Below are 230,686 nucleotides of genomic sequence, written 5' to 3' on the forward strand. Positions count from 1 at the left end.
TTTCAAAGATCAAGCTCGTTGTTAGTGTCGATGTTGTCGTCACCAGCAACTCTTATAATATATCACATCCAGCCGATCAATGCAAGCTCTTTTTTTCAACTTCTTGTTCGAGCGAGGCGTTGATGTTTCGCGGCCAGAAATAGAATATATCACGGATAGATATTCATTGCAAGCATTTTTTCAACCATAAGTTTAGAATGATATGCACCGCAAATGGACAGAATAACCGAATATCTAAACGTATGCTTGGAAGCCTCAAGCCTACATCATCTAACCTTCTAGGGGGATTGTTATGGACACTCATGAATTCGTGGAGAAATTCCAGGAGAATCAGCGTAAAGCGCTAAAGAACAGAAAACGCGGTAAAGGAACTCCTGGAGCAAGACTGGCCAATAAACAGCATAGCTCTAACAAATAACAGTGACAAGCATTTCAAAACAAAGCAGGGATGTCTGCGCGGCCAGTTACGGCTCTGCGGACATCCCTTTTGCATTCTATTCTATAAAAGCAGTAGTAATTATTTGCTTAGTTTCGTTACGCCTACAGCCACTTTCTCGATTTGTGCTTTGCTAAGAGCTTTGTCAGCGGAGCTGATGGTTACAAAACGGTCTGCCAGCTTGAAGGTCAGCATTGGCGTATCCGAAGGAGTGTACCATTTCGCTTCTGTTCCATTGGAGAGCTTCACTGTACTGCTGTCATAACCATCGGAGTAGTCACGCGGCGAGACATTTACACGCATTTTATTAAACAGGAAGCTTACGCCGTCATCGCCGCCCGCAACCTTCTGGAAGGCATCTCCGCTGACCATCTGTGTCGGGGCATAGGCTGTCTCAAAGCCTTGGAAGTTTGCAAACGCCTTAGCAATCTGCTCCTTCTGCGCTGCACTGTACTGTACCGCCGTCAGCTTCACAGATGAACCATTATCAGGCGCTGTGGCCCCTGTTCCAGTCCCAAGGATAACTTCATTCGTGGAGGCATTGAATGTCACCGGCACCTTCAGTGCATCTGCCATCGCCCGGACCGGAAGATACGTTGTATCCTTATAAGTGATTGGCGCCATCGTTTTGCCGTTGTTATCGACTGGGGTATAGGCCGCTCCGTTCACTTTGAACCCGATTCCGTGATTAAGATAAGCGCTGATTTTCTGCATGTTCGTTCCTGCGTAGACCCCTGCTGAACCTGTAACGGCCATTCCGAATACCATCGTTGCTATGATCATTTTTTTGCTTTTCATTGAATATCGTCTCCCTTAGTTGTGATGTTGTTGTGTATGTTCCTTGCTATAGACTTATTAAACCATTAACTTGTTTCTAACTTGTATCCGGATTGTAAAGAAGTAATTCAAATGCTCACCCCATACACCTCTGTGTACAAAACATCTCTGAAATGGAGGAACTCCTTCATCGTTACCGGCTCCGGGTAGGTCATAATGCGCAGCGGAAGATCGGCTTGCCCCGTACGCAGCGGCGGCTGCATATAGTCATAGGGATTCAGGTAAAAGCCCAGCCGCTCATAGAATCCGATTCTTCTCTGCTCCAGCTCCCCGTCCGGCGGCTCTACCTCAAGCAGCACCGGCTTGTCCGAACGCATAAGGTAGCTGCTCATCAGCTTGCGGCCGATCCCTCCGCTCCGGCGCTGGGGATTCACGGCAATATGCTCGATGAACCGCAGTTCGGGTAATTCCCATGCCGCCAAAAAAGCCAGTATCTGCCCCTCCGTATCCTTGCTGGTATACAGATGATAATTCGGCTGATCCAGCAAAGCCTGCTGCCCGCTGCGGGTTCTAAGCTCACTTACCGGAAAAGAGGCTTCCATGATAGCGAATATTTCATTGAATTCTGCTTCACTAATACTTCCTTCATTAATAAATGTCTCATCGATCACTGTATTCTCGTCCATTGCAATGGCCTGCTTTCTGCCGCTTCGCTGCGTGAAGGGCTCTAATGTATGGTTCCCTTATCCGGTTAAAAATACCTTCAGGGATTCTGTACGCATCAAGATGCTTCAAAATAAAGACTGTCACAGAACATTCTCCGCTTCCCTATGACCCGATTAGCATCTGGTACTAGGAGAACGTGCTATACTGTAGTCAACAGATACATCATCACACTTATATAGGAGAGGTTCATTTGGATAATCAACGTTGGATCGCACCTGAATTCTACAATCTCACTTCGGAAATGGAGCAGCATCCTGAAGATAAGCTTGCAATTAAATGGTTACATGAAAATGGGAGCCTGGAGCAAATCACCTATGGTGCGCTCATGGCTCAGGCTAACCGTCTCGCCGGCGGACTGGCCGGTCTCGGACTTACGCAAGGCGACCGGGTCCTGGTCATGGTCCCCCGCCGCATCATCGCCTATGCGATATATCTGGCCTGCCTGAAGCTGGGACTGGCTGTTATTCCTTCGTCTGAAATGCTGCGGGCGAAGGATCTCTCGTACCGGCTGCGCCATTCCGAAGCGCGGGCTGTTATTGTCTGGTCTGAGGTTACCGGAGAAGTGAACAAAATCTCCGACGATCTGCCCGCACTGGACTACCGCTTGTCCGTCTCCAGCGGTGAGGCTGAGGCTGAAGAAGGCTGGATTGACCTGGAAGGTCTAATGGAAGGACAAGCTGATTCTTACCCTACGGTTGCCAGCCGCCGCGATGATATCGCCATTCTGGCCTATACCTCCGGAACCACCGGCAATCCCAAAGCAGTAGTTCACACGCACGGCTGGGGATATGCCCATCTGCGGATCACTTCCTCCCTCTGGTTCGATATCCGTGAATCAGATACGGTCTGGGCTACAGCCGCACCGGGCTGGCAGAAGTGGATCTGGAGTCCATTCCTGACGGTACTCGGCAACGGGGCCACTGGCTTCGTCTATAACGGAGCCTTCCATCCGGAGCGCTACCTGCAGCTGCTGCAAGACGAGAAGATTCAGGTATTATGCTGCACTCCGACTGAATACCGCCTGATGGCGAAGACTGAGGGCCTGGCAGAATACGATCTGTCCAATCTGCGCTGCGCTGTATCCGCCGGTGAGCCGCTGAATCAGGAAGTTATTCATACGTTCCAGCAACACTTCAATATTACAATCCGTGACGGCTACGGACAAACAGAGAGCACACTCATCATCGCGGCACTGAAGGATGAACCGATCCGGGTTGGCTCCATGGGCAAATCGATTGCTCCCGGCATTGTCGAGGTGATCGACGAGGACGGACATCCGCTGCCGGCCGGAGTGGTCGGTGATATCGCCGTACATCTGAGCATGCCTGCTCTGTTCCAGAACTACTATAAGGATCCCGAGCGCAAAGCGAACTGCTCACATGGAGAGTATTTCGTAACCGGCGACCGGGCGCGCAAGGATGAGGACGGCTATTTCTGGTTCGAGGGGCGCGGCGATGACATCATCATCAGCTCGGGCTACACGATCGGGCCGTTCGAGGTCGAAGAGGCGCTAATGAAGCATACCCTCGTTAAGGAATGTGCCGTGGTCGCAAGCCCGGATGAGATACGCGGGTCGGTCGTCAAAGCGTTTATCGTACTCAAGGACGGCCATGCCGGAACACCGGAGCTGACCAAAGAGCTGCAAGCCCATGTCAAGGAGCAGACCGCTCCCTACAAGTATCCGCGCAAAATCGAATACATTACGGATCTGCCGAAGACCACTTCGGGGAAGATCCGCAGAATCGAGCTGCGTGAGCAGGAGAAGAAGGCTAACCAGTAGCAGAAGATCTTCAGTCAAGGGAGTACTGCAAGCAGGTAGCTCTCCCCACCAGCTTAGAACCTTAAAATCCCCGTTCCTACAGTGATGCAGGACGGGGATTTTTGTGTTTTTGGACGCCTAAGCATGCAGTGCGTACCTTACTCGGACCAATATTCCGCCTCCGGGTTGAGCGCTGTGCCTACTTCGCCTTCTTTTACCAGATCGCAGTCCAGGTAGCCTTCCTCATCCAGAAAGTAGACCTCCTGCTTATAGAATTCGCACAGTGTCTCCAGGAACTTCTCCGGCGAATCGTACATTACCACCAAATCACCGTAGTCGTGCAGCAGATCGCAGATCTGCTCCACCCCTTCTTCAGAGCGGTAATAGCAGATATAATCACTTCCATAGTTGGTCAGCAGCGGCAACACGGTTCCACCGCCGGTATATCCCTTCTCCTGCAGAATCCCTGACAGTATCTTCACTTCATGGCCGTATTCCCCGATATGAATCAGCCGGTAGCCCGGAATGAACTCCAGCAGACTGGGATCTTCCTCGGCGCCGCCTGTTCCAAGAACTGTATCATAGACCGCCCGCAGAAGCGCAGGAACTTCGGGTGTAAACTCTAATATCGCCTCACTGCCCCCTGCCGGAGCCTTCCCCAAACTGGCGGTGTACCCGGGACGCAGCTGCGTGGACAGCTTAAGGAATTCCTGAAATGTAACCGTAAGCATGTAATCATCCTTTCTCACAAAAATATAGCGGAGCGATAAGGAACGCCCCTATCTCTCCGCTTGGTGCTGTCATGCTAATTAACTATGTTATTTGAGACTGGTTACTTGGCAGCCGAAGCCCACATCTTCTCCAGCCACTGATCGAAATCCGCGCCCTTCTCGCCTTCATAGGCATCGTAGATATCAACCCGCATCTTCTTCAGCTTCTCTTTGAACTCTTCGTAAGAATGGTCCTTGGGCAGACTCTTCTTAATGCGCAGAATAATCTTGGATACCCCTTTGAACAGTTCAGCTTTGTTCTTCGATGGAACCTTGACCTCTTCGCCAAAAGCCACTAGCTTGTTATATGCAGCTTCTTGCACGGTATATACAGGATCGCTGATCATCAGGCGATTAAGGATATCGATAATTTGTTTGTGGTTGTAGCGGCCCAGCTCTTCTACCGCTTCAAGACGCGCTCTCCAGTCTGCGGAACGGCCGGCGGCTCTCTTCAGTTCGTCATAGTTCTCTGGCAGCTCTTGGATTACTTCTTCATTATTCAAGCGTTACAATCCCCTTCTTGGTTAAATCTGATATATAGAACGTTACCTAGTGCAATTCTACCGTACTGCGCTGCTTGATTTCAATCTTTTGTCCAAACATTCATGGAAAAAGACTTGGAATCACGGATTTTGACTAACGGTAGCCGTATGCGTATAGTATGTACCAAATCATCCGCCAGTAGATAAAGGAGGCCCACTATAGATGAAGGCCATTGCCTTAGAAGTGTCCGACTCGTTCGGGAGCTTAAAAGAAATAGATATTCCCCTGCCTGTTCCGGGTGAGCATGAGGTGCTGATTGAGATGTATGCGACCTCGGTTCATCCGGCAGATTGCAGAATACTGGATGAAACACGGATTGCCGGCGGGGAACGCCCTGCTGTCTGTCCATTCATTCCAGGCGTTGTTGTAGCCGGAATCATTGCGGACACCGGCGCAGCGGTGAGCCGCTTCAAGCCCGGCGACGAGGTATTCGGTCTGAAGCCTGCTGCCGAGAGCGGAGGTTACGCGGAATACACGTGTGCCAAGGAGGATCAGCTTGCACTTAAGCCCCCGGGGTTATCCTTCGCAGCAGCCGGGGTGTTACCTGCTGCCGGGCTTGCCGCCTGGCAGGCGCTGGCTGCCGCCAAGGTCTCCAGCCGGGACCGTGTGCTGGTGCAGGACGGTACTGGCGGAATCGGCAGCTTCGCGGTACAGTTGGCCAAGCTCCGGGGCGCTACGGTGATTACTACCATCAGCGGCGGTGATGAGCTGGATGTTGCCTGGGGCCTCGGGGCCGATCAGGCGATTCACAGCGGCGGGCAGGATTTTGCCGCGATTCTGGGGCAGAGCATCGATGTGGTGATTGATACCGCAGGAGGCAGTGTGCTAAACAGAAGCTTCGCAGTACTGGCTCCAGGCGGAAGGCTGATCTCCACTGCTGAACAGCCTGATCCGGCCTTGGCAGCACAGCAGGGAGTTATAACAGCTTATCTGTCTCCCGCTGCCGATCCCTACCAGCTGAGCGAGCTGGCCCGGCTGACGGCAGGGCGGAGGCTGGAGCCGCTGATCGGCGGTGCTTTTCCACTTAGTGAAGAAGGGCTGCGCACTGCCCATGCGCTTAGCGCAAGCGGAAAGGCGCGGGGTGTTATTGCTATTACGATAATTGAAAAACAACAATAACGGGATCTTCTTTTTTCAGCGTAAAGAAGGTCTCAATTCACTTGAAAGTTATGTACCAGCACAACCAAAAGTACAGCCACCAGGATACCGGGCAGCAGGTTAGCTACCTTGATCTTGGTGATCCCGAGCAGGTTCAGCCCAATTCCGATAATCATCACCCCGCCTGTAGCGGTCATCTCTGCAATACAGTCATTCAACAGCGCATCAGGCACAAACCGGGTGATCTGCGTAGCCAGCAAAGCGATGGCCCCTTGATACAGAACTACAGGAATGGCCGAGAACATCACTCCGATGCCCAGCGTAGAAGTCAGAATCATGGCAATGAAGCCGTCCATAATGGATTTGGCGTAGAGAATCTCATGATTGCCTTTGATGCCGCTGTCCAGTGCGCCTAGAATAGCCATGGCCCCTACAACGAACACCAGACTTGCCGTGACAAAGCCCAGCGAGATACTTCCCCGGCCGCCCGCACCTACTCTGCGCTCCAGCCAATTGCCCGCACGGGTGAATTTGTCTTCAATGTTGATCCACTCCCCGGCCACAGCGCCGATCACCAGACTTAGGATGACGATGAGGAAATTCCCGCTTTTCAGACCCATCTGCACCCCCAGCAGCATTAGCGCCAGTCCAATCGCTTGCATCACAGTGTTCTTCATACTCTCCGGTATCCGCTCCAGCAGCTTGCCCAGCAGAGTTCCGGCAATTATTGCTATTCCATTCACGATTGCTCCGAGCAGTACCATTCCTCAGCAACTCTCCCGTCGATTCTTTTCTCTCTTAATCTGCATTATAAGGGCAGCCGTCCCTATGGAGTCAAGATGATTCTCTACTGGCAGGAATGATAAGTTCCGTGACGCACCTGGCGAAAAATTGACAAATTTCGGTTATCGATGGTACGCTCACTAATATCGTTCTTTTAATAGAACAAATCCGGTGCGGATCTGTTCACAACTCAGATAAGGAGCGTCCCTATGACTGACCGGAAGATTCTTGATCAGGCAAGCTTAACCAAGGAAGTACACCTTATTCTTGCACTACTGAATTCCGGAAGTCCAGATGAGACGGCGCGGAAGCATCCGCAGTTGTTCACAGAGCTGAACTGGGACTTATTCGTGGAGCTGAACCGTCAGCACAGGGTGTATCCCTACCTCTATTCCAGGCTGAGCAAGATGGAGGAGAAGGTGATCCCTTCTGACGTTCTGGAGCAGCTGAAATGGCAATACCGCAGGAATACGGTACAGATGCTCCAGCTTAGCGGTGAAATGAGCAATATCGCGGGTCAGCTGGCCGAGCTGAATATCCGCTGTCTGTTCCTCAAAGGACCGGTGCTTGGGCAGGAGCTGTACGGAGACCTGTCGCAGCGCACCTCCCGGGATCTCGACTTCCTGGTGCCGATGGAACAGCTGGAGGATGCCGAAACCTTGCTGATCCGGCTGGGCTATGAGAAGGAAGACAAGTTCGAGAGCCTGCTTGGCGACTGGAAATGGCGGGAGCATCATTCAACGTTCGTGCATCCTGTCAGCAACGTCAACCTGGAGCTGCACTGGCGGTTAGGACCGGGGCCCGCCAAAGAGCCTGCGTTCGACGAGCTCTGGCGTCATTCGCGGACCAGCAGCACCTTCGGCCAGAATGTCCGCTATCTGGGGCCGGAGGATCTGTTCATGTTCCTGGCTGTACACGGTGCCAGACATGCCTGGTCCCGGCTGAGATGGCTGCAGGACATCAAGATGCTGCTAATGGGACAGCAGCCCCCCGATTCCGCTAAGCTAGTCCGCTTACTACAACACTATGATCACAACGCCATAGGAGGACAGACGCTGATTCTGGCCAGAGAGCTGCTGGAGACGCCGGTTGACCCGGCGCTGTCCCCGCTGATGGACAACCCCAAGGCCCGCAGGCTGGCACAGGACATTCTGTTCTATCTCCCGCGCATCGTGAATTTGAATACCCCCCCGCTGGAGCCGGAGGTGGAGCAGCATTTCAACCGGTACCTTCCAAGCATTCTATCCACCCGAAGCCGGATGCTCCGCTCCGCCAGCTTCCTCTATCCCTATGCAGCGGATGCCAAGACCCTGCCGCTGCCGAAGCCGCTGCATTTCTTGTATTTCCCGCTGCGGCCTTTGCTGTGGAGCTGGCGGAAGGTGACGGGTTCGGAGAAGGAGAATTAGCGGAGGCCCACCAATGCATATAGAAAGGCACGTGCTGCTAGTTAATTGCAGCACGTGCCTTTTTACGGTTTCGGAGCCGGGTGGCGGTAAGCCAATGTAATCGGTTTTTCGATTACATTCGGGCCACAACCTCTGCGCTCGCCCAATGGAATCGGTTTTTCGATTACATTCGGGCCACAACCTCTGCGCTCGCCCAATGTAATCGGTTTTTCGATTACATTGGGACCACAACCTCTGCGCTTGCCCAATGGAATCGGTTTTTCGATTACATTCGGGCTACAACCTCTGCGCCCATCCAATGTAATCGGTTTTTCGATTACATTCGGACCACAACCTCTGCGCTTGCCCAATGGAATCGGTTTTTCGATTACATTCGGGCCACAACCTCTGCGCTCGCCCAATGGAATCGGTTTTTCGATTACATTTGGACCACACTCCCACTCAGTACCGAATGTGTTCGGTTTTTCGCCTACATTCGCGTTTAAGGTATACCCTTACCCTGCCTCTTCCTGGCCCTTCAGCAATCGGCTAAACATGCCGCCCTTCTCCGAAGCCAGACCGCTGTAGACTCCCTGCTGGATGACCCGGCCCTGGTCGATGACCAGAATCTGATCGGCTCCACGGATCGTGGACAGGCGGTGGGCGATGACGATGACCGTCACGGAAGCCTTGATCCGCTCCAGCGCCTCTTGAATCCGCTGCTCGTTCTCGGTGTCGAGCGCGCTGGTCGCCTCATCGAGTACCAGTATCGAGGGCTTGCGGATAATGGCGCGCGCCAGCACCAGGCGCTGCCGCTCCCCGCCTGACAGACGGACGCCCCGGTCGCCGAGCAGTGTATCCAGTCCGTCCGGCAGCTTGCGGACAAAGTCCGCCGAGGAAGCAAATTCCAGCGCCTCCCACAGCTCCGCTTCCTTCGCATCCGGCTTGATCATCATTAGATTATCGCGGATGGTAGCGTTATACAGGAACGGGTCCTGTGCCACATATCCGATGGACCTCCGGTAGGACAGCAGCCGCTCCCCTCTGACCGGCTGACCGTCGGCTAGAATCTCCCCGTTCTCCGGCTGCATCAGTCCCATGAGCAGATCGACGAGCGTGCTTTTGCCGGCACCTGAACGTCCGACAATCGCCGTCATCTGCCGGGCGGGAATCCGCACATTGACGTTCTGGAGCGAATATTGCGGCTCATCCGCATGATAACGGAAATCGACATTCCGGGCCTCAAGGCCTTGCTCCAGCGTCATAGGCAGCACCCGTTCTCCGGCTTGATCCGCTTCATGCTCGACAGCGGCCAGACATTCTTCCTGCAGCGATTGCAGTTGTTTGAAGGATGGCACTACTGAGGCAAGCTGCTCCAGCAGCGACTGCAGCGTCGAAAAGGTCGGCCACAACCGGGTGAAGACGAGAATGACCAGCAGCAGATTCGGCCCTTCCACTTGCATAAACCGGAAGGATACGAAGATAAATACGGCAATCAGCAGCGTGGAAGACAGCTTATACAGGAGCTGGGAGTTAGAGCGCAGGCGCGTGTAGTCAAGCTGCTCCTGCTTCACCTCGCCGGTGAAGGCATGCAGCCATTCGAGGCGGGACTGCTCCAGATTATTGCTTTTGATATCCTTGATTCCGTTCAACTGATCGGTAATGCCGCCCAGATACGTCTTGCCCAGCTCTGTGCTGCGGCTACCCAGCCTCTTTGCCTTACGGATGAACCGCCGGGAGAAGATGGACAGCAGCGCCGCGCAGACGAGAACCGCGAGTGTCATCTTGGGGGACAGCCAGAAGGCAAAGGCAATCTGCACCAGGGTGAACAACAGCGACGTGAGAAACTGCAGGAACCCGCTGATACCCGCCAGGACTCTGGCCAGCTCGGTGGTCATCATATTGATCAGATCAGAGGTGCGTTTTCTCAGAAAAAAAGACCACTGCGCCCGCAGCAATGCGCTATAAACCTCAACCCGCAGCTGCCTGCCATAGGTCTGCTGAATCTCGACATTGCGGATCGCCACGAATCTTGCGATCAGATTCTGGCAGAGCACAATTAGAACATAACTGCCCAGCACCAGCAGCAGCGCTGTGGACTGCGGCAGCTCACTGATGAATCCGAGCATGGGAAGATGATAGCCCGCCGCCGCGCCGCCCAGCTGAATGCCGGCCATGCCGAGCATGGGAACCAGCAGCAGAATGGCAGAGCTCTCCAGCAGACCGCTGATCACCATGCCAAACAGATTAAGATACAGCTTCATGCCCGACAACCGCTGAAGCTGCCGGACGTAGTAGATTATGGCTTGCATGGACCCACCTCGATTACTCGGCTTGTAACACCTTTGCGAACTTCTCCACCACCACGAAGCCCTGCATCGCATCATCCCCGGAGACATAATGGGATCCGCTGCGCAGCCAGGCGTGGGCAATCATTTGTCCCTGCTTATCGCGGGCGACCCCCATGTAGAGGGTGCTCTCAATGCCCCGCTTCTCCAGCATCTTCAGGGCGGCTACCGCCCGGACCATACAGGTGCTTTTCCAGGGAGTATAGCGGCTCATCACCCGGATTGCCTTGGTAATCTGCTGGATGCGGCGAAGATCGGAAGGCTTGGATACTGCGGGACTCTCCAGGGATTTCACCCCAAGCTGAGGGGCTGTCCTGGCAAAGGGGAACAACAGCTGGATTCGGACCAGCATCAGCCGCCATAATGTCTCGGGAAGCAGCGCAAGCAACGCCTTGTCATGCACCAGCAGAAGACGGAGCCTCCGGAGGGTCATCATGGTCCGCTAACGATGGAGACCAGATCCTCATTCAGCAGATTCTGTACAAAATCAATAACATCCTGCTGTGCCACCTCTGCTGGCACCTCAAAGATCTCCTGCATCTTCCCGGCAATCTGCCGAATCGATACCGGTGAAGCCAGCGCTTCCCAGATCTCACCGCCAACTTCGCCGAGGTTGTAGTATTTGCCGTTCTTCACATTCAGCATGACCTTCTCGCCGTCCATATCACTTGCGATATTGCCTTCCCGTTGAACCAGTACCGAATCCGGCGACAGCACTTCTGTAGTATTCATATTCATAGGTTCATCTCCTTCACCTTGGGCATAATCGTCTCCATAATCTTTTCCGTCTGCTGCGGTGCACTGAAGCCCTGCTCAGGGCGGGTTAGCCGGTACATCGGCAGCCGGTTTACGAACGAGGCCAGCAGCCCGAAGTGCCATTCTCTGACACCCATTGGGTCGACCAGCGCTTTTTGATAAGTATGATTGTATAAGGTATGAAGCCGGTCCAAGCCGCTTATCGCCTCTACGGCCACCGGCCCGTCCTGCACCACAGACAGTTCAAATATGCCGGCCAGCGGCAGCGGCTCACTCTGGAACCGGTCATGCACCGGGACGGCGAACTTGGTCTCACGCTGAAACAGCGGACGGTACGCAGACGAATTCATTCCCAAATAGTCCAGGCTCTGCTGCCACAGCTTCTGCTGCGGATAACCTGGAACAGCCAATGGATGTCCATTATGCACCAACACGGGAATAACGTCGTCACTGACCAGGAGATGTCCCTGATCCATCAGGTAGGAGGCAAGCGTGGATTTACCCGCACCTGAACGCCCCACCAGCGCATAGGCCTTATTGTCCAGCACAAGCGAGCTGCCGTGCAGGGCCAGTATGCCTTTTTGCATCAATACTACACCCATACAGCTGCCCAGAATGAACAAGCGGATGCTATCCGGATCTGCGCCTGCTGCCGGAGAGACTGTAATCGTACTGCCGTTCTGTATGGAAAAAATAGCGGTGCCCTTCACCATGAACATCACTTCATGCGCCGCGATGCCCAGATTCGGCGTAATCTTCGGTATCGCTTCCCATCGCTCCGCCAGACGGCCTTCAACTACCGACAGGCTCCCTATCCTTCCAGGGTGATCTGTACGGGGAAGTTCTGGTAGCGCGAACTCACTGAGGATTTGCAGGCCAAAAGCCTTATAACCGAGGCATTGCACTGTGCCAGCCATACTGCTCACTCCATCTCAGTCAATTTCACCCGTTGTCTTGCGGATGACAAGTGGAAACATTACTTCGGATAAAGGGATAGCCCTGATCCCCCTCCAGCAAGCTAAGAGGGATTAGGGCTGAGCGGTAATGCAGGAAGACTAGGAGTGACTAACGATTTCATCTGGATCGGCTTGGAACGCATCGGCAATGGATACCCCCGGGCCAGCCATAGTCATTTTCACATCCAACACTTCCAATGCAGGCTTGCTGTATTCCTTTTTCATCTTGTCACCCCCTTTCAAGAAACGTCCTTCAGGAGAGCCGCTTCAAAAAGCGGTAAAACACCAGTCCTCTTGTAAGAAGGCGGAAATCCGTGTTAAAGATTAATAATGGTTCGGGCTCACTACCCAGCCGGTCCAAGCATCCGGCGAGCCCGGGACGATTCAGATAAGACGAAGTACGGGGATCTTGCAGCATCTCCCTCAGCTCCTGCTGGAACCTCTGCCATTCGGGCAGCATACGTGTAATGCCGTCCGCCCCCTGGATACCGCGCCGGGTCTGGTTAAGCCTGACCTTATCCGGCAGCCGCCCTTCCATCGCCCGGCGGATGAGCGAGCGGTCCATTCCGTTCTGGACGTATTGCTCCTCAGGCACGGACATACAGAAGTTGATGACACGCAGGTCATTCGTCGCATCCCGGTCCCATACCTTATACTTCAACGATAGCTTGGTAGCCGCCGTTCCGTTCACATTCCAGACATGCGGCTGGCGGAAATGCTCTCTGCGGATATCGTACACGGTCTGAGAAGCAGGCGACTGGTCCAGCTCCTTCATTCGCTCCTGCACTCCGGTCCGCCGGGCAAATTCAGGGTGGATCAGCTCCGGCGGAGCCTCCTGCCTCCCGTCCATCAGCTGGCCTAGAGCGGGGAACACCTTGCGCCCGGCTATTTTCAGCATTCTTTTGCGGCTTACTCCCATCGAATGGCTGTACAGCTTATTCTCCCGGTAAAAGCGGAACCAGCGGAATTCACGCAGCAGCTTCGCCTGGTAATCCAGCGCCGGTCCCCAGGAGATACTCCAGTTGCCCCGTTGTCCGCTGAGCAGCACTCCGGCATTCTTCATGCCAGCTTGTTCATATATGCCCCTCAGCCAGTAAGAATTCTCTATGAATTTGTAGGGCATCTCCATAATATCGAGCCATTCGTCGATTTCGCCATAAGAGCTTCGGTCAGGAAAATTGTAAAAGCTAGGCTCAATGTTCCCGACATAGTCGATGGTCTCCTGAATATATGGACGCTCATCGGTCACCCGCTGGCCCAGCTTGAACCCTGTAAAGTGATCCAAAGGATACGAGCTGAAGGTGTGGAGCGGCTTGCCCGTGCGGCGAAGCTCCTGTGCCGCGAAGCTCACCACCGCCCCTGAGTCCAGTCCGCCGCTTAAGTTCGCACCAGCTTCAAGGTGGGTACGCAGCCGGTCCCGGACTGCACGCCCGAACACCTCACGGAACGCTTCCTCATACTCGCCATTGCTGCGCAGCCGGAGTGGGGACGGAGTCTGGAAGGTGTAATACCTGGAGAATGTAATCCCCTTCGGGCTTACTGTCATTGAATGCGCCGGGGGCAGCTGCTCCACACCCTGATAGACCGTGGAGAACATATCCGCGACATCCATCCGGCCCTGGCCCGCCAGATATTCCGAGATCCAGCCTTCATGCAGCACGCGTTCTCCATCCATTAGCGTGAGTAGCGGATGAATCACGGTACAGAAGGAGAACTGTCTGCCTGAGCGGTGGAAGTACAGCGTCCGGCTCCCCGAGAAATCCCTCGCTCCAAACAGCGTCTGCCTGCCGGCATCCCAGATCATGAAGGCAAAATCTCCGACCAGATGCACCGGAGCCTGATCCCCCCATTTCTCATAGGCCAGAAGAATCAGCAGGCTGTCCGGCATCGACTCCTGATCCTCCCGGACAACCTGAAGTTGTCCAAAGAGCTCGCTGCGGTTATCAATGATGGCATCCGCTACGATCGCCAGCTTCCGCTGCGGATCATAATAGGGAAGCACCTCGCCCCGGGACTGCGGGGTAATCCACTGTGCGTGGCACCCGAGGAACAGCCCCTCCGTATTCCAGCCCCGGGCATCATCCGCCGGATAACGCTGCAGCTCCTGCATCAGGCGCGGGCCGAGCTCCGGGTCCAGCGGCCCATGCTGCATAGAATAGATCCCGGCGATTGCACTCATGGGTTACCTCCAGCTGTCTATAATTTCGCTACCGTTTCAGTACTAGGTTCATTACAACAGGTTCTTAATAGTGAACACTTCTTATTACCTAAGATAACGTTCTTGCCATTAAATGTGAATAGTACCAGAGAGTACTTTTAGGTATCCTTTAGCGTATTGACTTTAGTTAAAATCTATGGTATTAAAACCCTGAAATATGACCTATGGTATATAATGGCTTATACTGTAGGGGCAACAAATATATGATACGGAGTGATAAGCCTTGCAAGAATTGAAGTTTGTCAGGGATTACAAAGACATAACACCGCTGCGGAACAGCTTTTTCGAGCTGGCAAAAGATACGTTCGAGCTAGAGCTGGAGCGCTGGTATGAGGAGGGCTGCTGGACGGATAAGTATGTCCCTTATTCTTATGCGGAGGGAGACCGGATCGTGGCGAATGTCTCGGTGAATTTAATAGAGCTAACCATTAATGGAGTGAAGTCCCCTGCTGTGCAGATCGGGACGGTGATGACTCATCCTGACTATAGAGGACGCGGCCTGTCTGCACGGTTGATGGACAAGGTACTGGAGGAGTATGGGCAAGCGTGTGAATTCATGTATCTTTTTGCCAATGAGTCAGTCTTGGAGTTCTATCCTAAGTTCGGCTTCCACCCGGTGGAAGAGCAGATCTTCTCCATGGCCTGCCCCGGGGGCACTGCCGGATCTGCGGCAATCCGCAAGCTGGATCTAGACGACCCGCGTGATCTGAGCCTGGTCTCCACCCTTGGAGCGCAGCGGGTACCGGTATCCGAGCGTCTTGGCGTCAACAGCGCCCATGGACTGCTGATGTTCTACTGCCTGAACGTGTTCAGCGATCAGCTCTACTACCTGGAGGACGAGAATCTCATTGCCATCTATCAGCAGGAGAATGGGCAGCTTGAGCTCTTCGATCTGATCAGCACACAGCCCGTCTCCTGCCGCGACATCGCCCTGAAGCTTGCGGACAGCGATACGGAGACGATCGTCTTCCACTTCACCCCGGATGAACCCGGCCTGGAGCTGTCAGGCAGCAGACATTCAGAGGGCCTATTTGTCCGGACTCAGGGCGGGCAGCAATATCCTGCTAACGTTAAGCATCCGGCTACTTCCATCGCCTAGTGAAGCATCAGATTGCAATATGTGAGAACAGCTTAACTAAGTCGCTTGTTGAAGGTTTGCCATGCCCCGATGAAGGTACAAGTGGTATGCTTAATTGCAATTCGTACAACTAAATCGTCTGATGTGCCGCCATATCTCCGTTTAGCTGTATTTCCTACAACTAAAATGCCCTCTGCACCGGGTTCTCACCCATTCAGGCGGATTTAGTTGTACAGACTACAGTTAAGAGAGGAATTCTTTCTTTTCCACTGTTTTTAAGTGTACAGAATACAACTATCACCGAATGTTCGCTTCGGAAAGAACGATAGTCCATACATTACCGCATCTATGGAATAAATTCATTTCTTTCAATATGTCACATAGGTCACAGCGTCATGAACTGCCCCTGCCGGGCCAGGTACGCTTCCTTCTCCTTATAGTCCGGCATGATACTGCCCAGGCGCCGCCAGAAGGAACGGTCATGATTCATATGCAGCAGATGACACAGCTCATGAATGATGACATAGTCAATCACTTCAGGCGGCGCCATGGCCAGGCGGTAATTGAACGTCAGCTTGCCGTCAAAGCTGCAGCTCCCCCACTTGGTCCGCGACTCCACAATCTCCACACTCTTCGGCTTCACTCTGAGCTGCGTCTGGTAGGGCTTGATGCGCTCTGCGATGATTTTCTTCAGACTGGCCGTATAGAATTTCTTCAGCGCAAGCTTCAGCTCCTCCGCATCCGCCTGCCGGTCCCCAATCAGCTCATGCAGCGCATATTCCTTCCCCAAGTACAAGAAGGCTTCTTCGTCGCCCTCATAAGCCTTAACCCTCGGCACCTGCCGGGCTGCCGCATTGCTGCGCAGCTTCTCCAGAATCTTCGGGCCTAGACTTGCTACCGCACCGAGGATCGCCTCTTCACTCGTTCCCTTGGGCGCCTTAACGGTAATGAGGTCCGAGCCGTCCACCGTTACGGATAGCTTCTTGCGCTTGGCATACTGGACATGTAACGTAACCATCTGATCTTCTAGTTGAATCTGCATAGCCACCATCGTTTCTGTAATTTCTAATACACACTAATATACCGGATAACCGGATACAAACACTGCCAGATACAGCAGACCCCCCGCAATAAATAGCGTAGTGAGCAGGATATCCTTCCACTTCTTATCCTCCGTCAACAGCACAGCCGCGAACGCCAGCGGAAACGCAACAGCGAAATAACGCGGAGCAGACAGCAGCCAAGTCGGGGCCACTACATAGACGAAATAGGCGATCATGTACGCCATGTAGGCGGGATTAAGCTTCTTCGTACTGCAGAGCATCATGAAGAGAACCAGGAAGATCGCACACAAATTCGGCAGCCACAGCCCTAAGAACGACCGGTAATCGGCATCCTTGAAGGTATTCACCGCATATTCCATCTGATATCTCGCAGTATCGAAAAAGAAGTAGAACCGCTGCGACCAGTGCTCCCGCTGATAAATACTGAACTGGAACGCGTTGCCCGTCACATTGTAATTGATGTAGAGATAAGCCAGCAGACCGAACGAGACGCTCACCAGGGAGAGAACAGCCAAGATCAGCTTATTCGTAAAAGCCTTCCGGTCCATTGACCTGTAGCCAGCGGCCAGCTCCCGGGCAAATTCCACGGCAATCGGCACGGCCAGCAGAATCCCCGGGGAACGGGTGAATCCGGCCAGCGCTGCACAGAGGCAGCCCAGCAGCCATCGCTTTTTGCGCACAAAATACAGCGCCATCAGGGAGAGCAGCAGGAACAGCGCCTCCGTCATGGGAAGGAAGAAAAAGAAGGCTGACGGAAAGATGAAGATGTACTTCACCACCCGCAAAGCATTCTTGCGCGCCATATCCAGCCGGGCCAGTTCATAAGCGAACAACGCCGCTGCAAGCGTGCAGAGATTGGCTACGGCAAATCCTGCAGCCATATAATTGCCTGTGAAGAACTGCGCCAGCTTGATCATAACGGGAAAGAACGGCAGAAATACAATATGAAATCTGGGATCTCCTTCCGTCACATACCACCGTTCGGCAATGCCCAGGTAAGACATCGCATCAATTCCGCGGATATGCCACATCTCAATGAAGCGGGAGAACAGGCTGCCTGAGCCTCCCTCCCGAAGCACCCAGAATACATAAGCCGCAAGGATTAGCAGCACCCGGCTAGCGATCACCCACAGCACAATCTTCCACCAGATCCGCTGCCGTTCCTCCGGGGAGTCGTCCGTATTCACCGTCCGCAGTGCGCTTGGGCTATTGATGTACCCGGTTATAGCGGGGATGGCCCGCAGGCCCGTCCAGATAAACAGGGCCAGACAGAGCAGGGAAGCCAAGGCCCCCGCCAGGGTCCAGGTATGTACCGACACTGCCCATACCCAGACAGCTATTATCATAACAAGGATAAAGAGTGCTGAAATTGCTGTATTGACCTTTTTCACCATAGCCTCCGGTTCCGCAAGCTTTGCGGTATTGATTAGTCTTTTTCTCATTTTCTTATAGAAATGCCTGTAGCACAATGATTAGTTTGAAGCGGCCTTACAAAATAACCCCACAAAGTGGGGCTTTAGCGTAGGTGATGACTCAGGCACTTTGCGGGGCGCCCCAAAATCAAAAAAAGGAACACTGCGTAAGATTCAGCAGTGTCCCTCTTCGGTACAGCATATGGTAATCCTTGCTCAGGATTTCGGAAGCAACGGGAAATGACAGGCTACCGGACGGCCCGGCAGGACCTCTTCCAGCAGCGGCTCCACTAAGCGGCATTTGTCCTGGACGAACGGGCAGCGGGTATGGAACCGGCAGCCGGAGGGCGGATTGGCCGGGGAGGGCACATCTCCCTCCAGCATAATGCGCTCCTGCTTACGCCTTGGCGTAGGCTTGGGAATGGCCGAGAGCAGGGCGGCAGTATACGGATGCAGAGGGGCCGCGAACAGTTCCTCCGTCTCCCCCACCTCCACCAGCTTACCCAGGTACATGACCCCAACGCGGTCAGAGATATGACGGACTACGTTCAAACCATGCGCAATGAACAGGAAGGTTAGGCCCAGCTCCTTCTGCAGCTTCATCAGCAGGTTAATGACCTGGGATTGCACGGATACGTCCAGCGCGGACACGGCCTCATCGGCCACAATAAACTGCGGATTCAGCGCAATCGCCCGGGCGATGCCAATGCGCTGGCGTTGTCCGCCGGAGAATTCATGCGGATAGCGGTTCCGGCGGCTGGCATCCAGACCCACCAGCTCCATCAGCTCGACCACCCGGGCATCGATCTCCTTGCCGGACATCCTCCAGTGAATGCGCAGCGGCTCGCCGATAATATCCTTGACGAGAAAGCGCGGGTTCAGCGATCCGAACGGGTCCTGGAAAATAATCTGCATCTCTTCCCGCAGCTTCCGCATGTCACGCGAACCCAGCGAATGGATATCCTGGCCCTTGAATAGCACCTGCCCCCCGGTCGCACTTTGCAGCCGGAGCAGTACCCGTCCGAAGGTGGATTTGCCGCAGCCGGATTCCCCGACAAGCCCGAACGTCTCGCCTTGGCGGATCGCCAGATTGACCCCATCCACCGCCTTCACCTGCCCGACGGTCCGGTTAAGCAGACCCTTGGTGATCGGAAAATACTTCTTAATATCCTTAACCTCCACCAGTACTTCTGAGGAGGCAGCAACCTTACGATCTGGCTTGGCCAATGTCTTGTTCATCATGCGCGCTTCGCCTCCCCGCTGGTATACGCTGAAACCGGCTTATCCTTGAACAGCCAGCAGGCGGCCCGGTGATCATCAGAGATCAGGAAATCCGGCGGCTCCTGGCTCCGGCAGATGTCCATCGCATGCGGACAGCGCGGATGGAAGCGGCAGCCCGCAGGCAGCTGTCCTATTGGCGGAATCGTTCCGCTGATCGTATAGAGCTCGCCTCCCCGTCCGCCTTCGAACCCCGGAATCGACTGGAGCAGGCCTATCGTATAAGGATGGCTGGGGTGGTCGAAGATCTCTTCCACACCGCCTTCTTCCACGATAGCGCCCGCATACATGACAGCAATGCGGTCCGCCATCTCAGCGGCAACTCCCATGTCGTGGGTAATCAGCAGGATGGACATGCCAAGCTCAGACTGAAGCTTGCGCAGCAGATCCAGAATCTGCGCTTGGACCGTAACATCAAGTGCGGTGGTCGGCTCATCGGCAATCAACAGCTCGGGGTTACAGGCCAGCGCAATCGCAATGACTACGCGCTGGCACATCCCGCCAGACAGCTCATGCGGGTACTGCTTCGCACGGATCTCCGGTGCCGGTATGCCCACCAATCTAATCAGATCGACCGCCAGCTTCAGCGCTTCTGCATCCTTCTTATTCTGATGCAGCCGCAGACTCTCAGCAATCTGTTCCCCTATGGTGAAGACCGGATTCAGCGAAGACATCGGGTCCTGGAAGATCATAGCGATCTGGTTGCCGCGGATCTCCCGCATCTCCTCCTGGCTTTTCGCCCCCAGATCCTGTCCATGGAAGTCAATCTGTCCATCCAGGATCATACCGCCCGCATAATCGATCAGGCGCATGATCGCCAGCGAGGTGACACTTTTGCCGCTGCCGGATTCGCCTACAATACAGACTGTCTGACCTTTATTCACCGTAAGGGAGATGCCGTCGGTTGCTTTGAGCAGTCCCTTCTCTGTCGCAAAGCCGGCAGTTAGTTTCCGGATTTCGAGTAGTTTTTGCGCCATTGTTCCAGCCTCCTCCGGGATTTGGTCACTTGCTGTCTGGGATCAAGGGCATCCCGGATGCCGTCGCCGATAAAGTTAACCGCCAGCACCACCATCAGGATGCAAAAGCCCGGATACACCGCCTGCATCGGATCAATCAGCATGAACTCCTGGGCGTTGCTGAGCATCAGCCCCCAGCTCGTAGCCGGAGCCTGAATACCAAGACCCAGATAGGACAACGCGGATTCACTGAGAATCGCGCCGCCGACCATCAACGTGGCATTAACAATGATCGGGAAGCTTGCATTGCGGAGCAGATGCCGGAAGATGATTCCCCAGCTGGATACGCCAATTGCTCTAGCCGCCTCCACATACTGCATTTCCCGCAGCTGCAGGAAGGTTCCCCGGACCAGCCGGGCAATACTCATCCAGCTCGTGAACGCCAGAATCAGGATCATGAATTTAATCTGTGTTCCGAAAAGCGCCATCACCAGGATATTCAGGAACAGGGATGGTACGGAGTTCATGACGTCAACAATCCGCATGAATACCGTATCCACGAATCCGCCGAAGTAACCCGAGATTGCACCGACCACCGATCCGACCAGCACGGATACAAAAGCAACGGAAAAACCGATAAGCAGCGAGATTCGCGCACTGTAGAGCAATCTGCTGAGAATATCGCGGCCCAGCTCGTCGGTGCCGAGGGGATGCCCCTCCGCTCCCGGCTTCAGGTTGGCGAACATCAGATCAATCTTCTCCGGCCCATAGGAAGTCAGAAACGGTGCGAAGATCGCCAGCAGGACAAAGATAAGCAGGACGGCCAACCCGCCCATGGCAAAAGGATTGCGTGAAAACTTCTTCCACAGCACTCTCCACGGGCCGGGAGGTCTGTCCAACTCCACCACCGGAATTTCCGGGTCGGTCCCGCCCGGCATCGGACTCATATCCGGCGTTCCCAGCGGCTTGGAGACCTTCCCTTTGATAAGCTCTGTATTATCTGTACTCATGCTGCCTTCCCCCCTTGCTTGCCGAGCTTCACCCGGGGATCAACTACGACATACAGTATATCTGCCAGCAGATTGCCAATGACGACCATCACAGCCGTGACGATAGTCACAGCCATCAGTGCCGAATATTCGCGTGCAGTGGCCATCTCTACGAACCAACGGCCCATTCCCGGCCAGTTGAATACATTCTCTGTTAGTGCGGCCCCTCCTACCAGGATCGGAAGATCAAGGCCTAGTATCGTAATAATTGGAATTAGTGCATTGCGCAGGGCATGGCGGAAGACGACCTTCCGTTCCTTGACACCTTTGGCCCGTGCCGTCCGGATATAATCCTGATCCAGCACCTCCAGCATACTGGCCCGCGCATACTTCATATAAGAAGCCAGGAAACCAAGTGCCAGTACGGTTACCGGCAGCACCAGATGCATGAATAAATCAGCGATACTGTCTTCCTTGCCTCTTGTATGCATATCCGACAATGGGAACCAGTCCAGCTTGAGCGACAGCCACTGCTGCAATAGAATCCCGAACCAGAAGGTCGGCATGGCGAAGCCCAGATAAGAAATGAATGAAGCCGTCTGATCCGATAAACCATAGACTTTGGTACTATTATAGATTCCCCAAGGGATTGCGATCAGCAGGGATACCAGCCAAGCCGCGCCCATCAGGATTATGGTATTGCCGATACGCGGCCAGAGCAGATCCGAGATCGCAATATGGTTCTTGAAGGTATACCCCAGATCTCCTTGCAGCAGGTCGCCGATCCAGTGGAAATACTGGATATGAATCGGCTGATCCAGACCCAGGTTCTTGGCTTGCTGCTCGAAGATTTCCGGTGTCAGGCCCGGCGCGAGCATCACTTGTGTAGGGCCGCCCGGAGCTGCATGGATCAGAAGAAAGGTTAGTATGGTAATCAGAAAGATGACCAGTACCGATTGAAGCACTCTACGTATCAGGTATTCTGTCATTGGCTATCCTCCTAGAGATGGTAAGGCGAAAGCTTGCGGCGGCCCCTCCCATTGATACAAAAGGGGGAGGTGAAAGAGCACGCTCCTTCACCTCCCGCAAGTCTATTCAGTTAGTCGGTACGTTACTCGGTTACCCACCATTTGATAGCGTGGAAGAATTGTCCGTAGCCCAGTGACGGCTCAGGAGCATCCTCCTCTGCCCAGTGCACTCTAGGTCCTGTTCCGATCGCCTGACCATACTGATACAGGAATACATAAGGAAGGTCGGTCGAGATTTCCTTACCTACTTCTTTGTAGATTTCTTTGCGCTTAGCCTGATCTACCGTAGAATATCCGTCTACCCACAGCTTATCCAGCTTCTCATTCTTATACCAGCCGCTGTTCTGTCCGGCAGGCGGGAAGTACTTGGAGGAGAAGATGCTCTCTGCATCCGGGTCTGGTGTATTCAGGGACCATGCCAGCAGCAGGGCCTGATATTTACCCGGCGTTACGTTCTGGTCAATCCATGCAGCGAAGTCGATCGCCTTAGGCTTCACCTCAATGCCGACATCCTTCAGGTTCTGCTGGATAACAGCGGCTACCTGTTCACGACGGCTGTTGCCGGCATTATACTGCAGCTCGAAGGAGAAGCGGTGGCCGTCTTTGACCAGAATGCCGTCCTTGGCATCCGCAACCCAGCCGTCTTCAGCCAGGAGCTTCTTGGCCGTTTCAGCATTGTAATCATAGTTCACAGCAGCATCACCCGGGTCAGCCCACGTATCCGGCAGGAACGGCGCATTCATCAGCGCGCCTACGCCCTTCAGGATATTATCCACCATTCCTTGACGGTTCAAGGCATGGGCAATCGCCTGTCTGGTCTTCTGTCCCTGGAACAGGCCGTAGCCATCCGGGAAGTTCTTGCCGTCAAAGTTGAAGTTAACATATTCGTACTGCGCGCCCGGCTTCTGGATGATATCGATTTTCCCGTCAGCCTTAACCGCTTCAACCTGAGTTACCGGAATCGCACTGATATGGTCAGTGTCACCCTTCATAATCGCCTGTACCTCAGTGTTCTGGTCGGCGTAGATCTTGTAGATAACCTGAGCGATATGAGGCTTCACGGTTCCCCAGTAGTTCGGATCAGCATCCAGGGTATGGCTCTCGCCCTGCTTCCAGGCTGTCCACTTCCACGGTCCGTTTGTAACCGTCTTGGCCGGATCAGTACCATAGGCATTCTTCTGCATTTCCGCAGGCTTCACATCCTTCAGGACATGGGCTGGAACAATCTCCTGGACCAGCGCATACAGGAACGGCGCATAGACTTGGGACATTGTGATCTTGACGGTGTGGTCATCCACCTTCTCAACGCTCTTCACCTTGTCAAAGGCACTGGTCAACGGTGAACCTGTCTCAGGATTCTTGGCCGTTTCGATGGTGTACACTACATCATCTGCAATAACCGGCTGGCCGTCACTCCATTTGGCGGTATCCTTCAGCTTCACGGTATAGGTTAAGCCATCTTCAGAGATCTCCGGCAACGCGGCAGCCAGCGACCAATCCTCTGCCTGTACATTACCTTCACGATCGAGATTGTACAGCTTGGCGAAGACGAACTGGGCAACATCGCCCGACGAGGTGTCATTAATCATAAGAGGGTTAATATTAACAATATCGGAGAATGTACTTGTAACGAGCGTTCCGCCGTCGACCGGTGCGTCAGCCGCAGGTGCTTCCGTAGCATCAGGCGTCGCACTCTCTGCCGGTGCTGTAGTGGCTGCAGGCGCATTTGTTGAAGAACCCGCAGTGTTATTCGTACTGCAACCTGTAAATAGAACCCCTACCAACGATAAGACTAGTAAACCTGACCACCATTTTCTCTTTTTCGCCATTCCTTTACTCCTCCTTAGTTAAGTGCTTGTACCTGCTCTTCAAAGCTTCTCGGGAGACTGGGATGCTCCGGATCGTTATCCGTCTAAGACCACTAATGACCGCCTACGCATTACATGTGACATAACATCACACCTAATATATATTGTAGAAATGCGTTGAATAGACCGCGGGTCAATTAAGGTCAGGGATAACATTCCCGGCGGGAAGCCTCACAACTTCCCTCATAAATTATGGTTTATATTACATGTGAATATATCTTACGTCAATATATTTATTTACCGCTGTACAATCTTACTTTTTTGCTCCTGAAACATTTACTTCCAATGTATCTTGAAATAACTGTAAAAATACCTTTTACCCATCATTATAATAAGTTTAATCGGGTTAGTTTTAATGACACTTTCTTATCATTTTCGCGATTTTCCGACACTGTTCGTCATATTTTCGTATGTTTCAGCGCTAATTCCCCAGCCATCGGTTCCTTTTCAGGCACAAAAAAGAAGGATAACGGCTCCGGGCTCCCTCTGCCCTCGGCTCATTATCCTTCCTTGTATGCTGATGCTTTTTTTATTTTTTTGACAAAATCGTGACTGAACTACTCTACCGACTTCAGCGCTTCAATCATATGAATCCGCTTGAGCTTGATGTGCATGAAAGCCATTACGATGCCTGAGAATAGTATGGTCAGCAACGCTGCATAAATGTAGCTCTGCCACTTGATGAGCGGAGCGAACATGGTGGCATCCAGCTCGGCAGTCGACAGGACGAACCGGTGCAGGATCACCCCCAGAGCACTGCCGAACAGGATGCCGAGCAGGGTCAACAGAATATTTTCCCGGTAAATATACAGAGTGACTTCCTTATCATAGAAGCCGAGCACCTTAATCGTAGACAATTCGCGGACCCGCTCAGACACATTGATATTAGTCAGGTTGTACAGGACCACGAAGGCCAGCGCGGCAGCAGAGACAATCAGCACCACAATGACGATATCCATACTGTCCATAGTTTCCTCGAAGGCCTCTCCCACACCGCTGGAAAAGCTGACCAAGGCCACCTGCCCATTCGCAGTCAGCTTCTCCCCGAAGGCGCTCTCCCACCCTTTATCCTTGCCGCTGTAGTTCAATAAATGAGTATTATAGACCGGCTCCTTGCCGAACACCTCCGTGTAGTAAGCCGGGGTCATGTATACATAATGCAGCACATAGTTCTCGGTGACCGCCGCTACCTTGATCTGGAATGGCTCATTGTTGCTGTCCAGAAGCGTCAACGTACCCCCGGGGGCAACATCATACAGCTTAGCCAGCTTCTCTGTAATGACCGCGCCCTCGTCACTCAGTACACGCGGCTTACCGGTGCTGCGGTCCTTAAGATTAACGAAAGACGCCAGTGCGGTTGTATCCGAGGGAACAAAGATCCGCACTTCCTGGTCGTTCACGCCTTTGGCCCGGGCGGTCATAGCCTCCTGCAGCACATTCAGCGTGCCTGTCACCGCAGTCTCCTGTTCAATCAGCTTCTTATAGGAAGCCTGATCTGCGGCGGCTGCATTATCATGCAGGGCAACCAGGGCACTGTATTTCATAATCCCGCCGAACTGCCGCTCGGCGATGCTGCCGATGGAATCCTTCAGTCCAAAGCCGGTCAGGATCAGCGCGGTACAGCCTGCCACCCCGATAACGGTCATGAACATCCGCTGCTTGTAGCGGAACAGATTGCGGGCCGTCACCTTTTGCACGAAGCTGAGCCGGGTCCACAGGAACTTGAAGCGCTCCAGTAGAATCCGCTGCCCGCTCTTGGGTGCCTTGGGCCGCATCAGCACAGACGCGTTGCTCCGCAGCTCCACCCGTGAAGCGACCATGGCCGTCATCGTTGTACAGATTAGCGCCACGACTATAGAAATAACGGCGTAAGAAGGGTAGAAGCTCTTGATCACATCCGGCAGGTTATAGAGAGAGCTGTAAGCATTATAGATCAGGTCCGGGAAGAACGTGAAGCCGACCGCCAGACCCGCGATGGATGCCGCTAGGCTGGCAAGTGTTCCGTACACCAGAAACTTGGTCATTATGTCCATTGCGCCGTATCCGAGTGCCTTCAACGTCCCGATCTGGAGCCGCTGCTCCTCCACCATGCGGGTCATCGTGGTTAAGCTGACAAGCGCTGCAATCAGGAAAAAGAATACCGGAAAAGCCGACGCAATCGCGGACAGACGGTCCGCATTATCCTTGTATTCGGCGTATCCCGGGTTCATTGTGCGATCGGCCACATATACTTTAGGCAGCTCCGGCTGGCTCTGCGCCGCTGTCTGCTGTTGTTGCTGCGAGGCATCCACTGCCTGCTGGCCCGTAGCCAGCTTGGCGGCCGCTTCCGCCTTCAGCTCCTCCAGACGCTGCGCCGGGTAATCCTTGAGCGCTTGCTCTGTCTCTGTGAGGTGGCGCTCAACCAACGTGTCATAGGCCGGAGTATAGGCCCTCTCCGCAGCCGTATCCTTGAAGCTGAGATAGGCCTCCGTATACACCGGAAGTGTGAAATCCCCTTCCGGGATGACGGCGAACGCATCGGCAGTCCCTTTGCCGATCCGGCTCGTTCCACGGTTCGCGGTCTCAATATATTGTGGGCTCTGCGCGAAGCCTACTACCGTATAGGTCTTGGTCCGGAAGCTCTGCTCAGGCGTCTCCCCGGCCTCGCCGCCGAAGATAATAGAATCGCCAAGCTTGAATTTCTCCTGTTCGCGCAGGTGTTCATCCAGTACAATCTCTCCAGAGGCTGCCGGGAGATGCCCGGCGGTGAGCTTGTAGCCGTTCAGTTCATTATTGTCCGCATACGAATAGACCTTGGCAATCAGCCCGCTGTCGCCAAGAAAGACATCGGAGCTGTATACAGGCTGAACTGTCTGCACCCCGGGTATCTCCCGAAGCTTCTCGATCCCTTGCTCCGACAGGCCGTAAGTGGACTGGACCCGCAGATCCATCAGCCGCAGATCCTTATAATACGTCGCTGCGGTGTCCAGCATATCCGGCCCGGCCGACTTGATCCCGGAGAAGAAGCTGACCCCCAGCATAATAATTGCAAAGATCGAGAGGAACCTCGCCTTGGTGCGGCCGATCTCCCGAAAAACATCCTTCCATAGTGCCCGTTTCTTCATCATTCCCGGCTCCTTACCATTCGATATCTTCCACGGATACCGGTGCTGGATTCTTCACCATTTTCCGTACCTTGGCGTTGTTGATCTCAATGACCCGGTCGGCCATTGGAGCAATCGCTAGGTTATGCGTAATTACAATCACCGTAGTGCCGGTGTCGCGGCAGGTATCCTGCAGCAGCTTAAGCACCTGCTTGCCGGTATTGTAATCGAGCGCACCGGTCGGCTCATCACAGAGCAGCAGCTTCGGCTGCTTCGCCAGCGCTCTGGCGATAGCCACGCGCTGCTGCTCCCCGCCCGAGAGCTGGGCCGGGAAGTTATTCAGCCGCGCGCCAAGGCCCACATCCTCCAGCACCTTCCGGGCATCGAGGGCCCGGGGCGAGATCTGCGAAGCCAGCTCGACATTCTCCAGAGTGGTCAGATTAGGGACCAGATTATAGAACTGAAACACGAAACCCACGTCATTACGGCGGTAGCCGGTCAATTCCTTGGCGCTATAACGTGCGATGTCAGTACCGTCCACAATGACCTGGCCTTCGTCGGCGGAATCCATCCCGCCCAGTATGTTAAGCACCGTTGATTTTCCCGCCCCGCTGGGCCCCACAATTACAGCAAATTCACCCTTCTCGATCTCGAACTCAATGCCGTCGTTGGCAACAATCAGGGTCTCCCCCATCTTATAGCGTTTATATTCGCCCTTCACCGTTACGAATGCCATGCCGTCTCCTCCTGTCTTCTCCACAAACCGCTAATGCACCAGAACTGGCAGATACGATTTCAATTCATTGACTCAAGTGTAGCACATGAACCCCCTATGATGGCAAAAGTGGGGTCACAGCAAAAAACCTCCTGCCGGAGGTTCCTGCTCAAGTGTGTTGTTACTCATTCTTATTTATGGGGTCGGCATTCCGCCGTTGGCATTCAGGGTCTCACCGCTGACATAGCTTGATTCCTGGCTGGCCAGGAACACATAGGCCGGAGCCATCTCAGCCGGTTGGCCGGGGCGTCCCAGCGGGGTCTTAGCTCCGAAGTCCTTCAGGACTTCCTCCGGCTGTCCCCCGCTGATCTGAAGCGGAGTCCATACCGGTCCAGGGGCAACCACGTTCACCCGGATTCCCTTAGGGGCCACCTGCTGGGCAAAAGCTTTGCTGAAGGTATTAATGGCACTCTTCGTGGTGGCATAATCCAGCAGAATCTCTGAAGGCTCGTAGGCCTGAATCGATGAGGTATTAATAATTGTACTCCCAGGCTTCATATGCTTCACCGCTGCCTTGCAGAGCCAGAACAGCGAGTAGACATTCGTCTTGAAGGTAGCATCGAACTGTTCTGTAGTCAGGTCGGCGATGTCTTTCACGAACTGCTGCTTGCCTGCAATGTTAGCCAGGATATCAATTCCGCCCAGCTCCTCTACGGCCTTGGCAATCAGCCGCTCGCAGTACTTCTCGTCCTTCAGATCGCCCGGCAGGGCCACCGCCTTGCGTCCGGCTTCCTCGATGAGCTTAACGACTTCCTTCGCATCAGCTTCTTCCTCCGGCAGATAGGCCAGCACCACATCGGCACCTTCACGGGCATAAGCAATCGCTACCGCCCGCCCGATTCCGCTGTCCGCTCCCGTAATGACGGCCTTCCGTCCGGTGAGCTTCCCGCTGCCCTTGTAGGTGCCCGCTCCGTCATCGGGACGCGGGTGCATTTTTGTCTCTAAGCCCGGACTGGGCTGCTGCTGCTCGAATTCAGGCGTAGCCTTTTCATATTGCTGCACAGGATCTTGAATCTTATATTGATTACTCATGATAATATTCCTCCTCTGTTCGCTTCTGATTGTGTAGGCTTCTGACTCTTTCTATGTAACCAGCTTCCCTTTTTCTTAAACGAATTATGTATGAGCGCTGTAACAAAACAATAGCCCCCTGCCAAAGAGCAAGGGGCTATAACTATAACATCAACGAATCAGAACTCTTCGTACACGGCCGGGTCCTGGTCCCACAGCGGTCCGGTGGACGGGAGTTCCGCAATCACCTTCATCTCCGCCTCCGATAGCTCGAAGTCGAAAATTTCTAAATTTTCCCGCTGATGCTCCTCCGACGCCGATCTTGGAATCGGAACCGCTCCCAGCTGCACATGCCAGCGCAGAACAATCTGTGAGACCGATTTGCCATGGGCTGTGGCAATCGCAATCAGCTGTTCATTCTTCAGCAGCTCCGTGCCGCGTCCCAGCGGACTCCAGGATTCTGTGACTATTCCGTGCTGCTCATGATATGCGCGCTGCTCCGCCTGTTGATAGAAGGGATGCAGTTCAATCTGGTTCATAGCCGGTACCACCCCCGTTTCCTTGATCAGGCGGTCCAGATGCTCCGGCAGGAAGTTGCTGACGCCGATCGAACGGATCAATCCCTGCTTCCGAGCATCAATCAGCGCCTGCCATGCTTCCACATACAGGTTCACCTTGGGGTTCGGCCAGTGAATCAGATACAGGTCATAATAATCAAGTCCTGCACGGTACAGCGATTCTTGAACAGTCTCGACCGCTTCATCATACTTGTGATGGCGTCCGGGCAGCTTGGATGTAATGAACAGCTGGTCTCTGGGTACCCCGCTCTGCCGTACCGCTTCCCCGACAACGCCTTCGTTCTCATAGTTGAATGCCGAATCAATCAGACGATACCCCAAATCCAGGGCAGTCCTCTGATTCTGCACGCCCTTCGTACCTTTGATCCAGGCCGTTCCGTAGCCAATCGCAGGCACCTTCATTCCATCGTTCAGCAGTACTTCCGGAATATGATTCGTCATGTTCATGCGCCTCCTCTATCACAATTTTAATTCGCCTTATCTGCAATACCACGCAGCCCTCCAGCGGGTAGCGTACACACCTTCTTTTACATAAGTAAACGTCAGCCCTATCTGCCGCAATGCCGGTAAATGCCTGACCATGTTCAAGTCCTTAATTACCCAAATTGAGCCGTCCTGATCTCTTGTATCTACAAATTGCAGATTATTGGCTTGCAGATAATCCCGCAAATTAAATCTGGAGCCCCGGTCCATATATTCATCCAGCCCATCTGACCGAACTTTAGAATCGTTCCAGTAGTGCACTTCCAGACCAGAAATCGATTCCAGTAAGACAAGCTCCTGTTCCATTGCCGCCTGCCGCTCCTCTTCCCTGTTACGCATTTCTTCTGTCCAATAGTCTGTGAGATTTGGCTGCCCGCTGATTTCCTGATAAAAGAATTCGTCAACAGCCTCTTCCTCCGCTGATCTGAACCCGGCTACATCTATTACATACTCCGCAGATATATCCTCCTCGGATGGCTGCTCCTCCGTAGCCGATTCCTGCTCTACCTTGTGCCATTCCTGCCGGATCTGCGCTGCCCTGTTGATGATAGACGCCTTCAGCCCGTGCTCAGCGGAATCTTCGGAAGCCCGTTCTGTCTCCTGACGATGAAGCTCACGCGGAATGTCCAGCTCTTCCAGTCTGCGGAACAGCGGCTGCAGCGCCTTTTCCGGATTCCGGAAATATTCTCCACCGCGAATCCGCACGAAGCTCCAGCCCAGGCGTTCCAGTATAGACTGTCTGTCCATATCTTCCTTAAGCTTCTCTGCCGGATGCCATTTGTCTCCATCACATTCCACCGCAAGACGTCTCCCGCCTCCTTCAACAACCATATCAATCCGGTAGGCCCCAACTTTCCATTGAGGAAGTACTCTATAGCCTTCCCCCGTCACCCGGCGCATAACCTGCCGCTCGAATTCGGACTCCAGCACGGGCTCATGACGTTTATATGCTTCATCTGCTGAATACGGATTTTTGACATATTCAATTAACTGTTTCCGCAAATCCCCTTCTTTGAGTTGGATAGAGGCATCCAGCGAATGAATAAGCCATAGCTGGTCGCGGGCACGGCTTACAGCTACGTTATACCGTTTTTTGGTGCGGTTTCCCGGATCAGATATCAAACGCAGGGGCACCATCTCTTCAGAAGCATCTACCATGGACAGGAAAATAATATCGCGCTCATCTCCCTGAAACTGGGCAGAGTTCCCGCAGCGTATCTTCCGCCTTTGATATTCAGTCGCCGGAATATACTTGTGCAGATACTGATCAATCAGAATAGCCTGTTCTTCGCCAAGCAATGTAATTACACCGATGGTTGCATCCCTGTATTCTTCCAACTGGATCGCAGACAGAATCAAAGATGCAATTGCCTCTGCTTCAGCCTCATTGCGCTTACCGTTCCGGCTCGCTCCTTCCACCCGGTACTCTACTGTATACGGCTTAGTGGAGACCCCGCTGGCATCCCGCAGCGGAAGAATTGAGCCATTATAGGACAACAGATTGCTGAACTGAATAATCGGCTCCACACAGCGGAAATGCTCACGAAGCTGCGTCATACCCGCGAATGAAGTTTTGGCTAAATCATAGATTGAGGTACTTCCGTCATAAAGCGCAGCATTGGGTATCCCCTCCAAATGCGCCCCCATTAACCTTCTGGTCTCATCCAGCCGCTGGCCGATTGCTTCCGGACTTACCTGCTCATCATCCCCCACCACGACAATTTGGGTTCCCAGATACAGAGCGGTCAGCGCCATAATATCGGCCTGGCTGGCTTCATCCACAATCACCACATCAAACCGGTTCTCAGACGGTGTAAAGCTGTCTACCACTCTATACGTCGGCATGATCCAGACCGGAACAGCAGTCTGGCAGACCGGCATCAGCTTTCGAGCCTCAGCCAGAAGATGAGGTGCAGCTTTTCCTGTGCGCTTGCCGGCCTTCTTCATCAGCAGCTTCCATCCATGTAGCGCATTCTGTTGCTTGAGCGTAGTTTTACGAGCCAGTGCCAGCCAAGCCTTCTTCTCCACTAACTGAACTGTGATTGCTTTGAATTTCTTACGGGAATCCGCCAGTTCTTCCTGAAGATGCTGCGCCGGGATGCTCCCCCGCTCATCAAGCTCCATATCCAGCTGTTTGAGCAGCCAGGCGGTATCAAGGCCTTCCGGTGCGCGATAACTTCCATGGATTCCGCTTCTATCCTTAAGTGCCAGCGCCCACTCCCGTGCGCTCTTCTGCACTTGTTGAATCAAGGCTCCCCTTTGGGCGATTAATGCGCTTTTATCCCACAGCTGCTGAACCTCCTCATATGCCTGTTCATAGAGTGCCGGGTCCAGCCGGATTACACCTTGTTGCAGACGGCTGGCTATAGCGGAACGGGAATCTCCCAGCGAATCAGCCATCCTGCCTGCTTCTGCAATCTGACTTTTGACCGAAGTCCATCTCTTGGCTTGAAGATATGAATCTATAATAAGAGGCAGTTCTTGTTCTGCAAGTTCCCGGAGGTGATGCCATTCCATATGTCTGCCTACAGGCATGGGCTTAGCATTCAGAAGGACATCCCACAGCAGTCCCTCACTCTCTAGAGAATGAAGCGGCGGATCGAAGCTGGTCTGTCTCCAGTACAGCAGGCTGCTTATCTCCTGAATAACGTTATCCAGTTGCTCTTCCGGCTGCGGCCCAAATTCCGCCAGATCATATCCGCCCCGATCCGTTACCTGACGCTTCCAGCGGATGATAGACTTGGAACGCTGAGCCTGATACGCCCCCATCGCCAGCAGTGCGTCCAAGTAAGCAGCGTCAACTTCTTCCAGGGCTTTGCCGGGAGGCGCAATCAGCTCGCAGGTCTTTTTCCACTGTCTCTTAAGCAGCAATTGGAAGGTATTCAGCTTCCCCCCGGCTTCCAGATACCGCTTCATTTCCTCCAGAATAGGCAGCAGTGGCTGCAAATCGGTATCGGACAGATAATCAAAACCATATTTATATCGGGCAGTTCTCGCTATACGATACAGTTCAACCCACTTCTCCATTTCTTCCAGCAGGTCAATCCAGTCGTTTTTGTCCGTTTCCCTGGTTGAAACCAGATCCAGCTTCCATTCGTCCTCAGTAACGGTTCCAAATGCCTGGCGCAGCTGTTGTAGGGCAACAAGCAGCTTATCTGGTTGCACCTCGGCTCCTCTTACCCAGTAAGGGATATGTCTGCTAGTCTCTATTGTGGACAAATGCTGATTCTCCTGTACAAGCTTATGGAATATATCAGGAGTAACAGGTAGTTCTACTCGACTGTGTAAGTACTGAAATTCCGTCTCATCCAGTATACTGATGATTTCCGAGCTTCTGTATAGCTGGTCTAATTCATTTGAAGTAAGCGGAAAAACATGGCCGGGCACTATGCTCCCCGGAACCAGCTCCATCGTATTCCGGCCTTCAGAGATTAATTTGGCCGCTGCGGAAGGATCGTACTGCGTTCCCCACATCACAATAGGCCGGTAATCACTCTCTCTGGAGAACTGCAGCCGTTCTTCAACGTCCCTGATCTTGTCCAGCAAGGATTTACGTTCAGCGCTCATCCGTTCTACCTCTGCTTCTGTCTGGTCAATGGATATCGAGCTTAAGGTGGAAGTAATCGTATCGATTGAGGTTTCAAGCTGCTTCTGTCCACTGACATCATCCAGCACACTGACACATAGATCCTGAAGCGGCCCGGCCACTTTATCACGCAGTACAGCTAGCGCCCTTGAGGTATGGCTTGTTACAAGTACGCTTTTTCCTTCTGCCAGAAAATGCCCGAGCAAATTGGCAATAGTATGCGTCTTCCCGGTGCCCGGCGGTCCCTGAACCAGTACCGATCCGTATTTGCCCAGCTTCAGGGCGATATCGAGCTGCTCTGAATTCGCTTCTTTGGTGAACAGAACGTCCTCACTCTCGCCATTTACATTGAGATTAGTATAGGAAAATACATTCGCTGGGTTGGCAGCCTCTCCGGGATCAATTCCGGTAATTCGCGCGATGGCCTGAGGCGGTTCTTCTCTAACTTTCAAGTCTTCGATGATCTCTTCAAAAGCATGCTCGAAGCCGGCAGAACGTTTGCGCAGAAAAAGAACCGGCTCTCGTTGGATATAAATGGCCTTCTTGTCCAGGGCAGCAGGTGCAGAGGTTCCATGGTAAGGAATAAACTGTGCTTGTGCCGACAAGTAGCCTGATATTCTCCGTAAATAATCATCCGTATCGCTATAGCCCAAAGGAGAGCATAGAGCTTCCAACAATTCTCCGGTACATCTTTTGAGAGAACCTGGGCTTATTTCAGGAATATCCCTGAACAACGGACTATAGAACTCAGGTGCGTTATCGGTAGCCGTGATTGTAAATTCAGGACCCTCAGGGTTGAAGGCAAGCTCGACTCTTTGTAAAAGTACGGGATGGTGAACCGGTTCCGGTGCCAGCTCCCAGTGCAGAATACCGTCGCCAATCATCAACTCCACAGCATCACGTTCACGGTCAATCCAAGAATATAGCGTGTAGAAATCCTCGAACAGCTTAATCGTTCGGCGAACAGGCCACTCCCGCTGTTGCCAGTGTTCACGCTCCTGAATCCAGCTGTCCCACAGGCTTACTCTCTCATGATCTTGATCGAAACGTTCCACGTAAGCTTCATATTCACCGTTCTCAGCTTCTCTGTAGCTGTTCATACTCTCCATACGCTCCGCCCGGGCATGAATCTTCTCCCATTCCGGCTTCATCCAGCGCAACAGCAGCTCCGGCGGCTTGGGGCATGCTGTCTTATCGGGCCGTTTCACACGAAGCAGAATCTCAGGCACTTCATCTTCTATACGTTCAGAAGGGCTTATCCCCGCTGTAAAATCACACACTACATTAGAATGTGTCGGCAGTTCCGCAAGAGACTGCGACCATAACTGACTGGCTATACGCTTGATTATCGGCTGCTTCAGCTGATGCAAAGCCTGTAGATAGGTAAACACCTGAATAAGCTTCTGCTTCGCGGCGCTCTTCTGCTCTTCGCTAATTCCCATACAAAGCCCTTCTTCTCTGCCTCTTTACGACAAAGATCCTATTTTTTAACCTAATTATAATATAATCAGCTATGTTGCAATACCAATAATTTCAATAACTGAAAAGAGACGCGGATGGCCCGCGCCTCATCAAAACCTGCTAAAAAGATACTACTATTTAGTAGCACATCAGATCTAAACATGTGAGAATTACTTTAACTAATGGCTTACTGAGGGGTTACCTTACCCCGATTAGGGTGCAAGGGGAAGGCTTAATTGCAATTCGTACAACTAAATCGTCCGATATGCCGCCAAATCTCCGTTTAGATGTAGTTCGTGCAATTAAAATGCCCCTATACCTGGATTTTCGCCCATCCGGGCAAATGTAGTTGTACAGACTACAATTAGAAGAGGAAGTTCACCCGTTTCACTGTTTTTAGTTGCGCAGAATACACTTATCCCCGTTTTTTCGCTACGAAGGCAGCTTCTTACCTTACCGCTTTTATGGAATGAAATCACTTGTTAAATTCTGATGGTCTACTACCAGCAGCCGATATTATTTACGCTCATCGTCGGGCAGCCCCAGCCGGAATCTTAACCAGCACCTGATACTGCTTACCCGATTTCAGTTCCTTCAGAACACCATCTTCCACAAGCTGTCCGTCCAGATATACCTCGATTGCCGCTACGCCGGACTCACGCTTCATCTCAATCTGCAGCTCAGCGCCTCTGAAGCTGCGCTTCACGGTGGCCTCCTGCCAGCCGGAAGGAAGCTGCGGCTTCACCTGCAGCCCTTCCCGGTTCCCTTGCAGCCCGAACAATCCGTCGATCAGACAGCGGTATACCCAGGGAACGGTTCCGGTATTGAACAGATGGCTGGAGCGTCCGGCAGTCTGCGGGAATTGCTTATACGCGCCCCGGTAATAATTAGGAATGAACACCGGGAGCTGGCCCCGCCGGATGATATCCTCGATATCGGGCCCGGGGAGCATTTTACGCAGCAGACGGTACGCGTGGTCCTGCTCACCCACCGCATACAAGCCATAGATATAGAAGGCTGCGGCATGGTTATAGACTGCGCCGTTCTCGGCTGTCCCCGGATGCTTCTGGGTGACCCGGCCCACATCCTCGCGCATGGCGGTATAGGACGGGGCGAGCTTTTCCACTCCATACGGGGTCTCCAGCTGTTCATGGACCGACTTCATCAGCTTCGCCCGCTTCTCCTCATCGGCCGCACCGCTGAGCAGCGCCCAGCCCTGGGGATTAATGAAGATCCGGCCTTCCTTGTCGCTGCTGATTCCGAACACTACATTGTCATCAGTAATTCCCCGCGCATACCACTCGCCATCCCAGAAGTATTGATTGACGAGCGCATTGGTCTCCTTCGCCGCATGACGGAAGGTCTTGGCGATATCCGTACGGCCGCTCCGCTCACAAATATCCGCCCAGACCATACACGCATACGCGGTAGCGATGGTCAGCCAGCCGGACACGCCTTGCCCCCGGTACCCTACCATATTCATCGGGTCGCACCAGTCCCCCTGATTGATATAGTTCAGGCCGCGCTCATCCCGCTCATGCAGCAGCCACTGCACCGCCCGGTCGATATGCTCATGCACAGGTCCTGTCTCCAGGCCGCCCGCATACGATACTTCCTCATCCAGAATGCTGTAATCATCGGTCTCATCCAGATAGGTACTGAGGCAAATCGGCAGCCAGACACAATGGTCTGTATGCGGAACCTGATTGATATATTTCAGTTCAGCCGCTTCATGCAAAATAATGCCGTCCGGCATCGCTCCGCTGGCCTCCTGCTGGCTTAAGGCCGTCAGGAACGCTTCTCTTGCCGTCTGCGGCTTAAGATAGCTCATCCCCATATTATCCTGCAGATAATTCCGGGTCTGCGGGTCGGTCGTCAGGCGGTTGGTCTGCCCGTGATAGTACATCTGCCGGGGCAGCCAGTGGTTGACCAGATTGTCGAGGTCCGCATCCGGGGTGGAGATCTCAATGCTCCCTCTGCCTTCCGCAATGTACTGCGCATATTCCCGCTCGGCGCGCACGAATCCGTCCTCGCCCGCCGCATCGGTATCCAGGAACAGCTTCCGGCGGATCTCCGCGATTCTCTGCTCACTCCGGGCCGGGCCGAAGACGAAGCGGTATTCACGTTCTTCCCCCGCAGCCAGATCCAGACTGTATTGCAGGGCGGCAACCGGGGTCTCATAACGGGCTTCGCCTTGCGCCAGCCGTTCGCTCTTAAGCGCGGACGGCGAGCCGATTCCGCCTTCGCCCTCGAAGGCTTCCTGATTCACTTCCCAGGAGGCCGGGGCATGGTCGGCCAGCAGGAAGGTTTTGTCCTTCAGATGCTTGATTTTGGCGTAATCCTGATATTTCTGATAAGGTGTGACCGCTGTAGCCACGATTCCCTGCAAGGCTTCCTTATACTCGCCGGATTGATTCATCCATGACATGTAGCCGATGGTGAAGTAGGGATAGATGCTGATCCTCCGCCGCGCCGCAGACAGATTGGTCACCTTCACCCGCCACAGCTCCATCGGGTCATCCTTTGGCAGGCTTAGCGTCATCTCTATCGCGATTCCGTTCTTCTCGATGGTCCATACAATATTATGTTTACCCACCGCAAAAGTGTAATGATCCGGAGGGGTGCGGACAGGCTCATAAGGGGCTGAGAACAGCTCTCCGTTCTCCTCATCCTTGACATAGACGAAGCGGCCGGGGTGATGGGCATAATAAGGCTGCTCCGGCTGCATGAACGTCTTGGCCTCCAGATTCGGCGCATAGGAGTACTTGGCCGGCTCCGGCTGCATGAACTGGGCTACCGCATAGCCCCGGCAGTTCATATGAATCATCATCTGTTCATTCCACAGAAACCCCGAAGCCTTGGGGAGAATGGTGGGACTGGACAGCTCATAATATTCGTTATCTTCAGATGCTCTGATCATTCTCTTGCCTCTCTTTCCGGAATAAATATCCATCATTCTAGTAATCTTTATTCAAGAATACGCTCTCATAGGTTTGGGGGCAAGTCTGCGGGAAGAGATTCAATTTCATCGTTTTGGTTTTTATAGTAGAATAAACCCAAATAACTACCACTAGATGAGAGGTGCATCATATGAAGCAATCATACATAGCCAGGCTTGAATTATTCGTAACTAACGCCCAGCAGATCAAACAGGAATTCCCTTGGCAAAATGCCTCCGTGAACCGGCTGGCAGCCTTGCTCTACGCAGTGGAGGACAAGATGGCCAATGTGCAGGCGATCCGCCTGTACCATGAGATGGTCAAGGATAACACCCGGGGCTTCTCCTCTTTCCGTGGAACCTCAGCCATCTGTATTGCAGCGCTGCTCTCCCTGTCTCCCCAGCCGCAGCAGCAGCTTGCAAATACGCTGGCTGTATATGATTTGCTCAAGGAACGCAAATTCCGGGCCTCCGACTACCTGGTCATTGCCGCCTATCAGATCGCTGCCCATACTCCGTACGATCAATATGCCGCAGCCATAGACCGCACCCAGGCGTTCTACGAGGGGATGCGGTCGAAGCACCGTTTCCTGACCGGACGGGATGACTACATCTTCGCTGCCATGCTCGGGCTCTCCGATATCCCTGTAGAGCAAGGACTGGAGCAGCTGGAACAGCTCTATGTTACGCTCAAGCCCGAGTTCTTCTCCGGCAACAGTGTTCAGGCGCTGACACAGGTGCTGGTGCTAGGCGGCGGGGATCTTGCGAGCCGGGTGCTTAGTCTGCGTGAGGCGTTCCGGGCACGGGATATCCGGCTGGATAAGGAGTATACACTCTCGTCCCTTGGCATCCTGTCCCTGATCCCCTACGAACAGCAGCAGCTGGTAAGCGATGTCTCGGATACCTATGAGTTCCTGCGCCCGCAGAAGGGCTTCGGCGGCTGGTCGATCAACAAGCAGGAGCTGCTCCTGCTGTCTGCCGCACTCGTCTCCTATCAATATGTCGATGATGTCAGAAACGGCATCATTGAATCCACGCTGTCTACCAGCCTGACCAACATCATCATTGCCCAGCAGACAGCGATTGCTGTAGCTGCGGCCTCTGCTGCGGCGGCGGCAGCTTCGTCTTAGGAATTGACATACAAAAGGCTTCCGGAGCGTAGTTTGCTTCGGAAGCCTTTTTATTAACGATACATTTGGATATACCACATCTTGAAGCCATGCCGCTCATAAAATCCGACACTTCGTTTCCAATCCAAATTAGAAGAACCTACGAGTGCATGAGCTACACCGTGTAGCTCAGCTTCACTTATGATTTTGTCCACCAACTGATGACCTGCTCCATCTGCCCTGTACTCTGGATGGACGTATACTTCATAAATCTCTAGAAATAAAGCGTTATTAGGGAATACCGAATACTGGGATGTTTGAATGGCTCCATGAGTATATCCAATGACCCGTCCATGCTTCTCGGCAATCCAGAAATAATCCCCTATACGCTGAGCAATCTTGTCAGTGTTCGATGCTGGATAAGCGAAAGTAACCGCTTCTTTTGCCCACATCTCAGATAATTCAGCTACCTGAGGAACATCCTCCATGGTACATTTCCTTATCGTTACCATCATTCACCCTCCAGTGATTAATACTACAGCAATCCATATGCTTCTTATGCTTATCAATTCATTATGTTAATGGTGGTGTATATTCGTCAAAAAGGAACAAATCCCCTCCCCTCTCTAAGTTTCAAACTTTATCCTGGTAGCATGCGTCCTCAATAGTTGGATTTCCGGCACTTGTTGATGAGCCATTTCCAGGGTGACGGAAGTTAGTTGGATTTATGACACTTAATTCTGCCCTATTTGCAATGTTACCTGTATTCGGCTGGAGTAGGTGTATAATTTCCAACTAAACTTCCCCAAACAACGATTTTTCTATAATTAGATGACGTTTATCCACTTATTTATTATGTTCAGTTACTACAGCCACTCCACTGTTTGATTCATACGCCCCGGTTACAGGCGGCCTCCTAACGCTCAAATTAAAGAGCATGTCCCGCACTTGCCGGAGACATGCTCTGTTCGTTATAACAACCCTACACTTCCTCCCCATCCCCGGGCACCCGGCGTTTACCAATTCCAAACGCATAGTACCCCGCCACAACAATAGCCAGGAACGACGCGCCGACGATCAGCGACAGATGGGTATCCGGGTTGAACCACATGCCGATGATGACCAGCGACAGGAAGATAATGATAATATAGTTACTGACCGGGAAAAAGCGGGACTTGAACGGATGGGTGGCCATCTCGCCTGCCCACCGCTCTCTGAATCTGAACTGGCTGAAGGCCAGGGCGAACCACGGGATCATTCCCGGAAGCACGCTGGCACTGTAAATATAGAGAAACAGCTTGGAGTCCGGTATCAGATAGTTGAACAGCACGCCGACCAGCAGCAGGGAGATCGTTGTAATAATACTGTTGCGGGGCACTCCGCTGGCCGAGACTCTGCCAAAGAACTTCGGAGCCTGTCCGTTCTGGGCAAGGGTGTAGAGCATTCTACCCGCACTGTAGATCCCGCTGTTGCAGCCCGACATGGCCGCTGTCAGCACCACGAAGTTGATAATGCCGGCCGCAGCGACAATCCCTACCTTGGCGAAGGTCAACACAAACGGACTGCCGATCTCGCCGATCTCATTCCACGGATAGATGGTCACAATGATGAAGATGGCCCCCACGTAGAAAATCAGAATGCGCCAGATGATATTCTTGATCGCTTTTCGCAGCGTTTGCTTCGGATTCTCCGCTTCCCCTGCCGTAATCCCCACCAGCTCAATCCCCTGATAGGCCGCCGTGACAATGCAGAGCGCGAACAGGAAGCCCTTCAGCCCTCCGGCAAAAAAACCGCCATGGCTATACAGATTGGACAGTCCGAGCGGCTGCCCGCCATTCCCGAGACCGAAGAAAATCACCCCGGTGCCGATCACCAGCATGACCACAATGGCAACCACCTTGATCATCGCAAACCAGAATTCAAACTCCCCGTATAGCTTCACCGCCGCCAGATTGGCTGCTGCAATGATGCCCACCCCGATCAGCGCCGGAATCCACTGCGGGATATCCGGGAACCAGTACCCGACATAGATTCCAATTGCCGTAACCTCGGCCATGCCGACCGTCACCCATAGGAACCAATAGCTCCAAGCGGTCAGGAAGCCGGCCAGCGGGCTGATATATTTGTGGGCAAAAGTGGCGAACGAACCAGTCACCGGCTCCACCACCAGCATCTCCCCCATAATCCGCATCACAAAAAACATAATGATTCCTGCCAAAAGATACGCTAGCAGCACGGAAGGCCCCGCCCACTTAATCGTGCTTGCCGAGCCCATGAATAATCCCACGCCAATCGTGCCGCCCAGTGCGATCAGCTCGATATGCCGCGGCTTAAGTCCTCTGGTTAACTGTTTGGATTCCAAGCGTAATGCTCCCCCTCATATGTACATCTGTACACCTCACATGTACTCAACGCAAACTATCATAATATGCATCCATCATTGTAAGCTGTGATATACATTAACGCAATGCAGAATTACTCCATTATAAAGTTCAAGCTTTTGTAAAAAGAAATTATTCGTATCCCTATACATTTTGGTTCATAGTGTTATAATCACTTTGTTTATCACAAGACAACAGGAAACAGGTGATCAGATGTTTGAAATCAAATGGCTGTGGCAGAACCTGGAGGGCAACCGGGCGCGGTATATCGTGGCGCTCTGCCTCTCGGTCGTGGGCTCAAGTCTTACGATTGTGAACCCCTACATCAGCCAGCGCATTGTCGATACGTTCATTGCCGGTGACCACGCAGGAGCGAATCTCGCTACAGGACGCGGGCTGCTCATTGCGCTTTGCCTGGGCATGATCGGCTTCTCCCTGCTACGTACAGGGCTGGCATACTTCACGACCATGCAGTACGAAATTTCTTCACAGAATATGATGTACAATATCCGGATTTATCTGTACAACAAGATTCAGGGCCAGGACCGGGAATATTATGACCGCAACCGCACCGGGGACCTGATGACCAAAATGACGGGGGATCTGGATATGGTCCGCCACTCAATGGCGTGGATTTTCAAGACGATCATTGAATCGCTTACGATTTTTCTTGCAGCCGTCATTTATTTCCTCACGATTGATGTGAAGCTGACGCTGTGGATGCTGATCCTGTCACCGCCGATTTTTGTGGTGGCCTTTATCTTCGCCAAGAAAGTGCGCCCGATGTACATCGACCTGCGCGAGCGGCTGTCCCAGCTCAATACGACGACACAGGAGAATATCTCAGGGAACCGTGTGGTGAAGGCTTTTGCCCGTGAGGAGTTCGAGATTGCCAAGTTCACGGAGAAGAATGTCAACTACGCGGTGGCCAATAAAAAAGCAGCCCTCGTCTGGCTCGACTACTTCCCTTATCTGGAGACCTTCGCTCAAGGCTTCAACGTTGTGCTGATGCTGGCCGGCGGTTACTACGTGATGGAGGGGCGGATTACCTTCGGTGAGTTCACGGCGTTCTCCTCGCTGATCTGGGCCGTCTCGAACCCCATGCGCAATATCGGAATAATTATTAATGATATTCAGCGTTTCTTTGCCAGCTTATCCAAAATTGTAGACATCTATTACGCCCGTCCGGCGATTGCCAATGACCATAACCCGGTGGAGCGCCGCCGCTATGAGGGACGGATTGAATTCGACCATGTCCGGTTTAAATATGATAACGCTACCGTGCTGGATGATGTGAGCTTCACGATAGCCCCCGGCGAGACCATTGCGATCATGGGGGCCACCGGCTCCGGCAAAACCTCCCTCATCAATCTCATTCCACGTTTCTATGATGTGGCTGGCGGGCGAGTGCTGGTAGACGGCAGAGATGTCCGGGAGCTGGAGCTGGATGAGCTGCGGGGGAATATCGGGATGGCTACGCAGGATGTGCTGCTGTTCTCCGATACCATTGACGGCAACATCGCTTACGGCGATCCCGATCTGCCTGAGGAGGATGCGAAGGCTTACGCGGCTCTTGCCGCTGCCCATGATTTCATTGTCAAAATGCCTGAAGGCTACGATACCGTAGTGGGGGAACGCGGTGTCGGATTGTCCGGGGGTCAAAAGCAACGTATCGCGCTGGCCCGCGCCTTGGCGGTCCAACGTCCGATTCTGATTCTGGATGATACGACCTCTGCGGTCGATCTGGAGACGGAGGAGCATATTCAGCGCAGCCTGCGTGAGCTGGAGTATCCCTGCACGAAAATCATCATTGCGCAGCGGGTATCCACTACCGCCCAGGCTGACCGCATTCTGATTCTGGAGGGCGGGCGTTTGATTGAGGAAGGGACCCATGCCGAGCTGCTGGCGAAGCGGGGGTATTACTATGATGTATTCATGCTTCAGAACGAGGGTATTGGAAGGCAGGTGACCGAAAGTGGCCAGAAATAAATTCGATGTTGATGAGAATCTGGAATCGCCGTTCAATATCAAGCATTTCCGGCGGGCCATGGTCTATATCAGACGCAAGAAGAAGCCGATGCTTATCGCGTTCGCGCTTAGCGCATTGTCGGCGGCGATTGCCCTGTCGGCTCCGCTGATCATGCAGCATGTCGTGGATGTGACGATTCCGGCCAAAGACATGGGAGCGCTGGCGGGCTGGTCCCTGCTGATGCTGGCAACCATCGTGGTCAGCGTCATTCTGGCTACGATCCGCTCGCGAATTATGACGAGCGTCGGACAGGATATTATCTTCGATATCCGCACCGACCTGTTCAAGCATCTACAGGAGCTGCCCTTCAAATATTATGACGACCGGCCGCAGGGCAAAATCCTGATCCGGGTCGTGAACTACGTCAACGGGGTCTCCGATGTGTTGTCGAACGGAATTATCAACTTCATTCTGGAAATCGTGAACCTGATCTTCATCGCCGTGTTCATGTTCGCCGTGGATGTGCGGCTCTCCTTCATCATTCTGGCCGGACTGCCGGTGTTCCTCGGCGTCATGCTGCTGATCAAGACCCGGCAGCGCCGGGCCTGGCAGGCGGTATCGAACAAAAGCTCCAACCTGAATGCCTATCTGCAGGAGAGCATCAGCGGCATCGGCGTCACCCAGATGTTCTCGCGGGAGACGCGCAATGAAGGCATCTTCACCCGTCTGGCCGGCAACTTCCGCACGGCCTGGATGAAGGCGCTGCGTTACAACATTCTGATTCCGTTCAGTGTCGATAACCTGTCTACCATTGTTACGGCTATGATCTTCCTGGTCGGCCTGCTGACTCTGGACCCGCAGAACATGACGCTGGGCGTCATTCTCGCCATGAGCAGCTATGCGGCCCGCTTCTGGCAGCCGATCCTGAATCTATCGAACCTGTACAATAACTTCATTAATGCGGTGGCTTATCTGGAGCGGATCTTCGAGACGCTGGATGAGCCGGTAACGGTCAGCGATATCCCCGGTGCGAAGGCGCTCCCGCCGGTTCAGGGCCGGGTGACGTTCGATGATGTCACCTTCGCCTACGATCCGGGCCTGAATATCCTGGAGAATATCTCCTTCGATGTGGCAGCGGGAGAGAGCGTGGCTCTGGTCGGTCCGACCGGTGCGGGCAAGACCACCGTCGTCAACCTGATCTCGCGCTTCTATAACCTGACTGGCGGACGCATTCTGATTGACGGGCAGGATATCTCGCAGATCACGCTGAAATCGCTGCGCAGCCAGATGGGGATCATGCTGCAGGACAGCTTCATTTTCTCGGGAACCATTCTGGATAATATCCGCTACGGCAGACCGGATGCGACCGAGGAAGAGGTTATCGCTGCCGCGAAGGCAGTCTGCGCGGACGACTTCATCCGCGAATTCGATCAGGGCTACCAGACTGAGGTGAACGAACGCGGCTCCAAGCTCTCCCAGGGACAGCGGCAGCTGATCTCGTTCGCCAGAACGCTGCTGGCCAACCCGCGGATTCTCATCCTGGATGAGGCTACCTCCTCCATCGATGCACAGACCGAGCGTCTGCTCCAGAAGGGGCTGAACGAGCTATTGAAGGGACGCACCTCGTTCATCATCGCGCACCGCCTGTCTACGGTGAAGAACTGCGACCGGATCATGTATGTCTCGAACAAGGGCATTGCCGAGAGCGGCTCGCATGACGAGCTGATCGCCCGCCGCGGCCTGTACCACCGGCTGTATACTGCGCAGAAGATGGAAGCCTGATGTGCAGTGCAGGATAAGGATATATAGATTGTACTTGTAATTTTCCGTTTTGGGATTGCCGTGACTCCAGAGAATGTTTGGCCCTCCGGCCGCTGTTGTCCCCAGATTTCTTGAATCAATTTGAACCGCTCTTAGCGGTAGAAATCCGGTGACAAAGGCGGACGCTGACGCTCCTACAGTTCCAAAATTCTCCTCCGCCACTTTTCCCTGTCTGTTTATTTTAAGTTCAATTTTTATACACTCAAATAAGAAATCGCCAAAAACCGCAGCAAGGGTTCGCCCCTGTCTGCGGTTTTTGGCGTGCTTGGATGAACCATACAGCACATATTCAGTGAAGAATATGTCCGCATGCACGATCCGTTACCACCTAAGTCTGCTGGTTGCTGGCTTCATCAATTTGTGCAATTAAGCAGCACTCCTGCTGCGATCCATGCGGACTGGAGAGCCGCTATTCCTGTAAATTGCACTATTTTGCGGGCCAGGCGGACTCACATGCACTTAACCAGTCGCTCTTGACTCATTCTAATCACCAACTGGCCTTATAACGGCCTCTCAGTCCGCGGGCGAGCGGTAAAGCTGTCTTTTTCAAAAGATAAGAATTTATATGCTTCGCGCTATCATTATCCTTATCTTTCTCGCTGAAACGGTACCGTCCTTATAAAGGACGGCAATGCCGTTTCCACTTGCAAAATAAGGGCCTCATGGTCCGGTTGTAGAACCTTCATATACTCTTCCCTAAGCATGCTGTAGATCTCCAGATCGACCACTCCCTTGCCGGACCAGAGGGCTGCTTGCCGAAGCATCCCTTCCTTGACATATCCGTTCTTCAGCAGCACCTTCTTGGAAGGCTCATTATTCAGCATCACTTCCGCCTGAATTCTATTCACCTGAGCCTGCTGGAACAGGAATGCTGTCAGCAGCTCAACGGCTTTGGAGGCGAGGCCCTTCCCCCACTGGGCTTCCGCAAGGAAGTAGCCAATGGTGACCATATTGACCCTCTGATTGAAGTCACAGGCTTCAATAATCCCGAGCAGGTGCGTATCGTCTGCTGGGGCGAAGATGCCCCACTTGATCCGCGATCTTTTGCCATAATCCCGTTCATAATGACCGATCATGCTCTTAACTGTAGTCTTATTGTGCTTGGGGATAATCCCGCAATATTCGAACACATGGTCATTGCTGTAAATCTCGAACAGCCCGTCCAGATGCTGCTCCTCAATCTTGCCCAGTACCAGCTCCTCTGACCTTAAGACAGGGAACTGGTCAAACACTATCTCCATCTTCACCCGGGGCACTCCCTTCTCTGATCCTTAAGCGCTTGGCCTAATGGGGACGTACAAATCAACCATGCACTTGCCCTGCGGGTCCTGCGCAGGATCATTCAGACAGAATTCCAGACATGGCCGGTCATCGGCTTCATAGCCGCTGCGAGGTAACCATACGCTGAACATAGTATCGTACGCAAGGACAAATCTATCTACCGTATCATAGTAGGAATACACCGCATACAGCCCGCCGGATAGAGTCTTGTATTCTACCTCCTTCCGGGGGGCTTCCCGTTCGAATCCCTCCGGGAGTGTAACACAAGCATCATAGCGGCAGGCAGACTCTTCCGTAAGTTCCCCGTCGTCCAGTGAGATTCCGATGAACTGCTGATTCGCCGGATGGAACCCTTGCTGAGCTGCCCAGCGGCTTAGCTTGTCCCATGCGTGATATGTGTCCAGATACCTTCCAATATGCCTGACATAAGCGACCTCAACTTCTGCAATTTCTCTAAGTTCTACCATACTGTCCCATGCCCTCCTTAACAGCGGATTACCTTCTGCTTTATTGTAATCCGCCAGGGCGGCCGGCTCTGCCTGCTTATTGCTGAGGACTGACGGGAAATTGCTATGTTTCTGCCCGCTATTCCTGACACTGCTGGGCGTACAGCCGAAATGCCGTTTGAAATGAACGCCCAGCGCAGATACGGATTCGAACCCGCAATTCCCCGAGATTTCCAGAATGGTCAGGTTCGTCTCAGTCAGCAGCGCCCACGCCCGCTCAATGCGCTTCCTGGTTACGAAGGCCATGGGCGTCATGCCCGTGAAGGCTGTAAATATTCTGGTGAAATGATATTTGGAGAAATGGGAGACCTCCGCCAGCTGATCCAGCCGCAGCGGCTGGCTGCTGTGATTTTCTATGTAGGCAATAACCTGCTTAATCCTCTCCCCATACTGCTCCTTCATCGCTGAATCCTCCGTCTCCTTCGTGTTACAATACTGTACAAATATAAATGGATGAGGCGATAGTCAATGGTTACCACTCTCTACTTCGTACGACATGCCCACTCTACTTATTCTACCGATGAATTGAATAGACCTTTATCTGAGAAGGGGCGGGCAGACGCCTGGAGAGTTACCCGACTACTCCTCCATGAGAATATTAATATTCTAATCTCAAGTCCCTATCAACGGGCTATACAGACCATTCAGGGACTCGAGAAACCGCTTGGGACTACGATTGTAATCGAAGATGATTTTAAAGAAAGAGTGTTGTCTGCAGAACCTGTAACCGACTTCGGGCAGGCAATGACCAAGGTATGGGAGGACTTCTCCTTCGCTTGGCCGGGAGGAGAATCCAATCTAGTTGCCCAGAATAGGGGCGTACAAGCACTCTATAAAGTTTTGCAGCAATATAAAGGAAATTCGATCGCTATCGGAACTCACGGTAATATGATGGTCCTGATCATGAATGCTCTGGATAAGCGTTATGATTTTAGCTTCTGGAAGCAGTTAGAAATGCCCGACATCTATAAGCTAAGCTTCCATGAGGACAAGCTTGTGGGCGTGCAACGTATTTGGCGCTAGTAAGGTGCGAAGGTAGCGTGCATAAATGCACTCTGTACAACTAAATCGTCTGATTTACAACCAAATATCCGTTTAGCTGCATTTCGTACAATTAAATTTTCATCTGTACCGGGATTCTCACCATTGGGGCAGATTTAGTTGTACAGACTACAGCTAGAAGAGGAAAAGTCTCCTTTTCACGCTTTTTAATTGTATAAAATACAGCTATCACTGAAAATCGGCTTCAATGTTACTCTTAGTTTCTAAATGCGCGGGTAAACTGGACAGACTGTTGTCACAACCCTGTGGTATAACCAGAGGAAAGGAGTGATTGTTATGGCAAGCTATGAATACTCGTCCCGACAGGAGCTGATAGACACGATCCATAATCTGTACCTGCTCTTGGATGCCGAGTATGACGGAATTAACAATACATATAAGGATACGCGAATTCCCGAGGTGGATAAAACCCCGGCCGAGATCATCGCTTATCAGCTGGGTTGGCTGGAGTTGGTGCGGAGCTGGGAGAAGGATGAGCTGGCGGAACGAACAGTCCAGATGCCCGCTGTGGATTACAAGTGGAATCAGCTCGGCGGGTTGTATCAGTCCTTCTACAGTAAATATGCGCAGTATTCTCTGCCTGAGTTACGGGAACTCTTCCGGCAAGCCGAGCAGCAGTGGCTGGACTGGATTGGAACATTAACAGAGGAGGAGCTGTTCATCCAAGGCGCGCGTAAGTGGACCGGGACCAAGGAGAACTGGCCGATGGCCCGCTGGATTCACATTAATTCGGCGGCCCCGTTCAAGACCTTTCGGGGAAAGATCCGGAAGTGGAAAAAGCATTGTCCTGAAGGACTGGCAGAGTGAAATAGTGGCAGTATGTCAAAGGGGCACAACAGCTTAGCGTCCACTGCTTCGCAATCATTGCGTGCTGTCTGCCCTCCCGTCTGGCCCCTGCATCCCCCTCCTGCCGGGGCCTTCCCGGTTCATTCCCCTGCTGCCCTCCTTGAAGTTGGTGCCGCCGCCGTTCATGCCGGGGAACCCGCCGGGCCGGGAATTGAAGTCTGCACTGGTAATATTCTGAGCCGTGACTGCTTCGCAGGAAGTGAGCAGCAGCGAACAGCTAAGCATACTAATCATTAAGGTGATGTAATATTTCTTAGTCCGCATGATTAGACCTCCTTGTCCCGGTCAGTAATACATATAAGTCTTGAACACCCAAGTAGGATAAGACAAGCAGCAGCGGATACACAGGGTACAGATACCGGGACTTAATCTCCCAGAGCAGGTAGAACCCGATGAAGCCAAGAATCACCAGAAGGAGCGGGGTCTCCGCGAAGCGCTTAGCCCGCAGTCCCCGGATTAACCGGATCAGAATGAAGACGTACATCAGGAAATTCTGGACATATAAGGCCCACAGCAAGCCGCTCCGATAGGCGGAATCGCCTTGGAACAACCTGCTTGCAGCTGTGGAATAGCTGTAATGGCCCATCACCATGCCGCCCCTTCCTCCGCCGGAGGAGGCTGCTTCATTTCCGATCCCGTAGCGTTCCATCTGATACGTCCCTTCCGTCCAGGTCCAGATCAGCTTTTTATAATACATTTCTGCAAGCCCGGTTAAGGTCGCACCGGAGAGCTTGCTGCGGATAGACGCCTTGAACAGTTCGACACTCTCCGCCTTATTATAGCCGGCTTCCTGTTGGTAGATATTATAGCTCTCCCGGTCATCCCAGAACCCGAGCGTCTCCAGATTAATCCCCATATTCAGCCACATGTACACTGGAGCAGAATTGCTGGACGGCGATTCGTCCACAATGCCTGTTGCCTGAAGCGCCGTATTCTGAATCCAGGCAGGAAGAACCCACAGCAGCAGCGTTACTCCAAGGGCGGCAATGAACTTCTTCGCGCCAATCGCCCGCAGGTTGAGGAGCAGACTGAGAACAATGGCAATCAGGAAGATCATACCTATACTGCGGAAGTAGTTGCCGAGTGTCAGCAGTACTGCCGCGAACAGCATATCCTTCATGGATCTTCTGCGGATGAACCTGACTCCGAAGTAGAGCGCGCTGGTGAGCAGAGCCGTGGCAATTCCATCATTATAGATGAAGTTGCTCATGAACAAAGCCGGAACATAGGTCGCAGCCACAATCAGAAGGCCATAGTTTTTTTTGCGGGCTTGAGGATTCAGCTCTTGGCAGAGCAGATAGATAACCAGCGTGGTGACGAGCGAGAAAAGAATATTGAAGCTTTTGATCACCAGATAATTGTCCGGGAACAGAAGCAGCAGCGTCTTCAGATACAGCACGATGGAGAAGTTAAAAGGGAACATGTACAGGTATCCCCCTGACTGAAAGGAGGAATAGTCCTTGTCATAGAGCATAGCCCAGGCCAGGGATAGCACCGTCTGTGAATCATCTGTAGGCATGCGGCTGAACAGGAAAATAATCACGAGCTGCATGGCACCAGACAACAGCAGAACGGCAGGAATAACCTTCGCCCGGCTATACCCTTCAAGCTTCCGGGAGAGTCTGTACAGCACAAAGCCCAGTACCAGAACAACTACAATCCATAGCAGGAACACAAGCGGCTGCTGCCCTTCCAGCACCGCCCGGTCTCCATACACGGAATAATTATATTTTGCCCGGAACAAGAAGGATGAAGCGATGAACAGCCCAATGAACAAGGCGAGGATGAACGTTATAATTTGCTGGATTTTTTTTACCATGATACCCTCCTGATCGGCAGCGTCCGGCGAGTCTTTCGCATGTGCCTTAATCCATATACGGAGTATACATAGTGAATCTGAATGTAAGTTGAAAGGATGCTGCCTGAGCATAAAAAAACCTCCAGGTCCTCTCCAGCCGCCGCATCCATAGATGCGCTCATGCCGGAAAAGCTTCCCGAAGGCTTGCTGCTTAAACTATTCTGTTCCTGTTGAATACGTAGGGCTGAATCACTTGCCAGCTACAGCCCGAACCACACGAAACCCCTGGTCATTCCCCCGGCTGCTCGGCTCGAATTTGCCGCGGAAGGATACCTCTGTGTTGTTCACCCCGCCGATCCAGCCGCCGCCCTTCACCAGCCGGACCGAGCCGGTCTTGCTATTCGAATCCCCTTCTCCGTACCAGTTCCAGCACCATTCCCTTACGTTGCCTGACATATCGTACAGTCCCAGCTCATTGGGCTGCTTGAGGCCGGTATTTCTCGGCTGGCTATGGTTGTTCTCAATCGCAGGCCAGTTCCAGTCCCCGGTCAGGAATTGATCGCCGGAGTTCCTCCAGTACCAGGCTACCTCCTCCGGGTTGTCGCTTCCGCTATACGGGTTGCTTGTGCTCTTCTGGCCTCCGCCTGCTGCATATTCCCACTCGGCTTCTGTCGGCAGACGGTAACCGTCCGCCCCTTCATTGGCCGTTACAGTCCATTTCATGAAATCCCGCTCACTTGTATTATTCGGATCGACCGTGTTCTTGTCTATCTTATAATAGGGGGCCAGGCCTTCCTTCACACTCCGCTCATTGCAATACTCCACGGCATCATACCAGGTTACGCTCTCTACCGGCAGCTTGTCTCCTTGGAACTGCGAGGGGTTATTCTTCATCACTTCCAGCCATTCTTGCTGGGTAACCTCATATTTACCGATGTAGAAGTCCGGGAGGGTCATCTCTGTCCCGTAATAATTGGATTTCGTATCCTTAAAAGTACCGCCTTCCACCCGCACTAAACGCTCATCAGCGGCAGGCTTCTCCTGCGAGCAGGCACTGGCTATAACCGCGATTGCCATGCACAGAATCAGAATCATTAATGGTTTTCTCATGAATACCTCTCCTTTGGAGCAGATGGGCAAGGTACAGGACTTAAGCGTAGTTCGGTGCGCGAAAATGATAAGGCCGGCAGCTTGTCCACCCGGCCGGCCTTAGCCTGTCAACGATTAGCTGAACTTACGGCACTGCCTGAACAGCAAGTGCCGGTCAGCTTGTCCATTACCACACGGTTACGTTGGAGGAGCCGCTGCTCTGGTAGCCTTCAGTAGCCAGTACCTGGTAAGACCAGCTGCTTCCCAGATTCATGCCTTTGCTCTTCCAGGCATTCACGTGATTGTTGAACGTGATCTGAACATTGCTGCCGATCGGTCTTTTGGATTGTCTTACACTCCAGTACTGAGGGAATGTGGCATTCCCGTCAATCGAAGGAGCATCGTAACGCATTGTGGTGTAGATATCATAGGTACCCCCGTCACTGTTCACAGTGCCTTTGAACTGGCCGGTAGGTCTGTAAGTCCCCCAGCTATCGACCACGTAATATTCAATAAGGGCATTCCGGGTCCATCCGTAGAAGGTCAAATATCCGTTACCGGAAGGTGAAAAGACACCCGCGTTATAATTCACGACCCGGTTCGCCGTGCCGTAGGTCCAGCCTTTACCCACTACGAAGTTCCCGGTGTTATACCAGTTCACACTGTAATTGCCGCCCGATCCGTTAACTGCATTAACAGTTCCGCCGCCATCGGTCCAGTTTTGCCAATAATCTGTTGCGCCTGCTGTCGCTGCGAACGCGCTGAAGCTGAGTGCCGCTGTCATTAATACCGTCAGAAGTTTCTTTTTCATTGTAAATTAATACCTCCCGATTATAATGGTGTTTGCTTGCAGCTTGCTTCTCTCCGTAGAATATAACTTATCCTGATGGTTATCCCATATATTTACTTGTCCTCCTTTCGAGATGATTATATCTAGTAAGCGTTTACATTTCTCTCTGCAAACTAAAGATTAACCCCCAATTTTTATTGATATTATGAAATTTTTGGGTCTAATCGACGGGATCTTTGCTCTCGCGGGAAGCAAGTGGCGGAAATTCGGGAAATTTCGGCAGCGGCGGACTAACATTTACTTCTTCAAGATGCTTTTGCCGAGATCAGGTGCACTAATGCTCTTCATTTGCTCGCCCGCCTCACTTTTGCCGGAAACAGGTGCACTAATGCTCTTCATTTGCTCATCCACCCCACTTTTGCTGAAATCAAGTGCACTAATGCTCTTCATTTGCTCATCCACCCCACTTTTGCTGAAATCAGGTGCACTAATGCTCTTCATTTGCTCATCCACCCCACTTTTGCTGAAATCAGGTGCACTAATGCTCTTCGTAACCTGAGAGTGGACCTTTCAGTTCATCCTCCGGACCACCTTCAGCCCACCAAAGAGATGGGTCCCTTTCTTCCACCTCGTCCCGCCTTCATATCCGCCCAACGCCAAAAAGCCGCCCCGGAACGGGACAGCTCAACACTCAGCTATAGCTCACTTGTCACTACTGTCACTATTCATCCATCGCTACATACTCACCGTTCGCCTGCAGCCGCTTAGCCCATCCGAATAACGGCCTTGACCACATCCTCCTTGTTGTTGATCACGTAATCAAACGCTTGCTGCGTCTCCTCGAAGTCAAATTCGTGGGTGACGATGCCCTTGACGTCAATCTTGCCGTCCGCGATGGCTCCGATGGCCGCCGGATAGAGGTTGCGGTACCGGAAGACCGACTTGATGTCGGCTTCCTTGAACATAATCTGCATGAAGTCAAAGTCGATGATATCCTTGGCGGCGAGGCCGACGAGGACGATGGTTCCGCCTCTTTTGACCAGATAAGGGGTCTGCTTCACCGTATGCTCGCTGCCTGCCGTCTCGATGACCTTATCCACGCCCGCGCCGTCGGTCCATGCCGCAACCGCCTCCAGCACGTCCTCCTGTCTGGCGTTAATCACCCGCGTAGCCCCTAGCCTCATCGCCGCCTCCAACCGCTTCTCAATGATGTCCACCACTACAATCTCCGTAGCCCCGTATGCCTTGCAGGCCAGCAAAGTGACCAGCCCGATACAGCCCGCTCCCAGAATCACCACACGGTCCCCCAGCTTAACGCCGCCCTGTGCCGCAGCATGGAGTCCCACCGCCAGCGGTTCCACCAGCGCCCCCTCCTTCGAAGACACATTATCCGGCAGCTTGAAGGCCATGTTCTCCGGAAAAGCCATATAATCCATCAGACAGCCATGATACGGCGGCGTAGCCAGGAACTGTACATCCGGACACAAATTATACTTGCCGCTCTTGCAGAACTCACATTGTCCGCAGGTCACACCAGGCTCCAGGGCCACCCGGTCCCCCACCTTCAGATGCTTCACGCCAGGGCCAAGCTCCACCACTTCTCCGGCGCATTCATGCCCCAGAATGAAATCTCCGTTCACCACGAAATCGCCGATCCGGCCATGCTCCAGGTAATGCACATCCGAGCCGCAGATGCCGACAACCTCCAGCTTCACAATAACCTCGCCCGCTTGGGCTACAGGCATGCCGATTTCCTTCATTGCCATTTGCTTCAGATCTGTCATATAACAAGCTCTGTTCTTCATCCGTTTCTCCTCCTCAGGGACATTAGGTACTCTTAGTATTAAAATATACTTTTATAAAACTATTTAAATAAGATTATAATCAGATTTAAAGTGAAGTCAACAAAAACTCCCCCAGAGAAGGACAGTGCCGCGATTGCAGCAACGTCCCTCTTCTGGAGGAGCGGGGAAAGCAGATATTGTATTAGGGTAAGATCAACCCGGATCTAGATGCTGTCGATAAACTCCGTCACCAGCTCCAGAGCAGCGCCCACAGCGGTGGCTTCAAGCTTATATTTACAGACCCGCAGGTAGGAGCCGTCCTGTTCGAAGGTGTTCTTACTCGCTGCTAACGCCTGAAGATCATCGATGTATTCCTCCATGTAAGCCCCGGCATAGCCGCCGAGAATCACATCGCAATCGTACAACATCCGCAGGTTATTCACTGTAATGACCAGATAGCCCACATACTCCTGCCAGATGGCCTGCTGCTCCTTCTTGCCCTCTCCCAAGAGCCTGAAGAATTCCACAATACTGCCCCCGGTGCTGTCCGAGAGGAGTCTCGCGGTGCAGTAGGCATCGACGCAGCCCTTCTGCCCGCAGTAGCAGGTCCGGCCTCCAGGCAGAATTGTCATATGCCCGAACTCCCCGCTGCGGTAATTCTGGCCTGCATAGATCTGATTACCTACTATAATGGCACCGCCCACGCTATTGTTAAGGGACAGATAGACCACATTGTGTATGTCCTGCTCTCCCCACAGTTCAGTGAGTCCCGCCGCATTCGCATCATTGCTCAGGACGCAGGGATAAGGGATGTATTCGGCGAACCGCCGGACACTGCCTCCCTTGAAATCTATGACTGTAGCATAGCTCACTGTCTGCCGGTCCCCGGATAGAATCGCGGGCAGCGCAATGCCTACACCGAGAATCTGGCTGCGGTCCAGCTGACAAGCCTCTATGAAATCCTCCACCAGCTTGCCTACTCCCCGGAAGTAAGTCTCTTCATTCGCAAATGGATAATGATTCCTGACATTCTTAATGATCCTGCCGCTCAAGTCAATGACGACAATTCCCACATGATTCAGGGTAACATCCAATCCGACAGCATAACCCGCCACCCTGTTGCAGGCCAACGACTTGGCCTTACGGCCTCCGGTGGATTCATACAGCCCGGTCTCCTCAATCAGCCCGCGTTCCTGCAGCTCCTTGAGATTCTGTGTCACGGTGGGAAGACTTAGACCTAGCGCCTGCGCAATCTCCTGAATGGAAGTGGATTCACGGTGATACAGGTACCGGTAAATGGCGTTCCGGTTCATCTTTTTAACTTCCATACTGTTCAAGCGATGTGTCGCCATTCGAATCCCCCTCACTTTTACAAATGTACTTTATAATTTTATACATATAATATGCAATCACACCCGTTATAGCAATCATTAGCCGCTTTGATTGTGAATAATTTCACGTAAGTGGTTTTATTGTATCAAGAATTGGAAGTCCCGTCATTAATCTTTTGGGACGATGGCCTTAATTCGCCCCTCTTTTCGCAAGTATTCGCATGTTAACGCCGAGGGCTGCCGTGATTGTTGCCAGGCCGGAACAAATAAACGCCATTCCGCCAAACCGGATCAGCCGCTGACGGGTCATCATATCGTTTCATCTCGATTCTTATTTATTCTTAATGCTATAATCCAAGTGGAAGCGGCTTTGCCGTCCTTTTAAAGGACGGTACCGTTTCAGCGAGAAATAGAAGGATAAGTTATCGTGTGCAACATATAAATTCTATATTTTTAAAAAATGGATTAAGGAGAACGCTAACGCTATGAACCCGAACCAGATACAGAACCTTACAGACCAAAATCGAAACCAGACACTCTCCCAAGAACTGCTAGTCATCTGGGAGAACTCTGTGCGGGCTACGCACCTGTTCCTCACCCTTCAGGATATTGAAGACCTGCGTCCCTTGGTTCTGCAAGGGATTGCAGAGATCCAGCATCTGATTATGCATACCCAACCGGAGGGGCATCCCCTCGGCTTCATCGGGATTCAGGATCAGAAGATTGAAATGCTGTTCGTAGATCCGGCAGTCCGGGGAATGGGTATCGGCAAAAGCCTGGTGGACTATGCCATACACCACTTGAACGTGCATTCCGTCGATGTGAATGAAGACAATCCCCAGGCTACCGGATTCTACGAACATTTAGGCTTCCGTGTCTACGCCCGCTCCGAACAGGATGAGCAAGGCAAGCCTTGGCCCATCCTGCATATGCGGTTATAGCATGAACAGCCGGGATTCCCCCGCCGTCCAAATATTCAGCGCCTGTGTGCGGACTGCCGCATGACTGCAATTCCTGTACCACCGCAGCCGTTCAGCGGCTTCCGGGCTCCAGTGCAGCGCATGGCCCGCTGCTTCCAGCAAGGACAGTCCGAGATACGGAGCTTCATAAGACGGTTCTGCCCGCAGCACATCCACAATCTCAAGCAGTGTCTCCGGTGTCCAGTATCCGGCGCTGTTCTCCAGGCTGACGGCAAGCCCGCGGTACAACTCGCTCAAGAGCTGCGGCTGACGGCTGGCCTCCTGCGCGATCTGCTTCACATACCCGGATGCTTCCTCTACGTTACTCCAATCGATTACTGCGATATATAAGGTCAAGACAAGCTCTTGTAAAGTCTCATCACCGGCCAGCGTATCGGCCAGCTCCAGGTACAACGGGGTAAGCTGTACCCTTGTGCTCTTAGGCAGACCGGTTAACTGCTTGATGAGCACCTGCAGGCGCTGCCGGTGCGGCAGGTCTCTGTCCGCTGCTGCATTCCATTCCTGTGTCATGGGCGTTGACGCCAGCTGCCGGCAGATCCCTGCCACAACCGCATTCACTTTGCCGTCCCGGGCGGCTTCAATCAGTGTCATCATCGCAAACTCCCAGCTGGAGCTGTCCTTCAGACCCGCAACCGCCTGAGCCGCAGCCGCCGCAACGGTGCCTTCATAACCGCTTGTCCACCACTTCATGGAACTATAAGCCTGGCTGCTGACGGATACATCCGGGTGATCGGCAATGGCTATGATTAAGTCCAGATAGCGCGGTCTGTAGGCAAGCGGAAGTGCATCAGGCTGTCGGGACAACAAACTCACTGCGATATCACGCTCTGGAGAAGCCGCGATGGCGCGCAGCACCTCCCAGCTGCGTTCATCGTCCAGCAGCCCTCTGGCAGCATGCCCTATAGCAATCACCACATCCTTATGCACAGCAGGCTTCGTGAATTCATTCAACAGCAGCGAAAGACTGTCCTCACTTCTATACGCACCAAGCAGGCGGATGGCTTCCTTGCGGACGGTGACCTTCAGCTTCTCCCGGCTCAGCAGCGCCTTCAGAGCCTGAGACAACTGCTGCGGACTGACCCGGCGGATGCACCTTGGGATGGAGTACATCGCTATTCGGGCCCGATCACCATCCAGATGCTCCAGCAGCACAGGCAGGGATTTCTCCGGCTCCTCCAGCAGAGACAAGGCATGAAGCGCTGCCTCCGCTACCGCCACCTCTTTGTCCTGTACCAGATCATACAGCCGCTCCGGGTTCACATCCGGCATACTTGCCATGATTCTGATCGCTCTGGAACGCTCAAACAGGCTGTACTTGGGACCAAAGGCAATGGTTCTTAACAGGGCAGCATACACCTCCTGCTGGCGCGGCAGCCAGCGGTAGAATCCGTTCGCAGCCGGAACAGGATAGACCGTTTTGCCCGAGAGGAACTTGCCCTTGATCGCAGCGCCCGACAGATAAGGGTCCAGCCATTCCTGGCGCTTCAGGTGCAGATGCTGAAACACCTCGTGGATCGTGATGTACGATGGATCTGCATTCAGCAGCTCCTTCACCCGTTCATCGCGCGTCTGCAGCGGCTCCAGCCAGAGCCGGGTTGCCCGGATCGCGGTTCCTTCGGTCTTGGCCCTGGTGGCTTCCCGTAAGAGCTGCTGTAGCTTGACGATCCCGTACCCCCTTTTGCCAAAAGAAGTTGCCAGGCTCAGCACCAGGTTGTAATTCTCCCGCTTGCCCGCCTGTGCGGCGTAGGAATAGATACTGTCAAAGATGATCTCCTCCACGCCCCGCGGCATGTTCTTCGCAAGGGACGGCAGCGAGAGCTGCCCGTCCTGCTTCGCCAGCTTCTGGAGCGTGTTCAGCGCGAACTTGAACAGCTCTCCGCCCGGCTCCGCCGCCTGATGGCGCAGAATCGAGAAGGCCAATTGCTGCACAGAATACCTCGTTCCGTAGGAGGTGTCTCTGGCATCAATCACACTGTCTACCAGCGCAGTAAGCGCGGGGATATGGGCAGCCTCGTACACAGACGCCGGACTCTCAGACAGCTCCTTGAACACCGCCCCCCGCACAGGGTCCTGATCATTACGGATGCGTCCTAAGGTCAGCAGTGTAGCCTCCATGCCCTGCCTGGCCAGAACTGTGCTGCGGATCAGCTGCATCAGCGCCGTAGCGCGTTCATCTGCATTCGATACCCGGGTTGCCTGCTCCAGCTGCGCTCTGACCTGAAGAATCGGGCGCGCGGCGGTGATGCGCAGGGTGCTCTCCCGGTTCTCCCTGATCTCGCGCAGGCCCAGCATCCGGGCAGCCTCCCGGTCACGCAGCGCATGCGGCAATACATACAGCAGTCTCTCCGGAAAAACCCGCTCCCGGCGCTTCTCCTCCTCATATGCAGCATCGAAAATCTCCTGGCGCTTAGAAGGCGCAAGATGCTCCAGCAGCCGCGTCACATGATAGGGCTCGTCCGCCAGCAGCCTGGCAAGCTGCGACAATTGGTCCCTGGAGAGGAGCTTCGCCCGCTTGAGCACAGCTTCAGGCACACCATAAGTCATAAGCTCAACACGCGTCTGCGTTCGGATCAGCAGCTCATACACCTCGCCTGGTCTCAGGCGCATCAGTGTGCCGAGATTCGCCTTAAGCGCAGGCGGCAGTGTGTCTGCCGTTCCATGGTTCTCCGCATAGGCCAGCACCAGGTCAGGCTTAAGATTACTCAGATGCTCCATCGCGGAGGAGAACTGCGACCAGACCAGACCCTTAGCCCTTAGCGGGGCCGCTTCCAGCTCTCTGGTGAAATACTCCGCGACCACCTCCAAATGGCGGCTGGACAGCTTTTTCCAATCCTTAATGGCGTACCCCAGCTCAGCAAGCCGCGCGCGGACGGTTGCCGCAGAGCAGGCCTGCAGCACAATCGCTGCCTCCTCCGGGCCCCACCGGGCCTGTACCACCGGCAATAGCCGTTCCGCCACCTCCTGGCGGTTCATCAGGGCTACCGTGCGCAGCAGCTTACGGCGGCAATCCTGTGACAGCTGCGGAAGCTCGCGTTCAATCTCTTCGGCTGAAGCGGCCTTGGGCAGCAGGCCCGCAGCCATATTACGGATACTGGCCATGGGGTGCTTCAGCCCCGCCAGAATCACTGGCGCATCCAGCGTAGCGATCGCCCCCATCAGGGCCAGCCGTGCTTCATAAGCCCCGCCCCCAAGTAAGGAGGTAAGTAGCTGTGAGTATTCCGGGGACCCCAGGTGATCGCGGCCTAGTCGTGTGATTGCTTTGATTCTATCGGAATACCCCAGGGCATCCAGCTCCCCCAGTAAGCGCTCTTTATTCAATGGGTCTCGTCTCCTAGTCATACGTCCTCCTCTTGAATCTGTTCTGACCTCTTCCTTATTTTACAAAAAGCAAGCTTTCACCCGCAACAAGTGGAAACGGCTTTGCCGTCCTTTTAAAGGACGGTACCGTTTCAGCGAGAAATAGAAGGATAATTTATTGAGTGAAACGTATAAATTCTTATATTTCAAACAAAAGGGTAACCCCGAATCTGGTGCTTCCACCATCTTCAAGATTACCCTCTATACTGCTCACTCTATCAGTCTACTCTTTGTCTTGCTTGGCTTGAACGAATACATATGTGTTCTCATCCGACAAGGCCGCTTCATACCGGAAGTCAAATCCGCTGAAGCCCTGAATCTCCTCCACGCTGGTCATCTGCTGCTCCGCCATGAACCGGACCATCTCGCCCCTGGCCATCTTAACCAGTGTCGCCCGCTCCACCACCTTGCCGCCGATGTTCTGCCCGAATACACAGCTTACCATCCGGACACCACTGCTGAGGTAGGGAGAGACGCATTTGCTGTACTCCTTGGAGGCCAGATTCACAATCGTGTCAGTCTCTGCGAACAGCTGGTCCGCTAATCTTCTGTTCCAGAACTCATAGAGGGTGCTGAAGCCCGGCCCGCCCAGCTTGGCCTGCATCTCCAGCCTGTAAGGGACCACTCCGTCGAAAGGCCGGACGATCCCATAGAACCCGGACAGTATCCGCAAATGCTGCTGCAGATAGTCCAGCTCCTCCGTCTGAAAAATCCCCGGCGCCATGTACTGGTACTGGATGCCCTCATAGGCGAAGATCGCCGGGGTCAGGTTCCGCGTCAGGTCCATCTCTTCAATCCGCTGCATATTCAGCGCAGCAATAGCGTCATTGCATTTCCACAGCGCCTTGGCTTCTGCGTAACTGAGTTTACGAAGCAGAGCCAGGAGCGTCTGTGACTCGTGTAAGAACTGCGGAGCCTGGCGGGAATCCAGGAAATCCGTGTCCGTCTTCATCTTTTTGGCAGGTGAAATGATGATTCTCATGATACGCTCTTTTCTACCCCTACGGGAAAATAAATGTACCTCTATACTATCATATTATCTCCCCGCCGGCCCCCGGCCAAGCTATTCAGCAGCAAGCGGTACGAAGACAGAGGCGCAGTTCGCCTGGCGGAACCGGGCAATCACATGCCTGCTCCAGTCACGCGTATACTCAGGGTGGGCGCTCAGGTACAGCTCCTCCAGATGATTGAACGCGGCATCATACGGGATGCCCGGATTGTCGCCGTTCACCTCAAGCTGGGTAATATGCAGATAGATGCCCCCGGGCACCGTCACCTTCTCCACACTGTCAGGAAGGCCATCGAAGCTGCTGACTCTTGTGCCGAAGCAGGAATTCACCTTCCCCTCCTCCCCGCTGTTCACCGGGAATCCGTAATAGTCATGCAGGTAATACCGGGCTGCCCCGGTGGCGAATACCTGATCCTGCACGCCGAAATATTTGGTGATCACAAACTCCTCTTCCTCCGGCAGCGTCATGCTGCAGGCAATCTTCATCTCCGGCAGCGTCACCGGCTTGAAGCGCAGGGAGCTGAACTGTTCGGCCGTATTCCCCGGCAGCATCACCGGCTCGTATTTGGTAAGAATCTCACCGGACGGGTCATATGTATTGAAGCTGAGGCCGGCGGGATTATAGACATAGCTTGTATCGTTGCGGAATTCACCCACGAAATATTCATCGGCGTGCATCCGCTCCTCGTAGCCGGTCCGCCCGGCGCTCTTCGATTCATTGATCAGAACCTTGGCATACCGGCAAGCGGGTACGGTCAGTGTCTCCGTATACTCCGGCAAATGCGCTGGCAGCCCCTCGAAGCTGCTTACCTCCATCCCCACAATCACTTTGTAGTTGCCATCCCCCTGAACCTCGGTGCGTACTGTGACGATCTCCCGGCCCTTAATCTGGTGCTCTATCAGACTGGAGAGCAGTGCAATCTCTCCTTCTGCCGCCAGCTTTTTCGTATAAAAGTAATCATTAATCGTACCGCCCGCCTGCCCGGAATCATAATACCCGCCATACCCCCGGCTCTCATACGATATCGGCAGCGCAATCCCCACAACCTTCATTTCCGGCCTGTCCACAATGCTGCACAGCTCCGTAACCTGCTCTACATGAACCTCACTTAACATCTCCATCTGCTTCAGCTCCTCCACCATTCTCAGGATTACCGGCTTCACACGGGGACTATAGCCGTCAGCTGCTTGCTGCGGCAGTGCTTGCTTGCTCAGATTCATAGGTCAGCTCCTCTCCTGGTTAAGCTCAAGTATAGTAGCTCGCGGTACGTAAATATTATCACTTCTTAACATCTTTCAGCTTCATCCACACGCTCATGGTTATGGCATCCGGGCGGCCCTGGGCTACTGTCTCATAGGTTGTAAAAGCAAGCGCCTCCTCCCTGCTCCATCCGCACTCCTCTATCCAGCTCTCCAAAAGCGCGATAAACATTCCCCGGTCCCCATAGCTGCTGCTCTCAAGCACCGCATACCTGCCGGCGGGAGCCTGCAAAATCTGAAGGCCGCTATCTCCGGCCAGCGCTATCGCTTGCCCCCGTTCCAGCTGCACTCCGCAGGTATAGCGGCCCCCGCGCTGGATGACGCAGAACATGCTTGACGTTCTTAGCACCTCAGGATGATGCCTTGAGCAATAGTTCATTACGGCTGCCGCTGCCTCCTCCTCCGCCTGCTCCCCTTCCCTGGACGCAGCCAGAAATTCAAGACCTTCACTGAAGCTCACACTGATCTTGTCATAATCCGTCCGCTTCCTCACCGGCACATACAGAATCAGCTTCTTCACCTCGCCGCCCTTGCGGATATACTCTTCCCCGTAGCGCTCCTCATCCTGCTCGAACATGCTGGTTCTCAGCCACTTCAGATACAGATAGTCCCAGGCCAGTCCGATCTCAGCCTCATCGCTTCGGACCGCCAGCTTGGCACAGGTTAAGCTGCGTGCCGGGACAACCGCAAGCTCCCGGAAGATACTTCCGGTTAAGCTGTACAGCAAGGCCGAGTCGTACTCTACCGCAAGCTCATAACAGAACAAACCGCCCTGCGGCTGCCCGTCTCGCCCGAAGAGTCTGCCCTGGTAGGCGGGGAGAAGAGCGTATAACGATTCCAGCGCTTGCTGTTCAATGCCGCTGTGCTTGGTTGAATAGAATTTCATATGTAGAGTCGCAGGGAGGATCTCTGTGCTGACGGTTACCTGCCGGACGGCTTCACTGTCGAATCTGGGGAAGAAATAGCAGGCGGTACTTTTTTGATAGGCTAACGGGGTTAAACTTGTGGCTGATTTCACATACTTGCATAAGGCTTGCTGGGAGCTGTAGCCGCAGGCGTATGCAATCTCGGCAAGCGGACGCTGTGAGCTCCGGATCATCCCGAGCGCCACCGAGAGCCTGCGCTTGCGGATGTACTCTTTGACCGAGTGTCCGGTGTAGGTATAGAAGTCACGGTACAGCTGCATCAGCGAGGTGAAGCCGGCCTGCGCAGCTTGTTCAAGTGGAATCTCCTCATGTAGATGCTCCTCAATGAAGGCGATGGATTGTCTGAAGCGGGTAGTCCCTGGCATAGGCATTCCTCCGGCAGAATGTATATTACATCAGATCTTCATACTTGCGCTTCCCGTGAAGCACCCGTCTAATCTCAACGATATCATCTAATACAACATAGAACACGATGTAATTCTCCACAACCAAAGAACGGTATTCATCCTTTAAGCCAATCATGTTACGAGCAACAGGACTGGAGAATGGAAATAACTCTAACCTGGCAATGGCTTCATCACACCTGATCGCAGTTGGCTATAGACTATATGAATGGAATAACTTAAGGACCCTAAATAAAAAAAAACGCCTTGGCAGGGCATTATTGATCTGATTTATTCCGAATCTGCATTCGCAAATTATTAAATACTTCAGAGTGACTGTAGCGCTCCTTAGAGGTATCGGCTTCATGCTCGGCTTCTTTAAGTTTCATGATAATCTCTTGATTCTGCTGAATATTCTCATATTGTTCGATACTCATCACTACCATATCCCCATAACCATTTTTGGTTAAGAAAACAGGCTCATTATTCTCATGAACAATCCGGGATATTTCAGCAAAATGGTTGCGCAAGTCGGATACGGGCCGAATCTGTGGCATTAAACTCCCCTCCTTTTAGCGCTATTTTATCATAATTATGATAACGATTCAATTCCTCCCCATCACCCGAATCACCGTATCAAAAGCTTCCAGCTCCACAACCTGCGGACCATAGTCCGTCTCGATGGTGGTCTGCTGCGGCTGGCCGCTATTGTTAATCACAACCAGGCGCTTGCTCTGCGGATAATACGCACACTCGGTGTAGAGATTATCCGGGAGATAGCGGGTCTCCTCCAGCTCATTGCCGGCATAGCGGATCAGATTCAGCAGCAGGCGCGTATTCTCCCAGCTGAAGGCAAAGGACGGCAGATAGATGCCCTTCCCTCTTCCGAAGCTATTCACAGTCAGGGCCAGCTTGCCCTCTGCCTCACGGACCACCGTAGCAGCCCCGCCGGTCAGATAGACATTGTCCTTCGGCCGGATGCTGACGCCATCCGGCACCAGCCCCTGCACCGGTTGAACCTCATAAGCCCATTTGCCATGCGCTACCCTAGCGCCGGTGTCCTCATCCACCCCGAGAACATGCGCCATCCGGAAGTAGTGATCATAGCCGTCCACGGCGGAAGGCTGATTCACTCCAATGAGCGCACCGCCCTTATATACCCATTCCGTCAAGGCGTCCACTACCTGGCTGTCTTTCCAGTGGTCCCCGCCGCTCCACGCTGAACCAGCGTTGCCTGCATTGATCACCACATCCACATCCTGAAGGGCACCCTGGCGGACATCCCCGAAGTCGATGAAGCGCACCTCCACCGGCAAGCCGGACAAGGCCTCATTGATATGAATCAGGTCATGCATATACGTCTCATGGAAGTGGCCCGACAGGGTCCATGACCGCAGCTTGCCCCACGAGTGCAGAACAGCTACCTTAGTCTTGATGTGATAAGGCTGCCCCTGCCGGTGCAGCTCCTTGATCTCCCTGAATTCATCCGCAATCTTCTCCATGTACGCACAGAAATCCGGGTAAGGCTCAACCAGATGCAGATAGCCGCCCAGGCCGATCCGGTCGACCGGCTCACGCAGGAGGGCGCGCCGGATGTTGATCCAGTATTGCTTCGCATCGAGTGTGGGATTGCCCCCTTCCATGAAGGTAGGTGCACCGCCCAGGCCAACCGGGAACAGATACGGATGCAGCCGGATCTCATGCGTCTCCACCTTCACCCCTGAGCAGAGCCTGGCTTCATAACCCGAGAACACGCATTTAATCATCCCGTCGAAGCCGAACTCCCCGAAGCGGTCATTGTAGGGCTCAGCGCCCACCCAGCTGTCATCGTAGAAGACATACGCCAGCTTGCCGTGCTTATGGACAATGTCAATTAACTGCTTGCCGAACCCGATGACGAAATCGTTGATAAAAGCCATATAGTCGAGCTTACGCTGCTCCGCCGGAATATGGCTGACACGGTATTTGCCGCCGTTCACGAAATCCTCTGCGGTCAGCGAATAACCGTATTGCTCCGCAAACAGATCCAGGCCCCGCGCACTCACCGTGAAGTCGTAGGAGCCCCAGTCCGAGAACAGATGGCGGTTCTGCCCGCTGCTGCCCCAGATCCAGGCAAAATTATAGAATAGAGAGGTGAACCGGACCACTGTCGTTGCCTGATGCTCCCGGCACCAGTCCTCCATCCAGTCCAGCAGGTACTGCCGGGTCCCCTTATACATCGGATCGATCTGCATCAGATGCTCTTTGTCCCAGTGATTCGTCGTGTGGTTGTACATGGAGATCTCTTCCCAGATCCGGTAGGCCATGAAGCTGACGGTATATTTATGCCAAGGCGTAATGCCGGTTAACACCACATTGCCGGACTCCCGGTCGTAATTCCACTGCTCCCCCGGCACCTCCTTCCCGGTTGTCCGGTCGTACACCTGCCAGTACTTGAATGCCTCACGGGAATCATTCACCCTGAATTGCTCTGCGAAGAAATCCTCCAGCAGATAGATGGATACGTAATCCTGCACAGCCACCTTCGGACTCGTAATCAGGAAGGTCTGCTGCAGCTTGTCCGGGTTCCTCGCCGCCCAGCCGTTATGGTCGCGGATGATGCACAGGGTCGAATAGATGCCGTAACCGGCATTAATAATCTCTTCTGACAACTGCGTACCGTCACTGTCACGAATGACATCGGCCCCCCAGCGTTCGGCAAGCTTCAGCGTCAGTGCTTCATAACCGGCTTCCCCCGGCAGGGTAAAAGCTCCTGTGGAGCCTGTAGATAATTTCGGCAACGGGAATTCCTCCTATTTCAGCAGATCCGACAGGAACGCAAGCGCGAGGCCCTGGCCCCAGCCCTGAGTCCAGGCCTTGGGAATATGGCGGTACCCTTCACGGTCCTTCATGACGGCGGTCCCGCCCGATACGTTCAATACGCGTCCGTCTTCAGTGATGTTCTCCAGAATGCCCTTCAGGGCCTTTTGCACATATTTGGTATGCAGCGGATTGCCGTTATTCACCATGGCCGCAGCGATCCCGCAGGATGCCGATACCTCTTCATAGGACTCCTCATCGTCCAGCAGCGTACGCCACAGGCCGTCCTCCGTCTGTACCAGCTTCAACGCCGCCAGCTGATCCCGGAGCGAACACTCCACATCCATACACTGCGGGTACAGGTACCACTCCTTAAGCAGCGGCTTCACCTGCGACATCGTATAGGCTCCCCAGGCGTTCGCCCGGCCCCAGTACAGCCCGGACATATGGTCCTGCTTCACATGGTTATAGCCGTGGAACCAGAGGCCGGTGCTGGGGTCCTGCAAGTATTTGATGTGCCAGTAATACTGGTTCAGCGCGTCCTGAATCAGCTCCTGATCCTCCAGCTTGCTGCCCACACGCAGCAGGAAGAACGCAGCCATGAACAGCGTATCCGCCCAAGCCTGCTCCGGGAAGTCATTGGACACCGAGACCGTATGCTGCAGCACCTGATCCCCGAACCGAAGCGCGCTCCCCCGGATATAGCCGATTTTACTCATGACAATATCCCAGTACTTCTGGTCCCCGGTCTCTTCGTACAACGTGATCAGCATATGGCCCATGGCACAGGTGTTAACCGTCCAGTCTGGCAGCCCCAGCTCAATATATTCATCTACCCACTTCACCAGCTGGTTCAGATACTCCTGGTTCCCCGTGGTCTGGTAGGCTCTGGACACCCCATAATAGGCAACGCCGCAAGGCCACTCCCACGTCAAATCCATCGCCAGTGTCTTCCTTGCAACCTTATCGATTACGCTTAAGATTTCTTCCCGGTTATATTTAACTTGAAGCATGTGTATTCCCCTCTCCTGTTCCCTGCGTCTCTGAAGGCAGCTATTATCCGTCCATCCGCTTGGAAGCGCTTTACAGAATCTATTGTAAGCAGTAAAATGTTCTACATCTAAGCACATTCACATCAAAACTGCGCAATTTCGACCCTTTATTCTTCATTCCTATTCTAACGCAAGAAGGACAGGAGGTGCTGAAGATGCCCAGAAAAAAGAAACCCGTCATTGAGTACCGCCACTACAGCCTGCCGATTCATTTCCCTGTCCTGCTGCTCAGCGGTGAACGCTGGAAGATCTCCGATATCAAGAGCGAGCACCTGCATTTCCACAACCACCTGGAGATCGGGATCTGCTATTCGGATAGCGGGATTATGGAGATTAAGGGCGAGAATGTGCCTTTTGCCGCCGGGGATGTGACCTTCCTGCCGCGGTATCTGCCCCATACGACGTACAGTTCTCCGGGAGAGGCCAGTCTGTGGTCCTATCTGTTTTTCTCGCCGGAGGATCTGTTTCAGCATTCCTTCAAAAGCGCCTACGCTGGCTTCGAGCCGAATCTCTGGGCGGTGCAGGGTGCGAACTGTATTCTGAGCAGGGAAAAGCACCCCCTCGTCTATACGCTAGCTACCTCCATCGTCCTCGAATTACAGCAGCAGAAGCCTTACTATCAGGAGAGTGCATACGGCTTATTGCTGTCCCTGTACATTGAGCTGCTCCGCATTCATTCTACGAACGAAGCCTTGAGCGGCCAGGAGGCCGGGCATACGCTCCTCGGTGACTTCGCTATCGCCCCCGCGCTGGAGTATATCACCCGCAACTATATGGCGCCGATGACCATCGATGACCTGGCCGGGCTGTGCCACTTGAGCACCACCCATTTCCGCCGCAAATTCCATGATACGATGGGCACCGCCCCCCTGGATTTCCTGAGCAGCACCCGGATTGAGGAAGCCTGCAAGCAGCTTAAGAGCACCGAGGATTCAATTCTGGAGATCTCGGAGAAGGTCGGCTTCCACTCCATCTCCAGCTTCAACCGCTGCTTCTCTAAGCTGATGGGCGTCCCGCCCAAGGAATGGCGCAAGGGTGCGCAGTCGGAGGCGCAATCGGCGAAGGCGAGTATTTTGGAGTTCACGGGGTGGGTGTGAGCCCTATACTGAACGTAACTAGGAGGTCTTTCCCATGAAAAACACAGATCAAAGGCAGGATTCGACAGAGCCGGTGTCAGCAAATGAAGAGGAGCTTACCCGCCTGCAAAAGAGTCTGCCTGAGCACCCGCTGTCCAAGTCCCTGCGGTTCCAGTTCATCGAAGACCACCGCTCCGAGTTCCCTGTAGAGAAGATGTGCAAGGTGCTTGAAGTCTCACGAAGCGGATTCTACAAATGGAGAAACGCCGAGGTCAGCAACCAGGCGAAGCGCAAGGCCCTGCTGCTGACGCGGATCACCGAACTTTTCGAAGCTAACCATGGCCAATTCGGCAGTCCCAGAATCACCCTTCTCTTAAGAGAAGAAGGCTACATTATCAGCGAACGGACCGTAGGCAAGTTCATGAAGGAGCTTGGTTTACGCTCGTCCTACTCCCTGCGGACGAATAAACCTATGGAAGACTGACGGTGAGGAAGAATTAAAGCTCTAATGGTCTGCCGCAGCCTAAATGTTATTTTCTTGCCAGTGCTACTCTTCTTATACTTTCTTTGGTCCAGGGAGGGGTCAGGGGGTGATCCATGATTTCATCGTGGGTCATCCAATGTACGGCTTCGACTTCATCAGGACTCCGGTTAGTGGCTGTACCACTGTCATATTCACATAGGAAGACCATATTGATGACATTGCGTCCGTCCTCTGTCACGAAGGAGGAGCTATACACAAAAGTAACCGCATCCTTGATCACGATGCCAACCTCCTCATCGCATTCGCGCTTCACCGTCCGTTCGAGGATTTCGAGCGAGTTGCCCTCAATATCCACTTTCCCTCCTACAAGAGCCAGAGTCCCTCCTGCATGCTCTTCTTTGGTACTCCGTGTAATCACAAGCCACTTATCTTCCTTACAGATTGCTGCTTCTACATTAACAATGAACATACCGCCATGCCCCTCTCCTGAAAATTCTGTTAAAGCCAATTATAGCAAATACCAGACCTCATAATAGCAAATACAAGGCTTCCAATCTCCCGGGTAATCAGCAAGTGGACAAACGTATCTTAATTTATCGCTTTCTGGCGATTGTACGCAAACAGGTGGAAAAACAGCAACTAATTCTAGTGATTGTGCCAATTCCGCTGAATTGTGATTCAATAAGTAACATTTATCCAACTACTGTCCCTTCAGGACTCGTCCGCTCTACAGCAAGTGTATAAAATCCAACTGCTTCCGCACAGCACCCCGCCCCCCTCCCAGCTCGAGATTTCCCTATTATTGGGTACACGCTAAATGCCAAAATTCTAACGCTAAGTGGAAACGTATTTGCCGTCCGTTTAAAGGACGATACCGTTTCAGCGAGAAATAGAAGGATAGTTCATAGCGTAAAACATATAAATCCTTATATTGCAAAAAAGCGGATTCAGCTCAATGACTGAATCCGCTTTTTCTAGTTTACATAGTATAGTTTATACCGTTAATCAATCAACTCTGACTTCTGGAGCAGACGCTGGATCAGCACCGCCACTTCTGCGCGGGTGACGTTAGCCTGTGCCTCCAGCTTATTGCCACCGCGGCCGGTGATTAAGCCGGCGGATGCTGCGAGCGCCAGACTGTCCTTCGCCCAGGCGCCAACGCGGCCTGCATCTGTGAAGGCTGCAAGCACACCAGCGGTGTCCACTGTGCCGGTCTGTTCTGCGAGACCGGTCAGCTTCATCGCCTTAGCGATGATGTTCATGGCCTGCTCGCGTGTGATGCGGGCATCAGGACGGAAGGTTCCATCCTCGAAGCCGGTGATCAGACCCGCCCCGGAGGCTGTTCCGACTGCTGCTGCATACCAGCTATTCGCCGGAACATCTGCGAACTTCGCAGCTCCCTCTCCAAGCTTCAGGCCTAGACCGCGTACGATGATTGCTGCGAATTCTGCACGGGTGATGTCAGCGTTCGGGTTGAACGTGGATTCGTTCACCCCGTTAATGACCAGACGGGAGCCCATGTCATTCACAGCATTCTTCGCCCAATGCTTCTCCACATCCGCGAATGTCAGCGGATGCCAGACCACAGAATAGGTGCTGTTCGTCAGACTGTTGATCTCTGCGTAGTACTTACCATCCTTCTGGATGATTCTGGTCGGTACATGACGCACCGTTCCATCCGGATCGACAACGATACCAGTTGTAAGCCGGTTCGGGTTAACCCCCTGCGGAAGCGCTACTGTCCGCGATACATATGCATTGAACCGGCTCACCTCTACTGTTGAGGTTCCGAAAGAAGCAGTAACTGTGAAATCCAGGACTGGCGCTGCAAGGGTCAGGCCGCCCCTGCTTGCCGCAGCGGTGACCACCTGATTCATGGCAGCCGAAGCATCACCAATGGTAATTCTCAGCGTAATGTCCTCCAGCTTAGCCCCGTTACCTAATCTTGCAGCCAATGCGCCGATATTAATCTCGGATGCAGGCAACGTATAGCTGCCCTTGCTGGTCTGAAGCACCAGGGTGGCCGCCACATTCTCCATATTCTTGATCATCTGGCCGCTTAGCTCACCGACAATAATGTTGGAATCCAGCATCATCGGGATAGTTACTACAGCGCCGTTCCCCTCGGCATCCAGCTTCGCCTGCAATCTGGCCGGATCTACCGCGATTGTCGTCGTTCTAAGGTTACCGGAGGTCGTGGTCGTCGCTTTGCCCGCGTTCTCCTCCTTGCCGTTCACCAGGACAATCACATCAGTGACTGTGCTGGAAGGAGTCCCGCTGTTCGTGTTACTTCCGGCACTTGGGTTACTTCCGCTTCCCGGGCTGACCGGATCGGGAGTTGGCGTTACCGGAGTAGTCACTGCAACTACTGCAATGACGCTGCCGTATTTTACCACCATATCTTCAGCATCTACCTCAGCAATGCCAATCGTATCCCCATCGGCTGCCGGAATCAGCCCTTCACTGCCTACAAGCGTATATCCGGTCAGAAGGTCTCCCACATTCGGCACGACGATGCTGCCAGAACCAAAGTTCTTATACAGCAGCTTATGTCCTTCAGCCGGTGCAGGCGTTACATTAATTTGCGTATAGCCGTCATTGACCGCACCAATCGGGTCACTGGCACTCACAGCCAAGTCCCCGGTAGGGATCAAGACATTCGTTGTAAAAGTCAGCGCAGTTGCCGGTCCCGCAGGAACAGATCCGCTCGCCGCCACCCGTACCTTTACGGCATGCTCGCCGCTGAGGTCCGGCAGGTTCGTTCCGTCATAACGTACGAAGGGTCCGTCATCCACGGAGAATTCCATGCTGGTGTTCAGGCCCACAATCGTATTATTCAGATCATCCGCCACCACTTCCGGAGCCGCCGGGATCACGGCATCTGAGTCATGCACAGTCACCTGAGCAATAGCAGAAGCAAAGTCCGTTGACGTAGCCTTCACCCGCACATAATACGTGCCTGGTGCAAGGCCGGTAATCGTAGTGTCTGTAACTTCTGTCCAAGCCCCTGTGTCCCCAATCTGGTATTCCATCTGGACGGTCAGATTCTGCAGTGTTCCGTCATTGGCTCCGTTATAGGTCACATCCGTTACACTCACTCCGACTGGAGCGGCCTGACGCGCGGGAACACTTAACACTTGCGCATCACTATCGGTGGTGGTCACCCCGTTGCCCGTCTTCACGATATTCAGGGTGGTTCCCAGCCAGTTACCGTCTAGCGGCAGCGTTCCGTCCATAGTGGCCGTAACAGCCGTACCATTTACGGTGTATACCCCTTCTGGAATCAGACCTGTCAATCGCTCAGCGGTGTAATCAATCACCGCCGCAGGCGTCACTTCCGCCTCAGATGCAAAGGAGGTCACTGTCACTTCCACCGCAGCTGAGCTGAACGGCGTTGCTGTCGCCTTAGTGCGGACTTCATAGACGCCTGGTGCAAGGCCTGTGACGGTGGTGCCTGTAACATCTGTCCATGCGCCTGCTGTACCTTTTCTGTACTCCATGGCTGTTGTCACATTCGTGAGCGTGCCATCCTTCGCATGAATCGCTGTTTCATCCGTTGCTGTTACTCCGGCAGGTGCTGCCGGACGGGCAGGAATATTCAAGGTCTGCGCCGCACTATCTATGGTTGTGGATGCATTCCCCTGCTTCACTAGGCTCAGGGGGCTGCCCAGCCAGCCGTTATCCAGTGCCAGCTTGCCGTCTGCATCTGCTGTTACTGTCAACGAACCATTCAGTGTATACGTACCGTTCGCAGTCAGACCGCTCAGCTGCTCAGCCTCATAGTCAATGACCGCTGTTGGAGTGGCTTCCAGTGTGGGTACGTAGACATTCACCGTTACAACTTGTGCTTCCGAGGCAAAAGCTGTCACCGTACCCTTCTTACGGATAGAGTACGTATCCGGGACCAACCCGCTTACGCTAGTGCCTGTGACATCTGTCCATGCGCCTGCTGTACCTTTTCTGTATTCCATGGCTGTTGTCACATTCGTAAGCGTACCGTTCTTCGCGTTAATCGCCGTCTCATCCGTTGCCGCAACTCCCGCAGGCGCTGCCGGACGGGCAGGAATAGTCAAGGTCTGCGCCGCACTGTCAATGGTCGTTGACGCATTCCCCTGCTTCACTAGACTCAAGGAGCTGCCCAGCCAGCCGTTATCCAGTACCAGCTTGCCGTCTGCATCCGCTGTTACGGTCAACGTACCGTTCAGTGTATACGTACCGTTTGCCGTCAGACCGCTCAGCTGCTCAGCTTCATAGTCAATGACCGCTGCTGGTGTGGCTTCCGGTATCGCTACATACGCTACCACATTCACGATGTGTGCTACCGAGGCAAAAGCCGTCAAAGTCGCCTTGGTCTGGACGTAGTACGTACCCGGAGCCAGCCCCGTCACTGTTGTTCCCGTCACATCCGTCCACACGCCTGCGGCACCTTGCTTGTACTCCATGGCCGGAGTCACATTCGTAAGCGTACCGTTCTTCGCGTTAATCGCCGTCTCATCCGTTGCCGTAACTCCAGCAGGTGCTGCCGGACGAACAGGAATGCTCACGGTCTGCGCCGCACTGTCAATGGTCGTGGACGCATTTCCCTGCTTCACAAGGCTCAGAGTGGTTCCCAGCCAAGAGCTATCCAGTGCCAGCTTGCCCGCCGCATCCGCGTATATCGATAACGTGCCATTCACCGTATAGAGACCATTCGCCAGCAGACCGCTTAGCTGCTCGGCTTCATAGTCAATCACCGCTGCCGGGATTGTCTCTACCATTGGCACATACGCATTCACCGTAACACTATACGCTTCCGAGGCAAAAGACGATGGCGTCAATTTCACACGGACCTCGTACGTACCCGGAGCCAGTCCCGTCACCGATGTCCCCGTCACATCCTTCCATACTCCCCCGGTACTTGGCTTGTACTCCATCGCAGCAGTCACATTCGTAAGTGTACCGTTGTTCGCCTCTATTCCCATTTCATCCGTTGCCGTCACACCTGTTGGTGCCGCTGGGCGGGATGGAATGACCAGCACCTGCGCGGCACTGTCTACCGTTGTCGTAGAGTTCCCCTGCTTCACAATACTCAGGGACTCTCCCAGCCAGCTCTGCTCCAGCACCAGGGTGCCAGCTGCAGTCGCGGTTACCGCTGTACCGTTCACGGTATACGTGCCATTCGCAATCAGACCGCTCAGTTGCTCGGCTGCGTAGTCAATCACCGCTGCCGGGGTAGTCTCTGCCGTTGGCACATACGCATTCACCGTTACACTATGCGCTTCCGATACAAAAGACGCCGCCGTCAGTTTCACACGGACCTCGTACGTACCCGGAGCCAGTCCTGTCACCGTTGTACCGGTCACATCCGTCCACGTTCCTGCTACGCCTTGTTTATACTCCATCGCAGTAGTCACATTGATCAATGTACCGTTATTCGCATCAATCGCCAGTTCATCCGTTGCTGTCACACCTGTAGGTGCCGCCGGACGGGATGGAATGACCAGCGCCTGCGCGGCACTGTCTACCGTTGTGGTAGAATTCCCCTGCTTCACAATACTCAGGGACTCTCCCAGCCAGCTCTGCTCCAGCGCAAGCGTACCATCCGCCGTCGCCGTTACAGCCGTACCGTTCACGGTATACGTGCCATTCGCCGTCAGACCGCTCAGTTGCTCGGCTGCATAGTTAATCACCGCTGCCGGGGTTGGCTCCAGCGCTGGCTTGAACAGCGATACGGTTGCCGTCAGCGGTGAACCGCTGACTGTGTATCCGCTTGGCGAATTCACAGCCACGGATACATCGCCCTCGGCGGTCACTGAAGTAAGTGCAAGGCTCCAGGCCGTCCCCGACCCGGTAAAGGAACCTTTTACCGCAGAGCCTATGCCGTCTGTAATCGTGATATCGTCTGCCGTCAGTCCGGTAATCGCAGCATCAAAGGTCAGATCAATCTTCGTTGATGTCGTTGTTCCGGGAACGCCGTCTGCTACAGCAGATTGCAGCACTACCGGAGTTAAGACCTCCCTGTTGAACAGCTTGCCGGTGATTCGGAAATGAGTGGCATCTGTATTATCTGTTGTGATGAAAACAATCTTGTCGCCGAAGGCCGGATATACGGCAAACTTCGGATAATATTCCACATTGAACATCCAGGTGTCTTCATTGTATCCCTGGAATACAGCAGGAGCAGAATTCACCGGCTGATCCGTTGTATACAGCAGGGTCCCGTCATTGTCATAGTAATTCAAGTAAGCGTACTGGGTTCCAGACCATTCTGTACCGTAATTGTAGGCATCATCGATAGCCTTATTCGACACAGGATCTGTACTAACCGTTACGAATCCCGGCATCGCGCCTTTCTTGTAGACAGCGGCTGACGCCTCGCCCAGCGAACCATTTACGTTGAATCCGCCTTGGCTTACACCCGCATTGTCATATAAGGAGACACTCGTGATTCCGGTTTGCCAGCTATACTGGCTGAACATGAAATTCCCGTTGCTCAGTGTAGACAGATACAGCTGCTTCTCATTCGTTCTCGCCCCAATATTAATGGTGGTTATGGAGGTTCCGTTATTATTGAATAACTGCAGATAGATATTATCGTTCGAGGGTCCCGAATTGTACGCAGCCATATACACGCCATCACCAGCGGCTACGTAGGACATGCTCGCATTAGCATCTACCAGCAGGGTTTCGCTTGACACTGGTACGCCCGCAGCAGTGAAGACACGGGTAACCGTGCTTTTATTATCATTTCGTTGCCAGGAAAAAGCGATATCGCCGTTAGACAGCTCCGCCGCAGAGATAAAGCGCGTGAGCTGCGGCAGACTGGCCGCACTGAAGGTATTCAGCCGGGTCTGGCCGGTTACCTTCTGACCGTTCTTATTCAGCACCATGAAATAGGCATTCGGCGTACTCTCAGTAACTGTGCCCAGTTGCAGGTTGTATTCGCTGGAGTCGCTTTTACTGTACATAATCAGCAGATTGCCGTTATTGAGCGCAAGCATGCTAACATACGTCATTTTGTAATAGGTGTCCATCAGGCTGCCCAGGTTAACGTCCGTTATAAGCGTTCCTGTGCTGTTAAAGACCCTTAAGAAATTAGAGGCCGTGTAAGAATTCCCCTGATAGACGAATGAATTCAGCAGAACCGCCGTACTTCCATCCTGTAGACCCTTCGCATCCGTCAGACTCTTGCCCGCCGAATACGTAACCGGAGGCTCAATTACAAAATCAGCCGCTTCATTAAATGACGGCACCGCCGCATAAGCACGGAGGGACATCATGGGCAGCAGCCCGATCACCAATACCACAGCCAGCCCGATTTTCCCCATTTTCTTAAACATCGCTTTCCTCCTTGTCGAATGACCATTTCCATAATATTGATAACGCTTCCGCAAAACTCTGAACATGCTGCACACGCTCTGCACATGCCCGGCATTAGCAAGCATTAGTTTTCCATACTGGTTTATCGACATTTTTCGCGTTAAAGTTAACTAATTCGACAAATAAATATCAGTCATATCGTCAATAAGTGCACTTTAAGTCCTTGTATAATTTAAAAAGACGAAAATTCGCGCAAAAAAAGCCCGCTCTGTAGATTGAACAGAACAGGCTGATGAGTACTACCTCTACATTTCTTCCACATACCGCTTGGCTTCGCCAAGGGGCATATCCGTATGCTGACGGACGAGCTTGATGGCAAGAATGAGCTTGCCGTCCTTTTTTAACTGCCGGACATGCTCCTGGACCTCTTCGGGCAGGACCCTCAGCGTAGTGCTTGCTGCCTCCCGGCGCTTCAGTTCCGCAGCTACCCGCTGCTCCATATCCGGTGTCAACGTCTCGTCTACGGTCGCGGCAGGCACCGGCCAGCGCTCTGGCTTACTCCCCCGGATTGCTGCAAGCAAGGTGCCTACAATCGAGTAGAGCACCAGATACTGAGCGCACCGGTACAAGTACAACCATACGGTACTTAGCATGACCGCCTCCCCGCCCGGCTTCAGAATGGAGAGTTTATCCGAAATGACGTACTGGCCTGGCGCATAATTATTGACATCCTGGTCCAGCTGCAATTGACCTATAGGAGAGACGATCCATTCCAGCGGCTTGTTGGTTATGGGGTTCCCGGCCGTGTCGATCATCATGCCCAAGAACGAGAAGAGAGCGACGGCAAAGACCAAATAAGTGGACCAATTCAACCTTTTGACTAACACCACCATACTGAACACAACCAGCAAAGTCAGACTTCTTATGTAATCGTTATGTAGGAATAATTGAAAAACTACCGGCAGCCCCCACCCGAACAGCAGCACCATAACAGCCGCAAACCCAAAGAAAAACAATAAAATCTTAACATTCTTCATCACTACCTTCATTCCTCCTCTCCTGCCTCCTATCCTATATTTACCCAGAATGAAGTCATTTGAGGCGATCCTGTTTATAGTACAATTATAGCTGTCAGCCGACATGTTATAAATGCAGTCTATAATTAACCCAGGTGAAGGAGGATTTACTTACTATGAATGAATTGTTAGATATGAAGGAATTGTTCAAGCAGATCATCAAGCAGGACGTCAAACCTTTGTTCTCCGCACAGGGCTATCGTACAAAAGATCTGAATTTCTACAAAACAGAAGGCCAACTCAGCTATAAAATCAATATCCAGAAATTCAAGTACAATACACACAAGCAACTCAGCTTCTATGTGAATTACAATCTTCATTCCGAAGAGCTTGCGCAATATAGGCCTGCTTCGTCTCTGGGATTGCCTCACTTCTATGCCCGGATCAACCAAATCGTCCCCGCCGCCCCGGAACGCTACTTCCTGACGCCGGAGGTAGATGTGGACAAGTTCACGGCAGACCTGCTGCTCCACTTGGATCAGGGTCTCCAATTCATGTACACCCTAACCGATGCCAGGGCCATTATTGAATACTATATGCCGCGGATAGCACTGCATTTAAGTGAGGAGACCTTCGGGTACCTGCTGGATACAGGGGATACAGAGACTGCGGAGCAATACCTGCAGCAGCTCCAAGCGAAATACGGCGCCGAGAAGCGCTGGGGGATCTTGGAGAAGAAGTATGCAGCGGTCTGGGAGAAATACGGGAGCTCTTCCTAGCGCACCCACCCTCCACAAATAAAAGGGCTTCCCGCTCTCGTAAGGAGACATCGGGATAGCCCTTTTTTCAATATACATCTGTTCAGGTTAGGATAAGTTCTCCGTCAGCAGCGTGAATCCTTCGATCACCGCATCCTCATCAATCTCAATCATGATGCAGCGCTTGCCCTGGTAATTCACCTGCCGCACATATCTCAGGTCCTGCGGGCTGATCGTGATGGATGCAACCTTCGTATCGATCTTGATCGACTTGGAGGTGAACTTAGGGATGACACTGCTGGCCTTCAGCTCATAGTGCTTATTGTCCACGATGGTCTCGAACGCGCGCTCCACCTTCTCCGCCGTCACATCCTCCACACCGCTGGCCTTCAGCACACGCTCCACATCGCGGTAATCAAGTCTCGGCGGCTCTTCCTCCTCCGCGTTGTCCTCAATCACTTGATGAATCTCCTCGTACACCTGGGCAATGGTACCCACATCAATCTGTTCGCCTGCCACTTCTTTTACAATCTCTTCAAAGATAGATCTCTCTTCCATGGCCGTCACAGACCGCTCCGCATTCAACACCTGCTCAATGAAATGCGGGTTCGGATTATTCGCGCTTCCCGTACAATACAGTACACGGTTCACATCAGAATAGTTGTCCGTCACACTCGGGTAGAAGAAGCCTTGCTCCGGCGTGCTCAGCTTGATAATCGGGTCAACCATGATATTATACTTGAATTCCCGCTCTACATAATCGAATAAAAGCGTCTTACGCTGCTGCTCCGTGGAATTCACACTGCATAGAATGAACGGATGAGCGAATACCTCGTCCTTCCCGGTCTCCTCGGCTTCGTCATTACGCGCCTTGGTCGGCCGGAAGTATTGTCCCCGTACGAAGGTGATGACCGCATCCTTCTCATACTTGGCATCCACCAGCATTTTATCCACCAGCATGAGCATCAGGTCCTGCCACTCCTCCGGGTCACCGGTCACCAGTCCCTGGTGAAGCATCACCTGCGACGGCTCCTCCGCTTCCTCCAAGAACTTCAGCTCGAACAGCTTATGGTCCAGCTCCCCGGTCAGCAGCTTCCGGAAGTTACTCATATACAGCTCCTGCTTCTCACGTTCCAGCATGGCGAACGGCTGGCGTTCGAAGTGGTAGATTTCATTCGTTTCTTTCATAATATAGACATTCAGAATATCGTACAGATTCAGCTGATCATGGTCCATCTTGAACTGCTTGCGTATATGTGCGGCTTCTTTCTTGATCATGGCTTGGAACACAGCTCCTATGAAATGAATTGGTTGTATCAGTATAAACGATAGCATAAGCCTTCGCTAGAAGGGGTGTCGTTGCTCGTGATATTCACTAGTGTTCACTCTCTAGCCCCGCCGCTCAATCATCCCAAGATAACGATCCAATTGCTGTTCCTCCAGTAAGGCTATCATATCCGCAAAGGGCTTCAAATCCCGGCGTACAGCGTAGGCCTCGAGGGCATTGAAATATTCCAGCCGCGTTTCTTTGGCAATAGAGATAGGAAGATATCCATTTGCCAGCAACTGATAATTCATAATCAGACGCGAGGTTCTGCCGTTCCCATCGGCGAACGGATGGATGCGGACGAATTCGGCATGAGTCCAGGCCGCAAGCTCTATGATATCGGCGTTATCTTTCTGCGCTAAATCAGCATAAAAATTTTTCACTTGCAGATACATTTCATTGGGTACTGGCGGTGTATGCGCTGCTCCGGATATATACACCTCTACATTCCGGTATACGCCACCTACCATAATATTCTCAGTTAACAGAGCATGAATATCCTTAATGATCCCTTCATCCAATGGTTTTTCATCGTTAATGCAGGACTTAATATACTGGTATGCTTTATTATGATTAATAACCTCATATATTTCCCGAAGCATTTTCCCGCCTACGGATATCCCTTCCTCCAGTACCACTTTGGTTTCCAGAAGGGTTAACGTATTGCCCTCTATAGCCGTTGAGTTATGCGTATACTCAAGTTCAAAAGCCTTCACATAGCTTTGGACAGTAAGGTCCGGGATTTTATCTTTAGCCTGATCATATAAGGCCTTTTTGCGCAGAATTTCAGGGTAGCTCAAGCAGATCACTCCTTTCTTTTCCTATCACTAAGTATAGCCTAGGTATTCACTGAATCGACTTCTTAACTTGGAGAAATAATTTTATTACACAACAACCATATCCAAAAACCGCCGCAGCCCCGCCTCAGTACCAGGATCCCTTAGCCACGCCCCCAAGCTCCAAGTCATATAACGCAGGCCGAGATACCATGAAGCAGCTCTATAGCTCTGCCCGAACGTATCTGCAGGAAGCACCCATCCCAGCGAAGCCAGCACTTCACGGTATTCTCCAACTTGAGACCGGTCAAACCGCATAGGGATGTCGAGGAACAGAGAACCGTACCGCGCTTCTTCCCAGTCAATGAACATGACGTCATCATTATTGTGTACCAGTACATTTCCGGGATTCAGATCATTATGTATAAGCGTGTGAGTGGTCTCATCCTTCCAGACGGCTTCGAGCTCGTCCACGATTTTCCCCGATACGGCATCGATCTCAGACATATACGTCCCGAAGGTCTCCACGAACCGTTCATTGTGCTTGGCCTCTTCCCATGCGGGTCGCCATACTCCATGAATTATAGTCTCTATGTATGTACGGCTAACCCTAGGAAGCCAGGATAACTCCTCCTGCAATCCGCGATTATGGTTATGGATATAAGCCAGCGCCTGTATTTCCTTGTGCTGAAGCATCCCGATATCCAGATTCTGATAATTCGTCTTATAATCCACATCCTGTATACACAGGAGCACCCGATGGTCCGAATCCAGATTACCCGCTCTATTAAAAGGGACATTAGCCCCCTGATCCAATAACCGGTTCATTACCCGCCGTTCAATTCCATTCGCCATTTTGGTAATCACAGAGCTATACTCTTGCCTGCCTTCACTCTCCACGAGAATCCGGTGCCGGAATAAATCCACCGCCTGATAGCCCGAATGCAATCGGGTGCTCTCGATATCAAGGACCTTTGCCTTATCAGACAGGAATTGCCGCACAGTCTCCTCAATTAAATCCATCCCCCCGCCAATCTCAAATCTCATGATTTCCCTCCGCCTCTCCCCGCTTGATCGCATACATCCGCTTGTCGGCTTGGCGCAAAAGAGCATCCGGAGCCGTTCCGTCCTGCGGATACAAGCTGATGCCTATGCTCATATCGATCTTCAGCTCTTCGCCTTCATAATCCAGCGTGGCCTGTGCAGCCGCCGCCAGCAGCCGGTGCTCCAGCTCTGCGGCGGTCAGCCCGTCCCCGCTCACGGGGCAGAACAGCACGAATTCGTCTCCGCCGAAGCGGGCCGCCAGCCCGTCCGGCTGAACCAGCTGATGGATCATGCCCGCCACCTTGCATAACATCTGGTCTCCGGCCTCATGACCCCAGCGGTCGTTCACCTGCTTGAACCGGTCGAGATCAAGCAGCAGGATGGCTACTTCCCCGCCGCTGCGCTCTGCTTCCGCAAGACTCTGCTCCAGCTTGTCATAGAATTGCCTGCGGTTCGGCAGCCCGGTAAGCGGATCATGATAGGCCATGAAGGCAATCTGCCGCACATGCTGATTGCGCAGCCGGATGTCCCGGATGAGCAGCACGGCATGAGGCTCGTGATCCACGGTCACGTAATCCCCGTTAATCATCACCTCGACCGGACTATCCCCGTTATGCAGAACCATTTCCAGCTCACCGATATCATCCTGTGCCTTAAGCTTCGCCACGATCTCTGCACCGCCCAGATCGGTAAGGTTAGCCTTCCCCAGGGTCAGACGGCCAAACATCTTACCGGCACTCGGATTCGCTTCCTTAATGCTGCCTGACAATGAGACGAGCAGCGCAGCCTGTGAATTGATCTGGAACATCTTCTTGTAGCGCTGTCCCGCATGATTAAGGAACTCATACCGCTGCATGGACAGCCGCAGCACGAAGCACCAGATCAGTCCTCCGTAGATATACGTATAAGGCGGCAGCATTTCATTGAAGCGGAAATAGCCGAACACCGCTACCCAGAGGAATGTCACCCAGGAGCCATACTCCAGCAGCTTGAAGATACCGCCATGCTCCTGATAATCAGGATCGGCGGCACTCCACTTGCGCGCACTGCGCAGCATGACGATCGGAACGAAGCTCAGCACTAAGCTGGCTGTCAGTGTCCCGTAATACGCCGCATTTGCCACCGGCCATTTCCATACTCCGCTTACGGTGAACAGCTGCACAGAAGTATAGGAGCGTTGACCAATGAGTCCCGCCGGAATAGCCAGGGTTAATATGTGGAACAGATAGGGGTACCATGGCCGGGGCATCCGCTTATGTAAGCCGATTAACCGGGCAATCAGATGGAAGCCCAGCCCTGGAATAAGGATACCGACATTGGCGAACCAGACCGCAGCCAGCAGCGGACTATATTCTATGGGCAGCATATACCGGAAGTACTCCTCCAGGAACATCAGGAAATAACACAGAATTGTAGCGCTTACCAGACGATGTTCGATCCGCCGCGGGTTGCGCAGCAGCACATCCATTCCCATGTAGAAAAAGAAGAGCATCGGCAGCCAATAAAATACGACAGGTATCCATACATGGGTCGGGCTCATTTCTCTTCTCCTCTACAGTCTGTCACGGACATAGTTAATCTTAATTTTAATATATTACCGGGCGGAGACGCCGTCAATGAACAAGTTCTGTGGTATGGCTTAAGGCGGCGTATTGGCTGCGGAACAGCAGATCATAGGCTTCATTCCGGCCACGCAGGTTAGCATGGGTATCGCAGGCTGCCACCTTCCCGGCTTGCAGAACCAGCACCTTGTCACAGTCTTGAATTGTAGAAAGACGGTGCGCAATCGAGATCATGGTAGTTCCGGCAGACAGACGCTTCAGCTCATTCCTAATGCCGCTCTCATTCTCAGGGTCCAGAGCGCTTGTACTTTCATCGAAAATAATAATGTCCCGCTTCTGCAGCAGCGCCCGCGCAATCGACAGCCGCTGCTTCTGGCCCCCGGAGAGCTTCACCCCCTTCTCCCCGATAACCGTATCCAGCCCCTCCTCCAAGGATGCAATATAGTCATAGATATTGGCGCTGCGGCAGCAGGCAATCAGCTCTGCTTCCGTTGCCCCGTCCCCCGCCAGCAGCAGGTTCTCCCGGATCGTCATATTGAACAGAACAGGCTCCTGCACCACAATGCTTACCTTGGCCGCCGCACTCCCGCTGTTCACCGCATGCAGATCCGTGCCGCCGATGCGGACGCTCCCGCCCTGAGGCTTCATCTGTCCGGTCAACAGTCTGGCAAGAGTAGACTTGCCGCTGCCGCTCTGCCCTACGATGGCTAGATGTTCCCCCTTCCCCACCGAGAACGAAATCCCGTCCAGTGCGAAGGCCTCCTTCCCCTCATAGCGGAACCGCAAATTCTGAACCTCAATCTTTTGTCCGCTAATGCGTTTGTAAGGCCGCTGGTCCGCCTCTGCCTGCAACAGTCCGATCACTTTACTGATATTCACCGAATCATTCTTGTAATTCATCAGGCCATTGCTGATCGTCTCAATGAACCCGAAGAATTGCCCGTAGAAGCTAATGAACACCAGCAGCACACCGACCTCCGAGTAGCCCTTAATCACGAAGAGTCCGCCAATGAAATAGATGAACAGCTGAGTAATGAAGTTCTTGGTGAAGAACGAATAAGTAACGCCCAGATGCTGATAGAGCTGGCTGCGGAACCACACCGGACGAATAGCCGCATAATGCCCGTTCAATTCCTCAAGCTGGGCCTCCTCCAGATTGTTGGTCTTAATATCCTTCCAGTTCTGCAGACTCGCATGTAAAAAAGATTCGTACCCGTTCTGCAGCCTCCATAGCTCCTCCCCCGCCTTCCTCGTTTTCTCACCCAGGAGATTCACGGTCAGCAGGGAGACCGGAACGAAGACGAAGCTGAGGAGGGCGATCCGCCAGTCATAGCTTACAAGAATCGCAGCCAGCGCAGCAGCATACAGGACAGCGTAGGTGAAATCTAACAGATGTACCGTGAAGAACCGCCCGGCTGCGGCTGAATCCTGCTCGATCCGACTTTTCAGATCACCAATGCTGTACCCGCTATACTCCTCATAAACCAGGCTGTTCACTCTATTCAGCAGTTTGCGCTTAAGCCTGAGGTCATACTTCAGAAGCAGCTGGTTGGAGTAGCGCTTGCTGACCGCAATCCCGGCCGTCGTAAGCACGAATACTCCCAGATAACCCACGACAACCGGCCATAACCCACTCAGGTGCTTCTCCACCAGCACGCGGTTGACGAGCAGAGAGTACAGGAATAACGGAAGCAGTCCGCAGACCAGATTCCACAGCTTGAACAGCACGAGCGCCAGCAGCGGCTTACGGACACCTTCAATTCCCTGAGTCAGCGCTTTATAGGCGGCCCATCTTGTCATAGTCATACTGCTGCGCCTCCTGCACGCTGTTCGCTGAATAGATCTATATACGTTTTGTTGCTTCTGATCAGCACGTCGTGAGTATCGTAGCCTGTGACCCGGCCACCCTCCAGCACCGCAATCCGGTCACAGCATCTAAGCGTGGACAGCCGATGGGCGATGATGATCAGCGTCCGGTCTTGCGCAAGCTCACCGGTCATCTGCCGGATCAGCGCCTCATTCTTGCTGTCGAGGGACGAAGTCGCTTCATCGAAGACCAGAATTTTCGGGTTCTTGACCAGGATTCGTGCAATAGCCAGACGCTGCTTTTGTCCGCCCGATAATTCCTGCCCGGAAGTCCCCAGCACTGTGTCCAGCCCGTCCGGGAGATTCTGGACCAGCTCATGCAGTGCAGCTCTCTTAAGTGCTTCGAGTAACAGGCTGTCCCGATCACGGTTATTCGTAAAAGAGAGATTATACCGCAGCGTGTTATCGTACAGAACCGTCTCCTGATGAACCACGCCCACCTGACTCCGCAAGCTGTGCAGGTTATATTCGTTCACGTTGCGGCCATCGATCAGAAGCTCGCCGCCGTCAACGGGATACAGATTGCAGAGCAGGCTTCCGAGTGTTGTTTTCCCGGCTCCGCTCCTTCCGGCAATACCCACAGTGCTTCCTCCCTCGACACGGAGATTGAACCCGTCCAGTACCCGCCTTTCCTCCGTATATCCGAAGCTGACATTACGAAATTCAATCGTCCCCTCTGTAATCAGTGTGGGCAGACGGGCTTCCCTGTAGTCCTCTTCCTCTTCATTCAGAAGCTCCGCAACACGCTGCAGGGATACATTCTGGCCCCAGGTATCGGTAATCTTGCTATTGATCGAGCTGAAGTAGGTCACCGCCATATTGAAATAGCTGGCGGCAGCCACAAAAACACCAAGCTGCATCTGCCCCTTCACAATGAGCCGAGCGCAGATAATGAACAGCAGCAGCTGTGCAGCAAGTGTGATGAATGCATTCACCCGCTCGGTGGATACCTCAATTCTTCCATTATCCACATTCTTGTGATGGATAGAGACTGTCCGCCTGAGATAGGTATGGGTTACCAGCCTCCCGGCATTCAGCAGCTTGATCTCCCGCATATTGGCCACAATTTCAAATAAGTACGAGGACAGCCTCCCCTGCTCTGCCGCCAGATCCCGGTTGACCCGGAGCGCTCTCTGCTTGAAATATCTGGAGGCCATGAACACCACAGGAACCAGCACCACCGTGAACGCTCCCAGCAGGACATGATAATAGAACATGAAGCCCACGGCGAACACAATATGCAGCAGATTGGAATACCCCCACAGTCCGCTCCAGAAGAGGAGATTCATAATGTCCTTGGCATCGCGGTTCATCCGGCTGATCAGGTCGCCGCTGTACATCCCGGAGAGATCCTTCCCCTTCTGATGCAGAATCTTGCGGAATAGCGCCCGCCGGATATCGAACACGAACCCCGTCATCAGCTGGGAGGAGATCAGATTATTAAGCGTTGCCACAATGAACTGATTGAACAGGAGAATGCCGGCATAGATCAGGCACAGCTTCAGGAAGGCCTTCAGATCCTGGTCATAAAAAGCGATATTAATCAGCCTCCCGCCCAGGAACGGATATATCAGATTCACCAGGGTCATTACCGTAGTTACCAGGAAACCGCATACAAATACCAGCTTGTGCATCCGTATGAACGTCATCACCCATCGTCTTGCAGTCACTGCCCCACCTCCTTCCATATATTCACAAGGAATATTGTAGCACGGATGTTCGTATATAGGGAGTGACCAACCTCTCCATTTATCCAACAATGGAAAGTTAACTTTACATCTAGATCATCATGCGATACACTCTCCATGTAAAGTTAACTTTCCATGAAGAGAGTGATTCCATGAACAACCGTTTGGAAGAATTACGCAAGCAGCGCGGAATCAGGCAGGAGGAATTAGCAGCGGCGCTTGAGGTGTCCAGGCAGACGATTGGTTCACTGGAGAACGGCCGCTATAATCCGTCCATCCTGCTGGCGTTCAAGATTGCCCGTTATTTCGGGCTGAGCATTGAGGAGATTTTTATTTATGAGGAGGAAGAGAATTGATGAAGAAATCCGTCTCGGCTTATCTTCTGGTTATTGCAGGTGTAGTCCTGCTGGCAGGCAGTCTGTACTTCATTAGAACAGTTCAAGAGCCGGAGGGGGTGCTGCGGACACTGCCCTTTATCTGTATCGGATTGGGCTCCGGCCTGTTCGGCAGCGGGATGGGGGAACTCATCGGACAGCGCGCATTGAAGAATAGCCCCGCCATCGCCAAGCAGATGAAGATCAACAAGCACGATGAACGCAATATCGCCATTGCAACCCGGGCGAAGGCGAAGGCCTATGACATGATGGTTTTTGTATTCGGGGCTTTAATGCTCGCCTTTGCCTTGATGGAGGCTGACCTCACCGTGGTGCTGTTACTGGTATTCGCCTACCTGTTCACGATTGGATACGGCATCTATTACCGGTTCAAGTATGATCGGGAGATGTAATTGGCAGCGGTTCCGTCTGCCGCTAGTCCGCTCAAGCCAGTAACGCCTGGGCCACCTGATCCAGAATGCAGTTGATGCCTGTCGGTCCATAACAGCCGATCCAGGTAGCAGCATCTACCGGATATATAAGCTGCCGCTTGTCTGCACCTAGCATGCCCCTCACACTGTGCTCTGTCATCGATATTCCCTCCTGCATCCTCTCATTACTAAGCAAAAAGTAGTAGTTGGCATGCACGGCCGGCAGCCTGTCGACGGAAATATGGTAAGCCGTGTCGGAGGCGGGTTCCGCCACAAATCGCGGAGCAGGCAGACCAAGGTCGCGGTACAGCACAGCGCCTGTGCGGTGAGAAGCCGTATGTACCCGGACGATGGACTCCCGCGGACGGATCAGAGCCACACTTTTGCCCGCCAGTACCGGAGCCAGCTCTGCGGACAGTAATGCCGTACGGCGCAGATAATCGGCAATAATCCGTTCCGCCTCCGCCTGCTTGCCTGTCAGTTCGCCGAATAGCTTCAGAATGGTCTGCCAGCTCTCATTACGCTTGAACATGATTGTTGGCGCCACCTGGCTTAAGCGTTCATAGTGCGGAGCATGCACCTCAGTGCAGATGATCAGATCCGGGCGCAGCCGTTCTACAGCCAGCAGGTCCGGGTACTCGTAGGTTCCGAGCATTTCCGTTGTTATTAATCTCTCATGGAAATAAGCGGGGAAATTCAGCGACCCGCTTCCGAAGCCTACGCTTCCTGCGGGGGACATCCCCAGAGCATGCAAATGGTCCGCATATTGGACATCGAGTACGGCGATCCGCTGCGGAGCAGCGGTGACAAGATATTCGCCGCGCAGATGGTGGATCAACGGACCCTGTGGTGACCCGTGCGGGAAGGCCACGCTCTCTGACCGTCCCGAAGGAGCGGAGAGCACAGCGGGAGCTGAAGCGGCAGTGCGCCTGAAGAGCTGCGGGGGGACTCCATAATGCTTCTTGAACGCCCTGCTGAAATAATACATGTCGCGGTAGCCTGTCCGCTCAGCGATCTCGCCGATGGAAGCATCCGTATAACGCAGCATCCGCTGTGCGCTCTCCATCCGCAGCCGGATTACGTATTCCATGGGCCCGAGCCGCTTCTCCTGCTTGAACCGCCGCTGGAGCTGCCGCACGCCGCATCCGGCTAGCGCGGCCAGCTCCTTAAGCCCCAGCTCCTGACGATAGTGCCCCTCGATATAGGCGGCAACAACCTCCACCATATCGGGCTCTACCCCGCCCTGACCGCGTTCATGTTCCATAATAAGCTCGTAGAGCATACCTTGCAGCAGCGCATTGGCATGGAAGCGTTCCAGCCCTTCTCCCCGGCTCCATTTGGCGGCTATTCTCTCCGCCGCCATATGCAGCTCCGCCGGGGACCCGGAATGGTGAATGAACGAAGTGCGCAGCGGGTGATTGCGCTGCGGGAAGAGGACATGTGCAGCTCCCGCCACAGGAATGGCCTTGTAGCTAATAGCTGTATAATGAATGTTGTCTGATTCCGCACTCAGAGTGTAGGCTGATCCCTTGACGGCATGACAAGCAAAAGAGGCTTGGACATGGCAGCCTTCACCATTCATCACAAGCCCTCCCTGCCCGCCGATGGCCAGCAGCAGCTGACTTGCCGCCAGTCCCGTTTCGCTAAGCACACCGCCGGGCGGCACAGTACCGCTGCGCACATCAAGTGTCTTGACCGCTGTATCACTCCATAGACTTGCCTGTTCTTGTTGCGGCATTTCTCTCATCTCCTGACAACAGTATCCTTTGCTTAACGGATAGACCTGCTGTCATTTTAATTGAGATTCATTCTCATTGTCAATTTTCGGACACTTTCTGCAATATTCCCCGGACATCCGGTAGTAAAAGCAACAGGTAATGCGCTTGCTCTTCGCAACCGGAGCCTCGTCATTCCCTTCGGTGAACCGGGTGAATGGATTGCGTCTTGCGCCGAACAATGCGCCGGGAGCCGTCCGGGTCAGATACACAAAATCCTCTTGCATCCGCAGCCTTTCTTCGCCGGATGAGTCTGCTCCAAGGGCATACAGCGGGGCAATACGCACCATTATATTCTCCCACAGCACGGCCATGGAGACGGGGCCCACGGCGGCAAGCGTCTGCAGCAACGGCGCAAGCCGTACCGCAAAATTCTCCTCAATAACAGCTTCGCGCCACACGGCCCTATCCTCCGGTGGGGAGGCTGACTGAAGCCCGTCCAGTGCCAGGAAAGGGAATGTCGTCTCTTCTGTAGAAGCCGGATGATAGAGGAAGCTTCTGTCCAGCGGGAAGAAGACTTCACGATTATGAACGGTCATGGCGCTCAGTATTGGCGCGATCCACAGATAGCTGATCCGCTTGGCCAGCATGGAAGCCGCAACCTGCAGGTCCGGCGCACCGATATAATCCTTAAGCCAGCTAACATACTCGCGGCACACCGCTTCGTCCTGCAGCTCACTCAGAGCGATGGTGCGAACGGTGCCCGCAGGCGGCTCCCCCAGCCTCATCCGGTAATCCTCCGCCAGTTCCCTCCAGGGGGCCGACGACAGATAGTGATCCATCTCAGTGAGCTCCAAGCAGCGCTTCCGAGGCCTGATCTACAATAATATTAATCGCAAGAGGACCATAGTACGCGATCCAGAGCGTTGAATTCACATCATAGGCACGGTTATTCTTGACTGCATCAAGGGATTTCCAGATCGGACTGCTGGCCAGAGCCTCTGCCTCTTTGGCGAACAGATCATCCGAGAGCAGGAAATAGTGATCTGCCCCGATATCAGAGACAGTCTCCATCGATATTTCAACTGAGGTATCATCCTTGATCGCCTGAACGAACGCTGGAGCCTTTAATCCCAGATCCTCATACAGAATGCTTCCTGTCCGGTGCTCGGGACCATGTACCCGAATTCCTTCCGGTCTTGGACGAATCAACGCCACCGTCTCGTCGCCCAGCTTCGCCGACAGCTGCTCACGCAGCCCGGTGATTTTGTCCTCGTAGGCCTTCTTCACCACTTCAGCCTCTGCCTGCTTCCCTGTTATTGTACCGATGGTAGCCAGCGTATCCCGCCAATCCTCATAGAAGTCCAGGACGATGGTAGGCGCGATTTTGCTAACACTCTCATAGGCCTCCTCCTGAAAATCAGTCATCAAGATCAGATCCGGGTTCAGCGCCACAATTGCTTCCAGATTGGGCTCATCGCGTGTACCCAGGACCTTCACCCCGTCCATTTGAGCACTCAGATATTCCGGGAACTCGTCCTTGGTTCCGGCAACCACGCTGCCTGTCGGCTTCTCTCCAAGCGCGATCAGCTGATCGGCGAATTTCACGTCAAGCACAGCGATCACCTTCGGCTTCTCCGTAAGCGTATATTCGCCCTTGATATGTTTGAAGGTAACCGGGTAGGCTGCTGTAGCCTGTGCCTCCGGTGTTGCCTGCGTCTGTGCTTCAGGCGATGGAGACGGCTCCGCTGATGCAGACGGCTGTGCGGCTGTACCTGCATTCGTGCCTCCCCCAGAACCGCAAGCTGTAAGTACCAGTACCAGCGCCAGCATCCATACCATGAATAATCCTGATTGCCCAGCGGCGAATTTCTTCCTGCCGGCCCCTTGTTTCTGTGTTGCTCTGTTCACGCTGACTCCCCCTGTTATGTATTATGTGATAATGATTTTCATTATCATAATTGTTACAGCGAGTATAGCTGATCTGTAGCCTCTGTTTCCATGTACTTTTGCGACATTGCAGCCGGATAAATGCGACATGGTGTTTAGCTATATAAATTGAACTAATGATTTTTTTGTTTTGGGATGGCCGTGACTCCAGAGAAGTTTTGGACTTCCGGCCGCTATTGTGTTTGAATTTCTTGATTAAAACAGCTACGCACGGTGGAAATCCAAACACAGCCTATGCTTACGATGCGAGCTTTCCTGCGGAAAGCTTTCAGGCGGACGCTACCGCTTCTACAGTTCCAAAATTCCCCTCCGCTACTTTTCCCTTAACTTAAATTTTCAAGTTTAATCTATATAGCAGGTGATATAGACGGAAACATTAGGAAATCACCCTACCGGGTGAAGGATGCTGATGCCTTCTCTCACCAGCCGCTTGTATAGAGAATTGCTGCACTTCTTGCAGGATTCCTCCTTACCTATTACTGGCTGAAGTACAATGTTGCATTATTTGCACAAATTTCGGTGTTTAGAGCAGATTAGCGCTGAATTTGTTGCATTTCTTGCAGGATTTCAGCATAGACCGCATCTATGGGGCAGTATTGTTGCACTTCCTGCAGGATTTCTCTATAAATGTTACTGGCTGTGGAGCATAGCGCGACGCTTCATCGCAGCAGCACCCAATGTATTCGGATTTCCGTATACATTGGGCAACTTACCTTCGTGGTAGCATATTGTGTTCGGTTTTTCATATACATTCCATCTGCTCCTCATTCAGATGTTTCAAAGACTACTTAGTTTCATAAACAGCAGCAAGCCCGCATCCTGTTGCCAGATGCGGGCTTGCTTTTATGAACAGCTGCTACCTATTAATGAAGTTAAGCCCAATATTGCTGGGCAATCTTTTGCCCCTGTCTGATCTTTGCCCATTGCTCCGCTTCCGTCAATTCGTTGCCGCCGTCGCAGGACGCGAAGCCGCATTGGTGGGAGAGCAGTAATCTCTCCTTCGGAATGATCGTGGACGCTTCATCCAGCATGCGGAGGACACGGGTCTCATCGTCAAGCGTACTGGTTTTGGAAGACAGCAAGCCAAGTACAATTTCCGTCTCCGGTCTATCCTTGAACACAGCAAGTGCCTCCAGCGAGCCAGCGCGTTCGTCGTCCCACTCCAGGAAGAAGCGGTCGTACTTCAGCTGCTTCAGGAACAGGTTGGCAATCTTCGCATAGGAGCCGCCGCCCATATTCCGGGAATCATAATTGCCGCGGCAGTTATGGGTCCACATGAGCAGCCCCAGGCTATGTCCGTAATCAATAATGGTGTTGTTAATATCGATAAACTCTGTGGCGAGACTCTGTACTTCTTCATGGTTGATTGCTTCACCGGTAAATGGCGAATTCGGATTGTCGTCCGCGAACAGCTCCCAGAGGCAGTCGTCGAATTGCAGAATCTTACCGCCAGCGGCTGCGAATTCCCCTACGAAATCCTTATACGCCGTCACCAGACCCGCCTTCAGCTCATCACGGTTCTGGTACACTGCACCCTCGCCGCCAAGGTTATCCGACCAGGACAGCTCTCCGAAAATATGAGACGGCGAAGGCACGCACAGCTTCGTCTCCCGGTCTCCGGCATGCTCCTGAAGCTGGCGGTACGCCTGAAGGAAGTGGTGATTCTTCCCGCCGAGTTCACCTGTGATACGCAGACCGATGTCTTTTCGCGTCTCGTATTTGGAGGTGCCGTCAATGTCTCTGAAGAAATACCCGTGAGGCGCAATATAGCGCTGAATCCCCTGGAAGCCCCACACGAAGTCCAGATGCCACATCGACTTGGAGTACTCCCCATCCGTCAGAATTGTCAGCCCATTCTCGCTCGCTTGCTCGACTACCGACTGTATCGCCTTCGCTTCACACTGCTCATAGCCCTGGAAATCCTCGTAAAAAGGATACTGGATATCGTCCCGGTGTTCGATTTGCTGCTTATATTCTAATAGCTCCGCCGGACGCAGCAGGCTGCCTACGATCTGAAATCTATCACACATGATTAGCCCTCCTCTAGTTCCACTGTTCTGTCTTTGTGTATAAATTCTAGCATGGAGTGCGGCCTTAGGAGTAACACTTATAACTGATATCTGGCTATAGGGAGAAGTTATACGCTCACTCCGCTGCCGTAATACAATCGTAAGGTTTCGCTTAGAGAATCGTAAGCTCTGCCGCTTATGCTGTTCCATGTAATCCAAAAAAAGAGATGGAGCGTGATAAGCATGGTTAACAGCAAAGCAGGCAAACGGTTCATGATGGCGGCAGTATTGGTACTCTCTCTGGCAGTGTCCGGCATCGCCGGCGCGGCGGCAGGCATCAAGACGATGAAGAAAGACGGCATGGAGCTGATGAACCTAAGACAGGCCGCCATGATGTACGGCTACAGCATTGAATGGAACAGCAAAGACCGCTCCGTATCGCTGATGTACATGGACAAGATGATGGACGACGACAAGATGATGGACGACAGCAAGATGATGGATGACAGCAAGATGATGGATGATGGCATGATGCCGATGGGCAAGATGATCAAGGTTATGATCGGGTCGAAAAAAATGATGGTCGACGGTAAAACGGTCAATCTGAGCATGGCTCCGGCCCTGTATGACGGCAGCACTTATGTGGCGGATACGGTAGTGACCATGTACATGAAGCCTGCCAAGGCCATGAAATAAGACGGGATGAGCGATGCCCTCACCCTGTGATATGATGGAATCAAATGGATTTTTCCGGATATGGGGTGGGTTAGGATGAATGAACGAGTGCTGGTCGCGGATGATGATCCGAATATTACCGATGTCTGCCGCAGGTATCTGGAACGGGAGGGGTATCTGGTCACCACCGCCAAGGACGGCTTGGAAGCGCTAGAGCTATGGCGCAGCCAGTCTCCAAGCCTGATTGTGCTCGACCTCATGATGCCGCATAAGAATGGCTGGGAGGTGTGCAGTGAGATCCGGCAGACCGAAGATCTCCCGATCATCATGCTGACGGCGCGCGGCGAGGAGCAGGACCGGCTGATGGGGCTGACGATGGGGGCGGATGATTATCTGACCAAGCCCTTCAGTCCAAGGGAACTCGTACTGCGGGTGCAGGCGATTCTGCGCAGAATGAGATATGTCCAGGTATCGCCGGTTACCGCCGCTGAGCACACGATCAAATACGAAGGGCTGACTATCGATGTCGGGAAGCGTACGGTGGAGATCAGCGGGCAGGCGATTGACTTGACGGTGACCGAATTCGAAATGCTCTATCTGCTGGCGAGCCATCCGGGGCAGGTGTTCTCCCGGACGCAGATGCTGAGCAAAATCTGGGATTTCAGCTATGAAGGAGATACGACTACCGTTACGGTGCATATTAGGAGATTACGCGAGAAGATCGAACAGACTCCCTCCGACCCGAAATACATCAAGACGGTCTGGGGTATCGGCTATAAGTTTGCGGGTGATGGCATCTGATGAAGCTGCGTACCTATCTACTATTGTCCAGTCTCACGGGGATCGGCGTATTGCTAGTCTGTCTATTCGTCAGTTATTCCCGGATGCTGCTGACCATCGATCAGCTATATTATCTGTCCGGCATCACAGCCGGGATCGGCGTGTTCTCCTTCATCCTCCAGCATCTGCTGACGCGGCCGGTGGAGAAGTCCATTGCCCGGATTACGGAGCAGACGGTAAGAATTGCCGAGGGAGATTTCCACACCGAGGTTCCCACCATCGGGCCGCACGAGTTCAAGCTGATGGCCCGGCAATTCAATGAGATGAGCAGTAAGTTAAAAGAGAGCTTCGACCATCTCCACCAGTCCGAGTCCGCCCGGCGGGAGCTGATCGCGAATGTCTCCCACGATCTGCGGACCCCTCTTGCCTCCATTCAGTCATTCGTGGAAGCGCTGGAGGATGATGTGATCAAGGACGAAGAGACCTTCCAGCGGTATCTGAATACGATCCGGCTGGAGACGAAGCGGCTGGCGGGGCTGATCCAGGACCTCTTTGAGCTATCCAGCCTGGAGGCCAGCGGCGGAACCTTCGACCCGCAGCCCTGCCATGCAGATGAGCTGCTGATCAGCACGCTGGAGAGCTTCTCCTTCCATCTGGCGGAGAAGCGGCTGAAGGTCGAGATTGAGCTGCCGGATAAGCTGCCCGCGGCCCTGATGATGCCCACGCAGATCAAGCGGGTACTGTCCAATCTTGTGCAGAATGCCATTCAACATTCTCCTGAAGAAGGCCATATCGTGCTGTCCGCCGCCGAGGAAGGCCCGTTCCTGCGGATCGCCGTGAGCGATGAGGGGCAGGGAATTGAAGCGGCGGAGACCGCACGGATCTTCGAACGGTTCTACCGGATAGATAAATCGCGCAGTAAGAATAGCGGAGGCGCCGGACTCGGTCTTGCCATCGCACAATCCATTGTGGAGCTGCATGGCGGCAAGATTGGTGTAGAGAGCAATAAGGGTTCAGGAAGCTGCTTCTGGTTCACGGTTCCCATCTACACCAGCCGGTAAGCCTTAGCGTTAGAGAAGCAGTACTCATATAGGTGGTGACAGAGATGGCTGGTGATTTTGTATTCCTGTTCGGCGTCTTCGGCGCAGGGGTATTATCGTTTTTTGCACCCTGTATTCTGCCGCTGCTTCCGGTCTATGTCTCTTATCTGTCCGGAAGCCTGGCGGGCAATGTGAATCAGGGCGGGGTGGACACAGGCTCCATGCGGTTCCGTTCGGTATTCATGCTGCGGACGCTAATCTTCGTGCTTGGACTGTCTGTGGTCTTCATTACCCTGGGCTTCGGCTCCGGTATCCTTGGCAGTGTCATTTCAAGCTCCAGGTTCATTGCCGTCTGCGGAGCGATTGTTATCTTATTCGGAATCTACCAGACGGGACTGATCAAGATCTCCTGGCTGGAACGGGAAAAAAAGCTATCCAGTCCCCGCGCAGCACGCGGCGGCTATATCGGGGCCTTCCTGCTCGGCCTGACGTTCAGCTTCGGGTGGACGCCGTGCATCGGCCCGGTACTTGCGGGCATTCTCAGTATCGCCGCTGGGGAAGGCTCCCCTGCCTATGGAGGGTTCCTCATGCTGCTGTATACGCTGGGTCTGGCGATTCCTTTTCTCGTACTATCCGTCTTCTCGGACTATCTGGTGCAGCGGATTCGCCGCTTGTACCGGTTCATGGGAGGGATCAAGATCGCCTCCGGCTGTATGCTGATCGCCATGGGGCTGCTGCTAATGACAGACCAGCTGAATACGATTGTGAGCTGGATTCAATAACGGGAGGAGGAATCAGGCATGAAAAAGATATGGAAGTGGATGGGATATATGCTGGTGATTGGCGGTCTGCTATCGATCCTAGCCGCATGCGGTGCGAAGCCCGATACAGCATCCGGCAAGACGGACTCCCCGGCAGCGATGAACAAGGGGAAGCCTGCCCCCGCATTTGCGTTAAGTGATCTGAAGGGCGATTCGCTAAAGCTGGAGGATCTGAAAGGCAAGAACGTGTATGTGAAATACTGGGCCTCCTGGTGCTCCATCTGTCTTGCCGGCCTGGAGGAACTGAATACGCTGGCCGGACAGGAGAAGGATTTCCAGGTGGTATCGATTGTAACTCCCGGCTACAAAGGCGAGAAATCCGCCAAGGAGTTCACGGACTGGTTCAACAAGCAGTCGTATGACAATCTGACCGTGCTGCTCGATGAGGATGGGACATGGGCCAAGGAGTTTCAGGTACGGGCGTATCCCAGTTCTTTTTATATCGATGAAGAAGGGTTGCTGGTGAAGTCCCTCCCGGGTCATGCCTCCAACGAGCAGATTAAGGACACCTTCGCGGGAATGAACACAGCTTCAGCCGCCGCTCCGGTTCCAGCGGTCAAGACCGCAAGTATAGCTGACAAGGATCTGCGTGACCTATATCTGGCGGGCGGCTGCTTCTGGGGCGTTGAGGCGTATATGGCCCGCATTCAGGGAGTTCAGGACGTCACCTCAGGCTATGCCAACGGGAAAGGTGAGAATCCGACCTACGAGGATGTCATTCGCGGGGACCGGGGATTCGCGGAGACTGTGCATGTGAAGTATGATCCGAAGCAGGTCACCCTGAAGCAGCTCCTGGAAGCTTATTTCAAGGTCGTTGATCCGACCAGCCTCAACAAGCAAGGCAATGACCGGGGCGTTCAATACCGGACAGGAATCTACTATTCCTCCCCGGAGGATGCAGCGGTTATCCAGCAGGCCGTAGCGCAGGAGCAGACCAAATATGACAAGAAGATCGTAACGGAAGTCCTTCCTCTGGAGAACTACTATCTGGCGGAGGAATATCATCAGGACTACTTAGAGAAGAACCCGAACGGGTATTGCCACATCGACTTAAGCATCCTGGATGAACAAGAGCCGGTCATCGATCCGGCCCAGTACCCGCGCCCTTCCGACGCAGAACTGAAGGAGCGATTAACCGCCGATCAATACGCGGTAGCCGTCAATAATGACACGGAGCGTGCCTTCAGCAACGACTATTGGGATAATTATGAGCCTGGCCTGTATGTCGATATCGCCACGGGTCAGCCCCTCTTCTCCAGCAAGGATAAATACGATTCCGGCTGCGGCTGGCCCAGCTTCACGAAGCCGATCGCCCCGCAGGTCGTCACCTACGATACGGATACCAGCTTCGGCATGGAACGCACCGAGGTCCGCAGCCAAGCCGGCGACATTCATCTGGGTCATGTCTTCGACGACGGTCCCGCTGACCGCGGCGGCAAGCGCTACTGCATCAACAGCGCCTCTATCCGCTTCATCCCTCTGGACCAGATGGAGGGGGAGCATTACGGGTATTTGCTCGGGTTGGTGGAGTAGACAAGGTGAAACGTACAGACGAAGAGTGTCTCATAAAAGATCGCCCTCCATCCGCTCAACAGAGCGGTGTGGAGGGCGATTTTGTTTCTTAAGATCATCATCCAGCATGCCCCAAGTGAATAAGGGGGCTTCCCGGGCAGCCGACATTGCCACGTGAATCTGCCGACTTAAAAATCCTGCCTATAATACAACATTCCCCTGTTTAATTCGGCTCAATTTCAAAATTGCTGCACAAAAGTAAACATTTCTTCTTGTCCACGTGGATTAGCGGGACAATTGTTGCAGTTTGTGCAACAAGCCTCACGAACACATGGTATCTTCGTATTCATGTTGCAATAATTACAACATTTCCACTGATGCAGCGTGTAGTTAACCAAGCAAAAGCGGCTATTGCTCCGAGAGTAGGGTTAGCCGCACGGCTCTCTACCCCCTCAACCCCATCGAGACCGCACCGTTAATGCCCGGCTTGTACACATCCGGCTGAATGCCGACCAGCACGGACAATACCGTCTCGTCGCCAAGCTCCACATCGTCAAGCGCAACTTCCAGGGTCATTGGCCATGGAGAGGACTGCTTCGCCAGCAGCCGGCCATTGACGTAGATTTCGGTATCCCCGCTAAGCGCGTGGAAATACAGATATGGGCTGCTGTTCTTCTCCCGTTCCGTCAGGGTAATGGAGCTGCGGTAAATCACATAGCCGTCTGCTCCCTGGAGCAGCTGCTGCGGCCCGAAGCTGACGTCGACCTTCTCCCAGGAATTCATATCCGTAGGATGGATCTCCACATTGGGGTCCGGACGCTCCGGAGAGAGTTCCTGTGTCAGCAGCCAGTTGTTGATATAACGCTCGTGTACAGACAATACATAGGGAGGCTCATCGGCGACTTCTACCGGGATGACCTGCACCAGAGGCTGCAAGCCTTCCCCCTGAAGCGTCAGTTCAATAGCGTTATGCCCCGCATCGCTGCCGACAATCAGCTGGAGACAGCCATTGAACAGGCAGCGCTCCATAAGATGATCCGCCTCGTGGGAGTTGGGGTTGCCGTTGCCTGCTCCCAGTATGATCCCGCTGCCGGTTAACGAGAATGACACCCGCTGCCCCGCCGTCTCCACAAACCGCCCTGCGGCGTCGATGGCGTAGACATTCACCACGACCGCGTTCCGCCCGTCGCCAAGCAGAGCCGCCTTGCTCGTCTCCACACGCAGCGCGCAAGCTGCCCCGGACGTTATTTTCTCATCCACAGCGACCCGCTTGCCCTGACGATATCCTTCCAGCCGCAGCGTTCCCGGCTCGTAAGGAATTTCCCATTGGCATTGCTCATAGAGTTCGACAGCCTGTCTGTACCGCAGCTCCCCGTTGACATACAACGCCACTTCATCGCAGTTGGTATGCGTCATGACGGTCACCGGCTGCCCTTCCTTCCCCGGCCAGTTCCAGCCGCCTGTGATATGCGCAACCGGCTCGTCCAGCCAGAACGCCTGGTACAGGTAATAGGAATCCTTGGGGAATCCGCAGGTATCCAGGATGCCGAAATGGGTGCTGACGCTGGGCCATTCATAAGGCGTCGGCTCGCCGCGGTAATCGAAGCCTGTCCAGACAAAGGTGCCCATCATATAGTCGCGGGTATTAATGGCTTGCCACGACTCTCTTGCGGTGTTGCCCCAATTCGCCCGTTCCCGGTCGAAGCTGTCAAAAAACTGCAGTGCGGTGTCGCTGACGTACGTCCCTCTTGTGGCAAAAGCACTGACCGTCTCGGACCCGATCATCGGCTGGCCGGGATGCTTCTCGTGGAAGCGGTCATAGCCGCCATGCATATAGTTGAATCCGGCGATATCCATCACGTCGACCGTTCCGCCGTCTTCCATAACGCCGCCGTTCATGGCCCCCAGTACCGGACGGGTATCGTCCAGACGCAGGATCGCCTGCTTCATCCGCTTGAATATTTTGCGCCCGACCGGTGTGCCTTGCAGCGGTTCTTCATTGAACAGGCTGTAGAACACAACAGACGGATGATTGCGGTCGCGCGTCACCATATTCTCCACCTGGCGCAGCCCTTCCGGCGAGCTGTCGAAATTACGGTTCTCGTCCATCACCAGCATGCCGAGACGGTCGCAGGCCTCCAGCAGCTCCGGCGCAGGATTGTGATGGGCGCAGCGGTAAGCGTTGCTTCCCATAGCCTTCAGCCGTGCAATCCGGTATTCATGCAGCGCGTCCGGCAACGCCACGCCAACCCCGGCGTGGTCCTGATGGTTGCAGGTGCCTTTGATCTTGAGCGGGCGTTCATTAAGATAGAATCCGGTATCGGGGCAGATCCGGATGCTGCGGTAACCATAAGATGTCGTGACCGTGTCCCGCTCTTCTCCGTCCACCAGCAGGGTGGAGTGCAGCTTGTACAGGTGGGGAGCATCCACATCCCACAGCAGTGGCGAGCTAACAGGCAGCTCCTGCTTCAGAACGGCGGCTTCCCCCGCTTCCGCGCGGCCTGCCGTCCGTTCCTCCGCCACAACTGCTCCGTCAGCACGCACTACCCGGGACAGGAGTTCAACCTCCGCTGCCGTCTCCCGCTCATTCGTAATCCTTGTCTCCACGTTCGTCAGCCACTGCTCCCCGTCCTGCTTCACCGGATTGACCCAGATGCCGCGGTCTGCGATGGACAGCGGATCTTTCTTCGTAAGCCACACATGGCGGTAGATGCCCGCGCCTTCATACCACCAGCCTTCGGACACCGAGGCATCCACCTTCACCACCAGCAGATTGGGGCGGTCGCCATAGAAGACGTTGTCCGTGATATCCACAACGAAGCTGGTATAGCCGCAGAAGTTCCGCCCGAGCACGCTGCCGTTCAAATAAATTGTAGCATAGGTGGCGATGCCGTCGAACTCTAGCAGCAATTGTCTGCCATTATCGGACGGCTCCAGCTTGAACTTCTTGCGGTACCAGCCAATGCCGCGCGGCTTGTAGCCGAAGTCCGGCACCCCGCCTTCACGGTCGAACGGCTGGCGGTAAGACCAGTCATGCGGCAGCCCCACCGTCTCCCACTCATTATCGTTCCATTCGATGCTGGCCGCTCCCATGATGCCGCCTGCTTTGGCGTTGCCGTATACCGCTTTGTGGCTGTTCTCCACCGGGATAGCTATATCTCCGTGATGGAACAGCCAGTCCTTGTCCATGCTTAACCGTTCTCTCATATAGGTCAATACCTCTCTATCGTTGTAATACTTCTATTGTAGAAAAGCGGAACGAAAGACGTTAGTACAAAGGGAGGGAACCAATCGCACAAAATGAACATTAATGCATTTTCGATTGTTCTTTTGGACGGCAGCATTCATAGTAGATCATAAATACCCATACGGCTACCGGCTTCCCGGACCCGTAAAGATCTGCCGCAGAAGGTGACAACGCCATGATATCCAAACGAAGAAACAGCATTATGGTCAAAATGATTGTGTTCTATACCATTCCCTTTATTCTGCTCTCCGTCCTGCTCGTATGGAACAGCACCCATACTACGCGCAACATCCAGGACAGCTTCATCACCAATATGTCCCATGCCTTCGACCAATCCTATCGGGATATCGAAGGCCGCATCCAGGTGGCATCGGATCTGACCTCCATGGTCAGCCGGAACAACAAAATGCTCGAATTCATCAATGACCCCTATCTGGGGGATCAATCGGAATTTCTGAAGGAATATCTGGACACCGTCACGCCCATTATCAAATATGCGACCGCTTTCTCGGAGAGTGACGATTATTCCATCCGTGTCTATATGGGGAATGACGCCATCCCGGAGTCGTGGCCTTATTTCTTTCATCTGAGCAACTACTCTTCTCATCCCAAGCTACAGCAATTTGTGCAAAAGGATTCGGAGACCCGGCTGTGGCTGCTGCCGGATGACCGTGAGCTGGGCCCCGCCAGCTTACAAGATGAGCGCAGGAAATATACGCTGCTTACCAAGCTGTATTCGCCTGCCCGCGGCATGCTGGGACTCGCGGTAGTCACACTGGCCGAGGACAGCCTGTTCAGCATCGAGGAGGAGCCCGCCAATCTGTCGAACGCCCAATTCCTCTATGCCGGCGGCCATATTGGACTGTCTACCGCAGAGCTGGACGAAGCAGAGGAAGCAGCCATCCTGCAGCAGCATATCGGCGATAAGAGAGCTTATTTTATCCAGGGAGAATATTTATATTTGCATCGCAACCTCGATTCCATCGGCCAGAGCCTCGTGTATAAGGTATCACTGGAGCAGCTCAATGCCTCTGTCCGCAAAAATGTCTGGAATCAGATCCTGCTGATCGTGTTCAGTATTCTGCTGCTGATGATCACTTGTTATTTCATGTTCAAAATGATTTTTCTGCGGCTCAACAAAATTGTGTCGGTCATGCGCCAGGTCATTACCGGCAACAATTCGATCCGCATTCCAGATAACAGGCCGGATGAGCTGGGACAGCTCGCGCATGATTTCAACGATCTCATCGAGCGCAATAACGAGCTGATCCACCGGGTGGTCATGAAGGAGCGGCTGCGCAAGGAAGCCCAGATCAAGGCGCTGCAATATCAGATCAACCCGCATTTTATATACAACACTCTAGACATCTTCCGGATGCAGCTGATTAAGGCCAGGATCTTCGATACGGCGGACCGGCTGGCGGATTTCGGGCAGATCCTGCGCTACAACCTGAGCGACAATACCCTGCATACGACGCTGAACGAGGAGATCGGCCTGATCCGCAAGTACGTCAGTCTGCAATCGCTGAGCAGCAGCAAGGAGATCAGGCTGGACATCGAGGTCCAGGAATCGTTAAAAACCTTTCCGGTGATCAAGTTCCTGCTCCAGCCAATCGTGGAGAACAGTATTAAATACGGACAAACCGCCCGGCGGGAGCTGCTGCATATCCAGGTGCGGGCCTACGCCATTCAGCAGCAGGTCATCATCGATATCACCGATAACGGCTGGGGGATGGAGGAAGAACAGATTGCCGGCCTGAATGAACAGTTTCGCGCCCCGCTCCATTACGAGGACCCTGCGGCCGAGCCGCCCCGCCGCTCCATCGGCCTGCACAATATCAACTCCAGACTGCGCCTGTATTACGGCGACGCCTACCCCATTACCATGGAGGGCAAGAGCAATGACTATACGAAGGTTCAGATTCGAATTCCTTATGAATGAGAGGGCTCAGGGATGTACAAGCTGTTGATCGTGGATGATGAGAAAATGGTACGCGAAGGCCTTCAGGATATTATCGAGTACCTGAAGGTGCCTCAGATCGGCCCGCTGCTGACCGCACGCGATGGCGCGGATGCGCTGGAGGTGATCGCGCGGGAAGAACCGCCGATCGTGCTGACAGATCTCAACATGCCCGGCATGGGCGGGCTGGAGATGCTCCGTACGCTCCGCGAACGGCACCAGCGCCATAAGATCATCGTCATCAGCGGATACGATGATTTCCATCTGGTGAAGGAGAGCTTCAAGCTGGGCGTGCGCGACTATCTTCTGAAGCCGGTCCATTCCGGCGACCTTGCAGAGGTGCTGAACAAGACGGTGCACGAGCTTCAGCAGGAGCAGCAGCAGGACCTTGAAGGCCACTCCGAGCAAAAACTGGCCCTGCTGGAGAAAGCCAGCCGGGGCATGAATCAGGTTCTGCACACTGCCCCGGATGATCATGATGCCATCCAGGCCGTACTGGGTGAGCTGGGCTGCCGCTTCCCTCATCCTGTCACTGCGGCGGCCATCGTCTCCGTGAGCCAACCGGCTCCGCACGAGCCTTCCACCGGCGGCAACTGGGAGCAGCTTCTGCTGGCTGCCGATTGGGAGCAGCCCCATCTCAGTCTGCTCCCCTTCTATAACCGCCATAATGACCTGGTCCTCTGGCTCAACTATAATGATCAGCTGTATGATGCTGGCGGCATACACAAGCTGCTCCAGACGTTCCTGGCGGACGGCTCCGCCACGGTTGCCGTCGGTGCTGCGGTGCACTGCGCACCCGGCGCGGTTCAGCCCACAGCAGCCGGTGCTACGGAGTCCGGTAGCCGCACGAGCGGCTTGGCCTTTGCCTACCAGAGCGCACTGGACACGCTTCAGTACAAGCTGACCGCCTCCCGGCATAGCCTTATTGTGTACGAGGATACTCTGAACAAGGAAGATACCCGGATCAAGCCAGAGCATCTGAGAACGCTGGTGGAGCTGATCGATATGGGGCGCCGGGAGCAGGTGCTCCCGCTGATCCAGCATTATTTTAACGAAGAAGCCCTGAAGAGCAGCAGCATGAGCAGCATTCGCCATAATTACGATATCATCCTGCATACGATCGGCTGGCTTCCCGGCCAGAAGCGCGACCTCTCTACCTTCGAACGAAGCGAGGCCCTGCGGCTGTACCTCAAGTCCTGTATCCTGCACATGATCGAAGCCCGCGCAAGTCTGGCGCACAGCGGCGATGTGGTGGAGATTGCCAAGACCTATGTGCAGGAGCAGCTGCTGAACGGCATCAACATGGCTTTTATCGCCAATTATTGTAATATGAGCTATAACTATTTCAGTAAAATGTTCAAGGACAGCACCGGGGTCAACTTCCAGGATTATGTCACGATGAAGCGGATGGAATACGCCAGGCAGGCCCTCAGCGGACTCAATGTCAAAATCCATACAGTATCCGAGCAGCTCGGCTACAGCAACCCTAAGAACTTCTCCCGTGTCTTCAAAAGCTATTTCGGGGTCAGTCCGAAGGAATATCAGAAGCATTCCCGGTGAATTCAACCTAAGCGGAGCTTCCTCCGCCCCACTCTGTCTCACTCTGCCTCATGACCGCAGGCTCCCCGCTTCGCTCACGCGAAAGGAGGGGCTTTTTGTCTGTTCAGGATGAATAATGATACCTTTTCATAACCTCCAATCCTGTTATCGCTTTCTTAATCCGCTTACAATTGATGAAGCACAAGAGAAAAGAGGTTGCCAGATGACAGATTCAGAGGCTACGCTCGCGGCGCGCAAATCCCCGAGCACAGGCAGGAACTTCCGGAACAAGGATCAGCTGTCGCTTCAGACCATGATTCTTCCCGGTATTATATTCATTCTCGTCTTTACATTTATTCCGCTCTACGGTGTACTGATTGCCTTCAAGGAATATAACATCATCACCGGAATTCGGGGCATCTTTACGGCAGAATGGGTCGGATTGGACAATTTCAAGGAGTTCGTGAACGATATCAACTTCTGGAATATGCTGCGCAATACGCTTGGCATCAATATCCTGGGCCTGCTCATCAACTTCCCCCTGACCATCCTGTTCGCGCTGATGCTCAACGAGCTAACCTCCCAGCATTTCAAGAAGCTGACGCAGACGGTCACTTATCTGCCTCACTTTATCTCCTGGAGCATCTTCGGCGGATTGATTATCAACATTCTGTCGCCGAGCAGCGGTGTCGTTAACTATGTGCTGCTGCAGCTTGGGATCATTTCCGAGCCAATCCATTTCCTTGGGGAACAGAACTACTTCTGGCTGCTTGCGGTGCTGACGAACCTCGTGAAGGAGCTGGGCTGGGGCGCCATTCTCTATCTCGCCGCCATTGCGGGCATTGATCAGGAAATGTATGAAGCGGCCTATATGGACGGAGCCACGCGCTTCCAACGCATCTGGCACATTACACTGCCGTCCATTACCGGCACGATTGTCATTTTGCTCGTATTTTCCATCAGTAATATCCTGAACAGCGGCTTCGACCAGTTCTTCGTGCTTCAGAATCCTCTGAATATTGATAGCAGCGAGGTCATTGACACTTATGTCTACAAGGTGGGGCTCAGGGAGTTCCGTATGGAATACGCTACGGCTGTGGGTCTGATGAAGACGGTCATTGCGCTCGTCCTGCTCTATCTTGCCAACCTCACGGCCAAAAAAATAACAAAAAGAGGAATCTTCTAGGGGGTACGCTCGTGGTTAAGGATCGCTCATGGCGGGAACATCTGTTCAATGCATGCAATGTTCTGATTATGCTCATTCTGATTGTATTTACGCTCTATCCGTTCTGGTATTCCGTGATCGGCTCCTTCAACGAAGGCGCAGATTATGCCAGAGGAGGCGTATACCTGTTCACCCGGCAGTTCACCTGGGATAACTACAGCGCTTTGTTCAGCGACAGCGCTCTGATCCGGGCCTTCGGGGTTACGGTGGCCCGGACGGTGATCGGTACGTTCACCCATATTGTGTTTACAGCTATGTTCGCTTACGCCTTCTCCCGCCGGAACCTTAAATACCGGAAATTCTACTCCATGCTGGGACTCAGCAGTATGTACCTCAGCGGCGGAATGATTCCCTTCTTCATTCTGATCAACTCGCTGGGGCTGTACAATCACTTCCTGGTGTTCATTATTCCGGCCCTGTTCAGCTTCTGGAACGTGATTCTGTTCCGCTCCTATTTCGCCGAGCTGCCGGAAGCACTGATCGAATCGGCCAAAATCGACGGCGCCGGGGAATACACCATCTTTTTCAAGTTTATTCTGCCTTTATCCAAGCCCGTGATCGCCGCGGTCTCGCTCTTCACGGCTGTCGGCCACTGGAATGCTTATTATGACGCCATGATCTATACGTTCGGCGATCATCTGCAGACGGTCCAGCTCTATATCCTGAAGCTGGTTCAAAGCACGGAAGCCGCTCTACTGCTGGCTAATATGTCGGGCACCGTCGGCACGGCGCACAGTACCGTCACGACAACAACCCTGCAACTTTCCGCCATGGTCGCCGCATCGCTCCCGATTGTGCTGATCTATCCTTTTGTACAGAAATATTTCATCAAGGGCATGCTCATAGGCTCTGTCAAAGGATAAATCCGCTTAAGGTTGGATGAACATATAGCTTACGATGATAACTTGGGGGTAAAAAAATGAAGAAAACAGCAACGGCCTTATTATCCATCTGTCTCAGTCTGACACTCGTATTAACCGGCTGCTCCAAAGCGGGCAACGCCAATAACGAAAGCACCCCGTCGCCTACAGCGGCTGCCGGCAGCGGGGACACAGGCGCAAATACAGCAACTGCCTCAGAACCCGGCTGGACATCCAACACAGCGCCTGCAACCTTGTCCTGGTATGTAGGCGTACCGGGGTACTCCAAGAAATGGGATGCGCAGAATAACTATGTAGACAAGCTTATTACCGGGGAGACCGGCGTCAGCGTCGATTATGTACTCGCCGGGAATGATGTGAACTCCGAATTCAACGTGATGATGGCAACCGGCAATCTGCCTGACATTATCACACTGGACCGCTGGAACAGCAACTCGCTGATCCAGACGCTGATGAGCAGCGGCACAGTGGCTCCCCTTAACAAGCTGATGGAGGAGTATGATCCGTACCTGACCACCATTCTGCCGCCATCCATGGTAGACTGGTACACCCAGCCGGACGGCAATCTCTACTCCATTCCGAACTACTATGTATCTCCGGAGATGCTGGATCAGTATCCCGGGGTGAAGAAGTTCTACAATGAACGCTCCAACGGCCAGATTCTGGTCCGCCAGGACATCATGAACGATCTCGGCATTACCATGGAAGACCTGCAGCAGGAGGATTCCCTGATTGCAGCGCTGAAGAAGGTGAAGGCCGCCGGGGTGAAATATAACGGTATGGATGTCATTCCGGTCTATCTGGACGATAAGGATAAGTATATCAACGACTCCCTGGGCGTGCTGAGCGGCTCCTTCGGCGCTGTTAGCGAGACAGAGGACGGCTCTTATTCAGATGTCCGCCGCACCAGCGAATTCAAGAATGTGCTGAAATTCGTCAACCGGCTGTATTCGGAAGAACTGCTGTCACTGGAGAACTTCACAAGCGACCACAACCAGATTGCGGAGAAAATGACGCAGGGCTCGATCTTCATGAAGATCGGCAGCTATGCTGACTACAAAGATCCTGTCAACAATCTCTACCAAGCCGATAAAGAAGCGAAATATGTAACCGTTGACGCTATTCAGTCCAAGGAAGGCACACTGCCGCAATACGGCAGATCGCTCAACAAAGGCTGGACCCTGACCTTCATTAACAAAAAGTCCAAGCAACAGGACCGCGCAATTCAGTTCCTGGAATATCTGTACAGCGAGCATGGCCAGACCGTCAACAGCTTCGGCAAGGAAGGCGAGACCTTCACGGTAACAGCAGACGGTAAATACAAGCTGAACGCCGAAATTGAGGAAGCGATCAATAAGGACTGGAACGCCGCCTCCAAGAAATGGGGCTTCGACTCCATCTGGTGGATGGTTAATGAGGTCTGGCTGAAGGATGTCAAAGAAGCCGAAAAGACCGAGCAGACGGAATATATGGACAAGCTGTTCTCCGGCACAGCCAAATATATGTTCAGCAATGACGTTATGGATTCCGGCAACCTGTTCGACGCGTATGAGCCCGGCTCCAAGGAAGCCAATGCCGAAGCGAAAATCAATGTCTACTGGGCACAAGTCGTTCCCAAAATCATTTTCGCCAAAAGTGATGCCGAATTCGAATCCGTCTACACCGAAGCCCTCGCCACCCTGGACAAGCTAGGCCTCAAGGATATCGAAGCCGCGAAGAACGCCCGCGTCCAGGAACTCAAAGAAGCCACCGGCACTAAGCTGGTATCGCCTAAGTATACTGGAACTTATCAATAAGTTAACAAAGAAAGACGCTGCGGGGAGACATTCCCGGGCGTCTTTTATTTATATCTTAAGTGGTCTACTTATTGGCCCCGATGAGTGAGCTTAACCGCTCCAGCAGATCGCCGCCGCCCGTAACCGAGATGGAGCCGATCCGGTCGCATATCTTCTCGAGGAATTCCAGCTCCTTGAGCCGGAACAGCGTCTGATTCTCGTCCATCAGCTTCGCCGTATTCAGCAGGCTGCGTGTTGAAGCCGTCTCTTCCCGGCGGGTAAGCAGGTTCGCCTGCGCCTTCTTCTCGGCGAGCAGGACGGTATTCAGGATGTCCTTCATCTCCCCTGGCAGAATCACATCCTTCACCCCCGCCCCGACAAAACGTACCCCGAATTCTTCTCCCTTCTCCTGGATACGGGATAGAATGAAGGTGGCCACATCCTCTTTTCGTTTCAGGAGATCGTCCAACTTCAGCGTCCCGACATACTCCCGGAGCAGGAGCTGAAGCTGGATGTGGATCTGCTCGTCAAACCCCTTCATCTCCAGAACACGGTGTGGACTTACGATGGTGTACTGGCATACGAAGTTCAGACGCAGCGAGACCTTATCTTCTGTCATCATTTCCTGGCCCACCAGATCCATCTGCTGCTGTCTTAGATCGACCGTCTTCGTCAGCACCGAGACCGGTCCCTTCCAGAAATAATACTTACCCGGCGTAAGCTCCCGCTGGAGTGTATGATCATAGAACAGGAAGCCCTGCTCGTAGCTCGCAATCTCGTAGCACTGCACATACGGAGTAAGCTTAGGGATAATCGAGCGGTCGATCCCGGCAGGCAGCTCCGGCTGCCTAATATCCGTATGCACGAAGGTGTGCTTCCTCAGGAGGTTCCAGTAAGCATACACCCCCGGCTTCAGCAGCTGCTTGAATTGACCATCCTCATAGTGCAGAACAATCTCATGATCCTGTACGCGTACGACATCGAGCTCCTTCAGGAGTTCATCCTCCTGTAAGAACAACTCCAGATCTTTGCCCTCGACATTAAACGGCCTGCCAATGTTCAATACTACCACCGTATGCTGCGACCATGAGAAGTAACGGTAGGTTCCCGGCAGCAGCCGCTTCACATAACTTCCCTTATGAAAGAGCAGACCGCGCTGGTCCGCTTGAATCGTGATTGGCTTCAACATCATATGTATTACCCCATTCTTGATTGGCCAATGGATGACAGAATCCCGCTGCAGATCAGGCGGAATCACGTTTGAGACAGGCGGTCTGCCGGGAGGTCCGGGAGGACTCTTGAGACCTGAGGCTAACCCAACCTTCAGATAGCCTTCGTTCCCTTCCGTCCTTGCCAATTCCTCCCCAGCTGCCGCACCATCGGTATCCACGGATTGCAAAGCCCTTCCGCAGTGCGCTAGACTAGCCGCCAGAGATTCTGTCCATTGGTTGTTTTACTCTGATTGTGCTTTAATAGTCGCTCGATGGAAATCGAGTACTGTAACCAACGTCGCTGTGAAGGCGATTAGGGAATCGAACCCTATGGTGACTCTTACCGCAACGGACCGTACAGGATACCGTAACATACATGCCGGCACTGCGGGATCACCAGAGATCCCCGCCTCGTTACGCCCGTTCGGATAAGAACCGGATGTAGGATGAACGCGCTTGGCGTTACCTTACAGGCTCTATCATCGCTGATATCCAGCGTGGCGAACATGGCGGAAGTATTACGATGGGAGAATAAATTTCCAGAGGGGGAAGAGGCATGAGCAAAATGCCTGCGGCATCGCCAATGCGAATGTGGTCGGTTTTTCGACCATATCCCGCCATCGTACCTCCGCTGTACCGAATGTGGTCGGTTTTTCGACCATATCCCGCCATCGTACCTCCGCTGTACCGAATGTGGTCGGTTTTTCGACCATATCCCGACATCGTGCCTCTGCTGCACCGAATGTGGTCGGTTTTTCGACCACATCCCGCCATCACACCTCCGCTGTACCGAATGTGGTCGGTTTTTCGACCATATCCGCCTCCAGCCCAGAGGTCCACGGGCAGCCCATTGTGTTCGGTGAACAGCGAAGTCATTCCAGAGTATAGTCTCCTGCGGATGCTCCAAGACACTTATCCACATTGCACGGAAATGATAATTTCCCAATCAATGAAAAAAAGCCCAAAGGCAGGTGGGGGAGCCTGCTTTTGGGCTTGGTTAGGGATTCGATTTGTGTATTTCATTCATAATCCCTGTTGTTCATGTTCGGCATGTTCATTATCGCATTGCTTAATTCCCCCATTAAGAAATAGACCGCCCTTCTGAAGGGTAGCGGTCTATTCTTTAACTGCCTTACCTCTTTGAAGCCACCGCCCTTAAAAGTGGATACTGCTCCGAGAGTCGTGTTAGCAGCACAGCTCTCTTTTTTCATTATACTTTCTTCTGCCTATTGTACCACTCTCTTAAAATCTCTCATTAGCCTAAACCCACTCTTCCGGCGGGCTCCATGGGTTGGGCCTACGCTGTTCGTATATTCAAATATTTCCATTCATGGTATAATCGCAGAAGCAATAGAAAGGCTTATATGGGCGGTCGGCTAATCTCCCGGAAGGGAGGTGACGCCAATGGAGGTTTATCAAGCATTGTCCCTGATGTTCATGTTTGGCATGTTCATTATAGCGCTGCTAAATTACCTCAAAAAGAAATAGACCGCCCTCACCAAAGGAATCGGTCTATTCTTTGACTGGTATACCTATTGAAGCCACCGCCCTTAAAAGCGGCTATTGCTCCGAGAGTCGTGTTCGCTGCACGGCTCTCTTTGTATTCTACGTTTTTTCTGCCTTTACTATACCACAAATCAGTTCATAAAGTAAGAAAATGTATGAAGTTATCTATTGAAAATACCCATCGCACTCTTTAAGAGCTTCCGGTGACTGCTTCTCTCTCCAGGCCGTCCCGAATCTCCATCAGCAACTTCCCCAGCATATTGCCGCCCTTCCCGTCCCCGCCGTCTCCCCAGTAGGCATCATTCGAGGTATGCTCAACAAGCGTGCATTCTCCGGTGGAGAGCAGGATAGACTTGATAACAGGATGCTGTTCGACCTTGGCCACGAGCGCTTCCCGCATCACCTGCACCTTACACTCCTCCCAATCCGGGCGCAGCGGCCGATTCCGCTCCCGTCCCATCCTGGCCGCTATCATGGGTGTACTGGCGAGCCGGATTTCCTCTTCATGCTCTGTTCCCGCAAACTTCTGCGCCTGGAAGTAATGCTCCGATGTCGCCCACTCTTTGTCGTTTAACACGATGGGATACTTTGCAAAATTAGAAAAACAGCCATAAGGTTTGTCCGTTTCATAGAAGCGTATAATACGCTCCTCTGGCTTACGCGATAACCATTCTTTCCTATCTTCATCGTATATCTTCTGGATATGTTCCGGTGTGTCCATGGCAATCCTGGCCTCCTTGTATTTTTACTTGATCCGTGAATTGAAAATCACATAATCCGGCGCTGTGGGCACATTAATCGTGAATGACAAGGCACCTGCCTTGGGAGTAGCCTGAGAAGGGCCGGGAAGCTGCCGGACTACCGCCTGCCCTTGGCTGTTCACAGCGACGAACTCCAAGCTGGAAGCGCCCTTGGGAATAACAGACCCGGAGGCGTTAAGCACGCTGAGAGTCAGCCGGAAGCCTTTCCCATCAGCAGATTGTGTCAACAGTGTAGGGTAAAAAGGATTATGCTTCTCCCCAGGCACATCTCCAAACGGGGTCACGCTCTGCCAAGACTTGGCCTGCGGCAGCACCGTGTCTCCCCGGCCCTGTACTATCAGTACATTACGGCCGAGCAGGTTGGACATGTTCTCCCATTTCACCTTCTTCAGCCCGGTGAGGATTGGGTTCATGGGCGCAAATAGCACGCCCTCCAGCAGTTGCGGGGACACTCCCAGCGCTATCGCACTCCCGTCTTTGGTTACCGCCGTAGCCTGCCCAGCCCGCAGTTTCCCCACACTTTCCCCAAGAAGCGATACCGTGGTGCTCTTTGTGGCGGCATCATAGGTCAGCTGTGCACCCAGCGCACCAGCAAACGCACGGACAGGTACCATTAATTTACCCGCCTGGATATAGGGAGCCAGCTTACCTGGAAACAGCACATATTGGCCATTAATCAGCAGCGGCCTGATCTGATTCCCCACTACTGGTTCAGCCTGCGCCGGAGCCGCCGTATGTACGGCTGGCAGCAGACCAACGAGCAGCAGCATAATTAAGGCTTTCATAGCCAGCTGAAGGAATGGACGATGGCGATGATTCATAATTGTTCTCTCCTTTTATTGTTTATGATTTGAATAGAGTTAGATGCCTAATGACTACTCCTTCACTTCAATTAGAAAAGTTCGATCTGCAAAGCCTCCACGTTCCTCAGCTTTCTTTGCGCGTACCTTTTCTAGATCCTCTGGCAGGATCTTATGGATTTGAGCAAGAGCATGGACCACCTCAAGGATATCGGCCAGCTCTTCCACCGCTTCTGCATCACCAGCAGCTTGATTATATTCTTCGACCTCTTCACGAAGCTTCTTCTTCAGTTCAGAAACATAGGATTCGTACTCCAAAGTGATGCAATTAGAGTCCTTACCCGTGCTTTGGATAATCTCAGGGATTTTGTCACGAACAAGCTTATTGTAGATCGGCATTCCAATCAGCTCCGTTTCTTGATTTTATCGATATGAAGCTTGCGTATCTCGGCATCGGTAATATTAGCCTGAACCAAATGATCGTATATAGTTTGGATCTGCGCCGTAGAAATAGGAGGCTCAGAGGTTCCCGCCTTCAAGCTAATCAGCTTCCTAGAGATAAACTCGCTTAATTCCACATCATAGACAACCAGTTCATCCGAGTGGATCTTCCGCAACTCTGGGTCAATACTGAACCTACATCTCATCGTGAATGAAATCATAGAGATGTATTTTACTGCGGCTACGTCTTTCAGCAGACTCTCAATGGCCTTGATATGCCCATAGTTCTGCTTCAGCGGATTATACATCTTATACCGGTTACTCACCGACCATTGCTGATCTGTCCGTCCACCTTTAATTTCTCCATTATAGTTTTTCGTCTCAATAACAAATAGGCAATATGGGGAAATAACAACATGATCAATCTGAGCGTAGCCTGTTCGAGACTTGGAATTAGGGAGCAGCAGATCGCTTAAGAATTTACAGTCCTTAGGTAGCTGGTCCAGCTGAATGTTAATTTTATGCTCACCTAGTTCACCAATTCGGGTGGGAGCAACCTTGGCCTTAGCCTTTGGAGCTTGTGCCTTTTGTAAAGCCTGTGGCGGCTTAGGGTCTGACTTTTGGAAGAGTTTCTTTAGTGCTTCAAACATAGCCCAACCTCATATCCTTCTGGATTTACAATATGTATGGTAATTCGACAATATGGGAGGGATTCCCTCCAAAAATAAGCATAAGAAAAGGACTGTCGCGTGAACAGCCCAAACAAGAGTCAGTTTATGTTTTTTATCGTATTTATTCCGAGAGAACAGAAGGAGCTGTAAAGGCATGTGCTAGTTGCATTCCATCCTTTAATCCCTGTAGATAAAGACGTTCATTAAGAACGGCCTGCTTTAATTGGAGCTTATTCTCCCAATCCTCAAATTGCGGCATACGTGCAATATCTATGGAATCGAACAATGCCTGAAACGCCTCGTTCTCTTCTTCAAAAGCTTGTCTAGGCTCCGACTGATACTCTATTTGTGCAGTCACTTCATTTAAACGTCCCTGAATCGTTTGTATAAACCATGCCGGAAAACTCACCGCATCTCCCCCAGGACAGAAGTTTAAAAGCAAACCCTCTGAATATCCATTCTTCTCTTGATACATCCGATTAATAAGTTCATCTACTCTACGACTCTGAGCCTGAAGCGCCTCATTAGTGCTTAATGGAATTCCTCGCTCCATTAATTGCTGCCCGAGTTCATTCAGCTTACGCTTCTCCTCCTCATACTTGTTTATTAGACTGTGCATTGCATCCTCACCTTTCTGGCAAAGCTATAGTTGTAGACGATGTTTAGATATTTTAGTGCGTTTATCGGTTTATTTTATTTTAATTCGATATTCGCATTAAAACAACTCCTACCTCGCATACAATTCAGTTAAATTGTGAGGTGACACGGAAATGAGACATCGCAAAGAGCCCCCAGGTGACAAAAACATCATCGGGAGCCGAGTCGTAGCAATTCGCAAAGCCAAGAAAATGAAGCAGAAGGATTTCCTTGCCAGGTTGCAAACCTTCGGTTTAGACATCAGCCCAACCAGTTTATCAAGATTGGAAGGTCAATATAGACTTGTGCAGGATTATGAGATTGTGGCAATTGCGAAGGCGTTGGAAGTTTCTGTTGGGGAGGTATTGGGGGAGGGTAGGTGAAGAGAGGGTAATATACTCTGTTGATAAAAGAGATTTGGGAATTAAGTGCACGTATAAGTACACACCTAAAACTTACAAAAAATGGAGTATATAAGCACCTGCTTACTTTAGCTTTTTCCTTCGACTGCTTGAAGGTAACCTTCATAATGGAGTTAACATACAAACAAGTTCTCCAGAATAAAGACTTGTTTGTATATTAATTCTTCTTAAAAAGACACCTGCTATTAAATAAACAATTTTATATTAAGAAAAAATTCTTTATTAAATCATTCAATCAAAAACTCTTTATCAATAATTGAAATAATTGAATAAAGCAATCTTCTATACTCAACATTATTAAAATATAGCAGTTGTTCATGAGCCAATAGTGGGTTCTCAACAATATAAGAGACAGTCAGTTCACGTAAATTTTTCGCAAAAATATCCTCTTCTGTTAAATGTTTAATAGAATCGAATAGTATATCTAAAACTTCTTTAAGTTTTGCCTCGTAACCTTTAATATCAGATAGTAAATCAAAGTAAATAGTTCGTACCATATTACTCTTCTGATAGTTTGAAAAAAAATAAGAATTAAAAACACGACCTAGTGTCCCATTCCCAGTATTTCTTCGCATAAAATTCGAGAATTCTTTCTCCTGCATTATTACATCTTGATATTCAGAATCATTAAATAACTTTGAGTAGATCTTGATAAAAGATTTAATAATTGGATTAATGTCATGCGGGAAACCACTAGTAGTTTCCTTAATCGAAAATGCAGATTCTTTAGATACCGCGCTATTTAATAATAAAAATACAACAAATACTATTTCCTTTTGGCTTAATCCATGCGGGAATAACTTCTCAGCTTTATTAATTGTTATTTGAGATAAACCTTTCAATATAAACTCTTTACCTTTAATTATAAAATCATTGTAATCAACGGAGTAATTGTTATCATTATTATATTTCGCATATACGAATATACCTAATTCAGTGATTATAACATAATCATTGTATTTAACTAAAAGACCATCTGCCTCCAACTTATCTAAGTATGTTGAAATATTCGAAAATTTATCCCTAAGAGTTTCCGTAATGACGTCTATTTTCATTCCACTTGAAAAATAATCTCGTTTTAATCTTCGAACAATGAAAGCACTCATCCAGTTAGCAAATCTAGCTTCCTCTAACAAATTCTTTTCATTTAGTTTACCGACATAATTTATATTAGATTGATAAATATGCTTTAATATAATCAACAAATCTTCCATATATACCCCACCTTATCAAAATCACATCGAATCTAATCTCGCTTTATTTAATTGAGGATCTACTTTTACAAACACTCCAAACCCAAATGTATTTATTTCTAAAATGGATTGATAAACTTTTGAAGCTAACTCCGCGCCAACGTCCCCCCATTCGTCAATTAAAAGAACTAAACCAAACTCTGTATTATTTTTTTTTGATGCAAAGCTTCGAACGGTCATTGCAGAATCAGTTCCTCCGCTAATCCCTTCACTTGTACTTACCTTTCTATCTTTTATAAAAAACTGACGATTTTCGAAGTCATAACTTAATAAAGGATGTATTAATACATTATTAGCATCCAAAACTTCAAAATAGTATTTACAACGTTCGTACATGTAATTATTAAACAATTGAAGTACTTCACTATGTAGATTTGTTTTCAAAGATGCTTCTGCAATCATTAAACTCGATTTACTTTCTGCTAAGTCTTCTACTTGAAGATATTCCGTTACAGCCCTGATATCTTGTAGAAACTTAGTCATTGTATTAATATCTCTTAATTTTTTAGGAAGTAAAAATTTTCCTGAATTCATTTCAAGGCTCACTTCAAGTTCAATTTTGTAAGTGTTTAGATTAATTAATAATTGATCTTTATTTTCACCTGAATAGTCAAAATCAGTTTTTTCAATACATTTAAATAAATTCCTATAATTAATAAAATCTGTTCCCTTAGTTATTTTGTTAAGGAGTTCCTCAATCTGATCATTTTTTTGTACATTGACAATTTCATGACATAAAGCTATTAACTGATCTATGTTATTCAATAAATTTTCATAAAATACTTTAGAAGCTATTAACCCTCGCTGGGACTCCTCTAAATCAACATACACTTTTAAGCTATATTCAATTCCATCTTTAGATTTTAATGTATATTCCCTTAAGTTTTGAATATCCAAATGAATCTTTTTTAAAGTTTTTATATAAATTTCGTAGTCCCCTGTTGTATTAATAGTAATAGGCGAATTAAAAAACTTACCACTAATATTATGAATAGCCATTTTTTTTATTTCTTTATTACTTCTTATACTAATTATTTCTATACCTTCCTCAGTACTTAAAAATCCTTCAGTTTCAATTAAGAAACTTTGAATTCTAAAAGGAAGATTCTCAATACTAAATCTATATGGAAGATCTGAATATGCATTTAAATTAAAAAGGTGATTATCTAGGGTAGATTTAATAGCAATCATATTATTCTGGTTACCATTTATATTAAGTGAAATTTCCTGTAGTTTTACCATATACTCATTTTTCAATATAATAAGTTCATCTATTTTCTTGTTTTTAATATCCTCAGGGATATTTCGCTTCAATTGGATTACGCTATCAATAGATGGAAAATCCACTGTTATATCATTTAGTAAATTTATAGCTTTAATAATATAAGAAATTTCATTTTTTATTTGTGCTTCTTCCTTATAGTTATCTGAATAATTAATATTCTCCATAAACTTATTTACAGTAATCTCCACTTTATCCTTGATACTATCTAAAGTTATTATGAATTCATTTGTTATCTCTCTGTGTACTTGCCCAACAAAATTCCTTCCTTTAGAAACAAATTGCACATCAGCCAGTTCTAAATCATGTACAATTGAAACGTACTTTTGAAATACTTCATTATAATCATTAAGATTCAAATTAATAACTTGTTGTTTCTCATACATTTGAATAGAAATTTCATTTTCTTTTTTTGTAAAGTGAAATGAAGCTGTCTGTGAGCTCAATGAAAAATCAACTTGAAATTTATTTCGAGAAAATAATTGTTTAGTAAGCTCATTTACTTTGCTAACAAGTTGATTAGATGCTAACATGTGCTCTGCATCTATAAAATTATAATTTAGTATTAATGCAATTATAATAAGAGAAGTAGTTTTAAATCTTTGATTGGTCCCAGTCAACTCAAAAACTTTCCCAAAACCTTCACTTGAGAAAGAGATTCCTTCCCTTCCTTCAAGTCCTGTAAAAGAAAAATCAATATTTATATCACCGTAAATAATATCAGTTTCAGTAACTAATTCCTCAAAAACAGATTCCACAAATTCGGGTTGAATTTTTTCCTTACTAAAAAAATCTTTTGATAATTTTATTAGTTTGTCATTTAATACTACATTTTTAGGCGACATACTCATTACCTTCTTTCAAATCCTGTGAAGGAGACATATTGGATATTTGATATAAATTATCAGTAGAAGTAATAAAAAGACTTCCATAACCAGAACTCATAACATATTCTGAATGTTCATCATCTAACATGTACTCACTGCTAATTTCATATATACCTTCTTGTTGCCTCAGTGTCACGATTTCTTTATCATTTAAAATCAATGCATAAGTCCCATTACAGTTTATTGCATCAGTAATCAGCTTATTATTTGGCGCTTCAAACAATATACTATGACTAGTTGTACCATTTTCAAATACGATTCTTACCAATCTAGAATTAATAAGAATTACAATACTATTTGGACTTTCAGCCAACATATGATTATTTTTCATTTCAGTCAGAGGTGTATACGCAATTGTAATCTGCGAACTAATAAGGACTTGTATTATTTTTGTCTCAGTCATAACAAAACATATATCATTAAAAGCAATTACTTTTTTGATATCCTCCATAAGAAAATCAGAAACATAGATTGGATTCTGCTCAGAATAATAAAATACATTAAGTTTACCCGTGGAAACTACTACCAGATATTTATCCAGCAACAAAATATCAATATAGATTTCTGAATCATCTAAGTTCAGTATCTGCCTAAGTGTACCTGAATTATTATACTCATATATTTTTCCGTAATCTGTAAGGAAATAAACATAATCATTAATTGATTTAATAGATATTATATTCCCCTCAACAAAATCCATAAACCTGTTAACTCCGTCTTTTCCGAAAACAGAGAATTCATCATCCTGTCCAATTGCCAACATGTTATTTATTAAAACCGGCCCAGATACAACCTTTCCTGACAAAATAATTTCATTTGCTTTTTTCGTATTTAAATCATACAAAAGGGCTCTATTAGCATTGGTAAGCATGCATCCGAATCCTTTCCCTACGGTAAAGCGGCTTTTCGCATTGATTTTCGAATAAATTTTTTGGGGAATAGCTATCTTATCACTTAGTGCGTAATCACTAAGGGTAGAATTCTTAGAATCAACATATTCGTGAGTCCATAAAGAAGTAAGCTTATTCGTAATACTTACTACTTCTTCGTTTGACCTTTCTATTATTTTTTTAAGTAAATCTTTGTAGGAATCAGGCACAGTGTTTAAATAATCTTCAACATCAATTGAGAACAAATTAGCCTTATCGTAAGATATAATTGCCAATTTTTGATCTACCATTTTTTCAATTAACTCTAATTGAATTTTAGTTTTAATGGATATTAGTACGCTTTCACTATCGCAATGAAAAATCCCTTTTACTAAACAATATGTGAATTCCTCTTTATTTATTACTTTTTGATAAAGGTTTTCGATTTCCATTTCAATTTCTTCTGTCTTAATCTCATTAAAAGACAATAATATATGCAATACTTTTTGTCTAATCTGAGGTGACATTATAAAATATAGTTCCTTAAACCGATTAAACTCGTTGATTAATCTGCAGGGAGTCGTTTCTAAAATTTCAAATAGTTGTTGTAAATCATTTTGTGTTAGCGTTGATTTCAATGAATGATAATAAATTACAATTGAATCTAAAAAGTCACTACTTTTAGAGTTAAACAAACTTACAAATTCGTCATGTATCATCACAACCTCATTAGGTTTAAACAAATCGAATAAATCTCTATAAGGAACATTCATAGACATACAGAAGTATATAAGATATGCAAACCCCTTGAAATTTCTAATGATCTTTTCTGAGTTGTCGACGAGTTCATTTACAACCATTTGATCTGGTATTACACCATTACTAATAAATTGTTGTGTTGCTTCATGTAAGAGTTTATTTATTCTCTCATCATAACTTTTTTTTTTAAGTCTTCTAAAACTCTCTGTAGAATTTCATCTCTGCCTAATGCTATATGTTCTATGTTAAATTTTTCTTTTAAATACTTCAGTCTATACTTATTCATACCACCGTCTGGAATAACTATATAATGCTTTTGCTGTCCAATATTTTCATTTAAGGCTCTAATGCTAAAAAGTAAGTCTAACAAATCTTGATCCTCTAAACTAAAACCGATAAATACACATGTATTTTCACGCATTATTGAAAAAAGTCGTTTCATCAGCGCATCATGAGTTCTTACCTTATAAAAATCTTCTGAAGTTAATACAATGTTGGACTCTGAGTTTATGCAACCATGAATTTTATATAATGTTTTATCGTTGCTGAACTCATCATTATAATGCCATGTTTGAATATGCTTGTTATATGTACTAAAATAATAATCCTCAATAAAAGTATCATAATTCGCTGAAAACAATAATTCACGTGGTTCATTCATTACTTTTAATATTTCACTCATCATTTTATGACTTTCTTTTATGCAGTAGTTATTATCAATATGTTCCTTTACCATTCCAATTAGTGCTTTTTTGTCTCTTACAACTTCTATATATTCAGATAATCTTAGTAAGTTATCCTCATCTTCTAACCCTACTTGCTCAGCTAGTTCCTTGGCTATAACTTTAGCACTTCCTACGCCTAGTTGTTCACCAGGTAGTCTCATGGAAAATCCAGCTCCTAAGAAAAAGAACACTCCACCAGAATTAAAGCCCTTCATTTTTCTTAACAATCCATCAACTATATGTCTAACTGCTAATTTCATTTCTAATTCGTCCATTGTCATCACCTATGCCCCAGTTTTTAATCTAAAATTTCATGTATTACAACTTTCTACAAAAAATGACTAAACCCTCTTTTAAAAATAAGCCCCTCAAGGGTTACGTTAGTTTATATTTTGGTCCCTAAAAGCATTTTGTGTTAGAATTATTACTATTACATTCAAATGAGGGAAAGCATGAAAAATAAGAATGAAAAAAACACAAGATCTCCATTAAGATTTCCTGGTTCTAAAAGTAAGGTGATTAAAAAACTACATCCTTTCCTAAGTATAGATCATGATGAATACAGAGAGCCTTTTGTTGGAGGAGGGGCTATTTTTTTTGCAAAACAAAAGGCTTCTCATAATTGGTTAAACGATAAAGATGAAAATATTACCCATTTATTCGAAGTTATGAAAACACAGCCCTATGATTTATGTGAAATGGTTTTAAAGACACAACCAACTGTTGAACTGTGGCAAAAATATCGTTTGGAAAGAGAACAAATTGATTTATATGATCCTCTTGAAAGAGCATTTCGCTTTTTATTTTTTAACAGGACTAATTACTCAGGAATCTATAACGCTAATCCTATCGGTGGAATTGAGCAAAAATCGCAATATAAAATCTTTTGTCGTTGGAATCCAGAAATGCTCTGTAATTTAATTTTAAAGTGTTCACAAAAACTAATTGATACTAGGATTACAAATTTTGATTTTAGGAATGTAATTACTAAAGAGGGTGAGAATGTTTTTTTAATGATTGACCCTCCTTATTATAAAAAGGGGAGTAGTTTATATCCTGTATACATGACCCCAGAGGAACATTTACAGTTAGCCGAATTACTTAGAGAAAGTAGGCATTCATTTTTGTTAACCATAGATGATTGTCCTGAAATTAGAGAAATGTATAGCTGGGCACAAATAATATTACCGCGCGAATGGCACTATACCATTAACTCAAAAAAGAGTGATAATATCGGAAAAGAACTTTTTATTACTAATATAAACATTATAGTCCCATAATTTTCAATTCTCTACTCAATTCAAAAACTAAAATCAATGTATTTAATATAATTCATGTTCCTGTAAGAATTCATCTTTAAAAACACAAATCTTCAACACTTTTGTAAAGCAATCTTCGAAAATTATATTAACTTTGATATATAATTTCATTTATGCGGTAAGTATTCGTAATGTATCTACCATATTTATTCTATCCTTAAATACTCCATAAGATCTACTGCCAAGTTATTTTATGGAGTATAAATAATTAAAGTACGATACTTAATTGGTTAATCACCTCTGTAACAATATCAAAGGGATATAACTCTCCATCGCCCTCCATTAGCTCTATCCCCAAATCACCGCCAAACTTTGGATAGCCAACCGCCTCTGCAAGTACGCCTTCAGATGAGGATCAACACAGTAGATATAGCACCCCTTCGTTCCCCGGGTCATTAGGGTCCGGTAGGTGTTGCGGATAATCTGGTCGGCTATGCGGAGGGCTTCGTCCTTGTCTTTTTTGTACAGGGTCTTGAAGCCTGACAGGGACTTATCTGTCTTCGCACGCTTGAAGGGGTCGGTGATGATCCGGTTGTTCTCATAGCGCATATCTTCGCCGATGATCACTCCGACATAGTCGAACTCCAGGCCCTGTGAGGTGTGGATGCAGCCTACTTGCTCGATGGATTCAGGGTCAATTGCCCAGGTGGTGGTGTTGCTCAGGTTCCAGCTCATGAAGAATTGGTACTGGTCTAAGTGAATATCATGAACGCCTGGATTGTTCTTGCCATCGCTCTTCCAGTCCCAGCAGTAGCCGGCAAGCATTCGGGCCTTGTTATTGATCTGATTCTTACTGAAAATTTCGTCCCGCAGCTTATTGGGGTCATCGTAGAGCCGGATGTCATACTCGAAGTCGAAGCCGTCTGCATTCGCCGTTTCACGAATTTCGAGCACATCATCCAGCCATGCCAAATATCCGTCCGAGCCATTGCACCGGAATTGGGAGGCTAATGTCATCTCTGTAATTTCCGCATCCATCAGCTCCGCATAGTGTCTAATCTGCTCCTTGCTGCCTACATCGTGCATAGCAATCTTCTGATATTCATCAATGAAGAATACCGAGAACCGGGAAGCGCGGATGATCTCCATCGTCTGGTTGATCCCTTTATTTTTGAACAGGCCGGACTTCTCATTCAAGCGGTGCGCCTCGTCCACAATCAGGCAATCGAATTCATTGGGCAATGCCTCATAATACACGCCTGAGCCTTTGAACAGGTTATCGATGACCGCTTTCTTCACGTTTTTCTGGAGCTTCTTCATATACACAGAACGCGGTGCGCTATTCTTGGTTACATATTGGCAGACGAGTTCCCGGGCGGTAAGCTCTACCAGCAGATTAATGCCAAGCACCGACTTCCCTGTCCCCGGCCCGCCTTCGACAATCAGGACTTGCTTTTTCCCCGATCGGGCTTGCTTCGCTAATCTCAAAGCTTCTTGATAAACAACATCCTGATCGTCGATCATAATGAATTCCTGGTTTCCCTGGAGCATACTGAGGAGTGCATCCTGCAGCGATTTGGAGGGTTTAATTTTGCCGTGCTCTATAAGGTATAGTGATTTGCTTCTGTCGGTCTTTTTAATGTAGGTCGTGATAAACCCTCTTAGCTTCAGAGCATCTCCCTTGGAGAAAATCGGCGCTTCCTCAATGTATGGGTCGTAGACAGGGTGCAATAAGGGATCATTATCTTTCTGAATATAGTTATGTAGATACGCACAAGGATAGAGCTGGACCGCTTCGTTCTGCACGCTCTCATTGTAATCATGAATTAGTCTGGCATAGGACCATGCCTGCTTCGAAGGATGCTGTGTGCTTGTCTTGGTTCTATTAAAAAAGGTTCTGACCAGACCATCCGCATCCTCAACCGTCTCCACTTCTGTCCATTGCTTAAGCTCAATGATCACAACGGAGTATTGATCCTGTTCATTCAAGCCTGTAATCATGAAGTCGACTCTTCTTGGTTGCGCTGGAATCCTATATTCTATCGCGATTCCTGCGTCATCTGGAATGTCCGAGGTGTTCAGTACTTTATATAGATAGTTCATGGAATTGTTCCAGGCGTTGATTTCGCCCATGGCAACCCTGCCGATTTTTTGGACGTACTGGTTATGAATCTTTACCGCGATCGTATCTTCGGTCACATCATCCATAAATTGCTGCTTGGTCGATTCATAGATAATCATAGAGCTCTCCCCTATTCATTCACTGCTGTGTACTTTTATGTGCTCTTCCCTTGGAGCTGGATATGGGGTATTTCTTCGCGTTTTTGTCTATCTTCTGGAGGATAGCATCCTTAACATCGATTTGCAGATCATGCGCGAGCGTTAGCGTGTAGATGAGAATATCCGCAATTTCGTCCTGCATGTCGGAGTAATGCTGCTCTATAGCCTGCTGGCTGTTCTTCCATTGAAAAAGCTCCAGCAGCTCGCTAGACTCCAGCGTGATCGAGAGCGCCAGATCCTTGGGATCATGGAATTGCTTCCAGTCCCTATCGTCACGGAATTGAATGATTCTCTGCATTAATTCGTCCATGTGTACCTCCGCCCAGTGGGTCAAATTCAATTTTCCACAATTTCTCTGTATGTAATGATGATAGCCCAATCCTTAATGTAAATCTATGATATTCCTAAAATTACACAGAAAAGGACTCCTTTTCATTAGAAGCCCCATAGCGAGAAGAACCTTTGACTGTGAAGATCATTAGCTAATGTAATATAAACTACTAAATGATATAATGTCAGAAAATAAGCAATCTTGTAAGATTGTTTGTATCGGAGGAAGATATGAAAGCACTTGAATTGTTTGCTGGGGCAGGTGGGTTAGCTCTTGGAACGGATAAAGCTGGCTTTAAACATGTCGCAGTTGCTGAATGGAATTCAGATGCGTGCTCAACATTAAGATTGAACAGACCAGATTGGAATATTATTGAAGGGGACGTAAGAGACTTAACATATTCTGATTTCGGTTATGATCTTGATTTGGTTGCAGGCGGGCCTCCATGTCAACCATTTTCTCTGGGTGGAAGACACCAAGCCTGGAATGATGACCGTGATATGTTCCCCGAAGCTATCAGAGCAGTCCGTGAAATCAGACCAAAGGCTTTTTTGTTTGAGAATGTTCGTGGATTGGCTCGCCAATCTTTTTCAACCTACATTGAATATATCGTTTTACAGTTAACCTATCCTTCCTTATCTCGAAAGGTTAATGAGTCTTGGCAGGATCATCTGTCCCGGCTTGAAAGACATCACACCGGTACTGGAGGAAATAAACCTGAGTATAAAGTGATTCCCCCTAGAGTACTGAATGCTGCTGACTACGGTATTCCACAACGTCGGGAACGAATTTTTTTCATAGGTTTCCGAGCTGATGTCGATGCTCAGTGGAACTTCCCTGAGGTGACCCATTCTCAATATTCTTTGCAAGTATCCAAATGGGTTACAGGCGATTACTGGTCTTCAAGAAATATAGCTCCGACACAGATATCTCCGTCATCGAAAGCAATAGCAAAGTTGTCACAAGTTACCATGGAAAGCTTATTGGCTCCTTGGGTAACCCTTCGTGACGCAATTTGCGATTTGCCTGACCCACTTCTAACAACAGATATCACGAACCATGTCTATCAGCCTGGTGCAAAACCATACCCGGGACACACAGGCAGTGTTATGGATGAACCATCCAAAACACTCAAGGCTGGTGCACATGGAGTTCCAGGTGGAGAAAATATGATTGCTTTCCCCGATGGTACTTATCGTTATTTAACTATACGTGAATCGGCAAGAGTACAAACCTTTCCAGATAATTATATCTTCCAGGGGCCGTGGAGCGAAGCGATGCGACAAATTGGAAATGCAGTACCTATGGAACTTGCTGCACAAGTCGCCAAGAAAATATATGATGTTCTGAACCAAGCTGAGTTACAAAAAAAGCTATTAAAAAGGTGTGTGTAAGTGGTGCCAACTCCAGGATTCGATGAGTTTGAACTTGATCTTGAGCTTGCCTTTAAAAGAGACTTACCGCCATTCATTGAAAGTGTACAGGCAGCACCGTTATCACATTATAATGTTGCTACAATACCCGCAAAGAAAAACGGCGTGTACCTCCTTATACAGGACGATAGAATTATGTATGTGGGAAAAACAGATTCAAGAGCTGGGTTTCAAAGTCGCTTATCTCGTCATGCAACACATATCCAACATCGAAAAGGACTTGATCCGCTTTCTATATTTTTCAAAGCGATAGCAATACCTGTTTTCAAAAATGCAGATCTTGAAGGAATGCTAATTCAAAATTATGGGGCCCCTTGGAACTATTCAGGTTTTGGTGGTAATGATCCCGGAAGACAAAGAGATACTCAAGAACCTGCGCGCTTTGACGAACAGTATCCAATTGATATCGATATTCCATTGAAATTTGTTCCAATCGGAACTTATAGTTGTGGTGAACTGTTAAAGATTTTATCAGCAAATCTCCCATATACATTTAGATTCGAGAAAAGAGTATACCAAGAAGAATTAGCAGCCACGGTTAATGTTCTTGTTGAAAACATGACAGTAAGAGACCTTCTCGCCCTAGTGCTAGAAAATCTCCCCGAAGGAGAATGGCAAGCTACAGTGTTATTGGGAAGGGTTATTCTCTATCGTGAGCAACGAAGTTATCCTTATTACCAGCAATTAATTCACTCTTAAAAATAAGTAAGGAGCATCCTTTTTACAAAGGGCTGCTCCTTATTACTTTCACTACAACTCATCTCAACACAGTAGATATAACATCCCTTCGTTCCCCGGGTCGTTAGGGTCCTTATCATTCTTCAATATGCTTATATCGTTTTGTTCCATCGTACACACCGTGAACGGGCGCCCTACTATATTGATATATCTTTCCGTTTTCTTTACGATACAAATATCTGGAACTCCTATCGTCCTCAAAAATAACGGTCGTACTTACCAGAGGTGCCTTACCAATTTGAGTATAAATTTCATATATATCATTAGGGTAATACCCTCGGTTTTCTAATAAGTATGCTTCAACTTCGCTCGTTGTTTTATCTATGAATATTTTGAATCCAGCCGCTCCTAAGGCGCAAGCCATCAGAACAATTATCAGGAGTAGTATTTTTATTTTTTTCATTATACCCCACCCTCTTCTGACAAAACCCGCAGCACCCGCCCCCTAGCTCTCGATATATACTGCCGCACATGCTGTGTGGGAATATTCAAGAGCTCCCCGATTTGTTGATCCCGCAGCTCCAGATTGTATTTGAAGTAGAGTAGATTCCGGTCGCGTTCAGATAGCTGCAGCATTGCTTCCGTAAGTGCTCCTATGGCTTCAGCTTCGATGTAGTTTTCTTCTGTCGCGGCTGAGGGATCTGGGATTTGCTCCGCTACATCGTTCTTCAAGCCGGTATAGACCTTCCTGGAACGCCGGGTGCACCTTCGAATATGGTCATAACAATAATGCTTAATGGTGTTGACGACATAAGAGGTAACTTTGCAGCCGCTTAAGGAGCGCAATAGAGATGTTTTGGGGATCAGCTTTATAAAAGCTTCCTGAATTAGATCATCAATGACTTCTTGATCCTTAATAATATTAAATGCTTTCTTTCTCATTAAAGGATAGTGGTTCTCATATAAATTCTTCATGAATGTTCTATCATCATCGGGTTCACAAGCCTTTAGAACGCGAAGTGAAATTTGTAACCCCTCCCCATAAAAACCATATTAATTCCATTTTTAATTAATTATACCCTTTTTCCTGGTGATTCGGGCTCGTGAATAATAGGCTGGCGCAGAAAAAAAGAACGCCACAGCGTTCTCTTAATCATTCAGTATCACGTAGCTTCTAATGTCTCTCTATCTTCGTTTTCGGGCAAACCATGAGCTTGGACTTAACAGGATAATGGTGATCATCACCACCGCCCCAAGCAGCATGATGTTCCAGCGGTCAAAGGTCCGGTAGAACAAATCCGGTGAGAGGTACGCTCCATTCTGATACAGTACGTCATCAATATATCGTGCAAATATAAGCGTTCCCCGATCCAGGGTCCAGTGCTGCTGACGCACCCCTGCACGAAAAGGCTTGTTTGCTCTAATCGCTGAATCCAATACAGCCTCTAAGCTGTCCATTTGCACATAGTAATACTTCTCGCTCAATGCAGGATTTGCATCCTCTGCCGTCTTGAACGGCCGGACATACCGCCACCCCTTCTCATAGGTAGGATAGCTGGTATACCCATACCCTAACTCATAGAATGAAGATCCCTGGGATTTTGGCGGAATGGCCTCAATGATTGTTCCCTTGGGAATTTCTAAGGCAACCGCCGTTGCCCCGCCTGGAATCTGAGTATAATACTGCAGAGACACAGGCGCTTCTATACGATGAGTTAATGAATATTCAAGCTCGCCAGATATGCTGGGAAAATAGGAGCTATACGCACTCAGATCCATTTGCTCCAGCGGAATCCCCTGTTGATAGGGACTGGCAGCTGCCGCAGCTGAGAAATCATTACGTAACTGATGGTTGTGATACAGGGCGGACCCTGTCCGGTAGACAACAACACCAAAGAGGATAATCACCGTCAACACGGCACTCCACCATAGCAATGATCTGGAAACAGCGGGAACAGACATGTCATTATCCTCCTTATCGGTACAGTTAAGCTAATTAACCTTCACTGTGAAGCCGGTAGGCTCTGCGTAGTAATTAGGTGTTGAATACATATCCTTCACTCAAACCCATCCTCAGGCTCCCCCACCTCGAACCCTAATTCCTTTGTCGCTTCAGATTTAAACCTTGCTATCCAAGAATCCCAATCACTCTGATTCATTCGAGCAAAAAATGATAACCCGCTTGGCTCAACGGATGCCTGAATGTATACGTTATCCTCTTCCTGCCCATACCAGTGTGGAATCCCGTTAATGTACCCGATCCAACCAGGCATACGCTCATATAACTTAGCAACTCTATTCCATACTTCATCGGATAGATAATACCATATGTTCAGATTGCAATTATGAGAGTGTATTGCCTCCATTTGCCTTCCCCCTTAGCCTCTAACCTTCAATTAAGCTCCCCTCACATCGTACCATATGTTGGAATTCGTGTACTACCGCGCCTAGCCAGACCAACACAAATACCCTCTCCGTGAAGAGAGGGTACCCTTATTAACTGCTCTTATCCCATCAACTCATAGAAATACTTCGCTTCCTGTGTCTTATACAGACCATACCAAGCCTCTAATTTTTGTGGAGTCATTACATCCAGGGCTTTCAATACATGCATGGTGAATTCCAGCGGGGCGATGCCGGTTGCTGTGATCAGCTTGCTGTCCGTTACAGCAGGCTGGTTCTGGTAGAACTCTTCGCCGGTGTACGTGGGACAGATCATTTTGAGGTACTTCAGGTCATTGCTTGTATGCGGGCGTGCATTCAGCAGTCCGGCCTGGGCCAGTCCCATGGTAGCTCCGCAAATGGCTGCCACTAATATATCCTCCTGTATACATCTCTCAGCGAGCCCAAGGATCGGCTTGTGGATGGCTTCGGTCCATGTCTCACCGCCGGGTAGGATCAAGGCATCTCCGCTTACCAAGCTGCACTCATCTACCGTGATGTCAGGCATGATTTTCAGTCCGCCCATGGTAGTAATCAGTGTCTTCTCATTGGCTACGGTAACTATTGTAGATGGAGCTTGTCCCTCCTTGTAACACCTTCCCGAGTTCAGTTCAGCCGTTAGATACCCTATCTCCCAGTCTGCCATGGTGTCTAACACATATAGATATACTGTATGTTTCATGTGTAGCTCCTCCCTCTATGACTATCTCTATAATAAATCAGCTTCACTGACAACTGCTGTCAGTGAAGCTATGTAAGCTGAACATATTTCTTTTCCCTCCTATCAATAAAAAACGAATATAACCAACAGTTCCATTCACGCCTATGAACAGCTATGCTATCTTACCTTTATGCATTTATATTGTATTGCCAAGGAGGAGCTAGCATTGACTGCGCATAACAATCTGGAAGAGTACCGTGACCCGATCAACTATGATCTGGAGTTCGGCGGGGAGACACGAAAATATCAGTTCTATTTGGAATGGGCCAAGGCGTCTGCCGGAGAGGCTTTGGAGCTGGCTTGCGGAACCGGATTGACGACCCTACCGCTGGCTCAGGCGGGAATCGCAATGACTGGCGTTGATATTGCTTCCTCTATGCTGGCTTATGCGCGGATGAAGGCCGGGAACTTGCCTGTAGAGTTTATCGAAGCTGATGCGCGAACCTTCCGCTCTGATAAGAAGTTCGCCATGATCTATTTAACGGGGAATGCGTTTCAGGCTTTTTTGAGCGATGAGGATCAGGCCGCCTTATTCAGTACAGTCTACAATCATCTGGAGCCCGGAGGACGACTGATCTTCGAGACGCGTAATCCCGCAGGAACTGACCTGTCCGATGAAGGGGAGACGATTTGGGGGCAATTCACCGATTCAGATGGCAACGTAGTCAAGGTATCGGGCACACAGACCTACGATGCGGAACGTTCCATCATGCACTGGGTAACCTGTCGCGATTGGGGCGATAAGCGGACAGAGTCCCGAATCGACTGCCGGTTTACAACATACGCTGCGCTGACGGAGTTATTGACCGGTTACGGATTTCGTATCGAGCATCAGTATGCAGACTGGGATCGCACACCGTTCACCCCCTCCTCCCCTCTCCTTATCAGCGTATGTAAGAAATCGTAAGCTTCAATCTGTTCTTTTTGCCATAATTAAGCTGACGATCTGCTTCATCTCCTCTTGGTTCAGGACGGAATACCAGCGGCTTGTTGTGTTATCCTTGCTAACTTTCAGCAGAAGCAGCTCCTTCTTATCTTCGGAGACATCCAGCATCACTCTTATGCTACCCTGGACGTCTAAAAATATGGAGTCGAAGGGATCGGCTCCTTTTTGGTCACTTTTTGTCTTTTCCTTCACTTGCAGGTTGGAAAGCCGGGTTATGAGATCGCTAAGATGGTCTTCACCCTTAATCTTGAATTCGCTCTCTGCGTCATTTCCAGGAATGAAGGTCAATGTAGTGATCTTCTTATTAGGTAAGGCGGGTGCGACCTGCCCTATTGTTGTTGTTACAGGAATGAGCCAAATCCGAATGGTGGTACCATAATTTTGGATCAACAGGACCATAGGAAGAACGGCAACTAGAATTCTCAGTATTAAAAAACCCTTTCCTTTACGCATAAAAGGTTAACCCTCCTTGTTCCTCATTCCTCTTGATATCATCCTAACATTCATCCCCAAGTATATCATATGCTGGTTATCCCCTCCCCTTCGCACACCAAAGACTCCTCAGGCGAACCTGGGCATCTCGTGTTCCCTCTATTTAGTTCTGTCCTCTTGTCTAGGGAACTTCCATGTTCCTATAGCACCAACATCATCCTATAGGACTTAAAAGTGCGTACTTCTACATTTCTTATTTACTGTTTACACTAACATCAGCCATTGATTAACGAGGGGGAACGATTAATTTGGGACAAAACTGGAAAATCTTCATACTTGCTGTGGTCTGCTTTATTGTCGGGACATCCGAATACATGATCACGGGCATTTTAGATAAAGTCGCCGCAGATACCGGAGTGACATTATCTCAGGCTGGACAGTTAATGACCGTCTACGCACTAGCCTACGCCATAGGTACCCCGGTCCTAATGGGGGTCACGGCCCGGTTTGACCGTCGAAAGTTGTTGTTGTACTCGCTTGGCTTAATTATCGTGAGTAATGCGCTAATCATGATTTTTCCGGGTTATGGATTTATGCTGTTTGCACGGATAATCATGGCGCTCGGAACTGGCGTATTTGTCGTGACATCGCTTGCCTTAGCCGCTAAGTTAGCTCCTTCGAACAAGAAGGGGAGTGCGATTGCAACGGTGTTAATGGGTGTCACCGCTTCACTTATCTTGGGCGTGCCCATTGGCCGGGTGATTGCCGCCGCATACGATTGGAGGCTGATTTTCGGCGGCATTAGCCTTCTTGCCTTGGTCAGTCTGCCCGTCCTGGCAAGTGCAATACCGCGTATGGAAGGCGATGAGCCGATCTCCTTTGCCAAACAACTGGCTATGGTGAAGAGACCGCGAATCGCACTCTCTCTCGCCATTAACTTTTTTATGACGATGGGTTATGGCATTGCCTTCACGTATTTGTCGCCTTATCTGCTGGAAGTGGCCGGAATGAGCGATCGCTGGGTAAGCGGAGCCCTGTTCGCATACGGCATCGCCAGTCTGATCGGGTCAAAGGCAGGGGGAAGCGGCACCGATCGATGGGGAGTAGCCAGAACTTTAACTGGAGCAACGTTGTTAAATATGGTGATGCTGATATTGTTATCGGTAGTCTCTGGCACTTCCATATTCCTTGTTTTCTCAGTGCTGGTGCTTTGGTCGCTCTTCTCCTGGGCAGCTTCTCCAAGCCAGCAATATGATCTTCTTACCTTGTCTCCCAAGACATCTGGTGTCATGCTTGCCCTCAACACATCTGTGCTGCAGCTGGCGATAGCGGCGGGGGCTGGACTCGGAGGCATTGTCATTAACTATTTATCGCTGCAAGCCATTACGTGGGTCGCTGCTGCCTCCGTTGCTGTAGCGGCTATAATTTCTGCTGCGTTGTTCGGCAGGATAAGCTATCGGTCGCGCCAAGAGATTCAAAGAGCAGAAATACTAACATCTACAGCTCCGGAATAAGCTCCGGCTCCCCTTATCAATAAAAAACAAATATAGTCAACGGTTCCATTCCCGCCCATGAACAACTATGATATCGTACCTATTATACTTTGATAAATAAGGGAGCGAGCTGCGATTGGATGCACACTTAAATACCGCAATGGAAGCACTGGAGCAGTACTCTATAGGCTGCAAATCGGTTGATTTCATTGCACAGAGCGGCAATACGATCTACAAAGTCACTGATCTGGACAACAATAGTTACAGCCTCCGACTGCATATCTCCAAAGGTGATGCTCTTGAGCAAATCTGGAGTAAGCGGGAGGTGCTTCAATCCGAGATGGTCTGGCTGGAAGCGTTAACCTTGGATACCGATGTGACCCTGCCTTCACCTTGTAAGAATATTCGCGGAGAATTCATTACGGACGTGAACCATACCCACTGCACTTTATTACGATGGGTGGAGGGTGAACAGAAGCCTTTCATTCCTACTATAGAAGATGCCGGGGCCATAGGTGAATTGATCGGCAAGTTACATAAGCAAGCCTCGAACTGGAGCATCCCCGCTGCCTTTGAACGCCCGGCCTTTGATGGCTCCCGGATCAAGCAGGCCCTTAATATGCTTAAGGAACGCGCTAATGCCGGACTGCTTGATGCAGGAGATACGGAGCTTCTGCTGCATGCAGGCGAGCGGGTCATTCACATGATGGACTCTATGGAGCGGACCGCCAGCAATTGGGGCATGATTCATGCCGATCTGATTCCAAGTAATTTAGTGTTTGATGGAGAAGAAGTACGGCCCATTGATTTTGGCGCTTGCGGGTTCGGTTATTACTTATTAGATTTGGGCTGGACGTTCTCCTACATCCATCCTTCATTCAGAGAACAGTTGCTTCAGTCTTATTCCAAGCACCATCCGTTGCCGGATAACTATATTAAAAGGTTAGAGGGCTTCTTCCTTGCAGCACAGCTGGAGACGATGAATTTCTGGCTGGGCCTGCCGGACTGGCAGGAATGGCTGCCCGGGCATATCGGTAAATTAGCCAGTAGAGAGATTAAGTCCTACTTAAACAATGAATCGTTCCTCTTCAGCGGCGTGCCGTATTGGGAATGACCTTCACCTGGGCTTGGCACACGCGCAAAAATAAAGACGCTGCGGGATTCCCGAGCGTCTTTTTGTTTCTTTTATGAAAGGAAGTACTTCCTTAGTTCTGCCCCCCATACCCCTTATACGTACCATATACGGCATTCGCATACTGATCCGCCAGGATCGGGCGGCCGTAGGAATCGGTGGCTCCTGGATACCAGTTGTCGCCCCCGTTGTAATGTAAGAGTCCGTTGTAGATGTTGCCGAATCTTGCGATCTTCTCATCAAGAATCAGTCCGCCTAAGGCTACCTGATCCTGTTCGCTGCTGTGATTATACGTACGGCCGAATTTAGCGCTGAATTGGGAGGCATACGCGGCGCGTGTATTCGGCTCGACCTGCATCAAGCCGTCACCGGCGGACGGGCTGCCCGGCAGGCCTGCTCCGAAGCTGCTCTCCTTCTTGATCACCGCGCTCAACAGTAGTGCGAAATCTCCGCCTTTGCCGAATTTATTGTCCACATTCATGGCATAGGTCCAGATCTGGCTGGGCACCTCGGAGGGGCGGGTGACGCCGGACGCTGGCGGTGAACCGGTGTAGATTTTGACCGAAGACATCTTGTCATTCACACTCTCGCCGACCCAGGAGGAGCTTGATGTATAGGTCCACTTCGTGCCGCCGAAATTATCGTCCGCATACACTTCAACCGTCCAGCCATTCGGTACCTTGAGCGAGGACATCCAGTCATTCGGAATGCCTGCATTGTTCAGCTGGGACAGCACATAATTGCCTGTTCCCAGGGTGACGGCCTTGCCGCCATAGTCCCTATCTGCATAGAAGATGGCTCCGTTCGTGGCCGGGGGGGTGCTGGGCGTTGGTGTCGGTGTGGTGGTGCTGCCGCTTTTCCATAATGCAGGAACATTCGGCGGCTCCCAGCCGGTCAGGGACGTATGCGCCTGCAGACAGGTATATGTACCTCCTCCATACGTTACGGTGTCATTCACCGCATAGGCCGTGTTCGGCGACCACGCTCCTCTCGCGGCTGCATCTGCATTCGGTAAGGCGGTGAAGAACACGGAGAGCAGTAATACGAACGCGGACATTAGGGATACAGCTCTGACTGATACTTTCTTATACAATAGCCAAGCCTCCTTAGATCGTTTCCCCTCATAAAATAACCCCACAAAGCCCCAAAACATAACACCAAGCGGAAACGGCATTGCCGTCCTTTTAAAGGACGGTACCGTTTCAGCGAGAAAGATAAGGATAATTATAGCGCGAAGCATATAAATTCTTATCTTTTAAAATGGGCCCTCCACGGGGCCATCCATCAGGGTAGTATATTTTATTACCGAATTTCTAATTCATTCCAACATTGTTGTAGTTTTTGAATCACCTCGAGAAACTTACAATTTTCGACATTCCTATCTCCTTGCCTAGCATTCTACACAGGAATTTAGCCTGTTAATGAAAGAAAAGAAAACTTTACATCGTGCAATTTCACACAATTTTCGGCAATGATGCTATCATTAAGGCAATGAGCTTAAGAATGACGAATCTTGTAGATTGGGGTCGGCTTCATGATGAGGGGTATACTAAGGTCCGGTTCTAGTAATATCTGGTTACATATCGCTGTGGTCGTAGTTATCGGGCTGATCGCAAGCTATGCCATCCTGTCTGCAACGCCGGGTGCCCCCAAGCCTCGAAGCAAGGAAGGCCTACTGGATCTAACGCATACCTCTATCCGTATGAATCCGCTGAAGTTACAGGGAGAATGGGCCTTCTATTGGCACGAGCTGCTCTCACCCGGAGATATACGAAGCCGGATGGCAGGCGGGGAACCGACTGGCCGGGAACGGTATATCAACATCCCGGGCTCCTGGCTCGGCTACCCGCTGGACGGTCAAGCGCTGAAGGGCGAAGGCTATGCCACCTTCCGGCTGGTGATCCGGCTTAGTGAGCAGGATAGTCAGGAGCGGCTGGCTCTGCGGCTACCTACTATTTTTCATGCCTATAAATTGTGGGTGAATGGAGAGCTGCTGACAGAGGTCGGTGTGGTGGATCAGGAAAAGGAGGGCATGACGCCGAGCTTGGCTACGAGACTGGTGTTCTTCCAGCCTGAGGGTGACACGGTCGAGCTGGTGATGCAAGTAGCGAACTTCCATCATAAGCGGGGCGGCATCACCAAGAATATCGAGCTGGGCGGCAGTAATGTGTTAACGGTCCGGACCCATCTGAGGATTGCCGCCGATATGTTCATCACCGCCAGTCTGCTGGTAATCGGCGTGTATCATCTGCTGCTGTTCATGCTGCGGCGTAAAGACCGGGCACCGCTATACTTCGGCCTGTTCACCGTGATGTTCGGTATCCGCTCCCTGCTGAACGGCGAGCTTATGCTTACCCAATGGCTGCCGCATTTTCCATGGGAGTTGCAGTTCAAGCTGGAGTATCTGATTCTATGCCTTGGCGGGTGGATGATCACGATGTATTTTGAGTGCATTTTCCCGGATTACGTGTCGCGTTGGTTCCGCTATGGCTCCCGGATCGTCACCGGCGCACTCTGTCTGGTGGTTGTGGTGACCCCTGCTCTCGTCTATTCCCGGATGCTGGTGCTGATCGGCGTGGTAGTGGTTATCCATATGGTGTATCTGATGGCGGGGCTGGCTCATGCGGCGGTGCGCCGGATGGAGGGAGCGCTGATCTTCCTGCTGGTGTCGGTGGTGGCTCTGGCTACGGTGATCAACGATTTCCTGTATTACAACGAATGGTCGCCCATCGAAAATACCTCGCCGTTCGGGCTGCTCATCTTCACGGTCGCCCAGATGCTGCTGCTCTCTTCAAGATTCACAAGGGCAGCAACGAATGAAGAACGGATTGCGCGGGAGCTGCAGGAAGCCAATCTCAAGCTCACCGGGATGAATGCCAATCTGGAGCAGATCGTACTGGAACGCACCCATGCCTTATCCGCAGCTCACGAGGATCTCCGCCTGTCGTATGAACGGTTACTGCACTCCGAGGAAGGCCGAAAAAAGCTGCTGGCCTACATTACGCATGATCTGCGCATGCCGCTGTCCAGTATGCTGGGTTATGTCGAGGCGGTGATGGACAGGGTCAAGCCGGAGAGCAATGAACAGTATCTGCAGTATATCCGCGATAACACGATAAGGATCAACCGTATGATCGGGGAGCTGAGCTTCTTGTCCCATCTGGAGACAGGGCAAGTGGAGTACCGGATGGTGCCTGTTCAGGTGACTCCGTTCCTGCGCGGCTTCTATGAACAATATGAGCTGGTGGTGCGGGATGCGGGGCTGGATTTCGATCTGGACATCGGGGATACAGCAGACCTGGGCGCCGGCCTGCCTGTTGCCCGGATTGATTCGCAACGATTAGAGCAGGCACTATTCAATCTGGTGTCAAATGCGATGAAGTTCACTCCTGGCGGCGGGTTGGTGCGTCTTGCCTTAGCTATGGACGAGGTGAACGATACGCGGTGTGTGGTCATCAGCGTACAAGACTCCGGCATGGGTATTCCTCCAGAGCAGCTGGAGCAGATCTTCGACCGCAATTACCGGGTGGACCGGCCGGGGCTGGACATGGGCGTAGAAGGTAGCGGGCTGGGGCTGGCGATATGCAGGGAAATTGTACAAGCGCATGGCGGGAGTGTCCGGGCGGAGAGCGACGGGAAGACGGGGTCGATTTTCCAGGTCATATTGCCATTGATTCAGGAAGCAGGAGAGTGACAATAGAATGGACACATACCGAATTATGATCGTCGACGACGATCCCCATATCTGTGAGATTGTTCAGCTATACTGCCAGCGGGAAGGCTTCGAGTCCTCGTATTGCCACAGCGGGGCCGATGCTATGATGCAGCTTGGGTCATTTAACCCGGACCTGATTGTGCTGGATGTGCTGCTGGCGAATGAGAACGGCATTGACTGGTGCAAAAACGCACGCAATTACACGAATGCCCCGATTGTGTTCCTAAGCAGTCAGGAGGAGGATGAGGTGAAGATCAGCGCCTTATCGTATGGCGGGGATGATTATGTGACCAAGCCGTTCAGTCCGGGCGTACTCATGGCCAAGATCAAGGCTCATCTCCGCAGGGTATCCGCGGGCAGAAGGGAACAGCTGCTGGAGCTGCCGGGACTGACGCTGGATTTCTATGCACAGTCGGTCCATATGGGCAGCAGAACGATTTTTCTGTCGAAAAAAGAATTCAGCCTGCTCTCCTACATGGCACAGAACGTGAATCAAGTGGTTACTGTCGATACGCTGTTTCACCTCATCTGGGGGATGAAGAGTCTGGAGGATACGCGAACGGTGGCGGTCCACATCAGTAATCTGCGCAAAAAAATCGAGCAAGACCCTATCCATCCCGAGCGGATTATTACAGTCCGGGGGGCCGGATATATGCTGGTTGCCGGGAAACGCTGAGTACAAGCGGAAACGGCCATAACAATCATCGTGCACCGCGCCGCAGATCATAGAAATACTCCACCGCCGGATGCTTCCGCTGCATCTTCACGGACATCCCCTCGATCCGCTTCCGCCCGACTCTCCGGTCCATCAGAGCCAGAATATTCAGTACTATATCACTGCTCTCTAGGCTCTCCTCGATAGGAGTAACCAGGAACTTATTCGCTACTACAATGAAATTCGATTTCGTCAGGGCGGTCTGGGCCAACATTATTGCCTTGGCGTGTTCGGTGGTTAAGCGGCTTCGGGCCATGATGATTAGGCGGTCCTCAGGGATGGGCCCCTTGGCTGTCAGTCTGACTGCTTCAATGTCTTCATGGGTGACGGAGATATGGAGCTCCGGGTCATTCTTGACCTCCAGCTCAGACGAATACCAGCGGATGGGGCTTGACTTGTCGGTCATGCTGAGAATGTTCTTCTTGTCCACCGTAATATAACAGGTGCCTGATTTATCCGGCGCATAGCGGTAAGCGGGCGCCCGGTACTCTACCCGTCCTTCTAAGGATGGACTGAGGAAGCCCTCCAGTTGTTGCTTCAGTTTGCTCCAGGACATGTAATCCCTCCCTATTGAAAATGGGAAAAGGCCTGTCGGCCTCTTCTTGAAGTTCTATGTTACCATACTTCCCTTCCTTGTTGCCCGCCTGTGGAGACTTCGTGATGGATTCCATCCCCTCAATCCTTATACGGATCGAACTCATCCGCGCCCGCCATACATACGCCCACTGGCTTTAGCACATGCATAACCTCAATGGTCCCGGCGTGCGCGTCCAGTACTTCTTGCAGCTTGCGGTATACAAAAGGACTCTCGTCCGTCCCCGCGCCGCGCAGCACTACGCCGAACTGCCGGACCGCCTCCAGCATTTGCGCTGTCGTAATTTGACCGCCGCTGCGGGTACGGGTTTTATAGTTCATACGGCCCGCAGCCTGGGTCCGGCTCATGATTCGGCCCGCTCCATGAACGGTGCTGTAATAAGCATCCCGGTTCTCCTCGCTGTCCTTACCCCGGACGATTACGGAGATGTCTCCCATGCTGCCGCCGATGAAGCCCATCTGGCCGGGAGCCGATGGGGTTGCCCCTTTGCGGACGACGATGACTTCCTTGCCGTCATGCGTCTCTTTCCAGGCATAGTTATGATGGTTGTGCACCTCCAGATCCGCTTCCGTTCCCAGAATCGCCAAGACCTGCTGGATGACATAGTCTCTTCCCGCATAAGCATAGCGCCCGGCCAGCTTCATCGCTCTGTAATACATATCGCCCAGCTCACTGTTCAGGTCGAGCAGAACGGGCGGCTGATCCATCTTTTCCCCGGGGGCATTCGCCAGAAAGTCTCTGCCTGCTGCCAGGTTAAGGAACCCGCTCGCTGTCTTATGCCCGAATCCTCTGCTGCCGAAATGATTGGCAATCCATACCCGGCCCGTTGCCTCTTCTTCAAGTATGTCTACGAAGTGGTTGCCGCTGCCGACCGTACCAAGCTGATTCTGCGCCAGGGCCTTCAGCTTATCATGTACTCCGCTGCCCACCGCCTTGAACACCGCCCAATCCGGGTCGTCGAACAGCTCGTGTTCCACACGCTCGTTATTAACCCGGCCTATGCCGAAGGAGATTCTGCGGGCAATCTCATCCATAATCCCTGAGAGCCGCGGCCGCAGCTCCTCTATCTTCAAGCCGGTCCGCACCGCTTTATTCCCGCACCCGATATCGTAGCCTACGCCAGACGGAGAGATCTGTCCATCGTATACGACTACACCGCCGATCGGCTGGCTGTAGCCTTTATGATGATCCGCCATCAGCAGGGTCTGCACCACATTTCCATTCTCCGCACACATCCGGGCCTGCACCAGGGCTCCTTCGTCCGGCTTCCCCCACACGCGCACACCGTCAATATTCTGATAAGCCATATCTTTTCAACCTCCTATGTTCGGGATCACCCGACGCTTCTGTGTCTATACTCGCTTATATCGGGTCCCAGATACATGGCGGAAGTATTACGAACTGGGGATATATAACAATGTAGCATAAGTTGTCGGAATTCAGGAACATAAATAGACCGCCCCGGTGAAGGAAACGGCCTATTTACTATCACACAAGATTATATTCTTTCTGTACGATTATACGAAGTTTATTTAGTATTTATGGTTGCAATCTTCTTCACATTATCCCAGCTTATAGTCGCCCCTATGGCTTGGCTAATAAAACGGAGGTTCACATAAACTGTTCCTTCAGGAGTATTAAATGGAGTTTGAGTTAAAGTGAATTCTTTATCATTGACATTGGCCTTAAGGCTATCCACTGTCATTTTAATCGTTGTCCCTGTAGTTTGGGCCGTAACATTTCCGGTTTTGGAATCCCATTGGACATTCATATTTAATGCTTCAAATATCTTACGAAAAGGCACCATCGTGTTCCCATTTATGATGATGGGCTTAGCATCGAAGCCAAGGGGCTTCCCGTCTAAAATAACAGAGCCATACGTGGTTGGTGTCGCTGCACTCACACTGGAGACTGAAATACAGCCTACTGAGGCCATGATGAAAACAAGAAACGGTATTATAAATTTCAATTTCATAAGTATCTCCTCCAATCAGGTTTTTTCCATATTATAGACGTTTAAAACAACCGAAAAGGTTGCAAAAAAAGAAAAATGTAAATTAGAGCCATCCCGTAACTTGGAATAGCTCCCGCTTCTCTACAATCTCATTACAATGGGTACTTACTTGAATCCACATCAATTGTAACCTTGTTATTTGCATCCCTAGTAATATAGGCATGATCTTGTTCAGGAGTTCCAAAGGAACCACTTGACACTGCAACTCCATTTATTTTGATACCACTATAAACTGCGTAATTTTTTCCTGTGTTATCAGAGGAAACAACGGTTGATAAGATTTTCCACTTGGAAATTGAGCTAATCCCATTTGATCCAATAACACCAGACTCGAATATTGAAGTAAGAGGTGAATCAGTTGATATAGTGCAGGCATTGTCCGCACACGTTGCAGTTCCTTCAACTTTTATTCGAGCATGCCCCGTTCCATTATAATTATACCAAGATGACATTGTAACCGATGAATTAGAAAGGAATGCATTTTTATTGTACATCTGATTGTAAGGTGACACGCCATTCATTGCAACTTTGACTCCGTTATGTTTAACATTAGCAGCAACTCTCCAACCCTTTTCAGAGCCACTTGGTCCCGCAGTAGTTGTGTATACCGTCCCTAAGTCAGCCTCATCAATTCCAGCAGAATAACCAATGTAGTTATATGCCGCTGTTTTAGGGGCGACCATACTATCAACTGGTAATTTTAAAGTTACAGTTAAATAGGAGTTAGCTGCTCCGGTGGGCGATATATAATATCTACCTCCTACGCCATCTTTGATAAAATCAGTTTGATCGGTAGGCAAAGATAAGGTCTGGATACTATCTTCCTCAACTATTGTATCAAAAACGGTTAACTGTGGTGTACCATTCAAAGGCTCTTCATATACATAGCTTTTATCATTCGGATCAGTAGCTAGAAATGTATACTGGTAAGAGCTACCTGAAATCGCTTTAGAAATAAAATCTTTCTCCTTTTCTTCCGAGAGATTCATCTTGGCGTTATTTATCATAGCATCAAACTGTGTAGCTGAAATATCGCCACTACTCAAATTATTGATTTGAGTAGCATCTGTTGCCACTTCTGAAGCAGATACTGCTGATACTGAGCCAATCAATGATGAAGCTAACAATAAAGCTACAATTCTTTTTTTCATATGAACTCTCCTAAGATAGTATTTATTGGTATATATGGTGATCTACCAATATACATATCATTTACCCCGAATTTCAAAAATGGAACAATTATCTATAAGAACTATGAAATTGAAGAAGGTGAGATAAACATACACTCGTGGAACACATAAAAAAACAGACCTTCTTAACCAAATACAGAAGGCCTGTTTTAGTGATAATTCTTTATGTCTGACTCTTTACATTCAAAGAAAAATTCAAGAAGAAGATGTTACATCCACTTACGTATTCGAGTCCAGCATGGCCGAAGCTTTGATCGCTTTTACACGTGAGGACTTGCTATAGGTTCATGACGCATTTCACCAGGGATAAGATAATCCCGCCCTTCAGAACTCAAGCTGATTCAGCCACTGCGCAAACCGCTCTTTCTCCTCAAACTGAGGATAATGGGCCGATTTCTCGAAGATCACAAATTCCTTCACCGGCGCTTCCAGTGCTGCGAAGTATTGCTGTGCCGCGTGAACAGAAGTCATATAATCATATTGTCCCATCACAAAATAAACGGGGATGTCCACCTCATCGACTACACTTGTAATATAATTCTTGGCCCCTTCAGCCAGCAAAATATCCTGCGACAGGGAAACGCCCTTCAGGTAGCGGATCACATCCAGCAGATTGTACTCCGGGTTCAAGAGGAACCCTGTGTAATAATCGCGGTTATCGTCTATTAATCTCGCGGCCCCGCCATATTTACGCACCAGGTCTCTTGGCGTCAGCTGCCCGCCTGCTTCTATGGGAGCCCGAAGCTCTTCTAACCGCGCAACATCCTTCGTATTACCGGCTCGCGTGGCTTGTTCCATGGAGTAATTCCAGCTATCCCGCTCGCTGATTCCCAGATCGCCCATCTGCCCGATTCCGATGTAAACGGTGAACCGTTCCGGGGACTTGGCAGCCGCTTTAATCCCGATATAGGTGCCAAAAGAATGGCCGATCAGCAGCACCCGCTCCTGTCCGAATTCCTGCTTCACGTAGTCCGTCAATGCCAGCAAATCATCGACAAGCAGGTCCGTGGATAAATTCGAGTAATCCTCTCCAAAGTGATACGACTTGCCGCTTCCGCGTTGATCATAGTGCACGATGGTAAAGTTCTGCTCCAGTAAATCCTGATATTTCCGCACATATGGAATTTCCGAACAGCCGGGACCGCCATGCACAAAAATAACTACCGGATTGCGCCGGTCTGCTCCTCTGATCATGACTTCATGGCCCGTGCCGTTAATCTGGATCTGCTCCAACTTACTTACGCTATGTTCCCCTTGAATTCGGGGTGTCCACGTTGGAAACACCAATCCGGCTGCGATCAGCAGGGCAATGATGAGAATAGTTATTCGGGTTATCTTGATGTACTTTTTGGACATTCACTACTCCTTCATCCCTACGCATTCGAATCCAGCATCGCCGGAATATTGATTTCCTTCACACAGGAAGCCTTGGACAGGTTCATGACGCATTGCACCAGGGATACGATATCCTGAAGCGGAATCTGCGCACCGTTATAGGCGGACAAGACGGGCTCCACCCCAGCCTCCAATGGAATCTGCGTGGCAATCTCGCCAGGATTGATGACAGTCACACCGATGCCGTATTTCTTCACATGCTCCCTCACCGCATTGGCAATCCCGCGCAGACCGAACTTGGACGCGGCGAACGTTACCTGGGTGTAATCATTATGGTCAAGACCTGCCGTAGAACCAATCAAGAAGATTTTGGCGTTCTCTGACTTTATAAGATTGGGCAAAAGCTTCTGGATGCACGTAATCGCCGAAGTCACATTGATGTTAATAATGCTGGCAATCTCAGCCGGATCATCCTGCTCAAAATCATAGTCATCGCTGAACCCCTTGCTCTCCCATACGCCAACATTATAGATGAATACGTCCAGGGTAACGCCGTTCAATGATTCTGCAATCCGCCCCGCAGCATCCGGCTTCGCCAAGTCAGCCTCAATCCAGGTCCGCTGAACCCCATCCTCCAGCTTCATGCTGTCCGGATACGTTCTGGAGACCACCCAGACCTGATCGCCCGCCACCGGCAGCGCCTTGACGAAGGCCTCTCCCAAGCCCTTGCTTGCTCCGAAAATAATAAAGTTTCTCATACGCCCTCCCCCGAGTCCCCAAGCTCCTCCGCCCCGTCTTGCTCCTTGCCTGCGAATTCATCCAGCAGTGCACGCACCTCACGGGTGGACTTGGTGTTCATTAGATGATTTCTGAGTTCACTGGCGCCGCGGAAGCCGCGGACGTAGATTTTGAAGAAGCGGGGCAGCGGCTTGAAGGAACGGGGTTCCAGCGCCGAATAGCGATCGTGCAGATCCAGGTGCAGCCTAAGCAGATCCAGAAGCTCCTTGCTGCTATGCTCCCTTGGCTCCTGTTCGAACGCATACGGATTATGAAAAATCCCGCGCCCGATCATAATCCCGTCTACCCCATACTCTGCGGCCAGCTTCAGGCCCGTCTCCCGGTCTGCAATGTCCCCGTTAATCGTCAGCAGGGTGTCCGGCGCGATCTCATCCCGCAGCTTTTTAATCTCAGGAATCAGCTCCCAGTGGGCCGGGACCTTGCTCATCTCCTCCCGCGTACGCAGATGGATGGACAGATTCACAATGTCCTGCTGCAAAATATGAGTCAACCAGCCCCGCCATTCGTCCACGCTGCTGAATCCGAGCCGGGTCTTGACGCTGACGGGCAGTCCTCCGGCCTTCGCCGCCTGTATGATCTCCGCTGCGGTCTCCGGACGGCAGATCAGGCCGCTGCCCTTCCCGTTCTCGGCTACATTCGCTACAGGACAACCCATGTTCAGATCGATTCCCTTGAAGCCCTCTTCAGCCATGCTGATGCTCATCTTCCGGAAATACTCCGGCTTGTCCCCCCAGATGTGCGCGACCATCGGCTGTTCATCCTCGGTGAAGGTTAACCGCCCCCGTACCGCCTGCTTCCCCTCCGGGTGAGCATAGCTCTCTGTATTGACGAACTCCGTAAAAAACACATCCGGCCGGCCCGCCGCACTCACCACATGACGAAACACCACATCCGTCACATCCTCCATCGGAGCCAGTATAAAAAAAGGGCGTGGCAATTCACGCCAGAAATTATTTATCATATGAAGTACCTCTCTATGCGTGCCGGGATAATCCCTTATCCGGCTGTAGTAAAGCTAAATTATATCATAACTCCTTGGGATTTGTAGCCGCCAGCCAAGGCCCCCTCTACAGACAATAAACCTCAGAGGAGTCTCTGAGGCCGTGTGTGTCTCAATCCGCTATTGAACCCTGCCTAACCCTGCGCTTCCACCCGCGTATTCTCTTCTTGTTCGAGAGTAGATTCGCCATAATCCTGTAAGCCCTCCGTTAACTCTTGGGTTTCAACTGCTTAATCACGGACATCATCAGGATAATCATCCCCGTGCCGAAGCCTGACATCGATAGGGGAGCCAGGACGAACCGCATGATCTCCCCTTGCACCCAGAAGCTGGCCAGCATGATCACCATACAGATTACCGTGAACATCCCGACCGTCAGCGTCCCCACGAAATCCGTCAGACTATGATTGTCCTCACGCGCCAGAGTGATCCGGTTCTCCTTCAGCAGCGGCAGCTCCAGCAGCTTCGGGATATAGTCCTCCAGCCGCCCCTTCACCTTGTTCAGCTGCTCCTTGACGATCTGCCCCTGATCCATCTGGTCTGCGAAGGACTGGCTTACTGCGGATAGAGAGTACGACTCATCTACAGAGGACAAAGTCCCGTCCAGGGTAATAATCGCCCGGAAGGCACCGGCCACCGTCGGCTTCAAAGACATTCCCAGCTCGGTAATCATCGACATCAGCCGTCTCATCATGACACTGGTAGGATCAGGGGAGAACGAGGCTTCGGACAAAAGTCTGCCGAGGCGCCGCTCGATCATTCGCACATCCAACAGCTCCCCTTCTTCACAGACTCCGGCCAGGCCCTGGGCCATCTGCTTTGTATCCTTCCGGCTGTAGCCCATCAGGAAGTTCAACATCCCGGCCCGCTCTTCCTCTGTCAGATAACCCACGGAGCCGAAGTCAATCAGCGCAACCTTCCCGTCCTGGGTCAACATCAGATTGCCGGGATGCGGATCGGCGTGGAAGATGCCGATCATCAGAATCTGCTGCAGGAATGCGTGCATGATCATTTCCGATACGTCACTGGTCACCTTTCGGGTGAACCGGTGCCCTTCAATATATTCCATGGTCAGAATCTGCTTGGTCGAGTACTCGGCGTAGATCCTCGGCACTTGTATCGGAATATCGTGTTCCTGGAATGCTTGGCGCAGCAGGTTGGTATTCAGCGCTTCGATGTCGAAGTCCGTCTCTTCAATCAGATTCGTTTTGAAGCCTTGGGCGAGCTGGATTAAGCCGAGTCTTTGGATTTTGGAGGAGCGTTCGGAGAGCCGGGTCACGAATTGGATTAACAGATCCAGATCTACGCTCATCTTCTGCTTCACATCCGGCCGCAGGATTTTGACAACTACCTTCTCTCCCGTGGACTTCAGCCGTGCCAGATGCACCTGACCGATCGAAGCGGCTGCAATGGGCTCCATTCCGAAGTCTTCATATGTCTCCTCCAGATCGCCGATTCTGCTGTCGATGATCTCCTTCAGCTCCTTCCGGCTGAGCGGCTTAACCTGGTCATGCAGGCTGGAGAACGCTTCGATGTATTGCGCAGGCAGCAGATCCTTCTTGGTCGATAAGACCTGCCCGAACTTCACGAAGACTCCGCCCATGTTATCCAGAATGGCAGCAATCACCTGCGGCAGCTTCGCATGATCCTGCTGGAGCAGATGGTTCAGCCCTTTGCGTGAAGCGATCCAGAGCAGACGAATCATACGCCTGAAGCCCCGCACCTTACCCATCACATACCCAAGCGGGTTCCCGGACTGAAGCAGCTTGAAATTGAATACGCTAAGCAGCATGTAGGTATAGCAGGAGATAAATAGAATCAGCAGCGGGTAATAGATGAACATCACCCTGACCATCTCCGATTCGGAGGGAACCACAGGCTGCTTGAAGTAGGTTGAGGTTATGATGAGAGTAACAACGGACGTGCTGAAAAGAATCGCCACCATCAACTGGAACTGTTCATGCTTGAAGGTCCTGATGCTGCTTATAATGAAATACAGAATGAACGCCACGACAATAATGCTGCTCATATAGAATTGCTCCAGCACTTGCACCAGCATACTGACCGCCACCGCGCTGATAAGCGGCATCACGATCTTATGCTTCGCATTGAATATATAGGCAAGCGCTACGAACACACCGAAACATAAAAGCATTACTATGAAAAAGAACATCCTCCAGCCCCCTGTATCCGCTTCATTATTCCCAATATAGCATACTAGGCTGAAGATGCGGAATGCTCCGATATTATTGACATCTGGAGAACTTCAATGGTAAGCTCCACCTATAAAATTTGAGGAGGATGGCAGCCGATGATTCCACGTGTATGGTAAGCAAGCCCAACAAAAGCTGATTTTCCACCAAGTATGGGCTTTTTTGAGCTGCTGCTATTTACGTTAAGGACATCGGTTGCGATCCGCTACGGCTTATTTCACTATGCCCGGTTTCGCACTGTCCCAGCATGTAATTGTTGCAGACCCAAGTCCACTTCCGGATTTGGGTCTGTCTTTATTTAGGGAGGTTGAAACCTTATGAATACGCAATGGAAAAAGACATTTGCCTTCATCTTCAGCGGACAAATCTTCTCGATATTAACCTCTGCGATGGTTCAGTTCTCCATCATCTGGCACTTGACCGCGACGACGGGGTCGGCCGCCGTGTTAATGCTTGCCGGTCTGGCCGGGTTCCTGCCGCAAGCGGTCTTAGGCCCGTTCATTGGCGTCTGGCTCGACCGCTGGAACCGTAAGCTCACCATGATCGCCGCAGACAGCGCCATTGCACTAACCAGTCTGATTCTGGGTGCTTATTATCTATGGGGCGAGCCCAGCTTATGGATTGTGTATGCCATCCTGCTCATTCGTTCGGCAGCCTCGTCCTTCCATTCGCCTTCGTTCCAGGCGGCGATTCCGCTGATTGCGCCGGAAGACCAGCTCACCCGGGTAGCAGGCTGGAACCAGCTCATCTTCTCCGCTTCCAGCGTACTCGGGCCTGCGCTTGGAATAGCGGTATACTCGGCTACTTCACTAGGAACCGTATTGCTTTTAGATGTGGCAGGTGCCTTAATCGCTAATGTCATGCTTCTGTTCGTCCAGATCCGTCAACCGAAGCCGGAGAGCGTGGAGATACCCTCATTCCGTAAAGAGTTTATGCTCGGCTGGTGGGCCTTCCTGTCGCAAAAGCCCATTGTCACGGTAACGGTTGCCATGGCCGTCTTCAGCGTGGTATTCATGCCGCTGGCGATGCTGTTCCCCTTGATGACGCTGTCCCATTTCGGCCGGGGCGGCTACAGTGCCAGTCTGATTGAGGCCGTCTTCGGGATCGGGATGATTCTTGGCGGTGCGCTGCTGTCGGTGCTTGCTTCCAGATGGAAGGACACCACCTACATGAGTGTGAGTCTGGTTGTAATCGGGCTCACCTGTGTCCTGAGCGGGATGGTAGGGCGCGAGGCGTTCCTTGCTTTTACCGTCCTCTCCTTCCTGATGGGTGCGGCAGCCCCCTTGTTCAACGGCCCTTACATGGCGATGATCCAGAAGTCTTATGAGCCTGAGCTCCTGGGGCGCGTACTCTCCTTCGTGACAAGTATCGGACTTTTGTCCTCCCCGATCGGGCTTGCCCTGGCGGGACCTGTGGCCGGCCGGTTCGGCGTTCCGTTCTGGTTCTTCTGGTCCGGGATCGTTGTGGTCCTGATTGGAGTATTCGTATTTGTCAGATTCGCTGGGAAAGGTACAGACGAGCAACCTGCTAGTAAGTAAATGAAGCTAAATAGACCGTCCTCCCGTAAGTGGGAAGGCGGTCTATTTGCCTTACATCGGCGCTATTCGCCCGAACTGCCGCAGGACTTCACCAAGTTTATCTATCTGCAAAGCGCTTCAATCGTCTAGATCTGAGCCATAAGCCGAATCCGATGAACAGAATCGTTGTAAACACGCCGGTGGTCGGGCTAAACCACAGTTCGCCTGCTGGCGTGAATGTGATAATACCGGCAACTGATACCAGCAAGGTAGGCACTCCATCCTCCACTGCGTGCATGAGTACACAGGGCCACACCGATTGCGTAAGGCGATAGATTTCAACGTACATGATGGACCAGGCAACCATAAGCACACAACCAATGAAGACATAGCCCCATCTCGTCGTAGTCCCGAAATAAGTCTCCGGCAGGAAGACCAGATAATAAGCTGTATGCCACAGCGCCCAGACCAGACCGGACACAAGATAGATTAGCCAGTCATTCAGCTTCAGCTCAATCAGCTTCGGAGTCAGATAACCCCGCCAGGCGAATTCCTCGAAGATGTTCTTAATAAAGCTGCCGGCGAGCGATACCCCGACCAGTGACAGAATCGTATGTAATTCGCCCTCTGAAGCGCTGGCGCTATTGAACAGCAGAGCAAGCCCCACCACAATCACCATGATTACCGGATAGATGGCAATAGCTGCGCCGTACCACTTCCTGTTTTCTCTAAAATTGAACCTTACGCCAATATCCTTCCAATCGCGGTTCACCAGCCGCAGCACGAGCATGGCAATCACCGGCAAAATCAGCCACAAGCCCATTCCCGGCGAATTCCCTTCTGGCTGATCCGGCAGCTTCGTATCCACCCATACCCCAATCCAGCCGCACGCCAGCACAATAACGATGAACACTAGAAGACTGAGCTTTGTTCTGCCTGCTGTCATATGATCATCCCCTCCGGGTTCAAGATTTCTCCGAGCTACGCTTCGCCGTGCTGATGACATCCTCTGCCGCGCTGTTCAATAGCTGAATCATCTGCTCCTCCGTATAATGGTCCGGCAGCAATTCGTTCGCAACCATTACACTCATCCCGACCTGGAACATCTTCATCTTGAGCAAAATCATCCCCAGTTCATCATCTGTTAATCCATTCAGATCCGGGTCCGTTCGCATCATCTGAATGAACCCTTGCGTCTCTGCCTCATTGTACTTCGCCTGATCATTCTTCTTCATCACCAGATCCCGGAACAGCACCGGATACTCTCTGGCAAAACGGATGCTGGCCGCACCGATATCATGGAACGGATGCCCGGAGTTCTGCTCCAGCAGAATCTGTCTGCTCACCGTAAGTGTTCTCTGGAATACTTCCTCCACCAGCTCGCCAGCCTCTTTGAAATTGACATAGATGGGGGCGATAGAGCCTCCCAGCTTCTCCGCCACCTTACGGATGGTCACGGCATCCACTCCTTCGGTCCTCGCAATCTCGAACGCCGCAGGTGTCAACCTAATCTTAACGGCTTGATTCTCCTTTTTAACAATTGTTGTGTTCTGAGCATTTGTTCATATAGAATCAAATTATCAGCTTCTCTTCAGAGAATAATGGAACAAAACAGCGTAACTCACGTAAATTCCGATAAGTTAATTCAAGTGATACCGGCGCAATTTCATCATCACATCATGAAGGAGGCGGCAGCCCGTGGCATTTATCCCGTTAAATTGTCCCAATTGCAGCGGAAGAATTGAATACAAGGAAGGCACCATCCTCAAGTGCCCTTATTGCCAGACTGAGCTTCTGCTCAAGCAAAATAATGTCTACTATGTGGATCAGACCATTAATCATTATCACGGGGCACCCCCTCCCAAGGCCGCGCCGAAGCCACCCGTCTCCGTCTCTATCCCCATTAGGCTGGTGCTAATTCTGCTGCTGGTGCTGGGCGGGGCCATCGGTACTTATTTCTATTACGGCTTCAGCTCTCCGCAGCAGGCAACCAAGGCTAATCTGTCTGTACGGAATATGCCCGAAAGCGAGGTCCTGCTCACCTTCCTGCGGGAAAACCTGGGGAAAGGCTCTGCCATGCCGACAGAGGAGGAATTGGCCTCACTGCGTTATTTAACTGTGGAGCGTTCGAAGAATGACCAGTGGCAGTTCACTTACAGCTTCTCCGATCCGTTCAGCGATGCGCAGGCCGAGAAGCTTACTTATGTGACCCAGGACAAGCGGCTGAATGCCCAGCGGATTGATCAACGGGATTTCGAAGCCTTCAAGGGACTGACGGCACTGAACCTGACGAATACCTACGAGATCAACCAGGCGGACCAGACAACGCTTGCCCATATGCCCGGATTAAAAAGCTATGGCGGCGCCTTCAACGAATCCTTCAGCGCCTTCTCCGGCTACTTCGGCGATAAATCTAAAATTACGGAGCTGTCCACTCAGCTGCGCAGTAATCAGGAAGTGGCCCTGCTGCTGGAATTTCCCAATCTAAGCTCACTATCCATTACCTATGTGGATGAGTCTATAACGGATTTGCATCTGCTTAATAAGCTGCCGCTGAAGTCCCTGTCCCTTACCTTCGTCAATGACCTGGGGTGGTTATCGTCCATGACCGGGCTGTCTTCTCTGGCTATCTATCACAGTGAAACCACAGATCTGCAGCCGTTATACGCCTTAACCGGGCTCCAGGAGCTTAAGCTTTCCTATTTATCCAATGTGAAGTCGATCGACTTCCTGCAGAACATGCCTGCACTGCAGACGCTTGATCTCAAAAATGTGAATTTCTCCAGCCTGGAGCGTCTGGCCGGCAAAACCTCTATTACCTCGCTCCGCCTGGCTTCCTTAAGCCAGCTTGGCTCGGTAAAGGCCGTGAATAGCTTGTCCTCGCTGCGGGAATTCACCTTGGACGGTTATTACGAGCAACCAGACAGCCTTACTTTGCCGGGCGTCAAACGGGTGGAAATCCCAGCTTCCTTCCTCTCCGGGCTGAAGGCTCCTACGGTAACGGATCTGACACTCCGGGGCGGAAGCGGGGAGCTTAATATGGCTGAGCTGAAGAAATTCCCTGAGCTTGGGGAGCTGTCCCTCTGGGGGGTTGATGAAATGGCTGGTCTCGCCGCCCTCGACAAATTGCCCCGCCTACAGAAGCTAAGCATCTTCGACTCGTCGCTGTATATGGAGAGCGATGCCTTATTCCGTCTGAAGCAGGTGAACACGCTGGTATGCTCGGAATGCCGCCTGAATTTCAAGCAGACAGCAGCAACGAATAGTGTGCTTGAGCATCTGATCTTGGACCGGCCATACTTCTCCATGAACAACAACTCCGTTAGTGAGGTTGACCAGGTGATGCCTTACTTCGCGGGCCTGACTGCCCTGCGTTCCTTCACCCTGCAGGACAACAACCTGGCTTCTCTTGCGTTCATGAGTAAGTGGCAGGCCATTGAGGAGCTTCATCTGGAGAACAATGCGATTTCCAATATAGAGCTGCTGAGCAAGCTGCCCAAGCTGCAACAGGTATTCCTGACTGGCAATTCCGTGGCGAACAAGTCCGTGCTTGATGCAGGCGTGCTGGTGTATTAATTCTTCTAGTTCAAGGCAAATAGACCGTCCACCCGGCAAAGGTTGGCGGTCTATTGTTTTGATGTATGGGAATATATGTTTCTTATCAAGCAGCTTCTGGGTAATACATAGGGTTGCATCTGTCTACATATCAATTGATTACAGAATAGGAGAACAAATATGGAGAACCAAAACCAGGATACGTACCGTTTTCAGGTGAACTTAAGCGGTATGATCAACATTTTGTCTAACCATTTGTATAGCAGCCCGAAGGTATTCTTAAGAGAGCTGCTCCAGAATGGCATAGACGCGATTACTGCACGGCAGGCCTATTCCCCCGCTGGATATGAAGGCAAGATTCATGTCGAGGTAAGCGGGACCTCTACCGGGGCGACCTTACTGGTAGAAGATAACGGAATCGGGTTAGACGAGGCAGAGATTCATGAGTTCCTGGCCATGATCGGACAATCCTCCAAGCGGGGCGAAGATTTTCTCTCGACCAACACCTCTTTTATCGGGCGGTTCGGCATCGGGCTCTTGTCCTGCTTCATGGTGAGTGACGATATCGTTATGGTTACCCAATCTGCCAAGGGCGGCCCTGCACTGGAATGGCGCGGGAAGCCGGACGGCACTTATACTATCCGCAAGCTTGAAGGGGCACATGCTCCGGGCACCAAGGTTTTTTTGCGTTGTAAAGAAGGGTCCGAAGCTTACTTCGAGGAGAGCAATCTGCAGGAAGGGCTGTTCCATTACGGCGCTCTGCTGCCTTATCCGATCCAGCTGGTGTCGGACCGTAACACCCGCCTGATTAATCCGCTGACCCCGCCGTGGGTCAAAGATCCGCAGCTGGCCCGGAAGCATCGTGACGAGGTGCTGTCCTTCGGTAAGCAGGTGCTGGGAGAGACGTTCCGCGATTTCATCCCCCTGCACACCGCCTCGGGCCGGACGGGAGGCATCGCCTTCATTCTGCCGCACGCGGTTAATCTGAACGCCAAACGCAATCACCGGGTGTACCTGAAGCACATGCTGGTCTCCGAAGCTGCCAGCAATATCCTGCCGGACTGGGCGTTCTTCGTGAAATGCCTGATCTGGACCGATGAGCTGCAGCCCACCGCTTCCCGGGAGCATTTCTACGAGAATGCCCAGCTGGAGCAGGTGCGGGAAGAGCTCGGGAACTCCATTCGTCAGGAATTGATGCGGATGGCCGAGTACGACCCGGACCGCCTGCAATCTATTATTTCGCTGCACGCCTTATCCATGAAGGCTCTCGCAGTGGAAGATTCATCGTTCTATTCTATCATTCACGAGTGGTTGCCGTTTGAGAGCACGTATGGCAGAAAGACGCTTGGCGAGCTGAAGCAGCAGCCTCCCCTGTACTTCACGGCCACGCTGGACGAATACCGCCAGATTACCCACGTGGCTTCGGCCCAATCCATGCTGGTGGTGAACGGCGGGTATATCTATGATGCCGAGCTGCTGGCCCGGCTGCCGCTCATTGACCCGGATGTGCAGACGGAACGGCTGCTGCCGGAGGAGGTGTCGTTATCCTTCACCGATATCACCCCTCAAGAGCGGCTGGACTACTATGAGTCCGTAAGACTCGCAGACAGTGTACTTCAGAAGTTCCGCTGCCAGGTGCAGCTGCGCCGCTTCAAGCCAGAGGAGATTCCTGTCCTCTACACGCTGTCTGAGGAGTCCGCCCAGTGGCGTGTAATGGAAGCAACCAAAGAAGTGAGCACCGATGCCCTGGCCTCTGTGCTGGGCAGCTTGGGCGCTTCGCTTAAGGAGACGGCATACGCCACACTCTACTTCAACCTGAATAATCCTATCATTGAGAAGGTATTCCATCAGGGGAATCAGGCCACGCTGCCCTCCATTGTCGAGATGCTGTACTGCAATGCGCTGATGATGGGACATTATCCGATGAACCGCCAGGAGATCGCGCTGCTGAACCAGGGCATTATTCAATTCATTGATTGGGGATTGACGGCTAATCAAGCCACAGGAGGAGACGAATAGATGAATCTTACCGAGATGGATTTCGACGATTTGATGGAGGAAGCCTATGACCTGCCGGGCGGCAAGGCTAAGCTGGAGCTGCTGGAGCAGGCGGTACGGGTAGCAGATGCCGCAGGAGATATCGACCAGGGCTATGAGGCCCGCAGCGAAATAGTAGAGCTGGGCAGCTTCCACGGGTATCCGATGAAGGCGCTGGTCGCCTTCTCGTGGCAGCTGGGACAGTATGACAAGAACCCGGGCCGGTTCGATGATTACAGTCTGATGTGGTCGTACAAGTGGGTGCTGGACCGCATCACTGCTTTTGCAGATATCAGCCGCACTCAGATTGAGAACCTGCTGGAGGATATGAAGACCCGCTATGCAGCCGAAGGCTACAGCAGCCGGACCTATCACTATTACCGGGCGAATATCCTCGAAGATTTCGGGGAGCTGGAAGCTTCAGAGGCCGAATGGGCGATTGTCCAGACCATGGACCGGGACGAGATGAGCGATTGTGAGGCTTGTGAGCAGCATGGCCTGGTCGAGTTCCTGGCGAAGCAGGGAGACGACGAAGCAACCGTTAAGGCGGCTGAACCGATTCTCAAGGGCCGGATGACCTGCGGTGAGGTCCCGCATGTGACCATTACGAAGGTGCTGTTCCCTCTCCTGCGGCTGGGCCGCCAGAAGGAAGCTGATAAGCTTCAGAAGAAAGGCTATAAGCTGGTAAAAGGAAACCGCGACTTCCTGTATCACCAGGCAGAGCATATTGGTTACCTGACCCTGACCGATCCGGTCAAGGCGCTGGAGGTCTTCGAAGAGTATATCGCCTCCTCGCTCGATCATGAGAACCCGGCCGATCAGATGATCTTCAACGCCTATTCCGCCAAAATGTTCCGCCGTCTGGCGGAAGAATCCATCCGCTTTCAGGTTAAGCTTCCGGTCGACCACCCGTGTGAGCGTCAGTTCGAAGACGTCGCTGCGCTTGCGAAGTACTTCAAGCAGTTGGCTCTCGCCACAGCGGAGAAGCTGGATAAGCGGAACGGTAACGGTTATTATACTGAGCTGCTGGAGAAGTTGTAGGTTGTGTTCCGGCGGCGGTTTGTAAGAACAAACGCAAATAAGAGCAGCTCCCGTATTGGGGGCTGCTCTTTGTGTATTTTAAATACGCATTTACGTCAAAACTTCTCCAAATTTAGGTAATACCGAGGCATTTGATATGTTATACTGATTGAGCAATAGAATAGGCTTAAAAGGGTCGGTCGGCTACCTCTCTCAGAAGGGAGGGATGCCTTGTGACAGTGTTTGAAGCAATGATGCTGATGCTAACCTTTGGTTTGCTTATCGTAGCGTTACTGTCCGATAAACGCAAATAGACCGCCCCCTCGCAAAGGCATGCGGTCTATTTGTCGTATCCTATTTGCCAGAGGCCAACCGCCCTTGAAAGCGGCTATTGCTCTAGAGAGTCGTGTTAGCGCACGGCTCTCTTAGCATTGTACGCCCGTTCTGCTTATACTATACCACAGCCGTTAACACATGTTAACAGTGGTTAACAGATTTATGAGCACCAGTTCGAAGACGTAGTTGCGCTTGCGAAGTACTTCCAGCAGTTGGCTCACGCCACAGTGCATTTCCCGAGGCCCTTGGCATGACCTTCTAATCCCTCATGCTTTCAATTCGTCTTAGGCTCTCCGTGTCACGGGCTGGAGATGCACCGAAGAAGCGTGAATACTCCCGGTTGAACTGTGAGGGACTTTGATAGCCAACATGATATGCAGCACTTGCTACCGGATAGCCCTCGAAGGCAATGAGGTTTCTGGCCTCCAGGAGCCTTAATTGCTTTTGAAATTGAATAGGACTTAACCCCGTGGCCCTTTTAAACTGACGGTGAAAAGTATTTATAGCCATACCCGATTTCGATGCCAGCTCACCAATGTCTATGGGCCTCATAAAATTACTCCGAAACCACTTTACAACCTGAGATATTCTGGATAAATCACTTTCCCGCTGACCAAATTGCCTCAGATACCCTCCCTGTGGTCCCATCAGTACGCGATACAGGATTTCGCGCTCATAAGCTGGTGCTAGAGCCGGAATATCTCTTGGCGCTTTCGATAATCGCAATAAACGCAGCCAGGCCTCCATCAATTCAATATCCATGTCGCAAGCTGCGAATTGCCCGGAAGCAGCCGGTAATAGATTCTCCTGGAGATCTCTTAGCAGACTCTGAAGAACATTCTGATTCAACTTGAGACCAAGGGACATGTAAGGCTGGCCATAGCGGTCCGGATGTACAACCGCCGTTGCAGGAACATGCACGGGTAACACGTAATAAGATGGCCCTGCCAGTTCCGTGCTGCGCCCCCCGATCGATAGAATCTTTCTTCCTTGAACCGTGAAACCAATCATCGGCTCGTAAAGCGCTGCAAGTTGATGATTGGGGATCGCTCCCTTAATCATACTTAGCCCCGGTACTCCGGTTTCAATCTGCCTGGTGCCCGCATCCTTCATCAGATCCATTATTTCTTCAAGGACATTTTTCATGCACATAGTTTATCACACGAATGGTGCTTTTAGGCAATCAATAGGCATTTTCAGGTCTATTTTGGTGACGCAGCTGCGGCTACAATTAGAACCAAGCCGAACACAAACCAAGGAGGATCTTATGACAATTGCGATAATAACGGGTGGAAGTAATGGCATTGGAAAAGCGGCAGCGCTGGAGCTTGGCAAGCGCGGAATTAGCGTCATTCTCACATACAATTCCTATAAGGACCGGGCAGAAGATGTCGTAAAGGAAATCGAGAAAAATGCAGGTGTCCGGGCAGTCGCATTAAAGCTGGATCTGACTCAGATATCAACCTTTGCGGGCTTTATTCAAGAAGTGAAACAGAGTCTCCAAGACATTTGGAACCGGACAACTTTTGATTACTTGGTGAATAATGGCGGCATCGGCGGACCCATGCTGTTCACTGAGATGAGTGAAGAATATTTCGACAAGATTCTGAATACGAACTTCAAAGGACCGGTTTTTCTAACACAACAGCTTGCCGGATTCATGGAGGACGCCGGAGCTATTGTCAATACTACGAGTTCATCCAAAAATCAATCCTTTCCGGGCTACTCCGTCTATGGTTCGTTAAAAGCAGCATTCTCAACCTGGACCCGCTACATTGCCAAAGAGCTTGCACCTCGCCAAATTCGGGTCAACGCCGTATCACCTGGTCCTACGCACAGCAATTTCGGCGATGGAGTATTCGATAAACATCCCGAATTCATTAAGCCTCTGGCTGAGCAATCTGTATTTGGCAGAATCGGCCACCCCGAAGATATAGCGAAGGTTATTGTGAGCTTGTTGTCCGATGAATTCGGGTGGGTTACAGCCCAGGACATTGAAGTGTCTGGCGGACATTTGCTTTAATTAAGAAAAGCTTACTGTCCCCTAAACGCCAATAGACCGCCCTCCTGGCAAAGGAGTGCGGTCTATTGGGCATATCCTGTTTTTATGCGAATCTCTTACTTATTATACAGTCTGTAAAGGAATGCCGCAGCTTCAGCTTTGGTGGTGTTGCCAGCCGGATTGACCTTGTTGCCGCTGCCTTCGATGAGCCCTTCCTTCACCATGGCGGCTACGCTGTTCACCGCATAGGAAGCCACTCTGGACTTGTCGGAGAATCTCTCCAAATCCGTAGCCGTCCCCTGGCTATTCAGCTTCTTCTCCAGCTTCAGGGCTCTCTCGGTCAACACCATCATGTCTTGTCTGGTGATCTTAAGCGCGCTGCCGAAGCTGCCGTTGTCCAGGCCATTCGTAATCCCAAGCGCTTTGGCCATTCCAATCTCATTATAGTAATAAGCATTCTCCTGTACATCGCTGAAGTTTCCATTTACCTTCGCAGTCAAGCCAAGTGCCCTGACGAGGGAGTACAGGAAATCTGCTCTGGTGATCTCGGTTGACGGATGGAATTCACCGCCCTCAGTCTTGAGAATATCCTTGGATGCAAGGACTTCGACCGCGTTCTTCGCCCATGCTGCCTTTCCGAGATCTGTGAAGGTCTTGGATACATAAGCTACTGCGAAATCGCCGAGATGAGTAGTTGTGAAGGTTACCATACCGGTCTTGGAATCATAACGTCCGCTCGGTACGGTTAGAACATTTCCATTTCCGTCAATATACCGGATAACAATCCGTTCAGGATTCTTCAATTCATCCGCAGACGGCTGGTAAGGTACGGATACGGTAACAGGTGCACCAGGATTGCTCCAGGCCGTTTCTTTTCCGTCCGTCTTAAGGCTAAGCTGAATGATCGGTCTATCGCCTAGAGCCGCCTTTACTTCCGCCGGAAGCCCCGACTTGTCACCTTTTCCAATCTCCAGCGATACTTCCTTGCCGCTGCTTTCAGGTGTGCCTGTCAACATATTACCGGAAATAACGACCTGACCGAATTCGGTCGAAATGGTCAGTTTGTTATCCTTGGTTCCGCCGGTCAGTGCTGCAGCAGGCAAGCCTACCGAGTATGATTTCACTCCTTGCACGGCAGGGATGTCCAGCGTCACATTTTTCTCGATGAGTTCCTTTGCTTTTGCCAGATCTGCTACCTTAACCATTGCGGTTCCATTGTTCACTGTTGCCTGCATGGTTACTTTCTGTCCTTCTACAACAGGTGCTGCTGGTGCAGGTGTCGCAGATGCAACAGGTGCAGACGTTGAATAGGTTCCACCAGGTGCAGGCGTTGCAGGCGCTGGTGTTGCTGGTTCAGGTGTTGCAGATGGTGTTCCTGGTTCCGGAGTGGACGGAGTCTCCGTCTTGCTGTTGGTTACTTTCAGAGTATACGTCTTGACCCTGCCGTCTGCCCCTGTGACCTCAATCTTTATATCTGTTTGGGTGCCAGGTGTCAACGCTATAGCTTGGGAAGCTGTACCGCTGGCAACCACCTTATCGTTCACTTTAAGGGTTGACCTGCTGTCTGCCGCTGCTGCTGTCACAGTAATGCTGCCGGCATCCTTCAGGGACACCTCGTATTCTGTGGTTGCTGCGTTGAATACAGGCTCGAGTGTTCCCGCACTTAGTGTCAGGCTGCTGAGGTCTGCATTCACACTATTAGGTGTATAGACTCCAAGATCGCCAAGGTCGATTTTATTATTCTGAATAGTCTGATATTCGCCTGCAAAGTAATCATCCAGATACGAATGTCCCAGAATGAATCTGTCCGGTTTCATGGCGCCATAGTACCCGGCATTCGCATTACTTTGGCCGTCAAACAGGACATAGCTTCCCTGCCATCCTGAACCGGTTACGCCCCAGCTGATGATGTGATCGATATACGGGGCGAACTTGTTGAACATTTTGTACAGCAGCGCGTACTGATATCCAAGGGCGTCCGACTGTCTCACATTGAGCGCTGCTGGAGCAGTTGCGCCTCCTCCTGGAGCATCGGTCGGCACCTTAAGGTCAAGCTCAGAATAAGTAATACCCGACAGCAGCCCCCGGTCAACGAGAGAGGCATAAAGGGCCATCGCATATTGGTTGTCGCTGGCAAGGGTCTTACCCACCGCGTCATGTCCCTGGATTCCGATGTCTTCGATCAGGGGTCTTCCGTCATACAGCGGATCAGAGCGCCATGCGGTATTTAATTCAAGAACCATGTTATATACGGTTCTAGCTTTACTGCGGGTGGCAACCCCGTAATCGTTGTAGGTCAGCTTCGGAGGATTGTCAACGATGTAACTGTCAATGCTGCCTTTAGTATCGTGTCCATCCATCTTCATGTACTCTGGAAGGTTAGCGTAGTTGGCTTTGTAAGCTTCCGCCATCTTGGCGTTGGGGGCCGCGATGTGCGCGTTTTTGAACAGCAGGTATACGTAATGATCGGTGATGTCGCCGCCAATCTCATCATCTGACATGGCAACAAGCCAGTTGGTATGCTTCAGGCTCGTTCTCCAGCTGTTCGGATCCTCAAGGATAAGCTCGCTGTGGCGGCTCTCGTGTACCTCTTCGTTGAGTACATCCCAGGAATTGAAGGGAATGATACCACGGGCTTCGCTGGAGCCGTACTTCGTATCTGTGGTCAGGAAGTGCCGCATCACATACATCGTATGGTTGAACTGCACTCTTCTCGCCATTTCTTTGTCTACCTTAACCGTGGTTGTAACGCCATTGCCCAGTCCGTAGAAATTGGCAGAGCCGTTATAACCGGAAGGAAGGTTCGCAGGAATCATCTGTGCCATCCAACCAGGGGCCTGGTTATACCATGCCAGAACATGGCCGTGAGACTTGTACTGCCCGGGAGTTCCAGAATCTCTGATCGCCTGATAAGAGTTGGTAGGGAAGCTATACTCCGCTAAGCCAGGGGCAGTGGTTGCGCCGTTCATGGCCTCGCCGTTCACATTCTTCAGCCATTCCGGACCACGGGGATGCGTGCCATCGGCCTTCAGATTGTTGCCGTCAACGAAGATCTCATAGTGATTGGCTCTGGTTCCGTTTACAGGTCCGGTGCCGATCGCGCCGACCATGAACAGGCCATTCTCCTTATTGTACAGACTTTTTAGAGGCGCTACGACACTCTGGTGTTCCTTATTGACTACGCTCGGAAGCGCAACACCCTTCGGATCAGGTGCGGTAATCTCAATGTTAGAGACTAGCAGCATACCGGTTTCTTCAGGACGGGCATTCTCCCCATGAAGCTCAAGAATGAAGTTCGAGGAATTGCCCGTTGAGGCGGTAATACTATGATGCGCCTTCAGCCAGGATTCGCCGTTGTAGCTGCCCACCCAGTCAGGATTCAAGTTGTTGTACTGGTATTCCCTGAGGTAGCTGTCGAGGTTATCGCTGGCATTTCTGACTCTCCATCTCATGAATTTGCCTTGCGCGCTCTTCGGATAGTAGACATCGAATTCAATCGTTGAACCCGCTGTGACATTGACGGCCGGGGACAACGGGGATTCCAGACTGATGCCGCCGAAGGTGCTTTTGCCGTTATGGGCGTAATTAATCTGGAGCACTTCCGCTTTCCCTTGAGCATCTGCAAAAGGATATGCGATCGTCTTGAATGTCCCGCCGGCAAAGTCGGCCGGGACACGGTTATCCAGCGGAGTTCTTGCCTTCCAGGCATTCGTAGGCGCGGTAACTTTTACAGGAACCTTACCCGGACCCGGATCAAGCCGGAAATAGGGATCGGAGCCGTCTGATTTGATATTTGCAGTGAAATTCATTATGGCTTCTTTCAGCGTTGCAATAGCTTCGCCCGCCGGAGTGTTCGCATTACGCGCAAGCTCAAGCGCATCATTAAGAGCTTGGAGTTCGTCTACATGCACCCAGGGCAAAGCCCTGTTCACATCCGAACCATAGACTGACCCATAGACAGACTGGCTGACCTGGAGCGGGAACTCCGTATTGCCGGTTTTTAGAGCTTCGGCTTGCGCAATGAGGTCGCTCAGTTCAACGGACGGTTCCTCTCCAGCCGCAGCAGCCGGGACGGGAGTATACGTGAAGATGGAGAACAACATGATGATAACGAGAAGGCGGGAGATGCTGACTACATATTTTCTACTGTTCATCTAAGTTTGACTCCTTTTCTTATGGAGATTCTTACCCTTGGTTACGCCAAGTCTGGCTTGACAGTCAATCCCGCACCTCCCTCTGAACCTATTGGCAGACAATGTTTGTAAACGCATTCACGAAAGCGGATGATTAGGCTGTAACAGCTTTCATATTAGCAACTGGAAGAGAAAGTCTAAATACGGGTAATGCACGAATGATTTTAATATATTACGAAAATAGACACACTTCTCGGCTCACCCTGCCAGGAAAAAGGAAATTTGGTGTGGTAATGGAATATAGGGCAAAAACAAAAAGACCGCCCCCTCTCGCAAAGGTATGCGGTCTATCTGATACTCTACCCGGTTACCTGACTCACATTGTTGGTTCAGCTTTTCAAGCTTGCAGCCTCTAACATTAAATAAAATTGATGATGAAAATGCACTTCATTATTATATATTTTTGTAAATAAACCCATGCACTTATCTATGATTTCCCCAGTGAACGTTTGGGACATGATGGCTTTATTCGAATAGAACCTTACCGTCTTCCAGTCATTAATAATTTGGTCCAGTAACGGGTCAAGCGTATCCTTGGCATTGGTATGATCAAGGTTATACTTATAGAGCGTATTTAACCTGTATTTCTCAGAACATTTTCTATAAATAGTACTGCTCAATGTTTCTGTAATGGTTTCATTTGTGATAACACGCTCGTAATTTTCGGCCAGCAGCAAGATATTATTCAGACCTTCCGTTATTTCATCTTGATACCTGCACATATTCTCTACAAATGTATTGATCGTTGTGTGGGCTGACTTGTTATTGTTCAAGTTCAAATTCTCATCATTACCGGGAGGCACTAGCGAATATTCCCAAAAGTAGTCTGGCATCTTTACGTGTTCCGAAGTCAGGCATGAACATTTAAATTCTGAAAATGGCAGAGAATATTGTCTGTATTCTGTAATATCATCAACCGTATATATTTCCCCGTTCGTAAGATTGAAGCCATAGACGAACACAGGATGCAGTCCATGTTTTTTGTTATAGTAAAAGTCTCTCCCGCGTTGATAAAATAAATCAATAAAAATGGAAATCGGATGACCCCTAGAAATAGAGTTTATGATCTCATCTTGTAAAGTATCTAGCGAAGGGGATATTTTGCGGATGGAGATTCCCATCTCCTCAAGAATCTGATCTCCCTCCTTAAGCTCCAACACCTCTAACTTGAAATATCCTCTTGTTTGTATTTTTTGTTCATTGAATCTGTAAATGCTAATCACATTATTCAGAATCGGCAGCTCATCTTTATCGAAATATCTGGCAAGCGTTAAAAACAAATTGTAGTCGCAGCTAAAATAAGGAAAATTATGATGAGGAAACATTTTGGTCATGCCGTCGAAGGGTTGAAAGGTATCCAGGGAAACAATTTCATCCATAAAATATTTCTCCTATACTAAAATTATTGTCGCTATCACCCAGCCGATGTATGCATTTGATTCAACGCGTACACATTATAGTAATTTGGGATATTCAAATCTTCGTAGTAATCAATCGAGACATTGAAGCCGTTGGTGCGGAAGATGTTCTCGAGCCTGCTGATCTGCTCTTCATCCAGTCCGTGTACCTCCATGACAATTTGCCTGATTTTGCCCCAATCCTCCGGAAGGATGCCTTCCAGCACCTCAAATTCACTTTTTTCCACGTCGATTTTGAGCAGATCAATGGGGTTCAGATCGTAATAGCGGATCATTTCAGAGATCGTAGTTAGCTTGCATCGATGGATTTGTTCATTCAGAAGCTTCGGCGACATCAGATGATCGACAAACCGGTTTAGCATGCGCGGGTCGGCGAAGTCATCCCGGTAATGGTTGATTAACCCGTACCGGAGATCCTGATCGTGGTTCTCCCGGTATTTGATCTGGACAGAATCCGTGGACATCGTAGGAAAATAGGCAAACTCCGCTTCCTTGATCTCATTGGAAAGCCCAACGTTAACCGTTGTTACGCGAGAGAGCGAGCTCGTATTCATCTTCAAAAGCTTAAACGTCGGAGGCAGTGGCTCAAAGGCATATACCCTGCAGTTACTCTTGCTGCTGACATACAGGGTGAACATGCCGATATTAGCCCCGACATCCATGACCGTGCCATGATCCGGGAGCGTAATCCCGTGCTTGAAATACATCTCCTTCTGGAAAATCTCGTTGTAGAGGAACTCGGTTTCTCCTTCGTTGTTTTGATAGATTTCGATCCCGTTGTGCAGCCGCTTCTTGGCAGTGGCTTCTGTCTGCGGTGAAAAGCTCTTGTGCTCCATCCTGCTCATCCGATTCACCTTCTCAACAATTTTTTTGGGGCATATCTCTAACTGCTGGCGCTCTCATAGTGTTTGACGGCCAGCTTCCAGAACAGCCTGACCACTAGAAGCGATATCACAGGAGCTGCAAAAATCCATATCCCAAGGAACAAGTCCAACCGGTCGATCAAATAAACCGACGGCATGTTGGTGATAAACAAGATAGGCACGACATACAGTCCTATTCTCCGCAGCCATTTGGGGTATATGTACATCGGCATATTGTTCAAATCCCAACATTTGTCCAGTATGTCGAAGATCGAACCGGACTTCACCGTCCAGAAGGCAAGAATCTGCGGAAGAAGAAGCACCGAGTAGGTCACGATCGTGCTGCTCAAGATCACGCCGATATATCCGGCCAAGTGGATAAAGCTTGGCTCGATGCCAAGACGCCGCCAGGCCAATACGATCATCGTAATCCCGGCGATCAGGTTCGGAATCGGAAACGCGAAGTTCACGTGCCGGAATGAAATCATGAACTGCAGCGATAGCGGCTTGGTCATATACAAGTCCAGCGTCCCGTTGCGGATATGGCCGGCAAATCTATAAAAGTTATCCATAAACAGTCCTGTATAGATTGCGATCATAATCGTATAGGTCCCGGTGAAGATCATCATCTGGTCAGGAGAAATTCCGTTAATTTCGATCCCTAGCTGGTAAACGAAGACGATATAGATCAGCTTGGACAACAGAAATACGGTCTCCATGATCAAACCGGAGTAGAAATTCGCTTTGTATTCCATGTAACCGACCAAGCTGTTCTTCGCAAAAATAAAAAACATGCGTACATGCTTCCGAATCTCAGACAAGCTGATACTCACAGATCTAACCTCCAACGGCTACATATTTCTTCATCCCGGAATCCCAAGACAGCTTGGAAATGATCATAAGCACAATTACCCAAACCGCCTGTAAGAGGAGCCCGGGCACGATTTCATGAATCGTCAAGCTCCCATTGATGATCTTAACCGGGAAGTATACGACATATTGAAACGGTAAGTAGCTGGAAATTCTGGCAAACGTATCTCCGAAAATATTAAGCGGAAAGATGGCGCCACTGAGCAGATAGACGCCTTGGTTGAACGCGATAAAAACGCCCCAAACCTCAGTAATAATGAACGCGAGGGCACTAATCGAATAAAAAAGCAGGAAGTTGATGAGCAGCCCGAACAGAATGCTGACCAGGAACAAAACGATTTGCCCCACTCTAAGCTGAAACTCCCAAATCTGAGTGAACACGATCATCAGGATGACGAATAAAACAAGGACGACCGCGGTCTGAACCGTTTTCCCGCCGAAAAAATTGCATATCCGATAGCTGAAATAATGAATAGGCTGAGCGATAAATTTGCTCAGTCCACCCGTCTTGATATCGTTCGCGACCTCCCCTTCGAAGCCGGCAGAAACCAGCTTGGAGACGACGCCGGACAACACGGAATAAATGATGATCTGCGAATACGAATAGCCGTTAATAATCTCCTGCGGCGAACTGCGGAACACGGCTGTCCAGAGGAAGCATTGGACGAGTATGATGAAGCCGCCGCTGATAATACTCATCAGGAAATCGGTCCGGTATTCCATCTCATTCTGAAGCGCAAGGATGTACGTCCTTTTATACTTTTGCAAGGCTTTCATGTCTGACCCCATCTTTCTGATATAAGCTTTCGATGCCTCGCTCGACAGGTATATCTTCAACTGTGAAATCAAGGATCGGGAACCGGTCCAGCATCATCTTGGAGAGTCGCTGAAGGTCATGCTTATCGATCTCCATAACGGCATTCAGGCCGTCATGTTGAGTAATAACGCCATAGTCGCTTAGCGCTTGCCTCGGTACTTCGTCCGTAAATTGCAGCTTGATAATCTTTTTGGCATGGAACAGCTCGTTCACCCGCCGGAGATCGCCGTCGTATACGATCTTCCCTTGATTGATGATGATCGTTCGTTTGCACAGATCCTCAATATCCGCCATATAGTGGCTTGTCAGAATGACCGTGGCCTTCGTCTGCTGGTTATAATACTTCAGGAACTCCCGAATGCGCTTCTGCGAAATCAGATCAAGTCCGATTGTAGGCTCATCCAGGAATATCACCTTGGGCCGGTGGATGAGCGACGCAATAAGCTCCATCTTCATCCGTTCCCCCAGCGAAAGCCTCCGCACCTGAATGTTGAGCAGGTCTTTAACGTCAAGCATCTCCGTAAGCTCATCCAGGACAAGGTTGTAGGGCTCATCCTCGACCTCATAGATGCATTTGTTCAGGTACAACGATTCATTCGCCGGCAAATCCCACCACAACTGCGATTTCTGCCCCATCACGATCGAGAACTGCATCTTGAATTCTTTTTTTCGCTCCCAAGGGACATAGCCTAATACCGTCGCCTGCCCGCTTGTCGGATACAAGATGCCGGACAGCATCTTAAGCGTCGTCGTTTTGCCGGAGCCGTTCGGGCCTAAGAATCCGACCATCTCCCCTTGCTCGATGACAAGTGATATTTCGCTAACCGCTTCTTTAATCAATGATTTCCGTTTCACTAAATTTTTGAGCGATTTTTTAAGCCCCAATTCTTTTTCGTAATACTTGAAGCTTTTAGACAATCCTTCCATCTGGATAATGCTCACTCATGCACCTCATTTATGTGAATTTAGAAGAGTTATACACCGTGCAAATGCAAAACACTGCACTTGGAACATGCCGGTGTCAGTCGTTCGTCCATCATTTCCCTTATTCTTCTGTAGTTCATGCTATGCCATAATTCCTGTACAGACGCTTCATGTAATTTGCCGATCTCGAACTCCTTGAAGAATTTACACGCGATAATTGTTCCATCGGGCGTAATGTCCATCCGGTTCGAGAGCGCCAGGCACTTCTTGTTCATCGTGCCTTTGCCCTCCACCTCTTTGCCGAGCACGAAATCCTCAATTTGGTCATGATCCAGATTCGGCTGGTAGCGCAAACGCATTTTCCAGACCCGATTATTGACCCGGTCCAACTCGCTCATGAGAGCAGGAATACGCTCCGGATCGAGCTTGTAGTTAAAGGCGTGCCAGCTTCGTTCGCCCCTGTGCTCGCTCGCCGGAAGGAAGTCGAACTTCTCGTCAAAGTAATTGTCCATTCCCTGCGTGCATTCGTCCGAGATGTACCACGGGAAGCAGACCATGACCATATCTACACCGACGCCCTCCAGAAAGTCCAGCAGATCGTAAAGCTTGTCAGTCATACCATCGTTAACGACGGTATGGATCGTAATTTTGCCCTTGAACCGGTTCTCCTTGCGCAGCTCGACCAGCTTCCGGATTGCATCTATCGCCTTATTAAAGACCCCATTGCCGCGAAGCGCATCATTCTCTTCTTCGAATCCATCAAGCGCAATGAGCAGCTCCAGGTTATCGGAGATTCTCAGCAAGGCGTCCAGCTTTCGCTCGATCAGCACCGCATTCGTACAGATCGTCGTCTCCCGGGGATAGGCTTCAAGCAAATCGGCCAAACGGTCGAAATGGCTGTATACGAGCGGCTCGCCGCCCCAGATATAGAGTCTCGACTTGGCTGGTTCCGTCTCAAGGATCAGCTTCTCCAGCAGCCCATAGTCGAGCTGTTCCCGCTGCTGCTCCGGTGTCATGAAGTGATGGTAGCCGGTGTCGTTCCATTGATAGCAATGCTTGCAGCGCAAGTTGCATTGGTTCGTCAGTTTAATCCCGACCGACTCCGGCAACGGTGTCGCGTAACCCGCTATTTTCTCCATGTTCCGCTTGGTTTCCAACGTATTCCTGATGGTACGTTTCAATATTTGCAAATCCTTTGCGGAATGCTTAATCTCTGATTTCGGATTCATATCAACACACCCTTCTTAAATGTGATAGGTCATTCACATGAATCAGTAGATATAATACCTTGAACAAGCCGTACAAATCGGAAGCATATTTTTTTTCATATACGCGCGGTACTCTTTGTACTTGCCGCTGCGCCAGATATCCAGCAAGCTCTCTTCATTCACGTTGCCGAAGGTCAAATCATAGAAGGCATGGCAGGGCGAAACGTCGCCCCTTGCCGTAATCTCCGCATAAGTCCATGGAAGAGAGCAACGGTTTCGTTTATCTGCCATCTGATGGAATTGCCCCGAGAAATAGTTGTGCAAGTTCTGTTCATCTATCGTCTTCGGATAGGTAATCACATCGATGCGGTTTTTCAAGCAATACTCTTTAACCTTATTGAGCTGTCTCGTCAATTCGGGAATATCGATCTGGCTGAACGAACTATTGTCTTTCCAGACCATCCCCTTGGCATACGGAGCTTCATGCACGCCGAATTCCTCACGAAGAACGTCCACATATTCGGCATACTGCTCTTCCGTGGCATAGAGCTGCACTTCCATGCTGATATGGTCCAACATCGACAAGTCGATATGCTTGAAGAAAAATTCCTCGACGTACATATAGGTCAAGGGCGTAATGATAAAGGATACACCCATCTTCGGAAAATGCTTGCCTTTGCTTTGCCGGAGCTCATAGAGCTTCTCAATCCCCTTGATTACTTTCTTGAATACGCCTTTGCCCCTCTGCCTGTCGTTGATTGCCTCAGGGCCGTCGAGCGACACCCAGATCTTATTGGGCGGAGTCTCGACTAACATCTCGGCATGTTTCTCAAGCAGTGTTCCGTTCGTGGGGAAGTCCGCTATGCTTCCATAATGATTGATCATAGCGAGAATGTCGCTCAGCCAAGGGTACATCAGCGGCTCGCCGCCGAAGAAATCGTAATACGGCTTGCCGGGGCTGCACTGGGTGATGATCTTTTTTATCAGATCCGGGTCCAGCTGCGCTAATGTTTTTTTGCTTTTGTAGGGCCCTTCTAGTCCCCACTCATAGCACATCTTGCATCGCAAATTGCACTCCTCGAGCAGCTGCAAGACGATCCATCTCGGGTAGCTTGTCGTATCTTGGGCGACACTCAATTTATTAACACTCATCGCATAACCCCCTCTGCCATTGAAATCTTACCCCTTCATTAACGTGACTCTCGAACAATAATGATCCACATAATCCATCCGTTCTCCGGGTCTGTTCTTGATCGCTTGATGCATCTCCTTAAGGACATCTACGGAAAAATCCATCTCCCGCCACTTCTCATAACGTATTCCGAACCCGAGCGACTCCCACAATTCCAAATTGCTAAGCTCATGACTGCCGAACGGCTCCAGCAGAATAAGAGGGGTTTCGGAGGCAAGCGAGTCGATCAATGTGCCCGCTCCCGGCTTGGCCACGATAGCCATCGCCTCCGAAGCAACGTCAAATAACCAATGATGATCAGCCTCAGCGGGGTATGCTTTCGTGTCTTCTCCCGCTATTTCAATGTATGGCGGAAACTCGTGCAGGCCGTTCGCACTCTTCACCCATGCACACCATTCCGGATCGTTCATCCAATACCGGTGATCGGGATCAGGCTTCGCTTCATTCCAATCATAAGCTACGATATCAAGCCCGTAGTTATGACCGACAAGCTCTGGAACTTTACTCTGATAAGTGCCCATCCCCCAGCCGCCGCCATGAACAACAAGCCGCCGCTTCCTCGATTCGAAGGGCAGTGGCGTACCAAGAGGAACCGGGATTTCGTATCGAATCGCCATCTTATCGGTGTCATAGAGACAAGCATTGTAATAATGCTCGTCATACCGGGGATGATACTTCTTCAGGCTCTTCCAAGACGGGGCCAGATCTGAATCGACGTAGAGCAGGTCTACATGAATTGGATTCGGCAGCATCTTCTCCCTGTACAAATCCAAAATATAGCCCCAGTGTCCGGACAGTGATATGAATTCGTACCGTTCTTCCGCTTTCCACGCCTCCAGCAATAGCTCTACCTGGGCATAATCAATGCTGCCCCGGATATCCATCGGCATTCGGGCCGAAAAATTGGCAAGTGCGAAATCATTGTGGTAAGCCTTCCTGCTGTCTGCAATATGATCCCTTTTGTCTTGCTCCAAATAGCTTTCGAACACGAGCACTTCCGTCGCGATATCCCTCTTCTTGAAACCGTTTGCAGCTAATAGGCCGGGAATATAGAACCCCAGACCGAAACCCGAGCATAGAATCGTTACTTTCCGCTTACCCATAAACTCCCGGACGCCCTTACGTCTATCGTTCATACAGATGCCGTCTTCTGCAGCTCCGAGATATAATTGCAGAAGGCCGTAACCGACTCCAAAAAATCGAAGTCGAATTGTTCAAAATCGATTTCAATATCGAAGCGCTCTTCCACTTTTAATAAGAAAGTAATTAGCTGTAACGAGTCGAGTCCCCCGTCTTCCATGATGCTGGAATGCTCGTTCAAGCGGTTTGCCAGCTGGGCGTCGTCCTTGATTTCGCTTATCATCGCTATGATCTGTTCTTGCATAGGTACCTCCTGTTTAATGGATATATTGACCTTGGTAATAATGGATCGTTCTAGCGAGTGCATCATGCAAACCGATCGCCGGTTCCCAGTCCATAATCGTCCTTGATACGGTAATATCCGGCTTCCTTCTCCTGGGATCGTCTTCCGGCAGCGGGAGAAACTCGATCTGCGCGTTGGACTTCATGAGCTCCTTCAATACTTGGGCGACTTCAAGTATGGTGACTTCCTGCGGATTCCCCAAATTGACCGGCTGTTCATACGTGGTGCCCAGCAGTCTTATAATCCCTTCCAGCAAATCGTCGATATACTGAAAGCTTCTCGTCTGTCTGCCGTCGCCATAAATCGTAAGGTTGCGCTTGGACATGATTTGATTAATGAAATTGGTAATGACACGTCCGTCATATAAATCCATCTTCGGGCCGAATGTATTGAAAATTCGAATGACCCTTACCGGTATGCCGTATTTCCTGTTCATCCAGTAGGTGATCGCCTCTGCATACCGCTTCGCTTCGTTGTAGCAGCTTCTTGATCCAATCGAATTCACGTTGCCAAAGTAGCTCTCCGGCTGAGGGTGAACGGTTGGGTTACCGTAGATCTCGCTTGTTGAAGCCAAGAAGAAGGCAGCCTGCTTTTCTTTGGCCAGCTGCAGCAGATGCATCGTTCCTTCGCTGTTGACCCTCATCGTTTCGATCGGATAGGACAAATATTTGGGCGGGCTGGCAGGACTTGCGAAATGCATCACCCAATCGACAGGTTCTTCAACTGCGAGCGGATAAATGACGTCATGCTCGATAAACTTGAAATTGGGGGAACGTAAGAGATTGTCCATGTTGACAGTGGACCCGGTCAGCAAATTATCGACACCGATAACGGTATGGCCTTCCCGCAGCAGCCTCTCGGCAAGGTTGGAACCGATGAAGCCTGCAACTCCTGTTAATACAATGAAAATAAAGATCCCCCCATTGCCTAAGGTTGGTGAACGGTGCTTGAGGTGAGTGGATACGCGGTGGTTGTGCTTATTCAGTACGCTGTCACAACGATTATGATCCCGGCATCACTCCCTCCATGAATATACCTGGCTGACATTATTTGCGCCTTCGGTGTTACTGAATGCCTACCTTACTAAGCCATCGTTCAAGGAATATTGATTCTTCATTTTCTATATTCTTAATCAACGTTTGTAATCTTTCTGAAATACTCATATCACTTGTCAAATTATATTTAATCGCTACATTCACAAGGATCTTTGCCTTAAGTTCAATGGCTGTGAATTCATCTATATGCTCTTGATTTAATTGAATTAAATGCCGATTATCGTACAAATACTTGAGTCTCAGCGTCATTATCTTCTTATGATCATAAAGTAAATGAAAAGGTCTTATATCAAGCTTAGACTTATCTTCCGATGTTTCTTTCACATAATTAAATAGAGTGGTGTATATTTGCATGCCGAAGTCAAGATGATCCCTGTCGCCCCCGTAGTTGAACATCTCCCAATACTCCGGCGTTTTCTTAGTGAAATAATTTCTTATAGAATTCACTAGGGTATCCGCACTGAATTTATCCTGATATTGATCATTGAATCTATATAGATACACCATTTCTCTAAGATAATCATGATTGGTTGTTAGATGATTAGTGTTGAACGCAAGATTGAAATCGGCAAATGATATCTCAGCTTGACTATACACGCCGTTCTTAAAGAAATCGGAAACATACAATATCTCTCTATTTAAGTCATAGCCGTAAACAAATATGTCATGATGCAATTGGAGTCTATGATATCGGTCGCTTAGGGGCACGTAAAAATAATTCACCATGGTGTGGATATAATGATTAGCATTAATATTTTCTATAATAAAATGAATAACAGAGTCCCATTTAGCTGTTACAGTATCTCTATGTATCTTTTGAGTCGAAATCCATTTGCACGCATCCGAAGGCCGCAGCTCATAAGTCAGAGGGAAATAAAAATCTCCCCAATGATGTTTATAATCTTTGTTAATAAATAATTGAATATAATTGCTGAATATCCATGGGTGTGCGCACTCGTAATGGGTCAGTATGGACAAGAGATGAGCATGCTGCGTATAGGTTGTAATCATCGGATAACTTACCGGCAATATTCCCCTGCCCAAGGTGTGAGTTGTATTCTTCAACATTTCGTTCACCCCTACTCATTTAGCAATAAGCACTTCGTACTTGCCCTGTCCAGTTTTCCTGTTTTTGTTTTGGGAATGTCATCTACAATCCTCCATTGTCTAGGTACCTTATACGAAGACAAATGCAAGTTGCAATGTTGTGTCAGCGCATCTAGATCAATCAGACATTCTTCACAAACTTTCAGAAATGCGATGGGTACTTCGTCTAATAGATCATCGTGCACACCAACAATCATGACTTCCTCCACTTCTTTCAAACCATATAAAAACTCTTCGATTTCTTCCGGATAAATATTGATACCGCCGGATATAATGATATTTTTCTTTCTGCCTGTGATGATGAGACACCCTGATTCATTCCAAAATCCCAAATCTCCTGTCTTTAACCAGCCATCAACAATGGTAGCGTTCGTTAACTCCGGGTTGTTGTAATAACCGAGCATCACATTTGGGCCCTTGACCCAAACTTCTCCGATAGCGGCTCCTTCAACCTCATTCTCTTCTTCGTCAACAAGCCGAATAGAAACGTCACTGATGGGTGATCCACAGGATAAGCAGCGTTCTCCACGGTCCATCATACTCACCCGCGGAGAAGCTTCTGTCAATCCGTAGGTTTGAATAATGTCCGCTTGGGGAAATACAGTCTGAAGATTGTCTACTAATTTCGCGGGAATCGGCGCACCGCTTATAACTATAAATTCAATGGAATCAAAGGCACTCCAGTTGGTTGTCTGATGATAATCGGAAACAAAGTGCATCAATTGCGTAGGCACCGCTGAGAATGCCGTGACCGCCTTATCCTGAAACAGTCTAAACGCTGTGCGCGGCAGCAAGGGCAAGCTGATAAGCCTAATTCGGGTTCCAAATAGCATACAAGAAATCAATTGCGTGACAATTGTAGAACTGAAATGAACGGGCATCGTTACAAGAAACGAATCTTGATCCGTATAGCCCACCTTTCTGCCATGTGCCAACGCATTCGTTAATACATTCTCATGGGATAACATAACGATTTTAGATTGTCCGGTTGTGCCCGATGTAGGAAGGAGAATAGCACATGAATTGGGATCGGACGGATTCGTGAGCGAGATCGATTCAAACGAAGGCACCGGTTCTTGCGAGAAATCCTGAGCGGTAACCCAATAAATATGGCGATTTAAACGCGCAGGCTGTGCATATTTGCTGATAACCAGCTTGGCGTCACTGGCTTGTAAAATATTTTCAATCTCAGTTAGGGATGCCGAGTAAGGAACCGGTATGAGTACATGACCGCTGAACTGAATGCCAAGCGCCGCAGTAATGAACAAGGGCTCATTATTTGTGTAGACTGCAAGATGGCTGCCGGCCTCAAGCTCAAAGTTCTTTTTGATATATAAAGCAATTAAGTATGCTTCTGTCATCACTTCCGCATAAGTCCACTGCTCCTTTAGATCTTGAAGGATAATTTGATCCTTGCGATCACAAGCCTCCATGAATAAACGCTGAATGATAGTCATCATATCGTTGTCTCGGTCAAATAATTGAGGATTAATCCAGTCGTGGAGAACTTCTCAAACAACAGATCCTCATCAGGGATCGAGATGTTAAACTTCGATTCCATTGAAACAATAAGCTTGATGAAGCCCACCGAATCGATCCCTTGATCCAACAAAGGGGTATTGTGGTCATCCGGATACTTGATGTCAAGTTCAGCAAAAATTTCATCTCTCAAGATAAATTCTATTGATTTAGACATCATGTTTCCTCCGTTAGATAATCTTTAGAAAGGCTGATTAGAGAGGATAGCAGACATGGTGATATTCAGTAATGAGCAGGTAGGTGAAAGTGAGTGTGAAGGAGAATAATCTCAAAACGATGGACAATGTGCATACGCACTAAAAGAGTTGTTTGCAGAGATGCTGCAATGAATGCTGGAGGCGGAATATGACTCGGTGCAGGAATGAAAAGCAGAAAAAAGCATTTTCCCAAGCGATAAAGCCCTGCTGAAAATGCTCTACTTCACTACGGTGAATGACGCCCGTAAATGGATATGTTTAGTATAAATTGCAAATATACCAATTGTCAACAATTTTAAATTTTATGCAACACTAGTGAGGACGTCCTTTAGCTGAATAAAGAGGTATATCATTTGATATACCCCTTGATCCAGCTTATTGCAATTATATCAAACCGTTTGCATTTTATTTGAACTGGAACCAGGTTAAATTTGCAACTGTGGTTGAATCTGACTTCACAAAAGTAACATATACCGTATGAGTTCCTACCGCTGTCCCGGCACTAATCGGGATATTCTTGAGGGACCATGACTGCCATCCGCCGGTGCTTTCTCCCGTCCAATAACCCAGCATCGTGCCTGTAGGGCTGTCCAAGTGGAATTCGATTCTACCGCCGGAGTTAGCAGATGCAACCTTCAGATCAATGCTTGTTTTAGCGGTACTGCCAAAGTCTACATTTTTAAAGGCGATATAGTCGCCATTGCTGCCCCCGCCAACATCCAGCCCGCCATCCGTGCTTGACTCATAGGAGATAACTCCTGAACTAAGGTTGTAGCCTTCCGCTTCAAATTTCAATGTGTTGAATTTGGGATCTGCAGCATAGCTGTTCGTATCTGTTATTTTCAAATCTGTCAAATTATTTACCGCAACTCCACCGACGCGGACATTGTTTAAAGTAACTCCCGAGACAGTAGCAGTGTCACTCCAGCCCTTCATGATGGAAACTTCACCCAAAGCGCGTAAATTGATATTATTATAGACCACATTTTTGATCGGACCGGTTTTGGCCGAAAGATCAAACCATCTGGAGTGAACACCGGATCTTGGCCAGAAGCCTTCTACATCGATATTGTCAAATACGATGTTTTGTGCTGCCGGAGTTCCATACAGATGACCTACCGCTAAAGCGCGCCAGCATCTGTATACAAAAGAGTTTTTAACCACGATGCCATCCTGAAGCTGTTTCACTCCATCTCCAACCTTGAATGCTCCACATCTGCTCCAGGCCAAAGCATCATCGACAACTACATTGGACTGGTTCTCAGGAGTTCCCGGCCAGTTGGCAGCGATATCCGTAGTGGCTACATCCCAGGTCTTAAAGGAGTAGGTGTCATCCTCCGATACGGCAACAGTGTGCTTGATGAGTACATTCTGGCTCTCTTGGATGTCTATTGCATCATTTTCATAATCAAGTTCATTGTTGTTGAAGTGCTTGGTATTCTGGAAAGTTACGTTATTGGATCTTGTAACGATTGTAGCCCAGCCGCCGCTGTCTCTGATGGTTATGCCGTCAACCGTGAAGTTGCTGCACTGCAAGGGTACAAGAATATTGTTCAGATAATTGTTTGTATTCCTCATATAATGGCCATTACCGTCAATCGTTCCCCTGCCGTATATCTTAATATTGTTGGCATTGGTTTCGGTATAAATAAACCATGTCCCATCCTTATTCAGGGAATTCTTATGGAAATGGGTAGTGTAATCGCTTGGATTTCCTGACCCCCTTATAACAGAACCACCCTCCAGATAAATCGAGACATTGCTTTTTAGAACAATGTTACCGCTCTTATACACTCCTGCTGGAACGTATACGATACCGCCGCCTGCTGCGTTAGCCGCATTGATGGCATTCTGTATGGCAGGTGTAGCCAAAGTGGCACCGGTACTGTCAGCACCGTACCCGGTTTTAACATTGTATATCCCTGTACCGGATGACGCCGGAACATTGGTTTCAAGCGCATCTGCCGCGATAACCAGATCCTTCAGGTTATTGATTTTAACGATAAGATAGGTTGGTGATGAAAGTGTAAAGGTAAGTGTATTTCCGCTCTTGGTTGCAGTGATTCCCAAAGCTTTGGGAGAAATATTATAGGTATTGATGGGCTCGCTTGCTGTTATTGTGATTGTAGTCGTACCTGAAAAAGAGAAATTACAATAATTATAGTTTACAAATACCGCCGAAGTGTCGATGACCGGTATATTGGTAGAGTCTGCTGTTACCGTGTATTGACTGGTCGTGGTATAGATTGACGGTAATGGATAGCTTACAATGGTACCCGCCGCACTTGCGGTCAAAGGAAAGACAGGTAACAGATTGGCCATACAAAAAATTAATAATGCACTTAATAACTTTAACTTCCTTAACATAAATAAACACCTCTTTCATATTTTTTAGAAAATACTATATATCCCTTCTGTATTCGCTTACAACCTGATTATAGTTTGATAGGCGTATCCGGATAAGGCGGGTAATCCCACATTAAGGGCAGATTTCTGCAGCAGCTTTACACAGAAAAGAGAGGCTGCTGAACAAAATCATCACAGAATAGCAAGCAAAAGCGCAAAAATAAAGACGCTGCGGGGAGTAATTCCCGAGCGCCTTCTTGCTTTCTTTTATGTCGAATTATCACCTACTTCAGCTCCAGCACCGCCACACTTTCCACATGCACCGTATGCGGGATAATATCCCGCTCCGGTGCTTCATGCTAAAACCCGCAAACCCTTGCTGTTACTGCGTCTTCTAAAATGACCTTTTGGCTTGCTGCAGCAGCGATGTGCAGCTTTCTGCTGAATTTCGTCCCCAATTTGTCCCCATAAATCCTAACAAAATTCAGACTTCTAAGCAAATTTAACTTGCTGTTATGCCTCTAAACAATTAAAGATGTTAAATCCAAATATTCAATTTAACCTCCAAGTAGATAGTTGATCCAATTGTAGCCTTCCATTTATTAATGCTTCACCGGGTATAAGATACTTATAACCATTTTTCATTATTTCATAATCTACTCCGTAGTATAATACCTCATCGGAAGGAATATCATATGGATTTAATATGGTAAGAGTATCTGTTCCCCAGTCAATCGATAACGGCTGCGGACGATACCTCCGTAAATATTTAAACGGAAAAGGAGTATTGTCTAGTGCATTTAAACTCCCATTTTCATCATTAAATCTTTTTATCTCAGCTCTCAGAGCGGTAAGCAGGCTAAATCGAAACACATCACTATATGCTACAGACCTTGGTTCAAATGGTGAAATAAATTCATAAGTAATGCTATTCAATAATTCTAGCCCTTTAGATGAAATCTCAATTTCATGCTGTGTGTTTCTGAATTGATATTGAATAAGAACTGTTCCTGCATTATCCTTTGTAATGCTTGATGCGTTATGGATTGTTGCATTACGAATTAACTTATAGATTCGAAATACTTCATTAAGGACCGAATCGGATTGAGTTCTGTTTGGTAGTAACCTTAGCTTTTCAGCATAACTTTTCCCGATAACTGACGGATTTGTGCTATCCACATAGGTATCAAGAATACCAAAAAATAATATCACATTCAAAATAAAATTCTGACTTATTCTACTACTATTCATATAGCTCGACAAATCTAAAGTATGTTCTTTGGTTCCATCTTCATGATATTTCACTGGCATTACAACTGGGGTATGCAGTCTAATATCAGAGCGAGAGATTAAACTCTTGGTTTGATCAATAAATTCTTGAAGCATACTTTTCACCCTTTCCTACTACCTAAATTCACCACATAATTACACTACGGAAAAGGGTGTGCGCAGTTTCATAAATTACTTTTTTTCAATTTTCTCCAAAAAGACCGTAGGACATCAAGGTGATGGCATACGGTCTTTCCATTCATCAATTTCACATGGGACTGTCTCAAAAACTTTACAAATATGTAGAGCGATATTATAACTGTAGGGAACGTAATCTCATGTTCCATTTTTTATAAATGTTTCAAATATATATACTTCCCTGGGGTATTGCCCTTCATATTTCTTGCATGACTCAATTTCAAAGACAAACAACCTCTAAACTCACCAATTCGTCCCCCACTATGTTCTTCACTTACTCACAACCCTTATAAATCTAGGAACAAACAAAACAGTTTCAACATGAATCGTATGCGGGATTATATCCCGCTACAGTGCTTCACACTCAAACCAGCAAACCCTTGTTATTACTGCATTCTTTAAAATGACCTGATTATAATACTACTCACACCTCTTGCAAGATAAATTCCAATTAATATCTTACCGGTAGAGGAAATTGACTCTATATTACGATTGAGCCTCAATTGTGCTTTCTGTCTTCTCTGCATCAATTGGACCTTTAATAAAATCAAATAACAAAGGTGTGTTAGTAAATCTATTTAATGAATTAGTTCCCTGCTGAATATGTTGCCAGGTTTCTCTATAATCGCCATCGTTGATCATGAATTGCTTTAAATGGTTTAGTACGTCTAACATTCGTCCTATATGTTCATCAATGTAATCATCCATAAGGTCATTCTTATCATCGATAGAAAGATTTTGAGAATTGAACATGATATGATCTGTATTACTTGACATAAAAAAAGAACGGTAAGGAATCGCTATGCGGTCAACAGTAATTTGGCTAACACCTAACATACTCCGGTGATTGCTAGCTTTTCTCTGATTTCTATCAATTAATTCTCGTTGCTTTAGTACATCACAACATTCAATTACATTCGTTGTATACCGCTTTTTATCTTTCAAACTCACCGTTGGACTAATAATCACTTGGCTATTGGGAATAAATGTTCCGTCCATATCGACAATATGAATAATACCAGATATGATTTTGGGTCTAAGATTCAACCTATTTATCTTATCTTTTACAACCTTTTGGATTCTGTTTCTAATGCTCTGCTGTGAGGAAGTAGGCAAGGTAGTGAATTCCGAAAATATATCCGTTCGATGAGTATAGACCCGTACATCAGAATTTGAAAGCTCTGTAATCAGTGGTTGAAATAAAGCTTCATCTGTTCCACCCTCAACAATTAATAAATAGAGCTTTTTTCGAGTAGTGTTAGTCATTGACTCGCCCAGCCTTTCTAAATGCACGCTTAATCGATGAAATATCCGTGTTTACGTACAATTTTTCAGGCAAGCCATCGACTTGAATGGCTTCATAATAGCGATTACGAGTATTATTTACCTCCCGAACGTACTTCATTTGTGTATAACGGTTGTGCGCATTTACCGTTGTGAACCAAATATTTTTGATAGGCAACACTTCTAGAGCACGTAGATTGTGTGAGGTGAAAATCAATTGGCCCTTGGCTTCACTCTGTAAAGACTCTAAAATTTCACCAAGCAAATATTCAAAGATACCTGCATCCAATTCATCAATCACGACACAAGCATTCTCCTGTTTATAGAAAGCAATCAATGCACTGATGACAGAGAAAATTTTCAAAGTTCCGGCCGATTCCACTCGCAGTGGAAGCCTTCGATCATCTTTGCAACTTAATAATTCTACACGAGCATTGTAAACCGAACTACGTTCATCTTTTTCTAATCCATATTCCAATAATTCTATATGTAGGTTAGGAATTAATCGCCCAAGGATCATATTATTTATTTCAAGAGTTTGTTTTAACGCTGAAATCTCGGTTTCCTTTATTATGAATGGTTTTAGGATATTGATGTTCTCTTGTTTTTCATTTAGATCCTGGTTTTCGTTTAAATCTATACTCTCGTATTTCATATCTGGTTCCACAGTCGGAATTAATAAATGTTTACCAACAACACCTGTATGCTCATTGGGAATAATTAGTAGATTTTTTGCAAAAACATCTTGCAGAGCCTGAATGATTTCCGCTTCGACTAAGGGTAACGTTGGGAAGTACATAGATTGAAGTTTTCGATTAAAGATCATAGAGTTCCCTTGATATATCGCAATTGTATGCGCCTTTACCCAATCTTTTTCTTTTTGCAATGGTACTTTCGATAGTACTTGTTCTTTATACTGTAATATGCTCTTTGGCCGTGAGCCTTTAATATTTTGCTTGAATGTAAGCTTCTCTTCTAAAACTCCCATATATAAATCACTATAAACTAGAATAGCTTGATAATTAGTAGTGTATATTCTTCTGTTATTCAAGATTATCGTAAACTGTACAGATAAACTGGCCTTCTTTTCTCCACTGTAAATAAGTCTTTGTTCTACTGATGGAAGAAACTCTCCATTTAACAGTTGCTTTAATAAGGCTAGACTTTCAACTACCGCGGTCTTTCCCGAACCATTTTGCCCGTAAAATCCTAGCATGTCAGCTTGCTTTGTTTCAATTACTTCATTCTCAAGACTATATACATCGTAAGAATAGTTCCCTTCAAATTTTCCATATCTTACATTTTTAATATTTTGAATCTCCACTTTATTAATACGAACAACTGTATCCACTCTTCTCCCCCATTCAATATTTTTTTTTATTATATCATGAACATTAATTTTATTCACTATTTCAGTATAAAATATACTGAAATATGAACAAAATTATCATTAATAAAAAATAAGAGTCGATTCAGTTACGCTAAGCTTTATTAATATCATCTTTATTTTCATATATGAGCATTTTGCATAATTCAATTTCCGGTTCGAAGTCATAGCTGTTCCACAACCAAATCTCCGTTTTTTGAGATCCGGGTTACACATGGACAGACGGGCAGAATTTGCGGAAAGGCTACATTTTAAGCGGCAGCTACGACTCTTTGTCTCGATACAGCTAGCGCAGAAGCAAGCAGCACAATGGCATTCAAATATTGGTGAGTCGTTACTTTTTGAATGCCCCAAACGTGCAATTGGTCTGCGGTGAGATAGGTCTTCATTCGAGAGTTGCAGCGTTCTACACTGGTTCGCTTGTTGTAGAGCTCCTTCCAGCCCCGACTTTCCCGGTGCGGCATTGCATAGCGGCGAAGGTCTTGCTGAGTGTCGACCTTAACCACCATCCCATAATTGGATGCGGAGCAAGCCGTCATGCCTAAAGGACAATCCACTTTCCCCGTAGCGTGTGGGCAACGAAACTTCAAACGTTCTTTTTCCTGTCCCCAATACGTCATCGGATACCCCATCGAACAGCAAGGTGTCCCTTTGCTTGTCATGCCTGCAGGAGGTTCCTTTTCGTTCCGCGGATTCATTGGAATAATCGCTTGGGCCTTGACGCTGCGAGCCATTTTGTAGTTTTTTAATTGGTCATATCCTGCATCCAGCATGAAAAAAAGAGGCTTGAATCGTTCGACGATTCGCTTCATGAGGCTTGGTCCCTCATCGCCATCATTCACATGGGCAGGCGGCACCTTGAGCGCCATGGGAAGTTCACTCTTGGCATCGACGGCCAGGTGCAACTTATAGCCAAACCACTTGACTTTGTTGCCAAAGGTATCAAACTTTGCGCCCCAGTTGGCATTGCCCGTCAACTCGCTTTTGCGTTTCGGTTCTTTTTATTCATAGGCGTGAATGGCGGCGCTGTCGATGGTGGCATGAGTTCCGTCGATGATTCCAGCTTCTTGGCACTGAGCCACAAGATCCTCAAATAACTGCTGGGCAAGGCCTTTGTGAGTCAACTCGGCGAAGTCCAGTGCGCTGAAAAAGATAGGCAGTCGTTCTTTGGATTCGATTTTTTGAAACTCCTCAAAGGAAAATAGACTTTCTTGGAGAATATACAAAGGGGATTTCCTCCACTTGAGTGTTTTGGTGTCGTTACCAAAAAACTTCTCCAAGTTGGGGTGAAGTCCTTTTTTATACCCAAAATTCCTTTGTGTAACAAGGGTTTAGATTAATGCAAAATGCTCATATCAAAGAGCAATAATAGAATAGGGATTCAAAAAATCACACTATAGTAAATTTGACTAACAAAATTCACTATAGTGTGATTTTCTCTATATCAAAGGAGGATGAACATTTTGGAAGAAAAAAAAGAACTTAAAGATTTGCTTGATCACTACAGAAGAGTACGAGGATTGAGCAAGAAAAAGCTCTGCGAAAGAGCAGAGATTTCAACAAGTTATCTTACACAATGATAAAAGGTGGCAGGAAAAATCCAGGGAGAGCTATTCAAGAGCGCCTTGCGAGGGCACTTGATATTCAAAGTTCCTTACTCGCAGAAGATTATATTGATTATGAAGTTGGACAGGAAGATTATCAATGGGAGGACAAGAAGCCCATTCCTAATTTACACGATCTTTCAGTTGTTAACCCCATGCGAACAATTGATGAAAAGTGGCTTAATGAAGAACAACAAAATAAGATTACAGAATTTGCAAGATTTCTAATATATCAAGATAAACATAAAGGATGATGTAGATATGGCAAGCATCGAGAAACGTGGAGAGAATTCGTGGCGACTTATTGTAGAGATTGGTTCAACAGCCCAAGGAAAACGACTTTAAAAAAACAAAACAATAAAAATTGAAGATGAGGCTTTGTTGCGAACAAAGAAACGTCTGAATGACCATTTAAACGAACAGTTGGTCAAATTTAGAATTGAAATTGAGGCAGGTGAGTACATTGCACCTGAAAAGATGCACTTCTCAGCATTCGTTGAGGAGTGGGAAAAGAAATATGCAGTTAAACATCTTGAGGTCACTACTTTAAACACATACAAACGTTGCTTAAAAAAACGGATACTCCCTGTATTCGGAAGCCAGAGACTTGATCAGATTAAGCCAATTCATATTCTAAATTATTTGGATACACTTGAACAGGACGGGAGTCGAATGGATGGCAAGCAAGGAAATCTATCATCCGGCAGTGTATTTATGATGTATCGAATTCTAAAGAATATTTTCAGTCGCGCTGTTGAATGGAGAATTATTAAAAGTAATCCTGTTGCTCAGATAACAAGACCAAAAGTTCAATATAAGGAGTCAAGGGTATACTCAGAAGATCAGGTTCATCAATTATTTGAGGTATTACAAAAAGAACCCTATCACTGGCGAGTTATGATAACCCTAGCACTTACTACGGGGCTAAGACGAGGAGAATTACTTGGGCTTGAATGGAAGAATGTTGATTTGAATACGGGTGTTATACACGTCCAGCAAAGCATCACAACATTTAAAGATGGAGAGCCAATAATCAAGCAACCCAAAACTAGGAAATCATTTAAGGAAGGTAGCCCTACCAACATCAGTAACAGCAGAATTAAGTGACTATCTGCTTCACTGTCGTAAAGAACGAATGAAAATGAAAGAGGTCTGGAAACGAGAAGAACATTCCTTTTTATTCTTCAATGAAGAAGGCAAGCCGTTCTATCCAGAAACGCCTTACCTTCATTTCAGAAATTTATTATTAAAAAACAAGTTACCCTACATCACATTTCATAGCCTTCGTCATACTTCAGCCACGTTGCTTATTAACCAAGGTGTTCATGCTAAGATCATTTCTGAGCGGCTAGGACATGCAAATATTGGTACAACGATGAATACCTATGGTCATTTATTACTCAAAGCTGATCAAGAGGCAGCAAATAAATTTGACTCAATCTTACCAACTTTTAAAGCAAAATAACCTTCCTGAATTTTTTCGTCCCCAGTTCGTCCCCACTTAGCTCTTTTATTACTCAAAACCCTTATAAACTAAAGAACAAACAGCCTCCACATGCACCGTATGCGGGAACATGTCCACCGGCGTAACCTCCACCGTCCGGTAGCCCCCGTCCTCCAGCACCCGCAGGTCGCGGGCCAGGGTGGATGGGTTGCACGACACGTACACGACACGCTCCGGCTGCATCAGCAGGATGGTCTCCAGCAGGCGTGGGTCGCAGCCCTTGCGCGGGGGATCGACGACGATGACGTCCGGGGTGATGCCCTGCTCTTTCCAGGCCGGGATGACATCCTCCGAAGCGCCGACTTCGAACTTCACGTTGTTCATGCCGTTCAGCTTCGCGTTGGCGCGGGCGTCCTCGATGGCTTCGGGCACGATTTCTACACCATACACCTGATCCGCATGCTGGGCCAGGAATAACGAGATGGTGCCGATGCCGCAATACGCATCAATCACAGTCTCTTTGCCGGTGAGGGCAGCGTATTCCAGAGTTCTGGCATAAAGCACCTCGGTCTGCGCCGGGTTCACCTGGTAGAAGGACCGTGCCGAGATCGCGAACTGCACCTCGCCAATGTAGTCGTAAATGACATCGCTGCCCCACAATACGCGGGTATCGTTGCCGAAGATGACATTGGTGCGCTGGGTGTTGATGTTCTGGCAGATGCTGACCACTGCCGGAAACTGCCCGCGGATACTGCCGAGCCAAGCGTCCAGATGCGGGATATCCCGGCCGTTCGTGACCAGCACCAGCATCATCTGGCCGGTGCGGAACGCCTTCTTCACCACCACGTGACGGAGCAGTCCACGGCCGGTCTCTTCGTCATAGGCGGTGATGCCCAGCTCACGGCCGAGGCTCTTGACGGTGGCAACGACCTTGTCGTTGTCCTCATGCTGGATCAGACAAGTCTCCATGTCGATGATCCGGTGACTTCCCCGTGCATAGAAGCCGCCGACCAGACCGCCGTCGGTCACCCCGATCGGCACCTGGGCCTTATTGCGGTAGCGCCAGGGCTCGTCCATGCCGAGGGTGGGCAGCACGCGGATGCCTTCGCCTTCCGTGACGGCAGCACTTGTTGCTTCTGCTTCCGTAAGGGTTTGCTCCGTGCCTCTTATTGGCACACCAGCCACTTCCAGCTTTCCGATCCGCTGCAGGTTGTCCACCACCAGCTGCCGCTTCCATGCGAGCTGCGCGGTGTAGTCCATATGCTGCAGCTGGCAGCCGCCGCATTGATCATAGATAGGGCAGGGTGGCGCGATGCGGTCGGGGCTGGCCTGCACCAGCTCCAGCAGCTTGGCGTAGCCATACTGCTTCTTGGTCTTCAGCACTCTGGCCCGGACTTTCTCACCGGGGAGTGCGCCCTGCACAAAAAGGGTAAAGCCTTCGACGCGGCCTACCCCTTCCCCTTCATGGGTCATGCCGATGATATCGAGCAGGACCTCCTCATTCTTGTTCACTGGCAATCCGGCCACAGCGGCCGGCCTTTGTTCCCGGCGGCTTGCGCTGCGTCCGCTGCGTCCGCTGCGGTGTTTACTCATGTGTATAGGTTCACTTCTTTCATGTTCTTCACTATTCATCTCATTAATCATTAGGGTACTGACAGAACACACTCCTCTTCCTTACGGACCGTACGGACGTTAATTACCATAAAACTTATATTTCAGCCGTGCTAACGGACCGTACAGCGCTTATCTCCTCTCCCATAGGCATTTTAGAGGCCAAAGTGGGCAACTAAAGGCGCTGGAGTCCGTTAGCATGCGTAAAGTGCAATTTTGGGCGAAATAAGAGCTGCCCAGTCCGTTAGCGCAAAGGCTTCGAACTTCTAGCGATTCTGCGCGTTCCATTCCCGCCACAGCAACCTAACTATTCTGCGCAAAAATCCGCAGATGCTGCGGCAGGATGCTGAAGTTGCCCGGCAAGGTGCCGCCCAGCTCGCCGTCCAGGTTCAGCTGTACGTAGCCGGGAGAGGTTACCTCCATGGCATCGGTGCGGAAATGGATAACCTTCTTGTCATTCAGGTGATCTCCGCGAATGGTTAGACGCACCAGCCGGATGAACTCGGCCAGGTTGCATTTCTTAACGGCAATAACATCGAGCAAGCCGTCATCGATGCGCGCACCCGGAGCCAGCTTCTCGAAGCCGCCGACCGAATTCGTATTGGCGATCAGGAAGAGCATGAACTCGTCATGGATCATCTCCTGGCCGTTCGCACGGATGTACAGCTCTTGCGGAGCAAGGCTGGCCATCTTCTCGATCCCCTTCAGGTAATAGGCAAGCTGACCCATCATGGTCTTCAGCTTGCTCGGGACCTCATAGGTCAGCTCCGTCAGTTGTCCGCCGCCTGCTATATTAATGAAGTAACGGTCATTGGCTTTGCCGAGATCGATCAGGCGCGCTTCCTGACGCAGAATCAGGTCGCAGGCTTCCTCCCAATTCTTCGGAATGCCCATGGCCCGTGCGAAATCATTCGTCGTTCCCAGCGGCAATATGCCGAGCGGGGGAAGGTTCGGCTTCTCCGCCATCCCGTTAATCACTTCATTAAGCGTACCGTCGCCTCCGGCAGCTATGATCAGATCATAAGTGCCGCGTTCCACAGCTTGGGCTGCAGCCGCAGTAGCATCGCCCTCTCCCGTTGTTGCATGGCAGGTAGCTTCGATACCGCCCATATCCAGCCGGTCTAGAATATCGGCGAGTCGTCTTTTCATTTCTTCCCGACCAGAAGTGGGATTATAAATCAATCTCGCAGTTTTCATTACCGGAACGCCACCTGTTTATATAATGGATAACTTTACTGATTATACCCAATTCTGTACCCCACAAGCAATGTCAGGGGCCAGCTACATTACCCGCTTATGAATTAACGCTGACCCTCAAGACGCTGGAGCGCTGCTTCCACCTGCCGCTGAATCCAGCGCGGCAGCAGCGGATGCGGCAGCAGCGTCTGGCCGGAGTAGGCATACTGCAGCCCCTCCAGCCGCTGCGGAATAACTACCTTGGTGAAATACCCCTCACTCAAAAAGAGCGGAGCCACCAGCACATCATAGCCCTGCTCCTGCCAATGCTCCACCCGGCTTCTTACACTGTCCGGGTTCAACAGCCCGTAATCAGCTGCAGCCAGCCCGCTTATCTCCCGTACCCGCGCGGCAAGTGAAGAGATGCCCTGCTCCCAGCGCTGCCGGAAGCCGTCATGCCTGCTGCCGTGTCCGACCAGCAGCACCATCTCCCGCCCGGGATGCTGCGACAGTTCCCGGAGCTTATCCCACAGCATCTGTGCAATATCGGGATCGTCATCGACCGGATATCCGTAATGAACCTTCGCGGCAACCCTGAACGGCGCAAGGTCGGTCTCCCGCTCAGGAACCGGCTTAGCGCCCAGCGCATACTCTATCTCATCGACATGCGTACTGCCGGAAGACACAAACAAGGGGATCACAATAATATCTGTGACCCCTGCATGTTCCAGCTTATCAATTCCATCTTGTATCAATCGTCCTTCTACCAGCTCAAGGAAAGCCACTGCCACCGGCAGCTCCTCCCGGAGCGTGAGATGGCTCACTGCCTCATCTACCATCGACACCCAGGCCTGATCACGGGAGCCGTGACTGATTAACAATACACCCGGAACCATAAATTATCGGCCCAGACGTTCCAGCGTAAGCTTATAACCGTCATTGCCATAGTTCAGGCAGCGCTTCACACGGGAAATTGTGGCCGTACTGGCCCCCGTCTCGGCTTCGATCTGATTATATGTAGACCCCTTGCCCAGCATCCGCGCAACCTCAAGGCGCTGTGAGAGCGATTGAATTTCGTTCACTGTGCACAGATCATCAAAGAATACATAACATTCTTCCATATTTTTCAATGTTAAAATAGCCTCAAATAATTGATCGATACTTTTATCGTTTAGCTTCTTTAGCTGCATCGCCCTATCATCCCCTAAACATTAACTTAATGTGACTATCTTGCCTCTACTATATTGTACTGGAGCACATTTTTCAAGCATTAACGGTTTCACGCTGTAAAGAGTGAAATCGATGGACAAACGTCCACCCCAGGCGCACACCATAACCAGGGTTAACCCGTCTCTACTTCCGGCTCCCAGGTTAGACCGCCTTACTCATAGTACTACAAAACCGTGCGAAATCAAGCATGGACACGGTTTCTTCACTTCCGCCTGCCGCCCTATAGGCATCTGCCCTTTTCCGCTGGTATCCCGGTTACCCGGGCATTCGTCTATACCGTCTGTTCGCCCATGACATACAGTATAGCAAACCACTAACGAAGGAATGTGATCCTATGCCTCAGCATTACTATAATCATTCCCGCCAGCAAGGCCGTTCACTGGCTGAACCTTACAATCCGTCACCTTACCCGGGACTATCTGCTTATACACCTGCCCCGCTTCCCGGAGAACCTGAGCTGCTGCCTGCTTACGGCGCTGAAGTCACCGATACGGCACTCGCACTCCCTGCTGCAGAAGCCTCTACCGCGAAGGCCGGAGGCCTGCTTGGCGGACTCGGCAATCTCGGAAGTCTGGCGAATATGGAACAGATCAAGGGCATCGTTGACCGGATGGGCGGGATTGACGGAATCGTCAACACCATGGGCAAGGTGCAGAAGGTGATGCAGGGCTTCTCACAGATGGCTCCGATGGTGAAGCTTATGATGGGCGGGTTCGGCAAAGGCAAGGGAAGCGGAGCAGGAGAGCTCGCCGCCGCAGAGGATGCAGCCCTCTATAGCCCCAAACGGCGCAAAAAAAGACGCCCCGCCGCGAAGCGCCGCAATACCACCTCCAAGAAGCGTAAATCCGGCGGGCCTTCCTCCGTTAAGCGCCGCCGTTCCTAAGCGGCGGCGTTTAACACGCTTGTTCTGTTACTTAAACCAGCCGCTCCGCCGGAACCAGCCGAACATCCCGATCCCCAGCACCAGCATAAGCAGCAGCACTGCGAAATAGCTGTATTTCCATTCCAGCTCCGGCATCACCCTGAAGTTCATTCCATAGATTCCGGCGATCAGCGTCAGCGGCATGAATACCGTGGTAATCACCGTGAGAGTCTTCATAATGGAGTTCATCCGGTTGGAGTTGAGCGAGATATAGCTGTCACGCAGGTCGGCGGTCATTTCCCGGTCAACTTCAATCATGTCGGTCAGCTTCAGCAGATGATCGTAGATATCGCCGAAGTATACCCGCTCCTCGCCGTTACTCTGCACATGCTGCGAATTGACGATCCGGTACATCAGATCACGCATCGGCACAATCGTCCGCCGCAGCTTCAGCAGCCTTCCACGCACATTGAAGACCTGGCTCATCAGTTCTTCCACTGATTCGTTGCCGCCCTGGCTCTCCAGATCCGCGAGTTCATCCTCCAGCGTATACAGGGACGGGAAATACCTGTCGACCAGCTTGTCCATCACTGTGTAAGCAGCAGCCATCGGCCCGCCCGACCAGCCCTTGCGGCTATGAATCTCAGCTTTGACCATCTGCCACGCTTCCTCCATCTCCGGCTTGTCCTGATGATGGTAGGAGACGAGAAATTTCGGGCTGAGGAACAGGTCGATCTCTTCGGCCTCCAATGTCCGCTCATTCAGCGAATGCAGCACGAAGAACTGCACATCCTCGTAATAATCCAGCTTCGGCCGCTGCAAAACATGCATACAGTCTTCAATCGCCAGCGGGTGAAAATGAAAATACGTGTCCAGCCTCAAGGTTTCTTCCTCCGTCGGCATAGCGAAATCCGCCCAGATCCAGGCATAATCATCCAGGACAATATCCTGAAGCAGCAGATCGGTCAGTATCTCGCCCGCATGCGTAACGGCAAGTGTTCGTATCATAATATAAGTCCTCCGCCCTATGTAGGCAATCCGCAGCAGAGCCGCGCTGTTCTAGTTGCTTCCTCCTATTGTACAGCATGTCTGCGCAAAAAAATAACCGCCAGCCCGCTGACCAGCGCTCCGGAGGTTTCTTGGTCTTGTCTTTATAGTTGACGGCGCCATTTACGGCGCACGGCCCGGTCCGATTTTCCAATATATAGCTTATCGGCCCAAGCCCTCCAGCACCTCCAGATGCAGCACCTGCAGGAATTTCTTAATGTTCACCTTCACCTTGCCGCTATCTCTGCCCTGTTCAATCTCCTTCATCTTCAGGCGCACCTCTTCGAAGTCGAAATACAGCGGCGCATAATGCTCGAACTTCGGATTCCCGTAATCCGTCAGACCAATGGACGCGAGACTTGTCAGACCTGCCGCCAGTGCGCGGCGCAGACGCTGTTCGATGGCCTTGACCTCTTTGGCTGCTTCCGCAGGCACCGGTCTGTATTTGGCAGCAGTCCGCTCGTACAGCTCCTTGAGGGACGGAAGACTTCCGCTGTTCCCTTCGGCTACCGCCAGCTCCATGATCGTGATAATATCACGGCTGCCATTCTCCGAGATCATGCCCATATTCATCAGAATTGGCTGGACAATCTCCTTGACGGTACGCTTGCCAGGCGGCAGCTGCGGCAGTCCGAACTGCAGACCCTCCAGCTTACCCAGCGTCAGCTTGATCTCATCCAGATAACGGCCCATGGCGTAACGTTCATTCACTTTATATAGTACAGATTCCACTTCAATCTTGTTGATCGGCTTGCGGATGAAGAATTCAATTCCGCTTTTGTAGGCGCGGCTCACCATGTCCCCGTTCTCAATCTGCGAGATCATTACGAATTTGGAGCGGCAGCCCTGTGCCTGAAGAGAGAGGATGGTCTCAATCCCGTCCTGGTCCGGCATCAGCAGATCCATCAGCACAATATCCGGAGTCTCGCTCAGGATCAGGGCTATCCCCTCCTGTCCGCTCTCAGCAGTACCCGTCACCTCACCAAGCCCGCTGTCCTCAATAATATGCTGCAGCATTCTTCTCGCCGACGCGTCGTCATCTACAATACAGAATGATAGCGGCATCCTCTATTCCTCCTTCCGCAGCTTAATGCTCGGCACTGTAATCTGGAACATGGCCCCACCGATATGCGATACCGGCTGAACCGTAATGCTTCCCTCGAACATATTCACAATATCCCGTACATGAGAGAGCCCGATCCCTGTGGCAGCGATGCCCTCTTCATCGAATTTCGTGGTGAAGCCCGGCTCGAACAGCAGATCGAGGTCACGCTTCCCGATGCCTGTCCCGCTATCGTTCACTGTCAGAATCGTCATGCCGTCCTGCTCATAAGCGTTCAGATGGATGCTGCCTGTCCCTTGGATGACTTCCACCGCATTGGCGGTGAGATTGTTAAGCAGGGTCAATAGAGGAATGTAGCTGTCGGTTGTGTAATCGGAGGTGATGTGAATATGGAATTTGATCTCTTTACCTAGCATTTCTGCATATTTGGCATTGCTCTTAACCGCGAACCTCAGAATGTCCGATAACGGCATGTCCCCGTTCACCTCACGCTCCACCAGCTTCACCAGCCCTGCCAGAATCCGCTGCGAATCCTTCTTCACCTCATGGAGCTGCTGGGTGATATCCAGCACCTGCCGGCTGTAACGCCCTGTGCCTTCCCCGTCCTTCAGCTTGCTGTACAGCTCGAAGCTGTTCAGCGTTACCTGCTCCAGGGTGCCTATAGACTTCTTCAGATAGAACACTTCCCCGTACAGGCCGGAGCCGAATCCGAGCATCTGCTGGGTCCGCTCCTGCTGCTCCCGCTCCCGGATACGCAGCTGGCTGACAGAGATACTGCTATATACCCCGGTGGTGAAATACGTACGCAGGACGGCAATCGCCATTAGATACGTCCACTCGTTCAGCCGGAAGGTAGCCGAATCCAGTACGATCAGCCGGGTCAGCAGCTCCATTTCATTCGACAGGAGATCGATCAGCGCGGCAACCGCGCCAAGCACCAGCGGATGGAAGGTATCGATCCGGCTCTTGATGACATGCATCAGGGCGCCGAACACCATGTAATAGATCATTGCCGAGAAGTGGCTGCTAAGGCTCTGCTCTACCGTCAGTCCGCTTCCCTCCACCATATCCATGGCAGTCCGGAACAGCAGCACAACCACCCCGGCAGCACAGCCTGTGCGGATATAGGGCAGCTGCCTCATTAACAGCAGGAAGAGGAGAAAGGCGCTGCTGCCCATGGCAATCCGGAAGATATCTCCGTCAAACGGGTTGATCTTGAATTCTCCGGCTACCGCAGTAACGGCGGCCACCAGCAGAATCTGTACCGCCTTCATTCTCAGAATTGATTGTCCCATCGCCACTGCTCCTGCCTTGAGAGGTTGACAACTATAGTATCATAGCCGCACTGGCTTGAATATGGCTTAATCCTCATTCGGCTAAGGTTATACCGCTCTGTGCTCAAGCCTTCTGGACAGCAGCGACAGCAGGTAATTGACGACAAAATAAATCAGGGCAACCAGCGCCAGCGTAGGGATGGCATAGCTGTAGCTGTGGCCGATGACAATGTTGGCATTATGCATCAGCTCCGGCAAAGATATCACAACGGCGAGTGATGTATCCTTCAGCAGGGAGATGAACTGGCTCACCAGTGGCGGAACCATCCGCCGCAGCCCCTGGGGAAGCACGATATGCCATAAGGTCTGTACACTGCTGAGACCGGAGGAACGCGCCGCCTCAATCTGTCCCTTGTCGATCGACATTAAGCCGCCGCGGACAATCTCGGCAATCATCGCCGCTTCGAAGATGGTTAGGGCTGCAATGGCTGCAGTAATCAGTCCGAGCTTGATCCCGACCTCCGGCAAGGCAAAGCGGATGAAGAAGATGATCAGCAGCAGCGGCAGATTACGGATCAGCTCCACCAGGTAGAACATGACCGGAGACAGCACCGGTACCTCCGAATAGCGGATGACGCCAATCATACAGCCGATGATAAAGCTCAGGAAGATCGATACAAAAGCAACGATCAGCGTCACATACAATCCGTCCAGCAGAAACTTCAGATTATCGGCAGAGTATGCCCCTATGAAATCCATAATATCCCTCCTTTAGCTTCAGATGTCCTTTTATGATGCTTCTTAATATTTGCGCTGCAGCCGGCGCTCCCAGATCCGCACGCCGTAGCTGAGCGGAAGCGTAAGCACCAGATAGAATACCGCTACGAAAATGTAGGTGTCGAAGGTACGGTAAGTCTCAGTAGAGATCCCGTCGGCGAAGTACATCAGATCAAGACCGGCCACCAGAGTCAGTACTGAGGAGTTCTTAATCAGGTTAATGAACTGGTTGCCAAGCGGTGGAATGACCAGCTTGATCGCCTGCGGCAGAATGATATGCAGCATGGTCTGTATGTAGCTGAGACCGGAGGAACGTGCCGCCTCCATCTGTCCCTTGGGCACGGCCATAATTCCGGCACGGATCGCTTCGGCGATGAAGGCCGAGGTATATACGGCGAGTCCGATCGTTCCTGCCTTGAAGCCGTCCAGTGTGAAGCCCAGGGCGGAAGGCCCATAATAGAAAATATACACAACCAACAGCAGCGGGATGTTGCGGATGAACTCCACATACACCGCGCCGAACCAGCGCAGACCCTTGACTGAAGTCATGCGGAAGACGGCAACGACCGCGCCGATCAGGAAGCTGCCGATCAGGGCCAGCACACTGGACAGCAGCGTACCGTAGAAGCCTTCCATATACAGTCCGAAGTATCTCGTTAATATTGAGAAATCCACAATGTTCACCTGCCTTTACCTGTAGATGAGTTCGTTCCTGCCCGGCATGACCGCCGTTCCTACAAACAAGTAGAAACGGCGTTGCCCTCCTTGGAAAAGGCGGTACCGTTTCTACGAGAATTTCGTGTGAAACCCGTTTATGCGTTCTTACCTTGAGGGAAGCAAGCTCTTGCTTGAAACAGGCTTATTTAGCCGGAGCTTTACCAATCCACTTCGTATAGATGGCATCATACTCCCCATTCGCCTTCAGTTCAGCCAGTGTATCATTAATCGCCTTAACTACATCCGCGTTGCCTTTCTGGACCGCAATGCCGTAAGGCTCATCGGTGAATGGCTTCCCTACCACCTCGAAGCCGGGGTCCTGGGAGGCCATTCCGTACAGAATTGCATCATCGGTAGTGAGCGCATCCCCCTGTCCCGCCTTAAGCGCACTGAAGGCATCCTGGTAGTTATCGAATTCAAGCACGGTTACGCCCGGCACCTTCTCTTTGATATTTTTGATCGAGGTTGCCCCCTTGGAGCCGAGGATCTTCGTATCCTTCGTAACGCTCTCAAGGCCTGTAATCGGGCTGCCCTTCTTCACCAGCAGAGACTGGCCGGCCTGGAAATAGACGTCAGAGAAATCGACTTCCTTCTTGCGGTCCTCCGTAATGGTCATGGTAGCCACCACCATATCGATCTCGCCGTTATTCAGCATCGGAATACGTGTCTTGGAGGTGACCTCCTTCAGCTCGATGGCATTCTCGTCACCGAGAATTTTCTTAGCGATGGCCTTGGAGATATCGATGTCGAAGCCTTCCACCTTGCCGGAGGTCGGGTCCTTCAGGCCGAACAGGCGGGTATCGAACTTCACGCCGACGAGCAGCTTGCCGCGCTCCTTGATCTTGGCAATGGCCGCAGAGTCAGCGGCTGCTCCTCCGGCAGCGTTGCCGCCTGCCGCATTGTCGTTCTTGCCCTTGTTATTGCCGCACCCGGCAATGACCAGCATGGCCGCAATCATCAGCACACTTAACACCTTGAAGCTCTTGGACATTTTCATTTCGTTTCCTCCCCGGATTCCTATATATTTAGTTTAGTGGCTTAATACACGGCTGAGAAAAGTACGCGTCCGCTCTTCCTTCGGGCTGGCGAAGAAGGCTTCCGGCTCCGCCTCTTCCACGATCTGCCCCTGATCCATGAAGATGACCCGGTCCGCCACCTCGCGGGCGAAGCCCATCTCATGGGTCACAACGACCATCGTCATGCCCTCGCGGGCCAGGGCGCGCATGACATCCAGCACCTCTCCGACCATCTCCGGGTCCAACGCCGAGGTCGGCTCGTCGAACAGCATAATCTTCGGCTTCATCGCCAGCCCCCGGGCAATCGCCACCCGCTGCTGCTGTCCGCCGGATAGCTGGGAAGGATAGGACTCTGCCTTGTCGGCAATGCCGACCTTCTCCAGATAATACATTGCGGTCTTCTCCGCTTCCGCTTTGCTTAAGCCCAGCACCTTGACCGGGGCCAGCGTGATATTATCTATGACTTTTTTGTGCGGGTACAGGTTGAAGTGCTGGAAGACCATTCCGATCTCTTTGCGCAGGGTATTGATATCTGTCTTGCGTTCGTTTACAGTTATACCGTCCACGGTTAATCCGCCGCTCGTGATCGTCTCCAGACGATTAATGCAGCGCAGCATCGTGCTCTTGCCGGAGCCGGAAGGACCGACTACAACAACGACTTCCCCTTCCTGAACATGCAGATCAATGCCCTTCAGTACATGGAATTGTCCGTAATGTTTGTCTACCTGATGAAAGTCGATCAATGGCTAGGCCTCCTTTGTCTATTCGGGTGTTTGTCAGCAATGGTAACACTTAAAACAAACCTTACTTCCGAGACTACCAAATCCTACATAATACTACGCAAAATTCATTTCTCATATGTTATTTTCTTTTATTTATGTGATGTATTTCATTTTCTTTTTATGCCTATTAACATTTTTTATCAGTTTCGTGTAGCCTTTTGTGACATTCCTCTCTTGAAAAACAAATAACCTCCGCTTAGGCCGAGGTTTAGCGCTGAACGCAAAAAAAGATGTCCTAAAGCCATCCATGGCTTCTGTGACATCTTGTCCAGGCAATCTATTCTGTTCAGTCCTAGAAGAAGAGCTTGAAGATTACTCCTGACAGCAAGGCGCTGATTGGAATCGTAATGAACCAGGTAACCACGATTCGTCCGGCCACTCCCCATTTGACAGCGGAGAAGCGCTTGGCTGAACCTACACCCAGAATCGATGAGGTGATCGCGTGGGTTGTACTTACCGGCAGATGCAGCAGCGTAGCCGTGAAAATAACAGAGGCCGCCGAAATATCCGCCGCGAAGCCGTTGATCGGCTCGATTTTGAAAATCTTCGTGCCCATCGTCTTAATAATCTTCCAGCCGCCGATCGACGTTCCGAGTGCCATGGATGTAGCCGCTGCAATCTTAACCCAGAGCGGAACCTCCATCGTATCCAGCCGTCCCGAGGTGACGAGGGCAAAGGTAATGATCCCCATCGCCTTCTGCGCGTCATTCGTACCATGGGTGAAGGATTGCAGTGCGGCCGTCACGATCTGCATCGAACGGAAGCCCTTGTTGACCGTATGCGGACTCTTCTTTGCGAAGATCCACTTCAGAATCGTCATCACGATATACCCGATTACAAAAGCGATCAGCGGGGAGAAAATCAGCCCCTCTACGATCTCGATGAACCCGCTCCATTTGATATGCTCTGTACCTGCCCCGACATACACCGCCCCGGCTAACGCACCGATAAGCGCATGGGAGGAGGACGAAGGAATACCCAGCCACCAGGTCACAAGATTCCAGATAATTGCCGCAATGAGCGTCGCTGTGACAATGTCTATCCCGTTGTCCAGCAGGGTCGGATCGGTAATGCTGCCCCCAATCTTCTTCGCCACGCCGGTGAACATCAAGGCGCCGATAAAGTTCATTGAAGCGGCCAGCATGATGGCTGTACGCGGCTTCAGCGCACGGGTTGAGACAGAGGTAGCAATCGCATTGGCGGTATCATGGAAGCCGTTGATAAAGTCGAACGCCAGCGCAAGAAAGATAACAAAAGCTAGTACATATATAGATGTATCCATATTTGAGGCCCCTTATGAGTTACGCATGATGATCGATTCCAGCATGTTGGCTACGTCTTCACATTTATCCGTGGTGGTCTCGAGCCGCTCATACAATTCTTTGCGCTTAATCAGCTCAATCGGGTCCTTCACAGTCTCGAACAGGGCCTTGGTGCAGATACGCAGGACTTCGTCGCCCTGGTTCTCCAGATCATTCAGACGGATGGTGTATTCGCGGATCGCCAGCAGCTTCTTCTGGGAGAGCAAATGAACCGCCTTCTGGATCTCGTATGCACTCTGGCGGAGAATCTCTGCGAACTGGACAATATACTCATCCGCATCCAGCAGGTTATACATATAGAAACGCGAGGCAGAAGCCTCCAGCCCATCAATGACATCGTCCATGCTTGTAATCAGATCCATGATGTCGTCCCGTTCCAGCGGCGTAATGAACGTCTTGTTCAATTCCTTGATGACAGTGTGTGTGTAAGTATCGCACTGGGATTCGTATTTCTTCATCTCCGCGGCGAAGTTCTCCACATTGCCCTGGAGAGTCGAGATATTCTGAGCGAAATAATCCGCCGCCTGAACAATGGTGTCAGCCATGTTTTCCAGCGTCTCAAAGAATATATCCTTTTTTCTGAGCCTCATTAGCTTTATACCCCTTTACATGAAATTGCCGTAAAAAAATGCAGCCATCCAAATGTAAACGCATGAAAATGAATGACAACCCTTGTTATCTTATCATATCGACAGAAGGGATAGAAGACAAAAAACCGAACTTTTTCACACTATAATAACAATTCCCTGCAACTTACGAAAATAATCATCCGAACATTCAATCTCCAGCCGGAATTAGGGGGATGCAGGCGCCTGCGCGTATTCGAGATGACTGCTGAACGAAGGGCTGTTCGGAACGATCAGAATATGGGTGATTCCCGGGAACATCAGCGCCTCCTTGCCGTCCTTCTTCACGAACCGGATGACATCTCCGGGGCTGCGCGACCACTTGCCGTTCATCGCTACACCGCGCTGTAACAGCACTGCTTCTCCCCCCAGCTCCGTATCCACCTGCAGCCGGCCGACATCGTCCAGCACCTTATGGTCCGAACCCATCACGATGATGTTCGCCGCTTCCACCGGACGGTTATTATTCAGATCGAGATGCGGCTTGCCGTTCACCCAGCGGGCGTATGTGCGCTGCTCTGCGTTATAATGGTACCCGACATTGTAGCTCTTCAGCAGGAAGTTCACACCCAGCGCAAGCGCCGGGGTGCCCTCCACAGGAATATAATCCGGATCATGGAAAAGAAAACCAGGGACCTTCACGCTCTCCGCATAGCCCAGCTTCACTGCCCCCTCCCGCAGCTTGGCGGCATTGCTGTACAGGTTATGCGGGGCCTTGCGTTCCTTGTCCCGCCAGAAGTAGGCCCCCGCGCGGCCGATTTCGTCCATATCCGCCTTCTTCTGCCGTTGCAGAATGGCATAGGCATCCGGACTGCCTCCGGCATGCACCGTTATGCCGCCATAGCTCTCGCCGATATCCAGCAGGTAAGGGCGGATACTGCGGATCGGCCCAATCTTCACCACCCCGGCATGACTCTGAAAGATACCGATCAGCCGGGTAATTCCGCCTTCGGCCAGCACCTCGTACAGAATATCCGCCTCGCTGATCCCGGACTGCGGGCGGGCCGCCGGGGCATTATTGATCATGACCGCGAGCGGCCGGGGCAGGCTCTCCTCCTCAACCGGCAGGCCTGTTAAGACGGAGACCGCTATTGCCGGGGCTGGCGTTGCTGTCGGCGAAGGCTGCGGAACTTCGGTCGGCTGCGGCTGCGCCGTAGGCGCTACCACCCGCACGGGCTCAGGCGTTGCCTGCTCTTCCCCACAGGCAGAGAGCAGCACGGCGGCAAGGACCAGAGCATATACAGGACGGGATACATAACGGTTCATCGATATAGACACGTTGTTCCTCCTAATCGTAAGTTACAGCTTGCTTCTCTCGATTCTCTTCTATGAAACTCGCTTCCTTTATTTAATCATAGCTGGCAGAGTTTGTCTTGAGTCAAGTGGAAACGGCAGCACAAAAAGAGTACAGCCCTTATAGCAGCTGTACCCTCTATTCATTCCTATATTAATCAAACATCCAGCAGTTCAGACTGAGCGTACCGTATTGGTAGGCCTGAATCATTAACTGTGCCGCTCTGCCTTCATCGGCTGCACCCATTACGTAGAAGAGCGGGATGAAATGTTCCTTGCCGTAGGTTGGTACGGCCTCCCTCACATGCGGAGCTTGCTTCTCATACGCATACAGGGAGGGAAGATCCCAGGCCGCAAGCCGCTCTGCAATCCACCCGTCGAAGTCAAGCGCCCATTGCTCCGGCTGATCCTTCTGCTTCAGCAGCCTGAGGTTATGCACCAGACCGCCGCTGCCGATCAGGAGGACACCTTCCTCACGCAGCGGAGCAAGCATCCGTCCGATGTTGTACTGCTCCTCAGGCGAGCGGAGCGAATCCACGGATAAGGCCACGACCGGAATATCCGCCTGCGGGAACATGGTCCTCAGGATGACCCAGGCACCATGATCCAGCCCACGGCCCAGCACGGGCTGATGGGGCAGATTACTATCCTTGAACAGTTCCGAAATACGGCGGCTGAGTGCGGGATCACCTGGAGCAGGATAACTCAGCTGATACATCTCTTCCGGGAACCCGTAGAAATCATGCTGCGTTTCATGCTGTGCGTCCACTGTGATCAGCTGCTCGGGACTGTCCCAATGAGCTGAGAAGATCACAATGCCCTGGGGCTTCCCCAGATCCGAACCCAGCCGCTGCAAGAAACGCGTATAGTCGTTATCCTCAAGTACCAGCAGCGGGGAGCCATGCGCAATGAAAAAGGCCGGTAATTTCATAGGGTAAGAGCCTCCATTTCCGGTATGGTCTTCCCCTTTATTTTACAGCTAATTCCCAGCCATTGCGAGTGCCGTTACCGCTCCTATATCATCCAGTTCTGCCATTCCTCCTGCAGATGCTCCTGCTGGTTCATCCAATCCCGGGTACGCTTCAGCACCTGCTCCTGCGCCGGACCCGAAGAAAAGGTATGATCGCCCTGGAAAATAATCTCCTTGTCGCACCGTCCTTCCGGCCGGGTCCAGAACAGCTTCTGGTAGAGGAACGCATAATCTACAGGAATCACATCATCGGAGGTTCCGTGGATGACCAGCACATCGCCGCTGAACTTCCCTGCTTCCTGGAACGGCTGGAAGGCAGCCAGGGAATTGAAGTATACCGGAGTGAACGAATAGCCGGCGTAATCTGCTGAACCGCTCTTCACCGACCGGTCGAAGGCATCCCTGCCGACAATCTTGACGATATCATTGAAGGGATAACCGACAGCTGACCACAGTACAAGGTTCTTCACCCGCCGGTCACGGACACCGGTCAGCAGCGCCACCGCACCGCCCAGACTGTGTCCGATCAGCGTTACACGCTGCAGGTCCACATCGGCCGAGCTGATGCCGTAATCCAGCACCGCCCGGGTCTGCCCGATCATCGACTCCATATCCTCACTGCCGTAATCACCGCTGCTCTCCCCGCAGCCCGCATAATCGAAGCGGATTACCATATAGCCATCCTGCGCCAGCTCACGGGCTGCCTTGACGAAGATCCGGTCGACACCGATCCGGCTGCCCACGAAGCCATGGCAGATCACTGCAAGCGGCACCCGGTTCTTGCACCTTCCTGTCCCTGCCCGGTCTGCGGCCGGATAATGTATGCTCGCTGTCAGTTCCTCTCCGTTATGCCGGATGATGATATTCCGTTCCATTGCGGCGTCCTCCCCTAAATGGCTGATTTATTTTAAATTATAATAATTCCGATTAACTTAGTATGATTAATATCTCTATTATAATATCTGTGCTAATTTGTTGTCAATACGCATGAAGCCCGCCGCTTACGTCAGCCCTACCGGAGAAAGGCCCCTTCCACTCCCGCAGGAGCAAAAGAGGCCCATATCCGCTTAGGCATCACTCAGTCATAGCTGTCGTGAAACATGTCGTGTGTCTCCTGCCGGCCTTCCCAATCCCCGAGCCCGTTCTCCTGGCCCTGCCCCGCAGCATCCCATAGGCTGAAGCCGTCAGAATTGCCCCAGTCCCCCACATCATTAGTCGGTACAGGCGCGGTGCCGTCGTTCACAGCCTTGCCGGGTTCCTGCTTGTTTTCCTGTTCCATAACGCTCCCTGCCTTCCCTCTAGCTATAGTTGGTGAAGCCACCACCTCTTCAGTGTTTACTCTTCCAAAAGGATTATTCAGACCTTCGTGAACGAACGTTGTCCTTGCACACGGCTGGTGCACAAACGTATACTCTAGGTTGAAGGTATCCTGATCACTCAATGCTGGAGGTATAGGTCCACACTATGAAAGTCAAAGCTATGATTAAGCAGAACAACCTGCTGCGGGAGCAGATGACGCCGTCTAACCGCTCTTATTACGAAGATATGCTTCTGGCGATGCGCGCCAGTTCAGTAGATGCTGTACGTGCAGAGGAGCTGCTGCTGGAGGCGGCTGAGCTGCTGCTGAAGGGACAAGCCAAGGGCAAGAATGCCAAGCAGATTTTTGGCGACAAGCCCGGTGATTATTTCAAGGACGTGATGGACAGTGTCCCGCCGCGCACACCGCGCAGCCGGCTGAAGAACTCTATGATGATCTCCTGGTCCGCTCTGACCCTGCTGTTCGGGACGATGGGCATTGCCGGCCTGATTACACAGTGGAGCGGCGGTCCGCACGAACTCTTCGGCCAGCTCAGTCTGTTCACGCTGGTCGTCGTCGGCGCAGGCTCTATCCTGCTCGTTGAGCTTATTATGAAATGGATGGCCTCCCTGTCGGAGGACGACAGTCCGAAGCCCAAGACCTTCGACATTAAGGCCCTGGGCATCTACATCGGAATTGCTGTGATTGCGGTATTCGCCGGCATATTCCTCGATAATCTGTTCCCGGTGATTCCGGTCTCGCCCTGGGTCAGTCTGGCGCTGGCCGCTGCCGGAGGGCTGGGGCTGAAATTCATATTCTTCCCATCTTAGAGGCTGTAACCCACATCTATTCCATACAGGAGGAGACTCGAATGAAAAAGCATGCCGTTCTATCCGCCGCAATCGCCCTGCTCATAGGGCTTCAGGCAGGCGCAGCCGTCCCGGCTGGTGCCGAAGGCAGCGGAAGCAGCCGGACAGGCACTTCCGGTGCAGCTGCAAGCGCTAAGACTGCCAGCCATGCAGAAGCGGTCTATAAGGGCGCGCTGCCGCTGCTGTCCAGCGGTAACCTGCCGGGCGCCGTTGCCTATATGAAGACGAAGCTATACGCAGTCACTCCTTATCAGGCGACTGTATTGACGCTGAAGCTGGAGAACCTGCATAAGGCGCTGCTGCCCTCCTGGGAGAAGAAATTCAGCAGTAGCGAGGTCCAGCGGAAGCTCCTCACCGTCTACAGAGGGGGAGTCAGCATGGAGAAGCTGGCTGAGAGTACGGATAACGCCGCCTTGCGCGCCCTGCTGCAAAATGCGGGAGAGAGCGGATACAAGCTGGATACCGCCGAGGGCAGCTTTTACCCGGTGATTGATTATGCGGCTTACCGCAAATATAAGCCTTATGTAACGGAGGATATCAGCAGTTATATTTCCATTATGGCGGCTGAATCAGATCTGCCTTCTTCCAAGGATAACGGGCTGATCATTGCTTGGGGCGAGGTAGCCGACCGTGCGCTGACCCAGGAGCAATTCATCCAGACCTATCCCACATCCAACCGGGTACAGGCCGTCAAGAAGCTGTATAACCAGTATGCTGTGAACACCTTCTACGGCCAGAATAACACCCCGCTCTTCCATTACGATAATCTGGAGATGGATCTGGAGGCGCAGAAGGCCTACACCAGCATCCTGGCCAAGAACAGCAGTACCAGTGCTTTCCTGCAGAAGCTTGACGGCTTCATGAAGCTGATGAAGAGTAACGGTTACCTGCTGGACGATGCGGCGGAGCAGTATCTGAAGACTGAGGTGCCTCAGCCCTGATACAAATAGTGCAATCAACTTCATTAAGTGATTTTCATCCAAAACAAAGACATCCACACCAAATCCGGTAGTGGATGTCTTCGTTTTCAACTAAATTTTTAATTAGAGTTAAAAACAGTAGTCCTTCAGTAGCCTCGCCCTGACGAGATTCTCTATAAATAGTTTAATTACCAAATGTAATGTTATATGCTGCATTTCTTATTGCATATCTACTCCACCCGTCTGATCCTGAAGTGTAGGAGAAGGAACCAATTGAAGTCCCAAAAGCTTTAGTTTCTTTTGTTGAGAGTACTACTGTACCGGTTGTTGTAAGTTGATTAGTAGGAAAGCTACCCGTGTTACCCGTAGGTACCGTCTGAGCATTTGGAGATTCTAATATGAAATTTCCACTACCAGGCATTGGAGACCAGTAAGTACTACTAACAGAATTGATTTGTCCAAAAGAACCTGATTGGTAACAGTTGTATACAGTGTATAAATCTCCTCCTGCAAAGTGCTGACCATTAACTCCAGGATCAGTGAATGTCCTATATGTAGTTCTAGTACTATAAGTTCCAGTTGCCATAATGGATATTCCAGCTGGCTTATTTTTCACCTCAATTTTCTCACCATAAGTTGACACAATTTGACCTGAGTTCTTGTCCACTACTTTAACAACTACTTCGTTAAATAAATCTGATCTTTGAAAATCATAGAGCGCAGGATCATAAGGTGTAGAAATTGTGGTCATGTCATCAAGTTGTAAGGAGAATTCCTGTTGAACTGATTGAACAGCCTCGGTAGGCGATACCGTTTGAGCTGAAGCAATTGCCGAAGAGGTAAGAAGTAAGGCAGTAGTTAAAGAAGCGGATAGAATTTTTTTAACCTTAATCATTTTTTGAATTCACTCCATTAAATGTATTTTTATTACAATGTAAATATTACCATATTCAAGAAGGGTTGTTCGTGAGAAAAGTAGTGGAAAAAAAAAGAATTAAAGCATATAATTAGATATTAAACTTTGAATGGAGGAATAAAATGAATTCAGACAATTTAGTTCAACCCATAAATAATGTGGGGAGTCAAGTAAGTAATCTTAATTCGACAATAGTTCATACCAACAACGAGACTACTAGCGGTTTAAATAATTTGAATTCAACATTAGTTATTACCAATGTACTCTTATCAGCGCTCGTTCTTTTTGTAATAATTCATACTATTGTATACTTTAGAAGAAAACCTAAAAAATAATAATCTTAGTTGCAATGACACACATAAAATAACTCACGGTGCGTTTCCAAAGGCATAGAAAAGTCAGTCTCACGAAATATGGTACAATCTCTTCAACATTTAGAGGAGGTTGTACCTTTTTTTACAAATAAGAAAGAATCTCGAAAGCCGATGAGAGCGGTTGATTTTGCAACAAACGTTGGTTTTGAGGTCTTACTGCTTACACGGCGCTGAATGACATTGTTGTGCCGCAGGAGAATTTACTTTGTCATATTAAAGAAATGGTGAATTTTTATTTCATATTTTGGGGACCTTCAAGATAATTACTATTTGGATAACGACAATGCGATCGACCCCCAATCCTCTCAAAGCCATCTTTAAGTTGTCTAAAATGGATATTGTTGAGCGTTCCCGATACGACCTGTCTTTCAAGTTCTCTCTAGAGGTGGCGCCAGGAGACCTACACACTGAACCGCGTTCCCTAAATAATTTTGATAACTATCCCAAAAAGATTTGAGTCTGCTGGATCTGCTCATCAGCAAGACGGTGGCATTTGGCCATTATTTTTTTTTTGCAAAACACTTCCATCATCGTGGACGCCACCCATACGATTGCACGCCATAACCAAAAATTAACTTGGTAAATTCTGTATGATAGTTCGTTCGTAAGCTTTGAAAAGCCGTCTATGTAAAGGATGAATCACTAAAAACTCGTATGCTGGCCAAGAACGATGTACTGGATGTAACAAGCTGCAATGGCTATTTTGGCTGTGAACTAAAACGTTTATTGACATTGTAGATTAGAAAACTCAGAGCAATAGAATTATATAGATGTAAAAATGAATACAACCACTCCAATATCCGGTAGTGGTTGTATCTTATTTTCAACTAAATTTGTAAGTAGAGTTAAAAAGAAGTGATTCTTCAGTGGGCCAACGTGAGTAGGGACGTGTCCTCTTGCTGCTGGATCAAATCAGCATACTGAACAGATTAACATCCTTGTTAATCTCCACGTAATCGACGCCCTTCTGCTTCATCCGCTCAATCAGCGGGGCGTAGGCATCGGTAGACATCAGTTCAATGCCGACCAGGGCCGGGCCGTTCTCCTTCTCATTCTTCTTCGTGTACTCGAACCGGGTAATATCATCATCCGGTCCGACCACCTCGGTGAGGAACTCGCGCAAGGCACCCGCACGCTGCGGGAAATTGACCATGAAGTAATGCTTAAGGCCTTCATAGATCAGGGAACGCTCCTTGATCTCCTGCATCCGGTCAATATCGTTGTTGCCACCGCTGACGATGCAGACCACGCTTTTGCCGCGGATCTGATCACGGTACATGTCCAGTGCAGCAATGGGGAGGGAACCGGCAGGCTCCACCACAATGGCGTTCTCGTTATACAGCTCCAGAATAGTGGTACACGCCTTGCCCTCCGGCACCTTCACCACATCATCCAGAAGCTTCGAGCAGATATCGAAGGTCAGGCCGCCGACACGCTTCACCGCCGCGCCGTCCACGAACTTGTTGATCTCCTTCAGGGTGATGACCTCACCGCTCTCCATGGCCTCACTCATCGAAGCCGCGCCGCTGGGCTCCACACCAATAACCTTGGTTGCCGGACTCACCGTCTTGATATAGGTGGCTACACCGGCTGCCAGCCCGCCGCCGCCGATGGTGACGAACACGAAGTCCGCAGGCTTGTCCAGGCTCTCCATTACCTCCATGGCAATGGTTCCGTTGCCGGCAATAATACGCGGCTCATCGAACGGGTGAATCAGCGTCATGCTATAGTCAATGCAAGCCTGCAGCGCTTCATCATAAGCATCATCGAAGGTATCCCCCTTCAGAATCACCTCAACGAATTCTCCGCCAAAGCGCCGGACCTGCTTAATCTTCTGATTAGGGGTAGTGCTCGGCATGAATATCTTGCCCTTAATGCCGAGTGCCTTGCAGGAATACGCCACGCCCTGGGCATGATTTCCCGCGCTGGCACAGACGATGCCCTTGGCTCTGTCCTCTTCAGACAGACTGCGGATCATATTATAGGCCCCCCGGATTTTGAAGGAGCGTACAATCTGCAGATCCTCACGTTTCAAATACACATTACAGCCGTATTTGGCCGACAATACCGCATCCAGCTGGAGCGGCGTACGGACGATAACCTCCCGCAGCACATGGTGTGCGCGTACAATATCTTCCATTCCTACGATCCGGTTTTCGCCTTCTCTCATGTTTTCCCCACCTCACTGTCTCTTTCTTATCGTTTCGCTTCTTGTAACATACTCTTCCAAGGACTTTTTTTCAACCCTTGTCCTCTCCACACAATATAGCATCCACTGAGAGTGGAATTGTAGAAGCCTATACCTTAAACCTCGACACCGCATTCAGCAGCTGCGCCGAGCTGAGCTTGATCTCCTCCATCTCCGCTACGATGCTGCCGGACCGCCCGATGATCTGCTCCGCTCCGGCAGCAATGGCTCCCGCTCCTTCTGCCCCCTCATTGGTCGCACTCCCCGTCTCGCTGATCGCAGTAAGCATGCTTTGGATGGAAGCCAGCAGCTCTTCCGAGGTGGCGCTGAAGTCCGTCACCAGCTCCTCGATATACCGGGCATCCTCACTGTACCGCTCTCCGGTCTCCTGCATGGCATCGTAGTCCTTCTTCACCTGGCTGTCCATGAAGCCAAGCATACTCTCCGCAGCCTCCACCAGATTGGACACCGCCTGGACTACCGCCCCTGTCACTCCCTGGATCTCAGTCACCGTCTCACGCGAGTTGTCGGCCAGCTTACGGATCTCCTCTGCCACTACAGCGAACCCCCGGCCCGCTTCCCCGGCCCTTGCCGCCTCAATGGAAGCATTCAGCGATAACAGGTTGGTCTGGGCGGCGATCTCCAGAATGGCGCCCGTAAGCGCGCTGATCTGCGAGATTGATCCCGACTGTTCGATGGCCGTGCGCAGCTTCTCTTCGCTAAGCCCGTACACGGTATCCGCCTGTGTGCGGGATTCCCAGGCTCTCTCCTTCAGCCGCTCCGCCCGTACGTTAATTTCTCCGGCGGCTTCCGCCCCCTCCTGAGCTTTGCGGGCAATCCCGTGGATCGCAGCCTCGATCTGGGTCGTGCTGGCATTCATCTCCTCCATCGAGGCGGCGGTCTGCTGCAAGCCTGCCGACAGTTCCTCCGTAACCCCCGAGATATCGGTAATGCTGCCATCCAGCACGAATACGTTCTGCTCTGTATTCTCCACCGCGCCCGAGATACTCTGCGAGCTGTGCAGGATCTCCTGAATCAGCGACTGCTGCGAGGCGATCATATCGTTGAAGCCCTCAGCCAGCACCCCGATCTCGCCTCCTGCGGTTACCCTTGCCCTTACCGACAGGTCCCCCGCCTTCGCCTGCCCGAACGCAGCCGTGAGGAGCGGAAACTGCTTCAGGATACTGCCCGAGACCAGATACAGCAGGACAGACAGCACCGCAATCGAAACCATAATGGAGAGGAAGAAAATCAGCTCGAAGCGCTTCAGCGCAAGCTCCGCATGCTTCTGTGGTACGATCAGCGCGACTGACCACTGGTTAGCCACAGCCGGTGAATAGGATACATAGCTGGGCTCGCCGTCTATGTCCGCCCGGATGACATTTGAGCCCCACTGCAGCATTTTATCGCCGACAGTCTTCCACGATTCGCCCAGATCAGCCATCTTCTTCAGCAGAATATGATCCGGATTGGGATGATAGATGAAGGTTCCCGTCTCATCAATCAGCACGGCATAGCCGCTGCCTTTATAATTAAAAGCGCCCAGCGCAGCTGTAATCTGCTCAATCGAAATATCTGCACTCGCCACGCCGATCAGCTTGCCTGAATCATCAAGCAGCGGTGTGCTGACACTGACGACCATTTTGCCTGACCCGGCATCAATATAAGGATTGGTAATCGTTACACGCTTGTTCGCAGCCGCAGCGGAATACCAGCTTCGCTCCTTCAGCACGTAGTCTGCCGGAGGCTCGAATTCATCCTGGGTAATCACCTTGTTCACCGCATCCATACCTATGTATACATTGAGCAAATTCTTATTGTTGTTCTTGATCAGGTTCAGCGTCTGGATCAGTTCCGTGTACCCGTCCGTAGTCTTCAGCGTCTGCGCATCCTTCACCCTCAGAATGAAGTCGCGGAGGTAGGCGTTGGCATTGAGCAGCGCCACACTGTCCACAGCAGGCTGCAGCAGGTCATTGACCTGTACCCCGATCGCCCCTTTCTCATACGTCAGCGAGCTCTTCAGCCCGTCCACGATAAGCTGCTTGGCATTGCTGTAGATCACTACAGACACCGTCATGAAAATAACCACCACAGACAGAATCACTGACAAAAACAGCTTGCCGCGAATCCCCATATTACGGAGTGAGCCGATAAGCCCCCTCTCCCTAACCTTCTTACTCTTTCCCAGTGCCATAGACCCTCCCACCTTCCATGTATAAAGACCCGGAGCTATCCCGGATCTTCTCTGTCTTTTCGACTTATTTCTGCAAAAAATCCCTTTATCCCTGTACCGTTTTCCCATAGGCTGTGAAATAAGTGTGTCCATGTAAGGTATTTTCTCATAATTATCGAGTTAAGCCTCTTATTTACCCATATCACCGCTTGTTCATGTCAGGTTATTTGCACAAAAAATACTCCCTTGTATATGCTGTATTCAGCAAACAAAAGGGAGCAGGATCTCTATAACCAATTTTCCAATTCATCTTATCCGGCAATCTGCCGCACTACTGTTCCAGCAGCTCCTGAAACCACTTCAGGTTCAATTCATGGTGCGCTCTGACATTATTCATCATTGATTTTGCCGTATCGTAGATCTTGTCTTGCTTGGCCTCCAGCGCATGGTCGATCTCAGCAATCTTACGCCGTGTCTGCTCCATCTGTATGGCTACAGCCGCCTTGAATTCCCCTGTATCATACTGGTGGGCGAACAGCGTCGTCATATAAAAAGCTAACGTAATATCATCCGTCTGCAGCGAGTACTTGGCCATCAGCGCTTTGAAATGCTCGTCGCCCTGCGGTGTAATCTCATAGATGTATTGCTCGGGATAGTTGTTCACGCTAACGACCTCTACCAGCCGGACCAAGCCTTCGCCCGATAACTTCTGGAGGTTGTAATACAGCGATCCCTTTGTCATATGAACAAGATACCTGTAATCCCGCTCCTTGAAGACACTGAGCAATTCATAAGCGCTGGATTGTCCGCAATCCTTAAGCAGACCCAGTATAAGTAAGGGTATAATAGCGAATTCCTCTTTCTGTATTTATTGAAAATCACCGAGATGCTCCGCGATCCATTCTCGGAACGTATAAGGCTCCCGGCCAAGAATCGTCAGCACCGTGTCCGTCACGGCGAGCTTATGCTTCAGGGTATACTCCCAGTCCTGTACTCTAAGGGTAATGTATTCCTCAGCGATGTACTTGCTCATATAGGAACGGAAGTCCGCAATGGTCTGTTCTTCCAGTTCAAGCGATTGTCCCAGCTGCTTAGAGATCTCTGTCAAAATGTTCCGCTGGCTAAGGATATTCGCACCTGTGAGCGTCAAGACCTGCCCGGAGAATCGGTCAAAATCCGTTACAACCACACTGATAACCCCGGCAATATCTTCTTCATGTACGCTCGCCAGCTTAGCCTCCAAGGCCGGTAACCGGATCGTCCCCTTATTGTATCTAAAAAGGTCCCTCCAGTAAATGGTATTGTGCATGAAGGCCTCGGCCCGGATAAACACATACTGAAAGCCATATGCCTGAATCTGCTCCTCAACCTTCTTATGTTTCATAGCGTTCTCGTTGTAAGCGGCATCCGAGCGGTTAATGGACGCTGAGGATAAGAACACGATGTTGCGGACACCCTTGGCCCGGGCAGCCTGCAGAATCTCCTCAGCATCATCCAGCAGAATCAGGAATAAGGTCTCCACGCCGCGCAGGCTGTCTGACCAGGCGCTGCAATCCTTAATATCCCCGGTGACGATCGTCATGTGATCACTCTGATCGTTCATCAGCTTCTCAGGTGTGCGGGTGAGGGCTTTGAAGTTGACATCCTTAGACTTGAGGTAATGTACAACCCGGCTTCCAACGGTTCCAGTTGCTCCAGTAATAAATAACATTAGGAGGACCTCTTTTCAGATAGTTTAGTCTAATTAGACTACATCACATAATATAGTCTAATTAGACTAGAATGGCAAGGGGATTTATACGTAGCCCAATTCCACCGCCAATGTGGTCGGTTTTCCGACTACATTCGCCCATCCACCTGCGCCACTGCCCATTGTGGTCGGTTTTCCGACTACATTCGCCCATTCACCTGCGCCACTGCCCATTGTGGTCGGTTTTCCGACTACATTCGCCCATCCACCTGCGCCACTGCCCATTGTGGTCGGTTTTCCGACTACATTCGCCCATCCACCTGCGCCATCGCCCATTGTGGTCGGTTTTTCTATTACATTCGGCCTGTGTTCGGTGATATCAGCGAGGTCACTCCTAATCTCCATAAAAAAACACAGCCCCGAAGGACTGTGTCTGTATTTCATCTATAGCGTCGTCTATTGCTTCAGCATCCACTTCAGCAGATCCGGCAGGCTCGCCCACAAGCGCGAATGCATAATTACATATTCAATCGCTTCATTGGGATCACCCATACCGACATAATCCGGAAGATTATGCGGCAGCCGCTTCATACCCAGCAGGTAATCCGGCACATGCTTGTTCACTCCGCGGGCTATGCGGTAGAGCATTTTGAGCTGCGAGGTAATGCCGTTCTTCTTGAACTCCAGTACAATCCGGTCATAGGCAAAAGCCGCCGCCGCATCCTCTTCACCGTAGTTCTTAATGATCCGCTCTGCTTCTTCAAGCTGGTTGCTATACAGATATACAGCAGTCAGCAGATAGCGGGCACCCGTATTATCATCCTTATTAAGCTCCAGAATATGCTCCAGCATCTCTGTTGCTTCCTCCGCCTTACCGCCGAACCAGCAGGATTCCGCGTAGCTCTGGCAGATCCGGATATAAGGGCGGGTCTCATAGAGCCCCCAGAAGAACCCTTTATGCTTCGTAAAATAAGACTCGCCCAGCTCCCGTCTGCCTGCGGCGATTCCCGCCTTAAGCAGCTCACGGGCGTCCTCCTCATTCTCCGTTTCCTCGGCCAGAATAAGGTAGGCTTCCGGGCTGTCAGGATAGAGCTCCAGCACCTTCTCCGCGAGCTGGACCCGGCGCTTCGCAGAGGTTGCCTCCATGGCTTGGGCCAGAAGGGTCTGCGCCTTCTCCTGCGGAGTTTCCGCTCCGTTCAGCGCCATCAAATCGTCCGCTTCCCCGGTCATGCCGTATTCCTCGACATAGTTATATATTTCTTTAACCTTGCGGGAGATCGTGGCCGTGGTAATCGCGTATTTGTCCGCCAGCTCCGCCTGCGACAGCATGAAGCCGTACTCCTCGGACAGCAGGTATTCGATCGCCGCACAGAATGAGCCTGTCTTCTTCACGGCCGGCTTGGTCTGGCGGGAGAAGCCGTTCCACAGCAGCAGTGCTTCCAGGATCAGCTCACGGTCATACTGGTCTCTCATGTGCTCGATCAGCTCCAGCGCCAGCTGTTCATGGGCCGGATGCTCCCAGTTCAGCTCCTTCGCCACCATCTTCTTCAGCTTGGGCAGCGTAAGCTTGCCCGCAGCAGGGGCGGCACTTACCGTAGCCGGCTGTTCCTCGTGCACGATTACGCCGGGTATGGTTACAGGTGCTTGCGCCGCTGCATCCCCTGCATTAACCAGCCGCAGCATCGACTGGGCCGCCGCTCTGTCTTTCTCCATGCAGCATTTCTTATATTTGTTCCCGCTTCCACACGGGCATAAGTCATTTCTTCCTACCTTACTCAAAACTAATTCCCCCTTAAATCAGTAACTGTACATCCGCATAAGCATCGCTGTTATTGTACTATTATAGCATTCGTTATGGAATTGCAAGTGGAAACGGCTGTGGCGTCCTTTTAGGGACGGTACCGTTTCGGCGAGAAATAGAAGGATAATTTATAGCGTGGAACATATGAATTCTTCTATTTTAAAAAAGGCCTTTCCTTAGAAAGGAAAGACCCTTTATCTGTATATATCCGCACATTTTCCCCCGTACGAGTTGTATTATAGCACTTCTCCTACAACTTGTCAGTCCTTTTTTTGGGACTTTTTTCTCAGACCAGTGCCTTCATTGCGATATCACTGCGGTTCTGTTTGCCCGCAAACGTAATATTCTCCGCACGTGCATAGGCCGATGTACGTGCTTCGGCAATGGTTGCCCCCAGGCCTACCACTCCAAGCACGCGGCCGCCGGTAGTCACCCAGCCGCCATCCCCGCTGCGTGCGGTTCCGGCATGGAAGACCAGCGCAGAGCCGCTGTCTTCCAGCCCGCTGATCGGCACACCCTTCGGGTAAGGCCCGGGATATCCCTCCGAGGCCAGCACCACGCAGACTGCCGCCTCAATGCTCCACTCGATCGGAATATCGGCGAGTCTGCCTTCGGTCACAGCCAGGAAGATCTCCAGCAGATCGCTTCGCAGCCGGGGAAGAACCACCTGTGTCTCCGGGTCCCCGAAGCGGGCATTGAACTCAATCGTCTTCGGTCTGCCGTCCGGCGAGATCATCAGTCCTGCGAACAGCACTCCGCTGAAGGGACGGCCCTCAGCCACCATCGCTCTGGCTGTCGGTTCAATAATCGTCTCGACCGCTTCACGGATGATCGCTTCATCGATATGCGGCAGCGGGGAATACGTCCCCATGCCTCCCGTATTAGGTCCTTTATCGCCGTCGAATACAGGCTTATGGTCCTGGGCCGCAGCCATAGGCCGCACCGTTTCCCCATCCACGAACGCCAGAATCGACATTTCCTGCCCGGCAAGGAACTCTTCAATGACGACCTGCGCCCCTGCTTCCCCGAAAACCTTGTCGACCATGATCTCCTGAAGGGCCTGCTCCGCTTCCTCACGGGAATACGCCACGGTTACCCCTTTGCCTGCGGCCAGGCCGTCCGCCTTGATGACAATCGGCAGTTCTTGGCTCCGCAGATAAGACAAGGCTGTCTCATAATCGCTGAATTTCTCGTAAGCGGCTGTCGGAATACTGTATTTATGCAGCAAATCCTTCATAAAGGTCTTACTGCCCTCAATCTCTGCGGCATTCTTCCGCGGGCCGAATACAGGGATATCCTGGGCTTCGAAGGCGTCCACAATGCCTGCAGCGAGCGGATCATCCGGTCCGATAACCACCAGTCCTACCTTCTTCTCCTTGGCAAAAGCGGTCAGCTTATCGAACTCGAAGACGCCGATCGGCACACATTCCGCAAGCTGCGCAATCCCGGCATTGCCGGGGGCGCAGTAGATTTTACCGGCACGGGGACTGCGGGACAAGCTCCAGATGATCGCATGCTCACGTCCGCCGCCGCCGACTACTAAAATATCCATAAGGCTCTGATCCTCCCAGCGTGCTAGTGTTTGAAATGGCGTACGCCGGTGAAGACCATGGCAATGCCGTATTCGTTGGCAACCTTAATCGATTCCTCGTCCTTGATCGAGCCTCCCGGCTGAATAACCGCCGTAATGCCCGCCTTCGCAGCCATTTCCAGTGTATCGCCCATCGGGAAGAAGGCATCTGATGCCAGCACAGCACCCTTCGCTTTCTCGCCTGCTTGTTCAATGGCAATCTTGGCCGCACCGACACGGTTCATCTGTCCTGCACCTACACCGACTGTCATATCGTCAGCCGCCAGCACGATGGCGTTGGACTTCACATGCTTCACAACCTTCCAGCCGAACAACAGCTGCTTCAGCTCTTCTTCGGTAGGCTTGCGGTCGGTTACCACTTGCAATTCCTCAGGATTCACAGAGTGTACATCGCTCTCCTGCACCACCATTCCCCCTTCAACGGAGGTGACCACAAAGCTGCTCTTGCGGGATGCAGCGGTGCTGAGGTTGCCCAGCTTAAGCAGGCGGATATTCTTTTTCTTCGTCAGGATCTCCAGCGCTTCGTCTGTGAAGCCTGGGGCCAAGATGATTTCGAGGAAAATATCCTTCAGCAGATTAGCCGTATCCGCATCAATAATCCGGTTGGCTGCCACAATTCCGCCGAAAATGGAGGTAGGGTCCGCATTGTACGCTTTTTGATACGCTTCATAGACGCTTGTGCCCACGCCCACACCGCAAGGATTCATATGCTTCACGGCTACAACCGCAGGCTCTTCGAATTCTTTGACAATCTGGAGCGCTGCGTTCGCGTCATTGATATTGTTGTAGGACAGCTCTTTGCCGTGCAGCTGCTCAGCAGCCGTCAGGGTATCCTGCGCCGCCAGCGGCTTGCGGTAGAACGCAGCCTTCTGGTGCGGGTTCTCCCCGTAGCGCAGATCCTGGATTTTCTCATAAGTGACCGTGTAGCGCTCCGGCAGCGGTTCACCGGTGACATTCGCCAGATAATCGGCAATCAGGGCATCGTAAGCCGCCGTATGGCGGAAGACTTTGGCCGCAAGACGTTTGCGGGTTGCAAGGGTTGTATCTCCACCGGCGCGTACTTCTTCAAGCACATTCGCGTAGTCGGCCGCATCCACCACCACACTGACAAACGCATGGTTCTTCGCCGCAGAACGCAGCATGGTCGGTCCGCCGATATCGATGTTCTCGATAGCCTCTTCATAAGACACATCCGGCTTGGCAATCGTCTCCGCGAACGGATACAGATTCACCACGACAAGGTCGATGTAATCAAGGCCAAGCTCATTCATCTGACGGGTATGCTCTTCGTTGTCACGAACGGCCAGGAGGCCGCTGTGTACAGCTGGATGCAGGGTTTTGACGCGTCCATCCATGATCTCAGGGAAGCCGGTAACATCAGAGATGCCAATGACCGGAACGCCTTCCTTCGCCAAAAGTGTGCTGGTGCCGCCTGTGGAGATAATTTCTACGCCTAATGCAGACAACTCGCGGCAAAAATCCACGATGCCCTGTTTGTCCGATACGCTGACCAGCGCTCTCTTGATACTCACTTTGAATAGTCCTCCTCTGGATTCACGCTAGATTATTGGGGTGTAGGTTTTAGTTGGATTTTTGTCATCTAATTTCGGCAGGTAAGCACGTAGCGGCGCAGTAGTTGGAAAATATACACTTAAATAACGCCAGATAAGCTAAATCACTCGATTGGGGTCAGATTAGCTGTACTTTTTCCACTTACGCTCCGCTCACCGCATCTATCAGCCAGATTAGTTGGAGAAAATCCACCTGTTACTGTAGCTTAGCTTATTGGGTTGGGAATACTATAACCTTTAAATTAGAATTACCTTGTAACTGTGGATGATTGCCGGATGAACACTGGATGATTACAGACACGAATCTTGTAGAATAGGGTGGTAATTCAGGTAATCAGGTGTTCTGGTTGTTTCTGGTGTTTCTGTCCTGCTATATATCCTTTTGTCCTTATGCCAGCAAACCTGTATTTTCGCAATTTCAGGCCAAGCCGCCAGATCTTCCGTCAATTACTGCCACTTGTGAAGTATTTCCCGAGAAATATCAGAATCGGCCGGGGCTTGCCTGAAATGTCGAAATCACTCCGGTTCAACAGTCAATCCAGGCAGCTATACAGCAGCTTCGCTTATTCGGCAATGGTCGTCATTCTTCCGTTCAATTCTACTTTTCCTGCCGCAAAAGCACTCACTACCTCAGGATACAGCGCGTATTCCACCTGATGGATGCGTGCAGCCAGCGATTCAGCGGTATCTCCAGACTGGACCTCCACGCTGCGCTGGGCGATCACCGGTCCGGTATCCATGCCTCCATCGACAAAATGCACGGTCACACCCGTCAGCTTCACGCCATACTCCAGCGCCTGCCCGATCGCGTCCTTCCCGGCAAACGCCGGCAGCAGCGAAGGATGAATGTTGATGATCCGTCCGGCATACGGTGCGAGCAGAACAGGGGAGATCAGCCGCATGTAGCCGGCCAGCACCACCAGTCCGATGTTCCGGCGCTGCAATTCAGCCACAATCGCGGCTTCATACTGCTCCCGGCCCGCGAAGTCCTTCGGCCGCAGCAGCAGAGCAGGAATGCCTGCCTCCTCTGCCCGCTGTGCTACAGGCGCTTCCGGCTTGTCCGAGACCAGCAGCTCTATGCTGCCTCCGCCCAGCCTGCCCTCCCGCTGTGCCTGGACCAGTGCAGCGAAATTGCTGCCTGTTCCGGAGGCAAAGACAGCGATTCGGCCCCACTCCATCAGACTTCAGCTCCCGTAAAGGTAACGATGCGCTCTCCCTCAGTAACCGTGCCGATCCGGTAAGCCTCTTCCCCGCTCGCCTTAAGCAGCTCCAGCGCACGCTCTCCGTCCGCTTCCGCCACGACCAGCACCAGCCCCACGCCCATATTGAACGTTGTGAACATGTCGCGGTTGCTTACCTGCCCCTTGCTCTGCATCAGGCTGAAGACCGGCTGAATCGGCCAGGAGCCGTAGTTGATCTCTACATTCACATGCTCCGGCAATACGCGCGGAATGTTCTCGATGAACCCGCCGCCGGTAATATGGGCCATGCCCTTGACCGGAAGCTGCTCGAGCAGAGCGAGCAGCGGCTTCACGTAGATCCGGGTTGGGGCCAGCAGAACATCCGCCAGCGGCGCTCCCAGCTCCGGCACAACCTCATCCAGGCCGTAACCGTCTTCCTCCAGCAGCAGCTTGCGCACCAGCGAGAAGCCGTTGCTGTGAATTCCGCTCGAAGCCAGTCCGATTACTGTGTCTCCTGGAGCAATGTCTGCTCCGGTTACCAGCTTCGCCTTATCGGCCACACCGACGGTGAATCCGGCGATATCATACTCGCCTGCCGCATACATGCCCGGCATCTCGGCGGTCTCGCCGCCGATCAGCGCGCAGCCCGCCTGATGGCAGCCTTCGGCGATCCCGGAGACAATGGCTTCAATCTTCTCCGGCACGACCTTATCGCAGGCCAGATAATCGAGGAAGAACAGCGGCTCAGCGCCCTGTACCACGATGTCATTCACGCACATGGCGACCGCATCGATGCCAATCGTGTCGTGGCGGTCAGCCGCGAACGCGATCTTCAGCTTCGTGCCCACACCGTCTGTTCCCGATACGAGAACCGGCTCTTCGTACTTGTCCTTATTCAGGCCGAACAGGGCGCCGAAGCCGCCCAGCTCCGTCATCACTTCCGGACGGTATGTGCGCTTCACATGCTTCTTCATGCGTTCTACTGCTTCATTGCCAGCCGCAATATCCACTCCGGCGTTTTTATAAGCTTCCGACACTTTTGAGCACCTCATTTAAATTAGTTTAGAGCGCGGGTTCGGGGCAGCAGGGATTTGAACCCCCTTCTGGGGGGTGGTTATAGTCGTCATTCCGAGGAACATTTGGACTTCCGGCCGCTGTTATGGCCCGATTTCCTGATTGATACCGCTGTTTGCGGTAGAAATCGGGCCATAAAGGCGGTCGCTACCGCTCCTACAGTTCCAAATTTCCTCTCCATGACTCCAACCACCGGGTTTTCAAACCCGTACCGCAAGCCGAAATTTCGCGCCTTGCACAGCAGCAAGGGTTCGGCGCTGTGGGCGAAGCCCAGCGCCTCCTTAGGCAACCGCTCCCCCGACTTTGCGATAGCAAACAGGACGGGGGCGGGAGCTCTCCCCGCACGGGCGAAGCCGTGCGGTCTCTGGGGCGACAGAACCTCCGGATTTGCGCAGCAAACAGGACGGGTTCTGCAGGCCTTACCTCACGGAGCGAAGCCGTGCGATCCTTAAGGCGACAGAACCTCCGATTTTGCGACAGCAAACAGGGCGGGTTCTGGGGCACTTCCCCGCACGGGGCGAAGCCGTGCGGTCTCTGGGGCGACAGAATCTCCGGATTTGCGCAGCAAACAGGACAGATTCTGGAGCCAGAGGGCCCGGCGGACCGCAGGCCGCCGGGGGTGCAGCGCCGCGAAGCGTGTCCCGGCCGTGCGCAGCACACAGGGACAAAGCGGGGACGCGCACCCACGCCCTCTTAGCAAGTTTAGAGCAAACTCCTCCCACCAAACTTTCGGGTGGCCGGAGGGCAGCGCCCTCCGGAATCCCCCTTCGCAAGGGGGACTTAGGGGGATGAGACCCACAGACTTAGGGGGATGTTAACACGAGCATCCGTCCTTCTCTTCCCCGCCGAAATCCACCTGCGTCGGGTAATCATTGTCGAAGCAGGACAGGCAGAGGCCGCCTTTGTAGTCGTCACTATTATAGCCGCCGATGGACTGGATCAGTCCGTCAGGGGAGAGGAACGCCAGGGAATCGGCGTTGATCTCCTCGCACATCTCGGCGATGGTCTTGTAAGAAGCGATCAGCTCACGGCGGTCCGGGGTATCGATGCCATAGAAGCATGGATTCTTGAACGGCGGCGAGGTAATCCGCACGTGGACCTCTACGGCTCCGGCTTCGCGCAGCAGGTTGACGATCCGGCGCGAGGTCGTGCCGCGCACGATGGAATCGTCGATCATCACTACGCGCTGGCCTTCCACGACGCGGCGTACCGCGCTGAGCTTCATCTTCACGCCCTGCTCACGCAGCTCCTGGCTGGGCTGGATGAACGTGCGGCCGGTATACTTGTTCTTGATCAGCCCCAGCTCGTACGGGATGCCCGTCTGTTCGGCATAGCCGATGGCGGCGGAGATACTGGAATCCGGCACGCCGGTGACAATATCCGCATCCACGAAGGCTTCGAGCGCCATGCGGCTACCCATGCGCTTGCGCGCGGAGTGCAGGTTGGAGCCGTTAAGATCACTGTCCGGGCGGGCGAAGTAGATGTACTCCATCGCGCACAGCGCTTTGCGCTTAGGCTCGGCGAAGCGTTCTTCACGGAAGCCGTTCTGGTCCAGCACCAACAGTTCACCCGGTTCAATATCACGCACCAGCTGGGCACCGATTACTTCAAGCGCACACGACTCGGAAGCGAAGACATAGGCTTCGCCCAGACGGCCCATCACAAGCGGACGGAGTCCGTGGGTGTCTGATGCGACAATCAGCTTGTCATTGGTCATCAAGAGGAAGGCGAAGCCGCCGACCAGCTGCGACAAGGCATCCTTCGTCGCTTCGACAAAATCCTTCTGCGAACGCGCAATCAGATGCGCCAGCACCTCGGTATCACTGGTCGTCTGGAAGATCGAGCCGCCCTGCTCGAGCTGCTTGCGGATCAGCGGTTCGTTAACGATATTGCCGTTCGTGGCAATCGCGAGATCGCCGTCACGGTATTTGAAGACCAGCGGCTGCGCATTGGTCAGCCGGCTGTCTCCGCTGGTGGAGTAACGCACATGGCCGATGGACATGTCTCCCACCAGCGAAGCAATCTTGTCTTTGTCGAAGACTTCCTTCACCAGGCCCATGCCGCGGTGATAGTTGAAGTCGCGTCCATCCGCTACGCAGATGCCCGCGCTCTCTTCCCCGCGATGCTGCAGAGCATGCAGGCCGTAGTAGGACATGGAAGCGGCTTCCGGGTGTCCGAAGACCCCGAAGACGCCGCATTCCTCTTTTAATGTGTCAAAAATATCTCCCGAGCCCGTTCCTTCGTTGTAAAAGTCGCCGGTCCACAGGATAGGGGCTTCCTGCTTGTTCCCGGTCTTTATTTCATAAGACATGGAATAGCATCCTCCCAAATGGTCTTGAGTTCGCTAACAGCTTCATCCAGTGCAGCCGCGCCGTCCAGCGCCACACGCAGGCGGTCCCCGCCAACGGTTCCAATGATCTCAACAGGTACGCCATAAGCGGCAACTGCAGCCTTCAGCTCTTCTGCACGGTCAGGTGCCGAAGTCAGGAGGATACGGGACTGGCTCTCGCTGAACAGTGCTACATCCTGGCGAAGTCCGCCGGCAGACAGCTCAATATTCGCTCCAATGCTTCCTCTGATGCAGCTCTCAGCAAGTGCTCCGGCAAGGCCGCCTTCCGACAAGTCATGCGCCGAACGGACCAGACCGCTGCGGATCGCAGCAAGCACAGCATCCAGCAGCTTGCGCTCTGTCGCCAGGTCCAGCTCCGGCGGACGGCCTTCAGTCAAGCCGTGAACGGCATACTGGAATTCACTGCCGCCCAGCTCTGCCTTTGTAACGCCCAGCAGTAGTACAGTATCGCCTTCCTGCTTGAAGGCCTGGGTTGTAATATGATCGGTATCTTCAATGAGACCTACCATACCGACAACCGGTGTCGGGTAGATAGCTCCCGAAGCATTCTCATTGTATAAGCTGACATTTCCGCCGATGACCGGTGTATCCAGCACCCGGCAGGCTTCCGCCATACCGTCTACCGCACGCTCCATCTGCCAGAAGATCTCCGGCTTCTCCGGGCTGCCGAAGTTCAGGTTGTCCGTTATCGCCAGCGGCTGGGCACCGGAGCAGACGATATTGCGCGCAGCTTCGCTAACAGCAATGCGTCCGCCCACTTCTGGGTCGAGATAGACGTAACGGCCATTACAGTCCGTAGTCATCGCCAGCCCCTTACGTGTACCGTGGATAGTTACTACAGCCGCATCGGAACCCGGACGAACAGCCGTACTGGTGCGGACCATGTAATCGTATTGATTGTATACCCATGCTTTGCTTGCTACGGTAGGCGATCCCAGTACGGTGCGCAGCGCGCCGCCCAGATCAGTCACTTCCTCATAACGCAGTGTATCAATCGCTGCATTCTCCTCGTAGTAAGCAGGAACCGCAGACGGTTTGTTATAGATTGGACATTCATCCACCAACGCCTTGACCGGCATATCGCCGACCACTTCGCCCTGATGGAACAGCTTCAGGCGGCCATCATCGGTCACCTTGCCGACCTTGCGGCAAATGACGCCCCAGCGATCGAAGATTTCCTGGGCCTGGGCCTCATCCTTAGGCTCCACCACGAACAGCATCCGCTCCTGGGATTCCGAGAGCATCATCTCATACGGGGTCATCCCGTCTTCACGCTGCGGCACCTGATCCAGATACAGCTCCAGACCATTCCCCGCCTTGCTCGCCATTTCGGCGCTGGAGCAGGTCAGTCCAGCTGCGCCCATATCCTGAATGCCGAGGACGATGCCGCTGTCGATCAGCTCCAGGCAGGATTCCATCACCAGCTTCTCCATGAACGGATCGCCGACCTGAACTGCTGTCTTCTTGGCTTCAGATTCTTCACTCAGTTCCACAGAGGCGAAGGTCGCACCATGAATGCCGTCACGGCCAGTAGGCGGACCTACATAGAACACGGGGTTACCTACCCCTTTGGCGACACCGCGCTGGATTTTATCATGATCAATCAGACCGACACACATTGCATTAACCAGCGGATTGCCGTCATAGCTGTCGTCGAACATGATCTCCCCGCCGACGGTCGGAATGCCAATACAGTTGCCGTAGCCTGCGATCCCGGACACGACATGCTCGAACAGATATTTTACCCGGTCACTCTCAAGCTTCCCGAACCGCAGGGAGTTCAGCAGCGCTACCGGTCTTGCCCCCATGGAGAAAATATCGCGGATAATCCCGCCCACCCCGGTCGCCGCGCCCTGATAAGGCTCTACCGCCGACGGATGGTTGTGGCTTTCGATTTTGAACACAACGGCCTGGTTATCACCGATGTCCACGATGCCCGCGCCTTCGCCCGGTCCCATCAGCACCTTAGGCCCGCTTGTCGGGAAGCGGCTCAGCAGCGGCTTGGAGTTCTTATATGCACAGTGCTCAGACCACATGACGCTGAACACACCGATTTCTGTATAGTTGGGTTTACGTCCCATGAAGGAGGTAATGAGCTCATATTCGCTGTCTGATACACCGAACTGACTGTAGATTTTCTGCTCCGCGATCTGCTCTGCGGTCGGCTCCTTAGCGGATACTTGCTGCGTCATAACGATCCCTCCATGTCTTGAGAATGGATGTGAACATCCGTTTGCCGTCTTCCGAGCCCAGCAGGCTATTCGCTGCACGCTCCGGGTGAGGCATCATGCCGACTACATTGCCCGCCCTATTACTGACTCCGGCAATATCAGCCACCGAACCGTTCGGGTTGTCACTGTAGGTAAAAACGATCTGATTATTCGCGTGCAGCTCTGCGAGCGTCTCTTCATCACAATAATAATTGCCTTCGCCATGCGCAATCGGAATGACGATCTCTTCATCCTTCGCATAGTCAATAGTAAACGGGGTTGTGTTATTAACGACCTTAAGCACCGTGTCATGACAACGGAACTTCATCGACATGTTGCGGCGCAGCGCGCCCGGCAGAAGACCTGCTTCGGTCAGAATCTGGAACCCGTTGCAGATACCAAGCACGAACTTGCCCTGCTCTGCCGCCTTAGCCACTTCAGCCATTACCGGAGCGAACCGGGAGATTGCGCCGCAGCGCAGATAGTCACCATAAGAGAAGCCGCCTGGCACGAGAATGCAGTCATACGCCGACAGGTCCGTCGCTGTATGCCATACATAATCCACTGGTTCGCCGAGGCTGTCTTCTACTGCCTTGTAGCAGTCAATGTCACAATTGGAGCCTGGAAAGACAAGTACCGCAAATTTCATGACGTTTAGTCCTCCAATTCGTAGCGGTAATCCTCGATCACCGTGTTGGCCAGCAGCTTCTCGCACATTTCCTTCAGGCGTCCTTCCGCTTCTGCGCGGTTATCGGTATCGAGGGTCAGCTCCATATATTTGCCGATACGCAGACTTTCAACTTCCTGGAAACCAACGGAGTGCAAGGCTCCTTGCACGGCTACACCTTGGGGATCGAGCACGCTTTTCTTGATGGTGACGTAGACTGTCGCTTTTAACATACGCTTGTAGTTCCTCCTAGAGTTTAATGAACTGAATTAGGCTTAATGGCAGCTTGCTTAACTGCATAATGTACAACTATATTCTCAATATTCCCGGCAAAATTAGCTTTAGTTGCATTTCGTACGGCTATTTCTACGGATATCTACGTCTCAGGTCATCCCGCTACAACGACTTTCCAGTGAGGCGGTGATAGATATCCAGGTACCGGCGCGACGTCTCTTCGACCACCTCAGGCGGCAACGGGTCCGGCTTACTATTTTTGTCCCAGGAGGAGGCTGACAGGTACGTGCGAACCGGCTCCTTATCCATGCTGTCGATCTCAATATCCAGTGCGTACTTGTCCTTGGCCCAGAAGCGGGAAGCATCCGGTGTAAAAATCTCGTCGATCAGAATCACCTTACCGTCCAGCAGACCGAACTCGAACTTGCAATCTGCCAGGATGATGCCGCGATCGTTACAATATTCTCTGGCAAAAGCGAACAGCTTCAGGCTCTTCTCCTTCAGCTCAAGTGCAAGCTCTGCACCAATCAGCTCCTGCATCTGTTCAAAAGGGATATCCTCATCATGGCCGACATCATTCTTGGCTGCCGGTGTGAAAATCGGTTCGTCCAGCACTGCATTCTTGCGCAGTCCCTTAGGAAGCCCGATTCCGTTCACCTTGCCGGTCTCCTGATACTGCCGCCAGCCGCCGCCTGTAATGCAGCCGCGCACGACACATTCGATATCAATCCGCTGGGCTTTGCGGACGACCATGATGCGGTTCTTCAGCGCTTCACGGTCCTTCACAATGTCTCCGAGCCGGTCCACATCGATATGAACCACATGGTTCTCGATCAGCTCCTTGGTCTCTCCGAACCAGAAGGCGCTAAGCCGGTTCAGCACATTGCCTTTGTCCGGCACCGCCGGGTCCAGCACGTAATCGAATGCGGAGATCCGGTCTGTCACAACGATCAGCACCTCATCCCCCAAATCGTACAGCTCACGAACCTTGCCTTTGTAGAGCAGCGGCGCATTTATTAATTCCACGGCAGTGGATACGGCCGATGATGTCATGACCTTTCCTCCCTTGAACAAATGATCTTGCTTATATTTGGGCTAAAAGCTTTGGGAGGCTTGTTTCCTGCGCTTCGCATCAAGGAATTGACTACACCTTCGGGTTAATAGGGTCACTGCGGGAAGTTTTGGACTTCCGATCGCTGTTATGGTCATATTTCTCTGATTTAACCACAGGCTGTGGTAGAAATCTGACCATAAAGGCGAACGCTAACGCTTCTACAGTTCCAAAATTCCTCTCCGTTCCTCCTTTAACCCTAATACCTAATCTTATTCCGCTGTTGCTGCGCTTCCCGGGAACAAAACTCCCCCATGGCTCCGCCCCTATCTTCTCCAGCTCATCAGTTCACCACTGACTTACTATTTTTATAGAAATTAGATCAGCTCCAGCTTGCGGAAGATGGTGTCCACATGCTTCAGATGCCAAGAAGGATTGAACGCATCCTCGATCTCTTCTGCGCTAAGCACGGCCGTGATCTCCGGGGTTGCTTCCACGATGTCACGGAACTGGGTCTGCTCCTCCCAGGCCTGCATCGCACGCGGCTGCACAGTGTCGTACGCCTGTTCACGGCTGAAGCCCTTGTCGATCAGCTTCGTCAGAATACGGCCGGAGAACGGAACGCCGAAGGTACGGTTCATGTTGCGCTTCATATTCTCAGGGAATACGGTCAGGTTCTTCACGATGTTGCCGAAGCGGTTCAGCATATAGTTGAGCAGCATGGTCGCATCCGGCAGGATAATCCGTTCCACGGAGGAATGCGAGATATCCCGTTCGTGCCACAGCGGCACGTTCTCGTAAGCTGTCATCATATGGCCGCGGATGACGCGCGACAGGCCGGAGATATTCTCGCAGCCGATCGGATTACGCTTATGCGGCATGGCGGACGAACCCTTTTGACCCTTGGCAAAAGCCTCCTCTACCTCGCGGATCTCACTCTTCTGCAAAGCGCGGATCTCGGTAGCGAACTTGTCGAGGGAAGTGGCAACCAGTGCCAGCGCCGCCATATACTCTGCGTGACGGTCACGCTGCAGGGTCTGCGTGGAGATTGGTGCCGGGCTGGTGCCCAGCTTGCGGCAGACGAATTCTTCCACGAACGGGTCGATGTTGGCATAGGTGCCGACGGCCCCGGAGATTTTGCCGAATTGCACGCCGTTCGCCGCATGACGGAAGCGCTCCAGGTTCCGCTTCATTTCCTCATACCACAGTGCCATCTTCAGGCCGAATGTCGTGGGCTCTGCATGTACGCCATGGGTACGGCCCATCATTGGGGTATCCTTGTAGGCGATGGCTTTGTCTTTTAGAATCTCAATGAACCGGATAATATCCTGCTCCAGAATCTCGTTGGCCTGACGCAGCAGGTAACCCAGCGCCGTATCGACCACATCTGTCGAGGTTAGTCCGTAATGCACCCATTTGCGCTCTGCGCCAAGACTCTCGGATACTGCACGGGTAAAAGCAATCACATCATGGCGCGTCTCCAGTTCAATCTCATCAATCCGCGCGATGTCGAATTTGGCATCCTTGCGCAGCTTCGCGGCATCCTCATGCGGGATCACTCCCAGCTCGGCCCACGCCTCACAGGCGCAAATCTCAACCTCCAGCCACGCGTTGAATTTATTCTCTTCGGTCCAAATGGCCCGCATCTCAGGTCTGCTGTAACGTTCAATCATAGCTTGTCAGTTCCTCCAAAGGTTAGTTTGCTCTACCCAGGACAATCCGTCGCCGGTATCCTTGCAGAGCAGGTTGATATGGCCCATTTTACGGCCGGTTTTGCTCTCGGTCTTGCCATATATATGAAGCTTGGGCGATATCCCAAGCCGGGTTGCCTCTTCATTCGCACGGCAGGCTGCCTGAACGGCTCCGTCCAGATGCTCGCCGAGTACATTCACCATCACCACAGGAGTCAGCAGCTTCGTATCGCCCAGGGGCAGATTGCAGATCGCCCGCACATGCTGCTCGAACTGCGAGGTCACGCAGGCATCCATCGTGTAATGGCCGGAGTTATGCGGACGCGGTGCCAGCTCATTGACGAACAGCTCTCCATCCTCCGTCACGAACATCTCAACCGCCAGCAGCCCGACCGCCTTCATGCCGGAGACAATCCGCTCGGCCAGCTCGCAGGCCCGCCGCTGAATCTCCTCCGGCACCCGCGCAGGGACAATCGAGAGATGCAGGATATTATCCACATGAATGTTCTCGGCAGGCGGGAAGCTCTTAACCTCCCCCGAGGCACTCCGGGCGGCGATGACCGAAATCTCACATTTGAAGGTGATGAATTTCTCCAGCACCAGCTCCGGTACATCTGCTTGCGCACCCGGCGCGACTTGCCGGAACGCTGCGGCCAGCTCTTCCGGTCTGCGGATCACGGCTTGTCCCTTGCCGTCATATCCTCCTGTGGCTGTCTTCAGCACACAGGGCAGGCCCAGCTCGGCAGCCGCCGCTTCCAGCTCCGCCAGGCTGCCGACCTTGCGGTAGGGCGCAACGGGCACGCCGGCAGCCTCGATCGCCGCCTTCTCGCGCAGCCGGTGCTGCGTCGTATACAGCAGCGCGCTGCCCTGCGGCACGTACGATTCCTCCGTCAGCAGCGCGGCTACGCCCGCGTCCACGTTCTCGAACTCGTACGTGATGACGTCGGAGCGCCGCGCCAGCTCGCGCGCAGCGTCCCGGTCGTTATACGCCGCCGTGATCTGCGGCGTAACCTGCCCGCACGGCGCATCCTTTGCCGGGTCCAGCGCCACGAAGCGGTAGCCCATGGCGCTGCCGGACAGCGCCATCATGCGCCCGAGCTGCCCGCCGCCGAGCACGCCGATCGTTGCGCCGGGCAGCAGCGTCCGCGGCGGCTGCGCCCCGGTCTCTTCCCGCTCTGCCCCAGCCTTGGCATCTATCGTTCTGCCTTCAGCCTTTATCGCCCGCTCCGCCCCGGCACCTTCAGCTTCGCCTGCAGCCTTTACCGCCCGTTCCACCTCAGCACCGCCCGCTTCGCCTTCAACCTCAGCCCGCTCCGCGCCACCCTCCAGCCGTCCGGCCTTCAGCTCCTCCAGGCTCATAGACTCTCGCTGCTTTCCAGCACCTCTTGCTGAGTCGCCTCGCGCCGCAGCTGCACCCGCTGCGCTACCTCCGGCTCGAAGGCGCCGATGATCTGCGCCGCCAGCAGTCCCGCATTGATAGCTCCGGCGCGTCCGATCGCTACCGTCGCTACCGGGATGCCCGCAGGCATCTGCACAATAGACAGCAGCGAATCCATGCCGTTCAAAGCCTTCGACTGTACGGGAACCCCGATAACAGGCAGCGTGGTCTTAGCAGCCACCATACCCGGCAGATGTGCCGCGCCGCCCGCTCCGGCGATAATGACCCGCAGGCCGCGCTCTGCCGCCTCCTCGGCATAACGGAACATCAGATCCGGTGTGCGGTGTGCGGAGACAACCTTTTTCTCATAAGCTATATCCAGCTCCTCCAGCACTTCACAGGTATGTTGCATTGTTTCCCAATCTGATTTACTTCCCATAATAACAGATACCTGTACTGACATAACTCAACCTGCCTTTCCTTCACATAAATAATTGATCTTCTACATTCTCTATCTTGAGCTATTTCTTTATAGTTTTCCATATTTCGCATAAAAAAAGCCCGATTTCCTAACGCATTTGCGGGAAATTCGGACTTCGGAGGAATGATTAGACAATTTTCGCGCTCCCGTCAGGGAGCGACACGAAACAGGACAGCATGCACTCTTCCGGACAGACCGCAAGCGATGTCGCCTTATGCCTTCCAAATCCCCGTAGTCCGGAAATTTACGGTTCCCGGGTAGAAACTTCCGGGCCCTATCCCCGGAGATATACGAGCTGTTCATACCTTAAGTTTAACAACCCCCTACACTGTATGTCAACTTAAACACGAACATTAACATATCCTCTCGAAAAAACGTTCGCTTTTTGATAGGATCTATTACTATTATCCCCCAATTTATTCGATAAGGCCTGTCCATACCCTGAAGACTTCGTTTCCCAAAACACAAAAAACAGCGGTTTCTCCCCTTAAGAGAATACCGCTGTTTCTTATAATCGTTGATTGGATTCCGCCTGTCTGAATTACTCCGCTGCAGTTAATACTTAGCCGGGTTTAGGCTGCGGAAATAATTCCCTTGGCCTGCAATGTGTATTGGTCGCCCTGATCGGCTGGGCGATAGCCTTTATCCAACAGGTCTTTGATAAAGATCTTGTTATATACAAAAGAAAAGATGAATCCTGGTATCCATGCCCCAATACCAAAGGTGAAAAATCCCGCTGCAAATGCTGTAATAAACATAATCACAGCCCATTTTAAATCCCCTCTGAACAAAGCCGGAAAAAATCCGAAGAAAAAGGTAGTCCAGCTAAATCCTACTTTAACCTCTTTCACTACTCCCGCACTATTTTGTAATCTTACATGCACGACTTAAGTCCCCCTAATGGTCATTTATACCAATAACATTACAATATATGACAAGATAAATACAATCTTTTTTTCTCTCTTCTGTGTCTTTTGTATGAATATAACAAACTTTCAAAACTATTTTCTCTGAATTCTTCTGTTTTAGCCCGAAAAAAAAGAACGCCGCAGCGTTCCTCTACTAAAGTTCCTATTATTTAACAACCAGCACCGGAATGCGCGCACTTTGCACCACATTATGGCTGACGCTGCCCAGAACGAATTCCCGGATACCGCCCAGCCCCCGGCTGCCGATGACGATTACATCTGCACCCTGCTCCTTGGCATAATTCAGAATAATTTCCGCAGGCGATCCCTGCAGCAATTCTACCGTAGCATTCAGACCTTCGGCTTCCAGCCGGCTTTTCACTTCATCCGTAGTCTGGACCGCGAGGTCATAATAATCCTTGTTCACCGATGCCGGCAGAGGCGCGAGCGCTTCCCCGATGAAGAACCGCGGGAATTCAAATGCGTGTACGACGTACAGGGAGGACCCCGGAGTTACCTTAGCCAGCTCAATCGCCCGTTCCAGAGCCTGATTCGAAGCCTTTGAACCGTCATAGGCAAGCAGAATTTTAGAGAATAACATATACGCCACCTCTTTCTATTATTTACATCATTACCAAGCCTGCAAAGGTCTTACCTCAAAAAATATCCATACAGCACCATATTCAGCAGCAGCAGCAGCGGAATTCCGAGTCTGAAGGAAGTATGCCTTGTCTTGTGGCGTTTGCGGTACATGGCAGTCAGCACACCCAGCGCACCGCCCATGAACGCCAGCAGAAACAATGTTTTCTCCGGCACCCGATCCCGTCTTTTCCGGGCCTTGTTCTTGTCTTCCGACATCACTACATACCCGATAATGTTGATCAGCGCGAACCACAGCAATACCACCTTGACCATCCCTCCGGCCCCTCCTCCTAGCATCCTATCTGCTCTCTATTATATTACCCTTTCCGGCAAAAAACCAATAACCTCACATCACCGGCCCTGCAACTGCCGCTCTTTCTTGCTCCGCCCGCCTGCGGCTCCGGCTTCCCTGATCCAGAACCAGGACAGCACCGCCGCCAGCACCGCTGCAATAGCGCCCAGCCAGAAGCCTCCGCGCAGACCGTACGCCGCACTCATCCATCCCGCTACAAAAGGACCGCCGGACATGCCGATCGCATACACCGCCTGATAGAACCCCATCGCTGTCGCCCGCTTGAACGGAGCTACCCCGGAGACGGATTTACCCAGCAGCAGCGGGAAGATCAGGCCTTGCATGAAGCCGTTCCCGATCTGTGTGGCACATAACGCCGCAAGCGTTGGCATCGAAGGGATGAGCAGCGTGAACACCGCACTTCCGGCAAAACCGAGCATCAGCGTCCCCCGGTCCCCCAGCCACCGGCCGAACAGCCGCGCACCATAGAGGGTCGCTACCGCATGAGGCAGCATAAAAGCCAGCGTCAGCCAGCCGAGACTCCCCTTGCTCGCGCCAATATAGAGCGCCTGATTCGGCGTGTAGCCGAACATTGTAATGAACAGCACACAATGGGCCAGCACCGATAACAGTGATACTTTTACCAGCAGCGGCTCCTTCACGACACCGGCCAGATCCTTGAGCTTAATCGCCGTGCGCTTCTCCAGCTGTTGCTCCGGAAGACGGACGACCAGCAGCATCGCGGCCACCGCCACAATCCCACCGATGATGAACGGGGTATTCCAGCCGAAGTGGTCTACGATATAGCCGCTGATCATCATGCTGGTTAACTGGGCAATCACCGTGGTGAACTGGAGCATACCCATAGCCCTGCCCGCCTCTTCTTTCGGAAAATACCCCGCGAACATCACCGAGTACACGACCCACGCCGATGCTGCTATCCCCGAAACCGCCCGCGCCGCCAGCGCCCAGCCCGGATGTGCCCCTGCCAGGAACAGCAGACAGCTCGCTCCGCTTGCGATCAGCCCCAGATAAATGAACGGCCGCCGCCGGTTAAGCACATCTGAACCCATCCCTATCGGCAGCCGGAACAGAATCTGCATCAGGCCGTAGAT

The 230,686-nt window shown here is 51.0% G+C and carries 194 protein-coding genes, 2 pseudogenes and 1 riboswitch (1 of these 197 cut by a window edge); of the genes and pseudogenes, 49 read left to right on the forward strand and 147 right to left on the reverse strand.

Annotation, left to right across the window (positions count from 1 at the left end):
• Positions 1-292: 292 nt before the first annotated feature.
• Entirely contained in the window at positions 293-418 is a 126-nt protein-coding gene (locus J2Z70_RS17010) for a DUF4023 family protein (protein ID WP_076081926.1), read from the forward strand.
• Positions 419-517: 99 nt separating this feature from the next.
• Here the strand turns inward: J2Z70_RS17010 and J2Z70_RS17015 are convergent, their stop codons facing one another.
• Positions 518-1,234, reverse strand: coding sequence for a stalk domain-containing protein (locus tag J2Z70_RS17015; protein ID WP_076081927.1), 717 nt, complete (start codon positions 1,232-1,234; stop codon positions 518-520).
• Between the two features lie 107 nt (positions 1,235-1,341).
• A complete protein-coding gene (locus J2Z70_RS17020) occupies positions 1,342-1,899 on the reverse strand; it encodes a GNAT family N-acetyltransferase (RefSeq protein ID WP_209875231.1) in 558 nt (185 codons plus the stop codon).
• Positions 1,900-2,180: 281 nt separating this feature from the next.
• Between J2Z70_RS17020 and J2Z70_RS17025 the strand changes: the two genes are divergently transcribed.
• Complete coding sequence (locus J2Z70_RS17025; RefSeq protein ID WP_209875536.1) at positions 2,181-3,719, forward strand: acetate--CoA ligase; 1,539 nt, start codon at positions 2,181-2,183, stop codon at positions 3,717-3,719.
• A 137-nt stretch (positions 3,720-3,856) separates the two neighbouring features.
• Here the strand turns inward: J2Z70_RS17025 and J2Z70_RS17030 are convergent, their stop codons facing one another.
• Both J2Z70_RS17030 and J2Z70_RS17035 read right to left on the reverse strand, forming a co-directional pair.
• The gene (locus J2Z70_RS17030) at positions 3,857-4,429 is read right to left on the reverse strand and encodes an SMI1/KNR4 family protein (RefSeq protein ID WP_209875233.1); all 573 of its coding nucleotides are present in this window, start codon (positions 4,427-4,429) and stop codon (positions 3,857-3,859) included.
• Positions 4,430-4,530: 101 nt separating this feature from the next.
• Positions 4,531-4,971, reverse strand: a complete 441-nt coding sequence (locus tag J2Z70_RS17035) for a HEAT repeat domain-containing protein (protein WP_209875235.1) — start codon at positions 4,969-4,971, stop codon at positions 4,531-4,533.
• 202 nt (positions 4,972-5,173) lie between these two features.
• Between J2Z70_RS17035 and J2Z70_RS17040 the strand changes: the two genes are divergently transcribed.
• The gene (locus J2Z70_RS17040) at positions 5,174-6,130 is read left to right on the forward strand and encodes an NADP-dependent oxidoreductase (protein WP_209875236.1); all 957 of its coding nucleotides are present in this window, start codon (positions 5,174-5,176) and stop codon (positions 6,128-6,130) included.
• Positions 6,131-6,162: 32 nt separating this feature from the next.
• On the opposite strand, the gene J2Z70_RS17045 is transcribed toward J2Z70_RS17040, so the two are convergent.
• Positions 6,163-6,873, reverse strand: a complete 711-nt coding sequence (locus J2Z70_RS17045) for a DUF554 domain-containing protein (RefSeq protein WP_209875238.1) — start codon at positions 6,871-6,873, stop codon at positions 6,163-6,165.
• Positions 6,874-7,101: 228 nt separating this feature from the next.
• On the opposite strand from J2Z70_RS17045, the gene J2Z70_RS17050 reads away from it, so the two are divergent.
• A complete protein-coding gene (locus J2Z70_RS17050) occupies positions 7,102-8,298 on the forward strand; it encodes a nucleotidyltransferase domain-containing protein (protein ID WP_209875240.1) in 1,197 nt (398 codons plus the stop codon).
• A 494-nt stretch (positions 8,299-8,792) separates the two neighbouring features.
• On the opposite strand, the gene J2Z70_RS17055 is transcribed toward J2Z70_RS17050, so the two are convergent.
• From J2Z70_RS17055 to J2Z70_RS17080, 6 genes are all read right to left on the reverse strand, one after another.
• Positions 8,793-10,589: an ABC transporter ATP-binding protein gene (locus J2Z70_RS17055; protein WP_209875242.1), complete on the reverse strand. Its 1,797-nt coding sequence runs from the start codon at positions 10,587-10,589 to the stop codon at positions 8,793-8,795.
• A 13-nt stretch (positions 10,590-10,602) separates the two neighbouring features.
• Positions 10,603-11,061 carry a lasso peptide biosynthesis B2 protein gene (locus J2Z70_RS17060; protein ID WP_036730624.1) on the reverse strand — a complete coding sequence of 153 codons (459 nt, stop codon included), beginning with the start codon at positions 11,059-11,061 and terminating at the stop codon, positions 10,603-10,605.
• Positions 11,058-11,363, reverse strand: coding sequence for a lasso peptide biosynthesis PqqD family chaperone (locus J2Z70_RS17065; RefSeq protein WP_036730627.1), 306 nt, complete (start codon positions 11,361-11,363; stop codon positions 11,058-11,060). The genes J2Z70_RS17060 and J2Z70_RS17065 overlap by 4 nt, the downstream gene beginning before the upstream one ends.
• The gene (locus tag J2Z70_RS17070; RefSeq protein WP_036730629.1) at positions 11,360-12,298 is read right to left on the reverse strand and encodes a hypothetical protein; all 939 of its coding nucleotides are present in this window, start codon (positions 12,296-12,298) and stop codon (positions 11,360-11,362) included. Before J2Z70_RS17070 ends, J2Z70_RS17065 begins: the two co-directional genes overlap by 4 nt.
• Before the next feature lie 138 nt (positions 12,299-12,436).
• Positions 12,437-12,562: a paeninodin family lasso peptide gene (locus J2Z70_RS17075; RefSeq protein ID WP_036694602.1), complete on the reverse strand. Its 126-nt coding sequence runs from the start codon at positions 12,560-12,562 to the stop codon at positions 12,437-12,439.
• A 28-nt stretch (positions 12,563-12,590) separates the two neighbouring features.
• Positions 12,591-14,516, reverse strand: a complete 1,926-nt coding sequence (locus J2Z70_RS17080; RefSeq protein WP_209875244.1) for an asparagine synthase-related protein — start codon at positions 14,514-14,516, stop codon at positions 12,591-12,593.
• A 262-nt stretch (positions 14,517-14,778) separates the two neighbouring features.
• Between J2Z70_RS17080 and J2Z70_RS17085 the strand changes: the two genes are divergently transcribed.
• Positions 14,779-15,654: a GNAT family N-acetyltransferase gene (locus J2Z70_RS17085; RefSeq protein ID WP_209875246.1), complete on the forward strand. Its 876-nt coding sequence runs from the start codon at positions 14,779-14,781 to the stop codon at positions 15,652-15,654.
• Positions 15,655-16,018: 364 nt separating this feature from the next.
• On the opposite strand, the gene J2Z70_RS17090 is transcribed toward J2Z70_RS17085, so the two are convergent.
• The 13 genes and pseudogenes from J2Z70_RS17090 to J2Z70_RS17150 form a co-directional block, all read right to left on the reverse strand.
• Positions 16,019-16,675 carry a M48 family metallopeptidase gene (locus J2Z70_RS17090; protein ID WP_209875248.1) on the reverse strand — a complete coding sequence of 219 codons (657 nt, stop codon included), beginning with the start codon at positions 16,673-16,675 and terminating at the stop codon, positions 16,019-16,021.
• Positions 16,676-16,708: 33 nt separating this feature from the next.
• A complete protein-coding gene (locus J2Z70_RS17095) occupies positions 16,709-18,043 on the reverse strand; it encodes a hypothetical protein (protein WP_209875250.1) in 1,335 nt (444 codons plus the stop codon).
• Between the two features lie 282 nt (positions 18,044-18,325).
• A complete protein-coding gene (locus tag J2Z70_RS17100; RefSeq protein ID WP_281068214.1) occupies positions 18,326-19,351 on the reverse strand; it encodes an ABC transporter ATP-binding protein in 1,026 nt (341 codons plus the stop codon).
• A complete protein-coding gene (locus J2Z70_RS17105) occupies positions 19,348-20,364 on the reverse strand; it encodes an ABC transporter ATP-binding protein (RefSeq protein WP_036730645.1) in 1,017 nt (338 codons plus the stop codon). The genes J2Z70_RS17100 and J2Z70_RS17105 overlap by 4 nt, the downstream gene beginning before the upstream one ends.
• Positions 20,331-21,290: an ABC transporter permease gene (locus J2Z70_RS17110; protein ID WP_209875540.1), complete on the reverse strand. Its 960-nt coding sequence runs from the start codon at positions 21,288-21,290 to the stop codon at positions 20,331-20,333. The genes J2Z70_RS17105 and J2Z70_RS17110 overlap by 34 nt, the downstream gene beginning before the upstream one ends.
• 59 nt (positions 21,291-21,349) lie before the next feature.
• Positions 21,350-22,321: an ABC transporter permease gene (locus tag J2Z70_RS17115; protein ID WP_076081946.1), complete on the reverse strand. Its 972-nt coding sequence runs from the start codon at positions 22,319-22,321 to the stop codon at positions 21,350-21,352.
• Between the two features lie 122 nt (positions 22,322-22,443).
• On the reverse strand, positions 22,444-24,189 hold the full coding sequence (locus J2Z70_RS17120) for a peptide-binding protein (protein WP_036730651.1): 1,746 nt from the start codon (positions 24,187-24,189) through the stop codon (positions 22,444-22,446).
• Positions 24,190-24,785: 596 nt separating this feature from the next.
• Positions 24,786-27,242: pseudogene (locus J2Z70_RS17125) on the reverse strand (ABC transporter permease); the annotation flags it as partial.
• Positions 27,243-27,345: 103 nt separating this feature from the next.
• Positions 27,346-28,047 (reverse strand): ABC transporter ATP-binding protein, encoded by a 702-nt coding sequence (locus J2Z70_RS17130; RefSeq protein ID WP_036730659.1) that lies wholly within the window; start codon positions 28,045-28,047, stop codon positions 27,346-27,348.
• Positions 28,048-28,221: 174 nt separating this feature from the next.
• Positions 28,222-29,118, reverse strand: a complete 897-nt coding sequence (locus tag J2Z70_RS17135) for an SDR family oxidoreductase (RefSeq protein ID WP_209875254.1) — start codon at positions 29,116-29,118, stop codon at positions 28,222-28,224.
• A gap of 158 nt (positions 29,119-29,276) precedes the next feature.
• On the reverse strand, positions 29,277-30,116 hold the full coding sequence (locus J2Z70_RS17140) for an aldo/keto reductase (RefSeq protein WP_209875256.1): 840 nt from the start codon (positions 30,114-30,116) through the stop codon (positions 29,277-29,279).
• Positions 30,117-30,152: 36 nt separating this feature from the next.
• Positions 30,153-35,186, reverse strand: coding sequence for an AAA domain-containing protein (locus J2Z70_RS17145; protein WP_209875258.1), 5,034 nt, complete (start codon positions 35,184-35,186; stop codon positions 30,153-30,155).
• 545 nt (positions 35,187-35,731) lie between these two features.
• A complete protein-coding gene (locus J2Z70_RS17150; protein ID WP_209875260.1) occupies positions 35,732-38,125 on the reverse strand; it encodes a GH36-type glycosyl hydrolase domain-containing protein in 2,394 nt (797 codons plus the stop codon).
• A 170-nt stretch (positions 38,126-38,295) separates the two neighbouring features.
• Here J2Z70_RS17150 and J2Z70_RS17155 point away from each other — a divergent pair, with 170 nt between their 5' ends.
• The gene (locus J2Z70_RS17155; RefSeq protein ID WP_209875262.1) at positions 38,296-39,273 is read left to right on the forward strand and encodes a DUF4003 family protein; all 978 of its coding nucleotides are present in this window, start codon (positions 38,296-38,298) and stop codon (positions 39,271-39,273) included.
• Positions 39,274-39,326: 53 nt separating this feature from the next.
• Here J2Z70_RS17155 and J2Z70_RS17160 read toward each other — a convergent pair whose 3' ends face one another.
• On the reverse strand, positions 39,327-39,740 hold the full coding sequence (locus J2Z70_RS17160; RefSeq protein WP_209875264.1) for a GNAT family N-acetyltransferase: 414 nt from the start codon (positions 39,738-39,740) through the stop codon (positions 39,327-39,329).
• A gap of 494 nt (positions 39,741-40,234) precedes the next feature.
• Entirely contained in the window at positions 40,235-41,614 is a 1,380-nt protein-coding gene (locus J2Z70_RS17165; protein ID WP_209875266.1) for an amino acid permease, read from the reverse strand.
• A 232-nt stretch (positions 41,615-41,846) separates the two neighbouring features.
• Between J2Z70_RS17165 and J2Z70_RS17170 the strand changes: the two genes are divergently transcribed.
• Positions 41,847-43,622, forward strand: coding sequence for an ABC transporter ATP-binding protein (locus tag J2Z70_RS17170; protein WP_036730671.1), 1,776 nt, complete (start codon positions 41,847-41,849; stop codon positions 43,620-43,622).
• Entirely contained in the window at positions 43,609-45,384 is a 1,776-nt protein-coding gene (locus J2Z70_RS17175) for an ABC transporter ATP-binding protein (protein WP_036730682.1), read from the forward strand. Before J2Z70_RS17170 ends, J2Z70_RS17175 begins: the two co-directional genes overlap by 14 nt.
• A gap of 626 nt (positions 45,385-46,010) precedes the next feature.
• On the opposite strand, the gene J2Z70_RS17180 is transcribed toward J2Z70_RS17175, so the two are convergent.
• Positions 46,011-46,664, reverse strand: a complete 654-nt coding sequence (locus tag J2Z70_RS17180; RefSeq protein WP_245368323.1) for a GNAT family N-acetyltransferase — start codon at positions 46,662-46,664, stop codon at positions 46,011-46,013.
• Positions 46,665-46,694: 30 nt separating this feature from the next.
• Complete coding sequence (locus tag J2Z70_RS17185) at positions 46,695-47,612, reverse strand: AraC family transcriptional regulator (RefSeq protein WP_209875270.1); 918 nt, start codon at positions 47,610-47,612, stop codon at positions 46,695-46,697.
• 66 nt (positions 47,613-47,678) lie between these two features.
• Between J2Z70_RS17185 and J2Z70_RS17190 the strand changes: the two genes are divergently transcribed.
• Both J2Z70_RS17190 and J2Z70_RS17195 read left to right on the forward strand, forming a co-directional pair.
• Positions 47,679-48,233 carry a histidine phosphatase family protein gene (locus J2Z70_RS17190; protein ID WP_209875271.1) on the forward strand — a complete coding sequence of 185 codons (555 nt, stop codon included), beginning with the start codon at positions 47,679-47,681 and terminating at the stop codon, positions 48,231-48,233.
• A 315-nt stretch (positions 48,234-48,548) separates the two neighbouring features.
• Positions 48,549-49,079, forward strand: coding sequence for a ClbS/DfsB family four-helix bundle protein (locus J2Z70_RS17195; RefSeq protein ID WP_209875272.1), 531 nt, complete (start codon positions 48,549-48,551; stop codon positions 49,077-49,079).
• Between the two features lie 54 nt (positions 49,080-49,133).
• On the opposite strand, the gene J2Z70_RS17200 is transcribed toward J2Z70_RS17195, so the two are convergent.
• From J2Z70_RS17200 to J2Z70_RS17230, 7 genes are all read right to left on the reverse strand, one after another.
• Positions 49,134-49,382 carry a hypothetical protein gene (locus J2Z70_RS17200; RefSeq protein ID WP_036730691.1) on the reverse strand — a complete coding sequence of 83 codons (249 nt, stop codon included), beginning with the start codon at positions 49,380-49,382 and terminating at the stop codon, positions 49,134-49,136.
• The gene (locus tag J2Z70_RS17205; protein WP_209875273.1) at positions 49,372-50,937 is read right to left on the reverse strand and encodes a glycosyltransferase family 39 protein; all 1,566 of its coding nucleotides are present in this window, start codon (positions 50,935-50,937) and stop codon (positions 49,372-49,374) included. Before J2Z70_RS17205 ends, J2Z70_RS17200 begins: the two co-directional genes overlap by 11 nt.
• A 228-nt stretch (positions 50,938-51,165) precedes the next feature.
• Positions 51,166-52,026, reverse strand: a complete 861-nt coding sequence (locus J2Z70_RS17210; protein WP_209875281.1) for a formylglycine-generating enzyme family protein — start codon at positions 52,024-52,026, stop codon at positions 51,166-51,168.
• A 166-nt stretch (positions 52,027-52,192) separates the two neighbouring features.
• A complete protein-coding gene (locus J2Z70_RS17215) occupies positions 52,193-52,816 on the reverse strand; it encodes a glycoside hydrolase family 11 protein (RefSeq protein ID WP_209875283.1) in 624 nt (207 codons plus the stop codon).
• Positions 52,817-53,092: 276 nt separating this feature from the next.
• Positions 53,093-53,296 carry a hypothetical protein gene (locus tag J2Z70_RS17220; protein ID WP_209875285.1) on the reverse strand — a complete coding sequence of 68 codons (204 nt, stop codon included), beginning with the start codon at positions 53,294-53,296 and terminating at the stop codon, positions 53,093-53,095.
• Positions 53,297-53,559: 263 nt separating this feature from the next.
• Positions 53,560-54,600 carry an NAD(P)-dependent alcohol dehydrogenase gene (locus J2Z70_RS17225; protein ID WP_209875287.1) on the reverse strand — a complete coding sequence of 347 codons (1,041 nt, stop codon included), beginning with the start codon at positions 54,598-54,600 and terminating at the stop codon, positions 53,560-53,562.
• Between the two features lie 203 nt (positions 54,601-54,803).
• Positions 54,804-55,931: an ROK family transcriptional regulator gene (locus tag J2Z70_RS17230; RefSeq protein ID WP_209875289.1), complete on the reverse strand. Its 1,128-nt coding sequence runs from the start codon at positions 55,929-55,931 to the stop codon at positions 54,804-54,806.
• A 464-nt stretch (positions 55,932-56,395) separates the two neighbouring features.
• On the opposite strand from J2Z70_RS17230, the gene J2Z70_RS17235 reads away from it, so the two are divergent.
• Complete coding sequence (locus J2Z70_RS17235) at positions 56,396-56,851, forward strand: GNAT family N-acetyltransferase (RefSeq protein ID WP_209875291.1); 456 nt, start codon at positions 56,396-56,398, stop codon at positions 56,849-56,851.
• Here J2Z70_RS17235 and J2Z70_RS17240 read toward each other — a convergent pair.
• The 8 genes from J2Z70_RS17240 to J2Z70_RS17275 form a co-directional block, all read right to left on the reverse strand.
• The gene (locus J2Z70_RS17240) at positions 56,846-60,208 is read right to left on the reverse strand and encodes a HEAT repeat domain-containing protein (protein ID WP_245368311.1); all 3,363 of its coding nucleotides are present in this window, start codon (positions 60,206-60,208) and stop codon (positions 56,846-56,848) included. The two genes, J2Z70_RS17235 and J2Z70_RS17240, sit on opposite strands and share 6 nt — an antisense overlap.
• A gap of 262 nt (positions 60,209-60,470) precedes the next feature.
• Complete coding sequence (gene yaaA / locus J2Z70_RS17245) at positions 60,471-61,229, reverse strand: peroxide stress protein YaaA (RefSeq protein WP_209875295.1); 759 nt, start codon at positions 61,227-61,229, stop codon at positions 60,471-60,473.
• An 81-nt stretch (positions 61,230-61,310) separates the two neighbouring features.
• Entirely contained in the window at positions 61,311-62,477 is a 1,167-nt protein-coding gene (locus J2Z70_RS17250) for a GyrI-like domain-containing protein (protein ID WP_209875297.1), read from the reverse strand.
• 58 nt (positions 62,478-62,535) lie between these two features.
• Positions 62,536-63,807 carry a helix-turn-helix domain-containing protein gene (locus J2Z70_RS17255; RefSeq protein ID WP_209875299.1) on the reverse strand — a complete coding sequence of 424 codons (1,272 nt, stop codon included), beginning with the start codon at positions 63,805-63,807 and terminating at the stop codon, positions 62,536-62,538.
• A 25-nt stretch (positions 63,808-63,832) separates the two neighbouring features.
• A complete protein-coding gene (locus J2Z70_RS17260; protein WP_209875542.1) occupies positions 63,833-64,030 on the reverse strand; it encodes a type II toxin-antitoxin system RelE/ParE family toxin in 198 nt (65 codons plus the stop codon).
• A 73-nt stretch (positions 64,031-64,103) separates the two neighbouring features.
• Positions 64,104-64,382, reverse strand: a complete 279-nt coding sequence (locus J2Z70_RS17265; protein WP_209875301.1) for a type II toxin-antitoxin system Phd/YefM family antitoxin — start codon at positions 64,380-64,382, stop codon at positions 64,104-64,106.
• Between the two features lie 48 nt (positions 64,383-64,430).
• Positions 64,431-66,605, reverse strand: coding sequence for a 1,3-beta-galactosyl-N-acetylhexosamine phosphorylase (gene gnpA / locus J2Z70_RS17270; RefSeq protein ID WP_209875303.1), 2,175 nt, complete (start codon positions 66,603-66,605; stop codon positions 64,431-64,433).
• A gap of 12 nt (positions 66,606-66,617) precedes the next feature.
• Positions 66,618-67,637, reverse strand: coding sequence for a glycoside hydrolase family 88/105 protein (locus J2Z70_RS17275; protein WP_209875305.1), 1,020 nt, complete (start codon positions 67,635-67,637; stop codon positions 66,618-66,620).
• A gap of 194 nt (positions 67,638-67,831) precedes the next feature.
• On the opposite strand from J2Z70_RS17275, the gene J2Z70_RS17280 reads away from it, so the two are divergent.
• Both J2Z70_RS17280 and J2Z70_RS17285 read left to right on the forward strand, forming a co-directional pair.
• Positions 67,832-68,773, forward strand: coding sequence for an AraC family transcriptional regulator (locus tag J2Z70_RS17280; RefSeq protein ID WP_209875307.1), 942 nt, complete (start codon positions 67,832-67,834; stop codon positions 68,771-68,773).
• Positions 68,774-68,807: 34 nt separating this feature from the next.
• On the forward strand, positions 68,808-69,236 hold the full coding sequence (locus J2Z70_RS17285) for an IS3 family transposase (protein WP_209875309.1): 429 nt from the start codon (positions 68,808-68,810) through the stop codon (positions 69,234-69,236).
• Positions 69,237-69,282: 46 nt separating this feature from the next.
• On the opposite strand, the gene J2Z70_RS17290 is transcribed toward J2Z70_RS17285, so the two are convergent.
• From J2Z70_RS17290 to J2Z70_RS17300, 3 genes are all read right to left on the reverse strand, one after another.
• Positions 69,283-69,705, reverse strand: coding sequence for an NUDIX domain-containing protein (locus tag J2Z70_RS17290; protein WP_209875311.1), 423 nt, complete (start codon positions 69,703-69,705; stop codon positions 69,283-69,285).
• A gap of 532 nt (positions 69,706-70,237) precedes the next feature.
• The gene (locus tag J2Z70_RS17295) at positions 70,238-76,555 is read right to left on the reverse strand and encodes an S-layer homology domain-containing protein (RefSeq protein ID WP_209875313.1); all 6,318 of its coding nucleotides are present in this window, start codon (positions 76,553-76,555) and stop codon (positions 70,238-70,240) included.
• Positions 76,556-76,840: 285 nt separating this feature from the next.
• Positions 76,841-77,584 (reverse strand): hypothetical protein, encoded by a 744-nt coding sequence (locus tag J2Z70_RS17300; protein ID WP_209875315.1) that lies wholly within the window; start codon positions 77,582-77,584, stop codon positions 76,841-76,843.
• 143 nt (positions 77,585-77,727) lie between these two features.
• Between J2Z70_RS17300 and J2Z70_RS17305 the strand changes: the two genes are divergently transcribed.
• A complete protein-coding gene (locus J2Z70_RS17305; RefSeq protein WP_209875317.1) occupies positions 77,728-78,330 on the forward strand; it encodes a DUF4304 domain-containing protein in 603 nt (200 codons plus the stop codon).
• A gap of 87 nt (positions 78,331-78,417) precedes the next feature.
• On the opposite strand, the gene J2Z70_RS17310 is transcribed toward J2Z70_RS17305, so the two are convergent.
• The 6 genes from J2Z70_RS17310 to J2Z70_RS17335 form a co-directional block, all read right to left on the reverse strand.
• The gene (locus J2Z70_RS17310) at positions 78,418-79,587 is read right to left on the reverse strand and encodes a DUF4317 domain-containing protein (protein ID WP_209875319.1); all 1,170 of its coding nucleotides are present in this window, start codon (positions 79,585-79,587) and stop codon (positions 78,418-78,420) included.
• Between the two features lie 111 nt (positions 79,588-79,698).
• Complete coding sequence (locus J2Z70_RS17315; protein ID WP_209875321.1) at positions 79,699-80,436, reverse strand: Fic family protein; 738 nt, start codon at positions 80,434-80,436, stop codon at positions 79,699-79,701.
• A gap of 84 nt (positions 80,437-80,520) precedes the next feature.
• Positions 80,521-81,459, reverse strand: coding sequence for a phosphotransferase (locus J2Z70_RS17320; protein ID WP_209875323.1), 939 nt, complete (start codon positions 81,457-81,459; stop codon positions 80,521-80,523).
• The gene (locus J2Z70_RS17325; RefSeq protein WP_209875337.1) at positions 81,449-82,996 is read right to left on the reverse strand and encodes a sensor domain-containing diguanylate cyclase; all 1,548 of its coding nucleotides are present in this window, start codon (positions 82,994-82,996) and stop codon (positions 81,449-81,451) included. The genes J2Z70_RS17320 and J2Z70_RS17325 overlap by 11 nt, the downstream gene beginning before the upstream one ends.
• Before the next feature lie 73 nt (positions 82,997-83,069).
• Positions 83,070-84,824, reverse strand: coding sequence for an ABC transporter ATP-binding protein (locus tag J2Z70_RS17330; protein ID WP_209875339.1), 1,755 nt, complete (start codon positions 84,822-84,824; stop codon positions 83,070-83,072).
• Entirely contained in the window at positions 84,821-86,554 is a 1,734-nt protein-coding gene (locus J2Z70_RS17335) for an ABC transporter ATP-binding protein (protein WP_209875341.1), read from the reverse strand. The genes J2Z70_RS17330 and J2Z70_RS17335 overlap by 4 nt, the downstream gene beginning before the upstream one ends.
• A 170-nt stretch (positions 86,555-86,724) precedes the next feature.
• Here J2Z70_RS17335 and J2Z70_RS17340 point away from each other — a divergent pair, with 170 nt between their 5' ends.
• Both J2Z70_RS17340 and J2Z70_RS17345 read left to right on the forward strand, forming a co-directional pair.
• Positions 86,725-86,928, forward strand: coding sequence for a helix-turn-helix transcriptional regulator (locus J2Z70_RS17340; RefSeq protein ID WP_036730779.1), 204 nt, complete (start codon positions 86,725-86,727; stop codon positions 86,926-86,928).
• The gene (locus J2Z70_RS17345) at positions 86,928-87,359 is read left to right on the forward strand and encodes a DUF6442 family protein (protein WP_209875544.1); all 432 of its coding nucleotides are present in this window, start codon (positions 86,928-86,930) and stop codon (positions 87,357-87,359) included. Before J2Z70_RS17340 ends, J2Z70_RS17345 begins: the two co-directional genes overlap by 1 nt.
• 31 nt (positions 87,360-87,390) lie before the next feature.
• Here the strand turns inward: J2Z70_RS17345 and J2Z70_RS17350 are convergent, their stop codons facing one another.
• From J2Z70_RS17350 to J2Z70_RS17365, 4 genes are all read right to left on the reverse strand, one after another.
• Complete coding sequence (locus tag J2Z70_RS17350) at positions 87,391-89,115, reverse strand: helix-turn-helix domain-containing protein (protein ID WP_209875343.1); 1,725 nt, start codon at positions 89,113-89,115, stop codon at positions 87,391-87,393.
• Between the two features lie 51 nt (positions 89,116-89,166).
• The gene (locus tag J2Z70_RS17355; RefSeq protein ID WP_209875345.1) at positions 89,167-89,934 is read right to left on the reverse strand and encodes a (2Fe-2S)-binding protein; all 768 of its coding nucleotides are present in this window, start codon (positions 89,932-89,934) and stop codon (positions 89,167-89,169) included.
• 1 nt (position 89,935) lies between these two features.
• On the reverse strand, positions 89,936-91,003 hold the full coding sequence (locus J2Z70_RS17360) for an ABC transporter substrate-binding protein (RefSeq protein WP_209875348.1): 1,068 nt from the start codon (positions 91,001-91,003) through the stop codon (positions 89,936-89,938).
• 911 nt (positions 91,004-91,914) lie between these two features.
• A complete protein-coding gene (locus tag J2Z70_RS17365) occupies positions 91,915-93,072 on the reverse strand; it encodes a uroporphyrinogen decarboxylase/cobalamine-independent methonine synthase family protein (RefSeq protein ID WP_209875350.1) in 1,158 nt (385 codons plus the stop codon).
• A gap of 222 nt (positions 93,073-93,294) precedes the next feature.
• Here J2Z70_RS17365 and J2Z70_RS17370 point away from each other — a divergent pair, with 222 nt between their 5' ends.
• The 5 genes from J2Z70_RS17370 to msrAB all read left to right on the forward strand — a co-directional run bounded on the left by J2Z70_RS17370 (position 93,295) and on the right by msrAB (position 97,900).
• Positions 93,295-93,747 carry a stalk domain-containing protein gene (locus tag J2Z70_RS17370; RefSeq protein ID WP_209875351.1) on the forward strand — a complete coding sequence of 151 codons (453 nt, stop codon included), beginning with the start codon at positions 93,295-93,297 and terminating at the stop codon, positions 93,745-93,747.
• 75 nt (positions 93,748-93,822) lie between these two features.
• Positions 93,823-94,527 carry a response regulator transcription factor gene (locus J2Z70_RS17375; RefSeq protein WP_209875352.1) on the forward strand — a complete coding sequence of 235 codons (705 nt, stop codon included), beginning with the start codon at positions 93,823-93,825 and terminating at the stop codon, positions 94,525-94,527.
• Positions 94,528-94,610: 83 nt separating this feature from the next.
• Positions 94,611-95,567: a HAMP domain-containing sensor histidine kinase gene (locus J2Z70_RS17380; protein WP_425355118.1), complete on the forward strand. Its 957-nt coding sequence runs from the start codon at positions 94,611-94,613 to the stop codon at positions 95,565-95,567.
• A gap of 44 nt (positions 95,568-95,611) precedes the next feature.
• Positions 95,612-96,328, forward strand: a complete 717-nt coding sequence (locus J2Z70_RS17385) for a cytochrome c biogenesis CcdA family protein (RefSeq protein WP_036730795.1) — start codon at positions 95,612-95,614, stop codon at positions 96,326-96,328.
• An 18-nt stretch (positions 96,329-96,346) separates the two neighbouring features.
• Positions 96,347-97,900: a bifunctional peptide-methionine (S)-S-oxide reductase MsrA/peptide-methionine (R)-S-oxide reductase MsrB gene (gene msrAB / locus J2Z70_RS17390; RefSeq protein WP_209875354.1), complete on the forward strand. Its 1,554-nt coding sequence runs from the start codon at positions 96,347-96,349 to the stop codon at positions 97,898-97,900.
• Positions 97,901-98,323: 423 nt separating this feature from the next.
• On the opposite strand, the gene galA is transcribed toward msrAB, so the two are convergent.
• Entirely contained in the window at positions 98,324-101,086 is a 2,763-nt protein-coding gene (gene galA, locus J2Z70_RS17395) for a beta-galactosidase GalA (RefSeq protein ID WP_209875355.1), read from the reverse strand.
• Between the two features lie 215 nt (positions 101,087-101,301).
• Between galA and J2Z70_RS17400 the strand changes: the two genes are divergently transcribed.
• The 5 genes from J2Z70_RS17400 (at position 101,302) to J2Z70_RS17420 (ending at position 108,527) form a co-directional block, all read left to right on the forward strand.
• The gene (locus tag J2Z70_RS17400; RefSeq protein WP_209875356.1) at positions 101,302-103,068 is read left to right on the forward strand and encodes a sensor histidine kinase; all 1,767 of its coding nucleotides are present in this window, start codon (positions 101,302-101,304) and stop codon (positions 103,066-103,068) included.
• A gap of 12 nt (positions 103,069-103,080) precedes the next feature.
• Entirely contained in the window at positions 103,081-104,646 is a 1,566-nt protein-coding gene (locus J2Z70_RS17405) for a response regulator (protein WP_209875358.1), read from the forward strand.
• A 202-nt stretch (positions 104,647-104,848) separates the two neighbouring features.
• Entirely contained in the window at positions 104,849-105,811 is a 963-nt protein-coding gene (locus J2Z70_RS17410) for an ABC transporter permease (protein ID WP_209875361.1), read from the forward strand.
• 11 nt (positions 105,812-105,822) lie between these two features.
• Entirely contained in the window at positions 105,823-106,713 is an 891-nt protein-coding gene (locus J2Z70_RS33320) for a carbohydrate ABC transporter permease (RefSeq protein ID WP_209875363.1), read from the forward strand.
• Positions 106,714-106,769: 56 nt separating this feature from the next.
• Entirely contained in the window at positions 106,770-108,527 is a 1,758-nt protein-coding gene (locus J2Z70_RS17420) for a type 2 periplasmic-binding domain-containing protein (RefSeq protein ID WP_209875365.1), read from the forward strand.
• Between the two features lie 64 nt (positions 108,528-108,591).
• On the opposite strand, the gene J2Z70_RS17425 is transcribed toward J2Z70_RS17420, so the two are convergent.
• Entirely contained in the window at positions 108,592-109,695 is a 1,104-nt protein-coding gene (locus tag J2Z70_RS17425) for a slipin family protein (RefSeq protein ID WP_209875546.1), read from the reverse strand.
• A gap of 613 nt (positions 109,696-110,308) precedes the next feature.
• Between J2Z70_RS17425 and J2Z70_RS17430 the strand changes: the two genes are divergently transcribed.
• A complete protein-coding gene (locus J2Z70_RS17430; protein ID WP_209875367.1) occupies positions 110,309-110,605 on the forward strand; it encodes a hypothetical protein in 297 nt (98 codons plus the stop codon).
• A gap of 131 nt (positions 110,606-110,736) precedes the next feature.
• On the opposite strand, the gene J2Z70_RS17435 is transcribed toward J2Z70_RS17430, so the two are convergent.
• Positions 110,737-110,928, reverse strand: coding sequence for a hypothetical protein (locus tag J2Z70_RS17435; RefSeq protein WP_209875369.1), 192 nt, complete (start codon positions 110,926-110,928; stop codon positions 110,737-110,739).
• A 226-nt stretch (positions 110,929-111,154) separates the two neighbouring features.
• Here J2Z70_RS17435 and J2Z70_RS33325 point away from each other — a divergent pair, with 226 nt between their 5' ends.
• On the forward strand, positions 111,155-111,205 hold the full coding sequence (locus J2Z70_RS33325) for a hypothetical protein (RefSeq protein ID WP_229521449.1): 51 nt from the start codon (positions 111,155-111,157) through the stop codon (positions 111,203-111,205).
• Between the two features lie 208 nt (positions 111,206-111,413).
• Here J2Z70_RS33325 and J2Z70_RS17440 read toward each other — a convergent pair whose 3' ends face one another.
• The 5 genes from J2Z70_RS17440 to J2Z70_RS17460 form a co-directional block, all read right to left on the reverse strand.
• Positions 111,414-111,944, reverse strand: coding sequence for a riboflavin biosynthesis intermediates N-glycosidase (locus J2Z70_RS17440; RefSeq protein ID WP_209875371.1), 531 nt, complete (start codon positions 111,942-111,944; stop codon positions 111,414-111,416).
• Between the two features lie 24 nt (positions 111,945-111,968).
• Positions 111,969-112,805 (reverse strand): copper amine oxidase N-terminal domain-containing protein, encoded by an 837-nt coding sequence (locus J2Z70_RS17445; protein WP_209875373.1) that lies wholly within the window; start codon positions 112,803-112,805, stop codon positions 111,969-111,971.
• Between the two features lie 54 nt (positions 112,806-112,859).
• The gene (locus J2Z70_RS17450; protein WP_209875375.1) at positions 112,860-113,183 is read right to left on the reverse strand and encodes a nucleoside triphosphate pyrophosphohydrolase; all 324 of its coding nucleotides are present in this window, start codon (positions 113,181-113,183) and stop codon (positions 112,860-112,862) included.
• Positions 113,184-113,188: 5 nt separating this feature from the next.
• Positions 113,189-113,875: a nuclease-related domain-containing protein gene (locus tag J2Z70_RS17455; protein ID WP_209875377.1), complete on the reverse strand. Its 687-nt coding sequence runs from the start codon at positions 113,873-113,875 to the stop codon at positions 113,189-113,191.
• A 142-nt stretch (positions 113,876-114,017) separates the two neighbouring features.
• Entirely contained in the window at positions 114,018-114,515 is a 498-nt protein-coding gene (locus tag J2Z70_RS17460; RefSeq protein WP_209875379.1) for a hypothetical protein, read from the reverse strand.
• A 151-nt stretch (positions 114,516-114,666) separates the two neighbouring features.
• Between J2Z70_RS17460 and J2Z70_RS17465 the strand changes: the two genes are divergently transcribed.
• Positions 114,667-114,915, forward strand: coding sequence for a helix-turn-helix domain-containing protein (locus tag J2Z70_RS17465; protein WP_209875381.1), 249 nt, complete (start codon positions 114,667-114,669; stop codon positions 114,913-114,915).
• A gap of 266 nt (positions 114,916-115,181) precedes the next feature.
• On the opposite strand, the gene J2Z70_RS17470 is transcribed toward J2Z70_RS17465, so the two are convergent.
• The 4 genes from J2Z70_RS17470 to J2Z70_RS17485 form a co-directional block, all read right to left on the reverse strand.
• Entirely contained in the window at positions 115,182-116,168 is a 987-nt protein-coding gene (locus J2Z70_RS17470) for a hypothetical protein (protein WP_209875383.1), read from the reverse strand.
• A 21-nt stretch (positions 116,169-116,189) separates the two neighbouring features.
• Complete coding sequence (locus tag J2Z70_RS17475) at positions 116,190-118,334, reverse strand: hypothetical protein (protein WP_209875385.1); 2,145 nt, start codon at positions 118,332-118,334, stop codon at positions 116,190-116,192.
• Positions 118,324-120,018 carry a hypothetical protein gene (locus tag J2Z70_RS17480; protein ID WP_209875387.1) on the reverse strand — a complete coding sequence of 565 codons (1,695 nt, stop codon included), beginning with the start codon at positions 120,016-120,018 and terminating at the stop codon, positions 118,324-118,326. Before J2Z70_RS17480 ends, J2Z70_RS17475 begins: the two co-directional genes overlap by 11 nt.
• 146 nt (positions 120,019-120,164) lie before the next feature.
• Complete coding sequence (locus tag J2Z70_RS17485) at positions 120,165-121,010, reverse strand: SIR2 family NAD-dependent protein deacylase (RefSeq protein ID WP_209875388.1); 846 nt, start codon at positions 121,008-121,010, stop codon at positions 120,165-120,167.
• Between the two features lie 171 nt (positions 121,011-121,181).
• Here J2Z70_RS17485 and J2Z70_RS17490 point away from each other — a divergent pair, with 171 nt between their 5' ends.
• Complete coding sequence (locus tag J2Z70_RS17490; RefSeq protein ID WP_209875389.1) at positions 121,182-122,009, forward strand: DNA adenine methylase; 828 nt, start codon at positions 121,182-121,184, stop codon at positions 122,007-122,009.
• Between the two features lie 327 nt (positions 122,010-122,336).
• On the opposite strand, the gene J2Z70_RS17495 is transcribed toward J2Z70_RS17490, so the two are convergent.
• Both J2Z70_RS17495 and J2Z70_RS17500 read right to left on the reverse strand, forming a co-directional pair.
• Positions 122,337-124,229 carry a DUF2075 domain-containing protein gene (locus J2Z70_RS17495; RefSeq protein ID WP_209875390.1) on the reverse strand — a complete coding sequence of 631 codons (1,893 nt, stop codon included), beginning with the start codon at positions 124,227-124,229 and terminating at the stop codon, positions 122,337-122,339.
• A 19-nt stretch (positions 124,230-124,248) separates the two neighbouring features.
• Positions 124,249-124,578, reverse strand: coding sequence for a nucleotide pyrophosphohydrolase (locus J2Z70_RS17500; protein ID WP_209875391.1), 330 nt, complete (start codon positions 124,576-124,578; stop codon positions 124,249-124,251).
• A 251-nt stretch (positions 124,579-124,829) separates the two neighbouring features.
• Here J2Z70_RS17500 and J2Z70_RS17505 point away from each other — a divergent pair, with 251 nt between their 5' ends.
• Entirely contained in the window at positions 124,830-125,993 is a 1,164-nt protein-coding gene (locus J2Z70_RS17505; RefSeq protein WP_209875392.1) for a DNA cytosine methyltransferase, read from the forward strand.
• Positions 125,994-125,996: 3 nt separating this feature from the next.
• Entirely contained in the window at positions 125,997-126,731 is a 735-nt protein-coding gene (locus J2Z70_RS17510) for a GIY-YIG nuclease family protein (RefSeq protein WP_209875393.1), read from the forward strand.
• A gap of 115 nt (positions 126,732-126,846) precedes the next feature.
• On the opposite strand, the gene J2Z70_RS17515 is transcribed toward J2Z70_RS17510, so the two are convergent.
• The 5 genes from J2Z70_RS17515 to J2Z70_RS17535 form a co-directional block, all read right to left on the reverse strand.
• The gene (locus J2Z70_RS17515; protein WP_209875394.1) at positions 126,847-127,173 is read right to left on the reverse strand and encodes a DUF3139 domain-containing protein; all 327 of its coding nucleotides are present in this window, start codon (positions 127,171-127,173) and stop codon (positions 126,847-126,849) included.
• On the reverse strand, positions 127,173-127,685 hold the full coding sequence (locus tag J2Z70_RS17520; RefSeq protein WP_209875396.1) for an RNA polymerase sigma factor: 513 nt from the start codon (positions 127,683-127,685) through the stop codon (positions 127,173-127,175). The genes J2Z70_RS17515 and J2Z70_RS17520 overlap by 1 nt, the downstream gene beginning before the upstream one ends.
• 210 nt (positions 127,686-127,895) lie before the next feature.
• Positions 127,896-128,672 (reverse strand): hypothetical protein, encoded by a 777-nt coding sequence (locus tag J2Z70_RS17525; RefSeq protein ID WP_209875398.1) that lies wholly within the window; start codon positions 128,670-128,672, stop codon positions 127,896-127,898.
• Positions 128,673-128,767: 95 nt separating this feature from the next.
• Positions 128,768-129,076: a hypothetical protein gene (locus J2Z70_RS17530; RefSeq protein WP_209875400.1), complete on the reverse strand. Its 309-nt coding sequence runs from the start codon at positions 129,074-129,076 to the stop codon at positions 128,768-128,770.
• Positions 129,077-129,216: 140 nt separating this feature from the next.
• Complete coding sequence (locus J2Z70_RS17535) at positions 129,217-129,834, reverse strand: type 1 glutamine amidotransferase family protein (RefSeq protein ID WP_209875402.1); 618 nt, start codon at positions 129,832-129,834, stop codon at positions 129,217-129,219.
• A 205-nt stretch (positions 129,835-130,039) separates the two neighbouring features.
• On the opposite strand from J2Z70_RS17535, the gene J2Z70_RS17540 reads away from it, so the two are divergent.
• Complete coding sequence (locus J2Z70_RS17540) at positions 130,040-130,780, forward strand: class I SAM-dependent methyltransferase (RefSeq protein WP_245368313.1); 741 nt, start codon at positions 130,040-130,042, stop codon at positions 130,778-130,780.
• A 3-nt stretch (positions 130,781-130,783) separates the two neighbouring features.
• On the opposite strand, the gene J2Z70_RS17545 is transcribed toward J2Z70_RS17540, so the two are convergent.
• A complete protein-coding gene (locus J2Z70_RS17545; RefSeq protein WP_209875406.1) occupies positions 130,784-131,272 on the reverse strand; it encodes a hypothetical protein in 489 nt (162 codons plus the stop codon).
• Positions 131,273-131,559: 287 nt separating this feature from the next.
• On the opposite strand from J2Z70_RS17545, the gene J2Z70_RS17550 reads away from it, so the two are divergent.
• Positions 131,560-132,765, forward strand: coding sequence for an MFS transporter (locus J2Z70_RS17550; protein ID WP_209875408.1), 1,206 nt, complete (start codon positions 131,560-131,562; stop codon positions 132,763-132,765).
• Positions 132,766-132,880: 115 nt separating this feature from the next.
• Positions 132,881-133,858, forward strand: coding sequence for a phosphotransferase enzyme family protein (locus tag J2Z70_RS17555; protein ID WP_209875411.1), 978 nt, complete (start codon positions 132,881-132,883; stop codon positions 133,856-133,858).
• Between the two features lie 91 nt (positions 133,859-133,949).
• On the opposite strand, the gene J2Z70_RS17560 is transcribed toward J2Z70_RS17555, so the two are convergent.
• Positions 133,950-134,969 (reverse strand): carbohydrate-binding protein, encoded by a 1,020-nt coding sequence (locus tag J2Z70_RS17560; protein ID WP_245368314.1) that lies wholly within the window; start codon positions 134,967-134,969, stop codon positions 133,950-133,952.
• 441 nt (positions 134,970-135,410) lie between these two features.
• Here J2Z70_RS17560 and J2Z70_RS17565 point away from each other — a divergent pair, with 441 nt between their 5' ends.
• A complete protein-coding gene (locus J2Z70_RS17565; RefSeq protein ID WP_209875415.1) occupies positions 135,411-137,570 on the forward strand; it encodes a sensor histidine kinase in 2,160 nt (719 codons plus the stop codon).
• A gap of 7 nt (positions 137,571-137,577) precedes the next feature.
• Positions 137,578-138,267, forward strand: coding sequence for a response regulator transcription factor (locus tag J2Z70_RS17570; protein ID WP_209875418.1), 690 nt, complete (start codon positions 137,578-137,580; stop codon positions 138,265-138,267).
• A 25-nt stretch (positions 138,268-138,292) separates the two neighbouring features.
• Here J2Z70_RS17570 and J2Z70_RS17575 read toward each other — a convergent pair whose 3' ends face one another.
• The 8 genes from J2Z70_RS17575 to J2Z70_RS17610 all read right to left on the reverse strand — a co-directional run bounded on the left by J2Z70_RS17575 (position 138,293) and on the right by J2Z70_RS17610 (position 147,393).
• Positions 138,293-138,862 (reverse strand): SF0329 family protein, encoded by a 570-nt coding sequence (locus J2Z70_RS17575; RefSeq protein ID WP_209875420.1) that lies wholly within the window; start codon positions 138,860-138,862, stop codon positions 138,293-138,295.
• Between the two features lie 119 nt (positions 138,863-138,981).
• Positions 138,982-140,208 (reverse strand): RtcB family protein, encoded by a 1,227-nt coding sequence (locus J2Z70_RS17580; RefSeq protein ID WP_209875422.1) that lies wholly within the window; start codon positions 140,206-140,208, stop codon positions 138,982-138,984.
• Positions 140,209-140,429: 221 nt separating this feature from the next.
• Positions 140,430-140,876, reverse strand: coding sequence for a copper amine oxidase N-terminal domain-containing protein (locus J2Z70_RS17585; RefSeq protein WP_209875424.1), 447 nt, complete (start codon positions 140,874-140,876; stop codon positions 140,430-140,432).
• 131 nt (positions 140,877-141,007) lie between these two features.
• Positions 141,008-142,066: a YrpD family protein gene (locus J2Z70_RS17590; RefSeq protein ID WP_209875426.1), complete on the reverse strand. Its 1,059-nt coding sequence runs from the start codon at positions 142,064-142,066 to the stop codon at positions 141,008-141,010.
• A gap of 363 nt (positions 142,067-142,429) precedes the next feature.
• Positions 142,430-143,461, reverse strand: a complete 1,032-nt coding sequence (locus tag J2Z70_RS17595; RefSeq protein ID WP_209875428.1) for an alpha/beta fold hydrolase — start codon at positions 143,459-143,461, stop codon at positions 142,430-142,432.
• Between the two features lie 17 nt (positions 143,462-143,478).
• Positions 143,479-144,198 carry an SDR family NAD(P)-dependent oxidoreductase gene (locus J2Z70_RS17600; protein ID WP_209875430.1) on the reverse strand — a complete coding sequence of 240 codons (720 nt, stop codon included), beginning with the start codon at positions 144,196-144,198 and terminating at the stop codon, positions 143,479-143,481.
• Entirely contained in the window at positions 144,195-145,199 is a 1,005-nt protein-coding gene (locus J2Z70_RS17605; protein WP_209875432.1) for a tRNA dihydrouridine synthase, read from the reverse strand. The genes J2Z70_RS17600 and J2Z70_RS17605 overlap by 4 nt, the downstream gene beginning before the upstream one ends.
• 247 nt (positions 145,200-145,446) lie before the next feature.
• The gene (locus J2Z70_RS17610) at positions 145,447-147,393 is read right to left on the reverse strand and encodes an ABC1 kinase family protein (RefSeq protein ID WP_209875433.1); all 1,947 of its coding nucleotides are present in this window, start codon (positions 147,391-147,393) and stop codon (positions 145,447-145,449) included.
• Between the two features lie 375 nt (positions 147,394-147,768).
• Here J2Z70_RS17610 and J2Z70_RS17615 point away from each other — a divergent pair, with 375 nt between their 5' ends.
• Positions 147,769-148,989 carry an MFS transporter gene (locus tag J2Z70_RS17615; protein ID WP_209875435.1) on the forward strand — a complete coding sequence of 407 codons (1,221 nt, stop codon included), beginning with the start codon at positions 147,769-147,771 and terminating at the stop codon, positions 148,987-148,989.
• A gap of 97 nt (positions 148,990-149,086) precedes the next feature.
• Here the strand turns inward: J2Z70_RS17615 and J2Z70_RS17620 are convergent, their stop codons facing one another.
• Together J2Z70_RS17620 and J2Z70_RS17625 are read right to left on the reverse strand one after the other, a co-directional pair.
• A complete protein-coding gene (locus J2Z70_RS17620) occupies positions 149,087-149,914 on the reverse strand; it encodes a CPBP family glutamic-type intramembrane protease (RefSeq protein WP_209875437.1) in 828 nt (275 codons plus the stop codon).
• A gap of 19 nt (positions 149,915-149,933) precedes the next feature.
• Positions 149,934-150,473, reverse strand: coding sequence for a TetR/AcrR family transcriptional regulator (locus tag J2Z70_RS17625; protein WP_245368315.1), 540 nt, complete (start codon positions 150,471-150,473; stop codon positions 149,934-149,936).
• A gap of 193 nt (positions 150,474-150,666) precedes the next feature.
• Here J2Z70_RS17625 and J2Z70_RS17630 point away from each other — a divergent pair, with 193 nt between their 5' ends.
• The 4 genes from J2Z70_RS17630 to J2Z70_RS34010 all read left to right on the forward strand — a co-directional run bounded on the left by J2Z70_RS17630 (position 150,667) and on the right by J2Z70_RS34010 (position 155,894).
• A complete protein-coding gene (locus J2Z70_RS17630; RefSeq protein ID WP_209875439.1) occupies positions 150,667-152,544 on the forward strand; it encodes a leucine-rich repeat domain-containing protein in 1,878 nt (625 codons plus the stop codon).
• A 159-nt stretch (positions 152,545-152,703) separates the two neighbouring features.
• The gene (locus J2Z70_RS17635) at positions 152,704-154,542 is read left to right on the forward strand and encodes an HSP90 family protein (protein ID WP_209875441.1); all 1,839 of its coding nucleotides are present in this window, start codon (positions 152,704-152,706) and stop codon (positions 154,540-154,542) included.
• Complete coding sequence (locus tag J2Z70_RS17640) at positions 154,543-155,601, forward strand: hypothetical protein (protein ID WP_209875443.1); 1,059 nt, start codon at positions 154,543-154,545, stop codon at positions 155,599-155,601.
• Between the two features lie 218 nt (positions 155,602-155,819).
• On the forward strand, positions 155,820-155,894 hold the full coding sequence (locus J2Z70_RS34010; protein ID WP_425355119.1) for a putative holin-like toxin: 75 nt from the start codon (positions 155,820-155,822) through the stop codon (positions 155,892-155,894).
• Between the two features lie 280 nt (positions 155,895-156,174).
• Here the strand turns inward: J2Z70_RS34010 and J2Z70_RS17645 are convergent, their stop codons facing one another.
• Positions 156,175-157,038: an AraC family transcriptional regulator gene (locus J2Z70_RS17645; RefSeq protein WP_245368316.1), complete on the reverse strand. Its 864-nt coding sequence runs from the start codon at positions 157,036-157,038 to the stop codon at positions 156,175-156,177.
• A 145-nt stretch (positions 157,039-157,183) separates the two neighbouring features.
• Between J2Z70_RS17645 and J2Z70_RS17650 the strand changes: the two genes are divergently transcribed.
• Entirely contained in the window at positions 157,184-157,939 is a 756-nt protein-coding gene (locus J2Z70_RS17650; protein WP_209875447.1) for an SDR family NAD(P)-dependent oxidoreductase, read from the forward strand.
• Between the two features lie 95 nt (positions 157,940-158,034).
• Here the strand turns inward: J2Z70_RS17650 and J2Z70_RS17655 are convergent, their stop codons facing one another.
• The 19 genes and pseudogenes from J2Z70_RS17655 to J2Z70_RS17745 all read right to left on the reverse strand — a co-directional run bounded on the left by J2Z70_RS17655 (position 158,035) and on the right by J2Z70_RS17745 (position 182,434).
• Complete coding sequence (locus J2Z70_RS17655) at positions 158,035-162,072, reverse strand: S-layer homology domain-containing protein (protein WP_209875449.1); 4,038 nt, start codon at positions 162,070-162,072, stop codon at positions 158,035-158,037.
• 368 nt (positions 162,073-162,440) lie between these two features.
• Positions 162,441-163,490, reverse strand: a complete 1,050-nt coding sequence (locus J2Z70_RS17660) for a hypothetical protein (protein ID WP_209875451.1) — start codon at positions 163,488-163,490, stop codon at positions 162,441-162,443.
• A gap of 35 nt (positions 163,491-163,525) precedes the next feature.
• Complete coding sequence (locus J2Z70_RS17665; protein ID WP_209875453.1) at positions 163,526-164,374, reverse strand: FkbM family methyltransferase; 849 nt, start codon at positions 164,372-164,374, stop codon at positions 163,526-163,528.
• Between the two features lie 38 nt (positions 164,375-164,412).
• Entirely contained in the window at positions 164,413-165,225 is an 813-nt protein-coding gene (locus J2Z70_RS17670) for an ABC transporter permease (protein WP_209875455.1), read from the reverse strand.
• A gap of 4 nt (positions 165,226-165,229) precedes the next feature.
• Complete coding sequence (locus J2Z70_RS17675; RefSeq protein ID WP_209875457.1) at positions 165,230-166,030, reverse strand: ABC transporter permease; 801 nt, start codon at positions 166,028-166,030, stop codon at positions 165,230-165,232.
• Positions 166,017-167,006 (reverse strand): ABC transporter ATP-binding protein, encoded by a 990-nt coding sequence (locus J2Z70_RS17680; RefSeq protein WP_036730996.1) that lies wholly within the window; start codon positions 167,004-167,006, stop codon positions 166,017-166,019. The genes J2Z70_RS17675 and J2Z70_RS17680 overlap by 14 nt, the downstream gene beginning before the upstream one ends.
• Positions 167,007-167,053: 47 nt before the next feature.
• Positions 167,054-168,160: a radical SAM/SPASM domain-containing protein gene (locus J2Z70_RS17685; RefSeq protein ID WP_245368317.1), complete on the reverse strand. Its 1,107-nt coding sequence runs from the start codon at positions 168,158-168,160 to the stop codon at positions 167,054-167,056.
• A gap of 114 nt (positions 168,161-168,274) precedes the next feature.
• The gene (locus J2Z70_RS17690) at positions 168,275-169,363 is read right to left on the reverse strand and encodes a radical SAM protein (RefSeq protein ID WP_209875461.1); all 1,089 of its coding nucleotides are present in this window, start codon (positions 169,361-169,363) and stop codon (positions 168,275-168,277) included.
• A gap of 27 nt (positions 169,364-169,390) precedes the next feature.
• The gene (locus tag J2Z70_RS17695) at positions 169,391-170,539 is read right to left on the reverse strand and encodes a UDP-glucuronosyltransferase (protein ID WP_245368318.1); all 1,149 of its coding nucleotides are present in this window, start codon (positions 170,537-170,539) and stop codon (positions 169,391-169,393) included.
• Complete coding sequence (locus J2Z70_RS17700) at positions 170,536-170,787, reverse strand: acyl carrier protein (protein WP_209875463.1); 252 nt, start codon at positions 170,785-170,787, stop codon at positions 170,536-170,538. The genes J2Z70_RS17695 and J2Z70_RS17700 overlap by 4 nt, the downstream gene beginning before the upstream one ends.
• Positions 170,788-170,800: 13 nt before the next feature.
• On the reverse strand, positions 170,801-171,811 hold the full coding sequence (locus J2Z70_RS17705; RefSeq protein WP_281068222.1) for an NAD-dependent epimerase/dehydratase family protein: 1,011 nt from the start codon (positions 171,809-171,811) through the stop codon (positions 170,801-170,803).
• Between the two features lie 79 nt (positions 171,812-171,890).
• On the reverse strand, positions 171,891-172,949 hold the full coding sequence (locus J2Z70_RS17710) for a hypothetical protein (RefSeq protein ID WP_209875465.1): 1,059 nt from the start codon (positions 172,947-172,949) through the stop codon (positions 171,891-171,893).
• An 11-nt stretch (positions 172,950-172,960) separates the two neighbouring features.
• On the reverse strand, positions 172,961-174,448 hold the full coding sequence (locus tag J2Z70_RS17715) for a class I adenylate-forming enzyme family protein (protein ID WP_209875467.1): 1,488 nt from the start codon (positions 174,446-174,448) through the stop codon (positions 172,961-172,963).
• The gene (locus J2Z70_RS17720; protein WP_209875469.1) at positions 174,445-174,684 is read right to left on the reverse strand and encodes a phosphopantetheine-binding protein; all 240 of its coding nucleotides are present in this window, start codon (positions 174,682-174,684) and stop codon (positions 174,445-174,447) included. The genes J2Z70_RS17715 and J2Z70_RS17720 overlap by 4 nt, the downstream gene beginning before the upstream one ends.
• 445 nt (positions 174,685-175,129) lie before the next feature.
• The gene (locus tag J2Z70_RS17725; protein WP_209875471.1) at positions 175,130-177,046 is read right to left on the reverse strand and encodes a carbohydrate-binding protein; all 1,917 of its coding nucleotides are present in this window, start codon (positions 177,044-177,046) and stop codon (positions 175,130-175,132) included.
• Positions 177,047-177,622: 576 nt separating this feature from the next.
• On the reverse strand, positions 177,623-178,456 hold the full coding sequence (locus J2Z70_RS17730) for a hypothetical protein (RefSeq protein ID WP_209875473.1): 834 nt from the start codon (positions 178,454-178,456) through the stop codon (positions 177,623-177,625).
• Between the two features lie 567 nt (positions 178,457-179,023).
• Positions 179,024-179,803 carry a hypothetical protein gene (locus tag J2Z70_RS17735; protein ID WP_209875475.1) on the reverse strand — a complete coding sequence of 260 codons (780 nt, stop codon included), beginning with the start codon at positions 179,801-179,803 and terminating at the stop codon, positions 179,024-179,026.
• The gene (locus tag J2Z70_RS33890) at positions 179,796-181,172 is read right to left on the reverse strand and encodes an AAA family ATPase (RefSeq protein WP_209875477.1); all 1,377 of its coding nucleotides are present in this window, start codon (positions 181,170-181,172) and stop codon (positions 179,796-179,798) included. Before J2Z70_RS33890 ends, J2Z70_RS17735 begins: the two co-directional genes overlap by 8 nt.
• Positions 181,173-181,459: 287 nt before the next feature.
• Positions 181,460-182,434: pseudogene (locus tag J2Z70_RS17745) on the reverse strand (transposase).
• A gap of 350 nt (positions 182,435-182,784) precedes the next feature.
• Here J2Z70_RS17745 and J2Z70_RS17750 point away from each other — a divergent pair.
• From J2Z70_RS17750 to J2Z70_RS33685, 3 genes are all read left to right on the forward strand, one after another.
• Positions 182,785-183,066 (forward strand): hypothetical protein, encoded by a 282-nt coding sequence (locus tag J2Z70_RS17750; RefSeq protein WP_209875479.1) that lies wholly within the window; start codon positions 182,785-182,787, stop codon positions 183,064-183,066.
• 127 nt (positions 183,067-183,193) lie between these two features.
• On the forward strand, positions 183,194-183,919 hold the full coding sequence (locus J2Z70_RS33680) for a site-specific integrase (RefSeq protein ID WP_281068217.1): 726 nt from the start codon (positions 183,194-183,196) through the stop codon (positions 183,917-183,919).
• 34 nt (positions 183,920-183,953) lie between these two features.
• The gene (locus tag J2Z70_RS33685; RefSeq protein WP_281068218.1) at positions 183,954-184,277 is read left to right on the forward strand and encodes a tyrosine-type recombinase/integrase; all 324 of its coding nucleotides are present in this window, start codon (positions 183,954-183,956) and stop codon (positions 184,275-184,277) included.
• A gap of 48 nt (positions 184,278-184,325) precedes the next feature.
• Here J2Z70_RS33685 and rlmD read toward each other — a convergent pair whose 3' ends face one another.
• The 4 genes from rlmD to J2Z70_RS17775 form a co-directional block, all read right to left on the reverse strand.
• Positions 184,326-185,849 carry a 23S rRNA (uracil(1939)-C(5))-methyltransferase RlmD gene (gene rlmD, locus J2Z70_RS17760; protein WP_209875481.1) on the reverse strand — a complete coding sequence of 508 codons (1,524 nt, stop codon included), beginning with the start codon at positions 185,847-185,849 and terminating at the stop codon, positions 184,326-184,328.
• Between the two features lie 321 nt (positions 185,850-186,170).
• Complete coding sequence (locus J2Z70_RS17765) at positions 186,171-187,064, reverse strand: diacylglycerol kinase (RefSeq protein WP_036730895.1); 894 nt, start codon at positions 187,062-187,064, stop codon at positions 186,171-186,173.
• 104 nt (positions 187,065-187,168) lie between these two features.
• A complete protein-coding gene (locus J2Z70_RS17770; protein WP_209875483.1) occupies positions 187,169-187,939 on the reverse strand; it encodes a sirohydrochlorin chelatase in 771 nt (256 codons plus the stop codon).
• Between the two features lie 3 nt (positions 187,940-187,942).
• Positions 187,943-188,233 (reverse strand): YerC/YecD family TrpR-related protein, encoded by a 291-nt coding sequence (locus tag J2Z70_RS17775; protein ID WP_019913624.1) that lies wholly within the window; start codon positions 188,231-188,233, stop codon positions 187,943-187,945.
• A gap of 374 nt (positions 188,234-188,607) precedes the next feature.
• On the opposite strand from J2Z70_RS17775, the gene J2Z70_RS17780 reads away from it, so the two are divergent.
• The gene (locus J2Z70_RS17780) at positions 188,608-189,156 is read left to right on the forward strand and encodes a hypothetical protein (RefSeq protein ID WP_036730899.1); all 549 of its coding nucleotides are present in this window, start codon (positions 188,608-188,610) and stop codon (positions 189,154-189,156) included.
• A 27-nt stretch (positions 189,157-189,183) separates the two neighbouring features.
• On the opposite strand, the gene corA is transcribed toward J2Z70_RS17780, so the two are convergent.
• The 13 genes from corA to J2Z70_RS17845 all read right to left on the reverse strand — a co-directional run bounded on the left by corA (position 189,184) and on the right by J2Z70_RS17845 (position 201,301).
• Complete coding sequence (corA, locus tag J2Z70_RS17785; RefSeq protein WP_036730901.1) at positions 189,184-190,143, reverse strand: magnesium/cobalt transporter CorA; 960 nt, start codon at positions 190,141-190,143, stop codon at positions 189,184-189,186.
• Between the two features lie 201 nt (positions 190,144-190,344).
• Positions 190,345-191,247 (reverse strand): response regulator, encoded by a 903-nt coding sequence (locus J2Z70_RS17790; protein ID WP_036730902.1) that lies wholly within the window; start codon positions 191,245-191,247, stop codon positions 190,345-190,347.
• Positions 191,248-191,250: 3 nt separating this feature from the next.
• Positions 191,251-192,540, reverse strand: a complete 1,290-nt coding sequence (locus J2Z70_RS17795; RefSeq protein ID WP_209875485.1) for an ATP-binding protein — start codon at positions 192,538-192,540, stop codon at positions 191,251-191,253.
• A gap of 87 nt (positions 192,541-192,627) precedes the next feature.
• A complete protein-coding gene (locus J2Z70_RS17800; RefSeq protein WP_209875487.1) occupies positions 192,628-193,278 on the reverse strand; it encodes an amino acid ABC transporter permease in 651 nt (216 codons plus the stop codon).
• A gap of 42 nt (positions 193,279-193,320) precedes the next feature.
• Positions 193,321-193,974 (reverse strand): amino acid ABC transporter permease, encoded by a 654-nt coding sequence (locus tag J2Z70_RS17805; RefSeq protein ID WP_342593023.1) that lies wholly within the window; start codon positions 193,972-193,974, stop codon positions 193,321-193,323.
• 181 nt (positions 193,975-194,155) lie between these two features.
• Positions 194,156-195,010, reverse strand: coding sequence for a glutamate ABC transporter substrate-binding protein (locus J2Z70_RS17810; RefSeq protein ID WP_281068219.1), 855 nt, complete (start codon positions 195,008-195,010; stop codon positions 194,156-194,158).
• 33 nt (positions 195,011-195,043) lie between these two features.
• Positions 195,044-195,772, reverse strand: coding sequence for an amino acid ABC transporter ATP-binding protein (locus J2Z70_RS17815; protein ID WP_036693252.1), 729 nt, complete (start codon positions 195,770-195,772; stop codon positions 195,044-195,046).
• 331 nt (positions 195,773-196,103) lie between these two features.
• A complete protein-coding gene (locus J2Z70_RS17820; RefSeq protein ID WP_209875489.1) occupies positions 196,104-197,093 on the reverse strand; it encodes an inorganic phosphate transporter in 990 nt (329 codons plus the stop codon).
• Positions 197,094-197,105: 12 nt separating this feature from the next.
• On the reverse strand, positions 197,106-197,723 hold the full coding sequence (locus J2Z70_RS17825; protein ID WP_209875491.1) for a DUF47 domain-containing protein: 618 nt from the start codon (positions 197,721-197,723) through the stop codon (positions 197,106-197,108).
• A gap of 204 nt (positions 197,724-197,927) precedes the next feature.
• Positions 197,928-199,037 carry a DUF3048 domain-containing protein gene (locus tag J2Z70_RS17830; RefSeq protein ID WP_342593022.1) on the reverse strand — a complete coding sequence of 370 codons (1,110 nt, stop codon included), beginning with the start codon at positions 199,035-199,037 and terminating at the stop codon, positions 197,928-197,930.
• Between the two features lie 169 nt (positions 199,038-199,206).
• Positions 199,207-199,983, reverse strand: a complete 777-nt coding sequence (locus tag J2Z70_RS17835) for a DODA-type extradiol aromatic ring-opening family dioxygenase (protein WP_209875493.1) — start codon at positions 199,981-199,983, stop codon at positions 199,207-199,209.
• A gap of 83 nt (positions 199,984-200,066) precedes the next feature.
• The gene (locus J2Z70_RS17840) at positions 200,067-200,897 is read right to left on the reverse strand and encodes an alpha/beta hydrolase family protein (RefSeq protein WP_209875495.1); all 831 of its coding nucleotides are present in this window, start codon (positions 200,895-200,897) and stop codon (positions 200,067-200,069) included.
• A gap of 203 nt (positions 200,898-201,100) precedes the next feature.
• The gene (locus tag J2Z70_RS17845; RefSeq protein ID WP_036730918.1) at positions 201,101-201,301 is read right to left on the reverse strand and encodes a hypothetical protein; all 201 of its coding nucleotides are present in this window, start codon (positions 201,299-201,301) and stop codon (positions 201,101-201,103) included.
• Between the two features lie 185 nt (positions 201,302-201,486).
• Here J2Z70_RS17845 and J2Z70_RS17850 point away from each other — a divergent pair, with 185 nt between their 5' ends.
• Together J2Z70_RS17850 and J2Z70_RS17855 are read left to right on the forward strand one after the other, a co-directional pair.
• Positions 201,487-202,149, forward strand: a complete 663-nt coding sequence (locus J2Z70_RS17850) for a DUF1129 family protein (RefSeq protein WP_209875497.1) — start codon at positions 201,487-201,489, stop codon at positions 202,147-202,149.
• 41 nt (positions 202,150-202,190) lie between these two features.
• Positions 202,191-203,129, forward strand: a complete 939-nt coding sequence (locus J2Z70_RS17855) for a hypothetical protein (RefSeq protein WP_209875498.1) — start codon at positions 202,191-202,193, stop codon at positions 203,127-203,129.
• Positions 203,130-203,292: 163 nt separating this feature from the next.
• Here the strand turns inward: J2Z70_RS17855 and J2Z70_RS17860 are convergent, their stop codons facing one another.
• The 23 genes from J2Z70_RS17860 to J2Z70_RS17970 form a co-directional block, all read right to left on the reverse strand.
• Positions 203,293-204,003, reverse strand: coding sequence for a hypothetical protein (locus J2Z70_RS17860; protein ID WP_209875501.1), 711 nt, complete (start codon positions 204,001-204,003; stop codon positions 203,293-203,295).
• Between the two features lie 1,302 nt (positions 204,004-205,305).
• The gene (ilvA, locus tag J2Z70_RS17865; RefSeq protein ID WP_209875503.1) at positions 205,306-206,568 is read right to left on the reverse strand and encodes a threonine ammonia-lyase IlvA; all 1,263 of its coding nucleotides are present in this window, start codon (positions 206,566-206,568) and stop codon (positions 205,306-205,308) included.
• 127 nt (positions 206,569-206,695) lie between these two features.
• A complete protein-coding gene (locus J2Z70_RS17870; RefSeq protein ID WP_209875505.1) occupies positions 206,696-208,780 on the reverse strand; it encodes a methyl-accepting chemotaxis protein in 2,085 nt (694 codons plus the stop codon).
• 310 nt (positions 208,781-209,090) lie between these two features.
• Positions 209,091-209,627, reverse strand: coding sequence for a PadR family transcriptional regulator (locus J2Z70_RS17875; protein WP_209875559.1), 537 nt, complete (start codon positions 209,625-209,627; stop codon positions 209,091-209,093).
• Positions 209,628-210,470 (reverse strand): NmrA family NAD(P)-binding protein, encoded by an 843-nt coding sequence (locus J2Z70_RS17880; RefSeq protein ID WP_209875507.1) that lies wholly within the window; start codon positions 210,468-210,470, stop codon positions 209,628-209,630.
• An 84-nt stretch (positions 210,471-210,554) separates the two neighbouring features.
• On the reverse strand, positions 210,555-210,893 hold the full coding sequence (locus J2Z70_RS17885) for a hypothetical protein (RefSeq protein WP_209875509.1): 339 nt from the start codon (positions 210,891-210,893) through the stop codon (positions 210,555-210,557).
• Positions 210,894-210,905: 12 nt separating this feature from the next.
• On the reverse strand, positions 210,906-212,228 hold the full coding sequence (locus J2Z70_RS17890) for an SEC-C domain-containing protein (RefSeq protein ID WP_209875512.1): 1,323 nt from the start codon (positions 212,226-212,228) through the stop codon (positions 210,906-210,908).
• A 308-nt stretch (positions 212,229-212,536) separates the two neighbouring features.
• Entirely contained in the window at positions 212,537-213,802 is a 1,266-nt protein-coding gene (gene purD / locus J2Z70_RS17895) for a phosphoribosylamine--glycine ligase (RefSeq protein WP_209875514.1), read from the reverse strand.
• 23 nt (positions 213,803-213,825) lie between these two features.
• Entirely contained in the window at positions 213,826-215,373 is a 1,548-nt protein-coding gene (purH, locus tag J2Z70_RS17900; protein ID WP_036730931.1) for a bifunctional phosphoribosylaminoimidazolecarboxamide formyltransferase/IMP cyclohydrolase, read from the reverse strand.
• Between the two features lie 602 nt (positions 215,374-215,975).
• On the reverse strand, positions 215,976-216,590 hold the full coding sequence (gene purN / locus J2Z70_RS17905) for a phosphoribosylglycinamide formyltransferase (protein ID WP_209875516.1): 615 nt from the start codon (positions 216,588-216,590) through the stop codon (positions 215,976-215,978).
• A complete protein-coding gene (purM, locus tag J2Z70_RS17910) occupies positions 216,590-217,630 on the reverse strand; it encodes a phosphoribosylformylglycinamidine cyclo-ligase (RefSeq protein WP_209875518.1) in 1,041 nt (346 codons plus the stop codon). The genes purN and purM overlap by 1 nt, the downstream gene beginning before the upstream one ends.
• 851 nt (positions 217,631-218,481) lie before the next feature.
• Positions 218,482-219,978: an amidophosphoribosyltransferase gene (purF, locus tag J2Z70_RS17915; protein WP_209875520.1), complete on the reverse strand. Its 1,497-nt coding sequence runs from the start codon at positions 219,976-219,978 to the stop codon at positions 218,482-218,484.
• Positions 219,963-222,209 (reverse strand): phosphoribosylformylglycinamidine synthase subunit PurL, encoded by a 2,247-nt coding sequence (purL, locus tag J2Z70_RS17920; RefSeq protein ID WP_209875522.1) that lies wholly within the window; start codon positions 222,207-222,209, stop codon positions 219,963-219,965. Before purL ends, purF begins: the two co-directional genes overlap by 16 nt.
• Positions 222,187-222,876: a phosphoribosylformylglycinamidine synthase subunit PurQ gene (purQ, locus tag J2Z70_RS17925; RefSeq protein WP_036730944.1), complete on the reverse strand. Its 690-nt coding sequence runs from the start codon at positions 222,874-222,876 to the stop codon at positions 222,187-222,189. The genes purL and purQ overlap by 23 nt, the downstream gene beginning before the upstream one ends.
• 5 nt (positions 222,877-222,881) lie before the next feature.
• The gene (gene purS / locus J2Z70_RS17930; RefSeq protein ID WP_019913657.1) at positions 222,882-223,127 is read right to left on the reverse strand and encodes a phosphoribosylformylglycinamidine synthase subunit PurS; all 246 of its coding nucleotides are present in this window, start codon (positions 223,125-223,127) and stop codon (positions 222,882-222,884) included.
• 163 nt (positions 223,128-223,290) lie between these two features.
• Complete coding sequence (locus J2Z70_RS17935) at positions 223,291-224,181, reverse strand: phosphoribosylaminoimidazolesuccinocarboxamide synthase (protein WP_209875524.1); 891 nt, start codon at positions 224,179-224,181, stop codon at positions 223,291-223,293.
• 375 nt (positions 224,182-224,556) lie between these two features.
• Positions 224,557-225,852, reverse strand: coding sequence for an adenylosuccinate lyase (gene purB, locus J2Z70_RS17940; protein WP_076080170.1), 1,296 nt, complete (start codon positions 225,850-225,852; stop codon positions 224,557-224,559).
• A 6-nt stretch (positions 225,853-225,858) separates the two neighbouring features.
• On the reverse strand, positions 225,859-227,229 hold the full coding sequence (gene purK / locus J2Z70_RS17945) for a 5-(carboxyamino)imidazole ribonucleotide synthase (RefSeq protein WP_245368320.1): 1,371 nt from the start codon (positions 227,227-227,229) through the stop codon (positions 225,859-225,861).
• The gene (gene purE / locus J2Z70_RS17950; protein ID WP_209875526.1) at positions 227,226-227,711 is read right to left on the reverse strand and encodes a 5-(carboxyamino)imidazole ribonucleotide mutase; all 486 of its coding nucleotides are present in this window, start codon (positions 227,709-227,711) and stop codon (positions 227,226-227,228) included. Before purE ends, purK begins: the two co-directional genes overlap by 4 nt.
• 230 nt (positions 227,712-227,941) lie before the next feature.
• Positions 227,942-228,043, reverse strand: a riboswitch (purine riboswitch).
• Between the two features lie 258 nt (positions 228,044-228,301).
• Positions 228,302-228,613 (reverse strand): DUF2628 domain-containing protein, encoded by a 312-nt coding sequence (locus tag J2Z70_RS17955; RefSeq protein WP_209875528.1) that lies wholly within the window; start codon positions 228,611-228,613, stop codon positions 228,302-228,304.
• A gap of 190 nt (positions 228,614-228,803) precedes the next feature.
• Complete coding sequence (locus J2Z70_RS17960) at positions 228,804-229,238, reverse strand: universal stress protein (protein WP_036730952.1); 435 nt, start codon at positions 229,236-229,238, stop codon at positions 228,804-228,806.
• Positions 229,239-229,288: 50 nt separating this feature from the next.
• Positions 229,289-229,552, reverse strand: coding sequence for a DUF1294 domain-containing protein (locus tag J2Z70_RS17965; RefSeq protein WP_209875529.1), 264 nt, complete (start codon positions 229,550-229,552; stop codon positions 229,289-229,291).
• Positions 229,553-229,630: 78 nt separating this feature from the next.
• Positions 229,631-230,686 carry the 3' portion of an MFS transporter gene (locus tag J2Z70_RS17970; RefSeq protein WP_340956253.1) on the reverse strand. The gene runs 165 nt beyond the window's last position, so 1,056 of the gene's 1,221 nt are visible here — the last part of the coding sequence; its start codon lies beyond the right edge, outside the window; it ends in the stop codon at positions 229,631-229,633.

Source organism: Paenibacillus silagei (assembly GCF_017874735.1).
Lineage (GTDB): Bacteria > Bacillota > Bacilli > Paenibacillales > Paenibacillaceae > Paenibacillus_AQ > Paenibacillus_AQ silagei.

Coding starts and splice junctions, on each gene's coding strand:
- J2Z70_RS17370 (WP_209875351.1), top strand. CDS start 93,295: ATGGTTAACAGCAAAGCAGGCAAACGGTTCATGATGGCGGCAGTATTG.
- J2Z70_RS17870 (WP_209875505.1), bottom strand. CDS start 208,780: ATGGCACTGGGAAAGAGTAAGAAGGTTAGGGAGAGGGGGCTTATCGGC.
- J2Z70_RS17400 (WP_209875356.1), top strand. CDS start 101,302: ATGATATCCAAACGAAGAAACAGCATTATGGTCAAAATGATTGTGTTC.
- J2Z70_RS17640 (WP_209875443.1), top strand. CDS start 154,543: ATGAATCTTACCGAGATGGATTTCGACGATTTGATGGAGGAAGCCTAT.
- J2Z70_RS17845 (WP_036730918.1), bottom strand. CDS start 201,301: ATGGAACAGGAAAACAAGCAGGAACCCGGCAAGGCTGTGAACGACGGC.
- J2Z70_RS17460 (WP_209875379.1), bottom strand. CDS start 114,515: ATGCACAGTCTAATAAACAAGTATGAGGAGGAGAAGCGTAAGCTGAAT.
- J2Z70_RS17145 (WP_209875258.1), bottom strand. CDS start 35,186: ATGGGAATTAGCGAAGAGCAGAAGAGCGCCGCGAAGCAGAAGCTTATT.
- J2Z70_RS17695 (WP_245368318.1), bottom strand. CDS start 170,539: ATGAACGATAGACGTAAGGGCGTCCGGGAGTTTATGGGTAAGCGGAAA.
- J2Z70_RS17350 (WP_209875343.1), bottom strand. CDS start 89,115: ATGCCGCAACAAGAACAGGCAAGTCTATGGAGTGATACAGCGGTCAAG.
- J2Z70_RS17355 (WP_209875345.1), bottom strand. CDS start 89,934: ATGGATCACTATCTGTCGTCGGCCCCCTGGAGGGAACTGGCGGAGGAT.
- J2Z70_RS17030 (WP_209875233.1), bottom strand. CDS start 4,429: ATGCTTACGGTTACATTTCAGGAATTCCTTAAGCTGTCCACGCAGCTG.
- J2Z70_RS17265 (WP_209875301.1), bottom strand. CDS start 64,382: ATGCCACAGATTCGGCCCGTATCCGACTTGCGCAACCATTTTGCTGAA.
- J2Z70_RS17435 (WP_209875369.1), bottom strand. CDS start 110,928: ATGAAAAAAGAGAGCTGTGCTGCTAACACGACTCTCGGAGCAGTATCC.
- J2Z70_RS17055 (WP_209875242.1), bottom strand. CDS start 10,589: ATGCAAGCCATAATCTACTACGTCCGGCAGCTTCAGCGGTTGTCGGGC.
- J2Z70_RS17580 (WP_209875422.1), bottom strand. CDS start 140,208: ATGGCTTATCAGAATATTGACGGTGTGCGCGTGTGGGGGAAGCCGGAC.
- J2Z70_RS17665 (WP_209875453.1), bottom strand. CDS start 164,374: ATGAGCAGGATGGAGCACAAGAGCTTTTCACCGCAGACAGAAGCCACT.
- J2Z70_RS17790 (WP_036730902.1), bottom strand. CDS start 191,247: ATGCCGCTATCATTCTGTATTGTAGATGACGACGCGTCGGCGAGAAGA.
- J2Z70_RS17345 (WP_209875544.1), top strand. CDS start 86,928: ATGAAGAAATCCGTCTCGGCTTATCTTCTGGTTATTGCAGGTGTAGTC.
- J2Z70_RS17840 (WP_209875495.1), bottom strand. CDS start 200,897: ATGGAACGGAATATCATCATCCGGCATAACGGAGAGGAACTGACAGCG.
- J2Z70_RS17090 (WP_209875248.1), bottom strand. CDS start 16,675: ATGCAGATTCAACTAGAAGATCAGATGGTTACGTTACATGTCCAGTAT.
- purL (WP_209875522.1), bottom strand. CDS start 222,209: ATGACGCAGCAAGTATCCGCTAAGGAGCCGACCGCAGAGCAGATCGCG.
- J2Z70_RS17180 (WP_245368323.1), bottom strand. CDS start 46,664: ATGGAGATAGTGTTTGACCAGTTCCCTGTCTTAAGGTCAGAGGAGCTG.
- J2Z70_RS17595 (WP_209875428.1), bottom strand. CDS start 143,461: ATGTCCAAAAAGTACATCAAGATAACCCGAATAACTATTCTCATCATT.
- J2Z70_RS17530 (WP_209875400.1), bottom strand. CDS start 129,076: ATGGAGGCAATACACTCTCATAATTGCAATCTGAACATATGGTATTAT.
- J2Z70_RS17375 (WP_209875352.1), top strand. CDS start 93,823: ATGAATGAACGAGTGCTGGTCGCGGATGATGATCCGAATATTACCGAT.
- J2Z70_RS17410 (WP_209875361.1), top strand. CDS start 104,849: ATGACAGATTCAGAGGCTACGCTCGCGGCGCGCAAATCCCCGAGCACA.
- J2Z70_RS17965 (WP_209875529.1), bottom strand. CDS start 229,552: ATGGTCAAGGTGGTATTGCTGTGGTTCGCGCTGATCAACATTATCGGG.
- J2Z70_RS17730 (WP_209875473.1), bottom strand. CDS start 178,456: ATGCTTCAAGAATTTATTGATCAAACCAAGAGTTTAATCTCTCGCTCT.
- J2Z70_RS17305 (WP_209875317.1), top strand. CDS start 77,728: ATGAATGAATTGTTAGATATGAAGGAATTGTTCAAGCAGATCATCAAG.
- J2Z70_RS17860 (WP_209875501.1), bottom strand. CDS start 204,003: ATGATTAAGGTTAAAAAAATTCTATCCGCTTCTTTAACTACTGCCTTA.
- J2Z70_RS17635 (WP_209875441.1), top strand. CDS start 152,704: ATGGAGAACCAAAACCAGGATACGTACCGTTTTCAGGTGAACTTAAGC.
- J2Z70_RS17770 (WP_209875483.1), bottom strand. CDS start 187,939: ATGGTTCCGGGTGTATTGTTAATCAGTCACGGCTCCCGTGATCAGGCC.
- J2Z70_RS17140 (WP_209875256.1), bottom strand. CDS start 30,116: ATGACGAATCATATTCCGGAAGTACTGCTGAACGATGGAATGAAGGTG.
- J2Z70_RS17465 (WP_209875381.1), top strand. CDS start 114,667: ATGAGACATCGCAAAGAGCCCCCAGGTGACAAAAACATCATCGGGAGC.
- J2Z70_RS17485 (WP_209875388.1), bottom strand. CDS start 121,010: ATGACAATGGACGAATTAGAAATGAAATTAGCAGTTAGACATATAGTT.
- J2Z70_RS17440 (WP_209875371.1), bottom strand. CDS start 111,944: ATGGACACACCGGAACATATCCAGAAGATATACGATGAAGATAGGAAA.
- purE (WP_209875526.1), bottom strand. CDS start 227,711: ATGTCAGTACAGGTATCTGTTATTATGGGAAGTAAATCAGATTGGGAA.
- purB (WP_076080170.1), bottom strand. CDS start 225,852: ATGATTGAACGTTACAGCAGACCTGAGATGCGGGCCATTTGGACCGAA.
- J2Z70_RS17120 (WP_036730651.1), bottom strand. CDS start 24,189: ATGGCGAAAAAGAGAAAATGGTGGTCAGGTTTACTAGTCTTATCGTTG.
- J2Z70_RS17290 (WP_209875311.1), bottom strand. CDS start 69,705: ATGTTCATTGTTAATGTAGAAGCAGCAATCTGTAAGGAAGATAAGTGG.
- J2Z70_RS17855 (WP_209875498.1), top strand. CDS start 202,191: ATGAAAAAGCATGCCGTTCTATCCGCCGCAATCGCCCTGCTCATAGGG.
- J2Z70_RS17455 (WP_209875377.1), bottom strand. CDS start 113,875: ATGTTTGAAGCACTAAAGAAACTCTTCCAAAAGTCAGACCCTAAGCCG.
- J2Z70_RS17130 (WP_036730659.1), bottom strand. CDS start 28,047: ATGGCATTCGTAACGGTGAAGGGCGAATATAAACGCTATAAGATGGGG.
- purF (WP_209875520.1), bottom strand. CDS start 219,978: ATGTCTTATGAAATAAAGACCGGGAACAAGCAGGAAGCCCCTATCCTG.
- J2Z70_RS17585 (WP_209875424.1), bottom strand. CDS start 140,876: ATGAAATTGAAATTTATAATACCGTTTCTTGTTTTCATCATGGCCTCA.
- J2Z70_RS17420 (WP_209875365.1), top strand. CDS start 106,770: ATGAAGAAAACAGCAACGGCCTTATTATCCATCTGTCTCAGTCTGACA.
- J2Z70_RS17025 (WP_209875536.1), top strand. CDS start 2,181: ATGGAGCAGCATCCTGAAGATAAGCTTGCAATTAAATGGTTACATGAA.
- J2Z70_RS17800 (WP_209875487.1), bottom strand. CDS start 193,278: ATGGATTTCATAGGGGCATACTCTGCCGATAATCTGAAGTTTCTGCTG.
- J2Z70_RS17255 (WP_209875299.1), bottom strand. CDS start 63,807: ATGCCAGGGACTACCCGCTTCAGACAATCCATCGCCTTCATTGAGGAG.
- J2Z70_RS17040 (WP_209875236.1), top strand. CDS start 5,174: ATGAAGGCCATTGCCTTAGAAGTGTCCGACTCGTTCGGGAGCTTAAAA.
- J2Z70_RS17200 (WP_036730691.1), bottom strand. CDS start 49,382: ATGCGGACTAAGAAATATTACATCACCTTAATGATTAGTATGCTTAGC.
- J2Z70_RS17535 (WP_209875402.1), bottom strand. CDS start 129,834: ATGAAACATACAGTATATCTATATGTGTTAGACACCATGGCAGACTGG.
- J2Z70_RS17160 (WP_209875264.1), bottom strand. CDS start 39,740: ATGGAGGATGTTCCTCAGGTAGCTGAATTATCTGAGATGTGGGCAAAA.
- yaaA (WP_209875295.1), bottom strand. CDS start 61,229: ATGAGAATCATCATTTCACCTGCCAAAAAGATGAAGACGGACACGGAT.
- galA (WP_209875355.1), bottom strand. CDS start 101,086: ATGAGAGAACGGTTAAGCATGGACAAGGACTGGCTGTTCCATCACGGA.
- J2Z70_RS17645 (WP_245368316.1), bottom strand. CDS start 157,038: ATGGATCTGATGAAGGATGCGGGCACCAGGCAGATTGAAACCGGAGTA.
- J2Z70_RS17565 (WP_209875415.1), top strand. CDS start 135,411: ATGATGAGGGGTATACTAAGGTCCGGTTCTAGTAATATCTGGTTACAT.
- J2Z70_RS17195 (WP_209875272.1), top strand. CDS start 48,549: ATGGCAAGCTATGAATACTCGTCCCGACAGGAGCTGATAGACACGATC.
- J2Z70_RS17610 (WP_209875433.1), bottom strand. CDS start 147,393: ATGCTTTTATGTTTCGGTGTGTTCGTAGCGCTTGCCTATATATTCAAT.
- J2Z70_RS17720 (WP_209875469.1), bottom strand. CDS start 174,684: ATGTCTAAATCAATAGAATTTATCTTGAGAGATGAAATTTTTGCTGAA.
- J2Z70_RS17725 (WP_209875471.1), bottom strand. CDS start 177,046: ATGGCCAATCTGTTACCTGTCTTTCCTTTGACCGCAAGTGCGGCGGGT.
- J2Z70_RS17735 (WP_209875475.1), bottom strand. CDS start 179,803: ATGACTAACACTACTCGAAAAAAGCTCTATTTATTAATTGTTGAGGGT.
- purQ (WP_036730944.1), bottom strand. CDS start 222,876: ATGAAATTTGCGGTACTTGTCTTTCCAGGCTCCAATTGTGACATTGAC.
- J2Z70_RS17320 (WP_209875323.1), bottom strand. CDS start 81,459: ATGAGATTTGAGATTGGCGGGGGGATGGATTTAATTGAGGAGACTGTG.
- J2Z70_RS17765 (WP_036730895.1), bottom strand. CDS start 187,064: ATGAAAACTGCGAGATTGATTTATAATCCCACTTCTGGTCGGGAAGAA.
- J2Z70_RS17380 (WP_425355118.1), top strand. CDS start 94,611: ATGCTGCTGACCATCGATCAGCTATATTATCTGTCCGGCATCACAGCC.
- J2Z70_RS17405 (WP_209875358.1), top strand. CDS start 103,081: ATGTACAAGCTGTTGATCGTGGATGATGAGAAAATGGTACGCGAAGGC.
- J2Z70_RS17060 (WP_036730624.1), bottom strand. CDS start 11,061: ATGATGACCCTCCGGAGGCTCCGTCTTCTGCTGGTGCATGACAAGGCG.
- J2Z70_RS17185 (WP_209875270.1), bottom strand. CDS start 47,612: ATGAAGGAGCAGTATGGGGAGAGGATTAAGCAGGTTATTGCCTACATA.
- J2Z70_RS33685 (WP_281068218.1), top strand. CDS start 183,954: ATGAAAGAGGTCTGGAAACGAGAAGAACATTCCTTTTTATTCTTCAAT.
- J2Z70_RS17340 (WP_036730779.1), top strand. CDS start 86,725: ATGAACAACCGTTTGGAAGAATTACGCAAGCAGCGCGGAATCAGGCAG.
- J2Z70_RS17495 (WP_209875390.1), bottom strand. CDS start 124,229: ATGATTATCTATGAATCGACCAAGCAGCAATTTATGGATGATGTGACC.
- J2Z70_RS17365 (WP_209875350.1), bottom strand. CDS start 93,072: ATGTGTGATAGATTTCAGATCGTAGGCAGCCTGCTGCGTCCGGCGGAG.
- J2Z70_RS17135 (WP_209875254.1), bottom strand. CDS start 29,118: ATGAGTAATCAATATAAGATTCAAGATCCTGTGCAGCAATATGAAAAG.
- J2Z70_RS17105 (WP_036730645.1), bottom strand. CDS start 20,364: ATGGCGCAAAAACTACTCGAAATCCGGAAACTAACTGCCGGCTTTGCG.
- corA (WP_036730901.1), bottom strand. CDS start 190,143: ATGATACGAACACTTGCCGTTACGCATGCGGGCGAGATACTGACCGAT.
- J2Z70_RS17470 (WP_209875383.1), bottom strand. CDS start 116,168: ATGGAAGATTTGTTGATTATATTAAAGCATATTTATCAATCTAATATA.
- J2Z70_RS17780 (WP_036730899.1), top strand. CDS start 188,608: ATGCCTCAGCATTACTATAATCATTCCCGCCAGCAAGGCCGTTCACTG.
- J2Z70_RS17615 (WP_209875435.1), top strand. CDS start 147,769: ATGAATACGCAATGGAAAAAGACATTTGCCTTCATCTTCAGCGGACAA.
- J2Z70_RS17650 (WP_209875447.1), top strand. CDS start 157,184: ATGACAATTGCGATAATAACGGGTGGAAGTAATGGCATTGGAAAAGCG.
- J2Z70_RS17115 (WP_076081946.1), bottom strand. CDS start 22,321: ATGACAGAATACCTGATACGTAGAGTGCTTCAATCGGTACTGGTCATC.
- J2Z70_RS17310 (WP_209875319.1), bottom strand. CDS start 79,587: ATGATCAAGAAAGAAGCCGCACATATACGCAAGCAGTTCAAGATGGAC.
- J2Z70_RS17835 (WP_209875493.1), bottom strand. CDS start 199,983: ATGAAATTACCGGCCTTTTTCATTGCGCATGGCTCCCCGCTGCTGGTA.
- J2Z70_RS17235 (WP_209875291.1), top strand. CDS start 56,396: ATGAACCCGAACCAGATACAGAACCTTACAGACCAAAATCGAAACCAG.
- J2Z70_RS17660 (WP_209875451.1), bottom strand. CDS start 163,490: ATGGATGAAATTGTTTCCCTGGATACCTTTCAACCCTTCGACGGCATG.
- J2Z70_RS17810 (WP_281068219.1), bottom strand. CDS start 195,010: ATGAAAATGTCCAAGAGCTTCAAGGTGTTAAGTGTGCTGATGATTGCG.
- J2Z70_RS17015 (WP_076081927.1), bottom strand. CDS start 1,234: ATGAAAAGCAAAAAAATGATCATAGCAACGATGGTATTCGGAATGGCC.
- ilvA (WP_209875503.1), bottom strand. CDS start 206,568: ATGAGAGAAGGCGAAAACCGGATCGTAGGAATGGAAGATATTGTACGC.
- J2Z70_RS17190 (WP_209875271.1), top strand. CDS start 47,679: ATGGTTACCACTCTCTACTTCGTACGACATGCCCACTCTACTTATTCT.
- purK (WP_245368320.1), bottom strand. CDS start 227,229: ATGAGCCTGGAGGAGCTGAAGGCCGGACGGCTGGAGGGTGGCGCGGAG.
- J2Z70_RS17515 (WP_209875394.1), bottom strand. CDS start 127,173: ATGAAAAAAATAAAAATACTACTCCTGATAATTGTTCTGATGGCTTGC.
- J2Z70_RS17710 (WP_209875465.1), bottom strand. CDS start 172,949: ATGTTGAAGAATACAACTCACACCTTGGGCAGGGGAATATTGCCGGTA.
- J2Z70_RS17825 (WP_209875491.1), bottom strand. CDS start 197,723: ATGAGGCTCAGAAAAAAGGATATATTCTTTGAGACGCTGGAAAACATG.
- J2Z70_RS17225 (WP_209875287.1), bottom strand. CDS start 54,600: ATGAAGAACAGAGCTTGTTATATGACAGATCTGAAGCAAATGGCAATG.
- J2Z70_RS17775 (WP_019913624.1), bottom strand. CDS start 188,233: ATGCAGCTAAAGAAGCTAAACGATAAAAGTATCGATCAATTATTTGAG.
- J2Z70_RS17250 (WP_209875297.1), bottom strand. CDS start 62,477: ATGAATCTGAGCAAGCAAGCACTGCCGCAGCAAGCAGCTGACGGCTAT.
- J2Z70_RS17110 (WP_209875540.1), bottom strand. CDS start 21,290: ATGAGTCCGATGCCGGGCGGGACCGACCCGGAAATTCCGGTGGTGGAG.
- rlmD (WP_209875481.1), bottom strand. CDS start 185,849: ATGAGTAAACACCGCAGCGGACGCAGCGGACGCAGCGCAAGCCGCCGG.
- purD (WP_209875514.1), bottom strand. CDS start 213,802: ATGGATATTTTAGTAGTCGGCGGCGGCGGACGTGAGCATGCGATCATC.
- J2Z70_RS17475 (WP_209875385.1), bottom strand. CDS start 118,334: ATGTCGCCTAAAAATGTAGTATTAAATGACAAACTAATAAAATTATCA.
- J2Z70_RS17575 (WP_209875420.1), bottom strand. CDS start 138,862: ATGTCCTGGAGCAAACTGAAGCAACAACTGGAGGGCTTCCTCAGTCCA.
- J2Z70_RS17935 (WP_209875524.1), bottom strand. CDS start 224,181: ATGACATCATCGGCCGTATCCACTGCCGTGGAATTAATAAATGCGCCG.
- J2Z70_RS17680 (WP_036730996.1), bottom strand. CDS start 167,006: ATGGAAGGATTGTCTAAAAGCTTCAAGTATTACGAAAAAGAATTGGGG.
- J2Z70_RS17545 (WP_209875406.1), bottom strand. CDS start 131,272: ATGCGTAAAGGAAAGGGTTTTTTAATACTGAGAATTCTAGTTGCCGTT.
- J2Z70_RS17045 (WP_209875238.1), bottom strand. CDS start 6,873: ATGGTACTGCTCGGAGCAATCGTGAATGGAATAGCAATAATTGCCGGA.
- J2Z70_RS17700 (WP_209875463.1), bottom strand. CDS start 170,787: ATGCAAGAACAGATCATAGCGATGATAAGCGAAATCAAGGACGACGCC.
- J2Z70_RS17275 (WP_209875305.1), bottom strand. CDS start 67,637: ATGCTTCAAGTTAAATATAACCGGGAAGAAATCTTAAGCGTAATCGAT.
- J2Z70_RS17220 (WP_209875285.1), bottom strand. CDS start 53,296: ATGAAGAGCATTAGTGCACCTGATTTCAGCAAAAGTGGGGTGGATGAG.
- J2Z70_RS17715 (WP_209875467.1), bottom strand. CDS start 174,448: ATGATGACTATCATTCAGCGTTTATTCATGGAGGCTTGTGATCGCAAG.
- J2Z70_RS17570 (WP_209875418.1), top strand. CDS start 137,578: ATGGACACATACCGAATTATGATCGTCGACGACGATCCCCATATCTGT.
- J2Z70_RS17750 (WP_209875479.1), top strand. CDS start 182,785: ATGATAAAAGGTGGCAGGAAAAATCCAGGGAGAGCTATTCAAGAGCGC.
- J2Z70_RS17280 (WP_209875307.1), top strand. CDS start 67,832: ATGCCCAGAAAAAAGAAACCCGTCATTGAGTACCGCCACTACAGCCTG.
- J2Z70_RS17080 (WP_209875244.1), bottom strand. CDS start 14,516: ATGAGTGCAATCGCCGGGATCTATTCTATGCAGCATGGGCCGCTGGAC.
- J2Z70_RS17880 (WP_209875507.1), bottom strand. CDS start 210,470: ATGTTATTTATTACTGGAGCAACTGGAACCGTTGGAAGCCGGGTTGTA.
- J2Z70_RS17170 (WP_036730671.1), top strand. CDS start 41,847: ATGTTTGAAATCAAATGGCTGTGGCAGAACCTGGAGGGCAACCGGGCG.
- J2Z70_RS17050 (WP_209875240.1), top strand. CDS start 7,102: ATGACTGACCGGAAGATTCTTGATCAGGCAAGCTTAACCAAGGAAGTA.
- J2Z70_RS17590 (WP_209875426.1), bottom strand. CDS start 142,066: ATGAAAAAAAGAATTGTAGCTTTATTGTTAGCTTCATCATTGATTGGC.
- J2Z70_RS17230 (WP_209875289.1), bottom strand. CDS start 55,931: ATGGCGACACATCGCTTGAACAGTATGGAAGTTAAAAAGATGAACCGG.
- J2Z70_RS17490 (WP_209875389.1), top strand. CDS start 121,182: ATGAAAAATAAGAATGAAAAAAACACAAGATCTCCATTAAGATTTCCT.
- J2Z70_RS17600 (WP_209875430.1), bottom strand. CDS start 144,198: ATGAGAAACTTTATTATTTTCGGAGCAAGCAAGGGCTTGGGAGAGGCC.
- purS (WP_019913657.1), bottom strand. CDS start 223,127: ATGTTAAAAGCGACAGTCTACGTCACCATCAAGAAAAGCGTGCTCGAT.
- J2Z70_RS17690 (WP_209875461.1), bottom strand. CDS start 169,363: ATGAGTGTTAATAAATTGAGTGTCGCCCAAGATACGACAAGCTACCCG.
- J2Z70_RS17150 (WP_209875260.1), bottom strand. CDS start 38,125: ATGATCAGAGCATCTGAAGATAACGAATATTATGAGCTGTCCAGTCCC.
- J2Z70_RS17325 (WP_209875337.1), bottom strand. CDS start 82,996: ATGAGCCCGACCCATGTATGGATACCTGTCGTATTTTATTGGCTGCCG.
- J2Z70_RS17850 (WP_209875497.1), top strand. CDS start 201,487: ATGAAAGTCAAAGCTATGATTAAGCAGAACAACCTGCTGCGGGAGCAG.
- J2Z70_RS17075 (WP_036694602.1), bottom strand. CDS start 12,562: ATGAAAAAGGAATACAGCAAGCCTGCATTGGAAGTGTTGGATGTGAAA.
- J2Z70_RS17445 (WP_209875373.1), bottom strand. CDS start 112,805: ATGAATCATCGCCATCGTCCATTCCTTCAGCTGGCTATGAAAGCCTTA.
- J2Z70_RS17505 (WP_209875392.1), top strand. CDS start 124,830: ATGAAAGCACTTGAATTGTTTGCTGGGGCAGGTGGGTTAGCTCTTGGA.
- J2Z70_RS17885 (WP_209875509.1), bottom strand. CDS start 210,893: ATGAAATACAGACACAGTCCTTCGGGGCTGTGTTTTTTTATGGAGATT.
- J2Z70_RS17480 (WP_209875387.1), bottom strand. CDS start 120,018: ATGAATGTTCCTTATAGAGATTTATTCGATTTGTTTAAACCTAATGAG.
- J2Z70_RS17525 (WP_209875398.1), bottom strand. CDS start 128,672: ATGTCTGTTCCCGCTGTTTCCAGATCATTGCTATGGTGGAGTGCCGTG.
- J2Z70_RS17620 (WP_209875437.1), bottom strand. CDS start 149,914: ATGACAGCAGGCAGAACAAAGCTCAGTCTTCTAGTGTTCATCGTTATT.
- J2Z70_RS17155 (WP_209875262.1), top strand. CDS start 38,296: ATGAAGCAATCATACATAGCCAGGCTTGAATTATTCGTAACTAACGCC.
- J2Z70_RS17215 (WP_209875283.1), bottom strand. CDS start 52,816: ATGAAAAAGAAACTTCTGACGGTATTAATGACAGCGGCACTCAGCTTC.
- J2Z70_RS17820 (WP_209875489.1), bottom strand. CDS start 197,093: ATGGATACATCTATATATGTACTAGCTTTTGTTATCTTTCTTGCGCTG.
- J2Z70_RS17795 (WP_209875485.1), bottom strand. CDS start 192,540: ATGGGACAATCAATTCTGAGAATGAAGGCGGTACAGATTCTGCTGGTG.
- J2Z70_RS17500 (WP_209875391.1), bottom strand. CDS start 124,578: ATGGACGAATTAATGCAGAGAATCATTCAATTCCGTGACGATAGGGAC.
- J2Z70_RS17300 (WP_209875315.1), bottom strand. CDS start 77,584: ATGAAGGTAGTGATGAAGAATGTTAAGATTTTATTGTTTTTCTTTGGG.
- J2Z70_RS17010 (WP_076081926.1), top strand. CDS start 293: ATGGACACTCATGAATTCGTGGAGAAATTCCAGGAGAATCAGCGTAAA.
- J2Z70_RS17070 (WP_036730629.1), bottom strand. CDS start 12,298: ATGGCTGGCACAGTGCAATGCCTCGGTTATAAGGCTTTTGGCCTGCAA.
- J2Z70_RS17205 (WP_209875273.1), bottom strand. CDS start 50,937: ATGGTAAAAAAAATCCAGCAAATTATAACGTTCATCCTCGCCTTGTTC.
- J2Z70_RS17065 (WP_036730627.1), bottom strand. CDS start 11,363: ATGAATATGAATACTACAGAAGTGCTGTCGCCGGATTCGGTACTGGTT.
- J2Z70_RS17960 (WP_036730952.1), bottom strand. CDS start 229,238: ATGTTATTCTCTAAAATTCTGCTTGCCTATGACGGTTCAAAGGCTTCG.
- J2Z70_RS17425 (WP_209875546.1), bottom strand. CDS start 109,695: ATGTTGAAGCCAATCACGATTCAAGCGGACCAGCGCGGTCTGCTCTTT.
- J2Z70_RS17210 (WP_209875281.1), bottom strand. CDS start 52,026: ATGAGAAAACCATTAATGATTCTGATTCTGTGCATGGCAATCGCGGTT.
- J2Z70_RS17330 (WP_209875339.1), bottom strand. CDS start 84,824: ATGACTATGACAAGATGGGCCGCCTATAAAGCGCTGACTCAGGGAATT.
- purN (WP_209875516.1), bottom strand. CDS start 216,590: ATGGAGTGGGGCCGAATCGCTGTCTTTGCCTCCGGAACAGGCAGCAAT.
- J2Z70_RS17095 (WP_209875250.1), bottom strand. CDS start 18,043: ATGATAATAGCTGTCTGGGTATGGGCAGTGTCGGTACATACCTGGACC.
- J2Z70_RS17520 (WP_209875396.1), bottom strand. CDS start 127,685: ATGAAGAATTTATATGAGAACCACTATCCTTTAATGAGAAAGAAAGCA.
- J2Z70_RS17285 (WP_209875309.1), top strand. CDS start 68,808: ATGAAAAACACAGATCAAAGGCAGGATTCGACAGAGCCGGTGTCAGCA.
- J2Z70_RS17655 (WP_209875449.1), bottom strand. CDS start 162,072: ATGAACAGTAGAAAATATGTAGTCAGCATCTCCCGCCTTCTCGTTATC.
- J2Z70_RS17385 (WP_036730795.1), top strand. CDS start 95,612: ATGGCTGGTGATTTTGTATTCCTGTTCGGCGTCTTCGGCGCAGGGGTA.
- J2Z70_RS17295 (WP_209875313.1), bottom strand. CDS start 76,555: ATGTTTAAGAAAATGGGGAAAATCGGGCTGGCTGTGGTATTGGTGATC.
- msrAB (WP_209875354.1), top strand. CDS start 96,347: ATGAAAAAGATATGGAAGTGGATGGGATATATGCTGGTGATTGGCGGT.
- J2Z70_RS17450 (WP_209875375.1), bottom strand. CDS start 113,183: ATGCCGATCTACAATAAGCTTGTTCGTGACAAAATCCCTGAGATTATC.
- J2Z70_RS17605 (WP_209875432.1), bottom strand. CDS start 145,199: ATGATAAATAATTTCTGGCGTGAATTGCCACGCCCTTTTTTTATACTG.
- J2Z70_RS17100 (WP_281068214.1), bottom strand. CDS start 19,351: ATGATGAACAAGACATTGGCCAAGCCAGATCGTAAGGTTGCTGCCTCC.
- J2Z70_RS17020 (WP_209875231.1), bottom strand. CDS start 1,899: ATGGACGAGAATACAGTGATCGATGAGACATTTATTAATGAAGGAAGT.